Annotated in this window: 161 protein-coding genes and 1 riboswitch (1 of these 162 only partly in view); of the genes, 83 read left to right on the top strand and 78 right to left on the bottom strand. The window is 64.3% G+C overall.

Features of this window, described 5'->3' with window-relative positions:
- The coding region (locus YUU_RS0106410) for a transposase (RefSeq protein ID WP_027521659.1) at window positions 1-182 on the top strand (182 nt) is incomplete at its 5' end.
- Window positions 183-314: 132 nt separating this feature from the next.
- On the opposite strand, the gene YUU_RS0106405 is transcribed toward YUU_RS0106410, so the two are convergent.
- The 4 genes from YUU_RS0106405 to YUU_RS0106390 all read right to left on the bottom strand — a co-directional run bounded on the left by YUU_RS0106405 (window position 315) and on the right by YUU_RS0106390 (window position 4,593).
- Window positions 315-1,058 carry a polysaccharide deacetylase family protein gene (locus tag YUU_RS0106405; protein WP_027521658.1) on the bottom strand — a complete coding sequence of 248 codons (744 nt, stop codon included), beginning with the start codon at window positions 1,056-1,058 and terminating at the stop codon, window positions 315-317.
- A 111-nt stretch (window positions 1,059-1,169) separates the two neighbouring features.
- Window positions 1,170-2,165, bottom strand: coding sequence for a homoserine O-succinyltransferase (locus YUU_RS0106400; RefSeq protein WP_027521657.1), 996 nt, complete (start codon window positions 2,163-2,165; stop codon window positions 1,170-1,172).
- Window positions 2,166-2,177: 12 nt separating this feature from the next.
- The gene (locus YUU_RS0106395; RefSeq protein ID WP_027521656.1) at window positions 2,178-3,479 is read right to left on the bottom strand and encodes an O-acetylhomoserine aminocarboxypropyltransferase/cysteine synthase family protein; all 1,302 of its coding nucleotides are present in this window, start codon (window positions 3,477-3,479) and stop codon (window positions 2,178-2,180) included.
- Between the two features lie 178 nt (window positions 3,480-3,657).
- Window positions 3,658-4,593: an alpha/beta hydrolase gene (locus tag YUU_RS0106390; protein ID WP_027521655.1), complete on the bottom strand. Its 936-nt coding sequence runs from the start codon at window positions 4,591-4,593 to the stop codon at window positions 3,658-3,660.
- Between the two features lie 153 nt (window positions 4,594-4,746).
- Between YUU_RS0106390 and YUU_RS0106385 the strand changes: the two genes are divergently transcribed.
- Window positions 4,747-5,634 (top strand): branched-chain amino acid aminotransferase, encoded by an 888-nt coding sequence (locus YUU_RS0106385; protein ID WP_027521654.1) that lies wholly within the window; start codon window positions 4,747-4,749, stop codon window positions 5,632-5,634.
- Between the two features lie 6 nt (window positions 5,635-5,640).
- Here YUU_RS0106385 and YUU_RS0106380 read toward each other — a convergent pair whose 3' ends face one another.
- From YUU_RS0106380 to YUU_RS0106365, 4 genes are all read right to left on the bottom strand, one after another.
- Window positions 5,641-6,258 (bottom strand): trans-aconitate 2-methyltransferase, encoded by a 618-nt coding sequence (locus tag YUU_RS0106380; RefSeq protein ID WP_027521653.1) that lies wholly within the window; start codon window positions 6,256-6,258, stop codon window positions 5,641-5,643.
- Window positions 6,259-6,495: 237 nt separating this feature from the next.
- Entirely contained in the window at window positions 6,496-7,371 is an 876-nt protein-coding gene (locus YUU_RS0106375) for a hypothetical protein (RefSeq protein WP_027521652.1), read from the bottom strand.
- A 36-nt stretch (window positions 7,372-7,407) separates the two neighbouring features.
- Window positions 7,408-8,388 (bottom strand): amino acid--[acyl-carrier-protein] ligase, encoded by a 981-nt coding sequence (locus tag YUU_RS0106370; protein ID WP_027521651.1) that lies wholly within the window; start codon window positions 8,386-8,388, stop codon window positions 7,408-7,410.
- 68 nt (window positions 8,389-8,456) lie between these two features.
- Window positions 8,457-9,677 carry an acyl-CoA dehydrogenase family protein gene (locus tag YUU_RS0106365; RefSeq protein ID WP_027521650.1) on the bottom strand — a complete coding sequence of 407 codons (1,221 nt, stop codon included), beginning with the start codon at window positions 9,675-9,677 and terminating at the stop codon, window positions 8,457-8,459.
- A 338-nt stretch (window positions 9,678-10,015) separates the two neighbouring features.
- Here YUU_RS0106365 and YUU_RS0106360 point away from each other — a divergent pair, with 338 nt between their 5' ends.
- From YUU_RS0106360 to mtnA, 3 genes are all read left to right on the top strand, one after another.
- Complete coding sequence (locus YUU_RS0106360) at window positions 10,016-10,288, top strand: phosphopantetheine-binding protein (RefSeq protein ID WP_027521649.1); 273 nt, start codon at window positions 10,016-10,018, stop codon at window positions 10,286-10,288.
- A gap of 203 nt (window positions 10,289-10,491) precedes the next feature.
- Window positions 10,492-11,367 carry an S-methyl-5'-thioadenosine phosphorylase gene (locus YUU_RS0106355; RefSeq protein WP_027521648.1) on the top strand — a complete coding sequence of 292 codons (876 nt, stop codon included), beginning with the start codon at window positions 10,492-10,494 and terminating at the stop codon, window positions 11,365-11,367.
- Window positions 11,368-11,385: 18 nt separating this feature from the next.
- Window positions 11,386-12,495: an S-methyl-5-thioribose-1-phosphate isomerase gene (gene mtnA / locus YUU_RS0106350; RefSeq protein ID WP_027521647.1), complete on the top strand. Its 1,110-nt coding sequence runs from the start codon at window positions 11,386-11,388 to the stop codon at window positions 12,493-12,495.
- 134 nt (window positions 12,496-12,629) lie between these two features.
- Here the strand turns inward: mtnA and YUU_RS0106345 are convergent, their stop codons facing one another.
- Entirely contained in the window at window positions 12,630-13,247 is a 618-nt protein-coding gene (locus YUU_RS0106345) for an HAD-IA family hydrolase (protein WP_027521646.1), read from the bottom strand.
- A gap of 136 nt (window positions 13,248-13,383) precedes the next feature.
- On the opposite strand from YUU_RS0106345, the gene YUU_RS0106340 reads away from it, so the two are divergent.
- Window positions 13,384-14,145: a trypsin-like serine protease gene (locus tag YUU_RS0106340; protein ID WP_027521645.1), complete on the top strand. Its 762-nt coding sequence runs from the start codon at window positions 13,384-13,386 to the stop codon at window positions 14,143-14,145.
- 119 nt (window positions 14,146-14,264) lie between these two features.
- Window positions 14,265-15,767 carry an NAD(P)/FAD-dependent oxidoreductase gene (locus YUU_RS0106335; protein WP_027521644.1) on the top strand — a complete coding sequence of 501 codons (1,503 nt, stop codon included), beginning with the start codon at window positions 14,265-14,267 and terminating at the stop codon, window positions 15,765-15,767.
- A gap of 165 nt (window positions 15,768-15,932) precedes the next feature.
- Here the strand turns inward: YUU_RS0106335 and YUU_RS0106330 are convergent, their stop codons facing one another.
- From YUU_RS0106330 to YUU_RS0106305, 6 genes are all read right to left on the bottom strand, one after another.
- Window positions 15,933-16,754, bottom strand: coding sequence for an MlaD family protein (locus tag YUU_RS0106330; protein WP_027521643.1), 822 nt, complete (start codon window positions 16,752-16,754; stop codon window positions 15,933-15,935).
- An 85-nt stretch (window positions 16,755-16,839) separates the two neighbouring features.
- Entirely contained in the window at window positions 16,840-19,053 is a 2,214-nt protein-coding gene (locus tag YUU_RS0106325) for an acetate--CoA ligase family protein (protein WP_027521642.1), read from the bottom strand.
- 122 nt (window positions 19,054-19,175) lie between these two features.
- Complete coding sequence (locus YUU_RS0106320; RefSeq protein WP_027521641.1) at window positions 19,176-20,168, bottom strand: glycosyltransferase family 2 protein; 993 nt, start codon at window positions 20,166-20,168, stop codon at window positions 19,176-19,178.
- Window positions 20,169-20,342: 174 nt separating this feature from the next.
- A complete protein-coding gene (locus YUU_RS0106315) occupies window positions 20,343-21,059 on the bottom strand; it encodes a DUF1614 domain-containing protein (protein WP_027521640.1) in 717 nt (238 codons plus the stop codon).
- 70 nt (window positions 21,060-21,129) lie between these two features.
- Window positions 21,130-21,699: a class GN sortase gene (locus YUU_RS0106310; protein WP_027521639.1), complete on the bottom strand. Its 570-nt coding sequence runs from the start codon at window positions 21,697-21,699 to the stop codon at window positions 21,130-21,132.
- 192 nt (window positions 21,700-21,891) lie between these two features.
- The gene (locus YUU_RS0106305; RefSeq protein ID WP_027521638.1) at window positions 21,892-24,156 is read right to left on the bottom strand and encodes a marine proteobacterial sortase target protein; all 2,265 of its coding nucleotides are present in this window, start codon (window positions 24,154-24,156) and stop codon (window positions 21,892-21,894) included.
- 181 nt (window positions 24,157-24,337) lie between these two features.
- Here YUU_RS0106305 and YUU_RS0106300 point away from each other — a divergent pair, with 181 nt between their 5' ends.
- Both YUU_RS0106300 and YUU_RS0106295 read left to right on the top strand, forming a co-directional pair.
- A complete protein-coding gene (locus YUU_RS0106300) occupies window positions 24,338-25,105 on the top strand; it encodes a helix-turn-helix transcriptional regulator (RefSeq protein ID WP_156944122.1) in 768 nt (255 codons plus the stop codon).
- Window positions 25,106-25,160: 55 nt separating this feature from the next.
- Window positions 25,161-26,636 (top strand): glycosyltransferase family 2 protein, encoded by a 1,476-nt coding sequence (locus YUU_RS0106295; protein WP_027521636.1) that lies wholly within the window; start codon window positions 25,161-25,163, stop codon window positions 26,634-26,636.
- Window positions 26,637-26,639: 3 nt separating this feature from the next.
- Here the strand turns inward: YUU_RS0106295 and YUU_RS0106290 are convergent, their stop codons facing one another.
- Window positions 26,640-28,187 (bottom strand): long-chain fatty acid--CoA ligase, encoded by a 1,548-nt coding sequence (locus tag YUU_RS0106290; protein ID WP_027521635.1) that lies wholly within the window; start codon window positions 28,185-28,187, stop codon window positions 26,640-26,642.
- A 268-nt stretch (window positions 28,188-28,455) separates the two neighbouring features.
- On the opposite strand from YUU_RS0106290, the gene YUU_RS0106285 reads away from it, so the two are divergent.
- From YUU_RS0106285 to YUU_RS0106255, 7 genes are all read left to right on the top strand, one after another.
- Window positions 28,456-29,592 carry an acyl-CoA dehydrogenase family protein gene (locus YUU_RS0106285; RefSeq protein ID WP_027521634.1) on the top strand — a complete coding sequence of 379 codons (1,137 nt, stop codon included), beginning with the start codon at window positions 28,456-28,458 and terminating at the stop codon, window positions 29,590-29,592.
- Window positions 29,593-29,709: 117 nt separating this feature from the next.
- Complete coding sequence (locus YUU_RS0106280; RefSeq protein ID WP_027521633.1) at window positions 29,710-30,870, top strand: acyl-CoA dehydrogenase family protein; 1,161 nt, start codon at window positions 29,710-29,712, stop codon at window positions 30,868-30,870.
- Between the two features lie 62 nt (window positions 30,871-30,932).
- Window positions 30,933-31,589, top strand: a complete 657-nt coding sequence (locus tag YUU_RS0106275) for a glutathione S-transferase family protein (protein ID WP_027521632.1) — start codon at window positions 30,933-30,935, stop codon at window positions 31,587-31,589.
- Window positions 31,590-31,807: 218 nt separating this feature from the next.
- Window positions 31,808-32,608, top strand: coding sequence for an AraC family transcriptional regulator (locus tag YUU_RS0106270; RefSeq protein ID WP_027521631.1), 801 nt, complete (start codon window positions 31,808-31,810; stop codon window positions 32,606-32,608).
- A gap of 202 nt (window positions 32,609-32,810) precedes the next feature.
- On the top strand, window positions 32,811-33,677 hold the full coding sequence (locus YUU_RS0106265) for a 3-keto-5-aminohexanoate cleavage protein (protein WP_027521630.1): 867 nt from the start codon (window positions 32,811-32,813) through the stop codon (window positions 33,675-33,677).
- Window positions 33,678-33,790: 113 nt separating this feature from the next.
- The gene (locus YUU_RS0106260; RefSeq protein WP_027521629.1) at window positions 33,791-35,407 is read left to right on the top strand and encodes an acyl-CoA carboxylase subunit beta; all 1,617 of its coding nucleotides are present in this window, start codon (window positions 33,791-33,793) and stop codon (window positions 35,405-35,407) included.
- Window positions 35,404-37,380 carry an acetyl-CoA carboxylase biotin carboxylase subunit gene (locus tag YUU_RS0106255; RefSeq protein WP_027521628.1) on the top strand — a complete coding sequence of 659 codons (1,977 nt, stop codon included), beginning with the start codon at window positions 35,404-35,406 and terminating at the stop codon, window positions 37,378-37,380. Before YUU_RS0106260 ends, YUU_RS0106255 begins: the two co-directional genes overlap by 4 nt.
- Window positions 37,381-37,479: 99 nt before the next feature.
- Here the strand turns inward: YUU_RS0106255 and YUU_RS0106250 are convergent, their stop codons facing one another.
- From YUU_RS0106250 to YUU_RS0106220, 7 genes are all read right to left on the bottom strand, one after another.
- The gene (locus YUU_RS0106250; RefSeq protein WP_027521627.1) at window positions 37,480-38,475 is read right to left on the bottom strand and encodes an ABC transporter ATP-binding protein; all 996 of its coding nucleotides are present in this window, start codon (window positions 38,473-38,475) and stop codon (window positions 37,480-37,482) included.
- On the bottom strand, window positions 38,472-39,479 hold the full coding sequence (locus tag YUU_RS0106245; protein WP_027521626.1) for an ABC transporter ATP-binding protein: 1,008 nt from the start codon (window positions 39,477-39,479) through the stop codon (window positions 38,472-38,474). The genes YUU_RS0106250 and YUU_RS0106245 overlap by 4 nt, the downstream gene beginning before the upstream one ends.
- The gene (locus YUU_RS0106240) at window positions 39,479-40,372 is read right to left on the bottom strand and encodes an ABC transporter permease (RefSeq protein WP_027521625.1); all 894 of its coding nucleotides are present in this window, start codon (window positions 40,370-40,372) and stop codon (window positions 39,479-39,481) included. The genes YUU_RS0106245 and YUU_RS0106240 overlap by 1 nt, the downstream gene beginning before the upstream one ends.
- Window positions 40,373-40,381: 9 nt before the next feature.
- Window positions 40,382-41,329, bottom strand: coding sequence for an ABC transporter permease (locus tag YUU_RS0106235; protein WP_027521624.1), 948 nt, complete (start codon window positions 41,327-41,329; stop codon window positions 40,382-40,384).
- 42 nt (window positions 41,330-41,371) lie between these two features.
- Window positions 41,372-42,970: an ABC transporter substrate-binding protein gene (locus YUU_RS0106230; RefSeq protein WP_027521623.1), complete on the bottom strand. Its 1,599-nt coding sequence runs from the start codon at window positions 42,968-42,970 to the stop codon at window positions 41,372-41,374.
- A gap of 188 nt (window positions 42,971-43,158) precedes the next feature.
- Complete coding sequence (locus tag YUU_RS0106225) at window positions 43,159-43,347, bottom strand: hypothetical protein (RefSeq protein ID WP_156944120.1); 189 nt, start codon at window positions 43,345-43,347, stop codon at window positions 43,159-43,161.
- Window positions 43,348-43,445: 98 nt separating this feature from the next.
- Window positions 43,446-44,384, bottom strand: coding sequence for a 3-keto-5-aminohexanoate cleavage protein (locus tag YUU_RS0106220; RefSeq protein ID WP_035661345.1), 939 nt, complete (start codon window positions 44,382-44,384; stop codon window positions 43,446-43,448).
- Between the two features lie 68 nt (window positions 44,385-44,452).
- On the opposite strand from YUU_RS0106220, the gene YUU_RS0106215 reads away from it, so the two are divergent.
- Window positions 44,453-45,229, top strand: a complete 777-nt coding sequence (locus YUU_RS0106215; protein WP_027521620.1) for an SDR family oxidoreductase — start codon at window positions 44,453-44,455, stop codon at window positions 45,227-45,229.
- A gap of 225 nt (window positions 45,230-45,454) precedes the next feature.
- On the opposite strand, the gene YUU_RS0106210 is transcribed toward YUU_RS0106215, so the two are convergent.
- Together YUU_RS0106210 and YUU_RS0106205 are read right to left on the bottom strand one after the other, a co-directional pair.
- Window positions 45,455-47,005 carry an AMP-binding protein gene (locus YUU_RS0106210; RefSeq protein ID WP_027521619.1) on the bottom strand — a complete coding sequence of 517 codons (1,551 nt, stop codon included), beginning with the start codon at window positions 47,003-47,005 and terminating at the stop codon, window positions 45,455-45,457.
- 17 nt (window positions 47,006-47,022) lie between these two features.
- On the bottom strand, window positions 47,023-48,177 hold the full coding sequence (locus tag YUU_RS0106205) for an iron-containing alcohol dehydrogenase (RefSeq protein ID WP_027521618.1): 1,155 nt from the start codon (window positions 48,175-48,177) through the stop codon (window positions 47,023-47,025).
- Between the two features lie 358 nt (window positions 48,178-48,535).
- Between YUU_RS0106205 and YUU_RS0106200 the strand changes: the two genes are divergently transcribed.
- The 3 genes from YUU_RS0106200 (at window position 48,536) to YUU_RS0106190 (ending at window position 54,328) form a co-directional block, all read left to right on the top strand.
- A complete protein-coding gene (locus tag YUU_RS0106200) occupies window positions 48,536-49,735 on the top strand; it encodes an efflux RND transporter periplasmic adaptor subunit (protein WP_027521617.1) in 1,200 nt (399 codons plus the stop codon).
- Window positions 49,732-52,887 (top strand): efflux RND transporter permease subunit, encoded by a 3,156-nt coding sequence (locus tag YUU_RS0106195; RefSeq protein WP_027521616.1) that lies wholly within the window; start codon window positions 49,732-49,734, stop codon window positions 52,885-52,887. The genes YUU_RS0106200 and YUU_RS0106195 overlap by 4 nt, the downstream gene beginning before the upstream one ends.
- A 241-nt stretch (window positions 52,888-53,128) precedes the next feature.
- Window positions 53,129-54,328, top strand: coding sequence for an ABC transporter substrate-binding protein (locus YUU_RS0106190; protein ID WP_027521615.1), 1,200 nt, complete (start codon window positions 53,129-53,131; stop codon window positions 54,326-54,328).
- Between the two features lie 100 nt (window positions 54,329-54,428).
- Here YUU_RS0106190 and YUU_RS0106185 read toward each other — a convergent pair whose 3' ends face one another.
- The 4 genes from YUU_RS0106185 to YUU_RS0106170 are packed head-to-tail and all read right to left on the bottom strand — an operon-like array spanning window position 54,429 to window position 59,031.
- Entirely contained in the window at window positions 54,429-54,818 is a 390-nt protein-coding gene (locus YUU_RS0106185; RefSeq protein ID WP_027521614.1) for an MAPEG family protein, read from the bottom strand.
- A 28-nt stretch (window positions 54,819-54,846) separates the two neighbouring features.
- Window positions 54,847-55,929, bottom strand: a complete 1,083-nt coding sequence (locus YUU_RS0106180; RefSeq protein WP_027521613.1) for a lipocalin-like domain-containing protein — start codon at window positions 55,927-55,929, stop codon at window positions 54,847-54,849.
- Window positions 55,919-58,381, bottom strand: coding sequence for an ABC transporter permease (locus YUU_RS0106175; protein ID WP_027521612.1), 2,463 nt, complete (start codon window positions 58,379-58,381; stop codon window positions 55,919-55,921). Before YUU_RS0106175 ends, YUU_RS0106180 begins: the two co-directional genes overlap by 11 nt.
- Window positions 58,378-59,031, bottom strand: a complete 654-nt coding sequence (locus YUU_RS0106170) for an ABC transporter ATP-binding protein (protein ID WP_027521611.1) — start codon at window positions 59,029-59,031, stop codon at window positions 58,378-58,380. The genes YUU_RS0106175 and YUU_RS0106170 overlap by 4 nt, the downstream gene beginning before the upstream one ends.
- A gap of 159 nt (window positions 59,032-59,190) precedes the next feature.
- On the opposite strand from YUU_RS0106170, the gene YUU_RS0106165 reads away from it, so the two are divergent.
- Window positions 59,191-60,522, top strand: coding sequence for an MFS transporter (locus YUU_RS0106165; RefSeq protein ID WP_027521610.1), 1,332 nt, complete (start codon window positions 59,191-59,193; stop codon window positions 60,520-60,522).
- 89 nt (window positions 60,523-60,611) lie between these two features.
- On the opposite strand, the gene YUU_RS0106160 is transcribed toward YUU_RS0106165, so the two are convergent.
- From YUU_RS0106160 to soxX, 10 genes are all read right to left on the bottom strand, one after another.
- Window positions 60,612-61,820: an MFS transporter gene (locus YUU_RS0106160; RefSeq protein ID WP_027521609.1), complete on the bottom strand. Its 1,209-nt coding sequence runs from the start codon at window positions 61,818-61,820 to the stop codon at window positions 60,612-60,614.
- Between the two features lie 331 nt (window positions 61,821-62,151).
- Window positions 62,152-62,307 carry a hypothetical protein gene (locus YUU_RS60090; RefSeq protein WP_198031703.1) on the bottom strand — a complete coding sequence of 52 codons (156 nt, stop codon included), beginning with the start codon at window positions 62,305-62,307 and terminating at the stop codon, window positions 62,152-62,154.
- 105 nt (window positions 62,308-62,412) lie between these two features.
- Entirely contained in the window at window positions 62,413-63,453 is a 1,041-nt protein-coding gene (locus tag YUU_RS0106150) for an MBL fold metallo-hydrolase (RefSeq protein WP_027521608.1), read from the bottom strand.
- A gap of 245 nt (window positions 63,454-63,698) precedes the next feature.
- Window positions 63,699-64,157, bottom strand: a complete 459-nt coding sequence (locus YUU_RS0106145) for a hypothetical protein (protein WP_027521607.1) — start codon at window positions 64,155-64,157, stop codon at window positions 63,699-63,701.
- Window positions 64,154-65,902: a thiosulfohydrolase SoxB gene (soxB, locus tag YUU_RS0106140; protein ID WP_027521606.1), complete on the bottom strand. Its 1,749-nt coding sequence runs from the start codon at window positions 65,900-65,902 to the stop codon at window positions 64,154-64,156. The genes YUU_RS0106145 and soxB overlap by 4 nt, the downstream gene beginning before the upstream one ends.
- A gap of 57 nt (window positions 65,903-65,959) precedes the next feature.
- Complete coding sequence (locus YUU_RS0106135) at window positions 65,960-66,280, bottom strand: hypothetical protein (RefSeq protein ID WP_027521605.1); 321 nt, start codon at window positions 66,278-66,280, stop codon at window positions 65,960-65,962.
- Window positions 66,277-67,140, bottom strand: coding sequence for a sulfur oxidation c-type cytochrome SoxA (soxA, locus tag YUU_RS0106130; RefSeq protein ID WP_027521604.1), 864 nt, complete (start codon window positions 67,138-67,140; stop codon window positions 66,277-66,279). The genes YUU_RS0106135 and soxA overlap by 4 nt, the downstream gene beginning before the upstream one ends.
- Window positions 67,140-67,451, bottom strand: a complete 312-nt coding sequence (soxZ, locus tag YUU_RS0106125) for a thiosulfate oxidation carrier complex protein SoxZ (protein ID WP_027521603.1) — start codon at window positions 67,449-67,451, stop codon at window positions 67,140-67,142. Before soxZ ends, soxA begins: the two co-directional genes overlap by 1 nt.
- 18 nt (window positions 67,452-67,469) lie before the next feature.
- On the bottom strand, window positions 67,470-67,955 hold the full coding sequence (gene soxY / locus YUU_RS0106120; protein ID WP_027521602.1) for a thiosulfate oxidation carrier protein SoxY: 486 nt from the start codon (window positions 67,953-67,955) through the stop codon (window positions 67,470-67,472).
- Window positions 67,956-68,004: 49 nt separating this feature from the next.
- A complete protein-coding gene (gene soxX / locus YUU_RS0106115; protein ID WP_027521601.1) occupies window positions 68,005-68,361 on the bottom strand; it encodes a sulfur oxidation c-type cytochrome SoxX in 357 nt (118 codons plus the stop codon).
- Between the two features lie 238 nt (window positions 68,362-68,599).
- Here soxX and YUU_RS0106110 point away from each other — a divergent pair, with 238 nt between their 5' ends.
- Window positions 68,600-69,274, top strand: coding sequence for a DUF938 domain-containing protein (locus tag YUU_RS0106110; protein WP_027521600.1), 675 nt, complete (start codon window positions 68,600-68,602; stop codon window positions 69,272-69,274).
- 13 nt (window positions 69,275-69,287) lie between these two features.
- On the opposite strand, the gene YUU_RS0106105 is transcribed toward YUU_RS0106110, so the two are convergent.
- A complete protein-coding gene (locus tag YUU_RS0106105) occupies window positions 69,288-71,360 on the bottom strand; it encodes a prolyl oligopeptidase family protein (RefSeq protein ID WP_027521599.1) in 2,073 nt (690 codons plus the stop codon).
- A 202-nt stretch (window positions 71,361-71,562) separates the two neighbouring features.
- Here YUU_RS0106105 and YUU_RS0106100 point away from each other — a divergent pair, with 202 nt between their 5' ends.
- Entirely contained in the window at window positions 71,563-72,810 is a 1,248-nt protein-coding gene (locus tag YUU_RS0106100; protein WP_027521598.1) for an MFS transporter, read from the top strand.
- Between the two features lie 132 nt (window positions 72,811-72,942).
- Here YUU_RS0106100 and YUU_RS0106095 read toward each other — a convergent pair whose 3' ends face one another.
- Together YUU_RS0106095 and YUU_RS0106090 are read right to left on the bottom strand one after the other, a co-directional pair.
- Window positions 72,943-73,437, bottom strand: a complete 495-nt coding sequence (locus YUU_RS0106095) for a VOC family protein (RefSeq protein ID WP_027521597.1) — start codon at window positions 73,435-73,437, stop codon at window positions 72,943-72,945.
- 89 nt (window positions 73,438-73,526) lie between these two features.
- Complete coding sequence (locus tag YUU_RS0106090; RefSeq protein ID WP_027521596.1) at window positions 73,527-74,072, bottom strand: carboxymuconolactone decarboxylase family protein; 546 nt, start codon at window positions 74,070-74,072, stop codon at window positions 73,527-73,529.
- A gap of 153 nt (window positions 74,073-74,225) precedes the next feature.
- Here YUU_RS0106090 and YUU_RS0106085 point away from each other — a divergent pair, with 153 nt between their 5' ends.
- Window positions 74,226-75,440, top strand: coding sequence for an acyl-CoA dehydrogenase family protein (locus YUU_RS0106085; RefSeq protein ID WP_027521595.1), 1,215 nt, complete (start codon window positions 74,226-74,228; stop codon window positions 75,438-75,440).
- A 130-nt stretch (window positions 75,441-75,570) separates the two neighbouring features.
- A complete protein-coding gene (locus YUU_RS0106080; RefSeq protein WP_027521594.1) occupies window positions 75,571-76,710 on the top strand; it encodes an acyl-CoA dehydrogenase family protein in 1,140 nt (379 codons plus the stop codon).
- Window positions 76,711-76,983: 273 nt separating this feature from the next.
- Here YUU_RS0106080 and YUU_RS0106075 read toward each other — a convergent pair whose 3' ends face one another.
- The 10 genes from YUU_RS0106075 to YUU_RS0106030 form a co-directional block, all read right to left on the bottom strand.
- Window positions 76,984-78,021, bottom strand: a complete 1,038-nt coding sequence (locus YUU_RS0106075) for an amino acid ABC transporter substrate-binding protein (protein ID WP_027521593.1) — start codon at window positions 78,019-78,021, stop codon at window positions 76,984-76,986.
- Window positions 78,022-78,132: 111 nt separating this feature from the next.
- Entirely contained in the window at window positions 78,133-78,726 is a 594-nt protein-coding gene (locus YUU_RS0106070) for a L,D-transpeptidase (RefSeq protein WP_027521592.1), read from the bottom strand.
- A gap of 361 nt (window positions 78,727-79,087) precedes the next feature.
- On the bottom strand, window positions 79,088-80,074 hold the full coding sequence (locus YUU_RS0106065) for a hypothetical protein (RefSeq protein WP_027521591.1): 987 nt from the start codon (window positions 80,072-80,074) through the stop codon (window positions 79,088-79,090).
- Between the two features lie 128 nt (window positions 80,075-80,202).
- Entirely contained in the window at window positions 80,203-80,778 is a 576-nt protein-coding gene (locus YUU_RS0106060; RefSeq protein ID WP_245287961.1) for a thioredoxin family protein, read from the bottom strand.
- A gap of 30 nt (window positions 80,779-80,808) precedes the next feature.
- The gene (locus YUU_RS0106055; protein ID WP_027521589.1) at window positions 80,809-81,507 is read right to left on the bottom strand and encodes a cytochrome c biogenesis CcdA family protein; all 699 of its coding nucleotides are present in this window, start codon (window positions 81,505-81,507) and stop codon (window positions 80,809-80,811) included.
- A gap of 446 nt (window positions 81,508-81,953) precedes the next feature.
- The gene (locus YUU_RS0106050) at window positions 81,954-82,565 is read right to left on the bottom strand and encodes a sigma-70 family RNA polymerase sigma factor (RefSeq protein ID WP_027521588.1); all 612 of its coding nucleotides are present in this window, start codon (window positions 82,563-82,565) and stop codon (window positions 81,954-81,956) included.
- Window positions 82,566-82,940: 375 nt separating this feature from the next.
- Window positions 82,941-83,678, bottom strand: coding sequence for a response regulator (locus YUU_RS0106045; RefSeq protein ID WP_027521587.1), 738 nt, complete (start codon window positions 83,676-83,678; stop codon window positions 82,941-82,943).
- Between the two features lie 24 nt (window positions 83,679-83,702).
- Window positions 83,703-85,451, bottom strand: a complete 1,749-nt coding sequence (locus YUU_RS0106040; protein ID WP_027521586.1) for a DUF3369 domain-containing protein — start codon at window positions 85,449-85,451, stop codon at window positions 83,703-83,705.
- On the bottom strand, window positions 85,421-87,496 hold the full coding sequence (locus tag YUU_RS0106035; RefSeq protein ID WP_051389620.1) for an ATP-binding protein: 2,076 nt from the start codon (window positions 87,494-87,496) through the stop codon (window positions 85,421-85,423). The genes YUU_RS0106040 and YUU_RS0106035 overlap by 31 nt, the downstream gene beginning before the upstream one ends.
- Before the next feature lie 6 nt (window positions 87,497-87,502).
- A complete protein-coding gene (locus YUU_RS0106030) occupies window positions 87,503-88,498 on the bottom strand; it encodes a TRAP transporter substrate-binding protein (RefSeq protein WP_027521584.1) in 996 nt (331 codons plus the stop codon).
- Between the two features lie 218 nt (window positions 88,499-88,716).
- Here YUU_RS0106030 and ugpB point away from each other — a divergent pair, with 218 nt between their 5' ends.
- The 11 genes from ugpB to YUU_RS0105975 all read left to right on the top strand — a co-directional run bounded on the left by ugpB (window position 88,717) and on the right by YUU_RS0105975 (window position 100,540).
- Window positions 88,717-90,057, top strand: a complete 1,341-nt coding sequence (gene ugpB, locus YUU_RS0106025) for a sn-glycerol-3-phosphate ABC transporter substrate-binding protein UgpB (protein WP_027521583.1) — start codon at window positions 88,717-88,719, stop codon at window positions 90,055-90,057.
- Between the two features lie 233 nt (window positions 90,058-90,290).
- Window positions 90,291-91,322, top strand: a complete 1,032-nt coding sequence (locus YUU_RS0106020) for a M4 family metallopeptidase (protein ID WP_027521582.1) — start codon at window positions 90,291-90,293, stop codon at window positions 91,320-91,322.
- Between the two features lie 42 nt (window positions 91,323-91,364).
- A complete protein-coding gene (locus tag YUU_RS0106015) occupies window positions 91,365-91,631 on the top strand; it encodes a protealysin inhibitor emfourin (protein WP_027521581.1) in 267 nt (88 codons plus the stop codon).
- A 315-nt stretch (window positions 91,632-91,946) separates the two neighbouring features.
- Window positions 91,947-93,569, top strand: a complete 1,623-nt coding sequence (locus YUU_RS0106010; protein ID WP_027521580.1) for an ABC transporter substrate-binding protein — start codon at window positions 91,947-91,949, stop codon at window positions 93,567-93,569.
- A gap of 227 nt (window positions 93,570-93,796) precedes the next feature.
- On the top strand, window positions 93,797-94,810 hold the full coding sequence (locus YUU_RS0106005; protein ID WP_027521579.1) for an ABC transporter permease: 1,014 nt from the start codon (window positions 93,797-93,799) through the stop codon (window positions 94,808-94,810).
- A gap of 9 nt (window positions 94,811-94,819) precedes the next feature.
- Window positions 94,820-95,719 (top strand): ABC transporter permease, encoded by a 900-nt coding sequence (locus YUU_RS0106000; RefSeq protein WP_027521578.1) that lies wholly within the window; start codon window positions 94,820-94,822, stop codon window positions 95,717-95,719.
- A gap of 290 nt (window positions 95,720-96,009) precedes the next feature.
- Entirely contained in the window at window positions 96,010-97,818 is a 1,809-nt protein-coding gene (locus tag YUU_RS0105995) for an ABC transporter ATP-binding protein (protein WP_027521577.1), read from the top strand.
- A 19-nt stretch (window positions 97,819-97,837) separates the two neighbouring features.
- Window positions 97,838-98,017 (top strand): DUF4089 domain-containing protein, encoded by a 180-nt coding sequence (locus YUU_RS0105990; RefSeq protein ID WP_027521576.1) that lies wholly within the window; start codon window positions 97,838-97,840, stop codon window positions 98,015-98,017.
- Between the two features lie 7 nt (window positions 98,018-98,024).
- The gene (locus tag YUU_RS0105985; protein ID WP_027521575.1) at window positions 98,025-99,419 is read left to right on the top strand and encodes an AtzE family amidohydrolase; all 1,395 of its coding nucleotides are present in this window, start codon (window positions 98,025-98,027) and stop codon (window positions 99,417-99,419) included.
- A gap of 1 nt (window position 99,420) precedes the next feature.
- Window positions 99,421-99,813: an oxalurate catabolism protein HpxZ gene (hpxZ, locus tag YUU_RS0105980; RefSeq protein WP_027521574.1), complete on the top strand. Its 393-nt coding sequence runs from the start codon at window positions 99,421-99,423 to the stop codon at window positions 99,811-99,813.
- Between the two features lie 4 nt (window positions 99,814-99,817).
- Window positions 99,818-100,540: a GntR family transcriptional regulator gene (locus YUU_RS0105975; RefSeq protein WP_027521573.1), complete on the top strand. Its 723-nt coding sequence runs from the start codon at window positions 99,818-99,820 to the stop codon at window positions 100,538-100,540.
- A 99-nt stretch (window positions 100,541-100,639) separates the two neighbouring features.
- On the opposite strand, the gene atzF is transcribed toward YUU_RS0105975, so the two are convergent.
- Window positions 100,640-102,448 (bottom strand): allophanate hydrolase, encoded by a 1,809-nt coding sequence (atzF, locus tag YUU_RS0105970; protein WP_027521572.1) that lies wholly within the window; start codon window positions 102,446-102,448, stop codon window positions 100,640-100,642.
- 196 nt (window positions 102,449-102,644) lie between these two features.
- Complete coding sequence (locus YUU_RS0105965) at window positions 102,645-103,154, bottom strand: MarR family winged helix-turn-helix transcriptional regulator (protein ID WP_027521571.1); 510 nt, start codon at window positions 103,152-103,154, stop codon at window positions 102,645-102,647.
- Window positions 103,155-103,289: 135 nt separating this feature from the next.
- Between YUU_RS0105965 and YUU_RS0105960 the strand changes: the two genes are divergently transcribed.
- Together YUU_RS0105960 and YUU_RS0105955 are read left to right on the top strand one after the other, a co-directional pair.
- Window positions 103,290-105,146 (top strand): feruloyl-CoA synthase, encoded by a 1,857-nt coding sequence (locus YUU_RS0105960; RefSeq protein WP_027521570.1) that lies wholly within the window; start codon window positions 103,290-103,292, stop codon window positions 105,144-105,146.
- Window positions 105,147-105,372: 226 nt separating this feature from the next.
- On the top strand, window positions 105,373-107,052 hold the full coding sequence (locus YUU_RS0105955; RefSeq protein ID WP_027521569.1) for a tannase/feruloyl esterase family alpha/beta hydrolase: 1,680 nt from the start codon (window positions 105,373-105,375) through the stop codon (window positions 107,050-107,052).
- Between the two features lie 359 nt (window positions 107,053-107,411).
- Here the strand turns inward: YUU_RS0105955 and YUU_RS0105950 are convergent, their stop codons facing one another.
- Window positions 107,412-107,906, bottom strand: coding sequence for a MarR family winged helix-turn-helix transcriptional regulator (locus tag YUU_RS0105950; RefSeq protein WP_027521568.1), 495 nt, complete (start codon window positions 107,904-107,906; stop codon window positions 107,412-107,414).
- Window positions 107,907-107,986: 80 nt separating this feature from the next.
- On the opposite strand from YUU_RS0105950, the gene YUU_RS0105945 reads away from it, so the two are divergent.
- The 3 genes from YUU_RS0105945 (at window position 107,987) to YUU_RS0105935 (ending at window position 110,814) form a co-directional block, all read left to right on the top strand.
- Window positions 107,987-109,207: a cytochrome P450 gene (locus tag YUU_RS0105945; protein ID WP_027521567.1), complete on the top strand. Its 1,221-nt coding sequence runs from the start codon at window positions 107,987-107,989 to the stop codon at window positions 109,205-109,207.
- A 9-nt stretch (window positions 109,208-109,216) separates the two neighbouring features.
- Window positions 109,217-109,540 carry a 2Fe-2S iron-sulfur cluster-binding protein gene (locus YUU_RS0105940; RefSeq protein ID WP_027521566.1) on the top strand — a complete coding sequence of 108 codons (324 nt, stop codon included), beginning with the start codon at window positions 109,217-109,219 and terminating at the stop codon, window positions 109,538-109,540.
- Window positions 109,541-109,602: 62 nt separating this feature from the next.
- Window positions 109,603-110,814 carry an ABC transporter substrate-binding protein gene (locus YUU_RS0105935; RefSeq protein WP_027521565.1) on the top strand — a complete coding sequence of 404 codons (1,212 nt, stop codon included), beginning with the start codon at window positions 109,603-109,605 and terminating at the stop codon, window positions 110,812-110,814.
- Between the two features lie 73 nt (window positions 110,815-110,887).
- Here YUU_RS0105935 and YUU_RS0105930 read toward each other — a convergent pair whose 3' ends face one another.
- Complete coding sequence (locus YUU_RS0105930) at window positions 110,888-111,874, bottom strand: fumarylacetoacetate hydrolase family protein (protein ID WP_027521564.1); 987 nt, start codon at window positions 111,872-111,874, stop codon at window positions 110,888-110,890.
- A gap of 105 nt (window positions 111,875-111,979) precedes the next feature.
- Between YUU_RS0105930 and YUU_RS0105925 the strand changes: the two genes are divergently transcribed.
- The 3 genes from YUU_RS0105925 to YUU_RS0105915 all read left to right on the top strand — a co-directional run bounded on the left by YUU_RS0105925 (window position 111,980) and on the right by YUU_RS0105915 (window position 114,742).
- Complete coding sequence (locus YUU_RS0105925) at window positions 111,980-112,639, top strand: GntR family transcriptional regulator (protein WP_027521563.1); 660 nt, start codon at window positions 111,980-111,982, stop codon at window positions 112,637-112,639.
- 73 nt (window positions 112,640-112,712) lie between these two features.
- The gene (locus tag YUU_RS0105920) at window positions 112,713-113,954 is read left to right on the top strand and encodes an MFS transporter (protein ID WP_198031702.1); all 1,242 of its coding nucleotides are present in this window, start codon (window positions 112,713-112,715) and stop codon (window positions 113,952-113,954) included.
- Window positions 113,955-113,965: 11 nt separating this feature from the next.
- Complete coding sequence (locus YUU_RS0105915; RefSeq protein ID WP_027521561.1) at window positions 113,966-114,742, top strand: cyclase family protein; 777 nt, start codon at window positions 113,966-113,968, stop codon at window positions 114,740-114,742.
- Between the two features lie 43 nt (window positions 114,743-114,785).
- Here the strand turns inward: YUU_RS0105915 and YUU_RS0105910 are convergent, their stop codons facing one another.
- Window positions 114,786-116,051 (bottom strand): NAD(P)/FAD-dependent oxidoreductase, encoded by a 1,266-nt coding sequence (locus tag YUU_RS0105910; protein ID WP_027521560.1) that lies wholly within the window; start codon window positions 116,049-116,051, stop codon window positions 114,786-114,788.
- Window positions 116,052-116,355: 304 nt separating this feature from the next.
- Between YUU_RS0105910 and YUU_RS0105905 the strand changes: the two genes are divergently transcribed.
- From YUU_RS0105905 to YUU_RS50065, 5 genes are all read left to right on the top strand, one after another.
- A complete protein-coding gene (locus tag YUU_RS0105905; protein WP_027521559.1) occupies window positions 116,356-117,528 on the top strand; it encodes an ABC transporter substrate-binding protein in 1,173 nt (390 codons plus the stop codon).
- A gap of 844 nt (window positions 117,529-118,372) precedes the next feature.
- Entirely contained in the window at window positions 118,373-119,275 is a 903-nt protein-coding gene (locus YUU_RS50075; RefSeq protein WP_245287960.1) for a hypothetical protein, read from the top strand.
- A gap of 364 nt (window positions 119,276-119,639) precedes the next feature.
- The gene (locus YUU_RS0105895) at window positions 119,640-120,095 is read left to right on the top strand and encodes a hypothetical protein (RefSeq protein ID WP_245287959.1); all 456 of its coding nucleotides are present in this window, start codon (window positions 119,640-119,642) and stop codon (window positions 120,093-120,095) included.
- 130 nt (window positions 120,096-120,225) lie between these two features.
- Complete coding sequence (locus YUU_RS50070; protein WP_051389619.1) at window positions 120,226-122,013, top strand: type I secretion system permease/ATPase; 1,788 nt, start codon at window positions 120,226-120,228, stop codon at window positions 122,011-122,013.
- Window positions 122,010-123,431, top strand: a complete 1,422-nt coding sequence (locus YUU_RS50065) for an HlyD family type I secretion periplasmic adaptor subunit (RefSeq protein ID WP_051389618.1) — start codon at window positions 122,010-122,012, stop codon at window positions 123,429-123,431. The genes YUU_RS50070 and YUU_RS50065 overlap by 4 nt, the downstream gene beginning before the upstream one ends.
- 17 nt (window positions 123,432-123,448) lie before the next feature.
- Here the strand turns inward: YUU_RS50065 and YUU_RS0105880 are convergent, their stop codons facing one another.
- Window positions 123,449-124,225, bottom strand: coding sequence for a response regulator transcription factor (locus tag YUU_RS0105880; protein ID WP_027521557.1), 777 nt, complete (start codon window positions 124,223-124,225; stop codon window positions 123,449-123,451).
- 250 nt (window positions 124,226-124,475) lie between these two features.
- Complete coding sequence (locus tag YUU_RS61035) at window positions 124,476-125,033, bottom strand: hypothetical protein (RefSeq protein WP_245287958.1); 558 nt, start codon at window positions 125,031-125,033, stop codon at window positions 124,476-124,478.
- A 286-nt stretch (window positions 125,034-125,319) separates the two neighbouring features.
- Between YUU_RS61035 and YUU_RS0105865 the strand changes: the two genes are divergently transcribed.
- On the top strand, window positions 125,320-125,598 hold the full coding sequence (locus tag YUU_RS0105865) for a hypothetical protein (RefSeq protein WP_027521555.1): 279 nt from the start codon (window positions 125,320-125,322) through the stop codon (window positions 125,596-125,598).
- Window positions 125,599-125,652: 54 nt separating this feature from the next.
- On the opposite strand, the gene YUU_RS0105860 is transcribed toward YUU_RS0105865, so the two are convergent.
- The 10 genes from YUU_RS0105860 to YUU_RS58380 form a co-directional block, all read right to left on the bottom strand.
- Window positions 125,653-127,524: a bifunctional sugar phosphate isomerase/epimerase/4-hydroxyphenylpyruvate dioxygenase family protein gene (locus YUU_RS0105860; RefSeq protein ID WP_027521554.1), complete on the bottom strand. Its 1,872-nt coding sequence runs from the start codon at window positions 127,522-127,524 to the stop codon at window positions 125,653-125,655.
- Entirely contained in the window at window positions 127,521-128,579 is a 1,059-nt protein-coding gene (locus tag YUU_RS0105855; protein ID WP_027521553.1) for a Gfo/Idh/MocA family protein, read from the bottom strand. Before YUU_RS0105855 ends, YUU_RS0105860 begins: the two co-directional genes overlap by 4 nt.
- Window positions 128,576-129,313: an ABC transporter ATP-binding protein gene (locus YUU_RS0105850; protein ID WP_027521552.1), complete on the bottom strand. Its 738-nt coding sequence runs from the start codon at window positions 129,311-129,313 to the stop codon at window positions 128,576-128,578. The genes YUU_RS0105855 and YUU_RS0105850 overlap by 4 nt, the downstream gene beginning before the upstream one ends.
- Window positions 129,314-129,323: 10 nt before the next feature.
- Window positions 129,324-130,067, bottom strand: a complete 744-nt coding sequence (locus YUU_RS0105845) for an ABC transporter ATP-binding protein (protein ID WP_027521551.1) — start codon at window positions 130,065-130,067, stop codon at window positions 129,324-129,326.
- Window positions 130,064-131,062: a branched-chain amino acid ABC transporter permease gene (locus tag YUU_RS0105840; protein WP_027521550.1), complete on the bottom strand. Its 999-nt coding sequence runs from the start codon at window positions 131,060-131,062 to the stop codon at window positions 130,064-130,066. Before YUU_RS0105840 ends, YUU_RS0105845 begins: the two co-directional genes overlap by 4 nt.
- A complete protein-coding gene (locus YUU_RS0105835; RefSeq protein ID WP_027521549.1) occupies window positions 131,059-131,934 on the bottom strand; it encodes a branched-chain amino acid ABC transporter permease in 876 nt (291 codons plus the stop codon). The genes YUU_RS0105840 and YUU_RS0105835 overlap by 4 nt, the downstream gene beginning before the upstream one ends.
- Window positions 131,935-132,101: 167 nt before the next feature.
- Window positions 132,102-133,229, bottom strand: a complete 1,128-nt coding sequence (locus tag YUU_RS0105830; RefSeq protein WP_027521548.1) for an ABC transporter substrate-binding protein — start codon at window positions 133,227-133,229, stop codon at window positions 132,102-132,104.
- 58 nt (window positions 133,230-133,287) lie between these two features.
- A complete protein-coding gene (locus YUU_RS0105825; protein ID WP_027521547.1) occupies window positions 133,288-134,163 on the bottom strand; it encodes a shikimate dehydrogenase in 876 nt (291 codons plus the stop codon).
- A gap of 129 nt (window positions 134,164-134,292) precedes the next feature.
- Window positions 134,293-135,231: a LysR family transcriptional regulator gene (locus YUU_RS0105820; RefSeq protein WP_027521546.1), complete on the bottom strand. Its 939-nt coding sequence runs from the start codon at window positions 135,229-135,231 to the stop codon at window positions 134,293-134,295.
- Window positions 135,232-135,474: 243 nt separating this feature from the next.
- The gene (locus YUU_RS58380) at window positions 135,475-135,651 is read right to left on the bottom strand and encodes a hypothetical protein (protein WP_198031701.1); all 177 of its coding nucleotides are present in this window, start codon (window positions 135,649-135,651) and stop codon (window positions 135,475-135,477) included.
- 175 nt (window positions 135,652-135,826) lie between these two features.
- On the opposite strand from YUU_RS58380, the gene YUU_RS0105810 reads away from it, so the two are divergent.
- From YUU_RS0105810 to YUU_RS0105780, 7 genes are all read left to right on the top strand, one after another.
- The gene (locus YUU_RS0105810; RefSeq protein ID WP_027521545.1) at window positions 135,827-136,555 is read left to right on the top strand and encodes a LuxR family transcriptional regulator; all 729 of its coding nucleotides are present in this window, start codon (window positions 135,827-135,829) and stop codon (window positions 136,553-136,555) included.
- An 80-nt stretch (window positions 136,556-136,635) separates the two neighbouring features.
- Window positions 136,636-137,295, top strand: coding sequence for an acyl-homoserine-lactone synthase (locus YUU_RS0105805; RefSeq protein WP_027521544.1), 660 nt, complete (start codon window positions 136,636-136,638; stop codon window positions 137,293-137,295).
- Between the two features lie 10 nt (window positions 137,296-137,305).
- Complete coding sequence (locus tag YUU_RS0105800) at window positions 137,306-137,521, top strand: hypothetical protein (RefSeq protein ID WP_245287957.1); 216 nt, start codon at window positions 137,306-137,308, stop codon at window positions 137,519-137,521.
- A gap of 435 nt (window positions 137,522-137,956) precedes the next feature.
- On the top strand, window positions 137,957-138,874 hold the full coding sequence (locus YUU_RS0105795; RefSeq protein WP_027521542.1) for a branched-chain amino acid ABC transporter permease: 918 nt from the start codon (window positions 137,957-137,959) through the stop codon (window positions 138,872-138,874).
- A complete protein-coding gene (locus YUU_RS0105790) occupies window positions 138,871-139,815 on the top strand; it encodes a branched-chain amino acid ABC transporter permease (protein ID WP_027521541.1) in 945 nt (314 codons plus the stop codon). Before YUU_RS0105795 ends, YUU_RS0105790 begins: the two co-directional genes overlap by 4 nt.
- Window positions 139,808-140,575: an ABC transporter ATP-binding protein gene (locus YUU_RS0105785; protein WP_027521540.1), complete on the top strand. Its 768-nt coding sequence runs from the start codon at window positions 139,808-139,810 to the stop codon at window positions 140,573-140,575. The genes YUU_RS0105790 and YUU_RS0105785 overlap by 8 nt, the downstream gene beginning before the upstream one ends.
- A 4-nt stretch (window positions 140,576-140,579) precedes the next feature.
- Entirely contained in the window at window positions 140,580-141,293 is a 714-nt protein-coding gene (locus YUU_RS0105780) for an ABC transporter ATP-binding protein (RefSeq protein ID WP_027521539.1), read from the top strand.
- 213 nt (window positions 141,294-141,506) lie between these two features.
- On the opposite strand, the gene YUU_RS0105775 is transcribed toward YUU_RS0105780, so the two are convergent.
- From YUU_RS0105775 to YUU_RS0105760, 3 genes are all read right to left on the bottom strand, one after another.
- Window positions 141,507-141,806 (bottom strand): hypothetical protein, encoded by a 300-nt coding sequence (locus YUU_RS0105775; RefSeq protein ID WP_027521538.1) that lies wholly within the window; start codon window positions 141,804-141,806, stop codon window positions 141,507-141,509.
- Window positions 141,807-142,237: 431 nt separating this feature from the next.
- Window positions 142,238-143,674 (bottom strand): glutamine synthetase family protein, encoded by a 1,437-nt coding sequence (locus tag YUU_RS0105765; RefSeq protein WP_027521537.1) that lies wholly within the window; start codon window positions 143,672-143,674, stop codon window positions 142,238-142,240.
- Window positions 143,675-143,885: 211 nt separating this feature from the next.
- Window positions 143,886-145,244, bottom strand: a complete 1,359-nt coding sequence (locus YUU_RS0105760; protein ID WP_027521536.1) for an aromatic ring-hydroxylating dioxygenase subunit alpha — start codon at window positions 145,242-145,244, stop codon at window positions 143,886-143,888.
- Window positions 145,245-145,355: 111 nt separating this feature from the next.
- On the opposite strand from YUU_RS0105760, the gene YUU_RS0105755 reads away from it, so the two are divergent.
- The 3 genes from YUU_RS0105755 to YUU_RS0105745 all read left to right on the top strand — a co-directional run bounded on the left by YUU_RS0105755 (window position 145,356) and on the right by YUU_RS0105745 (window position 147,982).
- Entirely contained in the window at window positions 145,356-146,141 is a 786-nt protein-coding gene (locus YUU_RS0105755; RefSeq protein WP_027521535.1) for an IclR family transcriptional regulator C-terminal domain-containing protein, read from the top strand.
- Window positions 146,142-146,286: 145 nt separating this feature from the next.
- Entirely contained in the window at window positions 146,287-146,616 is a 330-nt protein-coding gene (locus tag YUU_RS0105750; protein ID WP_027521534.1) for a PRC-barrel domain-containing protein, read from the top strand.
- Between the two features lie 235 nt (window positions 146,617-146,851).
- Complete coding sequence (locus tag YUU_RS0105745) at window positions 146,852-147,982, top strand: glycoside hydrolase family 172 protein (RefSeq protein WP_027521533.1); 1,131 nt, start codon at window positions 146,852-146,854, stop codon at window positions 147,980-147,982.
- Between the two features lie 188 nt (window positions 147,983-148,170).
- Here the strand turns inward: YUU_RS0105745 and YUU_RS0105740 are convergent, their stop codons facing one another.
- The gene (locus YUU_RS0105740) at window positions 148,171-149,079 is read right to left on the bottom strand and encodes a helix-turn-helix transcriptional regulator (RefSeq protein ID WP_027521532.1); all 909 of its coding nucleotides are present in this window, start codon (window positions 149,077-149,079) and stop codon (window positions 148,171-148,173) included.
- A 122-nt stretch (window positions 149,080-149,201) separates the two neighbouring features.
- Here YUU_RS0105740 and YUU_RS0105735 point away from each other — a divergent pair, with 122 nt between their 5' ends.
- The 5 genes from YUU_RS0105735 to boxB all read left to right on the top strand — a co-directional run bounded on the left by YUU_RS0105735 (window position 149,202) and on the right by boxB (window position 155,640).
- The gene (locus YUU_RS0105735; RefSeq protein WP_027521531.1) at window positions 149,202-150,743 is read left to right on the top strand and encodes a benzoate-CoA ligase family protein; all 1,542 of its coding nucleotides are present in this window, start codon (window positions 149,202-149,204) and stop codon (window positions 150,741-150,743) included.
- 130 nt (window positions 150,744-150,873) lie between these two features.
- Window positions 150,874-151,692, top strand: a complete 819-nt coding sequence (locus tag YUU_RS0105730; protein ID WP_198031700.1) for an alpha/beta fold hydrolase — start codon at window positions 150,874-150,876, stop codon at window positions 151,690-151,692.
- A 21-nt stretch (window positions 151,693-151,713) separates the two neighbouring features.
- Window positions 151,714-152,235 (top strand): DUF309 domain-containing protein, encoded by a 522-nt coding sequence (locus YUU_RS0105725; protein WP_027521529.1) that lies wholly within the window; start codon window positions 151,714-151,716, stop codon window positions 152,233-152,235.
- A 119-nt stretch (window positions 152,236-152,354) separates the two neighbouring features.
- On the top strand, window positions 152,355-154,043 hold the full coding sequence (boxC, locus tag YUU_RS0105720) for a 2,3-epoxybenzoyl-CoA dihydrolase (protein ID WP_027521528.1): 1,689 nt from the start codon (window positions 152,355-152,357) through the stop codon (window positions 154,041-154,043).
- Window positions 154,044-154,188: 145 nt separating this feature from the next.
- A complete protein-coding gene (gene boxB / locus YUU_RS0105715) occupies window positions 154,189-155,640 on the top strand; it encodes a benzoyl-CoA 2,3-epoxidase subunit BoxB (RefSeq protein ID WP_027521527.1) in 1,452 nt (483 codons plus the stop codon).
- 216 nt (window positions 155,641-155,856) lie between these two features.
- On the opposite strand, the gene YUU_RS0105710 is transcribed toward boxB, so the two are convergent.
- Together YUU_RS0105710 and YUU_RS0105705 are read right to left on the bottom strand one after the other, a co-directional pair.
- Window positions 155,857-156,666: an SDR family oxidoreductase gene (locus YUU_RS0105710; RefSeq protein ID WP_027521526.1), complete on the bottom strand. Its 810-nt coding sequence runs from the start codon at window positions 156,664-156,666 to the stop codon at window positions 155,857-155,859.
- Between the two features lie 123 nt (window positions 156,667-156,789).
- Window positions 156,790-157,848 (bottom strand): polysaccharide deacetylase family protein, encoded by a 1,059-nt coding sequence (locus tag YUU_RS0105705; protein ID WP_027521525.1) that lies wholly within the window; start codon window positions 157,846-157,848, stop codon window positions 156,790-156,792.
- Window positions 157,849-158,012: 164 nt separating this feature from the next.
- Here YUU_RS0105705 and YUU_RS0105700 point away from each other — a divergent pair, with 164 nt between their 5' ends.
- The 10 genes from YUU_RS0105700 (at window position 158,013) to phoB (ending at window position 167,996) form a co-directional block, all read left to right on the top strand.
- Entirely contained in the window at window positions 158,013-159,407 is a 1,395-nt protein-coding gene (locus YUU_RS0105700) for an OmpA family protein (protein ID WP_027521524.1), read from the top strand.
- A gap of 1 nt (window position 159,408) precedes the next feature.
- Window positions 159,409-159,705 carry a hypothetical protein gene (locus YUU_RS0105695; protein WP_027521523.1) on the top strand — a complete coding sequence of 99 codons (297 nt, stop codon included), beginning with the start codon at window positions 159,409-159,411 and terminating at the stop codon, window positions 159,703-159,705.
- Between the two features lie 474 nt (window positions 159,706-160,179).
- Window positions 160,180-161,235, top strand: coding sequence for a lysylphosphatidylglycerol synthase domain-containing protein (locus YUU_RS0105690; protein WP_027521522.1), 1,056 nt, complete (start codon window positions 160,180-160,182; stop codon window positions 161,233-161,235).
- Between the two features lie 34 nt (window positions 161,236-161,269).
- A complete protein-coding gene (locus YUU_RS0105685; protein ID WP_027521521.1) occupies window positions 161,270-162,568 on the top strand; it encodes an ATP-binding protein in 1,299 nt (432 codons plus the stop codon).
- Between the two features lie 142 nt (window positions 162,569-162,710).
- Entirely contained in the window at window positions 162,711-163,721 is a 1,011-nt protein-coding gene (gene pstS, locus YUU_RS0105680) for a phosphate ABC transporter substrate-binding protein PstS (protein WP_027521520.1), read from the top strand.
- A 170-nt stretch (window positions 163,722-163,891) separates the two neighbouring features.
- On the top strand, window positions 163,892-164,881 hold the full coding sequence (gene pstC, locus YUU_RS0105675) for a phosphate ABC transporter permease subunit PstC (protein WP_027521519.1): 990 nt from the start codon (window positions 163,892-163,894) through the stop codon (window positions 164,879-164,881).
- A 4-nt stretch (window positions 164,882-164,885) separates the two neighbouring features.
- Window positions 164,886-165,731, top strand: coding sequence for a phosphate ABC transporter permease PstA (gene pstA / locus YUU_RS0105670; protein WP_027521518.1), 846 nt, complete (start codon window positions 164,886-164,888; stop codon window positions 165,729-165,731).
- On the top strand, window positions 165,728-166,546 hold the full coding sequence (gene pstB / locus YUU_RS0105665; RefSeq protein WP_027521517.1) for a phosphate ABC transporter ATP-binding protein PstB: 819 nt from the start codon (window positions 165,728-165,730) through the stop codon (window positions 166,544-166,546). The genes pstA and pstB overlap by 4 nt, the downstream gene beginning before the upstream one ends.
- A gap of 11 nt (window positions 166,547-166,557) precedes the next feature.
- Window positions 166,558-167,274, top strand: a complete 717-nt coding sequence (gene phoU, locus YUU_RS0105660) for a phosphate signaling complex protein PhoU (RefSeq protein WP_027521516.1) — start codon at window positions 166,558-166,560, stop codon at window positions 167,272-167,274.
- 14 nt (window positions 167,275-167,288) lie between these two features.
- The gene (phoB, locus tag YUU_RS0105655) at window positions 167,289-167,996 is read left to right on the top strand and encodes a phosphate regulon transcriptional regulator PhoB (RefSeq protein ID WP_027521515.1); all 708 of its coding nucleotides are present in this window, start codon (window positions 167,289-167,291) and stop codon (window positions 167,994-167,996) included.
- Window positions 167,997-168,078: 82 nt separating this feature from the next.
- On the opposite strand, the gene YUU_RS0105650 is transcribed toward phoB, so the two are convergent.
- The gene (locus YUU_RS0105650; protein ID WP_027521514.1) at window positions 168,079-168,591 is read right to left on the bottom strand and encodes a GcrA family cell cycle regulator; all 513 of its coding nucleotides are present in this window, start codon (window positions 168,589-168,591) and stop codon (window positions 168,079-168,081) included.
- A gap of 458 nt (window positions 168,592-169,049) precedes the next feature.
- On the opposite strand from YUU_RS0105650, the gene YUU_RS0105645 reads away from it, so the two are divergent.
- The 3 genes from YUU_RS0105645 to YUU_RS0105635 all read left to right on the top strand — a co-directional run bounded on the left by YUU_RS0105645 (window position 169,050) and on the right by YUU_RS0105635 (window position 172,435).
- Complete coding sequence (locus YUU_RS0105645) at window positions 169,050-170,258, top strand: aspartate aminotransferase family protein (RefSeq protein WP_027521513.1); 1,209 nt, start codon at window positions 169,050-169,052, stop codon at window positions 170,256-170,258.
- A complete protein-coding gene (gene argF / locus YUU_RS0105640) occupies window positions 170,258-171,181 on the top strand; it encodes an ornithine carbamoyltransferase (protein ID WP_027521512.1) in 924 nt (307 codons plus the stop codon). Before YUU_RS0105645 ends, argF begins: the two co-directional genes overlap by 1 nt.
- A gap of 246 nt (window positions 171,182-171,427) precedes the next feature.
- A complete protein-coding gene (locus YUU_RS0105635) occupies window positions 171,428-172,435 on the top strand; it encodes an Hsp33 family molecular chaperone (RefSeq protein WP_027521511.1) in 1,008 nt (335 codons plus the stop codon).
- A 138-nt stretch (window positions 172,436-172,573) separates the two neighbouring features.
- On the opposite strand, the gene apaG is transcribed toward YUU_RS0105635, so the two are convergent.
- Window positions 172,574-172,969, bottom strand: coding sequence for a Co2+/Mg2+ efflux protein ApaG (gene apaG, locus YUU_RS0105630; RefSeq protein ID WP_027521510.1), 396 nt, complete (start codon window positions 172,967-172,969; stop codon window positions 172,574-172,576).
- A 178-nt stretch (window positions 172,970-173,147) separates the two neighbouring features.
- Between apaG and YUU_RS0105625 the strand changes: the two genes are divergently transcribed.
- The 3 genes from YUU_RS0105625 to YUU_RS0105615 are packed head-to-tail and all read left to right on the top strand — an operon-like array spanning window position 173,148 to window position 176,206.
- Window positions 173,148-174,407: an OpgC domain-containing protein gene (locus YUU_RS0105625; RefSeq protein WP_027521509.1), complete on the top strand. Its 1,260-nt coding sequence runs from the start codon at window positions 173,148-173,150 to the stop codon at window positions 174,405-174,407.
- Window positions 174,407-175,186 carry an SGNH/GDSL hydrolase family protein gene (locus YUU_RS0105620; RefSeq protein ID WP_027521508.1) on the top strand — a complete coding sequence of 260 codons (780 nt, stop codon included), beginning with the start codon at window positions 174,407-174,409 and terminating at the stop codon, window positions 175,184-175,186. The genes YUU_RS0105625 and YUU_RS0105620 overlap by 1 nt, the downstream gene beginning before the upstream one ends.
- A 12-nt stretch (window positions 175,187-175,198) precedes the next feature.
- Window positions 175,199-176,206, top strand: coding sequence for an SGNH/GDSL hydrolase family protein (locus tag YUU_RS0105615; RefSeq protein ID WP_027521507.1), 1,008 nt, complete (start codon window positions 175,199-175,201; stop codon window positions 176,204-176,206).
- Window positions 176,207-176,324: 118 nt separating this feature from the next.
- Here YUU_RS0105615 and YUU_RS0105610 read toward each other — a convergent pair whose 3' ends face one another.
- On the bottom strand, window positions 176,325-177,521 hold the full coding sequence (locus YUU_RS0105610) for an O-succinylhomoserine sulfhydrylase (RefSeq protein ID WP_027521506.1): 1,197 nt from the start codon (window positions 177,519-177,521) through the stop codon (window positions 176,325-176,327).
- Between the two features lie 69 nt (window positions 177,522-177,590).
- Window positions 177,591-177,670: riboswitch (SAM riboswitch) on the bottom strand.
- 79 nt (window positions 177,671-177,749) lie between these two features.
- On the opposite strand from YUU_RS0105610, the gene YUU_RS0105605 reads away from it, so the two are divergent.
- A complete protein-coding gene (locus tag YUU_RS0105605; protein ID WP_156944108.1) occupies window positions 177,750-178,886 on the top strand; it encodes a 2'-deoxycytidine 5'-triphosphate deaminase in 1,137 nt (378 codons plus the stop codon).
- A gap of 224 nt (window positions 178,887-179,110) precedes the next feature.
- Window positions 179,111-179,420: the 5' portion of a PAS domain S-box protein gene (locus YUU_RS0105595; protein ID WP_027521504.1), read on the top strand. The gene runs 113 nt beyond the window's last position; only the first 310 of its 423 coding nucleotides appear in the window; the start codon lies at window positions 179,111-179,113; the stop codon falls past the right edge of the window.

Here is a 179,420-nt window from a genome sequence, read left to right as displayed (position 1 = left end):
TCAAACGCTACAACCTTCTCATCGCACGACGGCGAGCGCAGGTGGAGACGACCTTCGCCACCCTCAAACGCCGCATGCGATTGACTTGCATCCGATACGTCGGCCTCATCAAGGCAAACGGGCAGGTTCTGCTCGCCTCCATCGCGTTCAACATGAGGCGGTGGGCCGCAATCGCTGCGTGAACCGCCCGCCGAGGAGCATGAGCCGCTCCATCGTCGGCCCGCTACTCCGACAACTAGCTTCTTCCCTGACCTGTCTTGGCCTCAAAAGCCAGTAACGCAACAGGCCCACTAGGGGAGAAGGAGGAAAGAGCGCTAAGCCCCGATTCGCCGCAGGGCTTCGGCGACCGTCACGATCGGAACATCGCGCTTTTGCGCCGCCTTCAATGCGTGGTGCAACAACGACGGCGAGCAGCCATAGGGGCTCGGCTGGTTGATGACATCGTGGCCATAGAAGATCAGCCAGCCGCCACTCGCAGCGGTCTCGTCGAAATAGCGATCGATGCCGCCGGCATCGATATCCTTGTCGATCAAGGGCGTGGAACGCAGGAGCTGCAGGTCGATGACGTCGCGATTGACGCCGGGAAGGATGCCGCGTGCCGAGCGGAACTTCCTGGCGAGCTGCGGCTTGCGCCAGATCGAGGCGAGACCATACGGATAGGCGAAATTCTCGAGCCTGATCGTCGGGTCGAGCGCGTGAAAGTAGTTGCGGTTCTGCTCGATCTCGCGCGCGAGCCCGGCCTGATCGAGATCTGCCGCGCGGCGATGCGAGAACGTGTGGCAAGCGATCTCATGGCCACGATGATGGAGCCTCAGGATAGCGTCGTTGGACAACCCGAGCCAGTGACCCGACCACTGCCCGATCTGGCTGCCGGCCAGATAGAACGTGGCGCGGCCGCCATGCTCTTCCATCATGGGGGCGCCAAGGTTCGCGGCGCTGTCGGGAGCGTCATCGAAGGTGAAGCTGACCATTGGCGCATGAGCCGACAGCCGATGCGGCGAGACCGCGAAATGCCGGGCCAGCCGATTGCTTACACGTCCGTTGATCGCCGACCACACGGGGGTTGTTTCCCTGTATTTCCAAATAGGGCGGCAGCAATGAACCATCCGCCCTCGGCCTGACGCAAGCTTAACGATTCGTTATGCCTAACGGAGAACCCGCTCGGCTCCTCAGCGCAGAGACAACGGCGCGGCCGCATCCTCGGCGAGAAAATCGAGCCAGTTCCTGAAAAGCACGGCCGCGGCACTTCCTGCGGCGATATCGCTGCGCAAGTTCAGTGCAGGCAGCTCGCTCGCCATTGCGGGATGACGCTGATGCCTGGCGCGCTTTTCGAAGCGGATGAGCTTCTCCTCGGTCGCCGCGTCAAAATAGCTCATGGGCAGCGCTGGATAGGCCTCGCGCTCGCGCGCGAGGAAGCGACCGATATCGCGCAGATATTCACGCTGCAGCGACAGTGCGTCATATTCGGGATGGCCCTGGAAGAACACGAAACGGCTGGCATATTGTTGGACGAAAACGTCAACGCCGGCCTTCGCCGAGCGCGTCAGCACCTGATAGCCATACTCGGTGAGGTCGGCCTCTGCGACCTCGTTCAGCCTTGAATGCGAGACTTTGAGAGTTGCCGGCGCGGCGCGCGTCAGCGGGTCGCTGCCGATCGTCTCGCAGTCGAAAATGCCATGGCATTTGGCGGCAAGCGGCCGCCGCGTGATCCGGTCGAGATGCAGCACCGCTGCATGCGCGGCAAGGCACGACCAGATCGTCGAGCGCGTATTGGTCCTCGCCCAATCGATGATGTCGGTGAGATCGTGCCAGTAGGGCTCCTGGTCGAGATCGGGCGCGACCGGCTCGGCGCCCGTCACGATCAAGCCGTCGAACCTTTGCCGCTTCAGATCGGAGAGATCGGAATATTCGCTCTCGACATGCCAGCGCGCCTCCGGTGAGCGCTTGACCGAGGGCAGCGAGAAACACTGGAAGCGGATGCGGCGTCCGCGGCCGGCGGCTTGCAACAGCTTCATGAACTGTCGCTCGGTCGCCTTCAGTGCCGGATCCGGCATGTTGTTGATCAGCCCGATCGTGATCTCGCGACCATCGCCCCGTGCGTCGTCCAGCGCCGGCACCAGGGCCGGGCTCAAGATACCTTGATCCTTGTCGATCAAGATGGTCATCGGCGCTGCCGTCTACTCCGCAGCCTGAAGCCGTTCCGACGGGCGGGCCTTTGCCAGCGCCTGGTCGATGTCTTCGATGATGTCGGCGATATGCTCGATGCCGATCGAGAGGCGGATCGTCTCCGGCAGCACGCCGGCGGCACGCTGCTGCTCGGCCGACATCTGGCGGTGCGTGGTCGAGGCCGGATGACAGGCAAGCGATTTTGCGTCGCCGATGTTGACGAGCCGCGTGATCAGCTTCAGCGCGTCGTAGAATGCCTTGCCGGCTTCCATGCCGCCCTTGATGCCGAAGGTAAACAGGGACGAGCCGTTGCCCGCGAGATATTTCTGCACCAGCGGATAATACGGGCTGTCCGGGAAGCCTGCATAATTGACCCAGGCCACGCGCGGATCCGCGCGCAAGAATTCGGCGACCATGCGTGCGTTCTCGACATGGCGCTCCATGCGCAGTGCCACGGTCTCGATACCCTGCAGCAACAGGAAGGCGTTGAAAGGCGATAGCACCGAGCCCATGGTGCGCTGATAGATACTGCGCACGCGCTCGATGAAGGCGGTCTTGCCGAAGCGCTCGGCATAGACGAGGCCGTGATAGGACGCGTCGGGCGTGTTGAAGGCCGGGAAGCGCGCGGCGTGCTGCGCCCAGGGAAAACGCCCGGAGTCGACGATGGCCCCACCGAGCGTGGTGCCGTGGCCGCCCAGAAACTTCGTCAGCGAATGCACGGAAATGTCGGCGCCGTAGTCGAACGGCTTGAGCAGGATCGGCGTCGCCACCGTGTTGTCGACGATCAGCGGCACGCCATGGGCATGGGCGATCTTCGCCAGCGCCTCGATGTCGCAGACATTGCCGGCCGGGTTGCCGATGGTCTCGGCGAACACCGCGCGGGTGTTCTCGTCGATCAGGCGCGCGAGTGCATCGGGCTTGTCGCTCTCGGCGAAGCGGCCCGTGATGCCCTGGCGCGGCAGGATGTGGGAGAGCAGGGTGTGCGTCGTGCCGTAGAGCTGCGGCACGGAAACGATGTTGCCGCCGTGATCGGCGACGTTGACGAAGGCGAAATGCAGCGCCGCCTGTCCGGTTGCGACCGCAAGAGCGCCGACGCCACCTTCGAGCTCGCTGATGCGCTTCTCGAGTACCGCGGTGGTCGGATTGGCGATGCGGCTGTAGCGATAGCCTTCCGCTTCGAGATTGAAGAGAGCTGCGCCATGATCGGCGCTATCGAACGCATAGGCCGCGGTCTGGTAGATCGGCACGGCGACCGCATGCGTGGTCGCTTCTGGTTCGTAGCCGGCGTGAATAGCGATCGTTTCGTTGCGCATCGTCCACCTCCGCGTCCGGCGGGTCGCACTTATTGGCACGTCAATGGATGTGCGTTATCCGCCGTCCTCGTGTTAGAGGCGGGTGGTAAAGCGGGCAATAATTCGTCTAGAGATCGACGAAGTAACCCTAACGATCGTTGTCGAATTAGCTAAAATTTGAACCAAATTGCGGGAGGGCTCACGCGCCCACGGCCCGCCGCACCTGTTCGCCGATCTGCGACAGCACGAGCTGCGCCTGCGGCAGGATCGCACCCATGGCATGGAAATTGTGAACCATGCCGTCGTGGCAGACATGCTCGACGACAACGCCGGCCGCCAGCAGCTTGCGTGCATAGGCGTTGCCTTCGTCGCGCATCGGGTCGAACTCGGCCGTGTGGATGATCGCCGGTGGCAAGCCCGTCAACCGCGACGCGCGGAGCGGCGAGATGCGGGGATCGGCGGCGTCGATGCCGTCGGGTAGATAATCGGCGAGATCGGCGTCGATCGTGACACGATCGATCAGGTAATTTTCGGCAAAGGCCTCGCGCGAGGGCGAGGTCTCCTCGAAATCAAGCACCGGGCAGATAAGGCATTGCGCGACGATGGAAAGGCCGGCGTTCTGCGTTGCCTCCTGGCACACGACGGCGGCAAGCGTTGCGCCGGCGGAATCGCCGCCGATCACCAGCCGCTCGGCGTCGATGCCGAGGAGAGAAGCGTTCCGCGCCACCCATTCGGTCGCAGCGATCGCATCGTCGATCGCGGCGGGGAATTTGTGCTCGGGCGCGAGCCGGTAGTCGACCGACACCAGGCGGCAATCGGTCACGTGCGCGATGCCGGCGGCGATGCGGTCATGGGTCTGGATGCTGCCGGCGACGAGCCCACCGCCGTGGAAGAACACGAAGCCCGGCGCCCGCGGTGCGGCGTTTTCCGGCGCATAGAGACGGTAAGCCAGCTCGCCGCCGGGGCCGGGCAGCGTGCCGTCCGATGTTGCAACGCCGGGAGCCTCCGCGCGCGCAAACTGCATCAGCTTCGCCAGCGATTGCCGTCGCGCCTCGACGCTGGGGCGGGCGCGCGCCGCGGGACCTGCCGCGGCCATCATGGTCAACAAGCGCTTTGCAAGTGGATCGAGCGGCATGGGGCACCAGTGAACGACAAATGATGGCCGGATATTACTGCAAATCTGAACGCGCGCGCACGCAGGTTAATGGTAGTTTCACGCAGGAAATCCTTTAGGAATTGGGCTAATAGTGACGCATATTGCGGCATCACAATCAGGGGAGGCCCGCTAATGGCCGAGAGCACAAAACCCATCGAATACTCGCCGAGCTGGACCTTTTTCGAAGGCAAGTGGCACGAAGGCAACGTGCCGATCATGGGACCGCGCACGCATGGCGCCTGGCTGGGCTCGGTCGTGTTCGACGGTGCCCGTGCGTTCGAAGGCGTTGCGCCCGATCTCGATCGCCACGTCGCCCGTGCCAATCAATCCGCGATCAATTTTGGCCTCAAGCCGGTGGTCGACACCGACAGCTGGATGACGCTCGCGCGCGACGGCATTGCGCGCTTTGCGCCGAACGCCGAGCTCTACATCCGTCCGATGTACTGGGCGCAGAACGGCGCGGGCGGCGGCGTGCTGTTCGATCCCGAAACCACCAACTGGTGCCTGTGTATCTACGAGGCGCCGATGCCAAAGCCGGTCGGCAACGCGATCACGCTGTCGCCGTTCCGCCGGCCGACGGCGGAATGCGCGCCGGTCGAGGCGAAGGCGGCCTGCCTCTATCCGAACAATTCGCGCGCGCTCGCCGAAGCCGCCTCCCGCGGCTTCCAGAACGCCCTGATGCTCGACATGCTCGGCAATGTCGCGGAGTTCGGCAATTCCAACGTGTTCATGGCAAAAGACGGCGTGGTCTACACGCCGGCGCCGAACGGCACGTTCCTGAACGGCATCACGCGCCAGCGCGTGATCGGCCTGCTGCGTGCCGACGGCGTCACAGTGGTCGAGAAGACCTTGCGCTATGCCGATTTCCTCGCCGCCGACGAGATCTTCTCGAGCGGCAACTTCGCCAAGGTCGCCCCCGTCATCCGTATCGACGAGCGCGAGTTGAAGCCGGGTCCGTTCTACACCAAGGCGCGCAAGCTCTATTGGGATTTTGCGCATGCCGTGAAGCTCGCGGCGTAGGACTGCTTACCTGAGCCTGCGAAAACGGCTGAACTGAAACGCCTGCGTCGAATCCCAGGGCGTGCGGTGGATGTCGTGACGTGTCTCCAGCAGCTCGAAATCCGGGCCGAGCTCTGTGGCGAGACTGTTGCCGTCATAGCGTTGCACCGGAAGGCCGCTGCATTTCTCGGGTCCGTCGAGCGCGAAGGTGCCGATGATGAGGTGACCGCCCTCGCGGACCGCCGACCGCAGGCGATCGATATACGCCTCCCGATCGGAAGGCTCGGTCAGGAAATGAAACGCGGCGCGGTCGTGCCAGATCTCGTATGTGCGTGACGGCCGCCATGTCGTGACGTCGGCAACGATCCAGTCGACGTGCGCCGCGGCAGGGCCGATGCGCGCCTTTGCAGTGTCCAGCGCATGGGCGGAAAGATCGAGCACCGCAATGGAACGATAGCCCTCCCGCAATAGCGCATCGACGAGGCGCGACGCGCCGCCGCCGATGTCGATGATGGCGGCGTCTCGTCCTGGATTGGCTGCGTGGATCATCTGAAGCGAGATGGCTGGGCTCTCCTGGAACCAGCTCACCTCGTTTTCGCCCTTGGTCGCGTAGACCTTTTCCCAATGTGTGCTGCGTTCGGACATGGGTTGGCTCCCCGTAATCGCTAGAGCTTACCACGTCGGCCGTGTCATTGGCCGTGAAAGGCGCGAGCTCGCCACACACCCAGCCGTCATCGCCCGGCTTGACCGGTTGAAACCGCCCAGTATTCCAGAGACAGTGATGGGATACGGACAGGCCGCGGCGTACTGGATGCCCCGGTCAAGCCGGGGCATGACGGTGGAGAGGGGGCAGACTTGCGATCTCTTGCCGCCCGCTGACCTCTACGGCCCGTACAGCACGAGCTCCGTGTCTGTGAGATCGGCCAGCTGCGGCCGGTGTGGGCCCTTGAAATATTTGCGGCCGCGCCGCTCGGCGTAGACGCCGGTGAGGCCGGGGATGGGACCGTTGGAATCGACGATGACAGAGATCTTGCCGAGCCGCAGCAGCAGGCGGCCGATGCGGCCGGTGCAGGTGACGAATTCGGCGACGCTGCGGCAATAGATCAGTTGCATCGCCGGCGGCGCGATCCAGCCGCGGCGGATGCGCACCGGTTGCAGGATGAAGGGGAACACGCCCTTCGGCGTGCGGACCACAAGGCTCAGGCAATTGTAGCGCGCATGCCGCGTCAAAAGCTCGGTCTCGGCCTCGCCGAGGCCCTCGATTCGCTTGGCGTGCGGCGCGATCACCTCGATCTTGGTCCAGCGCGGCACGCGCGACAGCACCGGCACCGAGAAGAACAGGCCGCGGCAATAGGCTTTGAATCCCTGGGTCTCGATGATCGGCCAGGTCCACACCGCCGGGCTGATGTTGAGATAGGTCACGTCCTTGTGACGCTGCGCGATCTTGGTCAGCAGCGGCGCGTAGTTGCGGAACGCCGGCTCGACATACCAGCTCGACAGGTTGCAATGGATGGCGATGGCCTCGCCGTCCTTGCGCGCCGTGTAGATCAGAAGCAGCACGCCGACCGGCAGGCCTTCATTGTCGAGCATGTAGCCGAAGCGCGGATAGCCCTCGGGCACGGGCCGGAAGGCCTGCCTGCGCAGGCCCTGGATCCAGTAGTCGCGCGAGCGGCCGACAAAGCCGCGCGTCAAGAGGTCCGCGATGGCATCGACATCGGACTCCGTGATCTCGCGGCATCGGACCTTGGTGTGGATCACGCTCGTAATGCCCGTGGAAATGATCGGCCTCGTCGCTTAGCGCCAGCCTTCGACATGGGCGTCAGTCGCCACATGCGGCGACAGGCCCAGGATATCCCGCACCTTGGCGGGCCAGGCGGAAAGATCGGTGCCGTGGGTGTGGAACATCGCAACGGCGAGGCGGTCCATGCCGAAGGCGACGCAGCCCGTGTGGGCGGGCTCGCCATTGGCGTCCTGGATGCCCCAGGTCGTGCCGAAGTGCTCGCGATGATAGTTGAAGCTCATGCAGGCCGTCGGCTGCTCTTCCGAGCGCAGCGGGATGAGCAGCTCGAACTTGAGCTGCTGCTGCTTCTGGCTCACCGCCTTCATCTGGCCGACGCGGCCGAAGAAGGGATCGCTGGCATAGTCGACGCGGAAGGTGAGACCGAGATCACGTGCGATTGCCTGCGCGCGCACCATCCAGCGCTCGCGGAAATCGGCAACGTCATCGGGGCTGCCGATGCAGACATATTCGCGCATCCGGAACGATTGCAACCGGTCGAGATGACGCGACGGCTCGCGGCGGAAGCAGTCGGCGGCGACGTCGAAGCGCAGGCCGCCCTTCGGCAGCTGCCCGCGGCTCGCGGCGATCGGATAGACGGGATAGCAGGCCGCCGGTGACAGCACGAGATCGGCGGGCGAGAGCGATGTGGTCCAGTCGCCGCCGGCGTCGAAACGGCTCACGGCGGCGTTGATCTCGCGCTCGGTTCCATGCAGGCCGCAGACGCAGCCGAGCAGGTTCGGGAAGCTTTTGAGATAACCGGATTTCTCCAGCTGCGCCCGGCTCATGACCGGCGGAAAGCGCATCACCTCGGTGCCGGCCTCACGGTGCCGCGTGATCAGCGCGGCGAGCCGCTCCACGACATCCTCATAGAGCGCGGTGCGGGCGTAGACGCCGTCCGAACCCATGCGGTGGAACAGCACGTCGGTGAGATGGTCGAGCGGATCGATGGCTTGCGGCGCAGTGTCGGGCGAGGTCGGGAGAACGGCAACGTTCATGGCCAAAACTTCCTGTTATCTGCAATTCTTCTTGTTGGTCGCGTAGGCTCGTCGGTCTCGAAGGCTTGTCAGTCGCGAAGGCTTGCCGGCACGCCGCTCATCAAGGTCGAGGTCGCGGCGTTGGCAAGGATGCGGTCATTGCTGATCATGATCGGTGCGGACAGCACGTCACGTAAGTGGCGGCCCATGGTGAAGTCGCCGTCGTTGCGGTAGCCGGCAAGGCCGGTCGTGCGCATCGCGTGCATCACGGTCTCGACCGCAAGCTCGGAGGCCTGCACCTTGAGGAGCGTGATCGAAGACTGGAAATCGAGCGAGCCGAGCGCGCGCTCGTCATGCTCGTGATGGGCGAAGGCGTCGATATTGGAGGCGATCAGCGCGCGGAGCTTTGCCAGCGACATCTTCGCGGCGGTGAAATGGGCCGCTGCCGGCGGCATCTGCCCGCCGGAGGCACGTGCCGCCTTGCGGACGAATGCCTGCGCGCGCGTCACGGCGGCAGCCGCAACGCCGGCCCAGGCCGACGACCAGCACAGATGCGCGAACGGCGTCATCGTCTGTGCGTGGATCTTGTCATAGGATTCCGGGAAGACGCGGTCGGCGGGGCAGTCGACCCTCAGCTCGAAGCCGGTCGAGCAGGTGCCGCGCATGCCGAGCGTTTCCCAGCCCAGCGTCCGCTTCAGCGAATAATCGTCCCTGGCGAGCGCCAGCAGCACCTGGTCGGAGGCGACAGCATCACCCGCGCGGCGCGCGATGGTGACGAGGCCGTCGGCCTCCGCGCCGTAGGAGATCACGGTGGCATCGCGCGTCAACGCGATCATGTCACCTTCATGATCGACCGCGGCCGCGCTCGCGCGGATATTGCCGCCGTTCTGGCCTTCGGTGGTGGAGGAGGCGAGCAGCCACTGGTCGCGGCCGACCCGGCGCATCATGGTTTCCATCCAGGGAATGCCGTGGCCGTGTCTGATAACGCAGGCGACCTTCGTCGTATGCATCGCATAGATCATTGCGGTCGAAGCGCAGGCGCGCCCGAGCGTGTAGCAGATGTCGGTGACGTCGTAGATCGAGGCACCGAAGCCGCCGAATTCGACGGGGATCATCACGCCGAGCAGTTTTTGTTCGCGCGCGGCGTCGAATGCCTTGTTGGGAAAGCGGCCGTCGCGATCGACGCTCTCGGCTTCGCCGGCGGCCACCGTCGCCATGCGCGCGGCGCGCTCCACCAGAGAAGGGTTGTGATCGAGAAAGCTTGCCTGAGCGTCGTCGACAGGTTGAAGGGCCGCTTCACGCACGTTCATGCTGGTTCGCCTCCGGTTCGTCGTTCGAGATCGGTCACGCCGTGACGATCATCCGACCATGTTTGCTTGGCCTGGAGGCTTACGGATTTAATTCAAATTCGTCGACGAAATTGAAGGTAAACAAGGCCTAATTCGGAACGAGCAGTTAAGACCTGGTTTTTTGCGCCACCGGACTTTCCGAGATCGCGTTAACAATGCAAGGAAGCCACGAGTTTTAGTCAATCTGAGTCATCGTTTACTAAGAAACGCGAGTTAAGAGTCGCGCCCATTGCGGGATCGGCCCGTCATGCCCATCGTAGACGGCGCTCCGGACCTTATCAGAGGATGGGATATTGCAGATGCAGGCGTTCGATACCGATGTGCGGGATCGCATCATCAAGCTGGTGAAGGGCATCCTCGAACAGAATTCGCTCGCCGCGGATGTGAAGCCGGGTGCGCGCCTCGTCGACATCGGCCTCACCTCGATGGACATGGTCAACCTGATGCTCGGCGTCGAAGCCGAGTTCGACTTCACCATCCCGCAATCCGAAATCACGCCGGAGAATTTCCAGTCGGTCGATACGCTGCATCGGATGGTGGCGAGCCAGTTGCAGCCGGCGACGGCGGCGTAGCCGAAGACCCCGTCATTCCGGGGCGATGCGCAGCATCGAACTATGGTGCGCAATTGCGCACCTGAGAATCTCGAGATTCCGGGTTCGTCGGTAAGGCGATGCCCCGGAATGACGCCCTCAACGGGCGGCCTCCCCGTTCCAAATCGGTCCGAAAACTGGCATAGCTTAACCACGTTGCACATCGCGGACGGGGTGAAGCAGGCATGACGCAGGCGGTATTGGGCATCATCGGCGGCTCCGGCATCTACGACCTGCCGGGACTCGAGAGTGCGCACGAAGAGGTGATCGAAAGCCCCTGGGGCGAGCCGTCGGCGCCAGTCAGGCGCGGCACCATCGCCGGTCTGCCGATCGTGTTCCTGCCGCGGCATGACAAGGGCCACCGCCTGTCGCCCTCCGACATCAACTATCGCGCCAATATCGACGTCCTGAAGCGTGCCGGTGTTACCGACCTGGTTTCGCTGTCGGCCTGCGGTTCCTTCAAGGAGGAACTGCCGCCCGGCACCTTCGTGCTCATCGATCAGTTCGTCGACCGCACTCACAAGCGCGAGAGTTCGTTCTTCGGCAAGGGGTGCGTCGCGCATGTGTCGATGGCGCATCCGGTCTCGCCGCGGCTGCGTATCCATCTCGCGGCCGCGGCGGAAGCCGAGGGCATCGCAATTGCGCGCGGCGGCACCTATGTCTGCATGGAGGGGCCGCAATTCTCGACGCTTGCGGAAAGCATGACCTACAAGACGCTGGGTTATTCCGTGATCGGCATGACCAACATGCCCGAGGCCAAGCTCGCCCGCGAGGCGGAGATCTGCTACGCCACCGTTGCCATGGTGACGGACTTCGATTGCTGGCATCCCGATCACGACGCCGTCACCGTTCAGGATATCATCCGTGTTCTGACGTCGAACGCGGACAAGGCCAAGGCCCTGGTGGCGCGGCTGGCAAAGGATTTTCCGCGCGAGCATGAGCCGTGCCCGATCGGCTCGGACCGCGCGCTTGACACGGCGCTGATCACCGCGCCCGAGGCGCGTGATCCGGAACTTCTAAGGAAGCTCGATGCCGTGGCGGGACGCGTGCTCCGCGCATAGGACGAAAGGCAGAACGCCATGAAGGTCGACGGCAAGCATTATCGCAGCATCTGGCGCGAGCGCGACGGCTGGTCGGTCGGTGCCATCGACCAGCGCCGGCTGCCGCACGAATTCGTCATCGCCCGTCTCACCACGAGCGAGGAAGCGGCCGACGCTATCCGCACCATGCTGGTGCGTGGTGCTCCGCTGATCGGCGCCACGGCTGCATTCGGCATGGCGCTCGCCATGCGCGAGGATAGTTCGGATGCAGGGTTGATGCGCGCCTACGAGACGCTGGTGGTGGCGCGCCCCACAGCCATCAATCTCAAATGGGCGCTCGACGAGATGCGCGCCACGCTCGCGCCGATCGATCCCCTGGAGCGCGCCGAAGCGGCTTACGCGCGCGCCGACGAAATTCTGGAGCAAGATGTCGAGATCAACCGGGGCATTGCCCGCAATGGTCTCGAACTGATCGAGGCCATTGCCGCGAGAAAGAAACCAGGCGACACCATCAACGTGCTGACCCATTGCAATGCCGGCTGGCTTGCTACCGTCGACTGGGGCACCGCGACGGCGCCGATCTATCTGGCGCATGATCGCGGCATCAAGATCCATGTCTGGGTCGACGAGACCCGTCCGCGCAACCAGGGCGCCTCGATCACCGCCTGGGAGCTCGGGCACCACGGCGTGCCGCACACGGTGATCCCCGATAACACCGGCGGTCACTTGATGCAGCACGGCATGGTCGACCTTGCCATCGTCGGCACCGATCGCGTCGCGGCCAATGGCGACGTCTGCAACAAGATCGGCACTTACCTGAAGGCACTCGCCGCGCACGACAACAATGTGCCGTTCTACGTCGCGCTGCCGTCGCCGACGATCGATTTCGCGGTCAAGGACGGCATCCGCGACATCCCGATCGAGCAGCGCAGCGCCATCGAGGTCACCGACATGACCGGCCGCACCGCCGACGGGCGGCTCGAGACGGTGCGGATCGTGCCCGAGGGTTCGCCGGTCGCCAACTATGGCTTCGACGTGACGCCGGCGCGGCTGGTGACGGGCTTGATCACGGAGCGTGGCGTGCTGAAACCAGATCGCGCCTCGCTCGCCGCCGCCTTCCCGGAGCGGATTGCGACTGCGGCGGAGTAAAGCGCTTGACGAAGGAGGCCGCCGCAATCTCGTCATTGCGAGCGCAGCGAAGCAATCCAGAATCCCTCCGCGAAGACAGTCTGGATTGCTTCGTCGCTCCGCTCCTCGCAATGACGAGTTGAACTAGCCGAGCTTCAATCTGCCTCGAGTTCCGCGATCGCCTGCGCGCCGCTTACGACCCTGATCGTCGTCATCCCCATCTCGCGCGCCGGCTTCAAATTGACGCCGAGATCGTCAAGATAGACGCAAGCGTTCGGATCGACCTGCAGCGCCTCGACCATCATGCTGTAGATCCGTGGATCCGGCTTGCGCAGGCCGATCTTGGCGGACTCGATGACGTGATCGAACAGCGCCATCACCTCGGCGACATAGAGTGTGCGGCCGGTCATGCTGCCGATGGCGTTGGCGGGAAGATTATTGGTGATGCAGCCGGTCTTGAAACGCGCCTTGATCCGCTTCAACGCCTCGACCATCTCAGGCCGCAGATTGCCTTGCAACAGCGGCAACACGTCGCGACCGCGCACCTCCGCTCCCAGCGCAAGCGATTCCGCTGCGAACAGCCGGTCAAATGTCTCGATGTCGACCTCGGCGCGCTCGAACTTCGCCCAGGCGTTTTCAAGATGATTGGCGGCATTGGTGCGGCGGATGATGTCGGCGGGCAGGCCGCGCTCCTGCTCGAAGCGCGTGAAGGCCTCGAAGGGTGAGCTCGTCAACACGCCGCCAAAGTCAAAGATCACAGCCCCGATCGCCACCGTCCTGCCCTCGTCGATATCAGGTGAAAACCGCTAGCACGCTGCCGCCGCAACGGCCAGCACGAAGGATCTCTTTCAAGGCTCTCTTCTAAGCGTCTCTTGGCTAACGGCGTCCCAGCGGCTACCACACTAGCCCATGAACAAGACGTCCATCCTGCTCGCAGCGGCGGCGCTGCTCTTCACCGCACCCGCCCAGGCCATCGTCGGCGGCGGCACGCCGCAATCCGAAGGCGTCGCGCGTTCCATCGTCACGATCGTCGGATCGCGCGGCAATTTCTGCACCGGCAGCCTGATCGCAGCGAGGCTGGTGCTCACCGCAGCACACTGCGTGCAGCCCGGTGCGGAGTACAAGATCCTCGACTATGCCGCCGACCGCAAACCGCAATTGCAGAACGTGCGTGCGGTCGCGATCCATCCGAGCTTCAACATGCAGGCCATGCAGTCGCATCGCGCGACCGCCGATGTGGCGCTGTTGCAACTCGAAATTCCACTCAAAGGAAAATCAACATCGCAGATCGGTGCGCCGCAAATTCCGATTGTGGTCGGTGGCCGCTTCACCATCGCAGGCGTCGGCGTCACGGTGCCTGGCGACGGCAAGAGCGGCGGCATGACGCGCGTTGCGGGCCTCGTCGTGGCGGGCCAGCCCGGTACGCTGCAAATGAGGCTCGTGGACCCCGTAACCAACGGCGTTCGCGCCGGAATCGGCGCCTGCACCGGCGATTCCGGCGGTCCCGCGTTCGAGGACAAGCCGAACGGTCCCGTCGTCGTCGGCGTCATCAGCTGGTCGACGGGGCCGAATGGCAGCGCGGGCTGCGGCGGCTTGACCGGCGTCACGCCGCTCACGCTCTACCGCGACTGGATTCTGCAGACAGCGCGGAGCTGGGGTGCGGCGCTGTGATTTGATTGCGATTTGATCTATGCCATTTTGAAGCGGAAGCGCGGCGGGCGACCATGAACCCCTCGCGGAGGAAACGCGTCGCCTGATCAAGGGCGGCCTCAAAAGGCAAAGAATCAACAATGAATGTCGCCGTCCGTACTCAGCCCACCACGCAGCAAGTCACTGAACATTTCGATGTCCTGATCGTCGGCGCCGGCATTTCCGGCATCGGCAGCGCCTATCACCTGACAAAGCAGCTTCCTGGCACGAGCTTCGTCATCCTGGAAACCAAGGACAGCTTCGGCGGCACCTGGATCACGCACCGCTATCCCGGCATCCGGTCCGACAGCGATCTCCACACCTTCGGCTATCGCTTCAAGCCCTGGGTCGGACCGCCGATTGCGACTGCCGAGGAGATCCTCGCCTATATGAACGACGTGATCGAAGAGAACGATCTCGGCAAGCACATCCGCTACAAGCACAAGATCAATTCGGCACGCTGGTCGAGCGAAACCAATCGCTGGACCATCGAAGCGATAACGACCGATACCGGCGAGGCCAAGACCTTCACCGCGAATTTCCTCTGGATGTGTCAGGGCTATTATCGCCATTCCGAAGGTTATACGCCGGAATGGAAGGGCATGGACCGGTTCAAGGGCAGCATCGTCCATCCACAGAACTGGCCGGATGATCTCGATCTCACCGAGAAGAAGGTCGTGGTGATTGGTTCGGGTGCAACCGCTGCGACGCTGCTGCCGAATATCGCCGACAAATGCGCGCACGCCACCATGCTGCAGCGCTCTCCGACCTATTTCCGTATCGGCCGCAACGCCATCGAGATCGCAGAGGAATTGCGCAGGCTTCAGGTGGATGAGGAATGGATCCACGAGATCGTCCGGCGGAAAATCCTGTTCGAGCAGGACGCGTTCACGAAGCTCTGTGTCGCCAAGCCCGATCAGGTGAAGAAGGAGCTGATCGGGCAGATCTCCGCGATCCTCGGTCCGGACTACGATGTCGAGACGCATTTTACGCCGACATATCGGCCGTGGCGGCAGCGCATCGCCTTCGTGCCCGATGCCGATCTGTTCAAGGGCATCGCCAGCGGCAAGGCCTCGGTCGTCACCGACGAGATCGAATGCTTCGTCGAGGACGGCATCCAGCTCAAATCCGGCAAGCTGCTCGAGGCGGACGTCATCGTCACCGCGACCGGCTTCAATCTCGCCGCGCTCGGCGACATCGCCTTCGAAATCGACGGCAAGCCGCTCGCCTTCGGCGGCACGGTCACCTATCGCGGCATGATGTTCACGGGCGTGCCGAACATGGTCTGGGTCTTCGGCTATTTCCGCGCCAGCTGGACGCTGCGCGTCGATCTCGTCGCCGACTTCGTCTGCCGGCTGCTCGGCCATATGAAGGACAAGGGCGCCAAGAAGATCGAGGTCAAGCTGCGCCCCGAAGACCACAACATGCCGATCCTGCCCTGGATCGATCCGGAAAACTTCAACCCCGGCTACATGATGCGCAACATGGACCTGCTGCCGAAGCGCGGCGACAAGCCGGAATGGCAGCACAGCCAGGATTACTGGACCGAGAAGGACGAGATCCCGAGGACGGATCTGGACGACAAGGCGTTTGTCTACGGGTGAGGTAGGTGCGTCTAGCCCCACACTCTGCCGTCGTCCCGGCGAAGGCCTGGACCCAACCCCAGGGAAGAGTCGTGGCGTGTGCCAATAACCGCGAGTCTTCGCCAAACCATGCCCTGGGGTTGATCTGCGCTTGCTCTGCTCGCTTGTCCGGGGCGACGCGTAGCGTCACTGCTTCTGCTGCTGCGGCTTGCGCGGCGGGCGAGGGGCTACCGGCGTGCCGGCCATCTTGTTGGCGGCTTCGCTGATGTCGAGGAGGGTGCGGCGCCCGTCCTCGATGAAGCTCGCCGACTTCTTCTTCATGGTGTCGGCTAGCTCGCGCAGTCCCTTCACTTTCTCGAACAGCTCGTCGGCCTTGCCGTCGGCGAAGCCGGGTACGACGTTTTCGATCTTCGTGACCGCATTGTCGAAACTCGCGAAGCCCTTGTCGATCTTGCCCATCACGGCGTCGATCTCTTCGCCCTTGCCCTTGAGGTCGGCGGTATAGTCTTCGAATGTGCGCAGGCCGTCCTTGATCGCGCCCGAGTTGCTCACGATCATGCGGTCGACATTGTGCAGGGTCTCGACGATCGACTCGGCGTCGCTGAGATCGGCCGTCAGCACAGGAATGCCGTCTTCATCCAGCGGCACGGGCGGTGCCGAGGGCGCGCCGCCGATCAGCGAGATCGCGGCGATGCCGGTCAGGCCCTGGAACTCGATGCCCGCCACGGTGTCCTTGCGGATCGGCGCTGCGTTATCGAGCATGACGAGCGCGACGATCTTGCGCGGATTGTCGAGCTTGATCGAGAGGATCTGGCCGGCCGGCACGCCGTCGAAATTCACCGGGCCGCCCCGGCGTAGGCCGCTGGCCGAGCCGCCCTCGAACACCACGCGCAGCTGGCTGCGGCTCTGGGCCGCGCGATATTTCTGCACGCCAAGCAGCCCGCCGAACGCCACGGCGATCGCCAGCAGCGTCACGGTTCCGATCATCAAATTACGTCTGCGCGCCATTATCCGTTCCGACCCGCGCCCCGCCGCCGAGGAAAGCGGAGCCGCGCGCCGATTTTATGGGCAAAGCGCGGCCAGTGGAAGCCGATCAATGCCCGGCCGCGCGCCGGGCGGCCGCGTTGTTCAGGACGATCAATGCGTCTACGGCGACACCGGTCCTGGCATTGATCAGGAAGGGGTTAACGTCGATCGAGGCGATCCGGTCGCCGGCGTCCGCGATCAGGTTGGAGAGGCCGACCAGGGCCTTCACGACGGAGGCCTCGTCCAGCTTCGGCTTGCCGCGATAGCCGCGCATCTTGACGCCAGCCTTGGTGCGGCCGATCAACTGCCGTGCCTCCGCCGCATTGAGCGGCGCGCCGGCCAACGCGACGTCCTTCATCAGCTCGATGTCGACGCCGCCGGTGCCGAACAGCACCACCGGTCCCATCTCGGCGTCGAGCGAGGCGCCGACCACGAGCTCGAGATCGGCCTTGACCTGCTGAGCGATCAGGATGCCGTCGAGCCTGGGCTTTCCCTTCAGCTTCTTGACCCGCGCGGTGATGTCGTTGAACGCCTGCTTCACCTCGTTCGCGCTGTTGAGATTGAGCACGACGCCGCCGATGTCGGACTTGTGCAGGATCTCGGCGCTCACGACCTTGGCGACCACGGGGAAACCGATCTGCTTGGCGATCTTCACGGCCTCGGCCGGCGTCTGCGCGATCCCTTCCTTGGAAATCGGGATGCCGTAGGCCTTCAACAGCTTCTTCGATGCGACCTCATCGAGCGCGGCGCCGTTCGCCGCCTTCAGCGTCTTCTCCAGCAAGGTGCGCGCCGCGCGCTTCGAGCTTGCGACGACATCGGGCACTTCCTTGGCGAGCTTTGCGTAGTCGAGCAGCGACTTGATCGCGCTCACCGCGCGGTCGAGGCCCTGCATCACTGCGATATGCGGCAGCGATTTGCGCAAGGCTTTTGTAAAATCGGTGAAGCCGATCGACATCGCGCTGATGTAGATTACCGGCTTTGCATCCCAGCTCGCCATCTCGTTGACGATGCGCAGGTTACGCTCGCGCTGCTCATGCGGCGCCTTCGGCAGCTCGGCGTCGATGATGACGATGTCGATGTCGGGATCATCGATCATCAGCTTGATCGATCTCATGTAGACGGAGGGATCGACCACTGCGGCAAAGCCGGCGTCGAGCGGATTGCCGACGATCGAGCCGGGACCCAGCATCTTTGCGAGCTCGCCGCTGACATGCGGGCTCAGCGGCGCAAAGTCGAGCCCGGCCGCGTAGAAGGCATCGATCAGGAGCCCGCGCTTGCCGCCCGAGAGCGTCACCGCCGCAAGGCGATTGCCTTTCGGCACAGTGCTGTGCACGAAGCATTCCGTGGTCTCGATCAGCTCGTCGAGGCCGCGCACCCGGATCACGCCCTCCCGCGTTGCGACGGCGTCGAAGGTTTCGATGGAGCCCGCAAGCGCGCCGGTATGCGCCATTGCCGCCGCCCGGCCGCCTTCGGAGGCGCCGAGCTTGAGCGCGATCACCGGTTTGCTGGCGGCACGCGCCGCCTTGCAGGCATCGCGAAACGCCTTGGTGTTGCGCACGCCCTCGAGATAGACGACGATCACGCGGATGCTCGGATCCTCGGCGAAATAGCGCATGAGGTCCGGTGTCTCGAGTCCGGCCTCGTTGCCCGTTGTCACCATGTAGCCGACGCCGACGCCGCGATCCTCCAGCGCCTGGCGGATCGCCATCACGATGGCCCCGGATTGTCCGGCGATCGCCACCGCGCCCTGGTCCATGGTGACGACGCGATCGTCGATATTGGTGAAGAGGTTTTCGCCGGCGCTCAAGTTGCCGAGGCAGTTCGGCCCGGTGACGGCGAGCCCGGTCTCGCGTATCGCCTGCTGCAATTCGCTAGCGAGTTTCTGGCTCTCCTCATCCTGCAACTCGCTGAAGCCCGAGGTAACGATGGTGGCCGAGCGTGCGCCGGCTGCGGCCGCGTCGCGGATCACCTGCACGGCGAAGCGCGCCGGCACCAGAACCAGCACGTGATCGGGCCGCTCGGGAAGGCTTGCAAAATCCTTGTAGCAGGTCACGCCCCAGATCGTTTCGCGCTTCGCGTTGATCGGAAACAGCGAGCCTGCGAATCTGTACTTGATCAGGTTGTTCCAGATGCGCTCGGCGTAGTTGCCGGGCTTGTCGGTGGCGCCGACCAGCACGATGTTGCGCGGATGCAGCATCGCGTGGATACCCTTCACGACGTCGCTGGCATCGGGAGCTGGAGACCATGGCAGGGCGGTTGCAGCGGTTACCTTTGCTTCCATGGTTCCTCACCTTGTTCTTCTTGGCGTGCGTTCTTGTTGGCACGTCCGCTTTTGTAGGGTGAGTTCGAACGAGTGGCAACCGCGCGGCGCGAATGCCGTCGCGCGGAATAGGCCTGCCTCAATCAGTATTTCAGGAGACCGAGCTTGTAGCCGTAGTGATAGGCGATCTGGAGCGCGAGATAGGGGGCGATGACACGGCGGATCTCGGCCTGCGTCGGATCGAAGCCCAGCACGCGCCGCCGCAGAATTCCCATCTCCTTGACGCCCACCGCATAAGTGGCGGCGGTCTTCTGCGCATCGTGGATGCGGAAGCACGATAAGAAGCGCGGCAGACGAACGAATTTGAAGCCCGCCGCCTGCGCGCGAAGGATGAAGTCCCAGTCCAGCGCAAAATGGAAACTTTCGTCGATCGGCCCGACCTTGTCCCACACCCGCTTGCGCCAGAACATGGTCTCCTGCGGAATGTAGTCGGCATATCTGAGCGTCTTGCCGTGATAGGGCGGCAGCACGGCCCGGCCGACCTCCAGCCCGTCGCGATCGACGAACACGCGATGCCCATAGACGATGTCGACGTCCGGATGCGACATGAAATAGTTGGCGACATAGGCGAGCGTGCCGGGCAGCAGCATGTCGTCGCTGTTGAGGTAGGCCATGATCTCGCAGTCGACGCCGGAAAAGGCGATATTGATGGCGTTGGACTGGCCCTTGTCGGGCTCGCTGCACCAGCTCAGGCCGTTGCCGCGCCTGCTCAGCAGCTCAGCCGTTCCGTCGATCGAGGCGCCATCCTGCACGTGATAGTGCAGGTTCGGATAGTTCTGGTTGAGGATGCTGTCGATGGTGGCGTCGAGATAGTGCACGTGATTGTAGCTCGGCGTCACCATCGCGATGCGCGGTGCGTTCGCGGGCGCCGATGGCGCGGGCTGAAAGCCGTTCGCGTTGAGCAGGCGCGGCGGATATTGCTCGAACGTCCACATCGGCGGTCGTCGCCAGAGACTGCGCAACGACTCCCGTCGTTGTCCCGCGGCGATGAGATGCTGGTTTCTCTCCAGAAGTGCGATACGGCCTTCGATCTGATCGAGCTGTTGCAAGACCTTCTGCTTGAATTCGTCGTCCATCAATAAAGTTCCGCAACAGGAATGCAGTATCAAAAATCGCCCCGGCGAAGCCGCTCGCCACAAGTCGTTCTCTATAGGTCTACTGCCGGAGACGCCAGTTCAGTTCCTCGCTCAAAACGGAGTGCCGGAAGCCATGGTTAGAAGCCATCGTTAATTGTGCGCAACATGAGGCTCTCACCAGACCTCCCTGGGTCTTGAGGGCGAGGCGATGCCGGCCAGCAGCACGGCCAGGATGCCGGTCAGGAAGATGCCGTCGAACGTGCCGGCACCGCCGATCGAAGCGACGGGGGCGCCGAGACTGCCGATCTTGTCGAGGTTGAGCAGATCGGCGCCGATCAGGGTGCCCATCGAGCCGCCGATATAGGCGAGCGGCGCGGCATATTCGCGCGACAGCAGGAAGGCCAGGATCGCCGTGGCTACGACCGGCGCGAAGACAGGAACCGCGATGCCGACACCCTGCACCGGCGTCGCCATCATGTGGATGACGAAGGCGATCGCGATCACCGCGATCGCAGCCTTCAGCCAGAGCTGGTAGCGGAGCACGAGATAGCTCGACATCAATGTCGGGATCACGGCGCCGCCGACATTCACCGCAAGCACCGTGCCCGGCCATTGCGTCACCAGCGGCACCACATAGCGCATGCCGAAGAAATCGACGATCTCGCCCGAGCGCACCGCCTTTCCCGGCAGCACCGTGATCGGGATGTTGAAATAGCTGCCGACCAGCGAGCCGAACAACAGCAGCAGCGCAACTCCCGGGCCGACGCCAAGCTTCATATAGGCATAGCGCAGGATGCGGAGCTGGATCAGGATGATTAGCCCCGCGAACAGCAGTACCAGGATAGAAAACAGGCCCGGTGTGATCGGCAGGTACTGAACTTGTGAATGCATGGTCACACGGCTGGATCTGGAAGTAGTATGCCTGCTGCCAGCATCTCACGGGACGGCGGCGATGACAAACCTAGCTGCCGGTTCCAATCAGCGTCGCGTGCAGGATGTAGCGGTCCGGGCCTGAGGTGAGCGCGTCGAACGGCCAGCAGGTCGACAGCACGAGCTCGTAGCCTTGTGTATTGGGATCGATACCCGAAGCGTCGAAGCGCACCACGGCCGAGGCGTCGGCCCGGTAGTGGAAGCGCTTGCCGTCGCTGCGCGTGAGCTCGATCTCGTCACCAACGACAACATCTTGCAGGAAACGGAAATGCGTGTCGCGATGCGCCGCGTAGACGGCGACGCCGCGCTCGCCGGCATCTGCGGTCTGTTCGACATGTCCGGGACCGAAGGCAAGCGCCTGGCCGCTGCTGCCGGCGAGCACGATGGCGCTGGCGCCGATCCGCTTCACCTCGATCCGTGCCACCGGCCACGTATCCGCCCATGACCACGGCTTGGTCGGTTGACCGCTTGCGATGCTCTTGGTGAACGCGCGCTCCAGCAGCACCTGCGCCAGCCATGCCTTGGCGTGGATATAGGCGCCGTCGCCGAACAGGATGACGCCGACGAGGGCCAGGGTGACGGGGGAGATGATGCGGCGCATGATGTTTCACTCTCTCGTCATTGCGAGCGGAGCGAAGCAATCCAGACTGCATCCGCGGCGGCAGTCTGGATTGCTTCGTCGCTCCGCTCCTCGCAATGACGGTGCTGAGAAAAAAGGCGCGCGCGGCTGTTTGGGGCGGGTGACGGGCAGCCGCGCGCGCTGAAGGAGAGAAGGTGGCTGAGACCTCCTCTTTCACCCGGCGTCAGTGAGCAAGGGCTGACGCCGGTTGAACAGGAACAGGACCAGGCTGAGCAACAACACGATCAGTCCTGCGGTCATCTTCAACTCGGCCGAGGTGGCCGTCTTCGGCAGGCGGATCGTGTCGGCGGCCGCAGGCGTCGGGCGCCGCGCGGTCGGCTGGGTGCTCGCATCCGCATGACGCTCCTTCAGCTGCGTCGGCACTTGCTGCGGCCGTTCGCCGAACACCTTTTCGAAGTCCCAGCCGGCCGGCAGGTTGATCGGCAGCTCACTGAGCTTGAGCGGTTCGCCTTCGGGGCGGCTCGGCGTCTTGTCGATGGCGACGAGGCTGGTCAGCCGGGTGACGATCTGGTGCTCCAGCGCCAGTCGCAAGATGGTCTTGTCGGCATCGTCGGGGCTCATCTCGCGCATGGTGCGCGCGACCTCTGCGTCACCGATCTTGCGATTGGCCCAGAGCTTTGACAGACCCTTGCCCTCGGCGGCGTTCTGCAGAGGCAGCGTCACCGACCATGGCCGGTCACCGACGCGCCCCTTGATCTCGAGCGAGCCCGCAAGCTTGTCGAGCTTTGCCGCGAGCACCAGCGGCTCGTCGCGATAGACGTCGGGAATGATTGCCGGCGTGATATCGGCCGAGGCATCCGAGAACTTGGCGGAGAGGCCGGTCACGGCCGGATTTTCCAGCTTGGCGAACAGGCCGCGCATGCGCTCCTCGACCTGCTCGACCGAGCCGATATGGGTGAAGGCGCCGCGTCCAAGCTCGGAGGCGCGGGTCATCAGATAGGTGTTGGGCGCAGAGCCGATGCCCACCATGAAGACGCGCGAGCGGCCACGCATCGCCGTGATCGTTTCGAACAATTGCTGCTCGTTGCCGATCGCGCCGTCCGTCAGGAATACGACCTGGCGGACCATGCTGGTGTCGCCGAGACTGTCGGTCAGTGCGGCGCGCATCGCCGGCACCATCTCGGTGCCGCCACGCGCCTGAAGCGCGTCCACGAAAGCGGTTGCCTGCCGCACATGCTCGGCATCGGCGGGCACCGACGTCGTGAACAGCACGTCCATGGTGTCGTCGAAGCGGATGACGTTGAAACGATCATTCGGCTGGAGGCGTGAGAGCGCGTAGTTGAGGCTCGCCTTGGCCTGGATGATCGACGTACCGCCCATCGAGCCGGAATTGTCGATCACGAACACGACTTCGCGCGGCAACGGTTTTTGCGTCGCTTGCTCGACCGACGGCGGGGTCACGAAGGCAAGCAGGTAATCGGCGTCGCCGACATGCTCGCGAAACAGGCCGACCGAGGGCGCTTTCTCGGCTGCGGGCTTCCAGGACAGCTCGAAATCGCGGTCCGCGGGCACGGTGCCGTCGGCAAGACGAACGATCCGCGTTACATTGTCGGGGCTCTCGATCTTGACGGCGTGGTGATGGCTCTTGACCTCGCCGAGCGCGAAGCCGCCCTGGAGCCGAACCGTGATGCTGGTCGGATTGACCGGCGGATTCCTGGCGGGATCCAGCACGGGCGGCGAGACACGGTCACGATCCGGCACCGGGTCGGTCTTGCTCGCGCCCCAGCCAGAGCCGTCGGGACGGAAATCGACGCTCTGCACGATCGGCGTCGGATTGTACCGCGGCCCGACCACGAGCGGTACGCGCAGCGAATATTCGTTGCCGGACTGGTGCACCGGCTCCTGATATTCGATCTGCACCAGCACGGTTTCACCCGGGCCGATATTGGCAACCGAGTTGGTGAAGATGTTCGGCCGTTCCTGTTCGGTGAGTGCGGCCTTCTGGCCGTCCCGGCGCGCCTGCTCGTAGATCACGCGCGCCTGCTGCCGTTCCTTGATGTCGCCGACGATGACGCGGTCGCCGACTACCATCTTCAGAGTGTCGACCGCGCCGTTGGTGGCCATCGGATACACGTAGGTTGCCTCGACCCAGTTCTTCGAGGGATTCCTGAACACCTGCGTGACGCGGGCGCGCAGCGTCGGGCCGGAGACGGTGATGTCGACGTCGATGCCGAGTCGGACGGCCTCCGTGGTGGCGCCGTCGTCCTTCAGAAACAGCGTCCCCGAGCGGGTCTCGCCGGGCTGCAGCAGGCTTGCCTGCTCTGACGTGGCCGACCAGCTCGGCACGAAGCTCACGAGCAGGGCCACGAAGGCGATCAGGATCACGGCAACGCCCTGCGCCAGCAGAAACAGCCCCAGATTGATCAGCTTTCGCAGCAAGGGGTGCTCGTCACTGTCGGTCTCGTCATAAATGCTCATCTCATCTGCTCCCGAAGCACGTTTGGCTGGCCTCTATTTCGGCCTCGGAGCCCTGATTTCGCGAGCAGAATGATCGGCAATGTTCGGCCGCCGGCCACCCGGGCCGGCCGTCGTGGAGACGGCCCTGTGCGGTTTTGTGCTGATTTGTCCGGCCTGCTAGAATGTCCGTCTGGAGCAGGGAATGACGATGCAGACGCCGGACAAGCAGCTTACCGACGAGCAAAGCCGCGAGGTCGCCGAGAAAATCCGCGAGGAGCTCGCCAAGCGGCGCATCTCCCGGCAGGCGCTGGCCGAGCAGGCCAAGCTCAGCCTGTCGACGCTGGAGAAGGTGCTGGGCGGCCGGCGCCCGTTCACGCTGGCGACCACGGTGCGGCTGGAGCAGGCCCTGGGGGTCGCCTTGCGGAAAAATCACGCCGCGCCGCCGGCGCCTGCCGCAGGCAACGATGTCGCGCCCGACAGTCTCGGCTCCTATTCGCACCGCGCGGTGACCTGGCTCGAGGACGTCTACATCACGCTGCGGCCGTCATTCGGCGATAAGGATGCGCTCTTTGCCTATCGCACCGAGATCGTCTGGGAGCCGAAAGTTTCGTCGCTGGTCTTCCGCGAGGGTGAGCGCACCGACGCCGCCTATGAGCACACCGGCGAGGTCGCCGTTCCCCATCAGTCCGGCTTCATATATCTCGTCATCAACCGGCACGGTCAGCATCGCGTGATCACGGTGTCGCGGCCGACGGTGGCCGGCGAGATGTATGGCATCATCTCGACGCTGCGTGCCGGCCCCGGCTCGCAGCTGACGCCGATTGCGGCGCCGATCGCGCTCGTGCCCGCGCGAAACGTCAAGACGCCGACCTTGGGACGGATTGCTCCCGACAATATCAACTACGCGCTGTACCGTGACCATCTGCGCCGCACGGTGGACGAGTCATTCGCGCTGTTCCTTCCGGTCTAGCGGCTCTTTCGTCCCGGCATTGCCTTTTTATTGAATCTATTTGCCAGTGTCATTCATGCCCAGTCCGCAAGCCGCGCCCGACGCCGAGCGTCCGCTGTTCTCCGTCATCATTCCGCTTGAATTTCACCGCGGGCAGTGGGAGCAGTCATGGCAGGGCTGGATGTCGCAGACCATCGCGCGCCAGCTTTACGAGATCATCCTGGTCGTGCCGCCGGACTTTTCGCCGCGTGAAAATCTGTCCGCGCTTGCCGGCGGTGAGGCGCGGCTCGAATTCTCCGATTCGGCTCATGACATCGGCCTTTGCGCGATCGGCGCGGCGAGGGCGCGCGGGAAATATTTGTTCTTCACGGAATCGCACTGCTGGCCGGAGCCCGATGTGCTCGCGCTGTGTGTCCGCGCCTTCGAGGAGCATCCCGAGTGGTCGGGCTTTTCCTGCAAGTCGATTCCGGTCTGCCGCAACCGCCTGTCGGAGGCGGAAGCCGCGATGTACCAGGCCGACATCGATTTCGGCATGAAGATACATCCCTGGCGCAAGGTGCTGGACCAATGCTTCGTGACGCGCCGCGAGGCCTATGAGGAATGTGGCGGCCTGCGCGAGGAGCTCGGCCATTTCGCCGAATGGGTGCTCGCAGCCGCCTACCATGCGCGCGGCCACGTCATCGGTTATCTCGAGGAGGCGCGCTTCCATCATTACTACATCGGACGGCTGTCCGACCTGAAGACGTTCACGCTCGATTTCGTGGAAGGCGAGATCCGCTACCTCAGCGAAGGACGGCGCGAGCCCGGCAGCGAGCTTCTGGACATTCCGGTCGAATGGAGCAGTCAGGACGATTTCGATCCCGCACTTGCGCGAAGCGCGCTTCGCGCCTTGGTGCTTGATGGCCGTGCATGGTCGAGGCGGCCTCACGAGACATGGCGCGGCTTCCGGCGCTGGGTCGGGCCTGCGTTGTTTGGCAACCTCTCCGCGCGCGGTGCGGCGCGGCTCGCTGCGGCCTATGCCCGCTGCGTCCTGACCGCGCTGGCGCGTGTCGGCTCGCGCGAGAGCATCGCGCGCTGGATGAAGCGTTACATTGCGGCCCTGATCGATTTTCAGCGTCTCGATTGCATCCGCCGCGTTCGCGAGGCTGGAGGTGGTCCCTTGCAGCGGTTGGGCAATCCTGTGCTCGCGCAGGCCGGCTTCAATGCGGTGGAGACCTGGCAGGGCCGCGCCTTCCGCTGGAGTGAGCCCGAAGCCGCGGTCCGGATCAGCGCGCGGCCCGGCCGCAACGTGGTTCGTGTTCAATGCCTCAATGTCCGCGAACCCTTTAATCGAATCGGGCTTCGCTTCTATCTCGACGGCGAACGTATCGCGGAGCGATCGATCGCGATCCATGAGGATGGCTTCGAACTGCGCCTTGAGCTGCCATCGCCCGGTGAGGCCACGCTGGCATGGACCTGCCCGCGCTTTGCGGCCGTGGGCGATTCGCGCCGCCTCGGCCTGCCGGTGGTGGCGATCGAAGTGGCGAGCGACGTGCAGCCGCGCGAGGCTTGACGCTCAGGCGGTCGCGGCCTTGTCGACTTCCGAAGCCGCCGAAAATTCCTTTCGCAGCGTCGGCTTGTGGATCTTGCCGGTGGCGTTGCGCGGCAGCGCGTCGACGAAGCGGACCTGGCGCGGGCATTTGAAGCGCGCGAGATTGGCAGCGCAGTGCGCGAAGATGTCCGCTTCGCTCAAGCGTTGTCCCGGCTTGACCGCAACGATGGCAAGGCCAACCTCGCCCCATTGCGCATCGGGAATGCCGATCACGGCTGCTTCGGCAATCGCGCTGAGCTGATGCAGGACGTTCTCGACCTCGGCCGGATAGACGTTCTCGCCGCCGGAAATGTACATGTCCTTCCAGCGATCGACGATGTAGTAAAAGCCCTCCTGGTCGACGCGCGTCGCATCGCCCGTATGCAGCCAGCCGTCGGTGAAGGAGGATTTGTTGGCCTCCGGCCGGTTCCAGTAGCCGGGCGTGATGTTCGGTCCCTTCACCCAGAGCTCGCCAAGCTCGCCGACATCCGCATCGCGGCCGTCCGGCCGCACGATCCGCACCTCCGTGTGCAGCACCGGCTTGCCGGCGGAACCGGCTTTGCGCGCCGCGTCCTCGCGATCGAGCACCAGCACGGCCGGCGAGGTCTCGGTCATGCCATAGCCCTGCTGAAGCGCGACGCCGCGCGCCTCCCAGACCTTCAAGAGCGGCACCGGCATCGGCGCGCCGCCGACGCCGCAGGTGGCCAGCCGGCTCAGATCGGTGGTCGCGAAGGCCGGATGCTGCGCCATGAACTGGTAGATCGCGGGCACGCCGAAGAAGACGTTGATGCCTTGCGCGGGATCGCCGAGCAGCTGCAGCGCGAGGGCGGGATCGAAGGCGCGCATGATCAGCACGGTGCCGCCGGCATGCAGCGCGGGGTTGGTGTAGCAGTTGAGCCCGCCGGTGTGGAACAGCGGCAGCACAGTGAGCAGCACCGTGGACGGCCCGATGCCGGCAGGGCCACCGAGATTGACGCAATTCCAGAACGTCATGCCATGGGTGATGGTCGCGCCCTTGGGATGGCCCGTGGTGCCCGAGGTGTACATGATGGTCGAGATATCATCGAGCGTCACCTGCTCGACCCTGTCGAGCGGCTTTGCCGTCGCGATGCCGGCTTCGTACGAGGCTCCTGGGCCAAGCAGCAGCGTCGTGCCGACGCCGCAGAGTTTTGTCACTGCAAGGGCGGTGTCGGCGAGATCGCGGTCATGAACCATCACCTTCGGCGCGCAATCGGCGACGATGAATTGCAATTCGGGAACGGTGAGGCGGGTGTTCAGCGGCACGAACACCGCGCCGAGCCGGAAGCAGGCGAACTGCACCTCCAGCGTGTCGGTCGTGTTCTGCGCCAGCACCGTGACGCGATCGCCGCGCGAGACCTTCAGGCTGTCGCGCAGATGTGTGGCGAGGCGCGAGATCCGTGCATCGAATTGCGCGTAGCTGAAGCGGCGCTCGCTTGCGAGGTCGTGGACCGCGATCTTGTCTGGCGCGCGGCGGCTATGATGGGCGATCCAGTCGTAATGGCGAACGGTCAAGTGTCCCTCCATTTGCGGTCGTGCGCTGCCTGCCCGTCATGCCGTGAAACATGCCCAGGCCAGCCCCGAGGGGCCGGCCGGAGTTTTGTGCAAGTTTCTTTTTTGGTTCGGAGTTGGTCCGCGAGGGGCTAAACTGTCTTGCGTTGAGTTGCTGGAGCGTGGCCCGACCGAAGTCGGGTGTCCCAAGCCAGCCACTCGACGCAAGTGAGCGGGTGGTGTTCCGGCCATGGTGGCAACAAGAATCGCCGCCAGCGAAAGCGACCACGCGATGACGAGCCCGTTCTATACCGCTGAGCACGACGCCTTCCGCGCCGTGATGCGCCGCTTCGTCGAAAAGGAGATCGAGCCCCAAGCCCATGAATGGGACGAGGCCGGCGAATTCCCGCGCGTGCTGTATCGCAAGGCCGCGGAGATCGGCCTCTTGGGGCTTGGGTTCCCCGAGGAATTTGGCGGCGTCCCCGCCGACCAGTTCATGAGGATCGTGGCGAGCCAGGAGCTGGCGCGGGCCGGTGCCGGCGGCATCAGTGCGTCGCTGATGAGCCACACTATTGGCGCGCCGCCGATTGCGCGCGCGGGCCGTGCCGAGATCAAGGCCAGGGTGCTGCCGCCGATCCTTGCCGGCGAAAAGATCTCCGCGCTCGGGATCACCGAGCCGAGCGGCGGCTCCGACGTCGCGAACCTCCGCACCAGAGCGCGGCGTGATGGCGATCACTACGTCGTGAGCGGTGAGAAAACGTTCATCACCTCAGGCATGCGCGCCGACTATCTGACCGTTGCCGTGCGCACGGGCGGCGAGGGCGCCGGCGGCGTCAGCCTGCTGCTGATTGAGGGCGATACGCCCGGCCTGTCGCGCACCAAGCTGAAGAAGATGGGCTGGTGGGCGTCGGACACCGCGACGCTGCATTTCGACGAGTGCCGCGTGCCGGCCGAGAACCTGATCGGCGAAGAAGGGCAGGGCTTCAAGATCATCATGCAAAACTTCAACAGCGAGCGCATGGGCATGGCGGCCGGCTGCACGGCCTTTGCCCGCGTCTGCCTCGATGAGGCGATCGCCTATGCGAAGGAACGAAAGACGTTCGGCAAGCCGCTTGCCCAGCACCAGGTGATCCGCCACAAGATCGTCGACATGGCGCAGAAGGTCGCAGCCAGCCAGGCGATGCTGGAAATGCTGGCCTGGCGGCTCGAGCAGGGCGAGAGCCCGGTGGCCGAAATCTGCATGATGAAGAACCAGGCCACGCAGACCATGGCGTTCTGCGCCTCGGAAGCAGTGCAGATCTTTGGCGGTGCCGGCTTCATGCGCGGCATCAAGGCCGAGCGCATCTACCGCGAGGTCAAGGTCAACGCCATCGGCGGCGGCACCGAGGAGATCATGAAGGATCTGGCGTCGCGGCAGATGGGGTTGTGATCTTCACCGTCCTTCCGGGGCGACGCGAAGCGTCGAACCCGGAATCTCGATATTTTGGACTCATCTCTGGATTCCGGGTTCGCACTTCGCGCGCCCCGGAATGACGAAGGGAAAGAAATGCTGTTCACCGCCGACCACGACGACATCCGCCGCTCCTTGCAAAAATTCATCGCCAACGAGATCAATCCTCATGTCGATGAATGGGAGAAGGCCGACATCTTCCCGGCGCACGAGTTGTTCAAGAAGATGGGCAGCCTCGGCTTCCTCGGGCTGAACAAGCCGGTCGAGTTCGGCGGCTCGGGCCTCGATTACTCCTACGCGCTGATGATGGCGGAGGAACTGGGGGCCATCACCTGCGGCGGGGTGCCGATGGCGATCGGGGTACAGACCGATATGGCGACGCCGGCGCTGGCTCGCTTCGGCTCCGACGAGGTGCGGCGCGAGTTCCTCGCGCCGTCGATCGCTGGCGACTATGTCGCCTGCATCGGCGTCTCCGAACCCGGCGCAGGCTCTGACGTCGCCTCGATCAAGACCAATGCGCGCTCGGACGGTGATGACTATGTCATCAACGGCGGCAAGATGTGGATCACCAACGGCGCCCAGGCCGATTGGATCTGCCTGCTCGCCAACACCGGCGACGGGCCCGTTCACCGCAACAAGTCGCTGATCTGCGTCCCCATGAAGAGCAGGGGCGTCACGGTGGCCCGTAAGCTCGACAAGATGGGCATGCGCTCCTCCGACACCGCGCAGATCTTCTTCGACAATGTCCGAGTGCCCAGGCGCAACCGGATCGGTGAGGAGGGCAAGGGATTTACCTACCAGATGATCCAGTTCCAGGAGGAGCGGCTGTGGGGCGCGGCCGCCTGCCTGAAGGCGCACGAATACATCATCAACGAGACGATCGAATATACCCGCAACCGCAAGGCCTTCGGCCAGAGCATCCTTGACAACCAGATCGTGCACTTCAAGCTTGCGGAGATGCAGACCGAGGTCGAGCTGTTGCGCGCGCTGGTCTATCGTGCGGGCGAGGCGCTGGTGGCGGGCGAGGACGTGACGAAGCTTGCAACCATGGCCAAGCTGAAGGCCGGCCGCTTGGGACGTGAGCTCACCGATGCCTGCCTGCAATATTGGGGCGGAATGGGCTTTACCAACGAGACGCCGGTCAGCCGCGCCTATCGTGACAGCCGCCTGACCTCGATCGGCGGCGGCGCCGATGAGGTCATGCTGATGGTCTTGTGCAAGATGATGGGAACGCTGCCCGGCAGCTTTAAGGTTTGAGCATGATCTTCTCGGAAAACCGCTGCACACTTTTCCGGATCATGCTCTAGGGGAAACGCCTAATGATCACGCTCTACCACTGCGACGCTGCGCGCTCCTTCCGCCCGCTCTGGATGCTGGAGGAGATGGGCCTGCCCTATGAGCTGAAGATGCTGCCGTTCCCGCCGCGCGTCTTTGCCAGGGAGTACCTCGCGATCAATCCGCTGGGCACGATTCCCTATCTGATCGATGGCGAGACGCGGATGACGGAATCGTCCGGCATCTGCCACTATCTCGGCACCCGATACGGGCCGACGCCGCTGATGGTCGATGCCAATGATCCCGATTTCGGCGCCTTCCTGAACTGGATGTATTTCAGCGATGCGACGTTAACCTTCCCACAGACGCTGGTGCTCCGTTACGCCCAGCTCGAGCCGGAGGAACGGCGCAATCCGCAGGTCGCCGGCGACTATGCAAAATGGTTCCTCGGGCGCCTGCGCGCGGTCGAGGCAGCGACTGCCAATACCGAGGCCTTGTGCGCCGGCCGTTTCACCGCCGCCGACATCGTGATCGGCTATGCCCTGCGGCTTGCAGAAAGCATCGGCCTTTCGCAGGATTTCGGGCCAAATGTCGCAGCCTATTGGGCGCGGCTGCAACGGCGCGAGGGTTTCAAACGCGCGGTGGCGGCGGAACAGAAGGCCGGCATCGAGCAGAAGGTCGCGCCGAGGCTGAGGGCGTAACGAAGCCGTCATTGCGGGGCGATGCGAAGCATCGACCCCGGAATCTCGCGCTGCAATTTCCAGGTTCCGGACTCGGTCCTGCGGACCGCCCCGGAACGACGCAGCGTGTTTTATGACAGCGCTATCCCGTCGTGACACCGCCCAAAATTCCGCTAAGGTGGCCACGTCCGCAGCGGCCCGAAGAGCCGCGCGAGGAGGACCGCCGATGGAAGACGCCAATGGAAGATAAGGGTCGCGAATCCGACCATTTGATGCTGATCACGCCGGAGCGCGTGTTCTATGCGGGGTTGCTCGGCCGGCCGCGCCGGCGGACCGCCGGCTGCTGCCACGTCTATGTCGCGGTGAAGGGCAGCCTGCATCTGACCATCGACGATGTCCATACCACCGATATCCTTGTCGTGACCCTGCCGAACCAGCGGCACACCATCGCGAGCGACTATCGCACCGTCATCAGCGTGACGCTCGAGCCGGAGAGCATGCCGGACGGCGTGATCGAGGCACTGGCCGAGCGGCTCACCGGGCCCGACAAGGCGGCCTATGCGCGAAAGATCCTCGCGGCTTACGCGTTGCTGCGCCAGCGCCGCTATGGCGACGTCACCACCGCCGAATTCGACGGGACGTGTTTTGGCGAAGCGCTGCCGCGCCGCGTGCTCGATCCTCGCGTGACGCGGGCGATCGCGCGCATCGAACGCTTCTCCGGCGAGCCGGTGACGGCGGAAGCATGCGCGGCGGAAGCGGGCCTCTCGGCTTCGCGCTTCCTGCACCTGTTCAAGGAAGAGACCGGCATCTCCTTCCGCTCCTTCCGCGCCTGGAAGCGCGCGCGGTATCTCCTAAATTTCGCCAACCAGGACCTCAACCTCGCCCATCTCGCGCAGGACATCGGCTATCCCGACAGCACGCATTTCAGCCACTCGATCCGCCGCTTCTATGGCCTGAAGCCGCGCGCGATCTTCGTCGGCTCGCGCGATCTTGCGATCTATCGCAGCGGCGAGACGGTGAAGCTTGCGGAAGCAAGCTAGCCGAGGGACCTTGTAGGATGGGCAAAGCGAAGCGTGCCCACCGCTTCAGCTGAAGTCTGGAGAGATGGTGGGCGCGGCGCAAGAGCGCCTTTGCCCACCCTACGGTAGCTTCGGCTGCTCTAGCTTCTCCGCGCAAGAAGCCGCAGCCCCCTCGTCACATGATCGCAAGCGTTGCATTCTCAACCTGCGAGACATCCAAGGCATGAGCGACAAGGCCGTCATCACCTGCGCGCTGAATGGCGTTCTCACCGATCCCCGGCAGCACAACGTGCCGGTGACGCCCGAAGAGATGGCGCGTGAGGCCAAGGCAGCATTCGATGCCGGCGCCAGCATCATGCACATTCATCTGCGTCAGCAGGCGCCGAACAAGGGGCACTTGCCGTCCTGGGAGGTCAGCGTTTCGCGCGAGATCCAGCAGGCGATCCGCGAAGCCTGCCCCGGTGTGATCATCAATCACACCTCGGGCGTGTCGGGGCCGAACTACAGCGGCGCGCTCGATTGCATCCGCGAGACCAAGCCGGAGATCGCCGCCTGCAACGCCGGCTCGCTGAACTATCTGAAGGTGAAGGCTGACAACAGCTGGGCCTGGCCGCCGATGATGTTCGACAACGCGGTCGAGAAGGTGAAGGACTATCTCGACGTCATGAATGCGGTCGGCACCATCCCCGAGTTCGAATGTTTCGACGTCGGCATCGTCCGCTGTGTCGGCATGTACACCCAGGTCGGCATGTACAAGGGACCGCTCGAATACAATTTCGTCATGGGTGTTGCCTCCGGCATGCCCGCCGATCCCGAGCTGCTGCCGATCCTGCTCAAGCTGAAGCGTCCCGAGGCGCATTGGCAGGTCACGGCAATCGGCCGCGAAGACATCTGGCCGCTGCACCAGCGCTGCGCCGATCTCGGCGGTCATCTCCGCACTGGTCTTGAAGATACCTTCTATCTCGCCGACGGCAGGAAGGTGACGTCGAACGGTCAGTTGATCGAAGCGGTGGCGGCCTGCGCGCGGCGTGCCGGCCGTGAGATCGCGAGCCCGGCCGAGGCGCGGAGGATTTTTGGGACGAATCGGTAGGTATTCCCCCCACCGTCATTGCGAGCGAAGCGAAGCAATCCAGAATGTATCCGCGGAAACAGCCTGGATTGCTTCGTCGCTTCGCTCCTCGCAATGACGGGTAGGAAAGAGCTATGTCCATCATCGAAAACACCATCTCCCCCGGCAGCGCGACCTACCACGCCAATCGTGACGGCATGCTCGCGCTGATCGAACGGATGCGCGCGCTGGAAGAGCGCACGCGCGCGGCGTCCGCCGCTGCGAAGGACCGCTTCCACAAGCGCAGCCAGCTCTTGCCGCGCGAGCGCGTCGCGCTGGTGCTCGATCCCGGCGCGCCCTTCATCGAGCTCTCGACGCTTGCCGGCTACATGTTCGATGTTCCCGATGCCAACAAGAGCGTGCCCGGCGGCGGCGTCATCGCAGGCATCGGCTTCGTCTCGGGCATTCGATGCATGGTCAGCGCCAGCGACGCCGGCATCGATGCCGGCGCGCTGCAACCTTACGGCCTCGACAAGACGCTGCGCGTGCAGGAGCTCGCGCTGGAGAACAAGCTGCCCTACGTGCAGCTGGTCGAAAGCGCCGGCGCCAACCTCTTGCGCTATCGCGTCGAGGACTTCGTTCGCGGCGGCAACATCTTTCGCAACCTCGCGCGGCTCTCGGCGGCGGGCCTTCCCGTCGTCACCGTGACGCATGGCTCATCGACCGCGGGTGGGGCCTATCAGACGGGTCTGTCCGATTACATCGTCATGGTGCGCGGCCGCACGCGCGCATTCCTCGCGGGGCCGCCGCTGCTCAAGGCTGCAACCGGCGAGATCGCGACCGAAGAAGAGCTCGGCGGCGCCGAGATGCATACGCAGACCTCCGGTCTCGGCGACTATCTCGCCGAGGATGATCGCGATGCCCTGCGCATCGCACGTGAGATCATGGCGGCGCTGGAATGGGAACGGCCGGGCCGGGCGAGCGCGCAATGTAAGCCGCCGCGGTACGACCAGGACGAGTTGCTCGGCATCATGCCGATGGACCATAAGCGCCCAGTCGACATGAAGCAGGTGATCGCCCGCATCGTCGACGATTCCGATTTCACCGAGATGGCGCCGAACTATGGCCCCGCCACGGTCTGCGGCCATGCCCGTATCGAGGGCCAGGCGATCGGCATTGTCACCAACAACGGTCCGCTCGATCCGGCCGGCGCCAACAAGGCGACGCACTTCATCCAGGCCTGCTGCCAGACCCGCACGCCGCTGCTGTATCTCAACAACACCACTGGCTACATGGTCGGCAAGGCCTACGAGGAAGCCGGCATGATCAAGCACGGCTCGAAGATGATCCAGGCGGTGACGTCGGCGACCGTGCCGCAGATCACGATCTATTGTGGCGCCTCCTTCGGCGCAGGCAATTACGGCATGTGCGGCCGCGGCTTCCACCCACGCTTCTGCTTCTCCTGGCCCAATGCCAAGACCGCTGTGATGGGCGGCGAGCAGGCCGCCGAGACCATGGCGATCGTGACGGAGGCTGCCGCTGCGCGACGCGGCAAGCCGATCGAGCAGGACAAGCTCGAGGCCATGAAAGCGCAGATCATCGGAGTGTTCGATGGCCAGATGGATGTGTTCTCGACCAGCGCCCGCGTGCTCGACGACGGCGTGATCGATCCTCGCGACACCCGCGCGATTCTGTCCGAGGTTCTCGCGATCTGCCGCGAGGGCGACGCACGGACTCCCCAGCGCATGCAATTCTCGGTGGCCCGCCCATGAGGAACGGATCAGTGCAGCACCGGCCGTTCTTCAAGGTGTTGGTCGCCAATCGCGGCGAGATCGCGCTGCGGGTGATGCGGAGCGCGCGGCGGCTCGGCCTCGGCGTCGTCGCGGTCTATTCGGATGCGGATCGCGACGCCTTGCATGTGCGGCAGGCCGACCAGGCCGTGCGGATCGGCGAAGCCTTGCCGGCGCAATCCTATCTGAACATACCAGCCATCATTGCAGCTGCGAAAGCGAGCGGCGCGGATGCTGTGCATCCCGGCTATGGCTTCCTTGCCGAGAATGAGGCGTTTGCGCAGGCTTGCAAGGATGCGGGTCTCGTCTTCATCGGCCCGTCGCCGCAGGCAATCGAGGCGATGGGCAACAAGGCCGGCGCCAAGGAGATCATGAAGAAGGCCGGCGTACCTATCGTGCCAGGCTATCAGGGTGTCGACCAGAGCGACGAGGTGATGCTCGCGGAGGCCAACAAGATCGGCTTTCCCGTGATGATCAAGGCGGTGGCCGGTGGCGGCGGCCGCGGCATGCGGCTCGTCACTAATGCCGTGTCGTTTCCGGATGCGCTGCGCAGCGCGCGGTCCGAAGCCAAGGCGGCATTTGGCGATCCCACCGTCATCCTCGAACGGGCGATCCAAAACCCGCGGCACATCGAGATCCAGGTGTTCGGTGATGCCCATGGCAACGCCATCCATCTCGGCGAGCGCGATTGCTCGGTGCAGCGGCGCCACCAGAAGCTGATCGAGGAGGCACCATCGCCGGCCGTAACTCCGGAGTTGCGTGCGAAGATGGGCGAGGTCGCCGTCGCAGCGGTGAAGGCGCTGCGTTATGAGGGAGCCGGCACGCTGGAGTTCCTGCTCGACGAAAGCGGCGCGTTCTACTTCATGGAGATGAACACGCGCCTCCAGGTCGAGCATCCCGTCACCGAAGCGATCACCGGCCTGGACCTCGTCGAGTTGCAACTGCGCGTCGCTCGCGGCGAGCTGCTGCCGGTGAAGCAGCAGGACATCAGGTTCTTCGGCCACGCCATCGAGGTGCGGCTGTGCTCGGAGGACGCTGCACACGATTTCATGCCGCAGTCCGGCCGCATCGCGCGCTGGCAGGTTCCGGAGGGCGTGCGCGTCGAGCACGCGTTGCAATCCGGCACGGAGATCCCGCCGTTCTACGATTCCATGATCGCCAAGGTCATCAGCCACGGCGCGAGGCGCGAGGAAGCACGCAGCCGCCTTATCTGCGGCCTGGAACAGCTCACCGCTTTCGGCGTCACCACCAACCAGGCGTTCCTGATGTCGTGCCTGCGGCATCCCGGCTTTGCCGGGGCTGAGGCGACGACGGCGTTCATCGGCGCCCATTGCCACGAATTGCTGGCGCCGCGCAAGAACGGTGCGTTCGACACGGCGCTGGCGGGCTTGTTGTTCTACGTCACCAACCCCCATGCCCCGCCATGGCGGGCCGGACGGAGTCTGGCGGCAACGTTTCCGCTCCCTGCGAAGATTGAGTTGGACGGTCACATGCACGAGCTCGAAATCACGCGCGAGCGCGATGGCGGGTACATGGTGGTGCTCGATAGCCAAAGCCACAAGTTCGAGATCGATCAGCTCGATCCCGACGCCATTCGCTTCCGCCACAACGGTCTCATGGACGCCGCAAAATTCCTGCGCGACGGCGACCGGCTCTATCTCCAGCACCGCGGCGTCCCGTTTGCGGTCACCGATCTCACCCTCGCCCCGCCGAAGGCCGCCGCAACCAATGGCGGCGACGGCAAGGTCCGCGCCGCCATGAACGGCCGCGTCGTCGCGGTGCTGGTCAAGCCCGGTGATCGCGTCACCACCGGCCAGCCGGTCATGACACTGGAAGCGATGAAGATGGAGCACGTCCACAAGGCCGGCATCGACGGCGTGGTCGCGGCGATCGACGTCGCGGAGGGCGAGCAGGTGACGACGGGGAAGATCGTGGTGGAGATCGAGGCGAGATAGTGCCGCAAGTACCGCAATCGTAGGGTGCCGAAGGCGTAACCCACCTCTCTACCTTCCGCGCTGACAGAGAAGCGGTGGGTTACGCTTCGCTAACCCATTCTACAAGTCTACAGGGCTCCGCCCCGTCCCTTCATTCAGCAAGCACGCCACCTGATGCCCGTCGCCGGCCTCCATCAGCGCCGGCCGTTCCGTCTTGCATCGCTCCATCGCAAAGCGGCAGCGGGTGTGGAACGCGCAGCCTGATGGCGGATTGACGGGGCTTGGCACATCGCCGTCGACCAGCGGCGCGAGCCGCTTCGCGTGCGGGTTGGCGATCGGGACCGAGGCGAGCAGGGCTTGCGTGTAGGGATGGCGCGGATTCCTGAATAGCTCGTCCTTGCCCGCGACCTCGACGATGCGGCCGAGATACATCACCGCGACGCGGTGGCTGATATGGGCGACCACCGCCAGATCATGCGCGATGAAGAGATAGGAGAAGCCGTGCTGCCGCTGCAGGTCGATCAGGAGGTTGATCACCTGCGCCTGGATCGAGACGTCGAGCGCCGAGACCGGCTCGTCGCAGACGATCAGCCGTGGCTGAAGCGCGAGCGCCCGCGCGATGCAGATGCGCTGGCGCTGGCCGCCGGAGAACTGGTGCGGAAAGTTGCGCATCTGGTCCGGCCGCAGGCCCACCTGCTCGAACAGTTGTGCGACGCGCGTCTCCAGCGCCTTGCCGCTCGCGAGGCCATGTACCGCGAGCGGCTCGCCGACGATGTCGCCCGCGGTCATGCGCGGATTGAGCGATGCAAACGGGTCCTGGAACACGATCTGCATCGAACGGCGATGCGGCCGCAGCTCGGTCTTGGAGAGATGCGTGATGTCCTCGCCGTCGAGCCGAATCTGGCCCGAGGTCGGCTCGATCAGCCGCAGCACGCTGCGCGCCACCGTCGACTTGCCGCAACCGGATTCGCCGACGAGGCCCAGCGTTTCGCCCGTGCCAAGCGAGAAGCTGACACCATCGACCGCATGCACGGTCCCGACCTGCCGCCGCAGTACGCCGGCCCGCACCGGATAATGCTTCATCAGATCGGTGACCTCGAGCAGCGCCTCGCTCATGCCACCTCCTCCTCAACCTCGGCCGCGCGCCAGCAGGCGGCGAGGTGACCGCTGCCCCAGTCCATCAGCGGTGGGTATTCCTCGCAGCGTTTTACGGCGAGCTTGCAGCGCGGCGCAAAGGCGCAGCCTTTTGGCAGCCGCACCAGCGACGGCACGGTGCCGGGAATTTCGTTCAGCCGCGCCTGCGACGCGACACCCGAGGCCGGCACGGCCGGGATCGAGGCCATCAGCCCGCGCGTATAGGGATGTTTCGGCGCGGCGAACAGCGCCTCGACACTCGCTTCCTCGACCTTCTTCCCTGCATACATCACGATCACGCGCTGCGCGGTCTGCGCGACGACGCCGAGATCATGCGTGATCAGCACGAGCCCGGTGCCAAGCTCCTTCTGGAGATCGAGGATCAGCGCCAAAATCTGCGCCTGGATGGTGACGTCGAGCGCGGTGGTCGGCTCGTCCGCGATCAGCAGCGCCGGCCGGCAGGCCAGCGCCATCGCGATCATTGCACGCTGGCGCATGCCGCCGGAAAGCTGGTGCGGATATTCCTTTGCCCGCCGTGCCGGTTCTGGAATACGCACCAGCCGCAGCATCTCGACCGCGATGTCGTGGGCCTCCCTGGTCGAGATGTCCCTGTGCAGCCGCACCGCCTCCGTGATCTGGTCGCCGATCCGCATCACCGGATTGAGCGAGGTCATCGGCTCCTGGAAGATCATGGAGATGCGGTTGCCCCGGATCGCGCGCATCCTGGCTTCATCGAGTGCGAGCAGGTCGGTGCCTTCGAGCATGACGGAACCGCCGACCATGCGTCCGGGCGGATCCGGCACCAGCCGCATCAAGGAGAGCGCGGTGACGCTCTTGCCGCAGCCGGATTCGCCCACGATCGCCAGCGTCTCGCCGCGCCTCACGCTGAACGAGACGTCGTCGACCGCCTTGAAGAGACCCGAACTGGTGAAGAACACCGTTTTCAGGTTCTTGACATCGAGCACGAGATCGGACGCATCACTCATCAGCCGCGCTGCCTCGGATCGAGAATGTCGCGAAGCGCGTCGCCGAACAAATTGGTGCCGAACACAGCAAGGCTGATCGCAATGCCTGGGAAGACGACGAGCCACGGTGCGGTGCGGACATATTCGGCCGCGGATTCCGACAGCATGCGGCCCCAGGATGGGTAGGGCTCGGGAATGCCGAGGCCGAGGAAGGAGAGCGAGGCCTCGGTCAAGATGGTCGAGCCGAGCTGTGCGGTGGCGAGCACGATCAGCGGCGCCAGCGTGTTCGGCAGCACGTGACGGAGCGCGATCCGCACCTCGCTCATGCCGATCGATTTGGCGGCTTCGACGAACGGCTGCTCGCGCAGCGCCAGCGTGTTGGCGCGGATCACGCGCGCGACCGTCGGGATCAGCGGAATGGCGATCGCAATGATGACGTTCGGCAGCGACGGCCCGAGCGCGGCCGTCATCACCAGCGCGAGCACCAGAAGCGGCAGCGCCTGGAGGATGTCGGAGACGCGCTGGAACACGAGATCAACCCAGCCGGAGAGATAGCCCGACGTCAGGCCGACGATGACGCCAATGGAGGCGCCGAGCGCGGTCGAGCCAAGCCCGACCGCGAGCGAGATCCGCGCGCCATGGATGATGCGGCTGAACACGTCGCGGCCGAAGGAGTCCGTGCCCATCCAGTGTAGCGCGCTCGGGCGCGCCAGCGCATGCGCGGCATCGACCGTGAGCGGATCGAAGCGCGCGAGGACGTTGGCGAAGATCGCCGTGAACACGAACAGCGTCATGATGATCAACCCGGCCGCGCCCAGCACATGCCGCTGCGCCAGGAACATCACGCGCCGCCAGCCCCCGGTCGCGCCGGCGCCGGCGCGCCTTAGTTCGAGATCATAGTCGATCGCGGCCAAGCGAATCTCCTAGTCCGTAAACCGGATGCGCGGGTCGAACACGGCGTAGAGCATGTCGACGGTGAAGTTCGCGAACACCACCACGACCGCAATGAACATCACGAGGTTCTGCACGATCGGATAATCCCGCCAGCGGATCGCCTCGACCAGGAAGCGCGCGACGCCGGGGATGTTGAATACGGTTTCGGTGACGATGAGGCCGCCGATCAGGAACGCGGCCTCGATGCCGATCACGGTGATCACGGGCAACATCGCGTTCTTCAGCGCATGCTGATAATTCACGGCAGCGTCGGAGGCACCCTTGGCGCGCGCGGTGCGGATGTAGTCCTGCCGCAACACCTCCAGCATCGAGGAGCGCGTGATGCGCATGGTGAGCGCGGCGCTGCGGAAGCCGACCGCGGCAGCCGGCACCGCATAGGTCGCAAACGCTTCCAGCCAAGTCTGCGGATTGGGATTGAAGATCGGCATCTGGCCGAACATCGCGACCGACGCGGTCAGGATCAAGAGCCCGAGCCAGAACGAGGGCAGCGACAGGCCGCTGAGGCTGACGACACGCAGTGCATAGTCGAGCTTTGTTCCCTGCTTCACCGCGCTTATCACGCCCAAGGGAATGCCGATCGAGGCGGAGAACAGCAGCGCCAGCCCGGCAAGCCGCGCCGTGATCGGGATCCGCGGCAATATCTCCTGGAGCGCCGGCTTTTCCGAGACATAGGAGTAACCAAAATCGCCGCGCAGAAGACCGCCGATCCAGTGCAGATATTGCATCACCAGCGGCTGGTCGATGCCGAGCTCCTTTTCCAGATTGGCCTTGTCGGCGGGGTCGACATAACCGGCCGCGGCGAACAGGATGTCGACGATGTTGCCGGGCACGATGCGCAGCAGGAAGAAGATGACGACCGAGATCCCGAACAGGGTCACGAGCATCAGGAACAGGCGGCGCACCAGATAGGCAAACATCCCAACGCCTCCTGCCGAGCCTTCAGCTGCCTGCCCGCCGCATTACTTGTCCAGCCACAGATCCTCGTAGCGATAGCCATTATAGGAGGAGTTGGTCATGATCGTCACGCCCTTGACGTAGGGCTGCCAGCAGGTGCCCATCCGGCTGTGGAAGATGATCGGGCGAGCGACGTCCTCCTGCAGCCTCTTGTCGATCTCCCAGACGAGCTTCTTGCGCTTGCCAGCGTCGGTCTCCTGCGACTGCACGTCGAACAGCTTTTCGATCTCCTTGTTGCAATAGTTGGTGTAGTTGCGCTCCGAGCCGCAGGAATAGTTCTCGTAGAAGGACTGGTCGGGATCATCCACCGCATTGCCGGTGAGGTTGAGTCCGATCATGTAGTCCTTCCGCGCGACCTTGGGGAACCAGTTCGCGGTCTCCACCACATCGAGCTCGCCGTCGATATAGATGCTCTTGAGCTGGTCGATCAGGATCACCGCGGGGTCGCGATAGACCGGAATGTTGCGCGTGGAGACCTTCACGGCGAGATGCTTATCCGGCCCATAGCCCGCCTTCTGCATCAGCTTCTTCGCCTCCTCGCGGTTGGCGCTCACGTCCGGGCCGTAGCCTGGAATGGTCTCCAGCATCTCCTTGGGCAGCCCCCACAGGCCGTTCGGCGGCGGCAGCATGGTGCCGCCGATGTCACCCTGGCCCTCGAACATGATCGAGATGAACGCCTTGCGGTCGAGCGCCAGCGCCATGGCGCGGCGGATGTCGACATTGTCGAACGGCGGCGCCGACGAATTGACGATGATGTTGGTCGAGACGTTGGTCGGCGCGATCTCGCAGATCGCGCTCGGTGCCTGCGACTTGACGTCCTTCACCAGCGGGATCGTCACCTCGGTCGGAAACGTCATGTCGAACTTTCCGGCGACGAAGGCGAGGATCGCAGTCGAGCGGTTCGGAATGATGGTGAACTCGATGCCGTCGAGATAGGGCCGGCTCTTCTTCCAGTAGTCGGGATTGCGGGTCAGCTTGATCGATTCATTGGCCTTGAACTCGACGAACTTGAAGGGACCGGTGCCGATTGGATGCGTGCGCATGTCGCCGGGCGAGACGTGGCAGGGATAAACCGGCGTATAGCCCGAGGCGAGAAGCGCCAGCAGCGAGGGCTGCGGCCGCTTCAGATTGAACGAGACCTCGAAATCGCCATTCGTCGAGATGTCATTGACCTCATTGTACCAGGCCTTGCGCGGGTTCTGCCGGAACTTTTGCTGCAACTTGCCCATCAGCATGTCGAAGGTGCATTTGACGTCGGCCGAGGTGAACGGCTTGCCGTCGTGCCATTTCACGCCCTGGCGCAGCTTGAAGGTCAGCGTCTTGTTGTCATTGACCCAGGCCCAGCTTTCGGCGAGCTCGGGGACGATGTCGTCCATCCTGTTCTGCGGCTCGTCCTGCTTGTAGATGACGAGATTGTTGAAGACGGGCATGAAGGGAATGTTGACCGAATAGGTCGCGCCTTCGTGAATCGAAGCATTTGCGGGGCTGTCGCGGTGGTACATCCGCAAGATGCCGCCTTGCTTGCCCTCATCGGCGAGCGTGGTGGTTGAGACCGTCAGCACCGATAGCGCCGCCATCGCGGCGAGCGCCCTCACGCTCCGCATGCTTCTCTCCCTCGAGCCTCAAGGCCTTGTGCGGCCTGTTTGATCGCGACGATAGCCATGCGCGCGAGGCCAGGCAACGGCCAAGGCCCGTTGCGGCCTTGACAATTCGGATGACGTAAAGCCGCACGCCCCTCTCTCACAATGTGAGAGAAGCTGATGTCATCATTTCGATTGGAACCAGATCGTCTTTAGCGTTGCGCCTGCGCGCGGGGTGGCAGCAGCGCCAGGACGATCGAGGGCAACGGAAAGAACAGGGCGCCCAGGACGAACCAGACACTCCGCGAACGTCCCTTCTCCGCCGCGAATTTCGCAGTGCAGCGCCCGCAGAGGATCAAGATGGCAAGAAGGCCGGCAACGAAGAGAAACGCGGCGAGCATGGGGGCTCCTGTCAATGCCTGCTGAGCATACAGGATCGCGGTCGCGGGGACGACGGACGACGACATCCTAGCGAAATCAAAATCCGGAGAGCGGTGGACTACACCTGCAGCGTGTCGCCGCCCTTCAGATGCAGCATCTCGCGCGCCTCGTCGGAGCTGGCGACCTCGAGGCCGAGGCCCTCGATGATCTTCCGGGCGAGACGCACCTGCTCGGCGTTCGACGAGGCCATGCGGCCCGGCGCGGCCCAGAGCGAGTCTTCCAGGCCGACGCGGATATTGCCGCCCATTGCGGCGGCCATCGCCGCGATCGGAAGCTGATGCCGCCCGGCGCCCAGCACCGACCAGATGAACTTGTCGCCGAATAGCCGCTCCGCGGTGCGTTTCATGTGCAGCACGTCCTCGGGGTGCGGTCCGATGCCGCCTTGCAGGCCGAACACGGTCTGCACGAACAGCGGCGGCTTCACCAGGCCCTGATCGAGGAAGTACTGGAGATTATAAAGGTGCGCTGTGTCGTAGCATTCGAACTCGAAGCGGGTTCCGGTCTCCGACAGGGTCTTCAGCACGAACTCGATGTCCTGGAAGGTGTTGCGGAACACGATGTCCTTGTTCTCGACATGCTTGCGTTCCCAATCATGCTTGAAGGTCCTGAAACGGTTGAGCATGCCGAAGAAGCCGAAATTCATCGAGCCCATGTTCAGCGAGGCCACCTCGGGCTTGTACACCGCGGCCGGCCGCACGCGCTCGTCCACCGTCATGGTCGGCGAGCCGCCCGTGGTGAGGTTGATCACGGCGTTGGAACGCTGCTTGATGATCTTGAGGAACGGCGCAAAGGCCTCCGGCGATTGATCCGGCTGGCCGGTTTCGGGGTTGCGCGCGTGCAGGTGCACGATCGCCGCGCCCGCTTCGGCGGCCTCCACCGCCGCGTCCGCGATCTCCTGCGGCGTCACCGGCAGGGCAGGGGACATCGACGGCGTGTGGATCGCGCCGGTGACGGCGCAGGTGATGATGACTTTGCGGGCCAATACTTTGCTAACCATGGGTTTGCAACTCCGAGGCGGCTGTGATCTACCGTCACGCTTAGCATCAAGGCACGATCGGAGCCATCATGGATCTCGACATCAAGGGGTTGCGCGTATTGGTGACCGCGGGAGCGGGCGGCATAGGGCTTGCAATCGCCCGCCGCTTCATTGCCGAGGGCGCAAAGGTGCATGTCTGCGATGTCGACGAGATGGCGCTTGCCGCGCTTGCGAACAGCGATCCCGCCATCACGCGCTCGCAATGCGACGTCTCTGATCGCACCGCCGTGAAGACGATGTTTGACGAGGCGGTCCGCGCGCTCGGCGGGCTGGACGTGCTCGTCAACAACGCCGGCATCGCTGGCCCGACCGCGAAGGTCGAGGAGATGAACCCGGAGGACTGGGACCGCTGCGTCGAGGTCTGCCTCACCGGCCAGTTCAACTGCACGCGGCTCGCGGTGCCGCTGCTGCGCGAGAGCAAGAACGCTTCGATCGTCAACATCTCGTCCGCTGCGGGGAAGGTTGGCTTCGCCATGCGCACGCCTTATGCGGCGGCGAAATGGGGCGTCATCGGCCTGACCAAGTCGCTGGCGATCGAGCTCGGCCCCGACAAGATCCGCGTCAACGCCATTTTGCCCGGTCTCGTCGCCGGCGAACGCCAGCGCCGCGTGCTGGAAGCGAAGGCACAGCAGCGTGGCATCTCCTACGCCGAGATGGAGCGCATCGCATTCTCCTACACCTCGATCAAGGACTACGTGACGCCGGAGCAGATCGCCGACCAGATTTTGTTCATGGCGAGCCCTCGCGGCCGCACCGTCTCCGGCCAGGCGATCTCGATCTGCGGCGATACGCAGATGTTGGGGTGAGATTGCCGGTCGCCCCAAACCCCGCCGTCGTCCCGGACAAGCGAGCAGAGCGAGCGCAGATCCGGGACCCATAGCCACAGGATCAAGTCTGGCGAAGACTCGTGGTTGCCAACTCGCGCTACAACTTCTCCCTGGGGGTATGGGTCCCGGCCTTCGCCGGGACGACACCGAGATGTTGGCGCGCGCTTGCATCAATCTCACCTACTCGTGTAGGCGCGAGAGCCGTCACACAATCCGCGACGTCTTGTTCCCCCAATAGCGGTCCCGCAGCAGGCGCTTGTACAGTTTCCCCGTCGGCAGGCGCGGCAATTCCTTTTCGAAATCGACCGAGCGCGGCACCTTTTGCCGCGACAGCGACGCCCCGCAGAACGCGATCAGCTCCTCGGCGAGCCCGGGCCCCGGCACCACGCCCGCCATCGGCTGCACCACCGCCTTCACCTCTTCACCGAGATCGGTATTGGGCACGCCGAACACCGCGGCATCGGCGACCTTCGGATGCGTGATCAGCAGATTCTCGCATTCCTGCGGATAGATGTTCACGCCGCCCGAGATGATCATGAAGGTGGCGCGGTCGGTGAGATAGAGGAAGCGGTCTGCGTCGACATAGCCGACGTCGCCGACCGTGCTCATGCTGCCATCGGCCGAGCGCGCTTCCTTTGTCTTCTCCGGATCATTGAAATATTCGAACGCCGAGGCGGTCTTGAACCACACCGTGCCCGCAGTGCCGATCGGGCACTCCTTCATGTTCTCGTCGAGAATGTGCAGGTCGCCGAAAAGCACCTTGCCGACGGTGCCGCGATGGGCGAGCCATTCCTCGGTGTTGCAGGCGGTGAAGCCGAGCCCTTCGGTCGCGCCGTAATATTCGTGGATGATCGGCCCCCACCATTTGATGATGTCGTCCTTCACCAGCGCCGGGCAGGGCGCGGCGGCATGGATCGCGATCTCGAGCGAGGACAGGTCGTGGCGGGCGCGCACCTCCTCCGGCAGCTTCAGCATGCGCGAGAACATCGTCGGCACGAGCTGGGTATGGGTGATGCCCCATTGCTCCACGAGCTGGAGGTAACGCTCGGGGTCAAAGCTCTCCATGATGATCACGGTGCCGCCCATGCGGATCGTCAGATTGACCGCGGCCTGCGGAGCCGAGTGATAGAGCGGCGCCGGCGACAGATAGACCATGCCCTCGCGGTAGTGCCAAAGTTTCGTGAGGAAATCGAACAGCGGCATGTTGTGCCGCGGCGGCTGCTCCGACAGCGGCCGCAAGATGCCCTTCGGCCGTCCCGTCGTGCCTGACGAATAGAGCATCGCCGTGCCCAGCCATTCGTCGGCGATCGGCGTCTTCGGCAGGCCTGTCGTCGCCTGCTCCAGCCCAACGATACGGTCGCTCTCACCGGTCCCATCGACGACGACGCAGAGCTCGACTTTCGGACATTCCTTCAGCGCTTCGCGCGCGATGTCGAGCTTTGCAACCGAGGTGATCAGGATACGCGACTGGCTGTTGGTCAGGATGTAGGCGAGCTCGGCCGACGTGAGGAACGAGTTGACGCAGGTATAGTAGAGCCCGGACCGCTCGCCCGCGCCGCAGGCTTCGAGATAGCGCGAATTGTTCTCCATGAAGATCGAATAGTGGTCGAGCCGCCTCAAGCCCTGCTTGCGAAACAGATGCGCCAGCCGGTTGCTGCGCGCATCGAGCTCGCGATAGGTGACGGTCTCGCCCGTGCCGGCCATGATGAAGGCGGGCTGCAGCGGGCGCAGACGGGCATGCGTACCTGTGTACATCGGTCCTCCGGGTTGCGTTATGCGGCGAGAAGCAGGATTTCGCGCACCTGCGCCGGGCCGTCGATCTTGCGCGGGTTGCGCGGCACCCAGGGCGTGCGCATCGCCTGCTCGGCGATGGCGTCGAAATGCTCTGGCGAGACGCGCATCTCAGCGAGACTGCGCGGCATGCCGAGCGAGCGGATGAAGGCATCGAGCACGTCGGCGGCATCCTTGCCGGGGAAGCCCATCGCGGCCGCGACGATCATCTGGCGGTCGGCATTTTCACGCTCGTTCCAGCGCATCACCGCCGGCAGCATGATGCAGGAGGTATAGCCGTGCGGCACGTCGAAGGCCGCGCCCAGCACATAGCCGATGCCATGGCTCGCGCCCATGGGAACGCCGGCCGCAAGCGCGCCCATCGACAGCCAGGTGCCGAGCTGCGCATTCATCCGTGCGTCGAGATCTGAAGGGTTGGCCTTCACCCGCGGTAGCGCATCGGCGAGCATCGCAAGACCCTTTACCGATTGCGCGTCGGCATAAGGATGTGTCTCGCCCGAGCAGATCGCCTCGACGCAATGGTCGACAGCACGGATGCCGGTCGAGAGGAACAGCCATTCCGGCGTGTGCACGGTGATCGCAGGATCAAGGATCGTTGCGCGCGGCACCATCAGCGGATGGCGCAGCATCTGCTTCACATGGGTGCTGCGGTCGGTGACCCCCGCGATAGCGCTGAACTCGCCGCCGGCGATGGTGGTGGGCACGCTGATCTGGCGCACCAATGGGGCATTCATCTCGGGTGCGACGCCCTTGTGGACGCGGATGCGTTCGATGCCATCGGTGCTGTCGATATCGTTGGCGAGGCAGAGCTGCACCGCCTTGGCGCCGTCGGTGATCGAGCCACCGCCGACGGTGACGATCAGGTCCGCGTTGGCATTGCGTGCTGCGTTTGCGGCTGCGACCACCGCCTCGCGCGGCGTGTGCGCCGGCATGGCGTCGAACACCCCCGCGCAGCGCGCACCCAGCGCCTGCTTGATTTTCTGGATTTCGTCGGTCTGTCGGTTGAGCGTACCCGAGACCATCAGGAAGGCGCGGTTCGACCCCAAACGACCCATTTGCGCCAGAATGGCGCCCGCGGCCGGATGGCCGAACACGACCTCCTCGATCGCGCCGAAAACGACACGCCCTTGATGCACGCCTGTCCTCCCGGACAATTCGTCTTGTTTTTGTACGATTAATCTAGCCGAGCCGCCGGCGCCCGTCATGCGCGAAGACGCTGTCTCTCTCTCTCTCTTACCCTCTCCCCGCAGGCGGGGAGAGGCGAAGCAACCGCCTCGCATTCATGAGCCCGGTGAATAAGTCCATTCGCGTTCGGCCACCCAATTGCCGGCTGCGCGACCGACTATCTCCGCGCAACCCGCCATCCGGCTAGGGTATCCCCCAGGATTGCCCTCTCCTTCGTCTTGAAGAGTTCATTATTGAAACCCATCTTGTGCCGCCTGCGGGTAAGTAGCTACCCTGTTTGCTGCCGCAGCCACCAGGAAGGGGCAAGACATGAGCGAGCCGTACCCGAGGCAGCATCCAGTCCGACGGCAATCCGCGCCGCATCCCTTCCTCGCGGTTCTGGCGCTGACGATTGCCGGCCTCCTCGCCGGCTGTGACAAGCCGGCCTCGCAGGCGGCAGCCCCGCCGGCGCCTTCCGTCACCGTCGCCCAGCCGGTCAAACGCACCGTGACCGATTGGGATGAATACACCGGCCGCTTCGATGCGGTCGAAGAGGTGCAGGTGCGTCCGCGCGTCGGCGGCTACGTCAATTCGGTCGAATTCCAGGACGGTGCCATCGTGCACCAGGGCGATCTGCTCTACGTCATCGACCCGCGCCCGTTCGAGGCGGTGGCGGAACAGGCGGACGGTCAGCTCGCGGACGCGCGCGCAAAAGTCGAGCTGGCCAAGCGCGAGCTCGACCGCGGCCTCAATCTGGTCCAGACCAGCGCGGTCTCCGAGCAGGTCGTCGATCAGCGCCGCCAGGCCCTCCAGGCCGCGCACGCCGCCGAGACGCAGGCGGAAGGCTCGCTCAAGGCCGCCAAGCTCAATATCGAATTCACCCATGTGGTGGCGCCGATCACCGGCCGCGTCAGCCGCCATCTCGTCAGCCCCGGCAATCTGGTGCAAGGCAGTGACGCCGGCTCCTCGACGCTGCTCACCTCGATCGTGACGCTGGATCCGATCTACGTCTATTTCGACATGGATGAGACGAGCTTCATCAAATACAGCAAGCTGTGGTTCGAAGGAAAGCGCCCGAGCTCGCGTGATACGCCGAACCCGGTGCAGGTGACACTCGCCGGCGAGACCAAGCCGTCGCATGACGGCACCATCAATTTCCTCGACAACCGCCTCGACGCCTCCACCGGCACGCTGCGCAGCCGCGCTGTCATCAAGAACACCGATCTCTCGATCCTGCCCGGGCAGTTCGGCCGCGTGAGGCTGATCGGCAGCGCGCCCTACGAGGCGCTGCTGATTCCGGACGTCGCGGTGGCGACCGATCAGTCCCGCAAGATCGTCTTCGTGGTCAAGCCTGATGATACCGTCGAGGCGCGTCCCGTGACGCTCGGTCCGCTCGATGAAGGGCTGCGCGTGATCCGCGAAGGGCTGAAGGCGGATGACCGCGTGATCGTCGACGGCATCCAGCGCGCCCGCGTCGGCGCCAAGGTCAACCCGCATCAAGCGCAAGCGCCGGCGGGTAGCAAGTCATGAACCTCGGCCGCCTCTCCATCAACCAGCCCATCCTGGCGATGGTGCTGTCGATCGTGCTCCTGATCGTCGGCGCGCTCGCCTACACCACGCTGCCGGTCTCCGAATATCCGCAAGTCGTGCCGCCGACGGTGGTGGTGACCACGCAATATCCCGGCGCCTCCGCGCAGACCGTGTCCGACACGGTCGCCGCTCCCATCGAGCAGGAGATCAACGGCGTCGAGGACATGCTGTATCTCTACAGCCAGGCGACCTCGAACGGCCAGCTCACCATCACCGTCACCTTCAAGCTCGGCACCGATCTCGACAAGGCACAGGTGCTGGTGCAGAACCGCGTCGCGATCGCGCAGCCGCGTTTGCCTGAGGAAGTGCAGCGCAACGGCGTCACCACGCGCAAGAACTCGCCCGACATCCTGATGGTCGTGTTCATGCTGTCGCCTGACGACACGTTCGACCAGCTCTACATCTCCAACTACGCGCTGCTCCAGGTCCGCGACCAGCTGCTGCGGCTCGACGGCGTCGGCGACATCCAGATCTTTGGCGCGCGCGACTATTCGATGCGGCTGTGGCTCGATCCGGACCGCATCGCCAATCTCGGGCTGACCTCGACCGAAGTGCTTGCGGCGATCCGGTCGCAAAACGTGCAGATCGCGGGCGGCCAGATCGCGGAACCGCCGATCGCGGACCGTGCCTTCCAGCCGAACCTCACCTTCACCGGGCGCCTGAAGGATCCGAAGCAGTTCGAGGACATCCTGATCAAGGCCGGTTCCGACGGCCGCACCGTGCGCCTGCGCGACGTCGCCCGCATCGAGCTCGGCGCGCTGTCCTACTCCACCAACAGCTTCCTGCTGCGCAAATCGGCCGTCGGCATGTTGGTGACGCAGCGGCCAGGATCCAACGCGCTGGCGACCGCGAAGAACATTTCCGACACCATGGTGAAGCTCAAGCAGAGCTTCCCGAAAGGGCTCGACTACAATATCGGCTACAACCCGACCGAGTTCATCGCCCAATCTGTCCACGAGCTGATCAAGACCATCTACGAGGCCATGCTGCTGGTGGTCATCGTGGTGCTGGTCTTCCTGCAAGGCTGGCGGCCGGCGATCATTCCGATCATCGCCATCCCGGTCTCGCTGGTCGGCACCTTTGCGGTGATGGCGGCGCTCGGCTTCTCCATCAATAACCTCACGCTGTTCGGTCTCGTGCTCGCCGTCGGCATCGTGGTCGACGACGCCATCGTGGTGGTCGAGAATGTCGAGCGGCACCTCGAGCATGGCCTCAGCCGGCGTGATGCCGCGCTGAAGACCATGGAGGAGGTCGGCGGCGCGCTGGTCTCGATCGCGCTGGTGCTGTGCGCCGTGTTCGTGCCGACAGCGTTCCTGGGAGGCATCTCCGGGCAGTTCTTCCAGCAATTCGCCGTTACCATTGCGGTGGCGACCGCGATCTCCTGCTTCTGCTCGCTGACACTCTCGCCGGCTCTGGCCTCGCTGATCCTTACTCCGCATGAAGAGAAGCGGCCGCCGGCGCGCTGGAATGTCATTGCACGCGGCTGGGGAGCTTTCACCGGCGTCTTTAACCGTGTGTTCGACCGTCTGTCACACGGCTATGCCGGTATCGCCAATTTCGTCATCCGGCATTCGGTGGTGATGTTGCTGGTCTACGTCGCGCTGATCGGCAGCGCCGGCTGGCTGATCTTTACCACGCCGCAGGGCTTCATTCCGGCGCAGGATCGCGGCTACGTCATCATCTCGGCGCAATTGCCGGGCGCGGCGTCGCTGGCGCGCACCACCGAGATCGTGCACGAGATCGAGGGCATCGCACTCGATACGCCGGGCATCATCCGCGTCGCCGTCTTCGCCGGCTTCTCCGGCGCCACGCGTACGCAGCAGGGCAACGCCGCCGCGCTGTTTCCGGTATTCGACGAGCCGGAGGTGCGCCTGAAGAAGGGGCTCACGGCTGGCGTCATCACCGCCGAGCTGCGCAAGCGCCTCTCGAAGATCGAAGGCGCCTTCATCATCGTCATTCCGCCGCCGGCCGTGCCCGGCATCGGCACCGGCGGCGGCTTCACCATCCGCGTCCAGGACCGGCAGGGCCGCGGACCGGAAATGCTCGCGGCGGCCACTGACGAGCTGGTCGCCGCTGCGCGCAAATCCCCCAATCTCACCTCGGTGTTCTCGCCGTTCACGGCCAACACGCCGCAGCTCTTCGTCGACATCGACCGCACCAAGGCGCAGAAGCTCGGCGTTCCCATCGCCAACATCAACGACACGATCCAGACCTATTTCGGGTCGACCTATGTCAACGACTTCAACCTGTTCGGCCGCACCTATCATGTCACGGCGCAGGCCGACCAGCCGTTCCGGAAAGAAACCAGCGATCTCGCGCGGCTGCGCACGCGCAATGCGTCCGGCGACATGGTGATGCTCGGCAGCGTGGTCGATTTCCGCGACGCCTCCGGACCCGATCGCGTCGCGCGCTACAATCTCTATGCGGCGTCCGAATTGCAGGGCGAGCCGGCGCCGGGCACGAGCTCGACCACCGCGCTCAACGCCATCAAGAAGCTCGCGGACGAGACCTTGCCGAGCGGCTTCTCCTTCGAATGGACGGACCTGTCCTATCAGCAGGTCACCGGCGGCAATGCCGGTCTTTATGTGTTCCCGATCTGCGTGCTGTTCGTCTATCTCGTGCTTGCCGCGCAGTACGGCAGCTGGTCGTTGCCGTTCGCGGTGATCCTGATCGTGCCGATGTGTCTGCTCGCTGCTACCATCGGCGTGCGCATCATGGGGCAGGACGTCAACATCCTCACGCAAATCGGCTTCGTGGTGCTGGTGGGGCTTGCCGCCAAAAACGCCATCCTGATCGTCGAGTTCGCCCGCGACATCGAGCTCGAAGGCAAGCCGCGGCTGGAAGCCGTGATCGAAGCCTGCCGCCTGCGCCTGCGGCCGATCCTGATGACGTCCTTCGCCTTCATCCTCGGCGTGCTGCCGCTCGTGGTCTCGACCGGCTCGGGCTCGGAGATGCGGCAAGCCGTCGGCGTCGCCGTGTTCTTCGGCATGCTCGGCGTCACGCTGTTCGGTCTCGTCTTCACCCCGATCTTCTACATGATCGTGCGCAACCTCGCGGACGGACGCGGGAAGAAACAGGCTGCCGCGGCGTGAGGATGATTGGTCATTGTGGCCACCGCCACATCCACAACCTCGGTGTCGCCCCGGCGAAGGCCATAACCACAGGGAGTAGTTGTGGCGCGAGATCGTGATTGCCGGTCTTCGCCAAATTCCTTCCTGTGGTTATGGACCCCGCGCCCATACTAACGGCTGAGGCCGAAGAGGATGGGCAGGGCCGGGGTTCTTCACTAGTATCCGCGCGATTTCAAAACAGAAAACTGCTGGGAGTTAAAATATGAAATCAGCACTTTTGGCCGCCGCTGCCGTGTCCGTGTTGCTGGCGGCGCCGGCGACCGCGCAAAACGCCAATCAAGGCGTCAAGATCGGCATCCTCAACGACCAGTCCGGCGTTTACGCCGATTACGGCGGCAAATGGTCGGTCGAAGCCGCAAAAATGGCGATCGAGGATTTTGGCGGCGAGGTGCTGGGGCACAAGATCGAACTCGTTACCGCCGATCACCAGAACAAGCCGGATCTCGCCACCTCCATCGCGCGGCGCTGGTACGACGTCGAAAACGTCGACATGGTCACGGAGCTGACGACCTCCTCGGTCGCGCTCGCGATCCATGAGCTCTCCAAGGAAAAGAAGAAGATCGACATCGTCGTGGGTGCTGCGACGTCGCGCCTCACCGGCGATGCCTGCCAGCCCTATGGCTTCCACTGGGCCTATGACACCCGCGCGCTCGCGGTCGGCACCGGCGGCGCGCTGACCAAGGCCGGCGGCGATACCTGGTTCTTCCTCACCGCCGACTATGCCTTCGGCTATGCGCTGGAAAAGGACACCAGCGAGATCGTCACTGCCAATGGCGGCAAGGTGGTCGGCTCGGTCCGCGTGCCCCTCAACTCGTCGGACTTCTCCTCCTTCCTGCTCCAGGCGCAGAGCTCCAAGGCCAAGATCGTCGGCCTTGCAAATGCGGGCCTCGACACAAGCAACTCGATCAAGCAGGCCGCCGAGTTCGGCATCGTCACCGGCGGCCAGAAGCTCGCCGGCCTCTTGATGACGCTCGCCGAGGTCAACGGCCTCGGCTTGCAGGCCGCGCAAGGCCTCGTGCTCACGGAAGGCTATTACTGGGATCTCAACGACAAGACGCGCGATCTCGGCGAACGCTTCTTCAAGCGCACCGGGCGGATGCCGAGCATGATCCACGCCGGCACCTATTCGGCGACGCTGAGCTATCTGAAGGCGGTCAAGGCCGCCGGCACCAAGGATCCCGACGCGGTCGCCAAGAAGCTGAAGGAGCTTCCGGTCGACGATGCCTTCGCGCAAGGCAAGGTCTTGGAGAACGGCCGCATGGTCCACGATATGTACCTGTTCGAGGTCAAGAAGCCCTCGGAATCGAAGCGGCCCTTTGACTACTACAAGCTGCTCGCAACCGTCCCCGGCGACAAGGCCTTCTTCACCGTCAAGGAGAGCGGCTGCCCGCTGACGAAGTGAGGCAGCGCCAGCGCCGCATTCCTGGTGTCGTCCCGGATCGGCGCTCCGCTTCGCTGCGCTTGTCCGGGACGACGGCTGTGATCGTTGCCGCCGCTCTCCTTCAATGCCCCAGCCGCCAAACCACCGCGACCAGCGCGCCCACCCACAGCACGATGCTGGCGAAGGCCTGGATGGCGAAGCCGGGGCCACGTTTGGCGGCTTCCTTCGAGTAGCCGATGAAGTAGACGATGCGGCCGATGATCCAGACTGCGCCGATTGCGGCCGCGATGGCGTCACTGACATAGATCGCGAACAGCCAGAGCGACGGCAGAAAGATCGGCATCCATTCCAGCGTGTTCATCTGGATGCGGAAGGCGCGCTCGAAGTCGGGATGCCCCGACATCGCCGGCACCTTGACGCCGGTCTTCGCGCGCGACCGCGCGACATTGACGCCTGTGAAGAAGCAGAACGCCACGGCCAGCAGCGTGACGAGCGCGGTGAGATGATACATTACAAGGTCCCCTTGAAGTCGCCGGCGCTCAATAGCCTGTTAGCTCGAGATAGCCAACGCCGTCATGGCTGCCGGAGAAGCTGATCGGGCCCTCCCAATAGGAAAAGCCGGTGCCCATCCAGGCGGTGGGATTGAGCGGCTTGCAGGTAATCGTGAACGACCGCGAGGGGATCGCGATCTGCCATTCCACCGGCAGTTTGCGCCCCGCGACCTCCGCCCATCCTTTCGGTGTCATCTGGATGTCGGCGGCAAAGATCTGCTGAGTGCGGCCGTCGGGCGATATCCAGTTGCCGAACGGATCGTCCTTGCCGTCCTTCTGCCGCAGCCGGTAAAGCATCAGCTTGTCGCCCGATGAGAGATGCAGCGAGAGCCAGTCCCAGCCGGTCTGGTCGGGGTCGAGCGGCTGGCTGCTCCATTCGCGGTCCATCCACGCCTGGCCCGACACGTCGATCGGCTTGTCGTCGATGACGAGACTGCCGCGCGCCCGGAAAAACGGCTGGCTGTAGTAATACGACGCCTGGCCGCGCTCGGATTTGCGGCTGAAGCCGGCATCGCCTTGCAGCACCACCGGACGATCGGCTTGAAGCGTCAGCGCATAGCTGAAATCGGTGCCTGACGCCTTCAGCGTCAGCGGCGACAGCACGCGATCATCGGTGCCCTCAGCGCCCTTCATCTCCCAGTCGTTGATCCAGGCCGCGAACGGCTTTGCGTCCACGCCTGCCTGCCCGACGCCGCCGCGGGCGAACAGCTCGTTGAAGCGGTGGGTGTCGGCGCGGGTCACTGCGGCGTGTCCCATCCAGAGCTGCTGATTGGCCCACCCCTCGCGCTGCGGCCCGGCCTCAGTGGCCTGGCGAAACAGCGTCCATTGCAGGCCACAAGCCGCGCCACTGGCATCGATCAGATTCGCCGTGAGGTACCACCACTCGATACGGAAATCCGGATGCGGCCCGTGGTCGGCGGGGAACGAAAACGCCTTTCCAGGCGTCACCTGTGCAAAGCCGTCCGCGGTCTCGCCGAGGCCGGCATAGCCTTGTGCGAACGCGCAGCGCGAAAACGTCAGCGCGGCAAGGCCACCGGCAAATGCGCGGCGCGATAGTCTGTCAGCGCTCATTGGCGAACACCTTCACCAAATTTGCCGGCTGCATCCGCGCGAGCCGCGCCACCGGCAGCAAGGCGGCCAGCAGCGAGGCGAGCAGCGCCACCGCGACCAGCTCGACCAGTTGCAGCGGAAACACGTGGAACGGCAGGCGCCAGCCGAACGCTTTCACGTTGACGATAGCGATCAGGCACCAGGCCACGATGAGTCCCAGCGGTAATGCCAGCAGCGCCGTGAACAGCGCGACCGCCAGCGTCTTGGTCAGTTCGATCGCAGCAAGGCGCGACCGCGTGAGGCCGATCGCCCAGAGCGGCGCGAGCTGCGGCAGGCGGGAATTGGCAAGCGTCAGCAGGCTGGTCAGCAGCGCGATGCCGGCGACGCCGAGGGTGAAGGCGTTCAGTGCTCCCGTCACCGCGAAAGTGCGGTTGAAGATACGGATCGATTCCGCCTTCACCGTTGCCTGGTCGGCGACGCTGCGGTCGTCGAGGGCAAACTGCCTCTGCAACGCCGTGATCAGGCCGGGAATCTTGTCTCGGGGAACGATGAGTCCGATCCGCGTCTGCGGCGTCTGCGGAAAGCGCCGGATCAGCGCTGCGACATTCACGGCGAGCTGTCCCTTGGGATTGCCGTAATCGGCATAGATGCCGGCGATGTCGAGCACCCAGCTGCCGCCCGGCGCGGGGATCTCGATGACGTCGCCGACGCGCAGGTTCAACCGCCGGCTCAATTGCTCGCTGACGAAGGCGGCATCACCCGGCACGAGCTGCGCCCAGGCGCGCGGCGCGGCTTCAAGCAGCGGCCAGCGCTCGCGATAGAGCGCGTGGTCGGGCAGGCCGAGCAGCTCCACGGGTTGTCCCTCCAGTTGCGTCTCCGCCCGCCCGCCGCTCAAAATCGCCTGTACCTCGCTGCGCTCGCGCAGCCAGCTCCGGATCGCAACCGCCTTCGCATTATCGGGCGCGCTGATATAGACGTCGGCGGCGAGCCGCCCGTTCAGCCAGCTGATGAAGGTGCGGCTGAACGTTTCCACCATGGTGGAGACGCCGACATTGACGGCGAGCGCGAGCAGCAGCGCCATCAGCGCCAGCGACAATCCGGAGAGTTGCTGCCGGCTGTCGGCCCAGAACCACAGCGCAAGCGGACGGCGCGCGCGGCGCTGGCCGATCGAGAGGATGATCTCCAGCAGCGCTGGGAGGATCAGCGCCGCGCCCAGCATCAGCGCGGCGAGCACGCCAAAGCCAGCGATCAACGAATCGCCATAGCGCAGCAACAGCAGTGCGACCGCAAACACGGCGAGCGCAGCCGCGCTTTGCAGGATCAGCCAGCGCCGCTGCGCCTGTTGCCAGGCCTGTGGTTGCGCGGTCGCAAGCAAAGGCAGACGCATCGCCTTGATCAGGCTCATTGCCGCCGCGATCAGCGCGCCGGCGATGCTGATGCCGATGCCGGCTAGCCACCATTCGCCGCGCAGCGATAGTTGGCCCGGGATCTGCGCGCCATAGAGCCCGCGCAGCGATGCCACGACATCCGGCAGCAGCGCGGCCGCGATGACATAGCCGCACACCAGTCCCACGAGTCCCGCGGCGAGCGCCAGCACCACTAGCTCGAGCACCAGCACGCTGTTGAGCATGCGTGCGGAAGCGCCGCAGGCACGCAACGTGCGCAGCATCGGCAGCCGCTGCTCGAAGGCAAGGCCGACGGCCGAATTGACGATGAAGAGCCCGACGAAGAACGAGAGCAGGCCAAAGGCGGTGAGATTGAGATGAAAGCTGTCGGTGAGGCGTTCGAGCTCGGTCTCCGCGTTCGGTTCGACCCGCTGCAAGCGGTCACCGACCACGCTCGCAAGCGGCGCAGGTTTGCCCTTGGCCTTGCCGATCAGCAGCCGCGAGAGCTGGCCTTGCTTGCCAAGCAGCCGCTGCGCGAAGCCGATATCGACCACCAGCACGTCGGGCACGAGCTGCGGCTGCGCATGCAGTGGCGGCAGTATTGCGCCGCTGCTGATCAGCGGCGCCGCGCCCTCCGCCGCGTCGAGATCGGCGAGCGTCTCCGGCGCGACGAGCGTTTGGCCGGGTGGGGCGACGAAAGCGCGCAAGTCCGACGCACCGAGCCGCGGCGCGTTGCCGACCTCGGCCGGCAGCGTCACCGGCTCGATGCCGAGCAGGCGGAACGAGCGTCCGTTGATCTGGACGCGGCCCTCCACGACCGGCGAGACTGGCCAGCCGGCGCGGCTGAGCGCGACGAACAGGTCCTGCGAGAACGTCGCGGCATCGGGCGCAACCAGCATCGCCGTGCGCACGCCGCCGAACGTCGCCGCCGCACGGTCATAGGCGTTGCGCGCCTGCTGGTTGATCGCCTGCACACCGCTCCACAGCGCGGTCGCCGCGATCAAGCCGATCAGCAGCGTCGCGAGCTGCATCGGATGCCGCCGCCAGTGGCTCAGCAGCACGGCCAGGATCCAGAGCGCGCGCCTCATGTGATCCGCCCCGCATGCAGCGTGACGTGGCGGTCGAGCGTGCCGGCCAGATGCAAGCTGTGCGTTACCATCAGAAAGCCGCAGCCTGTGCGCGCCACGAGATCGCGCGTCAGGGCCAGCACGTCGTCGGCGGTCGCCTCGTCGAGATTGCCGGTCGGCTCGTCCGCGAGCAGAAGTGACGGCTTGATCGCGAGCGCCCTACCAATCGCGACTCGCTGCTGCTGGCCGCCCGAGAGTTGCTCGGGGTAGCGCCTCAAGAGCTTGCGGAGCCCGAGACGCTCGATCAGCTCGCCGTGCCAGGCGGCATCGTGCCGGCCGGCGATCCGCGCCTGAAATGAAAGGTTGTCCTCGACCGACAGGCTCGGGATCAGGTTGAACTGCTGGAAGACCAGCCCCAGCCGGTTGCGCCGCAGCGCCGCCCGTCCTGCATCCGGCAGCGCCGTCACATCGGCGCTTTCGAGCATGATCGTGCCGCCGTCGGCGGCATCCAGCCCCGCGATCAGGTGCAGCAGCGTGCTCTTGCCGCTGCCGGATTCGCCGGTCAGCGCAACGCGCTCGCCGGGGCGCACGTCGAGATCGACGCCGCGCAGCACATGGACCGGCTCGCCGGCCGAGGAGAAGCTTTTGGAGAGGTTTTTAATGTTCAGCACGATGAATGGCGCCGCACGGAATTAACTGGGATGTTGCGTAGCACAGTTGATGCGAAAATGCCGGGGTTGCGTTGCCGTTCAAGCCGTTGTTAGCTCGCAAGACCGCCAAACAAGACGGCACAAATCAAGAGTGCCGAAAGCGAAAAATCGGGGAGAGAGATGAGCGCTCAGGGAACGCCCAAAACGGCGGGCAGTACGACAGCTGAGGCAACGCCAAAGGGCGCCTGGACCGTCACCTTTCTCCTGTTTCTCTTCATGGTGGTGAATTTCGCCGACAAGATCGTCGTGGGTCTCGCCGGCGTGCCGATCATGACCGACCTGAAGCTCGAGCCGGAGCAGTTCGGCCTGCTCGGCTCATCCTTCTTCTTCCTGTTCTCGATCTCGACCATCGTAGTCGGCTTCATCGTCAACAAGGTGCCGACGCGCTGGGTGCTGCTGACGCTCGCAGTGATCTGGTCGTTGGCGCAGTTTCCGATGGTGGGCACCGTCAGCTTCACCACGCTCCTGATCTGCCGTATCGTGCTCGGCGCGGGCGAGGGGCCGGGCTTCTCGGTCGCCGCACATGCGATCTACAAATGGTTTCCGGACGAGAAGCGCACGCTGCCGACCGCGATCCTGTCGCAGGGCTCGGCCTTCGGCGTCATTCTCGCGGTGCCGGCGCTGAACTGGGTGATCGTCAATCATTCCTGGCACTACGCCTTCGGCGCGCTCGGCATCGTCGGCCTGATCTGGGTCGCGGCCTGGCTCGCGCTCGGCAAGGAGGGACCGCTGGAGGACACGCAGCTCCTGGCGGCCACCGAGCCGAAGATTCCCTATTTCCAGCTTCTCACCTCGCGCACCTTCATCGGCTGCGTGGCGGCGACCTTCGGCGCCTATTGGGCGCTGTCGCTCGGGCTCACCTGGTTCACGTCCTTCATCGTCAAGGGGTTTGGCTTCTCGCAAACCGATGCGGGCTTCATTTCGATCTTGCCCTGGGTATTTGGCGCCACGATCGTCATCCTCACGGGGTGGATCTCGCAGATGATGATGGCACGTGGCGCGACCACGCGCGTTGCGCGCGGCGTTCTCGGCTCGGTCCCGCTGGTGCTCGGCGGTCTCATCATCGCGGCGATGCCGCACGTGCAGGGTGCGGGCTTGCAGATCGCGCTGCTCGTGGTCGGCTCGGGCCTGTGCGGGGCGATCTACGTCGTCTGCCCGCCAATGCTCGGCGAGTTTACCCCGGCCTCGCAGCGCGGTGCCGTCATCGCGATCTACGGCGCGCTCTACACGCTCGCCGGCATCATCGCCCCGGCCGTGATGGGCAGCGTGATCCAGCGCGCCGGCTCAACGGTCGACGGCTACCTGACCGGCTACACCATCAACGCGGTGGTCATGATCGGCTCCGGCGTGCTCGGCCTGCTGCTGCTCTGGCCGAACACGGAGAAGTCGAGGCTGACCCGCGGCGCCGCCGCGCAGCCCGGCGCGCTGAAGGGCGTGGTGTCGCCGACGTAGTTGGTCGGACCAAAATTCAAGCTGTCGTCCCAAGCTCGCGCTGTGCGCGCCCCGGGACGACACCGAGTGGAGTTGCGTTGCTGGCGGAGCTATCGTCCAGCCTGCTCCCGCCGCTCCGTCAGCAGCGACAGGAACACCGTGGCCACCATGAACACCACCGACGCGCCGAACACCCAGTGCGGCGCGTTCTGGTCCATGATCCAGCCGAACAGCAGCGGGCTGATGATGCCGCCGATATTGAAGCCGGTGGAGACGATGCCGAAGGCACGCCCGGCGGCGCCCGCAGGCGCCGCATTGCGCACCAGCATGTCGCGCGAAGGTGCGATCACGCCGGACAGGAAGCCCGCAACGGTCATCGCAGCCGTCAGCAGCAAGCCGGGCAGTCCGACGAGCGCAATCAGAAGCACGATCGCCGCGTTCGCGGCAAAGCAGGCGGCGGCGAGCTGGCCATGGCGCTCGGTCCGGTCCGCGAGGAAGCCGCCGGCGAGCACGCCGACGGCGCTTGCCCCCAAAAATGCCGTCAGCGCGACATTGGCGGCGGAGTAGGAGGCGGCATAGCCGCTCATCAGCGCCACCACGCCGAAATTGCTGATGCCTGCAACCGACAGGCTGAGCAGCATGAACAGCGCGGTCAGCATGATCAGCGTCGGCGTAATGACCGCCTGTTTTGGCGCGGCTTCGTTTCCGGGTTTCCTCCTGTGCGCGCCGGCGTCAGGAATGTTCATCACGATGAGCAGCAGCGCGCAGAGCACGCCGATCGCGCCCGATGCGATCAGCGCGCCGAAGCCGCCCGAGACCGTGACGAGCGCGGCAACGATCGCCGGCGCCACTGCGCCGCCGAGATAGCCGGCAAAGGTGTGAACCGAGAACGCGCGGCCCATCCGCGCCTCGTCCATGTGCTCGGCGAGGATCGCGTAATCGGCCGGGTGATAGACGCTGTTGGCAAGGCCGAGCAGCACCGCGCAGGTAATCAACGAGGCGTAACTCAGGTGCAGGCCGAGCAGCACCAGAGATAGCCCGCCGATCACGAGGCCCATCAGCAGAATCTTTCGCGCACCAAAATGGTCGACGAGATAGCCGGTCGGCGCCTGAGTCAGGCCGGAAACAACCGCAGACACGGTCAGCGCAAAGCCAAGCTCGATATAGCCGACGCCCAGCTGGGTTTTGAGGAACGGAAACAGCATCGGCAGGACGAGCAGATGGAAATGGCTGACCCAATGCGCGATCGAGATCCCCGTCAGCGTGCGCAGCGCGCTGTCGGTCTTCCCCTGTTGCGGTGCGGCGAGAACGTCGGCCATCGCAGTTCCGTTTCACTTCCTTTTCGGTGCGCTAACTATCGGCGTGAGCGGTTATTTGTCCATGAATGCCGGCGCATGGCAGGTAGTGCCGAGGGATGATTCTCGTATCTCAGCTCGATCCTTAGGGCGGGTTAGTCCTGCGCGGCAATGACGGGAAGCAAGAGCGGACACTATCTCTCACCGTCACCCTGAGGTGCCGGAGCGAAGCGCAGGCCTCGAAGGGCGACGGCCCGGCTGCATCCGGGCCGTTCATCCTTCGAGGCTCCCAGCGCAGTGCAGGCGCACTGCGCTGCTCGCACCTCAGGATGACGGGTCTCGCAAGGGCGCCCCCTTACAGCGGCTCGTCATCCGTGCCGTAACGATCGCGTTTCGGGGTGGCGATGTCGCCGTCTTCGTAATCGTCGTCGGTGTCGCGCGGCGGCTGCGGCTTTTTCTTGTTGTCGTCTGCCTTCTTCGGCGGCGGGTTCTTGTTGCCGGCCTTGGCCATGACCTTCTCCGGATGGTGATGCATCAACGCATGCTAACCGGACCCGCTCCGATCCGCTTGACCTTTCTCAAGCGGTGCTCGGAAAGCACCACAGGGGAAACGCCATCACACCCGGACCACCGGCCCGCCCGCCTTCTTCCAGGCGTCGATGCCGCCGGCGATATGCGCGGTGTTGGCGAGTCCGGCCTGTTTCGCGGCGGCAACCGCCATCGCCGAGCGCTCACCGAAGGCGCAGAAGAACAGGACGCGGCGGCCGGTGGCGGCCGCCACCTCGCGCAGCATGCCGCCGGGCTTCAGGCTCTCCTCGATCGACGGATAGGGCGCATGCAGCGCGCCCTCGAGCATGCCGTGCTTGGCGCGCTCATTGCTCTCGCGCAGATCGACCAAGAGGATGTCGGGCCGGCCGAGTGCGCGCATCGCGTCGACGGCGCTGAGCGCGCGGCCTTCCTTCTCCAATTCCTCCTGATGCAGGCCGACATGCATGTTGGCCGGCACCGCCACATCCATCATCTTCGGATTGGGCAGCTTCAGGTTGGCCATCAGCTCGATATATTCGTCGACCGAGCGCACCTGGAGACGGGGATTGTAACGCTTCTCCTCGCCGATGGTGGAGACGGTGTCGCCCTTGTAGTCATGCGCGGGGAAGACCAGCGTCTCGTCGGGCAGCTTCAACAGGTGATTGAAGATCGAGTCGTATTGCGCGCGCGAAGATCCGTTCTGGAAGTCGGTGCGGCCGGTGCCGCGGATCAACAGCGTGTCGCCGGTGAAGACGCGATCGCCCATGAGATATGAGTAGGAGTCATCGGTGTGGCCGGGCGTGTACATCACGTCGAGCGACAGGCCCTCGATCGTCACCTTGTCGCCGTCGGAGACCCGCATCGCCACCACGTCGGCCTTGCTCTGGTCGCCCATGATGGTCATGCAGTGGGTGCGGTCGCGCAGCTCGCCGAGCCCGGTGACGTGGTCGGCATGCAGGTGGGTGTCGACGGCCTTGACCAGCTTGAGGTCGAGCTCGCGCAGCAATTGGCAATAGCGGTCGACCTTCTCCAGCACGGGATCGAGGATCAGCGCCTCGCCGCCGGCGCGGCTGGCCAGCAGATAGCTGTAGGTTCCCGAAACGCTGTCGAACAGTTGGCGAAAGATCATGGCGGACCCCCGCGTCGGATGATTCAAAATCATACTACGAAGGCCGATTAAAAGAGAAGTATTTTACTGCCTGAACCGGTAAATTCGGAAGATTTTGCTGCTGCTGGGGCCGTCATTCCGGGGCGATGCAAAGCATCAAGCCCGGAATCCATTTGGCCGCAGACCCCGGGGGCGGGATGGATTCCAGGTTCGGTCCCGCGGACCGCCCCGGAATTGCGGACCGCCCCGGAATGACGAGAGCGCGGTTACGGCCGCACCAGATTGTAGCCATTCTCGGTCAGGAACAGGATCTGGCCGACCCCGACCTGCACTGGCGTGGCTGACGAGATGAAGTCCGGCCGACGGCCGGTCTCGCGCTCGATCGTGTCGACGGTGTTGAGGCAAATGTCGAAGCGGACGCCCTGCGCGATCAGGCTCTCGACCTGCTTGCGGTGGTCGTTGGCGGCGAGCAGCAGGTCGATGCCCGGACCGAACGCCACCACCTCGATCGCGACCTTGTCGGGGTCATAGGCTTTCAGGAGATTGTTGGCGACGCTGAGCACCAGCGCCTGCTTCCTGGCATCACCGTCGGAGAGCTGGAGCACAATCCTGTGCTCAGCAAACGGCTTGTCCTGCAAGGGCACCTGCTGCGCGAAGGCGGGCAGCACCAAAGCCCAGGCGACCAGCGCCAACAGCATCGTGCGAAGATTTGGCGAACGCGTCATCCCTGTCCTGCAATTCCCGGATTGTCCTCGACGCCCCTGAGCGTGACGCCGGAGCTCTTGTTCTCCGCCATCCGGCCCGAGCGCAGATATTTTGCGACCACGTCCCAGACAGGCGCGCCTTGCTGCGCATTGACCGATGCCCAGCCCGCGACCTTGTAGCGCCTGTCAGCCTCGATCGGCTTGCCGTTATCGAGCGTCAGGGCAGAGATGCGGCTGCCGATCGCGGCTGTCGGCGTGCAGGTGTAATTGAGCCCGCCGGTGCGTACCATATCGCCGCCCTGCTGGTGATAGGGATCGGCGTTGAAGAGGTTGTCGCAGATGTCCTCGAGCACGTCCCTGATCTGGGCCCCTGGCATCTCCTGCACATAGGTCTCGGGATAGGAGATCGCAGTCTCCGCCAGCACATCCTCGAGCGTGAACGGCTGGCCGGCGAGCGCGGTGACGCCCCAGCGAAAACCCGGCGACAGCGCGATCTCGGCATCGAGCTCGTGGCGTAGCGCCGCGCAGATGAGCTCATCCATGGGGCCGGAAAAATTGCCGCGGCGATAGAGCAGGCGGTCGGGCGTCGCGATCTTCTCCGACCAGTCGGTGACGTGCGGCGCGCGCACCTTGCCGATCAGCTCGGCCATCGCCGGATCCGGCTTCAACAACTCGGAATAGACCGGCAGCAAATGGTATCTGATATCGCTGACCTTGCCCTTGGCGAGCTGCAGATCGAGCACGGCGAGAAACTTTCCATTCGAGCCGGCATTGCTGACGAGCGTCGTGCCGCTTGCATTCTTCACCGCCACCGGTTGCGGGACGGCGTCATGGGTGTGGCCGCCGAGGATGACGTCGATGCCGGTGACGCGGCTCGCGAGCTTGAGATCGACATCCATGCCGTTATGCGACAGCAGGATCACGGCATCGACCTTGTCTTTGCCGCGCAAGCCGTCGACGAGCTTCTGCAACTCCTCCTCGCGGATGCCAAAGGTCCAGTCCGGCGTGAAGCGTCTGGGATGCGCGATCGGCACGTAGGGGAAGGCCTGGCCGATGATCGCGACGCGATAGCCGCCGAGTTCCCTGATGGTCGAGGGCTTGAACACGCGCCCCGTCGCCTTGTCGAAGGCGCGCGCGTCGTTGAACGCGGCCTCCTCGGTCAGGAAGACGTTCTGCGCCAGAAACTCGCCCTTGAAGCGCTCGAGATTGTCGCGCAGCGCCTGCTCGCCATAGGTGAACTCCCAATGGCCGGTCATCGCCTCGATGCCGAGCAGGTTCGCCACCTCGACCATGTCGCGGCCCTGCATGGTGTTGGCAAGGCCGGTGCCCTGCCAGAGGTCACCGCCGTCGAGCAGCAGCGAATGCAGCTCGCCGACGTCGTTGCGTAAGCGGTCGATCAGCGTCTTCAGATGCGCAAAGCCGCCGAGCCTGCCGAAGCGGGCCGCGGACTTCTCGAACTCGAAGCAGGTAAAGGCATAGGCGTCCGCGCTGTCGGGCCGGATGCCGAAACGTTCGAGGAAGGCGCGGCCGACCAGGTGCGGCGGCCGTCCCGCCATCTCGCCGATGCCGATATTGACGCTGGGCTCGCGGAAATAGACCGGGTTGAGCTGTGCATGCGTATCGGTGATGTGCAGGATGCGCGCATTGCCGAAGCGTTCGAGGTCGTAGATGCTGGCGGTGTCGGTGCCGCGCGCGAGCCGCGGCAGCCCGGCCGTGACGGCGGCAGCGCCTGCGGCTCTCAGGAAATCGCGGCGGCGGATGGTCATCCCAAATTCTCCGCCCCTTAAAGAAGAAGATCGCCCAACAGTTCCACGAGAGCCAGTCTAGCGGATTTCCATCGCCTTCCAGGCGTCTTTTTCCGATGTCGCCTGGAAGATCGAGGCCTTCGCCAGCGCTTCGGCCTCCTTGGCGGCGGCAACCGCACGGTCGAAATCGCCGCTGTCGCCGGCTTTCTTCGCGGCCGCGAGCGTCGAGACGGTCGTGGTCCACTGGTTGCGCAAGTCGGCCGCTTCCTTGCTGGCAGCTTCCGCCGCGGCATAGGCCACCTTGTAGTCGGCTTCGGTTGCCGCCCGCGCGGGCGCTGCAGCAACCGCCAGCAGCAACACGAGTGCCAGTGATCGCATTCCGATCATCGTCGTGCTCATGGCCGCGCTCCCGGGCCGGAAATCGGCAGGCCATTGGCGACGTAGGACAGGAAATATTCGACGTCGCGGTACTCGTCCGATTGCGGTTCCAGCGGAACCGCGCGGGTCTGGCTGTTGCAGGTCATGAGGCGGCGGGTGGTCGTGCCCATGCCGCTCCATTCGCTGCGGTAGATCGGCAGAGCGTTCATGATGCCGAGCGCAGGCGCCAGCACCTCCGCGCGGATGCGCTCGCCCGGGCTCTGCACATGGCAGCTCGCGCAGGAGAAGTTCATCTGCCCGCGCCGCGTGTAGAAATAGCGCTTGCCGTTCTCGTACGCCTCGAGCGCGCGCGGATCGTCGGGGATCTTGATGTCCATCAGCTTGCCGCGCGAGGTGAAGGCCATGTAGGCGGTCAGCGAGGCCATTTCGTCCTTGACGTAGGAGTAGGGTGCTTCCCCGTTGGCCTCGCGGCAGCGGTTGAGCGCGAGCTCGAGCGTGACGACCTTGCCTTCCTTTTCGTCGAAGTAAGGATAGTTCTGGCGGATGCCGATGCCACCGTTCGGGAAGCAGTCGGCGTAGGTCTTGCCGTTCTTGAACGGCGTCGCAAACATCTCCTTGCCGGCGTCGAGCGCGAACTCGTAAGGCGGGAACTCCTCCTTCTCCTGCCACTGCCGCTTCATGTCCTCGTTCATGGAATAAGGACCGTTGACGAAATCCTCGTGCTTCACGTTCGGGAATTTCTGGAAGAAGAAGTTCTGGAACGCCTTGGCCTCGGTGGCGGTATCGATCTTGTCGGCTGCGATCACGTGCGGCGCGGTGAAGGCCAGCGCCGCGAGCGCGGCGAGCGCCGAGCCGAGCCAGATTGCGGAGCGCGCCTCCATCACGAGATCTTCGCGGTGGTCGTGTCCGACGCACCCTTGTTGTCGGTCCAGCTTATCTTGAGGTCGTCGCCCTTCTTCGCCCCCTTGAAGCTGAACTTGACGTAGGGATCCTTGGAGACGGCAGGGCCCCAATCGGCGACGAACACGTCCTTGCCGTTATATTCGAACTTCAGTTCCTGGATGAAGTGCGCCGGGATCAGCTCGCCCTTGGCGTCCTTGACGAAGCCGGAATCCATGGGGTGCTGAATCAGCGCCTGCACCTCGGTGATATCGCCGTTGGCGGTGGCGCGTACGCGAATGGTGGATGCCATCTCGGTTCTCCTTCGCCGCTAGCCGCCGCAGCCGCCGACGGTGACCTTGACCTCTTTGGTCGCGCTGAAGAGTTTGCCGTCGGCCTCCACGATCGCGACCACGTTGGTGGTCTTCGCCATCTTCAGCCGGTTGGCGACGCTCGGGACCGTGCCGTCGGGAATCTTGTAGCTTGCTGCCAGCGCGTTCGGGTTCTCCGCGACGAAGAACGAGATCGAGGTCACCTTCTCGAGCGTCGTCGTCACCGAGATCGGCACGACTCCGCCGTTCTCGGCGATCTCGGGCGCATCCAGCTTGATCTTGTCGGACGGCTCGGCGGTCTTGCCATAGAGCGCCTTGATCGCGTCGGCCTCGCTCTTCTGCTTGAACGCCTCTTCCGGATATTTGTCGTTGGCCGCGGCGCGCGCGGCTCCGAACGGCAGATTGCCGAGGCCGATCAGCGCAACGGAGGCCGCGCCTTGCAGGATCAGGCGCCGCGTCGCGAGAAGGCCGGTCGTTGAACTCATCTCAGTCTCCTGGTCGATCGCCTCAGCGATCCCTTAGGTATCGGCGCCGTCACAGGCTCTGCAGGAAATCAACGATCGCGTTGATCTCCTGTTCGGTCAAAATCCGGTTCCGACCGAACGGTGGCATCATGGTCTGCGGATTGCGCCTGGTCTCGTCGAACAGGATCGCGACCAGCTCGTTGCGGTCGGGGTACTTCGCCTTGATGTCCTTCAGCTCAGGCCCGATCGTGCCGGGCAGATCGCCGCCCTTGATCACGTGGCAGGTCAGACAATTGCCCTTGCCGCGGTCGAAGGCGAGCTTCTGCCCCTCGGCGGCAGCGGATTGGGCGCGCGCTGGCGCAGCGGCCATCGCGGCGAGGGCGGCCAGAATGAAAACCAGGGCGGGCTTCCGGGGAAAGGCGGTCAAGGCGTCGGTCCGAGGCGTTATGTCGATGTTTGCATTCGCGAAATATAGTGCTCAAAGCACAAAGGGCACCGCCTGACAATCACGACGATGCAGGTCGCAAATTGGTGTTAAGATCTTCCGCATTGCAACCGAACGGACTATTTGTTCGGCAGTTTCGGCCCTGACGGGCCAGTAATATTGGGGCGTCTCGGCGTCCAGTGACGTTTTTTATCTCGTTGTCTTTTCCCGGAGGCCTCAATTGGCTGAATATGTCGCCGAATTTGGCAAGGACGGCGGGCGGGTCGAGCCCGATGGGCGCCTCGATGCGCCGGCGTTCCATCGCAATCACGAGCCGATCTGGGCGGCGCTGGAGAAACATCTTGCCGGCCGCCTCGGCGACGTCGTCGAGGTCGGCAGCGGAACCGGCCAGCATGTGGTCCACTTCGCCCGCCATGCGCCTGATCTCGTCTGGTGGCCGAGCGACCTCAACCAGCGGCATCTGAAAAGCATCGAGGCCTGGCGCGTCCATTCCAGCCTGCCAAACATCCGCCCGCCGCTGCGGGTCGATCTGTCCGATCCCGACTGGTGCCCGGAGATGAAGAGCGGCGAGGGGCCGAAGGATCTCGCGGCGGTGTTCTGCGCCAATGTCATCCACATCGCGCCGTGGAACGTGGCCGAGGGGCTGTTCGCCGGTGCCGGCCGCTATTTGCGGCCCGGCGGCACGCTGTTCCTCTACGGCCCCTTCAAGCGCGACGGCAAGCATACCGCGCTCAGCAACGCGGTGTTCGACACCTCCTTGCGCGAAGGCAACGCGGAATGGGGCGTGCGCGATCTCGGCGACGTCGAAAAGCTCGCGCAGCACGTGGGCCTGCGTTTGATCGATCTGATCGACATGCCCGCCAACAATCTCACGCTGGTGTTTGCGAAGGCCTGAGCCGCGAGGGCGGCTACGCTCGGTTGTCGTGCCAGCCGATCCTGCTTTTCAAGAATTCAATGCCGAGCACCTGGAAGCCGGCGCGTTCCTTGTTGTCCTTGCCGTAGCCATGGCCGCCCGCGGCCGGCTCGTAGAAATAAGCCTCATAGCCCATGGCCTGGAGCTTTGCGGCCATCTTGCGCGCATGTCCGGGATGGACGCGATCGTCCCGCCGCGTCGTGGCGATCAGGATCGGTGGATAGGGCTGGCCGGGCTTTGCGGCATGGTAGGCCGAATAGGTCTTCAGCCACTCCCAATCCTCGGGTTTGTCGGGGTCGCCATATTCCGCGATCCAGCTCGCGCCTGCGAGCAGCTTTGTGTAGCGGCGCATGTCGACCAGCGGGATCGTGCAGAACAGCGCGCCGAACCGCTCGGGATAGCGCGTCAGCATGTTCGTGATGAGAATGCCGCCGTTCGATCCGCCCTGTGCGGCGATACGTTTTGCGCGCGTCACGCCGCGGCGCACGAGGTCGGCGGCGACTGCCGCGAAATCATCATGCGAGAGCCGCTTGCCGGCGAGCCGCCCGGCATCGTGCCAGCGCGTGCCGAACTCGCCGCCGCCGCGCAGATTCGCCTGCACCGTGGTGCCGCCGCGCTCCAGCCACAGCCTGCCGAGCGCCGGATTGTAGTACGGCTTGACCGAGAGCGCGAAGCCGCCATAGGCGCTCATATAGACCGGCGCATCGCCGGTCTCACCAGCGGGCCCGGTCTGCACATAGGGGATGCGCTCGCCGTCAATGGAGATGGCTTCGTGCTGCGTCACCACGAGACCGTCTGAAGTGAACGTCTTCGGCGCCTGCTTGAGCACGGTCGGGCTGGCAACGCCGCGCTCGATCAGCATCAGCGCCGGTGGGATGAGCGGATCCTGGACATTGGCGAGCAGGTCGCCATTGCTTTCGGATTCATGATGGTCGAAGCGCCAGACGTCGACCACGCCGATGTCGGGCAGCCCGCGCAGCGTCTCACGGCTCCAGCCCGTGGCCGACGGCGTGCAGATCTCGAAGACCGGCCGCAGCTCGTCGAGGATGCTGAGGAGGAGCTTGCCGGCGGCCCAGGAAAATCCCTGCAATGCACGGCGCGGCCCAGGCGCGAACACGACGGTGAAATTGCGATCGCCGGCGAGGAAGGCCGACAGCGAAATGCCGAGCACGGCGTCCGGAGCATGGGTCACTCCGCCGACCGTCCAGGCCGTGCGCAGCTTGATCGCGAACCAGTCCTGGTGGATTTGCAGCCAGATGTCGGAGGGAAGATCGAGCTTCACGGTCGCACCACGCTCGGTGCCGAGCCAGATGTCGAAGTTGAAGAAGTCCAGCCGGTCGATGAACCAGACGCGCGGCGTCTCGCCGGTCCGGTCGACGTCGCAATAGGCGCTCATCCGATCGGGTGTGGTCTCGAACACCAGGGACGCCTGCTCCACGGGCTCGCCGCGCCGCCACAGCCGTACCGTCCTCGCATAGCCCGAGCTTGTCGCCATGCCCTCGCCGAGTGCACTGGATAGCAGCACCGTATCGGCATCGACCCACGCGGCGCCGCCCTTGGCTTCCGGTAGCGCGAAGCCGCCGGCGACAAAGCTCTTCGTGTTCAGATCGAATTCGCGCAGGGTCACGGCATCGCTGCCGCCGCGCGACAGGCTCAGGATCGTCTGCGGGGCATCGCCGGGCAGCGAGCTCGACCAGTTCAGCAGCCAGTCCTCGCCTTCATCAGCCGCGAGCGCGTCGATGTCGAGCAGGGTCTCCCAGGATGGATTGGGCTTGCGGAATTCATCCATCGTGGTCCGCCGCCACAGGCCGCGCGGATTGTTCACGTCCTTCCAGAGATTGTAGAGGAGGCCGTCGCTGCGGCCGACATAGGGGATATTGTCCGGCCGGTCGTAGATGGCGGCCAGAAGATCGCTGTCGCGCTCGAACGCGGGGCCGCCGAATTGCTCCAGCGTCAGGCGATTCTGCCGCTCGACGAAGTCGAGCGCCCGCTCGCCTTCGATGTCTTCCAGCCAGAGATACGGATCGTCGTCGGGAGCGGACAACGTGGGCCTGTCGTCAACGGGCATAATCCGAACTCCGGAAGCGAACTTGCAAAGGCGAATTTGCAAGGTGAACTTGATCGAGCGCAAGGCTTTGATAGCGCGGCCTGCTAGGTGCTGTCCAATTGCGCCCTCGGCATGGCTTGCGCCCGTTTGCGCCAGTTGCCCGCCCTGCCGCGCCCCTCCATAGTGACGGGAATCAACGAACGCTCCCCGGGCGGAAATGCCGATGTTAGACGTGACTTTAGCCGACGAGATTGTCGACGACGCCCGCGTGCGTGCCAATGTGGTGCGCCTTGCGGCTGCGCAGGCGCTGACCGGCGCCAATTCGGCCGTGATCTTCGCGACCGGCTCGATCGTCGGCGCGACGCTCGCGCCCGACATGTCGCTCGCGACCGTGCCGCTGTCGATGTATGTGCTGGGGCTTGCCGCAGGGACCTTGCCGACCGGTGCGATCTCCCGCCGGTTTGGCCGCCGCATGGCCTTCATCATCGGCACCGCCTGCGGCACGCTCACCGGCCTCGTCGGCTCGTTCGCGATCCTCAATGGCTCGTTCGCGCTGTTTTGTGTCGCGACCTTCCTCGGTGGCCTCTACGGAGCGGTGGCGCAATCCTATCGCTTTGCCGCCGCCGACGGCGCCAGCGCGGCCTACCGGCCCAAGGCGGTGTCATGGGTGATGGCGGGCGGCGTGTTCGCCGGCGTGCTCGGTCCGCAGCTCGTGCAATGGACCATGGACGTCTGGCCGCCCTATCTGTTCGCCTTCAGCTTCGTGGTGCAGGCGGCGGTGGCGCTGATCGCGATGGGCATCGTTGCCGGCGTCGATATGCCGAAGCCGGCCGCGGCCGATCTTCACGGCGGACGGCCACTGCTGCGCATCGTGCGGCAGCCGCGCTTCATCGCGGCCGCGCTGTGCGGCGTCATCGCCTATCCCATGATGAACCTGGTGATGACTTCGGCGCCGCTTGCCATGAAGCTCTGCGGCCTCAGCGTCAGCGATTCCAATTTCGGCATTCAATGGCACATCGTCGCCATGTACGGCCCCAGCTTCTTCACCGGCGCGCTGATCGCGCGCTTCGGCGCGCCGAGGATCGTCGCTACCGGCCTCTTGCTGGAGGCAGGCGCCGCAGCGATCGGCCTCTCCGGCATCACCGCGATGCATTTCTGGGCGACGCTGATCGTGCTCGGCGTCGGCTGGAATTTCTCCTTCATCGGCGCCTCCGCGCTGGTGCTGGAGACGCACCGCCCGAACGAGCGCAACAAGGTGCAGGCGTTCAACGATTTCCTGGTGTTCGGCATGATGGCAATCGGCTCGTTCTCGTCGGGCCAGTTGCTCGCCAACTACGGCTGGTCGGCGGTGAACATGGTGGTGTTCCCGCCGGTGCTCTTGGGCCTTGCGGTTCTCTCGTTCGCCTCCTGGGCGCGCCGCCGCAAGGCGCAGCTGGAAGCCGCGATGGGCGAGTTTCCGGATGCAATTTGACGGAGTGCTGCTGAGTTTCTCCCGCAGCCTCGGAATCGTAGGGTGGGCAAAGGCGCGGAGCGCCGTGCCCACCATCTCTCCACGATTGCGACAGAAGTGGTGGGCACGCTTCGCTTTGCCCACCCTACGAGCTCACGCCTCCCGCTGCTTCAGCAAATCCTCCAGGTCCAATCGCTTCGTAAACATCGCAAGCTTGCCGTCCGGCGTGAGCGGCCATTGCTCCTTGGGCCGGTCCCAATAGAGCTCGACACCGTTCTCGTCGGGGTCGCGTAAATACAGCGCCTCGGACACGCCATGGTCGCTCGCGCCGTCGAGCGCGATGCCGGCGGAGAGCACGCGATGCAGCGCATCGGCCAGCGCCGGCCGCGTCGGATAGAGGATCGCGGTGTGATAGAGCCCGGTCGTGCCCGGCGGCGGCGGCGAGCCGCCCTTGCTCTCCCAGGTGTTGAGCCCGATGTGGTGATGATAGCCGCCGGCGGAGATGAAGGCGGCGCCCGAGCCCATGCGCTGCATCAGCTCAAAGCCGAGCACGCCGCAATAAAAGCCGAGCGCCCGGTCGAGATCGGCGACCTTGAGGTGAACGTGTCCGATGCGGGTTCCGGGATTGACGGCGGGGTTTGGTGACATGCTATTGCTCCGTTTATCCACCGACATAGGGACTGCTGCGCGACAGTGGAACTGGCCGATCCCGAAACCCAGCGTTTCCGGATCGGCAGTTAGCCCAGTTCCGACACCTCGCCCTCAGGCAGCTCGAACTCAAAGCTGTTCAGCGTCATCGACACCAGCGTGTAATAGCCGCACAGGCCGATCACTTCGACGAGCCCGCGCTCGCCGAGCAGCTCGACGGCCTCGTCGTAGAGGCCCTTCGCCAGCCCGTGGGCCTCATGCAGCGATTTTGCGACGTCGTAGATCATCTGGCCCTTGGGATCGTCGAACTCCGGCGTGCGGCGGTCGCGGATCGCGTCGATGATCTCTACCTTCATCCCGCCCTGAAGCGCCAGGCGCTTGTGCGCATACCATTCGTAATGCGAGGTCCAGTGCCGCGCCGTCACAAGAATCGCGATCTCCGAGAGCTTTGCGGGAAAGACGGTGTTGAAGCGCATGACCTCGCCGAGCCGCGTCGCGTGGCGCGCCATCTCCGGGCTGTTGAGCCAGGCCATCATCGGCGCGGGCGGCTTGCCGCGTTTTCCGGCAATCGACTCGTCATAGGTCTGCCGCTGGTCGTCGCTCATTTCGCCAGGCGAAAGTAGTTTTAGGCGCATCGTCGTTTTCCCTGTGTTTTCAAGCTTCGCCGCGACGGCAAGTATAGCCCGACGACGAACAGGGTGAGTAGCCGGAGCGTGCGGAATAGGTTGAATTCCGCGATGCGATGGCCCAGAGTCATCGGCAACAAGTGATCTTGATGGAAGCGACCCATGACTGACTCCAAAGCGCCGGATTCTGAATCAACCGAGCTCGAAACATTCCGCAACGAGACCCGCGCCTGGCTGGAAGCCAACTGCCCGCCCGAGATGCGCAAGCCTGCGGCCTCGGATGCCGACGTGTTCTGGGGTGGGCGTAACGCGAAATTTTCCTCCGAGCCGCAACGCGTCTGGTTCGAGCGCATGCGCGACAAGGGCTGGACCGTGCCGGACTGGCCGAAGGAATTTGGCGGCGGCGGCCTCAGCGCAGCCGAGCACAAGGTGCTGCGGAGCGAGATGGCAAAAATCGGCGCGCGGCCGCCGCTGTCGAGCTTTGGCATCTGGATGCTCGGGCCGGCGCTGCTGAAATACGGCAACGAGGCGCAGAAGAAGGAGCATCTGCCAAAAATCGCGGCGGGCCTGATCCGCTGGTGCCAGGGCTATTCCGAGCCGAATGCCGGCTCCGATCTCGCTTCGCTCCAGACCCGCGCGGAGAGCGACGGCGACGATTTCGTCATCACGGGCCAGAAGATCTGGACGTCCTACGCCAACTACGCCGACTGGATCTTCTGCCTGGTGCGCACCGATCCGGCGGCGAAGAAGCATGACGGCATCAGCTTCATCCTGTTCGACATGACCTCGAAGGGCGTCTCGACCAAGCCGATTTTGCTGATCTCCGGCTACTCGCCGTTCTGCGAGACCTTCTTCGACAATGTCCGCGTGCCGAAATCGCATGTGGTCGGCACCGTCAACCGTGGCTGGGACGTTGCAAAATATCTGTTGCAGCACGAGCGCGCGATGATCTCGGGCATGGGCGAGCGCGGCGTCGGTCGTCCGCTCGGCCAGATCGCCGCTGACTCGGTCGGCACCGATGCGCAGGGCAAGCTCGACGATGCGATGCTGCGCGGCCAGATCGCGAGCTTCGATGTCGACGAAGCGGCGCTTGCAGCCTGCGCCGAGCGCGCGGTCGATCTCGCCAAGGCGGGGCAGGCGCATCCGGCGTTCTCCTCCGCGATGAAATATTACGGCACCGAGCTCAACAAGCGCCGCTACGAGATTCTGATGTCGGCCGGCGGCGTCGACGCGCTGGAATGGGAGAGCGAGCGCTCCAGGCAGGGCGCCCGCCCGCGCGCCTGGCTGCGCACCAAGGCCAACTCGATCGAGGGCGGTACCACCGAAGTGATGCTCGGTATCGTCGCCAAGCGCATCCTCGATCTGCCGGGGGCTTAACCGCGCCGTCGTTCCGGGGCGGTCCGTAAGGACCGAACCCGGAACCTCGAGATTCCGGGTTCGCGCGAACGCGCGCCCCGGAATGACATCAACAAATATGCATTTCGCTAGACGCTAGAGACTTAAAGCCATGGCCCTCGTCCTCACCGAAGAACAATCGATGCTCCGCGACTCCGCGCGCGGGCTGATCAGCGACAAGGCGCCGGTGTCGCATCTGCGGCACTTGCGCGACAGCAAGGATCCGACCGGCTTCTCCAAGGAGCTCTGGCAGTCCTTCGCCGAGATGGGCTTTGCCGGCCTCCTGGTGCCGGAAGAGTTCGGTGGCAGTGGGCTCGGCTGCGTCGAGGCTGGCGTCGTCATGGAGGAGATCGGCCGCACGCTGATGCCGTCGCCGTTCCTGGCAACCAGCGTGGTCGCAGCGTCCGCGCTCACGCATGGCGGCAATGCCGCGCAGAAATCGGAACATCTGCCGAAGATCTCGAACGGCTCGCTGCTCGCCACTCTCGCTGTCGACGAGGGCGCCAAGCACCGGCCGCTCCAGACCAACCTGCAAGCGGTCCGCGCCGGCAACGGCTTCAAGCTCTCCGGCGCCAAGGCGCTGGTCGTCGACGGCCATGTCGCCGATTTGTTCATCGTTGCAGCGCGCACGGCCGGCGCCGCCGGCGAGCGCGAGGGGTTGACGCTGTTCCTGGTCAACCCTGCGGCCAAGGGCGTTGCCGTCGAGCGCACCATCATGGTCGACGCGCATAATGCTGCGCGCATCGAGTTCAACAATGTCGAGGTCAATGCCGACAGCGTGCTCGGCGAGGTCGATCAGGGCGCAAGCCTGCTCGACGGCATGCTCGATATCGGCCGCGGCGCGGTCGCCTCCGAAATGGTGGGCCTGAGCGAAGAGGTGTTCGGCCGTACTGTCGAGTACCTGAAGCAGCGCAAGCAGTTCGGCAAGCTGATCGGCGAATTCCAGGCGCTGCAGCACCGTGCCGCGGAGCTCTATGTCGACATCGAGATCACCCGCGCCGCCGTCATGAAGGCGATGCAGGCGCTCGATGCCGACGTGGCCAAGGCCGCGTCAGCCGTCGCGGTCGCCAAGGCACGCGCCGGCACCACCGCGACGCGCGCGGTGCAGGAAGGCGTGCAGATGCATGGCGGCATGGGCATGACCGACCAGTTCGACATCGGCTTCTTCATGAAGCGCGCCCGGGTCTGCGAGGAATTGTTCGGCGACGCGAATTACCACGCCGAGCAACTGGCGAGGGCGAGGGGGTATTGAGGCGTATTGAGTGAGGCGAGGCAGCGACGCCGCCTCATCCTCAGGCGTCATCGCCCGGCTTGACCGGGCGATCCAGTACGCCGCGGCCCCTCCGCACCCCATCACTGCCTCTGGAATACTGGATCGCCCGCTTTCGCGGGCGATGACAGTTGAGAGGATGTAGAACGTCTGCCCCAAGCTTGTCATTGCGAGCGCAGCGAAGCAATCCAGACTGTCACCGCGGAAAGACTCTGGATTGCTTCGCTTCGCTCGCAATGACGAAGGAGAGACCTCCTACCGCATCGGCGGTGCGTACTGCACACCACCCGCGTTCCAGAGCTGGTTCATGCCGCGCGGGATCTTCAGCTTGGATTTCTCGCCGATATTGCGCTCGTACATCTCGCCGTAATTGCCGACGTGGCGGATGATGCGCACGGCCCAGTCCTTGGTCAGTCCAAGCTGCTCGCCGTAATTGCCTTCGGTGCCGACGAGGCGCATCACTTCGGGCTTCTTCGACTTCAGGGCCTCGTCGATATTCTCCGAGGTGATGCCGAGCTCCTCGGCGTTGATCATCGCGTAAAGCGTCCACTTCACGATCATCATCCAGTCGTCGTCGCGCTGGCGTACGACCGGTGCGAGCGGTTCCTTGGAGATCATGTCCGGCAGGATCATGTGGTCGCCGGGCTTGGAAAGGTTGAGCCGCAGCGCGTAAAGCTGGGAGGCGTCGGCGGTCAGCGTGTCGCACTTGCCGCTGTCATAGGCTTTAACGACGTCCTCGAGCTTGTCGAACTTCACCTCTTCGTACTTCATGTTGTTGGCGCGGAAGTAGTCGGCGAGGTTGAGCAGCGTCGTGGTGCCCGCCTGCACGCAGACCTTGCTGCCGTTCAGGTCCAGCGCAGTCTCCTTGTTGCGCGAGCGCGGCAGCATGAAACCTTCGCCGTCGTAATAGGCGACTGCCGGGAAATAGAGATCGTAGTCGAGCTCACGCGCCATGCTCCAGGTGGAGTTGCGCGAGAGGATGTCGACCTTCCGGCTCTGCAACTCCTTGAAGCGCTCGCTGGCGTCGAGCGGAATGAACTTGGCCTTGCTCGGATCGTTGAAGATGGCGGCCGCCACCGCGCGGCAGAAATCGACGTCGAAACCGGTCCAGTTGCCCTTGTCGTCGGGGATCGAGAAGCCCGGCAGCCCCTTGTTGACGCCGCAGAAGACCTCGCCGCGCCGGACCGTGCGCTTCAGCGTGCGGGTGTCGTACATCTCATAGACAACGGCCAAAGCGCCGACCAGGACCGCGACTGCGAGCCCAATCAGCAGGCCGCCTCGAAAAGTGCGCATGATTTGTCTCTCTCGAAAAAATCGGGAAAAGGAGTTTGGACGAAGGCGGAGAGCATGATCCGGAAAAGTGCGAAGCGGTTTTCCGAAAAGCTCATGCTCAAACGATAACCCTTAGAGTTCGGGCTTCTGCCGGATGACCACCTTGGTCCCGACCGGGACGCGATCGTAGAGATCGGCGACGTCATTGTTGACGAGACGGAAGCAGCCCGACGACACCTTGGTGCCGATCGTATCAGGGCGGTTGGTGCCGTGGATGCGGTAGACGGTGGTGCCGAGATACATGGCGCGCGCGCCGAGCGGGTTGCCGGGGCCGCCGGCCATGAAGCGCGGCAGATAGGGCTGGCGCTGGATCATCTCCGGCGGCGGCGTCCAGTCCGGCCATTCCTTCTTGTTGGTGATGTTCACTAGCCCCTGCCACTGGAAGCCGTCGCGGCCGACGCCGATGCCGTAGCGGATCGCGCGCCCGCCGGGCTGCACCAGATAGAGGTGCCGCTCGTTGGTCGAGATGATGATGGTGCCCGGCGCTTCGGTCGTGCGGTAGTAGACGACCTGCTTCTGCCATTCCGGATCGAGCTGGTAGGAATCGTCCGCGATCAGGCCCGGCTCGTCGCCGCGGTCGGGCTGCTGGGCGGAAGCGTAAGAGGTGGAAAAAATCAGGCCGAGTGTGGCGATGAACATCCCGGTCAGGCGACGAAAATCCGTCATTTCAAGCTCTCCCCGCTGCCACAGCGCAAATCATTCGGAACCATCAAAACTCAGGGGCAGCTTCATGGCAAGTTAATGGCGCGTCCGGCTGGTATGTCACTAGGATGTTTTGGTTTTTTGACATGTATCAATGCCACGAACAGGGGGGCATGGCGCGAAAAGCATAGAAGTATGCAGCCGCGAGGCCGGTGCGCTCCCTCTCCCGCTTGCGGGAGAGGGTTGGGGAGAGGGTCTCCGCAATGGGTAGCTCCCGGCCTGGAGAGAGCCCTCACCCGCGCCTTCGGCGCGACCTCTCCCGCAAGCGGGAGAGGTTGAGCAAAGCGCGTGGCCAAATCACCTGAGCCAACAGGCATCGCGTTTACTAGATCCGGTTGTTCTCAGGCCCTATTCTAAGTCGCCGGACGATCTCGGTGCCCACGGCGCGGGCCTCTTGCCGCGAGCCGATGCGGGGACTGCGAAACCTTTGTCCGGACCGCAATCTGATCACGACGATGCAGTGCTCGTCCTCGGATCGGCCGCGGCGCTCGACCGTGATCGCCTCCACGTCGTGTCCCTCGATATGGTCAGCGCGCAAGCTGCCGTCGCCCGAGAGGCGTTCAACGCGAACATCGCCTTGCCGGATGATCCAGAAGGCGCCGGTCACGAGATTTGCGTATCTGTGAACGGCGAACGCGGCGACCGCGCCGATCGGCAGCAGCAGCATGTCGACCGGGCCGGGCGAAAGGCCACGCCATAGCTTGTAGGCGTAGGGAACGGCGGACAGTCCGACGGCGATCAATGCGACGATCCTGATGTCCCTGCTGGAGAACGGCTCGACGGGCTCGCCGAGATGCATTTCGGGATTGGCAGCATCGAGCGGATTGACCGGTGCCTCGACATTGGGAACGCCGAACTGCGCGGCGATCCGGGCAACGGTGTCGCGGACATGCGTGACGTCGGAGATGGGCGGGGACGTCAGGCGCTCTCCCGAGACGAGCGTGAAGGCCAGATGGAAGCGCGTCGTGGACGCCTTGCGGGCCTGGACCTGTCCCTGGACCTGCAGTTGCGAGATTTCATCTTTCGCGACGATCCTGGTGCGAAGTCGTCCGAACGGACGCTGGCGCCCGATCAGGATTTCATTCGGCGTGATGATCCACACCACTGCCGGTGCAAGCATGACGGCGCCGATGAACGCCGCTCCCAGGAGCAGCGCGAGCACGGAGATGATCAGTTCCAGGACATCGTGCGCGAACAGGCCTGGCGTGAAGCAAAGCGAAACGATTGCCGCGAAGCCGGCGATCACCAGCCGCTGCGCAATTGAGGAGCCTTCACGAAGGCGGATGTCGCTATTGGTGGTCGCGTCGTCCATTTCGGGCGGCCGATTCCGTCGCCACGAAACTCCACGGACGCATCCGTGGAGTCAAGCAACAAGGGCGGCATCCAAAGCCAGCCAAGTAAACCGGCCAAGTAAACCGGCCACGTGACGTCCGCGCGGGATCAGCTACTGGCATTGAGCAGGCGTGCGACCGTGCGGTCGATCTCGTCATAGCGGCCCTCGCCGGCATGCTCGAACACGATCCGTCCGTTCTGGTCGATGATGTATTGCGCCGGCCAATACTGGTTGCGATAGGCGTTCCAGGTCCTGGAATCATTGTCCTGCGCCACCGGATAGGTGATGCCGTGGCGCTTCAGCGCGGCCTGGACGTTGGAGGCTGAGCGCTCGAACGGGAATTCCGGCGTGTGCACGCCGACAACGACCAGGCCCTTGTCCCTGTATTTGGCGTAGAGCTCGGTGACATGCGGCAGCGTGTTGACGCAGTTGACGCAGCCATAGGTCCAGAAATCCACCAGCACGACCTTGCCGCGGAGATCGGCGAGGCTCAGCGGCTTTGAGTTGAACCAGTTGCTGATGCCGGTGAAGTCCGGCGCGATCTCCTGGCTTGCGGCAGCAGTGACCATCGGCGTCGGGCGCGCGGCCTCGCCGCAGATGCCGGGGATGATGGCGCCGGTCAGGACGAAGCCGATCAGCGCGGCGGACACGGCGAGCAGTCTTGGCATCGGTCTTGGGGTCATGGAAGCTTTCCTCCGATGGAACGCAGGCGATTACAGGCCGATCTGGCCGGTGGGATAGAATCCGGTGAGCCACGCCACGATCAGCGTGTCGTATTGGAAGTAGGCGGCGAGGGCGAAGGCCATGACGACGACGCCAAAGGCCTGCTGCAAGCGCGGCGAGATGCGCGCGATGCCGGCTATACGCGTGGTCACGGCCTGTCCGCCATAGGCGATGGCGAGCATCGGCAGCGCCGCGCCGATCGCGTAGGCGATCAGTAGCGTGCCGGCCCAGGCGAGGTTCTTGGAGGTCGCAACCAGGGTGAGGATCGAGCCGAGCACGGGACCCGCGCAAGGCGTCCAGACCAGGCCAAGCGTGGTGCCGAGCACCAGCCCGCCAAGCGCGCCCTCGCGCTGCGCGCTCTGCGAGGCGCCGAGATCGAGCCAGCCGTGGAGCCGGATCGACAGCCACTCGAACGGCGCCGGCCACAGCATCAGTAGGCCGAAGCCGAGCAGGAGAACGGCGGCAGCCGAACGCAGCACGTTCGGGTCGAAATCGAACAGGCGCGTGACCGCGCCGAGCAGCAGCGCGGTTGCGGAGAACGAGACGACGAAACCCAGCGCAATCATCGCTGGCCGCAAATACCCGGCGCGGCCGATCGAGGCGCCGAGCAGGATCGGCAACACCGGCAGCGTGCAGGGCGCGGCGATGGTGAGGACGCCGGCAAGAACAGCAAAGATCAGGTCGAGCATCGGGGCACTCGTAGGTGGACACGAGGCTGTTCGGGCCGGATGCTTCGATCGTTACGCGGCGTCACGCCTTCGTGACGGAGCAGTGTTGGCCACGACGGCGGTGCGCTCCCTCCCCCCTTGTGGGGGAGGGCTGGGGAGGGGGTAGCCCCGGGCGAGGTCGGAGTTCGTCGCACCCCCCTCCCTGCCCCTCCCCCGCAAGGGGGGAGGGAATGAGAGAGCGGTGCCCGCCTCACTGCACCATGAATAAAAAACGACCCGGAGGCGGGCACACCGTCCGGGTCGTTGGAGGTCCTTGGGAGGTTTAAGCAAACCGTATGGAGCTTTATAGGAAGGAAGTTTTTCCGCCTGATGTTGTGGTTTGTTTCAATTGTTTCGTCGGCGGTAACGCTTCCGTGTGCCGGGACAGGGCCGTCTAGCTGGTCCTATCCCTTTGAGATTACATATCTTTAGGCTGCGAAGCGGTCGACGCCGGCAACCTTAAGCAAATCGGCGAGTTGCTTGCGGGCATAGAACATCCGCGTCTTCACCGTGCTCTGGGGGATGCCGATGATCTGGCCGACCTCCTCCACCGATTTCTCGTGGTAGTAGACGAGGTTGATGATCTCGCGGTGCGCCGGCGACAGCTTGGCCACGCAGGCGCGCAGGATCGCGCTGGTGTCGTTGCGGTCGAGGGCGGTTTCCGGCGTGTCGTGCTCGTCCGGGATCCGGCGCACGTCTTCCTGGTCGATGTCCTCGAAGCGGCGCTGGCGCATCGCGGTCAGCGCCTTGAAGCGGGCGATCGAGAGCAGCCAGGTCGAAACCTGCGAGCGGCCCTGGAATTGGCTGGCGGTCCGCCACACGTCCAGGAAGACCTGGCTCACGAGGTCTTCGGCCGTGGTGGCGTCGCGCACGATGCGCAGGATGAAGCGGTACACCCGCACATTGTGACGGCAGTACAGGATGTGCATGGCCGTCCGGTTGCCGTCGGCGACGCTCTCCAGAAGCATTTCGTCCGATGTCGCCTGAGCGGCAAGGATGCCCTGGCTGGCCTGGGCGTTGATGGCGACGACGTTCTGCATGACTGGCTCCCCGTAACGCCGCAACCGAGCGGCGTTTCCTTGGACCAAAGTGTTAAAGAGCTAGCGTTTCGGGATGTCTGCGCGACAAGCGGAAAATGGTTTCGTGCGCTGCCAAATTGTTTCGTCGTGGGGCCGGCGACGAAACATTCGGGGCAAAAAAGCCAATTATTTCAATATACGGGATTTACGGGGCTGCGGACTTTGCAGGGGCGGGAACGAATCTTTGGTTTCCGCGTTCGTGCGCGACCTCCACACACCGTCATTCCGGGGCGATGCGCAGCATCGAACTATGGTGCGCAATTGCGCACCTGAGAATCTCGAGATTCCGGGTTCGCGCTTACGCGCGCCCCGGAATGGCGACGCGAGAGTGAAGGGCTACGCCTTCTCGCCGGACGGCGAGAACAGATAGCCGCCGCCTCTGATCGTGCGGATCACGGCGGGCTTGGTCGGGTCGGGCTCGATCTTGCGGCGAATGCGCATGATGCGCAGATCGACGGCGCGGTCGAAGGCCTCGGCGTCGCGCGCATTGGCGAGCTCCAGGAGACGCTCGCGCGACAGCACGCGCTTCGGATTGGCCGCGAACACTTTGAGCAGCCCGAATTCGGATGCGGTCAGCGGATGCTCGTTGCCTTCGTCGTCGCGCAGCGCCTGGGCTTCGAGGTCGAGCCATTTTGTCCCGAAGCGCACCAGCTGATCCTTGTCGGATTTCGCTGCCGCCGTTTCCGCCGCCACCGCCTTCACCGGCATGCTCCGCCGCAGCACCGAGCGGATGCGTGCCATCAACTCCCTGAGCTCGCAGGGTTTGGCCACGTAATCGTCGGCACCGAGCTCGAGCCCCACGACGCGGTCGATCGGGCTCGCGGTCGCCGTGAGCATGATCACCGGCACGTTGATGCGGCTCTTGAGGTCGCGGATGATCGACAGGCCGTCTTCCTCGGGCATGTTGAGATCGAGCACGACGAGATCGGGCATGCTGCCCTGGATCGCGGTGCGTAAGGACTTGCCGCCGTCGCACAGCGTCACGGTGAAGCCGTGCATCTTGAGGTAATCGCCGACCATTTCCCGGGCCGGCGCCTCGTCGTCGACGATCATGATGTGCTGGCTCTGTGTCATGTCATTCAGATCCTGGCACTCAAACTATGGCAATTCGGTCGAAGGTAGCGTGATGGTGAAGGTCGCGCCCTTGCCGGGGCCGTCGCTCGCGGCGGTCACCTCGCCGCCGTGCATGTCGATAATACGCTTGACGATCGAAAGCCCAAGGCCTGTCGAGCTCTCGCCCGCGGTCGGTTTTGCGGAAAGCCGCTGGAATCGGCCGAAAAGGCGGCCCAAATCCTCCGGCGACAGGCCCGCGCCCTCGTCATTGACGCGAATGACGGTGTCGCTGCCCTCATGCGTGACGGTCACGCCGATCCTGCCGCCGATCGGACTGTATTTGATCGCATTGCTGATCAAATTGTCGATCGCCTCGCGGATGCGGTCGGTGTCGCACATGGTGACGATGTTTGCAGGGGCGGTGACGCCAATCGTCTGCTGCTTGTTGACGGCGAGCGGCTGGTTGGCCTCGGCGACCTCCTGCACCAGGGAAGCGACGTCAACAGGTTCGCGGCGGATCGTGATGTCGAAAGCGTCTGCCATCGCATCCGAGATCAGGTGATCGACCATCGTGGTCAGGCGTTTGGTGGCGTCGCGAATGTGATCGACCTGCGCGATGACGCCGCCGCTCGAGGCGCCGGTCGTGATCAGCTCCTTCAGCATCTCGGTACGGCCGAGGATGACGCCGAGCGGATTCTTCAGGTCATGGGCGACGGTGCCCAGAATCTCGTTCTTGAAGCCGTTGGCGCGCTGGAGCCGCAGCCACTGCGCGGAGAGGCGCCGGTTGGCCTGCATCAAGGCACGGGTGCGCTGGGCGACACGGTCCTCGAGCTGGGTATTGGCGTCCTGGAGCTGCTGATAGAGAATGACGTTGTCGAAGGCGATCGAGAGCCGGCTGGAGAAAATCTCGACCAGCGAGCGGTCGGTTTCCGAGAGATCGCGTTCGGCCTGGAGCAAAACCACGACCTCGCGGCCGCTGCCGGTGCGCAAATAGAGCACGCTGCGATGGTCGGCGAATTCGTTTTTGCGGCGCTGGAAGGCGGCTTCCACGAGCGCGCGCAGATCGGGGTCGAGCGCTTTCGATGTAGTGGTGCCGATGAAGCGGCTGTAGCAGCCACTTCCCGCCAGCACCGACAGCTCCGCGCCCGCCGATCCGCCATTGTCGCGCAGTACCAGTATACCGGCGCAGTCGACGTTAAGCAGCGAGGCGAGCTGGGTCAGCACGCCCTCGGCGAGCCGCTGCATCGACTTGAAGTCATAGAGCGTGGAGGCAGCGTCGATGATGATCTCGAGCCCGCGCCGCGTCTGCACCATGCGCTCGAGCTGCTGATAGGAGCGCAGCGCCGCGGTCAGCGAGGTAAACAGCTTGTCGGCGGTGAGCTCGGTCTTCGCCTTGTAGTCGTTGATGTCGTACTGGACGATGACGCGCCGCTCCGGCGCCTGGCCGGGCTGTCCCGTGCGCAGGATGATGCGGACGGTCTCGTTGCGGACCTCGTTGCGGATGAATTCGACGAGCTCGAGCCCCGCGACATCCGTCTCCATGATGACGTCGAGCAGCACGGCGGCGACGTCGTTGTGCTCGCGCATCAGCTTGCGGCCCTCGGCCGCCGAATAGGCGGAGAGGATCTCGAGACCCTGGCCGTTCAGGGTGTAGTCCGAGAGCGCAAAGCGCGTACCGTCATGCACGGCGGGATCGTCGTCGATGACGGCGATCTTCCATTTCCGCGCAGTCGTATCCTCCGCCGCGGTGGCGGTGTCGTCGATCAGGTGGAGGACATCGTCCTGTTCGGCCATTGAGAAGTCCCGTCAGTCTCTGTGCTTTGCATGCCGCCCTTGGCGACCCGGGGCATGATAATGCGAAAAGTGGTGCCTTGTCCCAGCTTGGATTCCAGCATCATCCGCCCGCCGAGCTGCTGGGTGACCAGGTTATAGACGATATGGAGGCCGAGACCCGTGCCGCCTTCATTGCGCCGGGTGGTAAAGAAAGGGTCAAAGGCCTGCCGCTGCACGTCCGGCGTCATGCCGGCGCCGTCGTCGACAAAGCTGATCTCGATGTCATCAGAGCCGCGTGGCCGTGCCGAGATCGAGATGGTGCCGGCGCGGCCGTCGGCGAAAGCGTGGTTGGCGGCATTGAGGAACAGGTTGGTCAGGATCTGGCCATAGGAGCCGGGATAGCCGTCGAGCAGCAGCCCCTCCGGCACGTCGACGTTGAGCGTAATCGGCGAGCGCTTCAGCACCGGGCGCAGGCTCGCGATGATCTGGTCGGTGGCCTCGCTCAAGCTGAACTGCCGCCGCTCGGCATGGGAGCGGTCGACCGCGACCTGCTTGAACGACTGGATCAGCTCGCCGGCGCGCTGGAGGTTGGCGACGAGCTGCTGCGAGGCGTCGCGCGAGGAATGCACGAACTCCTCGAGCTGCGAGCGGCGCAGGCCGCTGTCGCCTTTCAACTGCGCCTCGAAGATCTCGCTGCGCCGGGCAAAACTGGAAGCAACGGTGAGGCTGATGCCGATGGGGTTGTTGACCTCGTGGGCGACGCCGGCAACGAGGCCGCCGAGGGCCGCAAGCCGCTCGGCGTCAATCAGGTTCTGCTGCGCGGTGTTGAGCTCCAGCAGCGCGCTCTCGGCCTTCTCCTTCGATGCGCGCAGCTCGTCCTCGGTCTTGCGCTTGGCGATCGCATTCTCGCGGAACACTTCCACTGCGCGCGCCATGGCGCCGACCTCGTCGCGCGCCTTGATGCCCTGCACCTCGCGGTCGAGATCGCCGATCGTGATCGCGCGCATCGCCGTCATGATCTGCTGCAGGGGCAGCCGGATCGACAGCGCGATCAGCACGCCGACGGTGAGGATGATGCCGAGGAAGATCACCGCAATCGACAGGACTCTTCTCGAAATGTCCGACAGCGTTCGGTCGAAGGTCTCCTGCGCCCGCTGCTCGCGCTGGCGCATCTTGGTCGAGAGGTCGTCGATGGCGCCGATCGCCTCGGCCTGGCTTGCGTCGATGGTGTTGCGCAAGAGATCGGTGCGGCTGGTGAGCTGCTCGGAGAGGTTTGCAAAGCCCTCGCGCAGCGCGGTGGTGCGGGTGGCGAGCCGCTCCAGCGCCATGCGCTGGAGATCGTTGTCGGCGAGATCCCTCATGACAGGGATGGTCTTCTCGATCGTCTCGGTGTTGCGGCGGGCGTCCTCGGCGGAAGCCGACGCGAGCGAGAGATAGTAGGAATTGGCCGCGACCAGCATGGCGGTGAAGGCTTCGCGGGACTTGCCGAGCGAGGGCCAGATCAGCGCGTCGCGATGGCCGGTGGCGCCTTCGATGATGGAATAGAGCCCGGCCATGTCCTTGGCGGGCCCCAGCACCTGGTCCTCATAGGTCTTGGCGATGGTCGCCTGCACGCTGCGCAATTCGCCAAAACCGTTGAGGAAGCGCTCGGTGGTGCGCTCGAGCTCCTCGACCGAGCCCGCCAGCATCGGGTCCTTGGCGGCGCGGTTGGTCAGCGTGCCCAGCACGGCCTCGCGGAGCAGCAGGATCTCGGCGAACAGGTCCGGGCTCGGCTGGTTGATGTAGCGGTGGATGAGGTTTTGCAGGCGCCCGGTCTCGCTTTCGAGCAGCGCCAGGATCTTGTCGGACTCGCGCACCTGGCGGAGGTCGTCCCAGGCTGAGGCCAGCACCTGCGCCCCGTTCCAGATCATCGCCACCAGCACCACGACCACGGCGGAGTTCAGCGCCGCGATCGACAGGATGCGCCAGCGGATCGGGACGGCGCGCAGCAGGCCGACGATCCGGGCGCGCAAGCGTCCGACCGGGCCGGGCAGTTTTTCCTTCTCGCTGTGTCCAAGCGCTGCCAAGCGGCCTCACTCCACCTTGCGAATACGTTCGATCAGCGCGGCCGCGGCGGGATCCTGCGCGGCCTTGGCGTAGATCGGGGCCATCGCGTCCTCGAACGGCTTGCGGTCGATATCCCTGACAATGGTGACGCCGGCAGCTTGCGCCTTGCGCTGCGACTGCTCCTCCAGATCGCGCCACTTCTCGCGCATGAAGTGGCTGGAGCGCAGCGCGGCCTCGCGAAAGATCTGCTGATCCTCCGCCGACAGGCTTCGCCACGCTTTTAGCGAGATCACCAGCACCTCCGGGCTCATCGTGTGTTCGGTCAGCGTATAGTAGCCTGCATATTTGTAATGGTCCGTGGTCACGAAGGACGGCCAGTTGTTTTCCGCACCATCGATCAGATGGGTCGCAAGCCCCGTGAGCACCTGCCCATAGGGCAATTCGACCGGCTCGGCGCCGAGCGAGCGTATCATCACCGACATCAACTCCGACTGCTGGACTCGGATCCGTAAGCCCCTGAGGTCGGCCACGCTCTTCACCGGCCGGATGCGGTTGTAGATCGACCGCGCGCCGGAATCGTAGAAGGCAAGGCCGACGAAGCCGAAAGGCTCGAAGCTGTTGAGGATTTCGCGGCCGATCGGCCCGTCCAGCACTTTTTGCACGTGCTCGATGGAGCGGAACAGGAATGGCATGGCGAGTACATTCATCGCCGGGACGAAGTTGCCGATCAGCGCCACGTTGGTTCGGTTGAGGTCGATCGCGCCGACCCTTGTCTGCTCGATCGTCTCCTTCTCCTCGCCGAGCTGGCGGGAGTGGAACACCTTGACCTCATGCCGACCACCAGTGCGTTCCGCGATCAGGGCGCCCATGTAACGCAGCGCCTGGACGGTCGGGTAGTCCTCGGCCTGGGTATCGGCGGCGCGAAACTCGCGCGCAAACGTCCCCGTCGCGCACATCGCGAACAAGAGCACGACGAAAACCACCCCGGTCCGCGAGAGTTCGGCACGGCTCAACACTGGCACACTCAACCCCTCAGTGATGGAGTCCATGGCGGGAAGAAAAGGTTCAATGCAATCTAGCAGAAGGTGGGGGGAACGCTATCCTGCCGCGAGCGGCGAAGCGTGCCGATTGTGCAGCGCGGCCGATTCTTATTCCTGATTGAAACCAGCCATGCCGCGCCTTAAGCAGGTACGGGGCAAAAGTAGTCGCCTTTTGTTCGCGCGAGACGGGATGAACGATCGTGGTTAGAGCCTTGCGTCTTTTGCAGACCGTCGCCGTCGCAGCGGCCTTCGCCTTGATGCAGATTGTCCCGGTCTCGCCAGCGCGTGCCGCGACCGACATCCAGCTCTGGCACGCGATGTCCGGCGAGCTCGGCCGGCAGTTGGAGAAGCTCACCTCCGACTTCAATGCCTCGCAATCCGACTACCGGATCGTGCCGAGCTACAAGGGCAACTACACCGAGACGGTGACGGCGGCGATCTTCGCCTTCCGCTCGCGCGGCCAGCCGGCGATCGTCCAGGTCAACGAGGTGGCGACCGCCACCATGACCGCGGCCAAGGGCGCGATCTATCCCGTGTTCAGCCTGATGCAGGATCAGAACGAGCCGTTCTCGCCCGATGCCTATCTGCCGGCCGTGTCCGGCTATTACACGGACGCAGCCGGCAATCTGCTGTCATTCCCGTTCAACGCCTCGACGCCGATCCTCTACTACAACAAGACCATGTTCCGTGACGCCGGCCTTGATCCGGAGACGCCGCCAAAAACCTGGCCGGAGCTCGGGGCTGCCGCAAAACGCCTGCGCGAGCGCGGCGCGGCCTGCGGCTTCACCACGTCCTGGCCGTCCTGGATTCTTGTCGAGAATTTCTCGGCGTTTCACGATCTGCCGCTTGCGACGAGAGCCAACGGCTTTGCCGGGCTGGATGCGGAATTGCGCATCAACAATCCGCTTCTCGTGCACCATGTCGCTGAGCTTGCCGAGTGGCAGAAGGACAAGGTGTTCGACTATGGCGGCCGCGGCCAGTCGGCCGAGCCGCGCTTCCAGAACGGCGAATGCGGCATCTTCATCGGCTCGTCCGGCACGCGCGCCGACATCAAGGCCAATTCGAAGTTCGAGGTCGGCTACGGCATGATGCCGTATTGGCCGGACGTGAAGGGCGCGCCACAGAACTCGATCATCGGAGGCGCCACGCTGTGGGTGCTGCGCGACCGTCCACGCAACGAGTACAAGGGCGTGGCGAGATTCTTCGCTTACCTGTCGCAGCCAGGCGTGCAGGCGGCCTGGCACCAGAACACAGGCTACCTTCCGATCACCCGCGCAGCCTTCGAGCTGACCCGCGCGCAGGGCTTTTACGAGCGCAACCCGGGCGCCGCGATCTCCTTCGAGCAGATCACGCTGCATCCGCCGACGGAGAACTCGAAGGGCATCCGGCTCGGCTCCTTCGTGCTGATCCGCGGCGTCATCGAGGACGAGCTGGAGCAGGCCTTTGCCGGCAAGAAGGGCGCCCAGGCGGCACTCGATTCCGCGGTCGAGCGCGGCAACAAGCTGCTCCGCCAGTTCGAGCGCGCCAGCCCGGACCGGTAGGAACGGCGCAGATTGCCGCACCGGTCGCGCATCAGGCGCGACGTTCACTCGTCAGCAAATTCAATTGGACGTCGGAAGAGTGCGTGAATCCACGCGCAACGAGCCGCGCGTCCACGCTCTCGGAACCGTGAAGCCTGAGCGCGCGGCGGCGCTTGTGGCCGCCCGCCTGCAGCTATAATCTTGAAGTTGTTTCATCCATAATTTTTCCGGGAAAGTTGTAGTGGAGATTATCCATGCCGTGCTCATGTTTCATCATCCCAAACGACGTTCTGACCAAGCTCTCCCACGACAAGAAGCTGTCTGCTGCGCTTCGCAAGCAGCTGGTCGACACAGTCCAGATCAGTCATGAACTGCGCGAATTGCGGAAGCAGGCTGCGAGATTGACCAGCGTTGCCGCCGCGCGTGCCAGTGGACTCGTCACGCTTGCGGCGGCGCCGTCCATCACGGTGTACGACTGCAAGCACACGCAGACGCTGCCGGGTAGCCCTGTGCCGAAGCCGAAGACGTCCTCGGACGGGTCCGTCAAGCGCACCTTCAACGAGACGAGCAAGGTGGCCAAGTTCTACCAGCAGGTCTTCAACCGGAATTCGATCGATGATCACGGCATGACCATGATGTCGTCGGTTCACTTCGGCAACAAATACAACAACGCGATGTGGAATGGTTCGCAGATGATCTACGGCGACGGGGACGGCAGCATCTTCGTCGACTTCACCAGAGGCAACGACGTCATCGGGCATGAGTTGACCCATGGCGTGACCCAGCACAGCCTCCAGCTTGCCTATAGCGGCGATGCAGGCGGCCTGAACGAGAGCATCTCCGACTGTTTCGGTTCGATGTTCCGGCAGTGGCAAGCCAAGCAGAACGTCCAAAAGGCCGACTGGCTGATCGGGCGTGACATCATGGGTCCCGCCGCCAAGAAGCAAGGGCTCACCTGCCTGCGCGACATGGCCAATCCCGCAGCCAAGCACTGCCTGGCGCCGCAGCCGACCCAATATTCCCAGATTACGCCCGGCATGGATCCGCATTACGCCAGCGGGCCGCCGAACCTCGCCTTCCATACGGCCTGCACGACGCTTGGCGGATACAGTTGGGCCAAGATCGGCCAGGTGTGGTACCATTCGCTCACGGGTTTCGGGCCGACGCCGAACATGACGATGAAGGCGTTTGCAGCGAGGACCCGGCAGGGCGCTCACACGTTGTATCCTGCCGACCCCGCGGTCTTCGCTGCCGTCGATGCAGGATGGAAAAAGGTCGGGCTGTAGGCCGGTTGCAGCGCGTTACGAAAGGAAGGAAGCGTGGATCGCTTGAAGATCGAGCGCGTCGGAGGGTTCGCCGGCTTCGGCGGCCCTCATCTCAAGAGCCGCGGTGAAGTGGCGTTGTCGGATTTGTCGCTCGTCGACCAGAAGACGGTGGAGTCGTTGTTTGCCGATCCGAAGAAAGTCCCTGCGACGCATCCAGGTCAGGCCGACGCGTTCAGCTACCGAATCACGCGCGGTGCCCAGACGATCGAAGTCCCCGAGCATGCGGTCCCCTCGACCATCAGGAACAGCGTCAAGGATGTGCTGGAGTAGGGCCAGGCGGAGCCGGGCGCCTTGATGAAGGATTTGATTTGGCCGGGCTGAGCGGTCGGACCGTCGCGACGCCTGACTGAAGGCGTGCGACACTCTTGCTCAATTCCAGGGCGCTCAGTTTTTCAGCCTAATTTTCAATCAAAATCGCATCTTTGTATGCAATTGTGGGGTGCTTAAGAAGTGACGCACAGACGCGATTGCATCAATCGCTTTGTAAATCAATAGATTAGGAGGCCTGTAACGTCTCGTTAAGCTTTGGCACGAACCTTGCGAATCCTGTTCCAACCAAAAACCTTTTTGCGTTGGAGCATTGCCATGAAGCGCCGCGATTTCCTGAAATCCGTCTCTGGATTGGCTGCCGGCGCGGTGCTCCCGGCGGCCCTTCATGTGATCTCGCCCGCTAAGGCCGATGCACGCTCCGAGACGCTGCTGATCGTCTCCGAGGGCGGGCCCAACAATCTCGACATCCACGGCGTCGGCACCAACGTGCCCGGCTACGAGGTGTCCTGGAATTGCTACGACCGCCTGATCAGCCACGAGATGAAGAGCGGCCCGGGCGGTGTGCCCTATTACGATCGCGACAAGTTCAAGGGCGAGCTCGCCGACGACATGAAGATCGACGACATGTCGGTCACCTTCAAGCTGAAGAAGAACGCCAAATTCCACGATGGCACACAGGTCACCGCGAAGGACGTGAAATGGTCGCTCGACCGCGCCGTCAGCGTCGGCGGCTTCCCGACCTTCCAGATGAGCGCGGGCTCGCTGACGAAGCCCGAGCAGTTCGTGGTGGTCGACGATTACACGGTGCGCGTCGACTTTCTGAAGAAGGATCGCCTGACGATTCCCGATCTCGCCGTCATTGTGCCCTGCGTCGTCAATTCGGAGCTTGTGAAGAAGAACGCGAACGAGAAGGACCCATGGGGTCTTGAATACACGAAGCAACAGACCGCGGGCTCCGGCGCCTACAAGGTGACGAAGTGGACTGCCGGCACTGAAGTCGTGATGGAGCGCAACGAGGAGTGGGTCGGCGGCCCCTTGCCGAAGATCAAGCGCGTGATCTGGCGCATGGTGCCGCAGGCCGGCAACCGCCGTGCGCTTTTGGAGCGCGGTGACGCCGACATCTCCTACGAGCTGCCGTTCAAGGACTTTCAGGAGATGAAGGCGAACGGCAAGCTCAACGTGGTGTCGCTGCCGTTCTCCAATGGCATCCAGTACATCGGCATGAACGTGACCAAGCCGCCCTTCGACAATGTCAAGGTGCGGCAGGCGATGGCCTATGCGATGCCGTACCAGAAGATCATGGACGCCGTGCTGTTCGGGCTCGGCAATCCCATGTTCGGTGCGAGCGCCGACAAGGCGACGGAGGTCGCCTGGCCGCAGCCGCACAAATTCGCGACCGACATGGAGAAGGCGAAAGCGCTGCTTAGCGAGGCAGGTTACGCCAACGGCTTCGAGACGACGATCTCGTTCGACCTTAATTTCGCAGGGGTCAACGAGCCGCTCTGCGTGCTGGTGCAGGAGAGCCTCGCGCAGCTCGGCATCAAGACCACCATCAACAAGGTGCCCGGCGCCAACTGGCGCACCGAGTTGAACAAGAAGGAGATGCCGCTCTTCACCAACGTGTTCTCAGGCTGGCTCGATTACCCCGAGTACTTCTTCTACTGGTGCTATCACGGCAACAATTCCGTCTTCAACACCATGAGCTACAAGTCGGCGGAGATGGACAAGCTCATCGACGGCGCGCGCACTGCCGCCGCCATCGGCGACAAGTCGGCCTACGATGCCGACGTGAAGGGTTTCGTCGACCTCGCCTTCGCCGAGGTCCCGCGCATTCCGCTCTACCAGCCCTTCGTCAACGTCGCGATGCAGAAGAACATCTCCGGCTATCAATACTGGTTCCACCGCAGGCTTGACTATCGCGCCATGGCGAAGGGGTGATGCGTCATGGTGCGCGATACGACCCCGGCGCCGGCTGTCTTGAGTGGGGTGAGCACTGCTCTCTCATTCCCTCTCCCCTTGTGGGAGAGGGGCAGGGTGAGGGGTAGCCACGAACTCCGACCTCGCCTGGAACTATCCCTCACCCCAACCCTCTCCCACAAGGGGAGAGGGGGCGCAGAGGAGCGCGCAGCGAGAGCCTCATTCTCTTCGCGCACAAGGAGGCCGCCATGCTGACCATGATCGGCAAGCGGCTGATGTTCGCGATTCCCTCGCTGATCGGGGTTGTCATCGTCACCTTCCTGCTGACGCGCGCGCTGCCGGGTGATCCGGCTGCGTATTTCGCCGGCCCCGCCGCAACGAAAGAAGCCGTCGAGCAGATCCGCAAAAAGCTCGGCTTCGACAAGCCGCTGATCGAACAGTTCTTCCGCTACGCGGGCGATCTCGCGCATGGTGATTTCGGCAATTCGCTTACGACCGGCCAGCCGGTCGCGACCGAGATCCGCAACCGCCTGCCGGCTTCCGCCGAGCTGACTCTGCTCGGCCTCATCGTCTCGATCGCAATCGCGATTCCGCTCGGCGTGCTGGCCGCGACGCGGCCGGGATCGTGGATAGACCATCTCTGTCGGGTGACGACGACGGCCGGCGTGTCGCTGCCGGTGTTCTTCACCGGCCTCGTGCTGGTCTATGTCTTCTACTTCCAGCTCGGCTGGTCGCCGGCGCCGCTCGGCCGGTTGGATGTGTTCTACAGCGCGCCGCCAACGATCACCGGCTTCTATCTGATCGACACGCTGGTCGCGCGCGATGTCGAGGCTTTTCGTTCTGCACTCAGTCAACTCATCCTGCCCGCGACCACGCTTGCGATCTTCTCGCTGGCGCCGATCGCGCGCATGACGCGCGCCTCGATGCTCGCGGTGCTCGCTAGCGAATTCGTCCGCACCGCGCGCGCCAGCGGATTGTCGCCGTCGACCGTGATCGTCACCTACGCCTTCCGCAACGCGATGCTGCCGGTCATCACCACGCTGAGCATGGTGTTCTCCTTCCTACTGGGGGCCAACGTGCTGGTGGAAAAAGTCTTCGCCTGGCCCGGCATCGGCTCCTATGCGGTGGAAGCGCTCATTTCGTCGGACTTCGCGCCCGTGCAGGGTTTCGTGCTGACCATGGCGGTCATGTACGTGCTTTTGAATCTCGTGATCGACATTCTCTACGGCGTGATCGATCCGCGTGTGCGGCTGGAAGGGTAGGGGGACACAATGAGCTCCGTTGCACCTGTTGTTGAACCCGTCGGTCCCGCACGCACGTCGGGACTGACTGCGATCCTCGAACAGACACGCTATGTGCTCAGCGAGAACAAGGTCACGGGCTTCGCCTTCGCGCTCCTGATCCTGATCCTCGTTGCCGCGATCCTCGGTCCCTATGTCGTGCCGTACGATCCGCTCGCCTCGGATACCGCAGCCGCGCTGAAATCGCCTTCGGCGGCGCACTGGTTCGGCACCGATCAGCTCGGCCGCGACATCTTCAGCCGCGTCATTTTCGCAACGCGTCTCGATTTCTTCATCGCGATCGCCTCGGTCGTGCTGGTGTTCCTGATGGGCGGGCTTGCCGGCATCGCCGCCGGCTATTTCGGCGGCTGGACCGACCGCATCGTTGGCCGCATCGCCGACACCATCATGGCCTTTCCGTTGTTCGTGCTGGCGATGGGCATCGTCGCCGCGCTCGGCAACACCGTGCAGAACATCATCCTGGCGACCGCCATCGTGAACTTCCCGCTCTATGCCCGCGTCGCGCGTGCCGAAGCGAACGTCCGCCGCAACGCCGGCTTCGTGCAGGCGGCGCGGCTGTCGGGCAACGGCGAGTTCCGCATCCTCCTGGTGCACATCCTGCCCAACATCATGCCGATCATGATCGTGCAGATGTCGCTGACCATGGGCTACGCCATCCTCAATGCCGCCGGCCTGTCCTTCATCGGCCTCGGCGTCCGCCCGCCGACGGCGGAATGGGGCATCATGGTCGCCGAAGGCGCGGGCTTCATGGTGTCGGGGGAGTGGTGGATCGCGCTGTTCCCCGGCCTTGCTCTGATGGTCGCCGTGTTCTGCTTCAACCTCCTCGGCGACGGCCTGCGCGACATCGTCGACCCGCAGCGGAGGACGTGAGCGATGTTTGGTTTCAAGCGCGGGAACAGGAACGCGGACCCTACATGTGAGGCGGACACCATCCTCTCATTCCCTCCCCCCTTGTGGGGGAGGGGCAGGGAGGGGGGTAGCCACGAACTCCGACCTCACCCGGGGCTGCCCCCCTCCCCAACCCTCCCCCACAAGGGGGGAGGGAGCGAGAGAGTTGCGCCCGCCTTACGTGCGAATTTCTGGCCAAAATTCTCCAATGAATTCAGCTCCCTTCTACTGTGCATGGGGTTGTTTTCGACGTTTCTGAGCCGGAGGCAGTCATGACGTCCCAGCCGCTGCTCGACGTCCAGGACCTCACGGTCGAATTCACCACCCGGCGCGGCATCGTGAAGGCGGTGCAGCACGTCAACATCTCCGTCGCCAAGGGCGAGACGCTGGCGATCGTTGGCGAGTCCGGCTCGGGCAAGTCGGTGACCTCATATGCCGTGATGCGCATCCTCGACCGCGCCGGCAAGATCGCCGAGGGCTCGGTGATGTTCTCCGGCATAGACGTCAAGGCGGCGAGCGAAGACCAGATGCGCGACCTGCGCGGCCGCGAGGTCTCGATGATTTTTCAGAACCCGCGTGCGGCACTCAATCCCATTCGCAAGGTGGGCGATCAGATCGAGGACGTGCTGCGCACCCATGTGCAGCAGGCTATGGTTTCGGACCACGGAGAAAAGGCGATCGAGGCGCTGGAGCAGGTCAAGATCGCCCGCCCGCGCGAGCGCTACCACGCCTATCCGTTCGAGCTGTCGGGCGGCATGTGCCAGCGCGTCGTCATCGCGCTGGCACTCGCCTGCAATCCGCAGCTCCTGATCGCGGACGAGCCGACCACAGGTCTCGATGTCACCACCCAGAAGGCGGTGATGGATCTGATCGTCGAGCTGACCAAGCGGCGTGCGATGTCGACCATCCTGATCACGCACGACCTGGGATTGGCAGCCGCCTATTGCGACCGCGTCGTGGTGATGGAGAAGGGCAGGGTGGTCGAGACCGCCAAGGCCGCCGACATCTTCGCCAATCCGCAGCACCCCTACACCCGGAAACTGATGCGCGCGACGCCGCGGATCGGTGTGTCCTTGAGAGACTTGCTGCCTGAAGACGAGTCGGCTGCCTTCGTCTCTCCCCGCACGCGGGGAGAGGCCGACACGCGAAGCGCGGCGGGTGAGGGGGACTCTCCACGAGTCGTGCCCGTGGAATCAGCCCCTCACCCCGNCCCTCTCCCCGTGAAGGACGGGGAGAGGGAGAAGAAACCCCTCCTCCTCATCGAAAAGCTCGTCAAGGAATACCCGCGCCAGGGCACGACCGCCGTGCTCGGCAAGCTGTTCAGCCGCAAGCCGCCGGTGGAGCCGGAGATGTTCCGCGCGGTCGACGGCATCAGCTTCTCGATCCGCACCGGCGAGAGCGTTGGCCTGGTCGGCGAGTCCGGCTGCGGCAAATCGACGACCTCGATGATGGTGATGCGGCTCTTGGATCAGACCTCCGGCCGCATCCAGTTCGACGGCGAGGAGATCGGCAGCATGATGCCGAGCGCCTTTGCGCGCCTGCCGCTGCGCAGCCGCATCCAGATGGTGTTCCAGGACCCGACCGACAGCCTCAATCCGCGCTTCACCGCCGCGCGTGCCATTGCCGATCCGATCATGCAACTCGGCGACGTCAGGGGACGCGATGCGCTGCGCGCGCGCTGCGAGGAACTCGCGACCATGGTTGGCCTGCCGCACAATCTGCTCGACCGCTTCCCGCATCAATTGTCAGGGGGACAGAAGGCCCGCGTCGGCATCGCTCGCGCGATCGCGCTGCATCCAAAGCTCGTCGTCCTGGACGAGCCGACCGCCGCGCTGGACGTCTCGGTCCAGGCGGTGGTGCTCAATCTGCTCCAGGACCTCAAGGCGCGGCTAGGTATGAGCTACCTGTTCGTCTCGCACGATTTGAATGTAGTGCGCTTGCTGTGCGATCGTGTCATTGTGATGCGGGCGGGTCGAATCGTCGAAGAGGGGACCTCCGAACAGGTCCTTAGCGATCCGCAGGACGACTACACCAAGGAGCTGTTGACGGCGATCCCGCATCCGCCGTTGCCGGTGCACTGAGAGCCTGTTTGGGAGTGTGATGGCCGAACCGCTGGACGACTATATCGACGCTGTCGCGCAAGCGCTGGCGTTGCCGATCGAGGAGGCCTGGCGACCGGCCATTCGCGCCAACCTCGAGGTGTCGCTGCGGCTCGCCCGCCTCGTCGACGAATTCGCGCTGCCGGACGAGACCGAGCCGGCGCCCGTGTTCGCCGCCTGATGTTGCCATGACGACAGCTCCTGAAGGGACGGCTGCGAACATCGCCAGAGCGGTGGCGGGCGGCAAGCTGTCCGCACTCGATGCGACCGAAGCGGCGCTCGCCCGCATCAAGCAACATGACACGATTCTCAATTCCTTCACCGACGTCACTGCCGAGCGCGCTCGCGCAAAAGCGCGCGCGATCGATGCCGACATCGCGGCGGGCAGAAAGGTCGGCCCGCTCGCGGGCGTCCCGTTTGCGGTGAAGAATCTGTTCGACGTTGCGGGTCTGCCGACGCGGGCCGGCTCGAAGATCAACCGCGACCGCGCGCCCGCCGCGCGCGATGCCACGCTGATCGAGCGGATGGAAGCTGCCGGCGCGGTGCTGGTCGGCGCGCTCAACATGGGCGAATACGCCTACGACTTCACCGGCGAGAACGTCCATGACGGTCCCTCGCGCAATCCGCACGATGTGACGCGGATGAGCGGCGGCTCGTCCGGCGGCTCCGGCAGCGCTGTCGGCGGCGCGCTGGTGCCGATCGCGCTCGGCTCGGACACCAACGGTTCGATCCGCGTGCCGTCCTCGTTCTGCGGCATCTTTGGCCTGAAGCCGACCTACGGCCGGCTGTCGCGCGCACGCTCCTTCCCCTTCGTCGCGAGCCTCGATCATCTCGGCCCGTTCGCGCGCTCCGTCACCGATCTCGCGCTCGCCTATGACGCGATGCAGGGCCCGGATGCCGACGATGCCGCCTGTACCACGAGGCCGGTCGAGCCGGTGACGCCGCTATTGTCGGAGCCGATCTCCGGCCTGCGCGTCGCAATCGCCGGCGGCTATTTTCAGAAGAACGTCTTCCCCGAAGCCGTCGAAGCCGTTGGCCGCGTCGCCAAGGCCCTTGGTGCAACGCGTGTGGTCGACATTCCCGAAGCCGCGCGGGCCCGCGCGGCCGCCTATGTCATCACCACCACCGAAGGCGCTTCGCTGCATCTCGATCGGCTGCGCCAGCGACCCAACGATTTCGACCCCGCGGTGCGCGACCGGTTGATCGCGGGCGCAATGGTGCCGGCGGCGCTGGTCGACCGCGCGCAAAAATTCCGCCGCTGGTACCGCGCGCGGCTCGCCGAGATCTTTGGGTCGGTCGATGTGCTGCTCGCGCCGGCGACGCCCTGTACGGCGCCAAAGCTCGGGCAGGTGACGTTCAAGCTCGATGGCGTCGAATTGCCGGTGCGCGCCAATATCGGCGTCCACACCCAGCCGATCTCCTTCATCGGCCTGCCTGTGGTTGCCGTGCCGGTGCCGCTCGAGCCGATGCCGATCGGTGTGCAGATCATCGCCGCGCCCTGGCGCGAGGACATTGCGCTGCGCGTCGCGCACGCATTGGAACGGATGGGCGTGGTATCCGCGCCGTCGCCGAGAGGGTTTTGAGATGGAGATCGATCTCCCCGACGTGATCGCGGAAGTCAAGTCGGCGTTCGAGCGTTATGAGACCGCGCTGGTCAGCAACGACGTCGCCGTGCTCGGTGAGCTGTTCCGCAATGATCCCCGGACGCTGCGCTACGGCATCGGCGAGAGTCTCTACGGCTATGAGGCGATCTCCGGCTTTCGCGCCGCGCGCTCGCCGGTCGGCCTGAACCGCCGCACCGCGAAAACCGTGATCACCAGCTTTGGCCGCGACACCGCGGTCGCCTCCACGCTGTTTTATCGCGACACCATGCCGGGCCGGGTCGGCCGGCAGATGCAGACCTGGATCCGCTTCCCCGAGGGCTGGCGCGTCGTCGCCGCCCATGTCAGCATCATCGACGAGCCGAAAGAGACCTGATCGCATGACGCTTGACGACCTTCCGCCTGGAGCCCTGCCGACTGAGACGGTGGTGCCGCGCGTCGACCGGCCGCTGCCTTCGGTGCAGAAGGTCACGCGTGCCGAGGAGCTGCGGCTTCAGCTCGCGGACGAGATCGTGCGTGGCATGCTGCCGCCCGGTGCGCCGCTGGACGAGACCGATATCGCGCGGCGCTTCAACGTCTCGCGCACGCCGGTGCGTGAAGCGCTGCGTCAGCTCGTCGCAAGCGGCCTCGTCGAGGCGCGGGCCCATCGCGGCGCGGTGGTGGCGCAGCCCTCGATCGAGCGGCTGACGGGCATGTTCGAGGCGATGGCGGAACTGGAAGCCTTGTGCGCCGGCCTTGCCGCCGAGCGGATGTCGGCGGCCGAGCGCCATGGTCTGGAAGCCATTCACGAGGAGCTGCGGGTCTTGAGCTACACCGGCAATCCGGAACGGTTCCACGAGGTCAACGAGCGCTTCCACAACGCGATCTATGCCGGCTCGCAGAACGGCTATATCGCCGAAATCACGCTTGCGACCCGCGTGCGCGTGCAGCCGTTCCGTCGCGCCCAGTTCCGTAACCTCGGCCGGCTCGCCAAGTCGCAGGCCGAGCACGACCGCGTCGTCGTCGCCATCATGCGCGGCGACAAGCAAGGCGCCGCTGCCGCCATGCGCGCGCATATCGAACTGGTGCGCGGAGAGTACGAGATCTACGCGGTGTCGGTGTGATCTCGTACGGTGGGCAAAGGCGCACAGCGCCGTGCCCACCGCTTTTCGCGCGGCACAATTGGTGGGCACGCTACGCTTTGCCCACCCTACGACAGGCGACTACGCCGTCGCAGCTTCCGCCATATACGCGCGCCAGCCACCATAGGCCGTGATGTCGCGCGCGGCGCCCAGCGCTTCCGGCTCGACGATGAAGCCCTTCACGCTGCGGCCATCGGCGAGCTTGATGCTGCCGATCGACAGCGGCGGCGGGATCGCGTTGACGAACTTGCCGAAGGCGGACGCCGAAAGGGACCAGATCTCCAGCTCGATCGCAGATCCCTTGCCGGCCTCGACGCGCAGCATGCCAGGTTTTGGCGGCGTTGTGTCGAGCGCGTAGAGCTTGTAGTCGGGCGCCGTCTTCGTGGCTTCGATCAGGTGAGCGTTCAGCGCCTTCAACTCGCCGTTCAGCGCCATCCCGGACAGATGCGCGCCGACCACGGCAATCGGAATCTCGTCGGCGCTGCTGGCCGGCAACGGAGCGAGTGGTGCTTGCACAACACCCTTCGCGCCCACGCTGAGCTTGGTGTCGGCGTGGAACACGCGGCCGATGCTGGCGAGGAATCCATCGCGGCCGGCGGGCGCGAGCAGCGTGATGCCGAAGGGCGCGCCGTCGGGTCGCATCGATGCCGGCAGCGCCAGGCCGCAGAGATCGAGCAGATTGACGAAGTTGGTGTAGGTGCCGAGCCGGCTGTTGAGCTCGATCGGGTTGGCGAGCACCTGCGCGGTCGAATAGACCGTGGGCGCCGTCGGCAGCACCATCGCATCCAGATGCGCGAAGGCGCGCTCGACGATCTTGCGCAGCCCTTGCAGGCGATAGAGCGCGGAGAAGGTCTCGGCCGCGGTGAGCCGCGCGCCGGCGGCGGTGATCTCCCGCGTCACCGGATGGATCGCATCCGGCGCGGAGGCGAGGAGATTGCGGATCACGAGATAGCGCTCGGCGACCCAGGGTCCCTCATAGAGCAGCCGCGCGGTCTCGTAGAACGGCTCGAGGTCGAACTCGACGAGTGTCGCGCCAAGTGTCGTCCAGCGCTTCAGGGCCTCGCCATAGGCGGCCTCCGATTTCTTGTCGCCGAAGAAGATCAGTTGCCCGTTGCGCGGCACGCCCAGACGAACGGTGGCTGGAAACGGTGTCATCGCGCCAAGCGGCCGGTCGCGCGAGAATGGATCGGCCTGGTCCGGCCCCGCCATCACGGCAAGCGCGAGCGCGGCATCGTCGACCGTAAGAGCGAACACCGAGATGCAATCGAGCGTGCGGCATGCGGGCACGAGCCCTGCCGTCGAGATCATGCCGAGGCTCGGCTTCAGCCCGACGATGTTGTTGAGCATCGCCGGCACGCGGCCGCTTCCCGCAGTGTCGGTGCCAAGCGACAGCGGCACGAGACCCGCGCCGACGGCAGTTGCCGAGCCCGAGCTCGATCCGCCGGGAACGAGATCCTCGCGAATTGGATTTTTGGGGACGCCATAGGGCGAGCGCACGCCGACGAGGCCGGTAGCGAACTGGTCGAGATTGGTCTTGCCGATGATGATGGCGCCGGCCGCGCGCAGGCGCTCGACGGCTGTGGAGTCACGCGTCGGCGTGTAGGAGAAGGCCGGGCAGGCCGCCGTGGTCGGAAAGCCCAGCGCGTCGATATTGTCCTTCACCGCGACAGGCACGCCGTAGAGCGGCAGGCTCGCTGCATCTTTCCGTGCCGCAAGCTTCTCAGCCTCCGCGATCGCGTCCTTCTCGTCGCGCAGGCTGATGAAGACGGCATCATCGCCATAGTCGCGGATACGCTGATAGCTGCGCGCGATCGTCTCCGCCGGCGTCATCGCGCCCGCGCGATGCGCGGCGACGATCGCGGCTACCGTCTCAGGCTGGTCAGCCCCCATGGCAACAAAAACTCCGGCAACGGACTTCTGGCAGCCATGAAGCAAGCGATGTGCCATTGTGTACAGAATCCGTGCAGGCCGTCTTCTCCGGATATTATCGAAAGATCAGTCAGTTACGAGAATAATCACCGGCCGGCAGCGGTGCGGGGGTAACGCCCGGATGTGTGCATTTGCTCAACTTTTGAGCAGCGGCGGTTCAGGTAAAACCGGCGAGGATCTGCAACAGCCGCTCCCGGTTCCCCTTGCCGATCTTTTCCTCGACATGGCGCTCGTGCTCGGCGGCGAGCTGCTTGAACTTCGCCAGCGACAGCCCGCCCTGCGCGGTGAGATGCAGGGCGTGGGAGCGGCGGTCCGTCTTCGACTTGATCCGCCTGACGAGCTTGCGCCCCTCGAGGCTGTCGAGGAGATGTACCAGCCGCGCCCGCTCGATGCCGAGGCGCTTTGCGACCGCCATCTGGGAGAGGCCCGGATTGGCGCCGATCACGGTCATCACCGAATATTGCGTTGGCCGGATGTCGACTGAAGCGAGCGTGCGGACGAAGTCCTGAAAAATCCAGATCTGGAAGCGCCGCACCGCATAGCCGGCGTGACCGACCAGCGCGTCGAGACCGACCTCGTCCGCGTCATCGGGACGCGCCGCGCCCCTGCCGGCCCGCTTGCGCGGCGCGCGGGTTGGCAGTTCATTTCGACCTGCACTGGTTGTCACTTTCTTTTCTCCGGCGGCGCGCAAGTCTAGCGCCTCGCCGGGCTTTGGCAAAGATTGTTGTTGACGACAACAATTGCTCTGCCCAACATTATTGCCAAAGCAGCCCGCACGAGGCCGCTGCCCGGGAGGACACCCATGACCATGGCCGCCGTAGGAGGTGAGGCTTCCAGCCTGTTCGCAACGCCCAGGACGGTCGCCGAGCATCGCGCCGACGGCAGCATCGTGTTGCGCTCGCCCGATCCCTTGCGCGAGGCTGCGCGCTGCACCGGCGACTGGCTGGAGCAATGGGCGCTGCAAGCGCCGAGCAAGATCTTCCTGGCAGAGCGTGGCAAGCCTGACGCGTCCTGGACCAGCGTCACCTACGCGCAAGCCTTGCAGCAGGTGCGCTCGCTGGCGTCCTGGATCCTCGCGGAAGGGCTGAGCACGGAGCGTCCGCTCGTCATCCTCTCCGACAACAGCGTCGATCACGCGCTGCTCGCGCTGGCTGCCCAGCATGTCGGCGTGCCCTCCGCCGCGATCTCGCCGGCCTACTCGCTGATGTCCAGGGATTTCGACAAGCTCAAGAGCATGATCAGCCTGCTTCAGCCCGGCGTGATCTATGTCAGCGACACAAAACCGTTCGCGGCAGCGCTGGCCGCGATCAGGCCGCTGCATCAGGCGGAAATCGTGAGCGGCAATCCCGATGACGCCGATGCGCTGTCATTCCGCGCGCTCACCGCGACGCCGGAGTCTTCCGACGTCGCAAAGGCTTTCGCCGCGGTGACGCCGGACACGATCGCAAAATTCCTGTTCACCTCGGGCTCGACCGGCACTCCGAAGGCCGTGATCAACACCCAGCGCATGCTGACCTCGAGCCAGCAGGCCAAGGCGCAGACCTGGACCTTTCTCGCGCAAGGCGGCGACCTCGTGATCCTCGACTGGCTGCCCTGGAGTCATACGTTCGGCGCCAACCACAATTTCAATCTGGTGCTGCGCAATGGCGGCTCGCTCTATATCGACGGCGGCAAGCCGGCGCCCGGACTCTTTGCGACGTCGCTGGCGAACTTGAAGAGCGTGATGCCGACGGTCTATTTCAACGTGCCGCGCGGCTTCGACATGCTGATCGCGGCGTTGCGCACCGACGAGGAGCTGCGGCGCCGTTTCTTCGGCGAGGTCAAGTTCGCCTTCTATGCCGGCGCGGCGCTGCCGCAGAATCTCTGGGATGCGCTCGAGGAGCTCTCGCTCAAGACCGTCGGTCGCGCGCTGCCGATGGTGTCGGCCTGGGGCTCGACGGAAACCTCGCCGCTCGCGACCGACTGCCACTTCCTGGCCGAGCGCTCCGGCAATATCGGCGTGCCGATCCCCGGCACCGAGCTGAAACTCGTCACCTCTGGTGACAAGCTGGAAGTGCGCGTGCGCGGCCCCAACGTCACGCCGGGATATTGGAAGGCGCCGGAGCTGACGAAGCAGGCGTTCGATGAGGAGGGTTTTTACCTCATCGGCGACGCCGTGAAATTCGCCGACAGCGCGCGCCCCGAGCGCGGCCTGTTCTTCGACGGCCGCGTCGCCGAGGACTTCAAGCTGAATTCCGGCACCTGGGTCAGTGTCGGCACGCTGCGCGTCGCCGGCATTGCGTCGCTCGCACCGCTGGCGCAGGACATCGTCGTGACGGGCCATGGCGGCGATGACGTGCGCTTCCTGGTATTCCCCAACATCGCAGGTTGCCGGACGCATGCGGGGCTGCCGGATGCAGCTGCCGTGAGCGAGGTGCTTGGCCACGACAAGGTGAGAAGTGCGATCGCGCTGGGGCTCGCAAAGCTGAAAGCGCAAGGTGCAAACTCCTCCGGCCACGCGACGCGCGCGCTGCTGCTGGCGGAGCCGCCTTCGGTCGACGGTGGCGAGATCACCGACAAGGGTTACATCAACCAGCGCGCCGTGCTGACGCGCCGAGCGGAGGCTGTGGCGCGGCTGAACGATGACGCGTCGGCCGAATGGATCGGCTGCGCCAGGTAAACCGATCGCCTCCACGCTAAACGCTCTCGTGCCCCGGACGCGGCGCAGCGCGCTTGGCGATGCGACGCAGAGCCGGGACCCATGGCCGTCTTCAAAGAAAGACTGGGCTCCGGCTCTGCGGCGCATCACTGCGTGCTGCGCCGCGTCCGGGACACGAGAGTCCGACTTGCCAAGATATGGAATATGAGTAATAATTATACTATATAATCAAACATGGGAGGCCGCCGTGAGGTCTGGCTTGATATCGGCAGTCGCGCTGGCTGCCCTTCTTGGATCCACCGCGCTCGCGCGCGCCGAAGGCGAGGGCTGCTCGCCCGTTACCTCGGCGTCGTTGTCCGTCCCGGGCGTCGAGATCGTTAGCTCCAAGCTTCAGGAGGCCGGCAACGGTCTGCCCAAGCATTGCATCGTGACCGGCCTCGCCAATCAGCGCACCGGTGCGGACGGAAAGTCTTATGCCATCCAGTTCGAGCTCAGGCTGCCGGCCGAATGGAACGGTCGCTTCCTCCATCAGGTCAATGGCGGCAATGACGGCGTCGTGGTGCCGGCGCTCGGTGACAAGCCGGACGGCTGGGCCTCGGGCGGCACGGTGCCGCTCGCCCGCGGTTTTGCGGTGCTGTCATCCGACAGTGGTCATTCCGGTTCCGATCCCGCGAACAAGCCGCTCGGGCTCGCCGCAGGCGCGGCCTTCGGGCTCGACCCGCAGGCGCGGCGCGATTACGGCTACGCCGCGGACATCACGCTCTCGCCGGTCGCGAAGAAGATCATCGCGCTGCATTACGGCCGCCAGCCGAATCGTTCCTATATGGCAGGCTGCTCGAACGGCGGACGTCATGCGATGGTGGCAGCATCGCGCATGCCGGAAAACTATGATGGCTTCCTCGTCGGCAATCCCGGCTTCGATCTGCCGCGCGCCGCGGTCCAGCACGCCTGGGACGTGCAGGCCCTCCTGAAGGCCGATCCGGATCTCCGCAAGTCGATCACCAAGGAGGAGGCGCAGACAATCGCCTCGCGCATCACCGAGGCCTGCGATGCGCTCGATGGAGCGAAGGATGGCCTCACGTCCAATCTCGCCGCCTGCCAGAAGGCGTTCGATTTCAAGATAGTTTGCGCTCCGGGCCAGACCAATGCTTGCTTGCCGGAAGCCAAGGTCGATGCGCTCAGGACCAGCCTTGCCGGTCCGAAAAATTCGAAGGGCGAGGCGCTCTATTCGGATTGGCCGCTCGATGGTGGCATCGGCACCGGCAATTGGCGCGCCTGGAAGGTCGAGAGCCCCGTCGCGCCCTGGAACAACTTTCCGATCATCGCGACCATGGGCGCGGCGTCGCTGAACTACATCTTCTCGACACCGCCCGTTGCCGTCGAAGGTAGTAGTGAGAAGCTGATCGACGCGCTGAAGGCCTACGACTTCGACAAGGACGCGCCAAAGATCTTCGCCAAGGACGGCACCTTCACGGAGTCGGCGATGGACTTCATGACGCCGCCCGATGTCGATGATCCCAAGCTCGCCGGCCTGCAGAAAGCAGGGCGCAAGATGCTGATCTATCACGGGCAGGCCGATCCGGTGTTCTCGGTCAACGACACCATCCGCTGGTACGACCGGTTGAACAAGAACGCGCAAGGAAACGCCAACAATTTTGCGCGCCTTTTCACCATGCCTGGCGGCACGCATTGCGGCGGCGGCGTCACGCTCGACAAGTTCGATGCGCTGACCGCGCTGACGGATTGGGTGGAGCAGGGCAAGGCGCCCGAGCGGATCGTCGCCTCGATCAATCCGGCGAACAAGGAAGTCCCGGCGGCTTGGAGCCCGGGCCGCAGGCGGCCGCTCTGTCCCTATCCGACGTATGCGGCCTACTCGGGGCAGGGCGATATCGAGGACGCCGCGAACTTCGTCTGCAAGGCGCCGTAACTGAGAGACCGAAGTGCAATCTCGTGCCCCGGACGCAGTGCGGCGCGTAGCGCTGCACTGCAGAGCCGGGGCCCATACTGCAGGGTCCCGGCTCTGCGTCGCGTCATTTCATGCCGCGCCGCGTCCGGGACACGAGACCGCGGGCTTTCCACCAAGGCCAACGCTCCTGTCCTAAAACGTCTCCTGAAACTTTTTGTTGCCTAAGCAACTAATTTATGCGAGTCCTTCGCAGGCAAGGGTGACGGCGGGAAAACCGCTGCGCCTCAACGGGAGGATTCATGTTCGGCAGGAATGGTGCCGCCGGCAATCGCTGGCGCATGCCAGGTGAACGCGATCTGGCGCGCACGAGATGCGCGCCGTTACGCGTCGCCGGTCACCGCGCCGAGATTTTCGTGCAGCCGGCGCAACAGATCGATCAGCACCTCCTGCTCGTCCCTGGACAGGCACGACAGCAGCCGCCGCTCGCGCGCGAAGGCGGCGACGATCACCTTGTCATGGGTGGCGCGGCCTTTTGCGGTGAGCGAGATCGAGTGCGTGCGTCCGTCGTTGGGATCGCTGCGGATCGCCACCAGCCCGCGCTTTTCGAGACTCGCCAATGTCCGGCTCACCGGCCCCTTGTCGAAGCCGATGACGTGGCAGATGCGCGAGGCCGGAATGCCCGGCTCGATCGCGAGCAGCGACATGATCCGCCATTCCGTGACGTTGACGCCGAATTCGCGCTGATAGAATGCGGTCGCGCTGTTCGAGAGCTTGTTGGCGATGAAGGTGATGAAGGCCGGGACGTAACGGTCGAGATCGAGCGTCGGCCCCGCTTCCGCAGGCTTCTTGTGGCTTCTGGTCGAGGGCGCGGTCATCTGATCGGGGCTCGCTTCATGCGCGACAGAAATAAGGACATGCGCGCGCGCTCCACAAGCGCAAAATTGGGAGGATGTGAATGAGTGCAGCCAGCTTCGCTTCGACCGGCGGCCCGCCCGCCATCCCGCATCTCGATGTCGATCCCTTCGCGATCGGGTTCTTCGCCGATCCCTTTCCCACCCATGACGTGCTGCGGGACGCCGGCCCCGTGGTCTATCTCGACAAGTGGAACGTCTATGGCGTCGCGCGCTATGCCGAAGTCCATGCGGTGCTGAACGATCCCATGACGTTCTGCTCCAGCCGCGGCGTGGGCCTCAGCGACTTCAAGAAGGAGAAGCCGTGGCGGCCGCCGAGCCTGATCCTGGAAGCCGATCCGCCCGCCCACACGCGCACCCGCGCCGTGCTCTCGCGCGTGCTGTCGCCGACGGTGATGAAGCAGGTGCGCGATCGCTTTGCCGCAGCGGCAGAGGAGCGGGTGGATCTCTTGCTGGAGAAGCGCAGCTTTGATGCGATCGCTGATCTCGCGGAAGCCTATCCGCTTTCGATCTTCCCGGACGCGTTGGGCTTGAGGCCGGAAGGCCGCGAGCATCTCATCCCCTATGCGAGCCTGGTGTTCAACGCCTTCGGCCCGCCAAACCAGTTGCGCCAGGAGGCTATCGAGCGCTCGGCGCCGCACCAGGCCTATATCGCCGAGCAATGCCAGCGCGAGAACCTTGCGCCCGGCGGTTTCGGGGCCTGCATCCACGCCCGCGTCGATGAAGGCGAGATCACTGCGACGGAGGCACCGCTCCTGGTGCGCTCGCTGCTGTCGGCGGGGCTCGACACCACCGTCAACGGCATCGGCGCCGCGGTCTATTGTCTCGCGCGATTTCCCGATCAGTGGCAGCGGCTGCGCGATGATCCTACGTTGGCGCGCAATGCCTTCGAGGAAGCCGTGCGTTTCGAGAGCCCCGTGCAGACCTTCTTCCGCACCACGACGCGCGAGGTCGAACTTGGTGGCGCTGTCATCGGCGAGGGCGAGAAGGTTTTGATGTTCCTTGGCGCGGCCAATCGCGATCCGCGGCGCTGGGACAAGCCCGATACCTATGACATCACGCGACGTACCTCCGGCCATGTCGGCTTCGGTTCGGGCATCCACATGTGCGTCGGCCAGCTCGTCGCACGCCTCGAGGGTGAAGTGATGCTGTCGGCGCTGGCGCGGCGTATCGCGAAGATCGAGATCACGGGCGAGCCGAAGCGCCGCTTCAACAATACGCTGCGCGGGCTCGACAGCCTGCCGGTGACCATCACTCCGGCTTGAGGATCTTTGATGCCTGCGATCACCTTCATCCATTCCGGCGGCAAAACCGATCGTGTTGACGTCAGCGACGGCGAGAGCGCCATGCACGCCGCGACCCGCCACGGCCTCGACGGCATTTTGGCCGAATGCGGCGGCAACACGATGTGCGCGACCTGCCATGTCTATGTCGACGACGGCTGGCTCGCGCGCCTGCCGGCGATGGCGGATGACGAGGACGCGCTGCTCGACGGCGCCGCCGCCGAGCGCATGGCCAACAGCCGGCTGTCCTGCCAGATCAGGATCACACACGAGCTCGACGGGCTCGTGCTGCGCCTGCCGGAGCGGCAGGTCTAACGTTCTGATCGCCCTCGGCAACGACCGGTGGCACGACCGAAAATTCAACAGGAGAGGGAATGATGAGGCACTTGAAGTGGACGCTTGCGCTTGCGGCATGCCTGATTGCCGGCTCGGCCAGCGCCGAAATATCCGACAATGTCGTACGTATCGGCGTGCTCAACGACATTTCCGGCATTTTTCAGGACACCAACGGCATGGGCTCTGTCGAAGCCGCGCGCATGGCGGCCGAGGACTTCAATGGCGGGGGAAAGAACATCAAGGTCGAGATCGTCTATGCCGACCACCAGAACAAGGCCGATGTCGGCGCGGCAATCGCGCGCAAATGGCTCGATGTCGAGGGCGTCGATGCGATCGTCGACGTGCCGAATTCGGCGGTCGGTCTCTCCATCAACACGCTGCTGCGCGACAGCCGCATGACGTTCCTGGCATCGTCCACGGCAAGTGCCGACCTCACCGGCAAGGCCTGCTCGCCCAACACCATCCAATGGGTCAACGACACCTGGGCGACCGGCAATACCACGGCGGCCGCGATGGTCTCGCGCGGCGGCAAAGAATGGTACTTCCTCACGGTCGACTTCGCGCTCGGCAAGGGTATCGAGTCAGAGGCGCAGAAATACATCGAGGCGCATGGCGGCAAGGTGATCGGCTCCTCAAAACATCCGCTCGGCACCTCCGATTTCGCCTCGTTCCTGCTGCAGGCGCAGGGCTCGAAGGCGCAGGTGATTGGCCTCGCCAATGCCGGCGGCGACACCATCAACGCAGTGAAGCAGGCCGCCGAGTTCGGCATCCAGCAGAGCGGGCAGAAGCTCGTCGCCTTCCTGCTCTTCATCAACGACGTTCACGGCATGGGTTTGAAGGTCGCTCAAGGCCTCCAGCTCATGGAAGCCTTCTACTGGGACATGAACGACGACACCCGCGCCTTCGCAAAACGCTTTGCCGCGCGCCCCGGCATGAACGGCAAGATGCCGAGCGGCAACCAGGCCGGCGTCTATGCCTCGACGCTCGCCTATCTCAACGCGGTTGCCGCAACCGGCAGCGATAATGCTGGGGCTGTCGTGCCGGAGATGAAGAAGTTCCAAGGCAAGGACAAGCTGTTCGGCGACACTGCGATCCGCCAGGACGGCCGCGTCGTGCACCCGATGTACCTGTTCGAGGTGAAGAAGCCGGAGGAGTCGAAATATCCGTACGACTATTACAAGTTGGTCTCGACGATCCCTGCGGATCAGGCCTTCCGGCCGATGGCGGAGGGTGGGTGTTCGCTGGTGAAGTAATTGCAGCCGCGAGTATCCGCGGCACTTCTCCCCTTACAAGGGGAGAAGAAGGAGTTTGCAAGAGCGTCGCGGTTCAGACATCCCTGCGGAGCACCTGATTGCGCAGTCTGCCGATCCTCTCGACCTCGAGCTCGACGGTATCGCCATGGTGCAACCAGCGATCGAGCTCGAGGCCGCAGCCGCCGCCGACCGTACCTGAGCCCATGAATTCACCCGCCCGCAACGTCTCGCCGCGCGAGACATGGGCGATCATGTCCTCGAAGGAGTGCAGCATGCCGCTGCTCGTGCTGTCAGTCCAGATCTCGCCATTGACGCGTGCACGCATGGCAAGATTGTAGGGATCGGGAATTTCGTCCGAGGTCACGATCCAGGGGCCGATCACGTTGCCGGCATCGAAGCTCTTGCCTTTGGCGGGGCCGAGCATGCCCCGCATTTCCTCAAACTGCGTGTCGCGCGCGGAGAAGTCATTGTAGATCGTGTAGCCGAAGATGTGCTCACGCGCCTTCGCGAGCGGGATGTCGCATCCTCCCTTCGACAGGAAAATCCCGAACTCGAGCTCGAAATCCATCAGCTCGCTGTACGCGGGCCACGGCACCGTCGCGTCCGGGCCGGACACGCTGAAGCGGTTGGTGATGTAGTAGATCGGCCGCTCGCGGTAGACTTGGGGCACCTCCTGGAGTGGTCGTCTGGGCGCATCGCTTGCGACCCCCTTCCGCTGCGCGATGCGCGCCATGCCCGCCGGAGCTTCGCGGATGTGCCCGGGAAAGACCGAAAAATCGCGCATTTGCGGCGGCTCGGGGACCGGAGCCAAGAGCCTGATGCGGTCGAGCGGGGAGGAGATGTCCTCGTCCGCCGCACAGGCTTCCACCACCCGACGCGTGGCTTCGAGAGCTGCTTCTCCCGCCTCGATCAATTGCAGCAGGCTCGCGCCAACGGCATCCGCGCGGCCCGTTCGTGTCGCCGCGGCCACAAGGTCGAGCACCCGCTGACCTCCAGCAGTGTCGATGATCGCGCCGGGTCGGGCAGACCCGCCAGGCGGAACGAATGTCGCAAGTTTCATTGAGGGCTCCTTGAAAAATATATTTTCTTCACTAAAATATACAAAGTTGTCAATGCCAGCCGTTCGTCCGCAAGCCCAGGACGACCATCAGCGAAGGCAAGGTCCATGGATCAGGAAAGCGCGACCCTTACCGAGCGCGCCGAAGCAGCGTTGGAAGTCGCCATCGTCAAGGGCGAGCTGCGCCCGGGCGCCAAGCTCAAGATCGCAGACATCGCGGCTGACTACGGCGTCAGCCAGACGCCGGCCCGCGAGGCATTGTCGCGGCTCGCGTCAAAGGGGCTGGTGATCGCGGTGGGGCAGCGTGGATTCCGTGTGGCGCCCATGAGCGACACGGATCTCGCCGACATCACATCGACGCGAATTGCGCTCGAAGCGGCGGCGCTGCGCCAGTCGATCCGACATGGCGATGCGAAATGGGAGGGAGAGATCGTCTCCTGCCTGCACCAGCTCAAGCGTGTCGCCGGTCGATCCAGGATTCTGAAGAATACGCCCGAGCTCGACAGGGTTCACAAATTATTTCATGCCGGCCTGATCGCGGCTTGCAGTTCGCCGCGAACCGTTGGGCTGGCAAGTCAGCTCTACGATCAGGCGTCGCGGTATCGCAATCTGATGCTCTCGAATGCCGTCGTCGCGCAGGACTTCGTTGCCGAGCACGAGGCGCTCGCCAACGTCGTCCTGTCGCGTTCCGCCAGCGCCGCCGTGACCAAGCTCACGGCTCATCTCCAGCGCACCTACAGCGACATCTACGGGGCGATGCCCGACTAGAGCGAAGCCAGCATCTGCGCGACAGAACCCAAAGCAAAGAGCGCAGGGAGAATTCAGTATGAGGGAGGGAGTTGTGAGTTTGATCGATCATCCAGTCGGGCTGCGGAAGCATGAGATCACCCGCGGCTGGTTCATCCTGGCCATGGCGCTCGTCGGCATCGCGGTCGGCGCGTCGTCTCTCTTGTTCTACAGCATCGGGGTATTTTTCGAGCCGCTGCAGCGAGAGTTCAACTGGAACCGCGGGCAGATTTCCGGCGCCTTGATCTACCTCACCGCCGGCCTCGTCGTTTCCGGGCCGGTCGTCGGCTCGCTGATCGACAGGTTCGGCGCGCGGATCGTCGCGCTGATATCGATCCCGCTCTTGGTGCTGAGCATGGTCGGTCTCGGCAGCCTCAACGAGTCCATCTCCGCCTTTTATGCATTGTTCTTTGCCGCCGGATGTTTCGGCGGCGGCACGACGCCGGTCGTCTACACCCGGGTCGTCAACGCCAACTTCAGCGCGTCGCGCGGTCTGGCGCTCGGCATCGTATTGGCCGGAGGCGGGATCTCTGCACTGGCCTTGCCGCCGCTGCTCGCCTCGCAGATCGCGTCATTTGGCTGGCACGCGGGCTTCATCGTCCTGGCTGCGCTCGCCGCTGTGGCCTGGCCCCTGGTCTATTTCGGCTTCCGCGATCTGGAAGGCGCGATGCAGCCGACGCGTACTGTCACGGCGGGCGCCGGACGCTGGGAGGCGCTACGGTCTCGCGTCTTCTGGACCATCGCGATTGGGTTCCTCGCCGTTGCGGCAGCCATATCGGGAACGGTCGTTCATCTGGTACCGCTGCTGCGGGATGCCGGCGTGCCGCTGTCGACCGCCGCCGGCGTCGCCTCGCTGATCGGTGTCGGCGTCATTGCCGGGCGTGTGCTGATCGGATGGGGCATTGATCGCATCTTTGCGCCCTACGTGGCTTGCACAGTCTTCTTGGTTGCGGCAGCAGGCTGCGCGCTTCTCAACTACGGTGGTGCGCAAGGCGCTCCGGTCGCTGCACTGCTGATCGGCTTTGCCTTCGGCGCGGAAATCGATCTCATCGCCTACCTGACCGCGCGCTACTTCGGCATGCGCAATTACGGCTTCCTCTATGGATTGGCCTATTCGCTGTTCAGCGTCGGCGCGGCTGCTGGCCCCGCCGTCATGGGACGCCTGTTCGACCTCAACAAGAACTACGAGGCCGCACTTTGGCTGATGGTGGCGTGTCTCGTTTTCGGGGCATTGTCTCTCGGGACATTGCCGCGCTTTGTCGGGACGTCTGACAACGAAATGCAGGGAACGTCGTAGGATCAAGAGACATGGCAAGGCGAATCATCGACATCTCGGTCCCGTTGCAGAACGATGTGCCAGCGGATCCCCCTGGCAACCGGCCAACCATTCAGTACATCGATCACCAGCAAGGCCTGCCGGGCATGCTGCAATTCTTTGCAGGCCTGAAGGCGGAGGATCTGCCGGACGGGCAGGGCTGGGCGGTCGAGCACGTGACGCTGTCGACCCATAATGGTACCCATCTGGATGCGCCCTGGCACTTTCACCCGACGATGAATCGCGGCCAGTCGTCGTGGACCATCGACGAGGTGCCGCTGGAATGGTGTTTCCAGCCGGGCGTGAAGCTCGATTTCCGGCATCTGCCGGACGGTCATGTGGCGACCGCCAAGGACGTCGAAGTCGAGCTCGAGCGTATCGGCCACACGCTGAAGCCGCTTGAGATCGTCGTCGTCAACACCCGTGCCGGCGCCAGGTTCGGCCTGCCCGACTACGTCAGTTCCGGTTGCGGCCTGGGGTATGAGGCGACGATGTACCTCCTGGATCGCGGCGTGCGGCTGACCGGAACGGATGCCTGGAGCTGGGACGCCCCCTTTGTCTTCACCGCGCAGAAGTATGCCGAAACCAGGGATGCCTCGTTGATCTGGGAGGGGCACAAGGCCGGCCGGCACACCGGCTACTGCCATCTGGAGAAGCTGCACAATCTGGAGCTCCTGCCCTCGACCGGATTCACTGTGTCGTGCTTTCCAGTCAAGATCGCGCGCGCGTCGGCCGGCTGGACCCGCGCAGTGGCGATCATCGACGGCTGAGGCGTCACCTCTCCCCGTAAGAACGGGCAGAGGGAGAGGAACGTCACCCCGACACCTTGCTGCTGCCTTGCGTGATCAGGCGGGCGGCGCGCTGGTCGCGGACGTAGATCCAGAGCCAGGTCAGCGCGACGGCGAGCCGATGGCGCAGGCCGATCAGGAAGTAGATGTGGGCGATGCCCCAGATCCACCACGCGATCGCGCCGCGCAGCTTTACGCGGCCGAAATCGATCACCGCGAGACGCTTGCCGATCTGCGCGAGGCTGCCGGCATGCTTGTAGCGGAAGGGGCCGAGCTTCTCGCCGCGCAGCCGAGCCTTGATGAGGTTTGCAACGTAGCGTCCCTGCTGTTTGGCCGCCGGCGCGATGCCGGGCACGGGCTTGCCGTCCCAGGCGGGAATCGTGACGGTGTCGCCGATGGCGAAGACATCCGGATGGCCCGGCACCGTCAGGTCGCCTTCGACCTCCACGCGTCCCGCGCGGTCCGCCGGCGCGTTCAGCCATTCGGCGGCGGGCGAGGCGCGCACGCCGGCCGCCCAGATCTTGGTTTTCGCGTTGAGCCGCTGTCCGCCATAGACCACGCCGTCGCGGTCAACCTCGGTGACGGGCTGCCCCAGCACGACCTCGACGCCGATCTTCTCCAGCGAAGCCTGTGCATAGGCCGAGAGATCGTCGGCAAAGCCGGCGAGCACGCGCGGTCCCGCCTCGATCAGCACGACGCGCGCCTTGCGCGTGTCGATGTTGCGAAAATCGCCCGGCAGGGTGTGATGCGCCATCTCGGCGATGGTGCCGGCAAGCTCGACGCCGGTCGGACCGGCGCCGATGATGACGAAGGTCAGCCGCGCGGCGCGGCGCTCCGGATCGGTCTCGCGCTCGGCGCGCTCGAACGCGACCAGGATGTGACGGCGCAGCGTGGTCGCATCCTCCAGCGTCTTCAAGCCGGGTGCCCACTGCTCCCATTCGTCGTGGCCGAAATAAGCGTGGCGGACGCCGGTCGCGAGCACCAGCGTGTCGTAAGGAACTTCGCTGCCGTCATCGAGCAGCACGGCGCGCCGCTCGGCATCGACGCCGTTCACGGTCGCAAACAGCGTCGTCACTTCGCGCCGCGCCCGCATGAGGTGGCGGACCGGCCAGGCAATATCGCTGGTCGCGAGCGAAGCGGTCGCGACCTGGTAGAGCAGCGGTTGAAACAGGTGATGATTGCGGCGGTCGATCAGCGTGATCTCGACCGGCACGCCGCTGAGCCGGTAGGTCGTCTCCAGCCCGCCGAAGCCGGCTCCGACAATGACGACGCGGTGGGGTTTCGCAGTCATGAAAGCTGCCCTCGATTCGCTGGGTGCGCGCCGCTCATTAAAGAGCGAAGACGGGGTCGCGGTCCAATAGCCGTCATCAATTGAGGAATAGCGACGTCGTATCGACGAGACCGCGAAAAAGCGCCGCAGCCCTCGTCGAAGGGAGTAGAACTATATTTCTTGCCATCCGGGATGAGGGCGAATTATGGTGCAGGGGCGGGCGCTGAGCCATTGACGGCTCACACGATTTTGCGTCCTAAACAGAACGAACCGGAAGCGGCCATCCGCCATTTCGGGGCAATGAAAATTGAGGAGGGGAGTGGTTATGAGGACGGCATTCTGGCTGGCGGGCGCGGCTGCGCTCGCGCTGGCAAGCCCGGCATCGGCCGGCGACACCATCAAGATCGGCTTCGTCTCGACCTTCAGCGGCCCGACCGCGGTGATTGGCAACGACATGCGCAACTCCTTCGAGCTCGCGCTCGACCATCTGGGCCGCAAGATGGACGGCAAGCCGGTCGAGGTGATCTACGAGGACGACCAGCAGAAGCCCGATGTCGGCAAGCAGAAGACCGAGAAGCTGGTGCAGTCCGACAAGGTCGATTTCATCGTCGGCTACATCTGGTCCAACGTGCTGCTCGCCTCGCTCAAGACCGCGGTGGATTCGAAGACCTTCCTGATCTCGGCCAATGCCGGCCCGTCGCAGCTCGCCGGCGAGCTCTGCTCTCCTTACGTGTTCTCGACCTCCTGGCAGAACGACCAGACGCCGCAGGCGATGGGCCAGTACATGAACCAGAAGGGCGTCAAGAGCGTCTTCCTGATCGGACCGAACTACGCCGCGGGCAAGGACATGCTCGCGGGCGTCAAGAGCACCTTCAAGGGCGAGATCAAGGGCGAGGAATATACGGTGTGGCCGAGCCAGCTCGATTTCTCCGCCGAGCTGTCGAAGGCTCGCGCCTCGGGCGCGGATTCGATCTTCGTGTTCTATCCGGGTGCGGCCGGCGTGCAGTTCCTCAACCAATATGTGCAGGCGGGCCTGAAGACCCAGATTCCGCTCTATACGGTGTTCACCGTCGACGAGCTGTCGCTGCCGCTTCAGAAGGAGAATGCGCTGGGTATCCCCGGCGCGCAGGAATGGGTCAACGATCTCCCGAACGACGAGAACAAGCGCTTTGTCGCCGATTACCGCAAGAAGTACACCAGCCTGCGCCCGACCTATTACGGAGCGCAAGCCTACGACGCGGCCCAGCTCATCAACAGCGCGGTCGTGGCGGTGAAGGGTGACACCAGCAAGAAGGACGCGATGAAGGCCGAGATGGAGAAGGCCAACTTCAAGTCGCTGCGTGGTCCGTACAAGTACGGCAACAACCACATCCCGATCCAGAACTTCTATCTCCAGGACGTCGTGAAGGACGCCGACGGACAGCTCGCGCTGAAGACGGTTGCCACCATCGTCAAGGACGACCAGGACCGCTTCCACGACAAGTGCGCGATGAAGTAAGCTCGCTCCTCTCCCTCTCCCCGTTCTTACGGGGAGAGGGCTGCCTCTACAATCACGGTAAGAGACGGACTCGCGGAGAGTCTCCCTCGCCCGCATTCCCGCTGCGCGTGAATTGCGACCTGTCGCCGCAAGCGGGGCGAGGTGAAGAGCTACACCTGCGGCACGTTCGCGGAGACCTGCTCCCGCAACGGCTGTCTGCTCCCAAACGGGTGTAGCCGATCTGACGTCCTCCATTCGAATCGCTGCACTCGAATTGACGACTCGGCTTTTGACCTGCCCAGGCTGACACTCCTTGACGTCGGGGGAAGGCCCGTCCGATTGCGGCGAGGGAGGCGACATGAATTTCCGGTACCCGTCGGACGCGATCGTACCGCTTCACCGCGACCACCATCACGTTGACGATAATGGCTATGACAGGTTCGCTTCCGCATCGAGGGACACTTCGCCTTCCTCCATGCCGACTTCTGGAGACGATGGAGTTGGCGCCCATGGCCGGCTCTGGTTTGCGGGTCAGGAGGCGCACTCTCCCACTGGAATCATGAGCCGGCACGACGCCGTGTCTTCCGAGCCCGATAGCGACCATCACGCCACTCCATCCGACGGAATCGGATCTGGATCGGGTAACATCGGATCTGGATCGGGTAACTCGGGGCTCGGTTCGGGCTCAATCCAGAGCGGAGGCAACACGGCCGGTCATGGCGGAGATGGCTATTCTTATGGAGGCATCATTCATGCCTCCATCCTGATCTATGAGCCGATCAACATATCGGTGTCCGTCGGATACGGCTCCGTTGCATTGGCTCAGCAAACCAACGACGTGAATGTCGATCAGTCCGCCTTTCAGATGGCGGGCGTCGGGGGAGACGGCGGCAACGGCAATATCGCGGCAGGAGGCGGCATCGGTGGCGCCTCCACGGGCTCCGCCGTGATCGCGACCGGTGGCAGCAGTGCCGGCAACGGGGGCGACGGCTATTTCTCCGGCGCGCTGGTGGACGCTCCCGTCGTGATCTACCATCCGGTCAATATTGCGGTGGCGGGCCCAGGTGGCACCGCATACGCAAGTCAGTCGAATGCGGTCGATATCAATCAGTCGGCCGTCCAGATCGCAGGTGTTGGCGGGAGCGGAGGAAACGGCAACGTCGCCGGTGGCGGCAGCGTCATCACGCTCGATCCCGCCTGGGGATCAAGCAACGGCGGAAACGCCTGGCATCTGGTGGAGACGGGTGGCAGCCAGGCCGGCAATGGCGGGGACGGTTCCTTCTCTGGAGAGCTGGTTCATACCTCCTTCGTGCTGTACGACCCGATCAACATCGCGGTCGCGGGTTACAACTCCAGTGCTTACGCGATCCAGACCAATAGCGTGTATGTGGATCAGTCCGCCCTTCAGATCGCCGGCATCGGCGGGCATGGGGGCAACGGAAACGTTGCGATGGGCGGCAGCCTTGTCTCTCACAGCCTGTGGGGCGGCTCCGACGCGATTGCCACTGGGGCCAACGGCGCGGGCAATGGCGGGAGCGGCCATTCCTCGGGGAACCTGATCGACGTCAGCGTCGCGATCTATGCTCCCATCAATATCGCAATCGCCGGCCCGCATTCGACGGCAATCGCGGATCAGACCAACGATGTGCACATCGACCAGAGCGCGGTCCAGATCGCCGGAGTGGGCGGCGACGGCGGCCATGGCAATCTGGCGCTGGGTGGCGATCTTGCAACGCATCTTCTGCCAGATCTGCACTTGATGGCCTGAAGCGCGATGAGATCAGGATGAATCGTCATCGCGCTTCAGGTGATTGATTGCGCATGATCTTTTCGGAAAACCGCTTCGCACTTTTCCGGATCGTGCTTTAGCGAGACTTGCGTCGCTCGCCCGATCGCAACGCGGCTGCTTCGTCGATGCGCCGCGCATGCAAGCACCCGGACGCACCCTGACGTCTGCGAGGTCAAGATGTCAGCACGGAGGTCATACTTTCGTGCGTAGGCCCACCAAACCGGATGGTGTCCGATTTGACATCTATCGCCGCCCAGCATGCGCGGATCAGAGTTGCTGAGCGTGTCCATCTGATCGGGATGGATGATGCGTGCAAGTCAGCAAACGGAGGGAGGCTCAAATGATGCCCAAGGCGATCCACATTTCAGATTCAATCGGCTTCAAATCGATCGACACCGGTGGTCAAAGTGTCGGAAACGGCGGTGACGGCACTTTCAAGGGAGCCATCATCAACAAGCCCACGCTCACCTTCGACCCAACCAACAAGGCGGAAGGTGCCGACGTGCACGTCAACACCGGCGATCACGTCAAGCAAACGGCGGACTGGGATGCCGGCGGCGCGAATGCGACCGCCTCATGGTACGCAAAGGCCCATGGCGGAACCGCAACGTCGAACGGAAGCCAGAGTTCGGAGAGTGGCTACGATACATCCAAGGTCTACGCGAATACGGACGCCACCCAGATCAACAAGCTCTGGGTAGACCAGCACCAGGACGCGGCCGCCGGTATCGGCGGTGACGGTGGAAGCCTCAACTACGCACAGGGTGGAGACGTGGGCTTCCACTTCGACGTGCTCTGACCAGCAGCTCGTCGCGTGGCGGGACCGGCGGCGCGTGCCGCCGGTCCCGGATTTGCAGCGAATGGTTCGTCGTCACGTCTGATCGACGGGCAGGCGTGAGGCCAAACCAAATCTCCGGCGGTGACGAAAAATGCTGATGCCGCCTCTCCGAACACCGCTTCTGCCATCGGCCCGGACTTCGTTGGAAGCCGCGCTTTGGGCCTGCGCGGGCCCGCTTGGTCTCGTGTTCGCGTATAGCTGCAGCTACAATCTGCTGCTCTTTGCGCCTTCAATCTACCTGCTTCAGATCTACGATCGGGTGTTGTCGAGCCGGAGCGGCGACACGCTTCTGATGCTCACCTTCATCGTTGCGCTCACGGTCGTTGTCGGTGGAGTGCTTGACGCATTGCGCCGCGTCCTGTTGGGCCGCCTTGGCGCGTGGGTTGAAGACCGACTTCGTCCTTCCGTGCTTTCGGCTTGCCTCGAATCCGCCTTTCGCGGCGATTGGGCCCAGTCGCCGGACGCATATCGGGATCTCACGGCTCTGCGCCAGTTCGTCGAGTCCAGCGCATGCCCGCTGCTGTTCGATGCGCTCTGGACACCCTTCTTTCTCGGTGTCCTTTTTCTCGTTCACCCGTTGCTTGGGGTCGTGGGAGCCTGCAGCGTGATTCTGCTGTTCGGTCTCACGCTTGCAGGCGACCTGCTCACGGACGATGCTACGGTCAAGTCCGGCGCAGCGTTGTCCAAGAGCTACGGCCGGCTCGCGGCTGCGATCGGCAATATTCACTTGATCCGCGCAATGGGAATGGTGGATGGCACGGCGCGCCTCATATACACCGACGCACAGGAAGCGCGCAGAGAGCATGATGTTGCGCTCTCGCGGCACGCGCTCATCATGCTCGCGACCAAGCCGGTACGAGCGCTGTCGCAGGTCGTGATCATGGGAGCGGCAGCGTGGCTCGTGCTCGACTACGGCAAGAGCCCGGCGATCATTTTTGTGGCGACACTGATGTCTGGCCGCGCCATCGCACCGGTCGAAGGTGCGATTGCAAGCTGGAAATCACTCGCGACGGCCATGAAAGCCTATCGGCGACTCAACGCCGTGCTCGCCGCAATTCCGGCCACGGGCGTGAATGCAGAATTCCCGTCCCAGCAGCCGCTGAGCGGCCTCGTCGTCGATAACGTCAGCCTGAGATTGTCCGGGTCCAACAACTTTCCGTTGAAAGGCATCTCGTTCAGTCTCGCACCCGGCGAATGCCTTGGCATCATCGGTCCGTCCGGCTCGGGCAAGTCGCTGCTTGGCCAAGTCATCGCCGGACTTACGATTCCAACGCACGGTCGTGTGCTGCTCGACAATGCCGACGTATCGCTGCTCCGCGAGGGACGAGGCGGTCGCCATCTCGGATACCTCCCTCAAGACATCAATCTCTTTGGCGAAACGATAAACGAGATCATCGCGCGTCTTGACGATGCCGATCCGCGGGAGATCGTCGAGACCGCCAAGCTCGTCGGCATCCATGACGCGATCATGCGACTGCCGCAAGCTTACCACACCGTGGTTCCCGGCGGGGGCGTGGCCTTCTCTCGCGGATATCGCCAGCGCCTCGGTCTTGCTCGGGCCTTCTTCCGCAACCCGCGCCTCGTCGTTCTCGACGAGCCGAACGCCAGCCTCGACTACGCCGGGGAGCGGATGCTGCTGGACGCCATCGAGCAGTTGAAGATCGCCAATGTCACGGTGGTCGTCGTCACTCACCGGATGGGCATCCTCGGAGCCACGGACAAGATCGCCATCATGGAAGGCGGCGCGGTCATCGCGTTCGGCGAGAGCGAGGAAATGTTCGAGCGGCATCTGAGCAGGCCCCAGGTGATATCGCAAGCCGCACCGGCCGAGAGCGCGCCTGCAACCGCCAAGGCGCCGGGACAGCCGGTCCGCCCATGATCCGGAAACCGAAAACGCGCGTGCCCCTGCGCACCCCACCCGCCGAGCGGAGGCTTGGAGTCGTGATTACCGCAATCGACGATTACGAGCCCCTTGAGTTTCCATGGTGCACGGCCCCGACGCCGATCTCGCCACGGACGAGGCTCCGCGGGGTGACGCTCGCGGGCAATCTGCTCGTGCTCTGCTTCATGCTGGGGCTGGGGACGTGGTCGAGCCTTGCGCCTCTGGAGAGCGCGGCGATCGCTTCCGGCGTCGTGGAATCGGAATCGAGTCGCAAGACCATCCAGCACCTGGAAGGCGGCATCATCGGAAAGATTCTGGTTTCAGATGGCGACGTCGTGCGTAGCGGTCAGGCAATGATCGCGCTGGACGACACCAGGGCTCGTGCTGAAGTGCAAAGCCTTCAGGGCCAGCTGTGGGATGCAATGGCACGTGAAGCCCGGCTCGACGCCGAGCAGCGGGGATATGAGAAGCTCTCGTTTTCGGAGACGCTGGAGCATGCGGCCAGTGCGAATCTGGCCGCCGCCACCATTCTGTCGACGCAGCAGACCGTCTTTTTGTCGCGGCGGAAGGTGTTTCAGTCGCAGGTGACGGTGCTTCGAGAGAGGCGAGGACAGGTCGAGAAGGAAATCGAGGGCCTCAAGGCCCAGGAGGCCGCCGTCGCGCAGCGCATCGACATCGCCCGGGAGGAACTCGACATGGTCGCCACCCTCGTCAGCAAGGGCCTCGAGCGGCGACCGCGTCTTTTGAACCTTCAACGGGAACTGGCTGACATCGAGGGGCGTCGGGGCGAGATCGCCGCGCAGATCTCACGTGCCGGGCAAGTGATCAGTGAATCGCAGGCAAACCTGATCAAGCTCGAGAGCGACAGGCAAAACGAGATCGCACAAGCGTTGCGTGAAGCACAGAACCAGATATTCCAGTTGCGCGAGCGGTTGCCGGCGGCCCAGGACCAGTTGTCGCGAACAGTGATCAAGGCGCCTGAGGACGGCGTCGTGACCGACCTCCGGGTTCACACGCCGGGGGGCGTGATCGGAGCGGGGGCTCCACTCATGGATCTGGTGCCCCGGCAGGATCGCCTCATTGTCACCGCGCGCCTGAGGCCCGAGGACATCGATGTGGTCCATCCGGGCCTGAATGCGGAAGTGCATCTCCTGCCGTACAATCAGCGTCGTGTGCCGCGGCTGAAGGGAATCGTGACACATGTGTCGGCCGACCGGCTTCTCGACAAGCGCACCGACCAGCCGTACTACGCGACGAAAATTCGCGTCGACGACGCACAGATCGCCGCAAACGATATCCAGATCATCCCGGGGATGCCGGTTCAGGTTTTCATCACGACAGGACGCGGTACCGTCGCGCTTTACGCCCTAAGGCCCCTGCTCGACAGCTTCCATGGTGCGTTCCGCGAGGATTGAGTATCGCGGGTTGGCACCTATACCTCGGGAATCGAAGACGCGTTCGCGTCGGTGTCGCGACCGTGTGCTGACAGTCGTCCGCTCCAGCGGAGAACCGCCTCGGTGCGGTTGCGGGCGGCGCATTTTCGCATGATGTGCTGAATGTGCATTTTGACGGTGTTTTCAGAGAGATTCAGCTTGGCGGCAATCAACTTGTTGGGCAGACCAAGCTCCAGTTCCGTCAGCACCTGCTGCTCGCGAGGTGTGAAATCGGTCGTATTCCTGTCGGCCGAGCTCCTGTCACCATTCGAGTACGCTGATGCAAGTGCGCGAGGATATGACTGGTCGAGCCCGGGTGCCTTGCTCAACTCGATGACCGGCAGTGGCCTGTAAACCCCGCCGGCCAAAACAAGGCGCAGACCGGCAACAGCGACTTCGATGGGAAGCGAGGTGGGGAAGAAACCACGCACACCCCGCTGCATTGCGGCGAGTGCGGTGGCCTCGTCATCACGATTGGAGATGAGGGCGATTGAGGCGTTCAGGCAGCCCTCGGCGATCAGCGCAAGATCGTCCTCGACGGTGCGATCGTCCGGCGGCTTGTCCCCGATGCTCAGCGCGACCAGACGAACGTCCCGTGTGGGCACGCAATCCAGTCCCTGGGTGGTCGCCATGTCGACGATCTCGAGCGACGCCAGCTCGCGCCTGAGGATGCTCAGAATGCTGGTGCGCGTGAGCGTGAGCGGCTCGATGAGCGCCAGGACAGGCAACTGCAGGGATTCGTTGAGCCGTTCAGCGGAATGAACCTGATCGTGCATAATATCCTCGAATGCAAAGAACTCTGTAAGCTCACCTCACCAATTCCGCGACCGCAACGCATTGCGCATCGGGAAGCCGATGCATCAGTTCTGTCTTGCGGTCCTCCTGCGCACCCTTGGGCCGGGGCGCAGCTGTCAGTTCAGTTGCCCGGAAATTCTTTCCACGCAATTCATCGCACGGCCGCGCGCCTGGCGATGCACTCCGGTCTTCATCGCGCGCAAACCTCCCTTTTCGCTTTCACCTCACGCTCTAGTTGCAGATGTTGCGATAGGCGACCGCCGCCGCCGAGCTTGCCGGTCCGTCGACAACGTAGGCATCGTTCTCCTTCACGAGATAGAGAAAGGGCCGTTCTCCGGTCTCCTCCCCTGACGCATTTTTCCCTTTGACGCGCCCGCAAATGGTGTCCACGGAACGCCCCAGTGTGTTCTTCCTGTTGGCCCGCTTCATATCGCTGAATTCGGCGGAGTTCGGATTCTCCATCTTTGCTGCGATCGAAGTCTTTGCCTTACTCAATACGGAATCTTCCGCGGCCGAATTGGATGGCGAGACGCGGATCCGTGTCGCCGGAGGCGCCGCTTTGGCCAGAATGGTGTCGCCGCGCTTCTTCTCCGATGGCCTCTTGCTCGATCCTGCCGCGGTCGCAGGACTCGCCTTTGCAATCGAGGGATCCGGCCCGGGGGCAGCAGGCTTCGCTGTCGGCGGTTGAGCCATTGCCACCCTGTCAAAACAGGGTTGCGAGCCGCAGCCCAGGAAGTAACCCTGAGAGGGGGCAAAGAAGCCAAAGCCGATCAAAATTCCGGCCAGCACGCCAATGAAAAGCAGTCCCATCCGATTCGACTCCCCGGGGGCGGAGCTCGGTTCACACTTATGACTAAGACGTACTTTTGCGCTGGTGACCCATTAGTTGCGCAAAAGCATTAAGCGCTCATTAAGCGTTTTTCAGATCAGAGGTTGCGTATCATGCGCTATATCGCGCGAAGATTGATTTAATCGGCGCGTCGCGTGACCTTGCGCTGGTCCGATTTCAGACTCAAATCCGCCAGCGACTCAGTGAATTCCTTCGAAGGCTCGGGGGCCTGTTCGGGGATTTGCCATGAGTAACGAATATTTGCCGCTCAGCGAGAAACAGGAAGCTATTTCGACTGCGGACGATGCCGCGTCCAATGATGCGTTGAGATTCCTGTCACCACAGCTTCTGGAGGAGTTCGACGACGATGAATCGCCGCCAGATGAGGTTCTGCGGCTCCTTGAGGAGAATGCGCGGCTTCGTGCGCTTGCGGTCGAGCTGTCGAACCTCGTCGGAAACCTGTCCGATCGAGAGTGGGATGCCGCGCTGACGCCTGCCGAAGATCGTCGAAAGCCCGGTAAGTAGTCAGAGTTTGGCTGCTGTCGCCATCAAATGCAGCAACAAACGTGCTGCATCCACTCAGATCCTCGGCATGCTCGCGGGGCGAACCTCGCGCGCTTGCGCTGCGAGGCGGATGGCGGCGTTCGCTGCGCCAAAGCCCTGGTAGTTGCGACGCTCGACGATCTCGAAGAAGAAGCGCTCGTCGAAAATGTGGGTGTAGACCTGGAAGAACTCGCCGTCGCCCTCGCGGTCGTAGAGGATCTGGTTCTCGCGAAGCTGCGCCATCACCTCGGGCGCGAGATCGTACTTGGCTTCGATGTCGTCGTAGTAATTGTCAGGGATTTCCAGAAACTCCGCACCGCGCTCGCGCATGGCGGCTACCGTCGCAAAGATGTCCTGGCAGGAGAAGGCGATATGCTGCACGCCTGAGCCAAAAAACTCAGAGATGAAGCGCGCCGGCAGCGTGCGGTTGGCGGAGGAGCCGTTGAGCACGAAGCGCAGGCTCTGGTCGCCATTGATGATCGCCTGGCTCTGCACGAGGCCGCGCGGGTCCGCGATCTCCATCTGCGGAAGGCGGGTCAGATCGAGGATGCCGGTGTAGAACAAGAGCCAGGACAGCATCTCGTCATAGGGCATCGACTGCGCGATGTGGTCGACCGCGAGAAGCTGATCGGCGCCGGCGTTGCTTGCGATCTCTTCGAAATCGGTGTCCCAGTTCTTGCCGGCCTGGTCGAGGAAATAGAGCAGGCTGCCGCCAACGCCGTGGATCGCAGGGATCTCCAGCTCGCCCGGACCGACCGGAGAATAGAAGGTGCGCGCTTTCAGGGCTTCCGCGCGCGCCATGGCGCGGCCGGAATCGTCGACGTCGAGCGCGATGGCGCAGACGCCGGGGCCGTGCGTGACGTAGTGCGAATGCGCAAAGCCGTCGGTCTCGCAGTTGATCACGAGCTCGACCTTGCCTTGCGTCCAGCGCTCCACCGCCTTGCTGCGGTGCTTGCCGGTCTTGCGGAAGCCGAGCTGCGAGAACAGGCCGGCAAGCTCCTCCGCCTTGGTCTCGTTGACCGCGAACTCGACGAAGCCGGTGCCGCGGGTCTTCGCCTTCGGTGCGAGTTGCTTGTCGGCGAGCTTCGGCCATTTTGCCGCGAGCTGGTCCTGCAACAGGATCAGCGAGCGCAGGCCGTCGGTCGCCGTCTGCGCCGCGGAGCCGGCGCGGAACTGGTCATTGAAGATTTCCAGCGACAGCGGCCCGGCATAGCCGGTCGCCGCGATCGCCTCCATGAATTCGCCGACAGGCAGGTCGCCCTGGCCGGGGAAGGAACGGAAGTGCCGGCTCCAGGAGAGGATATCGAGCTCGAGCTTCGGCGCGTCGGCAAGCTGTACCAGAAAGACCTTGTCGCCGGGGATCGAGGCCATCGCGCGTGTCGGGAAGCCCGGCGCCAGCGCGTGAAAGCTGTCGAGGATGACGCCGATCGCGGGATGGTCGGCACGGCGCACGATCTCCCAGGCATCCCGGTAGTCGTTGACGTGACGTCCCCAGGCCAGCGCCTCGTAGCCGACGCGCAAAGAGCGCTTGGCAGCGCGATCGCCTAGCTCGCGGAAATCGTCCGCGGCGCGGTCAATGCCGCCGAGCGAGGCCGGCGAGACGTTGCTGCAGATCAGGAGGAGATCGGTGCCGAGCTCCTGCATCAAATCGAACTTGCGCTCGGCGCGGGCAAAGTTGCGCGAGCGCTGCGGCTCCGGCATGCCCTCGAAGTCGCGGAACGGCTGGAAGGCGCAGATCTCGAGATTGAGGTCCTTGCAGAGGCGCGCCACCTCGCGCGGGCTCGCGCCGAACGACAACAGGTCGTTCTCGAAAATCTCGACGGCATCGAAGCCGGCCGATGCGATTGCGCGGAGCTTTTCGTCCAGCGCGCCGGAGAGGGAGACCGTTGCGATCGAGCGCTTGTTCATGCTGCCTGCTCCATGATCCGGCCCGGCGATATCTTTTGTCCCGTGCGCGCCGCTTCACTGACGGCTTCGACCACGGCGAGTGTTCCCATCGCGTCTTCGACCGAAATCAACGGTTGCTCGCGGCCGGCGATCACCGCCTGGAAATGCCGGAGCTGCTCGGCGAGCGGATCGTAACCGGAAAGTGCGACGGGCTCGCGAACCAGCGGCGCGTGCCAGCCGGGATTTTGTGGGTAGGACCACAGCTCCATGTTCGGCACCGACAGCGAGCCGTTCGTGCCGGCAAAGACGTAGCAGGGCTGGTCCTGCTTCGGGTAGACTGCGTTCTCGCCCGCGGTCAGCTCCCAGCTCCACGGTGCGGGCGTCGCATCGGACACAGTCACGGTACCGAGCGCGCCATTGGCGAAGCGCAGCAGCAGCGCGGCGGTGTCCTCGACCGCGAAGCCGCGAACCTTGTTCGAGGTCAGCGCCTGCACCTCGACGATCTCGCCGCAGACGAAGCGCAGATTGTCGATGTCGTGAATGAGATTGATCAGCAGCGGTCCGCCGCCCTGTTCGCGCCGCCAGACGACCTCGAAGTAATCGTCGGGCTTTTTCAGGAGCCACAGCCCGACCACTGCGGTGAGCTGGCCGAGCTTGCCGTTCGCCACCGTCTCGCGCGCGGCCTTGATGATCGGATTGTGCCGGCGGTGGTGGCCGACCAGCATCGGCACGCCGCTCTGCCTGACCGCCGCGCAGAGACGTTGTGCGGTGGCGACCGTGTCGGTCACCGGTTTCTCGATCAGCGCCGGCGTCTTTGCGGCGACGCAATCGAGCGCCATCTGGAGATGCAGCGCATTCGGCGAGGCGATGATCAGCCCGTCCGGCTTTTCCTGCTCCAGCAGCGCGCGGTGATCTGCGTAGCAGGGCGTGCCGCGCGCCTGCGCATAGTCTTTCGCCGCGGGCGAGGGATCGGCGATGCCGGCAAGCGCGCAATCCGGCGAGGCGTCGATCAGCTCGATATGGCGGCGGCCGATCAGGCCGGCGCCGGCAACGGCGATGCGCATTTTCTCGCTCATGCGGCACTCTCCTCCATGGCGCCGCCAAGGAAGAGCTGGCCGATGCGCGGGTCATTCAGGATGCGTTCGGCCTTGTCGAACATGCGGGTCTGGCCAAGCTCGAGAACAATGCCGAAATCGGATATTTCCAGCGCAGAGCGCGCGTTCTGCTCGATCATCAGGATCGTCACGCCGCGGTCGCGCAAGGATTTGAGGATATCGAAAGTCTGCTGCACCATCAGCGGCGACAGGCCGATCGAGGGTTCGTCGATCAGCACGAGTTTTGGCTCGAGCAGGAGCGAGCGTGCGATCTCGAGCTGTTTCTGCTCGCCGCCCGACAGTGTCGAGGCCTGCTGTGCAGATTTCCGCCGCAGTGCCGGGAACAGGTCGAGCGCAGCCTCGATGCGCCCGGGCAAGTCGATGCCCTTCTCGGCCGCGACGCCGCCGAGCTCGATGTTGTGACGCACCGATAGCTCCGGAAAAATGTTGCGGCCCTGCGGGACGTAGCAGATGCCGGCATTGAGCAGGGCGCGCTGGCTCAAATTCGTGACGTCACGGTCGGCGAAGCTGATCTTGCCCTCGCGCAGCTTCAACAGGCCGAAGATCGCCTTGAACACGGTCGACTTGCCGGCGCCATTAGGGCCGATGATGGTGGTGATGGTGGCTTGCGGCACGGCGAACGTGGTGCCGTTCAGGATGGTCATCTTGCCGTAGCCGCCGACGAGATTGTGAACCGAGAGGATCGTGTCGCTCATCGCTCGCTCCTCAATGTCCGAGATAGGCTTCGATCACGGCGGGGTTCTTGCGCACCTCGTCCGGCCGCCCCATCGCCAGCACCTTGCCTTCCGCCATCACCATCACGCGCGAGCACAGCGACATCACGAATTCCATGTTGTGCTCGATCACCACGAAAGTCGCGTTCTTCTCGCGGTTGATCGCGATCAGGCGCTCCTTGAGGTCCGACAGCATCGTCGGGTTGACGCCGCCGGCAGGCTCATCGAGCAGCACGAGCCGCGGTCCGCCCATGAAAGCCATCGCGGCATCGAGCAGCTTCTGTTGGCCGTAGGAGAGGCCGCCGGCCGGCTCGGCGGCGAGATGATCGAGCTTGAAGAAACCGATCATCTGGTTGGCGGCGTCCGTCAGCCCGGCGTCGGAGCGGCCGACGAGGCGCGAGGCCATGTTGCCCTGGTGCTCCTGTCCGGCAAGGATCAGGTTCTCGCGCACCGAGAGTTTTGGAAACACCTGCAGGAGCTGGAAGGTGCGGCTGACCCCGAGCTTGTTGAGCTCGGAGGGGCGCAGGCCCGTGACGGTCCTGCCGTCGAGCTTGACCTCGCCGCTGCTTGGCGTGAGCTGGCCGAGGATGCAGTTGAACAGCGTTGACTTGCCGCAGCCGTTCGGCCCGATCAGGCCGAGGATCTCGCCTTCGCGGACATCGAAGCTGACGCCATCGACCGCTGAGATGCCGCCAAAGTTCTTCTTGATATTGGTGACTTCGAGCACCGCACTCATTGCGCCGTCTCCAGGCGGGATTTCGCGACGGCCCTGAGCGCAGACGCAGCCTTGGTGCGTCGCGCGGCCATGTAGCGATCGAGGATCCCCAGAATGCCGGTCGGCGACCAGATCAGGAGCAGCATCACCGCGATCGCGTAGAGCATCAGGTAATAGCCCTCCGTGAAGCGCAGCCATTCCGGCAGCAGCACCGCGATCATCGCGCCGAGGAAGGGGCCAAAATAGAAGCCGGCGCCGCCGACGATCACCATCATCAACAGGTCGAGCGAGAGCGACAGGTTGAACGGCACCGGATCGATATATTGCGTCAGCGGCGCATAGAGCGCGCCGGCGATGCCGCCGAGCGCCGAGCCGATCGCGAACGCCATCAGCGTATAGCGGCGGGTGTCGACGCCGAGCGATTGTGCGCGCAGCGGGTTCTCGCGCAGCGCGATGAAGGCGCGGCCCCAGGGCGAGCGGATCAGCCACCAGACGGCGAGCGACACGATCGCAAGCGAGCCGAGGCAGACATAGTAGAACGGCAGCGGCTTGTTGGTCGCGATGCCGAAAATATGCGGCCGCGGAATATTGGAGATGCCGTAGATGCCGCCGGTGAGCCAGCTCTCGTTGCGGAACACCAGGAAGGCGAGGGTGGAGAAGGCGAGCGTGACGAAGGCGAGGTAGTGGTGCTGCACGCGCAGCGCCGGATAGCCGAGCACCCAGCCGACCGCGAAGCTCAGCACGATGGCTGCTGCGATCGCGGCGGGCAGCGGCCAGCCATGGGTCGTCATGATTGCCGCGGCGTAAGCGCCGATGCCGACGAAGGCGCCCTGGGCCAGCGAGACCTGGCCGGCATAGCCGAGCGTGAGGTTGAGGCCCATCGCGGCGATCGTCATCACGGCCCACTGGCTCAGGATGAACAGGCCGTAGCGATTGAAGTTCATGGGAACGACGATCAGCGCGGCGATGACGGCGATGCCAAGCGCGATCTTCAGGGGTTTGGCAAATCCGCTCATACCGTGCGCTCCTCTGCGCGGCCGAGCAGGCCCTGGGGACGGAACAGGATGACGATGATCAGGACGAGCATCGGCACTGCCGCGCGGTATTGGGTCGAGACGTAGGAGGCCGCGAGATTATCGAGCACCCCGATCAGGAGGCCGCCGGCGATCGCGCCGCGCACCTGGTTGAAGCCGCCGACGATCGCGGCGATGAAGGCGGCCTGGCCGAGTACCTCGCCGGAAGAGAATTTCGCCAGATAGATCGGCGTGATCAGCAGCGAGGCCAGCGCGACCAGGAAGGCGTTGATCAGGAAGGTCAGGAGGATCATGCGCTCGACGGGAACGCCGATGATGCGCGCCACTGTCGGGTTCTGCGCCGCGGCCTGCATCTGGTGGCCGAGCGAGGTGCGGTTCAGAAGCGTGGTCAGCCCGACCACGGCGAGAATGGCGACGACGAGCACGCCGATGCTTTGCAACGAGACCGCATGTCGAAAGACAGAGATGTCACCGGTCGGCACGATCGAGGGGAAGGGCGAGGCCTCGGCGCTGAAGAACTGCTTCACGGCTTCCTTGATGCCGATCGCTAGCGCCATGGTGGCAATTGCCAGCGGCAGCACGCCATGGCGCATCATCGGATCGACCAGCAGCATCTTGAAGGCGAGGCCAAGCAGGACCATCGACAGCAGGATGCCGAGGATGATGGCGAGCCAGAACGGCGCCCCCACATGCATCGCCGCCAGCATCAGGAACGCCGGCAGCATCACGAACTCGCCTTGCGCGAAATTGATCGTCTGCGAGGTCTGCCAGAGTAGCGTGAAGCCAACTGCCACCAGCGCGTAGATCGCGCCTGTTGCAAGTCCCGCGACCAGAAGATCGAACAGATTGGACATTTTCCCCTCTCCCCGCGCTGCGTTCTTCTCCCTCTCCCCGTTCTTACGGGGAGAGGGTGGGGTGAGGGGCCCTCTCCGCGAGCTCATCGCTCACCGTGTCCGCGGAAGCAGCCCCTCACCCCAACCCTCTCCCCGCGAAGAGCGGGGAGAGGGAGTATCGCACGCGCTCACTTCAGCTTCGGCAGCACCTGCTTCACCACCTGCTTGCCTTCCACGACCTCGACCAGGAAGCTCTGGCGATCGATGTCGCCGGTATCGCTGAAGGTGACGTCCATCAGAATGCCCGGCTCGTCTGCGGCCTTGATGGTCAGGCCGTGCAGCGTGTCGGCGAACGCCTTGGAGTCGACCTTGCCCATCTTCTCGGTGGTGGCCTTCACCATGTAGACGGCGAGGTAGCCCTTCAGGCCGTTATGGTCGGGCACGTAGTTGTACTTCTTGGAGAACCGATCGCGGAAGCCCTTGATCAAGTCGACTGGCGCATCCGTGGTGAGGCCGACATGGCCGCGCGCGCCGTTGGCGGCATCGCCGGCCAGCTCGATCACCTTCTGGCCGATCAGCGTGGTTTCGCCCATCAGCGGCGCGGTGACGCCTTGGCGCTTCAGCTCTTTGAGGATACGCGCGCTTTCTTCTTCGTTGAGATAGACGAACACCGCGTCCGGATTGGCAGCCTTGATCTTGCCGACGTCGGCGGCAAAATCGGCCTGGCCCGCTTCGGTGGAGAGATCGGCGACCACCTTGGAGCCGAGGCGCTCGAGCTCCTTCACGACGACGTCGCGTCCGCCGCGGCCGAAGTCGTTGTTGACCCAGACCACCGCGACCGACTTCGCCTTCATGTCGTCGTGGATGTACTTGGCGACCTTCGGCATCGAGGATTGCTGGCCGAAGGAGGTGCGGAACAAGAACTTGTTGCCCGCTTGCGTGAGCTCGGCGGCCTCGCCACCCATGATCTGCGCGATGCCGGCTTCGGCGGCGAGTGGCGCGGTGACCTTTACCGATCCGGAATAGCCGGGTCCGAGCAGCACATAGGGCTCGGCGTCGAGCGCCTTCTGGACCTGCGCGCGTGCCACGCCCGGGTTGGACTGCGAGTCGGCATGGGTGACCTCGAGCTTGCGCCCGAGCACGCCGCCCTTGGCGTTGATCTCCTCGATCGCGAGATCGATGCCGTTCTTCCAGTTGGTGCCGACGGTGGCGCCGCCGCCGGACAGCTCGGCGACGTCGGCCAGCTTGATCGGCTGCGCAAAGGCGCTCGTTGCCATGGCAACCGCAAGCAGGGCGCCCAGTAGTGTCGATTTCATCTCACTCCTCCCGTTTCTCTTCAGTTATGCAAGCGGCCTTGTTTCCGGCCGCTTTCCGTCAAGCTGCCTGATAGGTGGCGCTGCGCGCCGCCATCACGGCGTCAAAAGCCTCGCCCATGACCTCGGTCGACGGGGCAAGGCCGGTGAACAGTTCGAACGCGTCCGCGGCCTGGTAGATCGCGAGCTCGCGCCCGGTCATGATCCGCGCGCCCTTGGCCTGCGCGGCCGCGAGCAGCGGGGTGATCAGCGGCGAATAGACGGCATCGGCGACCCAAAGGTCTGCACGCAGCAGCGCCGTCGGCACCGGCGTGTCGCGGTTCGGAAGCATGCCGACCGGCGTGCCATTGATCAGGCCGGTTGCGCCCTCGAGCGCATCCTCGACGCTCGAGGCGACCTTTGCGCCGTTCTCGGTCAGGAGCGCGGCGAGCTTCTCGGCCCGCGCCGGTTCGCTGTCGACGATGCGGATGTCGGCGACCTTCTGGCTCGCCAGCGCAAAGGCGATCGCCTTGCCGACGCCGCCGGCGCCGATCACGGCGACCGCATTGCCCGCGGGCGCCAGCAGCGGCGCCACCGCACGGGCAAATCCCGTGGTATCGGTGTTGTGGCCGATCAGCCGGCCATCCCGGACGACGACGGTGTTGACCGCGCCCATGGCGGCTGCGCCCGGCGCAAGCTCGTCGAGCAGCGGCACCACGGCTTCCTTGTAGGGATAGGTGACGTTGACGCCGGCAAAGCCAAGGCGCCGCACGCCCTCGAGCATCATGCTGAGCCCGGTCGCATCCGCGCCGGCGACCTCGATGAGCTGGTAGTGGCCGCGCAGCCCCAGCGCCTCGGCGGCGCGCTCGTGCATGGCGGGGGAGGCGGAATGCTTAATCGGCGCGCCGATCAGGCCGGTGAGGAGTTTCTGAGATACAGCAGGTCGGCGCGTTGACATGATCCGGATTGGTCTTGGTGTGTGTTTCGCCACGCGGTGTTGCGCGGAAATCGGCAAAGCTCAAGCCCGACGATAGCCTGTCTCCGGCCTAACACAATTACCCATCTATCCTGCAAACCTAACATAATGTTATTTTCTGCGTCCACGCGTCGCGGCGCCCTTCTGGCCGCTGCGCGACGGCTCGACCGCGCGCATCTCGGCGCGGAGCTGCTCGATGAAATATTCGACGTGGAGCGAGAGCGGGGCGCCGCGCTTCACCGCGATGTAGGTGTCGAACCGCGTCGGCTCGGTGATCTTCAACAGCTCGATGCCGGGATAGCCGCCATGGGCGACCGTGAACTGGTCGATGATCGCGATCCCGAGGCCCGCCTTCACCAGCGCGCACACCGTGGTGCCGAAGCGGGCGCGGATGGTGATGTTGTAGTCGAGCCGGTGACGGGCAAAGATCTCGGCCATGATCCGCCCGTAAGGATCGTTCGGATCGATGCCGATCAGCGGATAGCGTGTGATTTCGGCCGCCGAGACCTGCTTGCGGCCGGCGAGTTCATGGCCGGGCGGCACGATGCAATAGAGCTCGCCGGAAGCGAGCGGCATGAAGTCGAGGCCGGAATGTTCGAGGCGGTAGCTCATCGCGACGCACTCGCCGCGGCCGAGCATGAGATAGTCAATGGCTTCCTCGAGCTTCAGGATGTTGATGTCGATGCCGATATCCGGATAGCGCCGCCGGACGCGCTCGATCGCGCGCGGCACCATCACCTGCGAGATGCTCGGCACCGAGCCGATGCGCAGCTCCGACAGTCCGCCGCGGCCGATCTTGGAGATGATCTCGGAGAGGTCGTCGACCTTCTTGTAGACGCCGTTGATCTGCTCGAAAATGTTCTCGGCCTCGGGCGTCGGAAAGTAGCGTCCGTTCTGGCGCTGGAAGAAGCGGATACCGAGCGAGCGCTCGGTGTATTTGACGAGACGGCTGATGCCGGGCGCCGAGACGTTCAACAGCTTCGCGGCGCCGCCAATGGTTCCCGTCACCATCACGGCACGGATCACTTCAACCTGGCGCAGCGTCATCATGCTCTAGGATAATCCCCGACGAACGATCGTGAGTGACCATCATTTCACGACAGGCGTCATGTCATCCAGCCGCAAATGCCTGTCAACGTGCGTAAGCTCGGAATGCTTGCCCTCTCCCACAAGGGAGAAGGGGAAAACCAAAATTCGCGGTGAGATTGTTTCGACTAAATTCAGTGCGTTCGAATTGAAAAGCGGCGCAGGTTGCGCCAGCGTTTCATCACACGCTATTGCTGCAATTGCGTTCTAGCGTGCCGGCCCGTCGGGCGAAACGCTATCGGGCAGCTCGGTGCGTTCGCTTTCCAGCACCTCGCGCGCGAACTCGATGATCTTCTGCTTGTTCGTGGTCTCGCGCACAGCGAAGAACACGCGGTTGAGTTCCAGGCCGAGCACGCTGTTGAGGGCGATGTTCTCATCTTCCATCGTGGCTTTCCCGCTCCAGACGATGGAGGTGTATCTTGACCCCCCTTCCTCCACAAGTAGATTAAACCTTCAGAGCGTGTTGCACCGTGAAACTACGGAGGCGACGCATTGAGGCGACGCCCGAGTCAGGTTACAACGCGATCTGCGCAGGCAGGCAGGGGGCAGGAACGAACCGATGTCCGCCGTGGACTATGGCCGCGAAGCTCTCGACTTCATCGAAGGACTGGAAGCCTACAGTAGGGTTCCGGATGCGATGGACGCGCTTGAGGCGGCATTTGGCCGCTTCGGCTTCGAGCACATCATCGTCACGGGACTGCCGAATCCGGAGCAGCACTTCGAGCAGATGGTGCTCGCCAAGCGCTGGCCGGCGGAATGGTTCAGGATGTACACCGAGAGGAACTACGTCCGCTTCGATCCGGTGATCCGGATGTGCCGGCAGTCGGTGAATCCCTTCGAATGGTCGGAGGCGCCTTACGATGCCGAGCGGGAGCCCGGTGCGGTGGAGGTGATGAATCGCGCCACCGATTTCCGCATGTCGCGCGGTTTCGTCGTGCCGATCCACGGACTGACCGGCTATGAGGCCGGCGTTTCGCTCGGCGGCGTGCATCTCGATCTCAACGCGCGAAGCAAGCCGGCGCTGCACCTGATGGCGATGTATGGCTTCGACCGCATTCGCCGCCTGCTCGATCCGCGTCCGACGCCGCCGGCGCTGCTGACGCCGCGCGAGCGCGAGGTGATCGCCTGGGCCTCGCAAGGCAAGTCGGCCTGGGAGATCGGCGAGATACTCCACATCACGCAGCGGACCGCGGAAGAGCATCTTGCAACCGCTGCGCGCAAGCTCGGTGCCGTCAACCGTACGCATGCAGTCGCGATCGCGATCAGGCACAAAATCATCAATCCATAAGCTCTCACTGGGAAATTTCCCAATATCGAATCCGCCTCTTTTCAACGAGGCTTCCCCCGTTTCGAGGAACGGGGGATTTCATGATCCACGCAGTTTCATCGGCGAATCGCTATCTGTACGAAGATGTCGTCGAGCAACACTTCCGCTTGCGGCACGAGATATTCGTCGACGAGCGCAAGTGGGAAGCGCTGCGCAAGCCCGACGGCCGCGAGATCGACGCCTACGACGACGAGGATGCGATCTACATGCTCGCGCTGGAGAGCCGCCGGGTGATCGGCGGCTACCGGCTCTATCCGACCACCAAGCCGACGATGATGAGCGAGATCTTTCCGCATCTCGCTGCGGTGCGCGGCTGTCCGGCGGACGCGCTGGTCTGGGAGTGGTCGCGCTTCTTCGTCGCACGTGATCGCCGCGACGGAACCGTCAATCTGCAATTGATGGCATCGGCACAGGAGTTCTGTCTCGACCAGGGCATCGAGCGTCTCTGCCTCGTCATGGAGACCTGGTGGTTGCCGCGCTTCCACGACATCGGATTCGTCGTCACGCCTCTGGGATTGCCCGCGCTGGTCGACGGCTCCTGGACCATGGCTGCCACGATCGACGTTTGCCGGGAGTCGCTCGATATCGTGCGCGAGCGGATCGGCATGGCGACGGTCGTGCGCCAGGACGGTCCGCGCCTCAATGCCATCGCCCGTGCCAACACCTGCGGCCTCACCGCCGCGCAACGAAAGACCGCCTGAGATGTCGAACATGATGCGAGACAGCCAAACCCTTGCGAAGCTCAAGAAGAAGATGAAGGAAGAGAATCTCGGCTACATGTCCGACATGGCGCTCGAGCTGGCGCAGATGGCGGACGATTGCGGCCACGCCACGCTCGCCTATCTGTTCCGGATGGCGGCGCTGGAAGCCTCCACCGTGGATTCCCCCGCTGCCGACGATTTTCCTCACCACATGAGGTCGCACTAGTTGCGGCGATGATCCTGCTCGCTCTCCCCGTCCTTGCGGGGAGGGGGAGTTCTCTTTTTCCCTCTCTCCCGGAAACAGGGCGAGGTAATAGCACCGGTCGCAGTGCAACGGTGCCCTCCCGCAGGATCGCCCCGAGCATGCACATGGGTTGTGTGCGAACGCAGACGACAACCTGACCGTTCAACATCGGTCGAGCCGGTCCGTTGAGGACAGGTGCGGCAGGTTGACCCATCCTCACAGCAATCTTCTTGCTTGGCGCGCTCATCGCCTGTTCGATGAGATGCAACAAAGTGCATGTCGGGCGCAGAATCGCTCTTGCGTCGGAACGATACTGCCGTTACCGATTTTGGCCTTGAAGAGGCAGGGGGAGCTCTTTCACTGATGGCGGCCGTGTTCGAACATCGGCGCAACGTGATGCGTGGCTGAAGAGCATCGATGCTGCTCGTCATCGAACAATTCCTCAACGGATTGCAGTTCGGGCTGCTTCTTTTCCTGCTGGCCGCCGGCCTGACGCTGGTGTTCGGGATCATGGATCTCGTCAACCTCGCGCACGGGTCGCTCTACATGATGGGCGCCTATTTCGCCGCGACCTTCGTCGCATGGACCGGCAATTTCCTGCTGGGCGCGCTGCTCGCGCTGGGCGCGACGCTCGTGCTCGGCATCGTGCTCGAAGTCGTGGCACTCAGGCATCTCTATGGACGCGACCATCTCGACCACGTGCTCGCGACCTTCGGCCTGATCCTGTTCTTCAATGAAGCGGTGCGGTTGATCTGGGGGCCGGCGGGCCTGGCGCTGCCGCTGCCGCCCTGGCTCACCGTTCCGGTGCCGATCCTGCCCGGCATCTATTATCCGGCCTATCGGCTAGCCATCATCGTGGTCGCGCTTCTGGTCGCGCTGCTGCTCTATCTCGGTGTGATGCGCACCCGCATCGGCATGCTGATCCGCGCCGGCGCCTCCAACCGCGAAATGATCGGCGCGCTCGGCATCAACATCAAGCTGCTCTACACGCTGGTGTTCGGCCTTGGCGCGGCGCTCGCGGGCCTCGCCGGCTTGATGCAGGCGCCGATTCTCACCGTGCAGATCGGCATGGGCGAGAACATCCTGATCCTTGCCTTCGTCATCATCGTGATCGGCGGCATCGGCTCGATCCGCGGCGCGTTCCTCGCAGCGATCTTCGTCGGCATGATCGACACGCTCGGCCGCGCCTTCCTGCCGAACCTGCTGCGCCAGATCCTGAGTTCAACCGCAGCGTCCACCGCCGCGCCCGCGCTGTCCTCGATGCTGATCTATCTCTTGATGGCGATCGTGCTGGTGGTGCGGCCGGAGGGGCTGTTTCCAGCCAATCGTCGATGAAGGCTTTGACCGTGAGCAAGGCCGTCACGGCCCTGGTGCTGGCAGGCCTCGTGCTGCTGCCGCTCTATTCGCAGCTGTCCGGCAACATCTTCATCTTGACGTTGTTCACCCGCATCGTAATCCTGGCGCTCGCGGCCGCGAGCCTCAACCTCATCATGGGCTATGGCGGCATGATGAGCTTTGGCCACGCCGCCTATCTCGGCATCGGCGGCTACGCGGTCGGCATTCTGGCGCAGGAAGGCGTCGGCTCGGGCTTCATCCAGTTCCCGGTCGCGCTTGCGGCGTCCGCGCTGTATGCGCTCGTGATCGGCGCGCTGTCCTTGCGCACGCGCGGCGTCTATTTCATCATGATCACGCTCGCCTTCGCGCAGATGGCCTATTACGTCGCCTCGGGCCTCGCGCGCTACGGCGGCGACGACGGTCTCACCGTCTACAAGCGCAGCGATTTTTCCGGGCTGATCAATCTCTCCGGCCGCGTGCAGTTCTACTATCTTTGCCTCGCCTGCCTGCTCGGGGTCATCTTCCTGATCTGGCGCATCGTCAATTCGCGCTTCGGTCTCGTCGTGCAGGGGCTGCGCTCGAATGAGCAGCGCATGCAGGCGATCGGCTTTCCGGCAAAGCGCTACCAGCTCGTTTGCTTCGTCATATCAGGCACCATGTGCGGCCTCGCCGGCGCGCTGCTCGCCAACAACACCGACTTCGTCAGCCCGGCCGTGATGTACTGGACCCGATCCGGCGATCTCATGGTGATGGTGATCCTAGGGGGCATGGGTACGCTGTTCGGCCCGGTCATGGGTGCGGTGGTGTATCTGCTGCTGGAAGAATTCCTGTCGCAGATCACCGAATATTGGGCGCTGATCATGGGCCCACTCTTGCTGCTGATCGTGTTGTTCGGGCGCGGCGGCATCATGGGCCTGCTCGGGAGGGCTGGTCGTGGCTGAACCGCTGCTCCGCGTCGAAAAGCTGGTGCGCCGCTTCGGCGGCATCACCGCGACCGACCATGTCTCGCTCGATGTTTCGGCCGGCGAGCTGCATGCCATCATCGGCCCGAACGGCGCCGGCAAGACCACGTTGATCAGCCAGCTCACTGGCCACCTCTCGCCGCATGCGGGCAGCGTCTCGCTCGGCGGGCGCGACATCACGTACCTGCCGGCCTATCGCCGTTGTGCGCTGGGGCTCGCGCGCTCGTTCCAGATTACCTCGCTGCTGCTCGACTTCACCGCCGCGGACAATGTCGCACTCGCGGCGCAGGCGCATGCCGGCACGTCGTTCCGCTTCTTTGCCAATGCGCGGAAGGAGCGATCCTTGCGCGATGCCGCGCACGCCGCGCTCGATCGCGTCGGCCTGTCGCATCGCGCCGATGTCGTGGTGAGCAGGCTCAGCCATGGCGAGCGGCGCGAGCTTGAGCTTGCGGTCGCGCTGGCGAGCAAGCCGAAAATCCTGCTGCTGGACGAGCCGATGGCCGGCCTTGGCGTGACCGAATCCCAGCGCATGGTGAAGCTGCTTCAGGATCTGCGGAAAGAAGTCTCGATCGTACTGGTCGAGCATGACATGCCGGCGGTGTTCGCGCTCGCCGATCGCATCTCGGTGCTGGTCTATGGCCGCGTCATCGCCTCCGGCGATCCGGCTGCGATCCGCGGCAATGACGAGGTCAAGCGCGCCTATCTCGGCGACCAGCATGTGGTGACGCGCCATGGTTGACCGGATGGCCGACACGCTGCTCGACGTCGACGGCATCGAGACCTGCTACGGTCTCTCCCAGGTGCTGTTCGGCCTGTCGCTGTCCATCAAGGCGGGCGAGATGGTCTCGTTGATGGGCCGCAACGGCATGGGCAAGACCACCACGATCCGCTCCATCATGGGCCTGACGCCGGCACGCGCCGGCGCGATCCGCTTTGCAGGCTCAGAGGTGCGGCAGCTTCCGTCCTACAGGATCGCGAAGCTCGGCGTCGGCCTGGTCCCCGAGGGACGCCAGATCTTTCCCAATCTCACCGTGCGCGAAAATCTCGTCGCGGCTGCCGCCGACCGCTTCGGCAGCGACAATCCCTGGACGCTGGCTGCGATCTACGTCTTGTTCCCGCGGCTGGCCGAGCGCGCATCCAACATGGGCAACCAGCTCTCCGGCGGTGAGCAGCAGATGCTCGCGATCGGCCGTGCGCTGATGACCAATCCAAAGCTCCTGATCCTGGACGAAGCGACCGAAGGCCTCGCCCCGCTGATCCGCGAGGAGATCTGGAATTGCCTGTCGCTGCTCAAGAAGCGCGGTCAGTCCATCCTGGTCGTCGACAAGAATATCGACCACCTCGCCCGCATCTGCGACCGCCACTACATCATCGAGCGCGGCAAGACGGTGTGGAGCGGCACCTCGGACGAGCTGACGGCCGAGCCGGAATTGCAGCACCGGTATCTGGGGATTTAGGTTTTCGGCAGCTCTACCGCGCGTCGGGGGTGAGGGGTGATATCCTCGTGCCAGCCTTTCGGTGTCGTCCTGGCGCAGGCCAGGACCCATACCGCGGAATCTATCGATTGTGAGTGGTGGGAGTACCGGACCACCGATCTTCATCAAACTCCTCCCTGGGGTAATGGGTCCTGGCTTTCGCCAGGACGACATTGGGGAGGTAGTCGATCCAAATCACCAATAGATCCCGTGGCGATGCAGTTCGCGGATGACGCGGGCTTCGACTGACGGTTCGCGATGCCTGGGCTTGCTTGAAGCCGTCGTCTTTGGCTCGGTGGTCGCGGCGGGAGCGGTGGTTTGCGCGGGCGGTGTTGCCATCGGCGTAGTCGTCGTTGTCGTCACCGTCGCCTGCGGCGTCGTGGCGGCCGTCTGCTCGTTCGCATTGGTGGCGGCGACGCTCAGGCTCCGCGAGCCGCCGGCATAGGCCTGCGTTGCCAGCAGCGAGATTGCGGCAGTCATGACCAGCTTGCGCATGGGATTCCCCGCTATTTGGTCAATCCGCCTTACCTAAAGGTAGCAGTCGCGCTCAGCGCGACAGGCGGTGCACGCCGATCTCGATCAGGGTGGTGCGGCAAGACAGGCGGTAAATCAGGCTGAACAATTGACCCCACATGACCGAACTCCATTGTCTGATCATATGCTGGCAACCTAGCTCCGCAATCTTTCCGGCTGTTTTCGAGGGATGCGGAAAATGGCTTCGTCCGGCGGCGACGTGATGTCGTCGGAACAGGCGGGACGAAGTCGCCTCACGGCGGTGTGAGATGTGCGGGCCGTCATTCCGGGGCGGTCCGGGAGGACCGAACCTCCGAGCGCAATTGCGCTTCGGGGAATCTCGAGATTCTCAGGTGCGCAAGTGCGCACCATGGCTCGATGCTGACGCATCGCCCCGGAATGACGTCCTAAAACTAGAACATCTCGAAATATTCGCGATGCTCCCAGTCGGTCACCTCGGCCAGGAAGCGGTCGATCTCGGCATTCTTGATGTGGGTGTAGTAGTCGACGAACTCGGCGCCCAGCTTCTCGCGGAAGAACGGGTCGTCCTTCAGCGCGCCGACGGCATCGCGCAGGGATTTTGGCAGTAGCGGCGCCTTGGTCTCGTAGGGCGCGTCGGCCGACGGGCCGGGATCGAGCTTGCGATCGACACCGTCCAGCCCCGAGAGGATTTGCGAAGCCATGTAGAGATAGGGATTGGCGGCGGGCTCGCCGATGCGGTTCTCCAGGCGCGTCGCCGGATCGTTTGTACCGCCGAGCACGCGGATCATCACGCCGCGATTGTCGCGGCCCCAGATCGCGCGGTCCGGCGCCAGCGAATAGGAGCGGTAGCGCTTGTAGCCGTTGATAGTCGGTGTCGTGAATACAGCCGAGGCGCGGGCGTGATCGAGCAGGCCTGCCAACCAGGCGCGGCCGAATTCGCTCAGCGGCTGACCGGCTTCCTGCGCCATGAACAGATTCTCAGCCGTCGCGCGCGAGACGATCGACTGGTGCAGATGCCAGCCGCTCGCGAATACGTTCGGCAGTTTTGGCCGGCACATGAAGGTGGCGTGATAGCCGTGACGGCGCGCGATCTGCTTCACGGCGGAGCGGAACAGCACCATGTTGTCGGCGGGCTCGATGCCCTTCCGCGGCTGGAAAGTAAATTCACACTGGCTCGGTCCGAACTCGACCTCGACGGAGCGCAGGGGAAGCCCGAGCGCGACGATGTCGCGGCGCAGCATTTCCAGCACCGGCTCCATCTGATCGAAGCGCTGCTCGGTGAGGTACTGATAGCCGTGGCTGAGCAGGCTCACCGACGGCGGCGTGCCGGGCTGGCCGGCGTCTTCGGCGCGCATATGCGCGTCGTCGAGCCTGAAGATGTGGAATTCGACTTCGAGGCCGGCGACGAAATCATGGCCGCGCGCGCCGAGCTCGTCGAGCACGCGCCGGTAAAGGTTGCGCGTCGCGAACGGCACCGGCCGTCCGTCATTGAAGTAGAGGTCGCACAGCAGCCAGCCCGTGGTCGGCGCCCAGGGCAGGACGCGGAATGTCGTGGGATCGGCGACCATAAGCACGTCGGCCGCGCCCTCCATCTCCTTCATGCCGAAGCCGCCGCCTGATGTGAACACGGGAAACACCGTGCGGTGCGATGTGTCCTTGGCGAGCATGGTCGTGGTGATGGAGCAGCCGCTCTCCAGCGACGCGATGGCCTCCGATGCGATGATGGTCTTGCCGCGCAAAATACCGTGCTGGTCGGGGAAGGCGAGGCGGACGACCTCGAGGTTCTTCTCCTCGACGAGCCGCCGCACGCGCAGCGCCGCGTCCTTCTGCTCGGCCGACCAAAGCCCATGACGCGCGACGAAACTCACTTGGGTAGTTCCTTCTCGCTCGGTGAGAATATAACCCACGCTGTCATCGTCCGCCTTGTGCGCAATTTGCGCACTGGGGCGACGATCCAGTATTCCAGAGACGGTACGCGTCCACGAGAGGCCGCGGCGTACTGGATGCCCCGCCTTCGCGGGGCATCACAGCGGAGAATGGGGAGCCGCCGTCGCGACCTGCTGGCACCGAACGGCATTATCACTCCGCCGCCGTCAGCCGGTGCACGTTATCGGCAATGTCCTTCGGCACCGGTGCCATCCAGGGCGCGCCGCGCCTCCGCTTGACGTCGACTTCCATCCAGTAGGTCTCCCAGCCCTGGGTCGGGCCGATTCCGTCCATGGTCGCCGGCCCCTGGATGCTGCGTGCGTTGCTGTCGTCGAGATGCAGCATCGGCTTCTCGCCGCCCAAGACCTTCTCGATCTCCTGCCGGAGCAGGCGGCGAAATTGCACGATCGCCTTGTCGCTCTGCCCGAGATGCTCCTTGGTGCGGTCCTGGATCGCGCCCATGGATTCCACCGCCCACTGGTCGTGGACGTTGATGTCGGTGCCCATGCCGGTATAGGTCACGGTCTGCTGCTCGTGCGGATCAAAGCCGTAGTCGTTGGCCTTGTTCTTGCGGGAGATGTAATCCGGCAGCTCGTAGAGCTCGAGCCGCTGGTCGCGCATCTTTTGCTTGTCGACCGGGTTGGTGTAGCTGGTGAAGATCGCGTACCAGTAGCAGTTCTCGTCATCGACCGGCACGTGCCACTGCGTGATCGTCATCTCCGTGCTCATGGGAATGACGAAGCCGTGCGGGAAGAGCTGGTTGGTGACGCGCACATGTGTGCGCTCCTCGTCGATCTCGCGCAGCGCGATCAGCCGCAGACCATATTCGGTGTGCTCGACATTGATGATGGGACGGTCGTATTCGCGCAGGATTTTCGTCATCGGCAGGTCGGAGCCGGCGGATGCGCCGCGGAACTGCTTGCCGTAGGCGGTCGAGGTGTCCTCGTCCTCGAAGAAGCGGTGCAGATAGGAGGCGTGCGCGGGATCGATGCCGACTTCCAGCGCCTGGAGCCAGTTGCAGGCCATGTGGCCCTTGAACGCAAAAGTGTGCGTGCCCGGCGCGACAAAACAGTCGAGCTCCGGAAAGGCCGGCGGTTCACCCTCGCCGAGAAAGGCCCAGAGGATGCCGCTCTTCTCCACCACGGGATAGGAGCGCTGGCGGATGTTCTGGCAGAGCTTTGAATCCCTCGGTTCGGCCGGCGTCTCGATGCACTGCCCCGTCGCGTCGAACAGCCAGCCATGGAAGGCGCAGCGCAATCCGCCATTCTCGAGCCGTCCGAAGGTGAGGTCGGCACCGCGATGCGCGCAGTGGCGGTCGATCAGGCCGTAGCGGCCGCTCTCGTCGCGGAACAGCACCAGGTTCTCGCCGAGCAATTTGACGGGCCGTACCGGTCGCGCGCCCTCCAGCTCGTCCACCAGCGCCGCCGGCTGCCAGTAGCTCCGCATCAGTCTGCCGCAGGGATCCTTCGGCCCGGTGCGGGTGATCAGGTCGTTCTGCTCCTGGCTCATCATGGCGGTCGCGTCCCTTTTGCTCGGAGTGGCGTTGTTCGCCTATTGAACGAATGGGCGAATTATGACATGCGTTGGTTTGGCAGCAAGCAATATTTTGCAGGCGCGGAGCGGATGCCCAAGCTGAAGCGGAACGAGACGGAGGAGCGAGCGACGGATTTCGTCGAGAGCCTCGATCGCGGCCTGCGGCTGCTCCAGACCTTCGGCGCGACCGCCGGCCCTATGACGCTGAGCGATCTTGCTCGCGCCGCCGAGCTGCCGCGCGCCACCGCACGGCGCATCCTGTTCACGTTGCAGCGCGGCGGTTTTGTCGCGAGCGACGGCAAGCTGTTCTCGCTGACGCCGCACGTGCTGACGCTGGCGGCGTCGTATTTGCGCTCCAACCAGCTCGTCGCCGTGCTGCAGCCGTTGCTCGACCGCGTCGCAACCGTGGCGCAAGAGATCTCCTCCCTCGCCGTGCTCGACGGCGATGACGTCGCGTTCATCGCGCGCGGCAGTCCCATGCGGGTGTTCTCCGGCGGGCTCGAGATCGGCTACCGGCTGCCGGCGTTTTGCACCTCGGTCGGCCGCGCCATGCTCGGACAGTTCGACGACGCGGCGCTCGCCGCCCGCCTGAAGAAGATGAAGCGCGAGGCGCTGACGGCGCAGACCGTGACCGATCCGAAGCTGCTCCTTGCGCAGATCGCCGCCGATCGGGCGCAGGGTTTTTCGCTGGTCGATCGCGAAGCCGAGCCGCATTTCCGCTCGATCTCCGTGCCTGTCCGCCGCTACGACGACACCATCGTTGCCGCCATCAACATGGGCGCCCATGTCGATCGCGTGCCGACGCAGGAGCTGATCGACCGCTTCCTGCCGCTGCTGCGCGAGGGCGCGGAGTCGGTGCGCTTGCAGTTGCTGTAGCTGCGTAGGGTGGGTTAGCGAAGCGTAACCCACCGCTTCTCTCTCCGTGGGACGTAAAGAGGTTGGTTACGCTGACGCTAACCCGCCCTACATTTCCGTCGCCTGTGCTATAGTGCGCGCAACGCAAGAACCCAGGGAGCACGCCATGCACACCATGGTTCCCAGTGATCGCGTTGAGCATGTCGCCGTCTTCGGGCGCGACGGCACGAAGCTCGGCACGATCGAGCGGCTGATGCTCGACAAGCTGAGCGGTACGGTCGCCTATGCCGTGATCAAGACCGGCGGGCTGCTCGGCACCCACCATCACTATCCCCTCCAGTGGAGCGCGTTGAAATACGACCCGCACCGCCAGGCCTTCCAGGTCGAGGTGACGCTGGACGAGCTCAGCGCCGGCCCGTGCGAGTTCGACGGCGAGGAGTTCGACTGGGGCGACCGCTCGCGAGCCTACCAGCATCCGAACTACTGGTCGGTGTAGCGACATGTGTAGGGTGGGTTGGCCAACGGGTCCGCGCGAAGCGCGGCCCGATGACAGGCTCCGCGTAACCCACCGCTTTTCTCACAGCGCGGACAGCAAAGAGGTGGGTTACGCTTCGCTAACCCACTCTACAATCTGCGGCGCGAATGCGCCGACGATGCTCGCTCGCAGTTTGCTGTTGCCGATCCGGCTAGGCTAGTTTCGTGTCTCGACGCACAGCAAGGCGAGAGACACAATGACATTCTCCGGACTAGGCCTCCATCTCGGCAACCTCTCGCGCCTGTCGAACGCGCAGTCGCGCTCGATCAGTCCGGAAAATTTCACCGGCGAGAAAGGCAAGGGCGGCATGGCCGTCGATGGCCCGGCGGCACCTCAGGCGCGTGACCTCGGACGAGGCTGGAAGATCTCACCTTACGTCGTCATCGAGCCCGGCGCGACCTTTACGCTCGCCGACATCGAAGGCGCGGGCGCGATCCAGCAGATCTGGATGACGATTTCGCGCGGCCGTCTGCGCCGTTCCATCCTGCGCATCTATTGGGATGACCAAGCGCTGCCCAGCGTCGAATGTCCGATCGGCGATTTCTTTGCCTGTGGCTGGGAGGAATTTGCGCAGGTGTCCTCGCTCGCCGTCTGCGTCAATCCGGGCCGCGGCTTCAATTGCTATTGGGAAATGCCGTTCCGCAAGCGCGCGCGGGTCACGCTGGAGAATCGCAACGAGGAAGCGCAGACCATCTACTACCAGATCAACTACACGCTGACGGACGTGCCGGAAGATTGCGCCTATTTTCATGCCCAGTTCCGCCGCAGCAATCCGGTACCGTACAAGGAGGTCCACACGCTGCTCGATGGCATCACCGGCCACGGCCACTACATCGGCACCTACATGGCCTGGGGCTCGAACAACAATGGCTGGTGGGGCGAGGGCGAGATAAAATTCTTCATCGACGGCGACGGCGAGTTTCCGACCATCTGCGGCACCGGCACCGAGGATTATTTTGGCGGCGCCTACAATTTCGATCCGCGCGTGCCGTGGCAGCTCGCCAATCCCGGCGCGAGCGGCGGGCCGGCCTCGCGCTATCTCGAATTCACCACGCCCTATGCCGGCCTGCCTCAGGTGATCCGCCCCGACGGTGTCTACAAGTCGCAGCAGCGCTTTGGCCTATACCGCTGGCACATCCCTGACCCCGTGCGCTTCCAGAGCGATCTGCGCGTGACGATCCAGGCGCTCGGCTGGCGCTCCGGCGTAAAGGAGCCGAAATACCTGCCCCTGCAGGACGACGTCGCATCAGTCGCGTTCTGGTACCAGACGCTGCCGACGGCGCGGTTTCCGGAATTGCCGGCCGCGGATTATCTCGAGGTGGACTGAACCTGTGCTTCCTCGATGTCGTCCTGGCGAAAGCCAGGACCCATACCGCGGAATCTATCGATTGGGGACGGTAGGAGTACCGAACGACGAATCTTCGCCAAACCACTTCCTGGGCTAATGGGTCCTGGCTTTCGCCAGGACGACGATGAGGAGATGGCGGGAATTACGTCGCCGGCGCCGCCGCGCGCCTACAACGCCACGCTGCGCAGCCCAAACGACCGCGCTTCGTTCTGGAGCACAGGCCGCACCGCATCGATCAGCCGTGCGGCGGCCGCATCGACTGACAGCCCCGCGGTATCCACCACCGCAGTCGCCCGCGAATAGAGCGGCTCGCGGCTCACCAATATGTTGCGCAGCTCCGTCATCGCCGAGCGGTCGTCCGCCATCGGCCGCAGGTCGCCCTGGCGGCGCACCCGGGCCATGTGCTCCTCCGGCTCGGCCTTCAGCCAGATCGTGTAGAACGAGGACAGGATCTGGTCGAAGGTCAGCGGCTCCGAGACGATGCCGCCGCCGGTCGCGAGCACCATCAACTCGTGGCGCGCGAGGAGCTGTTGCAGCGCCGCCTGCTCCATGCGGCGAAAGCCTTCCTGGCCGTAGAGCGCGATGATCTCGGCGATCGAAAGCCCGTTCTGCTCCTCGATCGCCTTGTTGAGCTCGACGAAGCTCCAGCCGATCTTTTTCGCCAGGATCTTTCCGAGCGTGGACTTGCCGGCGCCGCGCAGGCCGATCAGCGCGATACCGCAGAACGGCGCGCGCCGCGGCGCCGACGCGCTGCCGCCGGCGAGCAGGTCCTTGGCCTGCGCGATCTGGCCAGGCGTCGCCTTGCGCAGGAGGTCGCGGAACATCTGCCAGTCCGGCACCGGCTCGATCGTCGGCAGGAGGTCTTCCAGATGCGCGCCCATCGCGTTCGACACGCGCCTGAGCAGCACGATCGAGACATTGCCTTTGCCGCTCTCGAGCTGGGCGATGTAGCGTTCGGAAATGCCGGACACCTTGGCGAGCACTTTTCGCGACATGCCGCGCAGCGCGCGCATGGTGCGCACGCGCTGGCCAAGCTGTTCGAGGAATTGGGATTCGGCGTCGGGACTTTCGGTCATTTGCCTTCTTTAGCGGATGTCCGGCGGCGCATTTGTCGGAAACATAATGCCTGATGGCATTGACAGCAAGCCGACGGAGTGTCTTTCTATGAATTATAATTCAAAATTCGGGGGAGAAGTCCGTGAGCGAGGGATCCTACAACGCGGTGACCTGGCTGCTCGACCGTAACGTCGCGGAGGGCAGGGGTAACAAGCTCGTCTTCGACGACACCGTCTCCCGCCTGACCTATGGCGAGCTCCAGAAACAGACGCGCCGCGCAGCCAACATGCTGCGCCGTCTCGGCGTTCGCCGCGAGGAGCGCGTGGCGATGATCATGCTCGACACGATCGATTTTCCGCTTCTGTTTCTGGGCGCGATTCGCGCCGGCATCGTGCCGGTGCCGCTCAACACGCTGCTGACTGCGGAGCAATACGCCTACATCCTCGCCGACTGCCGCGCGCGCGTGCTGTTCGTCTCCGAGGCGCTCTATCCCGTCATCAAGGACATCGTCGGCCGCATGCCGGATCTCGAGCATGTCGTCGTCTCCGGCAACAAGCAGAACGGTCACAAGCAGCTTGCCGAAGAGCTCGCGGGCGAGAGCGATGATTTCGCCACTGCCGCGACGCATCCGGACGAGCCGGCGTTCTGGCTCTATTCGTCCGGTTCGACCGGCATGCCCAAGGGCGTGCGCCATCTGCACTCGAACTTGCAGGCGACCGCGGACACCTATGCCAAGCAGGTGCTCGGCATCCGCGAGGATGACGTGTGTCTGTCGGCCGCAAAACTGTTCTTCGCCTATGGCCTCGGCAATGCGCTGACCTTTCCGATGTCGGTCGGCGCCACCACTGTGCTGAACACCGAGCGGCCGACGCCGGCGCGCATGTTCGAGCTGATGAACAAGTACAACCCGACCATCTTCTATGGCGTGCCGACACTGTTCGCGGCCATGCTCAACGACGAGGCCGGCAAGCAGGAACGCGGCGGCAAGAAGCTTCGCATTTGCACCTCGGCCGGCGAGGCGCTGCCGGAATCCGTCGGCAATAGCTGGAAGGCGCGCTTCGGCGTCGACATCCTCGACGGCGTCGGTTCGACCGAACTGTTGCACATCTTCCTGTCGAATGCGCCCGGCGACATCAAATACGGATCATCCGGCAAGCCGGTGCCGGGCTATGCGGTGCGGCTGGTGAACGAGGCCGGCCAGGACGTGCCTGACGGCGAGGTCGGCGAGCTCCTGGTCGATGCACCCTCGGCCGGTGAAGGCTACTGGAACCAGCGCCACAAGAGCCGCCGCACCTTCGAAGGTCCGTGGACGCGCACCGGCGATAAATATGTCCGCGACGCCGAGGGCCGCTACACCTTCTGCGGACGCTCCGACGACATGTTCAAGGTCTCCGGCATCTGGGTGTCGCCGTTCGAGGTCGAGAGCGCGCTGATCACACACCCGGCCGTGCTGGAAGCCGCCGTCGTGCCCGAGGCCGATCCGGAGGGCCTGTTGAAGCCGAAGGCATTCGTCGTGCTGCGCCCCGGCGCAAAGACCAGCGATCTCCAGGAGATGCTGAAGGAGCACGTCAAGCAGAAGATCGGCCCCTGGAAATATCCGCGCTGGATCGACGTGGTGGAGTCATTGCCGAAGACGGCCACCGGCAAGATCCAGCGCTTCAAGTTGCGCGACGGGGCTAATTGACGAGTTCGTCATTCCGGGGCGATGCGAAGCATCGAACCCGGAATCTCGAGCGGCAAACGACAATCTCGAGATTCCGGATCAGCTCGCGTTGCGAGCAGTCCGGAATGACGGAATGAACGGGAACGACAGCATGACCAACCTCACCCCCACAGGCTTCCTCACCATCGGCGGGGCCAGCCTCGAATACAAATGGCTCGCACCGCGCGCCGCGGATGCGCCCACCATCGTCATGCTGCACGAAGGCCTCGGCTCGGTCGGGCAGTGGGGAGATTTTCCGGAAAAACTGCAAGCGGCGACCGGCGCCGGCATCTTCCTCTATTCCCGCGCCGGCTATGGTCAGTCGAGTCCCGTGACGCTGCCGCGGCCGCTGGACTACATGCATCGCGAGGCGCTGGACGTGCTGCCGAAGCTGCTCGATGCGATCGGCTTCAAGCGCGGCCTGTTGCTCGGCCATTCCGACGGCGCGTCGATCGCAACTATTTACGCCGGTTCACATCAGGACCATCGCCTGCAAGGCATCGCGCTGATCGCACCGCATTTCATCGTCGAGGACATCTCGGTGAAGTCGATCGCCGAGATCAAGACGGTTTACGAGACCACTGATCTAAGAGTGAAACTGGCGCGCTGGCACAAGGATGTCGACAATGCCTTCCGTGGCTGGAACGGCGCCTGGCTCGATCCCAAATTTCGCAACTGGGATATTTCCGAGTACCTTGCCTATATCCGCGTACCGGTCCTCATGGTGCAAGGTGTGGATGACCAGTATGGCACCATGCGACAGGTCGAGATTGCGCAGGAAGAATGTTATTGTCCGGTAGATTTGAAAGTCATTTCAGAGGCGGGGCACGCTCCGCATCGTGAAGCGCCTGGGGCGACGCTTGACGCTATTGCAGAATTTGCCCGGGCGGCCTTGCGCGCCGACCAGGGCCTTGAGGGACATGCCGCATGAATCATCGGAGGCTCCGCTCCGATGACTGCGCGACCATCCGCGGGCGGCTCCTTGCCATGGCCGCAATGGGCCTATGTGCCCGGCGAAACCGACCTCGACGCCGATTGCGAGACGCTCGACATCGCCAAGGCGCTGGTGCCGCCGGCGTTCCGCGGCTATGTCCCGGCACGGCATCCGGCGCTGCGCTATGGGCTCGAGCTCAACGATCGCGGCTACTTCTGGGAATCGCAGGAGATCCTGGAAGCGGTGTGGGCGGCGGCTCCCCAGCGCGGCCGCGAGCGCATCCTGCTCCGCGCCTGCATCTATGTCGCCAACGCGAACTTGCGGCTGCGCATCGTCAGGCCGCATTCGGCCTCGCGCCTGTTCGGCGAGGCTCTGGAGGAACTGGGCGAGCTCCGGACACGCAAGGCGTCCGCCGGCGGGGACGGCTTCGTCGACCGCTTTCCGACCGAGGCGCTGGTTGCTCGTCTCCAAGCCAAACTCGGCCGTCCCCAGCTGTCCAAGGCTGATTGGGTCCCACTCGGGACGATTCCGCGTTCCTGAGCAATCATGAAGCAAAATGCATATATGGTCCGCGGAGGACTAGACGCGCCCAAAAAGATGCATTATTGTGCATATAACGGTTAAAACCAGACGCGCATAATCAAGCTCAAGGGTGGCCCATGGCCGGGGAAGATCGTCGCCTCGCAGGCGGTGCGAAATTCATCGATTTCCAGACCGATCCGTCGCGCTACCGGCACTGGAAGCTCGCGATCGACGGCGACGTTGCGACGCTGACCATGGACGTCGACGAGAATGGCGGCCTGTTCGAGGGCTACCTGCTCAAGCTCAATTCCTACGACCTCGGCGTCGACATCGAGCTCGCGGATGCGATCCAGCGGCTGCGCTTCGAGCACCCGGAAGTGAAGGTCGTGCTGATGCGCTCGGCCAAGAACCGCGTGTTCTGCGCCGGCGCCAACATCCGCATGCTCGCCGGCTCCACCCACGCCCACAAGGTCAACTTCTGCAAGTTCACCAACGAGACCCGCAACGGCATGGAGGACTCCTCGGAGAATTCCGGCCAGCGTTTCATCACCGTCGTGAACGGCTCGGCCGCCGGTGGCGGTTATGAACTCGCGCTCGCAACTGACCACATCATCCTTGCCGATGACGGCTCTTCTGCTGTTGCATTGCCCGAAGTGCCGCTGCTCGCGGTGCTGCCGGGTACCGGCGGGCTCACGCGCGTCGTCGACAAGCGCAAGGTGCGCCGCGACCACGCCGACTTCTTCTGCACCATCGAGGAAGGCGTGAAGGGCAAACGCGCCGTCGCCTGGCGGCTGGTCGACGAGATCGCACCGAACTCGAAGCTGGAAGCGAGGATTGGCGAGCGCGCCAAGGAGTTTGCAGCGTCATCCAAGCGCAAGGGCAGCGGCAAGGGCATTGCGCTCACCCCGCTCAAGCGCATCATCGACGAGACCAGCATCCGCTACGGCTTCGTCAGCGTCGATATCGATCGCACTGCCCGCATCGCCACCATCTCGATCAAGGCGCCGGAGGCTGCACCGCCAGCCGACATCGACGGCATGCTGGCGCAGGGCGCGTCCTTCTGGCCGCTCCAGGTGGCGCGCGAGCTCGATGACGCGATCCTGCACCTGCGCATCAACGAGCTCGAGATCGCGATGCTCGTGTTCAAGAGCCATGGCGAGCGCGCCCATGTGCTTGCGTCCGATGCCTTCCTCGAAGCCAACAAGGCGCACTGGCTGGTCAACGAGATCCGCCACTACTGGAAGCGCGTGCTCAAGCGCATCGATGTCACCTCGCGCACGCTGGTGACGCTGGTCGAGCCCGGCTCCTGCTTCGCCGGCACGCTGGCCGAGCTCGTGTTCGCCGCCGATCGCTCCTACATGCTGATCGGCACGCGCCAGGGCGACAACCGCCCACCGCCCTCGATCGAACTTTCCGCGATGAATTTCGGTCCCTATCCGATGAGTCATGGGCTGACCCGTCTGCAATCGCGATTCCAGGCCGATCCGTCCGATGTGGAGCGCGCGGAAGTCACCGTCGGCACCAGCCTCGACGCCGAGGAGGCCGAGGAGCTCGGCCTCGTCACCTTCGCGCTCGATGACATCGACTGGGATGACGAGGTTCGCGTGTTCCTCGAGGAGCGCGCGAGCTTCTCGCCCGACAGCCTCACCGGCATGGAAGCCAGCCTGCGCTTCGTCGGTCCGGAGACGATGGAGTCAAAAATCTTCGCGCGCCTGACCGCGTGGCAGAACTGGATCTTCCAGCGCCCGAACGCGGTCGGCGAGGAGGGCGCGCTGCGCCGCTACGGCAGCGGCCAGAAGCCGAAATTCGATATGACGCGGGTGTAACTCTCATGTCCCGGGCGCGCCGCGGCACGAAGTGACGCTGCGCAGAACCGGGACCCACGTGGACAAGACAATAGGTCCCGGCTCAGCGGCGCATCGCTTCGCGCTGCACTGCGCCCGGGACATGAGACGGACAAGGAGCACGGCCATGAACATGAACATCATGAACGTCGACTACTCGACCAAGATTCCCAACAACGTGAATCTCGCCGAAGACCGCCAGGTGCTGAAGGCGCTGGAAGGCTGGCATCCCGGCTACATGGACTGGTGGAGCGACATGGGCCCGGACGGCTTCCAGGAATCGCTGGTTTACTTGCGCACCGCTTACTCCGTCGATCCGCGCGGCTGGGCCAAGTTCGACTATGTGCGGATGCCCGACTATCGCTGGGGCATCCTGCTTGCGCCGCAGGAGGAGAACCGCGTCGTGCCGTTCGGCGAGCGCTATGGCGAGCCGGCCTGGCAGGAGGTCCCTGGCGAGCATCGCGCGATGCTGCGCCGCCTGATCGTGATCCAGGGCGACACCGAGCCCGCCTCGGTCGAACAGCAGCGTCACCTCGGCAAGACCGCGCCCTCGCTCTACGACATGCGCAACCTGTTCCAGGTCAATGTCGAGGAAGGCCGTCACCTCTGGGCGATGGTCTATCTGCTGCAGAAATATTTCGGCCGCGACGGCCGCGAGGAGGCGGACGAACTCCTGCGCCGCCGCTCCGGCGATGCGGACGCGCCGCGCATGCTGGGCGCCTTCAACGAGGCGACGCCGGACTGGCTGTCCTTCTTCATGTTCACCTATTTCACCGACCGCGACGGCAAGATGCAGCTGCACTCACTGGCGCAGTCGGGCTTCGATCCGTTGTCGCGCACCTGCCGCTTCATGCTGACCGAAGAAGCGCATCACATGTTCGTCGGCGAGACCGGCATCACCCGCGTGGTGCAGCGGACCTGCGAGGCGATGAGCGAGGCGGGCATCTCCGATCCCACCGACATCGCCAAGGTGCGAGCGCTCGGCGTCATCGACCTGCCGACCATCCAGAAGAAGCTGAACCTGCACTATTCGCTGTCGCTCGACCTGTTCGGCTCGGAGGTGTCGACCAACGCCGCCAACGCGTTCAACGCCGGCATCAAGGGCCGCTACAAGGAAACGTCGATCGAGGACGATCACCAGCTCAAGAGTGCGACCTACCCGGTCATGAAGTTCGTCGACGGCCAGATCAAGATGGTCGACGAGCCCGCGCTGACCGCGCTCAACATGCGGCTGCGCGACGACTACACCCAGGACTGTGTCAAGGGCATGCTGCGCTGGAACAAGGTGATCTCGACGGCCGGCTTTGACTTCAAGCTGACGGTGCCGCACGTTACCTTCCATCGTCACATCGGCGAGTTCAAGGATGTGCACGCGACGCCCGAGGGCATCCTGATCGACGACGCCACCTGGGCCAAGCGCAGGGACGACTGGCTGCCGTCAACAAACGACGGCGATTTCATTGCCTCCCTGATGAAGCCCGTCACCGAGATCGGCCAATTCGCCTCCTGGATCTCGCCGCCGAAAGTCGGCATCGACAACAAGCCCGGCGATTTCGAGTACGTGAAGATCGAGTCGTAAGGGCTCAGTGCCGCGCGGTCAGGGGCTAACACCCTTGCAACATTGAAGCTGTCATCACCCGCGAAAGCGGGTGATCCAGTGCTCCACAGACAGTGACGTATGCCGAGAAGCCGCGGCGTACTGGATGCCCCGGTCTATACATCAAGCCGGGGCATGACAGCGAATATTGGGTGAGCGTACGGCCCGGGCCGTAAGCAGCTTGGTCGAAAACTGCCCTCAGCTATCCCACCCGTCTCCTTTGATCCCCGCATTCGCGTAGACGATGCCGCCGTCGACCGCGATGGTCGCGCCGACCACGTAGTCGCCGGCGCGCGAGGCGAGATAGATCGCCGCACCCGCCATGTCCTCGTCGGTGCCGATCCGGCCCGCGGGCACGCGGGTTGCGACCTCGTCGCCGTGGTCGCGCGCGGCGCGGTTCATGTCCGATTTGAACGGGCCCGGCGCGATCGCCGTGACAACGATGTGATCGGGGATCAGCTTCACCGCCATCCGCCGCGTCAGGTGGATCAGCCCGGCCTTGCTCGCCGCATAAGAATACGTCTCCATCGGATTGACGAAGATGCCGTCGATTGAGGCGATGTTGATCACCTTCGCCGGCCGCCGTGCGGACGCCGCCGCACGCAAGGGGCCGGCGAGCGCCTTGGTCAGGAAGAACGGCGACTTGACGTTCAAATTCATCACCTTGTCCCAGCCGCTCTCCGGGAATTCGTCGAACTCCGCGCCCCAGGCTGCGCCTGCATTGTTGACGAGGATGTCGAGCTTGGGTTCGCGCTTCTTGATCTCGCCTGCCAGCATCTCGACGCCGGCGAGGCTGGAGATGTCGATCGGCAGCGCGATGCATTCGCCGTCATATTGCGCGGACAGCTCGTTCGCAGTCGCTTCGCAGGCCGCCGCCTTGCGCGCCGTGATGTAGACTTTTGCCGCGCCCTGGCTGAGGAAGCCTGCCGCGATCATCTTGCCGATGCCGCGCGACCCGCCGGTGACGAGCGCGATGCGGCCCTTGAGTGAGAACAGATCCGTGAACATGACGCCTCCCTTGGTTGCCGCTCGTTGTGGGCGGGGTGATGGGGGGAGTCAAGGAAGTGCAGCTGCCTGACCCGCGCTCCTTCGGAGCGCTCCTCAGGATGAGGTCGGAGTAACGGGATCAATTTAAGCCGCCGCAAACCGGCGGAAGCCGTTCCACATCGCAGTGGCGGTGCCCGAAGTCAGCACTGGCAGGATGCGGGCGTCCTGGTAATTGCCGTTGAGCGAGACGCGCGGCAGTGCGGTCGGGTGGCCGGCATTCTCGGCGAACAGCATGCCCGGGCGCGTCGTCACGGCGGTCTTGAAGCCGCTCGCCGCGGCCAGCGCGAATTCGCGATTCCCCGCGGCATGCCGGTCGCCATAGGGATAGGCGAAGTGCTGCACGGGGCGGCCGAGCGCGTGTTCGATCCGCACGCGGCTCGCTGCCATCTCCCGCGCGACGATCTCCTCGCTCTGCTTGGCGAGATTGCAATGGGTGATGGTATGGGCGCCGATCGCGACTTGCGGATCCGCAGTCAGCGCCTTCAGCTCGTCCCAGGACAGGCAGAGGTCGCGGCAGAGCGCTGGCATGTCGACATCATACCTCGCGCAGAGCGTGGTGATCTCGCGCTGGAGGTCGTGCTCGCCCGGCAACGCGCGCAGCCAGTCATGCAGGCGGTCGAATGCCGCCTGCTTCGCCGGCGCGGTCGTGGCATCGAGACGCAATGCGGCGTTGCCGATTTGCACCTCGACATGGCTCGCCTTGGCAATGACGGCCTCGAGCGCGATCCACCAGAGACGTCCGGTGCCCTCGGCGAAATCGGTCGCGACATAGATGGTGGAAGGTGCGCCGAATTCGCGCAGCACGGGGAGCGCAAAATCCCGGTTGTCGCGGTAGCCGTCGTCGAGCGTGAAGGCGGCGAAGCGGCGGGTGAACCGGCCCTGCACCAGCCGCTCATGCAATTCGTCCATCGAGACGATGTCGATGTCGTGCGAACGCAGATGGCGCAGCGTGGTGCGCAGGAAGTCCGGCGTGACCTCGAGATGCCGATTGGGCTGAAACGCATCCTCCCGGGGCGGCCGCACATGGTGCAGCATGAAAATCGCGCCGACGCCGGCGAGCAGCGGCCGCAGCAGGTGGTGCGCCCCGCTGAAATAGAGTGCTTCCAGCCCGACGCGGATGACGTTGTTGCGCAGTTGTTTCATTGAAGGCTGGTTGACCCCGGCATTCCACGGTCAACCTAGGGGGGAACCCTTGAAGAAAAAGTTAGTCCGGTTGCTCACCCCAAGCCTTCACAACGCCGCCATTTCCGGTTTGACAGCCCGCCAAGGGTTTGTTTTGTCTCCGGTTCCAGAGTTCGGGTCGTCGAATGCAGAAGCTTTTCAGGTGGGCCAGCAAATGGTGGCCGGGATTGATCCCCTTGGCCGTCATGTGGGGAATTGCGGCCTGGAATAACACCTTGCCGCTGGAGGCCGACCTCTCCGCCCGATCCGCCGCCGCCCTGAAAAATACCGTCCTGGACAAGACCCGGATCGCGGTGGCCGGCCGCGACGTCAGTTTTGCCGCCGAAGCGTTCTCGGAGGAGGGCCGCCGCGACGCCGTCATGGCGGTCGAAACCGTGCCGGGCGTGCGCCTGGTCGACGACCAGACCCGGCTGGTTCCCGAGGCCAAGCCTTTCGTCTGGAATGCGGAACGGGACGTCGTCCGGGTCACGCTGTCCGGCAGCGCGCCGCTGCCGGGGGTCAAGGGCCGGCTGATGGAGGCCGCCCGCAAGGACCTCGGCGGCATCGAGGTCGCCGATCAGATGGGATTGGCGCGCGGCGCGCCGCCGCGCTTCGAGAATGCCGCGATGCTCCTGCTCGACCAGGTCGGCAAGCTCAAGGACGGCAAGATCACGATCTCCGATACCAACGTCAGCCTGTCCGGCATGGCGCGCGAGCTCGGCGGCCGCGAAGCCATTGCGGCGGCGTTGAAGAATTTGCCGGAGGGTTTTTCGGTCGCGACCAACGACATCAAGGCGCCGCCTTACATCTTCCAGGCCTACAAGGATCCGGTCGCGGCCACCGTGACGCTGACCGGCTACGTGCCCGACAACACCATCCACGCGGCCATCGCCACGGCGGCTGGGCGAAAATTCTTCGGCGAGAAGATCGTCGACAATCTCAAGGCCAGTGTCGGCGCGCCTGCTTCGTTCGGCAATTCGGTGGTCGCCGCGCTTGGCGCATTGTCTCGGCTCTCGACCGGCACGCTGGTTGTGACGGATCGCGAGGTCAAGCTGTCGGGCGATGCGCTCTATGAGGGCGCGGCCGCCGATATCCGGGCAGGCCTTGGCAAGGATTTTCCCAAGACCTGGCAGTACAAGCCGGAAATCACGGTGAAGCCTGCCGCAGGTCCGGTCGACGGCACGGTCTGTCAGCAGCTGTTCTCCGAGCTCCTGACCAAGGGCAAGATCCGCTTCGAGCCGAAGCGCGCCACGATCGACCCGGATTCCGCAGGCCTGCTCGATCACCTCATCGAAACGGCGCTGCGCTGCCCGAACGCCATCATCGAGGTCGCCGGCCACACCGATTCCGACGGCGAGGACGCCTTCAACCAGGCGCTGTCGGAGAAGCGCGCCCAGGCCGTGATCGACTATCTGGTCAAGGCGGGCCTTCCTGCCGATCGCTTCACGGCGGTCGGCTATGGCAGCACGCAGCCGGTCGCCGGCAACGATACCGACGAAGGCAAGGCGCAAAACCGCCGCATCGAATTTCTGGTGAGATGACATGTCCTTTCTGCTGTCGTTCCATTGGGGTTGGCTGGTCGGATCGCTGCTGCTCGGGCTGGCGATGGGATGGATCTCGGTGGTCCAGCGCGGTAGCGGCACCTCGAAGGTGCTGGCCCGCTGGCTTGCGGTCCTCGTGGCCGCGTTGGTCGCGGTCTCGCTCGCCCGCGTGGTCCCCGGCCGTTTCGGCTACTGGCTCGACCTCGGCCTTGTCATGTTCGGCTGCTATCTCGTCGGCTGCACCATTGGCGCCTGCCTGCGCAACTGGGTCGTCTCGCGCAGCGCACCCGCGGCCTGAGCTTTGCGCTTGCACCCCTGCCTATCCGCAAGGCGCGTTGACTGTCCCAGTGGCTGCGCCTTGGGCGCCGCACACGGCCACGGCGCTTCGGTGCATGCCAAAACTGCGTCCCGCCTTGCCTTTCCGCCGCCGATCGAAGGCCCGAAGATTGACGCCGGCTTAAGCCGCGGTGGAACATTGCCCCGGGCGAGATCATCAAAACTTCACGGCCCGTACGCAGGATCGCGATAGAGATTCGGCAACGGCCGTCGCGGAAAAGAACCAAACGGTGCAGGGCAAACGCGGATACCCGCCTAAAATATTGAAGAAACGCGTTTTTGTGCTTATTGGCGAATTCCACTCCGGCTCAAAACGCGCTACTGGAGGGGTGGGGGGCAAGCGCGAAGCTGGAGCCGGCGCCAAGGGTTCGCCGACTGCCTGTTCGTTTGCCACTTCGCGGCCGCCACGGCCGCGGAAGCGTAGTTCGAGGTCTAGATGCTGGAAGCCATACGCAGGGCGATGACGTTGCTGCGCCAGAAGCAAATCCTGCATAAGCTTGGCGTCGTGATCAGCGTGACGGTCATCGGCATCGCTTGCTACGTGCTTTACCACATGCTGCGCGGCATCGACTTCAACGAGGTGGTCGAGGCGATCAAGAGCACCGAGCCGAGCCAGATCGCGATGGCGGCGCTGTTCGTGGCCGCCGGCTATTTCACCCTGACCTTCTACGATCTGTTTGCGACGCGCGCGATCGGCCACGCCCACGTTCCCTACCGCATCAATGCGCTCGCCGCCTTCACCAGCTACTCGATCGGTCACAATGTCGGCGCCAGCGTCTTCACCGGCGGCGCGGTGCGCTATCGCATCTACTCGGCCTGGGGCCTCAATGCGATCGACGTCGCCAAGATCTGCTTCCTTGCCGGCCTGACCTTCTGGCTCGGCAACGCCGCGGTGCTCGGCCTCGGGATCAGCTATCACCCCGAAGCCGCGGCCTCGATCGACCAGCTGCCGCCCTGGCTCAACCGGCTGGTCGCGATGGCGATCATCGTCGCGCTGGTCGCCTATGTCGTCTGGGTCTGGACCCAGCCGCGCGTGGTCGGTCGTGGTCCCTGGACGGTGGTGCTGCCGGGCGGGCCGCTGACGCTGCTCCAGATCGCGATCGGCATCGTCGATCTCGGCTTCTGCGCGCTCGCGATGTACGTGCTGGTTCCGGACGAGCCCAATCTCGGCTTCGTCGTGGTCGCGGTGATCTTCGTGTCCGCCACGCTGCTCGGCTTCGCCAGCCACTCTCCCGGCGGGCTCGGCGTGTTCGATGCGGCCATGCTGGTCGGGTTGTGGCAGATGGACCGTGAGGAGCTCCTTGGGGGAATGCTCCTGTTCCGCGTCCTCTATTATCTTTCGCCCTTTGTCATATCTGTAATCTTGCTGACGTTTCGAGAGGTTATTATCGGCGCCCGATCCAAACGCCTGCAACAGGCGGCCCTCAAGCTCGATCCCGGCCCTGCGCGCGAAGCCGCTTATGTGAGAGAGCGCAGCGACAAGAGCGCCTGACCGGCCGACAATTCCTAAGGAGAAGCCTGCCCCGATGGCGATCGACGCCCACCCTTCTCCCTCGGTCCAGCCCTGGTCCGACCGGCTGCGGCATTCTGCGATCATCCTGATCGCAGCGGCGCTGGCGCTGTCGGTGGTGGTCTCGCTCGGGGAATTGTCGGTGACGCGGGCGGTCGCGGTCTTCCTCTGCATCGCGGCCGCGGCGCTGATCCCCTGGCGACTGCACGATACCGCAGCCTCGCGCGACGACGTCCGCCGCATCAACCCGGTCGAAAGCGCAGCGGTAGCCGCGGTGGTCTCGGGCATGCCGGACCCGGCCGTGCTGCTCGACCGCGCCGGGCGCGTCATCCATCTCAATGCCGCCGCAGCCCAGCTTGCGCCGGCGCTGCGCAAGAACGAGCTCGCCCAGTTCGCGTTGCGCTCGCCCGAGATCATCACTGCGCTGCGCGAGGCGATCGCTACATCCGAGCCACGCCGCGCCGATTATCTCGATCACGTTCCGGTCGATCGCTGGATGGAGCTGATCATCACGCCGGTCCCGGTGCCGACCACGTTCGGCGGCGCCGACAAATGCATGTTGATGACCTTCCATGACCAGACGCCGCTGCGCCGGGTCGAGGAGATGCGCGCCGATTTCGTCGCCAATGCCAGCCACGAGCTGCGCACGCCGCTGGCCGCGCTCTCCGGCTTCATCGACACGCTCCAGGGCCAGGCCAAGGACGATCCCAAGGCGCGCGAGCGCTTCCTCGGCATCATGCACACCCAGGCGACGCGCATGGCGCGGCTGATCGACGATCTGCTGTCGCTGTCGCGGGTGGAATTGTCGGCGCATGTGCGGCCCGACACGCTGGTCGATGTCGTGCCGATCATCCGCCAGGTCGCCGACGGGCTCGAACCGCTGGCGCGCGAGCGGCAGGTGGACGTCGAGATCGATCTGCCGGAGACGGCGGTGATGATCGCGGGCGACCGCGAGGAGCTGTTGCGCCTGTTCGAGAACCTGATCGAGAATGCGCTGAAATACGGCGCCTCGGGCGGGCGGGTGATCGTCTCGCTCACCATGGTCACTGCGGCCGACGGCTCGCCGGAGATCCGCGTCATGGTGCGCGACTTCGGGCCCGGGATTGCACCGGAACACCTGCCGCGGCTGACCGAGCGCTTCTATCGGGTTGACGTCGGCGACAGCCGCTCGCAGGGCGGGACGGGCCTCGGATTATCGCTGGTGAAACATATTGTTAACCGGCATCGCGGCCGGCTTTTGATCGAAAGCGTGCTCAAACAGGGCGCCACTTTCACCGCCTGTTTTCCCCAGGCGAAGCCCCCGGCTTCGAGCTGAAATCAAAGTTATTTCAGTAGCTTAAACCTGTCATCCGACTGTCACGAAACCTTCGTAAAAGCACTACCGACCGCTCCTAAAGGGGCGGCGCGGGAGCGCGATCGGGCGCGCATGGCGCTTCGCTCCCCCTATGGAGACCAGCATGAATTTCATCAAAACTATCGTCGCTGCTGGCCTGGTGGCCGCATCGACGTCGGCCTTCGCTGCCGATATCACCGGCGCCGGTGCGACCTTCCCGTTCCCGATCTATTCGAAGTGGGCTGACGCCTACAAGAAGGAGACCGGCAACGGTCTGAACTACCAGTCGATCGGCTCCGGCGGCGGCATCAAGCAGATCCAGGCCAAGACGGTGACCTTCGGCGCGACCGACGCTCCGCTCAAGGCAGAGCAACTCGACAAGGACGGTCTCGCGCAGTGGCCGATGGTCATGGGCGCCATCGTTCCCGTGGTCAACATCGAGGGCGTGAAGGCCGGCGAACTGGTGTTCGACGGCGAGACGCTCGCCAGCGTCTATCTCGGCAAGATCACCAAGTGGGATGATCCGGCCATCAAGAAGCTCAATCCGAACGTGAAGCTGCCCTCCGAGGCGATCACGGTCGTGCGCCGCTCCGACGGTTCGGGCACCACCTTCAACTTCACCAACTACCTCTCCAAGGCCAGCGCGGACTGGAAGAGCAAGGTCGGCGAGGGCACGGCCGTCGAATGGCCGGTCGGCGTCGGCGCCAAGGGCAACGAAGGCGTGTCCGGCAACATCAGCCAGACCAAGAACTCGATCGGCTATGTCGAGTACGCCTATGCCAAGCAGAACAAGCTGACCTACACCGGTCTCGTCAACAAGGCCGGCAAGCCGGTGCAGCCGACCGTCGAGGCGTTCCAGGCGGCCGCGTCCAACGCCGACTGGTCCAAGGCGCCCGGCTATTACGTGATCCTGACCGACCAGCCCGGCGACAAGTCCTGGCCGATCACCGCGGCGACCTTCATCCTCATGCACAAGGATGCGACCGACAAGGCGGCCTCGCAGGAAGCCATCAAGTTCTTCCGCTGGGCCTTCAAGAACGGCGGCAAGGCGGCCGAGGAGCTCGACTACATCCCGATGCCGGACAGCGTCGTCCAGCTGATCGAGAAGACCTGGGCTGCCGAGATCAAGAGCTGAGATGCTTGTGTCCCGGACGCGGTGCGGCATGAAATGCCGCGCCGCTGAGCCGGGACCATCACAACTTCGGCCCCGGATCAGCGTCGCACCGCTTCGCGCTGCGCCGCATCCGGGGCACGAGACCGACAACAGGCGCAACTAAATTGGTGCAGGGGATCGGCGTGGCAGAGATGGCCGTTCAGAGCGATATCGTCGACGACGCCGGACCATATGACCGCGCCAAGGCCTTGAGCGCGTTCAAGCTCGGCGACATGACCTTCTACTGGATCACGCGGCTCAGCGCGATCTCGGTGCTCCTGATCTTAGGGGGCATCATCCTGTCGCTGATCGTCGGCGCCTTCCCGGCGATCAGGGAATACGGCCTTTCGTTCCTGTGGACGCAGCGCTGGGCGCCCTCGGCCGATCCGCCCGTGCTCGGCGCACTCGGGCCGATGTACGGCACGCTCGTTACCTCCTTCATCGCGATGCTGATCGCCATCCCCGTTGGGCTCGGGATTGCGATCTTCCTCACCGAGCTCTGCCCGCAATGGCTGCGCCGCCCGATCGGCATGGCGGTCGAGCTGCTCGCCGGCATTCCCTCGATCATCTACGGCATGTGGGGTTTCTTTGTGCTGGGTCCGTTCCTGGCCAACACATTCCAGCCCTTCATGATCAAGCTGTTCGACGGCGTTCCCGTGCTGGGCGCGATCTTCGCCGGCCCGCCGTCCTATCTCAGCCTGTTCAACGCCTCGCTGATCCTGGCGATCATGGTGCTGCCCTTCATCACCTCGATCTCGGTCGACGTGTTCAAGACCGTGCCGCCGGTCCTGAAGGAAGCCGCCTATGGCGTCGGCTGCACCACCTGGGAGGTCGTGCGCAGCGTGGTGATCCCCTATACGCGTGTCGGCATCATCGGCGGGGTCATGCTGGCACTCGGCCGCGCGCTCGGCGAGACCATGGCGGTGACCTTCATCATCGGCAACTCCTTCCGTATCTCCTCCTCGATCTTCGCGCCGGGCACCACGATCTCAGCGGCGATCGCATCCGAGTTCGCCGAAAGCGACGGCCTGCACCAGTCCGGCCTGATCCTGCTCGGCCTCCTGCTGTTCGTACTCACGTTCTTCGTGCTGGCCGGTGCGCGGCTGATGCTGCTGCGGCTGGAACAGAAGGCGGGGAAGTGACGCCATGAACCCGATCTACGCACGCCGCCGCCGCAAGGACATCGTGATCCGCGGGCTCTGCATCGCAGCCGCCGCCTTCGGTGTGACCTGGCTCGCGCTGATCCTGATCACGCTGCTCTACAACGGCCTCACCGGTCTGAACCTTCAGCTCTTCGTCGCGGACACTCCGCCTCCGGGCTCGACCGAAGGCGGCCTGCGCAATGCCATCATCGGTTCGATCATCATGACCGTGATCGGCGTCGGCATCGGCGCGCCGCTCGGCCTGTTCGCCGGCACCTATCTCGCCGAGTACGGCCGCAACGACAAGCTGACCTCGGTGATCCGCTTCATCAACGACATCCTGCTCAGCGCGCCCTCGATCATCATCGGCCTGTTCATCTATGGCGCGGTGGTGGTGCCGATGCGCGGCTTCTCCGCGATCGCCGGCTCCCTCGCGCTGGCCGTCATCGTGATCCCGGTGGTGCTGCGCACGACCGAGGACATGCTGCTGCTGGTGCCGAACGCGCTGCGCGAAGCGGCCTCCGCGCTCGGCCTGCCGCGCTCGCTGGTGATCAAGCGGATCGCCTACCGCGCGGCGCGCTCCGGCCTCATCACCGGTGTGCTGCTCGCGACCGCCCGCGTTGCCGGTGAGACCGCGCCGCTGCTGTTCACCGCCTTGTCGAACCAGTTCTTCAGCCTCAGCCTGAACAAGACGATGGCGAATCTGCCGGTCACCATCAACAATTTCGTGCAGAGCCCCTACGCCTACTGGAAGCAGCTGGCCTGGAGCGGGGCGCTGCTGATCACCCTGACCGTGCTTGCCCTGAACATTGGCGCGCGCATTCTTGGCGCCGAGAGGACTGCAAAATGAGCGATCTGTCCGTTTCCGTAAGTTCCACCGGACGTCAGGCGTCGCCGACGCTGCCTGAGGCTCCGGCCAAGGTGACGGTGCGCAACCTCAATTTCTATTACGGCGAGCACCACGCGCTGAAGAACATCAACCTGACGCTCGGCACCAACCGCGTTACGGCGTTCATCGGTCCGTCGGGCTGCGGCAAGTCGACCCTGCTGCGCATCTTCAACCGGATGTACGATCTCTATCCGGGCCAGCGCGCCACCGGTCAGCTCATGCTCGACCAGACCAACATCCTCGACACCAAGCTCGACCTCAATCTGCTGCGCGCTCGCGTCGGCATGGTGTTCCAGAAGCCGACGCCGTTCCCGATGACGATCTACGAGAACATCGCCTTCGGCATCCGCCTCTATGAGAAGATCTCCAAGTCCGAGATGGACGACCGGGTCGAGAAGGCGCTGCGCGGCGGCGCGCTGTGGAACGAGGTCAAGGACAAGCTCAACGCCTCCGGCCTGTCGCTCTCCGGCGGCCAGCAGCAGCGTCTCTGTATCGCCCGCACCGTTGCGGTGCGTCCTGAGGTGATCCTGTTCGACGAGCCCTGCTCGGCGCTCGATCCGATCTCGACCGCCAAGGTCGAGGAGCTTATCCAGGAGCTCGCAGAGAACTACACGATCGCGATCGTCACCCACAACATGCAGCAGGCGGCGCGCGTCTCCGACAAGACCGCCTTCATGTATCTTGGCGAGTTGATCGAGTTCGACGAGACCAGCAAGATCTTCACGTCGCCCAGCGACCGGCGCACCCAGGACTACATCACCGGCCGCTTCGGCTGAGGAGACAGGAAATGGCTTCTGAACATACCGCAAAGGCCTTCGACACCGACCTCCAGGAGCTCACGCGGCTCGTTGCGGAGATGGGCGGCCTTGCCGAGCGCATGATCGTCGATTCCGTCGATGCGCTGATCCGCCGTGACGTCGCTCTCGGCCAGCGCGTGGTGGCGACCGACGCCGAGATCGACGCGCTCCAGAAGAAGATCGAGGAGCGCGCCGTGCTCACGATCGCGCGCCGGCAGCCGATGGCGGTCGACCTGCGCGAGATCGTCGGCGCCATGCGCGTTGCGACCGATCTGGAGCGGATCGGCGACCTCGCCAAGAACATGGGCAAGCGCGTCGCCGCGCTGGAGACTGATTTCCATCCGCTGAAGCTGTTCCGCGGCCTGGAACACATGACCGACCTCGTGCAGCAGCAGGTCAAGTCGGTGCTGGACGCCTATGCCGCGCATGACCTGCCGGCTGCGATGATGGTGTGGAAGGGCGACGAGGAGGTCGACGCGATCTGCACCTCGCTGTTCCGCGAGCTCCTCACCTACATGATGGAGGATCCGCGCAACATCTCGTTCTGCATCCATTTGATGTTCTGCGCCAAGAACATCGAGCGGATCGGCGACCATGCGACCAACATCGCCGAGACCGTCTTCTACATGATCGAAGGTCAGGCCATCGCGGACAAGCGGCCGAAGGGCGATATGACGACCTTCGCCACGACCGTGCCGAACACTTAAGGAGCGACGACGCTATGGGCGCACGCATTCTGGTTGTTGAGGACGAGGAAGCGCTGACCGAGTTGTTGCGCTACAACCTCGAAGGCGACGGCTACGATGTCGAGACGGTGATGCGCGGCGACGACGCCGACACCCGCCTCAAGGAGCACATTCCCGACCTGATCGTGCTCGACTGGATGCTGCCGGGACTGTCCGGCATCGAGCTGTGCCGCAGGCTTCGCGCCAGGCCCGAGACCAAGCAGCTGCCGATCATCATGCTCACCGCGCGCGGTGAGGAGAGCGAGCGGGTGCGCGGGCTTGCGACCGGCGCCGACGACTACATCGTCAAGCCGTTCTCGGTGCCCGAATTGCTCGCGCGCGTGAAAGGCCTGCTCCGGCGTGCAAGCCCCGAGCGGCTCGCGACCATACTCGCCTTTGGCGACATCGAGCTCGACCGCGAGAAGCGCCGCGTGGCGCGCTCCGGTCGGCCGATCGACCTCGGCCCGACCGAATATCGCCTCCTGGAGTTCTTCCTGGAGCATCCCGGCCGGGTGTTCTCGCGCGAGCAGCTGCTCGACAGCGTCTGGGGCCGCGACATCTATATCGACGAGCGCACCGTCGACGTCCACATCGGCCGTCTGCGCAAGCTGCTCAATCTCGGTCGCGAGCAGGACCCGATCCGCACCGTCCGTGGCGCCGGCTACGCGCTGGATGATCGTTTCGCGAAGGCGGAGCAGACGTAAAAAAGCGCGCCGGATGGGGTGCTGACGTTTCTCGATCAAGCGTCCCGGCCTTGCACCGGGACGTTGTCGTTTGCGGCTGAACTCAGCGCGTGCCGGGCTTGGCCGGTGCGCGGCGGCGGTCGGCGGCCGGCTGGTAGGCGACGCGCGAGTGCTGTGCGCAGTAGGGCAGGCCCGAGAGCGACTTGCCGCCGCAGAAGAAGAAATCCGGGCTCGAGGGATCGCCGACCGGCCAGTGGCAGGTCGCCTCGTTGAGCTCGAGCAGCGACAGGCGCTGGCTCATCGGAACGACATTGTCATAGGTGATCGGATCGGGCTCGACCTCGACCTCGAAGGCCTGGGCGAGGGCGGTGTTGCCGCGCGAGATCGGGCGGCTCACCCGCATCATGTGCTGCGCCGGGCGCGCCTTGCGCGGCCGGGGAGCCGCCGAGGACGGGCTCTTGGCGCGGCCGGACAGGCCCAGCCGGTGCACCTTGCCGATTACGGCGTTGCGGGTCACATTCCCGAGTTCGGCAGCGATCTGGCTGGCCGAAAGCCCGGCTTCCCAGAGCTTTTTCAATTGCTCGACGCGATCGTCGGACCAGGTCAAAACCGTCATTGCACCCTTCCCCTCGCCGCGCGCCTGCCAATCCCTTGGGGCCGCGTGGCGATGTCTAAGCCTCGAAAAACCCGTGCCGCCAGAATCCCTTAAGGCTCGCCGGGCGCGAAAACGCACCTGAACGCTACGCCGGTACATGAGGACTAAGAGGATCAGAACTGCTGCACGAGATGTCGTATCTGACAGGGGAAACGCTACAATATGGCGTGACTCCCGCGCAAGAGTCTGCGGCTCCGCGTCCACATGTTCCGTCGCTAAAAGAACTCAAAAATGCCACCGCAAGACTACGGGCCGCACGCCTTGCAGGGCCTTCTGGCGGCATTGACAGCGGTTTTTCCAAGCATAAAATGGTGACACGTGCCGCCCTTAAAAGGCGGCACGTTTCGTTTTCCGGGCAGGTCAACGATGCGCTGCGCAAGGCAGTCTCGTGAGCCAGCCTCAACATTCAAGTGACCGTCATGACCAAAAGCGCCGCGACGCATTTGCTTCCCGTTTTCGCCAGGGCTGAGCTCGGCTTCGAGCGCGGCGAGGGCTGCTGGCTGGTCGCGACCAATGGCGAGCGCTATCTCGATTTCACCTCGGGTGTCGCCGTGAATGCGCTGGGCCATGCACACCCCGCTTTGGTCAAGGCCTTGCAGGAGCAGGCCACGAAGCTCTGGCACATGTCGAACCTGTTCCAGAGCCCGGACGGCGAGAAGCTCGCAGTCAGGCTCTGCAACGAGAGCTTTGCGGACTTCGTGTTCTTCTGCAATTCCGGCGCCGAGGCGATGGAATGCGTAATCAAGGTGGTGCGCCGCTATCACGCCTCCAAGGGCCATCCCGAGCGCTACCGCATGATCACCTTCGAGGGCGCCTTCCATGGCCGCACGCTGGCAACGCTCGCGGCGACCGGCTCGGCAAAATATCTCGAAGGTTTCGGTCCGCAGCTCGACGGCTTTGACCAGGTGCCGCATGGCGACCTCGAAGCCGTCAAGAAGGCGATCGGCCCACAGACTGCAGGCATCCTGATCGAGCCGATCCAGGGCGAGGGCGGCGTGCGCTCGGCTCCTCCCGCCTTCTATCGCGCGCTGCGCCAGCTCTGCGACGAGCATGGTCTTCTGCTTGCCTTCGACGAGGTGCAGACCGGCATGGGCCGCACCGGCGATCTCTTTGCCCATCGCCGTCTCGGCGTGACTCCCGACGTGATGTCGCTTGCGAAGGCACTCGGCGGCGGCTTTCCGATCGGCGCGTGCCTTGCGACCGCCGAAGCCGCCTCAGGCATGACGCCTGGCTCGCACGGCTCGACCTTCGGCGGCAATCCGCTCGCCGTGTCCGCGGCGAACGCCGTGCTCGACGTCATGCTCAAGCCCGGTTTCTTCGATCACGTGCAGAAGATGTCGCTGCTGCTCAAGCAGAAGCTGGCCTCCGTGATCGACCGCCATCCCGATGTCGTCAGCGAGGTGCGCGGCGAGGGGCTTTTGATCGGCCTCAAGGCCGTCGTGCCCTCCGGCGATCTCGCCACGGCGCTGCGCAACGAAAAGCTGCTCACCGTCGGCGCCGGCGACAATGTGGTGCGCTTCCTGCCGCCTTTGATCGTCACCGAGGTGGAGATCGAGGAGGGCGTCGCGCGGCTCGAGCGCGCCTGCACGGCGATCGAATCAAATCTCAAGGCACGGGCGGCAGGCTGATGAGCAAGACGCCCAAGCACTTCCTGGACATCAACGAGCTGCCGCTGTCGGAGCTCAAGAGCATGCTCGCCGCTTCCTCCGCCATGAAGGCGAAGCAGAAGGCGCATCAGCCGGTCAAGCCGCTCGAAGGCAAGACGCTGGCGATGATCTTCGAGCGTCCGTCGACGCGGACGCGGGTGTCGTTCGATGTCGCCATGCGCCAGCTCGGCGGCGAGCCCATCATGCTCACCGGCGCCGAGATGCAGCTCGGCCGCGGCGAGACCATCGCCGACACCGCGCGCGTGCTGTCGCGCTATGTCGATGCCATCATGATCCGCATCCTCAATCACGATGCGCTGCTCGAGCTCGCGGCGAATGCGACCGTGCCCGTCATCAACGGGCTGACGCGGCGTTCGCATCCCTGCCAGGTGATGGCCGACCTCATGACCTATGAGGAGCATCGGGGGCCGATCGAAGGAAAGACGGTGGCCTGGACCGGCGACGACAACAACGTTCTCGCCTCCTGGGCGCATGCCGCCGAGCGCTTCAAGTTCAACCTCAATGTCGCGACGCCGCCGGAGCTCGCGCCGAAAAAGGCGATGCGCGACTGGGTGAAGGCGACGGGCGCTCCGATCATGCTGGGTACCGATCCGGAAGCCGCGGTGCGCGGCGCCGATTGCGTCGTCACCGATACCTGGGTCTCGATGGGCGACAAGGAAGGCGAGCGCCGCCACAACGTGCTCAAGCCCTACCAAGTCAACGCCAAGCTGATGTCGCTCGCCAAGCCCGATGCGCTGTTCATGCACTGCCTGCCCGCCCATCGCGGCGAGGAGGTTACCGACGAGGTGATCGACGGCCCGCAATCCGTCGTGTTCGACGAGGCCGAAAACCGCCTGCACGCGCAGAAGGGCATTTTGGCCTGGTGCTTTGACGCGGTGAAGTAATTCGACGCGGTGGCGTAGATCCGCGTCGTCGTCCTGGCGAAAGCCAGGACCCATTGCCACCGGCCTTCGTTTGGCGAAGGTTGACAATTGCCAGCTCGCGCCACAGCGCTTTCCTGTGGCTATGGGTCCTGGCTTTCGCCAGGACGACACCGAACTTGCTGTATCCGTTTGCGATCAAAACCGCGCGCGGGCCGAGTTGCTCCAAACCCCTTCCATTTCACCTCCTCCGACCCCAGATAGAGCGCCATGGTCTCCCAATCCCCTGACATCAAAGCCGGGCCCGAAAGCCCGGTTCGCGCGCCGTCTTCCGTTCCCGTCGACGATGCCGTGCTGCCCTTCGAGGTCGATGCGCTCGACGTGCGCGGGCGCTTGACCCGGCTCGGGCCCACGCTCGACGATATCCTCACCAAGCACGATTATCCCGCGCCGGTCGGCAAGCTGCTTGGCGAGGCCATCGTGCTGACGACGCTGCTCGGCTCGGCGGTGAAATTCGAAGGTCGCTTCATTCTTCAGGCGCAGACTGACGGCCCGGTGTCATTCCTGGTGGTCGACTTCAAGGCACCCGACCGCCTGCGCGCCTATGCCCGCTACGACGCCTCGCGGCTCGGCGAGGCGAAGGACTCCGGCTCGCTGCTCGGTCGCGGCCATCTCGCCATGACCATCGACCAGGGCGCGGATATGAGCCGCTACCAGGGCCTCGTCGCGCTCGACGGCGGCAGCCTGGAAGACGCCGCGCATGAGTACTTCCTGCGCTCGGAGCAGATCCCGACCCAGGTGCGCCTCGCCGTCGGCGAGGAATGGCGCTCGAGCGACGGCGGCAAGCACCGCTGGCGCGCCGGTGGTCTCTTGATGCAGTTCTTGCCGAAGGCGCCGGAGCGCGCGCGACAGGCCGACCTGCATCCCGGTGACGCGCCCGAAGGCACCACGCCGCATACCGTCGCCGAGGACGATGCCTGGGTCGAGGCGCGCTCGCTGATCGGCACGGCCGAGGACGTCGAGCTGATCGATCCCGATCTCTCCGGCGAGCGGCTGTTGTACCGCCTCTTCCACGAGCGCGGCGTGCGCGTGTTCAAGCCGCACGGTCTGAAGGCGGAATGTTCCTGCTCGCGCGATGCGGTGGCAGCGATGCTGAAGAGCTTTTCGCCGGATGATCGTGCCGCGATGGTCAAGGACGACAAGGTCGTCGTGACCTGCGAGTTCTGCAGCTCGGTGTATCAATTCACGCCGCACGAGGCGGGCGTGGAAAACGCGTAGCCAAGCGCTCGGAAATCGTAGGTGGGCAAAGCGAAGCGTGCCCATCAACTTCTGTCGCATGATTGGAGAGATGGTGGGCACGCTTCGCTTTGCCCACCCTACGGCAGCTACAGTCGCGATACCGCAGCTCGCCGCCCCTCAATTCAACACCCGCTTGCCGCCGTCCGGGCTGTCCAGCGAGAACGTCGGCACGTCGATCTCAAATCGCTCGCCGCTTTCGTTGACCATCTGGTAGCGGCCGGTCATGAAGCCCGAGGCGGTCGAGAGCGGGACGCCGGAGGTGTATTCGTAGCGCTCGCCGGGCGCGAGGATTGGCTGCTCGCCGATCACGCCTTCGCCTTTAACCTCCTGCTGCCGCCCCGTCGCGTCGGTGATGATCCAGTGCCGCGTCTTGAGCTGCACGGTCTCGTCGCCGGAATTGGTGATCACGATGGTGTAGGACCAGAAGTAGCGCGAGCGCTCGGCCGACGACTGCTCCGGGACAAAGTTCGGCTCGACGGTCACTTCGATCTGGCGGGTCACGGCACGGTACATGGCTGCCATCATAACGAAAAGCTTGCCGGGAACCAATCGTGGCTCGCGGCGTCAGCGACATCGTGCCGCCCGAATTGGCACCGTAGTTACACCCCAATGTGATCCGATCGCTTTGCGAGCAGGCCACCGGCCCGGTACACTCCTCAAACGCTGCGATTTGCGCAAGGGTTTTGGCCCGATGACCATTGCCGATCAAGTGACGGGATCACCGGTCGCCGGAACCGCGGATGCCAAGTCCACCGTGGAGGCGAAGCCGCGCGCGGCGGCGCCCGCCATCACGCTGCCCGTCATCGGCGAGCGCGAGCTTCGCCTCGACCTTTTCCGCGGGCTGGCGTTGTGGCTGATCTTCATCGACCACTTGCCGCCAAATCTGCTGACCTGGTTCACCATCCGCAACTACGGCTTCAGCGACGCCACCGAGATCTTCATCTTCATCTCCGGCTACACCGCGGCCTTCGTCTACGGCCGCGCGATGCTGGACTCAGGCGTCGTCATCGCCACGGCGCGGATCCTGCGTCGGGTTTGGCAGATCTATGTCGCCCACGTCTTCCTGTTCACGATCTTCCTCGCGGAAATCTCCTATGTCGCGACCAGCTTCGAGAACCCGCTCTACACGGAAGAGATGGGCATCATGGATTTCCTCAAGCAGCCCGACGTCACCATCGTGCAGGCGCTGCTGCTGCGCTTCCGGCCCGTCAACATGGACGTGCTGCCGCTCTACATCGTGTTGATGCTGGCGCTGCCGCTGATCCTCTGGCTGATGAAATGGAAGCCGGATCTCACGCTCGGCCTGTCGGTCGTGCTCTACGTGGTGACTTGGGAGTTCGATCTCTATTTTTCGGCCTATCCGAACGGCTTCTGGGCGTTCAACCCGCTGGCCTGGCAATTGCTGTTCGTGTTCGGTGCCTGGTGTGCGCTCGGAGGTGCACGGCGCATGTCACGGATCCTGGCATCACCCGTGACGATGTGGATCTCGATCGCCTATCTGGCCGCGGCGTTCTACGTGACGTTGACCTGGTACGTGCCGCAGCTCTCCCACTTCATGCCGAAGCGGATCGAGCAGTGGATGTATCCGATCGACAAGACCGATCTGGACGTGCTGCGCTTCACGCATTTCCTGGCGCTGGCCGCGCTCACCGTGCGCTTCCTGCCGCGGGACTGGCCGGGCCTGAAATCGCCTCTCCTGAGGCCGTTGATCCTCTGCGGCCAGCATTCGCTGGAGATCTTCTGCCTCGGCGTGTTCCTGGCCTTTGCCGGCCATTTCATCCTGGCCGAGGTGTCCGGTGGCCCGGGCATGCATGCGCTGATTAGTCTCTGCGGAATCCTGATCATGTGGGCCATGGCCTGGGTGATTTCGTGGTACAAGCAGGTGGCTGACAAGAGCGGTTCGAAAACCAAAAACGCCGTCGGCAACGCCGATCTGGCGGGAGGGGGCTGATGAAGGCGAAGGTTCTCCGGAGCCTGATCCTGCTATGCGGTGTGCTCGCCGCGCCTTCCGCGCGCGCCGAGGATAATGCTGCGCCTCAAGCTCCCGCAGGGCCTGCGGCCTGCGAGGTGCCGTCCTATCTGCTCGCCACCGAAAGCCAGCTCCCGAAGGTCGCCGAGGCCGTGAAGAGCGAAAAGCCGCTCGAAATCCTGGTCGTCGGCAGCCGGTCGACCACCATCCCGTCGTCGGAAGAGAGCTCCTATCCGGCCCGGCTGCAGGCGATCCTGAAGGAGAAGCTGCCGTCGGAACCGGTGCACGTCTCCGTAGAACTACAGAGCAAGAAGACCGCAGAAGAGGCCGCATCCACCTTCGTTAAGCTTATGGAAGCGAAAAGGCCTACTTTGGTCATCTGGCAGACCGGGACCGTGGATGCTATCCGATCCATCGATCCCGATGAGTTCCGAGGTGCCGTCACGGATGGCGTTACTGCGCTGCAAAACGCTGGGGCCGACGTTATATTGATGAACTTGCAGTATAGCCCGCGGACCGAAACCATGATCTCGGTGCCGCCCTACCTAGATAATATGCGCGTGGTCGCGCAGGAGCATGATATTCCGCTGTTCGACCGTTTCGCGATCATGCGTCAATGGAATGATCAGGGGCAGTTCGACCTGTTCAATTCGTCGCGTGGACCGGAGTTGGCGAAACAGGTCCATGATTGCCTTGGCCGGGCGCTGGCGCAGTTCGTCGTCGATGCCGCCCATCTGGGTCCGGCCCAGCAGCAAAATTGAGGTTCAGCGTAAATGAGTTCTTTCCGCCCTTTTGGCCTGACGGCATGGCTGGCTGCGCCCATAGCGGCCGCGCTGCTGATGCCTGTGGCGCTGTCACCCGCCCACGCGCAGGCCGTGGCAGTCGCGCCGACGGCCCCACAGGCCGCTGGTCCGGCGCCCGCACCGCAGATCACGACCCCCGCGACCAGCCAGCAAGACTTTCCCGAGCAGCGCGGCCTCACCGCGCGCGCCATTGACAGGGTCAAGCAGGTCGCCAAATCCGCCGGCGACATCTTTAGCCGCGTGCCGTGCCTGCCGCCCAAGGGCAGCGCGAACAAGGGCAGCGCGAAATCGATGGGCTCGCTGCCGCATGTCGCGGGCAAGCTGGTCGCCGGCAAGCCGGTCGTGATCGTCGCGTTCGGATCGTCGTCGACGGCGGGCTTCGGTGCGAGCTCGCCCGATTTCAACTATCCGAACCGCCTCGCCGGACAGCTTCGCCGGCAATATCCGACTGCCGACATCACCGTCATCAACGCCGGTGTCGGCGGCGAGGACGCGCCCGAGATGATGAAGCGCCTCCAGAAGGAGGTGATCGACGTGCATCCGGACCTCGTGATCTGGCAGGTCGGCACCAATGCGGTGCTGCGCAACCTCGATCCGGGCGACACCGCAAAGCTCGTCGAGGACGGCATCACGCGCATCCAGGCGGCCGGCGATGCCGACATCGTGCTGGTCGATCCGCAATATTCGCCGCGCGTCACCGAGCGCCCCGAGAGCGCCGGCAAGATGGTGAAGCTGCTCGGCCGTGTCGCCGAGCTCCGCCATGTCGGGATCTTCCCGCGCTTCGAGGTGATGCGCGACTGGCACGAGAAGCAGGCCATTCCGGTCGAGAGTTTCGTGATCTCCGACGGCCTGCACATGAATGATTGGGGCTACGCCTGCTTCGCGCAGCTCCTCGGCGACGACATCATCCGCTCCGTCGGCCAGATCAAGTTAGGGGTCAACGTGCCTGCCGACGTGCGGACGTATAGGCCGATGTAGCTGCCGTAGGGTGGGCAAAGGCGCGTTAGCGCCGTGCCCACCACTTTATCTAACTCAAACGTCGGCAGAAGTGGTGGGCCCGCTTCGCTTTGCCCACCCTACGATTTCGAGTGCGTGGTTACGCCTTCTCCAGCGCCGCGGTGAGATCCTCGATCAGATCATCGGCATGCTCGAGCCCCGCGGAGAAGCGTATAAAGCCCTCGCTGATGCCGAGCGCAGCGCGGTCTTCCGGCTTCAGGCGCTGATGCGTCGTGGTCGCCGGATGCGTCACCAGACTCTTGGCGTCGCCGAGATTGTTCGAAATCTTCGCCAGCTTAAGCGCATTGAGCACGCGGAATGCCGCCTGCTTGCCGCCCTTGACCTCGAAGCCGACCAGCGTCGAGCCGCCGCGCATCTGCTTCTTCACCAGCGCCGCCTGCGGATGATCGGCGCGGCCGGGATAGACCAGCCGCGAGATCTTTGGATGGCTCGCGAGCACCTCGGCAACGCGGGCCGCGGTGTCGGTCTGCGCACGCACGCGCACGCCGAGCGTCTCCAGCCCCTTGAGCAAAACCCAGGCGTTGAACGGCGAGATCGACGGCCCGGTCTGGCGCATGAAATTGTGGATGTGCTCGGCGATGAAGGCTTCCGACGACAGGATGACGCCCCCCAGGCACCGACCCTGGCCGTCGATATGCTTGGTCGCGGAATAGACCACGACATCGGCACCGAGCGCGAGCGGGCTCTGCCAGATCGGGGTGGCGAACACGTTGTCGACAACGAGCCGTGCGCCGCCCTTGTGCGCGATCTCGGCGATGGCCGGGATGTCGAGCACGTCGAGCGTCGGATTGGTCGGGCTCTCCAGGAAGAACGTCTTGGTGTTCGGCTTGACCGCGCGCTGCCACTGGTCGAGATCCAGACCATCGACCAGCGTGGTCTCGATGCCGTAGCGCGGCAACAGATCCTGCACCACGTAGAGGCACGAGCCGAACAGCGCCTTTGATGCCACCACGTGATCGCCAGACTTCAAGGGCGCCAGGATCGCGGTTGTCACCGCGGCCATGCCGGTCGCTGCCGAGCGGGCGGCTTCGGCGCCTTCGAGCTCGATCATGCGCTGCTCGAACATCGCGATCGTCGGGTTGGAATAGCGCGAATAGATGAAGCCGGGATCTTCGCCCTTGAACCGCGCCTCGCATTCCTCGGCGCTCGCGTAGACGTAGCCCTGGGTCAGGAACAACGCCTCGGACGTCTCGCCATATTGCGAGCGCAGGGTGCCGGAATGGACGAGGCGGGTTTCGGGACGGTATTGCGCGGCGGACGCCGGGGACTTCGACATAGGACCTCCAACGTGACCACTTGAAAATGGTCACAAAAAAACCGGCCTGGATATCTCCACTGGCCGGGATCACAGAGGTCCCCGGCCTGTTTAGCGATTTATTTAACGTGGCTGCAAGCCGGCCGGCTCAAATCACCACGGGATAAGTCATGCTCATATTCCGCCATGCCCTTTTCGTCAAGGCATCCATCGGATAGCGGTAAAAGGTTCGTTTTTCCGCATTTTTGGATGCGTTTGACCCGAGATGAGGACCACCGGTTGACGTTCACGGTCGCCGCCGACGCCAATGGTATCCTGCCCGACCGCATGATCGCGGCGATGGCGGATGACGGGCTTATCCTGCCCGCCTACGACTTCGTCGAAAGCCAGATCCAGCCGGCGAGCCTCGATTTGCGTCTCGGCGATATCGCCTACCGTGTCCGCGCGAGCTTCCTGCCCGGGCCGGGGGCCACCGTTGCCGAGCGCATCGATGAGCTGAAGCTGCATGAGTTCAGCCTTGCCGACGGCGCGGTGCTGGAGACCAATTGCGTCTACATCGTGCCGCTGCTCGAGAGTCTCGCGCTGCCGCCGGAGATCGTCGCGGCCGCCAATCCGAAGAGCTCGACCGGCCGGCTCGACGTCTTCACCCGCGTGATCGCCGACGGCACCCGCCGCTTCGACATGATCGGCGCAGGCTATCATGGCCCGCTCTATGCCGAGATCAGCCCAAAAACGTTTCCGGTGCTGGTGAGCGAAGGCTCGCGGCTATCGCAGGTGCGCTTCCGCACCGGCGATGCCATCCTCAACATTGACCAGCTCGAGGCGCTGCATGCGACCGAGCGTCTCGTCGACATCGACGAGGCCGATCTCACCGGCGGTGTCGCCGTCTCCGTCGATCTCTCCGGCGAGAAGGGCGGCGGCTTCGTCGGCTATCGCGCGAAACGACACACCGGCGTCGTCGACGTCGATCGCCGCGCCGGCTACGCGGTCGAGGATTTCTGGGAGCCGATCTCGGCGCGTCCCGACGGCAGCCTCATCCTTGATCCCGGCGAGTTCTACATCCTCGCCTCCAAGGAAGCCGTGCAGGTGCCGCCGGACTACGCTGCGGAGATGGTGCCGTTCGATCCTCTGGTCGGCGAATTTCGCGTGCACTATGCCGGCTTCTTCGATCCCGGCTTCGGCTATGCCGGTGCGGGCGGGCAAGGCGCGCGCGCGGTACTCGAGGTGCGCTCGCGCGAAGTGCCCTTCATCCTCGAGCACGGCCAGATCGTCGGCCGCCTCGTCTACGAGAAGATGCTGGCGCGGCCCGACGCAATGTACGGCCAGCGCATCGGCTCGAACTACCAGGCGCAGGGCCTGAAGCTGAGCAAGCATTTCCGGGTGTAGCCGCATCCTCCGATGTCATGCCCCGGCTTGATCGGGGCACCACTACGCCGCGGCCCATTGTTCAGGCTCGACCGCCTCTGGAATACCGGATCGCCCGATCGAGGTCGGGCGATGACACCGAATGTGCGTCAGGTTGCGAAGCGAAATCCGGGAACTCTCGCCACCAAAAAGATCCCGGATTGCGCTGCGCTCCATCCGGGCTACATTCCGTCCGAGGTGACGACATGACAGATCAATCCGACCTCGACACAAGAATTCTCGAAGACGCCGCGGATGCGCTGATCTATTCGGATCGGGCGGGCACGATCGTCCGATGGAATCGCGCCTCGAGCGCGCTGTTCGGTTTCTCCGCGCAGGAGGCGCTCGGCCAGAACCTCGACCTGATCGTTCCCGAGCATTTGCGCGCCGCGCATTGGAAGGGCTTTGAGACTGCGACGTCGAGCGGCGCGATGAAGCTCGCCGGCCGCCCTACGCTGACCCGCGCGCTGCACAAGAGCGGGCGCAAGCTCTACATCGAGATGACGTTTGCGCTTG

This window comes from Bradyrhizobium sp. Ec3.3 (genome assembly GCF_000472925.1).
Taxonomy (GTDB): Bacteria; Pseudomonadota; Alphaproteobacteria; order Rhizobiales; family Xanthobacteraceae; genus Bradyrhizobium.
The sequence above is the reverse complement of the archived record's forward strand: the minus strand, read 5'-3'. Positions and strand labels throughout refer to the sequence as shown.

Excerpts from the sequence above, each read along its gene's own strand:
- YUU_RS0106335 (WP_027521644.1), top strand. The coding sequence starts at position 14,265 with ATGAATGTCGCCGTCCGTACTCAGCCCACCACGCAGCAAGTCACTGAA.
- YUU_RS0105840 (WP_027521550.1), bottom strand. The coding sequence starts at position 131,062 with ATGAGCGGATTTGCCAAACCCCTGAAGATCGCGCTTGGCATCGCCGTC.
- YUU_RS0106315 (WP_027521640.1), bottom strand. The coding sequence starts at position 21,059 with ATGCATTCACAAGTTCAGTACCTGCCGATCACACCGGGCCTGTTTTCT.
- mtnA (WP_027521647.1), top strand. The coding sequence starts at position 11,386 with ATGAAGGTCGACGGCAAGCATTATCGCAGCATCTGGCGCGAGCGCGAC.
- YUU_RS0105625 (WP_027521509.1), top strand. The coding sequence starts at position 173,148 with ATGACCATTGCCGATCAAGTGACGGGATCACCGGTCGCCGGAACCGCG.
- YUU_RS0106135 (WP_027521605.1), bottom strand. The coding sequence starts at position 66,280 with ATGAGCACGACGATGATCGGAATGCGATCACTGGCACTCGTGTTGCTG.
- YUU_RS0106210 (WP_027521619.1), bottom strand. The coding sequence starts at position 47,005 with ATGTACACAGGTACGCATGCCCGTCTGCGCCCGCTGCAGCCCGCCTTC.
- YUU_RS0106230 (WP_027521623.1), bottom strand. The coding sequence starts at position 42,970 with ATGCGGAGCGTGAGGGCGCTCGCCGCGATGGCGGCGCTATCGGTGCTG.
- YUU_RS0105695 (WP_027521523.1), top strand. The coding sequence starts at position 159,409 with ATGTCCTTTCTGCTGTCGTTCCATTGGGGTTGGCTGGTCGGATCGCTG.
- soxB (WP_027521606.1), bottom strand. The coding sequence starts at position 65,902 with ATGACCATCCGCCGCCGCGATTTCCTGAGAGCCGCAGGCGCTGCCGCC.
- pstS (WP_027521520.1), top strand. The coding sequence starts at position 162,711 with ATGAATTTCATCAAAACTATCGTCGCTGCTGGCCTGGTGGCCGCATCG.
- hpxZ (WP_027521574.1), top strand. The coding sequence starts at position 99,421 with ATGGAGATCGATCTCCCCGACGTGATCGCGGAAGTCAAGTCGGCGTTC.
- YUU_RS0105910 (WP_027521560.1), bottom strand. The coding sequence starts at position 116,051 with ATGACTGCGAAACCCCACCGCGTCGTCATTGTCGGAGCCGGCTTCGGC.
- YUU_RS0105710 (WP_027521526.1), bottom strand. The coding sequence starts at position 156,666 with ATGTTCACGGATCTGTTCTCACTCAAGGGCCGCATCGCGCTCGTCACC.
- YUU_RS0106260 (WP_027521629.1), top strand. The coding sequence starts at position 33,791 with ATGTCCATCATCGAAAACACCATCTCCCCCGGCAGCGCGACCTACCAC.
- YUU_RS0105850 (WP_027521552.1), bottom strand. The coding sequence starts at position 129,313 with ATGAGCGACACGATCCTCTCGGTTCACAATCTCGTCGGCGGCTACGGC.
- YUU_RS0106075 (WP_027521593.1), bottom strand. The coding sequence starts at position 78,021 with ATGCGCACTTTTCGAGGCGGCCTGCTGATTGGGCTCGCAGTCGCGGTC.
- YUU_RS0105820 (WP_027521546.1), bottom strand. The coding sequence starts at position 135,231 with ATGATGACGCTGCGCCAGGTTGAAGTGATCCGTGCCGTGATGGTGACG.
- YUU_RS50075 (WP_245287960.1), top strand. The coding sequence starts at position 118,373 with ATGGCGGGCGTCGGGGGAGACGGCGGCAACGGCAATATCGCGGCAGGA.
- YUU_RS0105805 (WP_027521544.1), top strand. The coding sequence starts at position 136,636 with ATGATCCACGCAGTTTCATCGGCGAATCGCTATCTGTACGAAGATGTC.
- YUU_RS0106005 (WP_027521579.1), top strand. The coding sequence starts at position 93,797 with ATGCTGACCATGATCGGCAAGCGGCTGATGTTCGCGATTCCCTCGCTG.
- YUU_RS0105750 (WP_027521534.1), top strand. The coding sequence starts at position 146,287 with ATGCACACCATGGTTCCCAGTGATCGCGTTGAGCATGTCGCCGTCTTC.
- soxZ (WP_027521603.1), bottom strand. The coding sequence starts at position 67,451 with ATGGCATCCACCATTCGCGTACGCGCCACCGCCAACGGCGATATCACC.
- YUU_RS0106380 (WP_027521653.1), bottom strand. The coding sequence starts at position 6,258 with ATGTCCGAACGCAGCACACATTGGGAAAAGGTCTACGCGACCAAGGGC.
- YUU_RS0106265 (WP_027521630.1), top strand. The coding sequence starts at position 32,811 with ATGAGCGACAAGGCCGTCATCACCTGCGCGCTGAATGGCGTTCTCACC.
- YUU_RS0106275 (WP_027521632.1), top strand. The coding sequence starts at position 30,933 with ATGATCACGCTCTACCACTGCGACGCTGCGCGCTCCTTCCGCCCGCTC.
- YUU_RS0105810 (WP_027521545.1), top strand. The coding sequence starts at position 135,827 with ATGTCCGCCGTGGACTATGGCCGCGAAGCTCTCGACTTCATCGAAGGA.
- YUU_RS0106070 (WP_027521592.1), bottom strand. The coding sequence starts at position 78,726 with ATGACGGATTTTCGTCGCCTGACCGGGATGTTCATCGCCACACTCGGC.
- YUU_RS0105835 (WP_027521549.1), bottom strand. The coding sequence starts at position 131,934 with ATGTCCAATCTGTTCGATCTTCTGGTCGCGGGACTTGCAACAGGCGCG.
- YUU_RS0105845 (WP_027521551.1), bottom strand. The coding sequence starts at position 130,067 with ATGAGTGCGGTGCTCGAAGTCACCAATATCAAGAAGAACTTTGGCGGC.
- YUU_RS0105730 (WP_198031700.1), top strand. The coding sequence starts at position 150,874 with ATGACCAACCTCACCCCCACAGGCTTCCTCACCATCGGCGGGGCCAGC.
- YUU_RS0105740 (WP_027521532.1), bottom strand. The coding sequence starts at position 149,079 with ATGACCGAAAGTCCCGACGCCGAATCCCAATTCCTCGAACAGCTTGGC.
- soxY (WP_027521602.1), bottom strand. The coding sequence starts at position 67,955 with ATGAGTTCAACGACCGGCCTTCTCGCGACGCGGCGCCTGATCCTGCAA.
- YUU_RS0105605 (WP_156944108.1), top strand. The coding sequence starts at position 177,750 with ATGCGTTTGACCCGAGATGAGGACCACCGGTTGACGTTCACGGTCGCC.
- YUU_RS0106280 (WP_027521633.1), top strand. The coding sequence starts at position 29,710 with ATGCTGTTCACCGCCGACCACGACGACATCCGCCGCTCCTTGCAAAAA.
- YUU_RS0105760 (WP_027521536.1), bottom strand. The coding sequence starts at position 145,244 with ATGATGAGCCAGGAGCAGAACGACCTGATCACCCGCACCGGGCCGAAG.
- YUU_RS0106095 (WP_027521597.1), bottom strand. The coding sequence starts at position 73,437 with ATGTCACCAAACCCCGCCGTCAATCCCGGAACCCGCATCGGACACGTT.
- YUU_RS0105930 (WP_027521564.1), bottom strand. The coding sequence starts at position 111,874 with ATGAAACTTGCGACATTCGTTCCGCCTGGCGGGTCTGCCCGACCCGGC.
- boxB (WP_027521527.1), top strand. The coding sequence starts at position 154,189 with ATGAACATGAACATCATGAACGTCGACTACTCGACCAAGATTCCCAAC.
- YUU_RS0106305 (WP_027521638.1), bottom strand. The coding sequence starts at position 24,156 with ATGAGCATTTATGACGAGACCGACAGTGACGAGCACCCCTTGCTGCGA.
- YUU_RS0106330 (WP_027521643.1), bottom strand. The coding sequence starts at position 16,754 with ATGGCGCGCAGACGTAATTTGATGATCGGAACCGTGACGCTGCTGGCG.
- YUU_RS0105610 (WP_027521506.1), bottom strand. The coding sequence starts at position 177,521 with ATGTCGAAGTCCCCGGCGTCCGCCGCGCAATACCGTCCCGAAACCCGC.
- YUU_RS0106010 (WP_027521580.1), top strand. The coding sequence starts at position 91,947 with ATGAAGCGCCGCGATTTCCTGAAATCCGTCTCTGGATTGGCTGCCGGC.
- YUU_RS0106020 (WP_027521582.1), top strand. The coding sequence starts at position 90,291 with ATGCCGTGCTCATGTTTCATCATCCCAAACGACGTTCTGACCAAGCTC.
- YUU_RS0106145 (WP_027521607.1), bottom strand. The coding sequence starts at position 64,157 with ATGACGCGTTCGCCAAATCTTCGCACGATGCTGTTGGCGCTGGTCGCC.
- YUU_RS0105685 (WP_027521521.1), top strand. The coding sequence starts at position 161,270 with ATGGCGATCGACGCCCACCCTTCTCCCTCGGTCCAGCCCTGGTCCGAC.
- YUU_RS0106165 (WP_027521610.1), top strand. The coding sequence starts at position 59,191 with ATGAGCGCTCAGGGAACGCCCAAAACGGCGGGCAGTACGACAGCTGAG.
- atzF (WP_027521572.1), bottom strand. The coding sequence starts at position 102,448 with ATGGGGGCTGACCAGCCTGAGACGGTAGCCGCGATCGTCGCCGCGCAT.
- YUU_RS0106360 (WP_027521649.1), top strand. The coding sequence starts at position 10,016 with ATGCAGGCGTTCGATACCGATGTGCGGGATCGCATCATCAAGCTGGTG.
- YUU_RS0106195 (WP_027521616.1), top strand. The coding sequence starts at position 49,732 with ATGAACCTCGGCCGCCTCTCCATCAACCAGCCCATCCTGGCGATGGTG.
- YUU_RS0106180 (WP_027521613.1), bottom strand. The coding sequence starts at position 55,929 with ATGAGCGCTGACAGACTATCGCGCCGCGCATTTGCCGGTGGCCTTGCC.
- YUU_RS0106370 (WP_027521651.1), bottom strand. The coding sequence starts at position 8,388 with ATGAACGTTGCCGTTCTCCCGACCTCGCCCGACACTGCGCCGCAAGCC.
- YUU_RS0105690 (WP_027521522.1), top strand. The coding sequence starts at position 160,180 with ATGCTGGAAGCCATACGCAGGGCGATGACGTTGCTGCGCCAGAAGCAA.
- YUU_RS0106065 (WP_027521591.1), bottom strand. The coding sequence starts at position 80,074 with ATGGACGACGCGACCACCAATAGCGACATCCGCCTTCGTGAAGGCTCC.
- YUU_RS0106285 (WP_027521634.1), top strand. The coding sequence starts at position 28,456 with ATGACGAGCCCGTTCTATACCGCTGAGCACGACGCCTTCCGCGCCGTG.
- pstB (WP_027521517.1), top strand. The coding sequence starts at position 165,728 with ATGAGCGATCTGTCCGTTTCCGTAAGTTCCACCGGACGTCAGGCGTCG.
- YUU_RS0106310 (WP_027521639.1), bottom strand. The coding sequence starts at position 21,699 with ATGCGCCGCATCATCTCCCCCGTCACCCTGGCCCTCGTCGGCGTCATC.
- YUU_RS0106295 (WP_027521636.1), top strand. The coding sequence starts at position 25,161 with ATGCCCAGTCCGCAAGCCGCGCCCGACGCCGAGCGTCCGCTGTTCTCC.
- YUU_RS0105745 (WP_027521533.1), top strand. The coding sequence starts at position 146,852 with ATGACATTCTCCGGACTAGGCCTCCATCTCGGCAACCTCTCGCGCCTG.
- YUU_RS0105620 (WP_027521508.1), top strand. The coding sequence starts at position 174,407 with ATGAAGGCGAAGGTTCTCCGGAGCCTGATCCTGCTATGCGGTGTGCTC.
- YUU_RS0105935 (WP_027521565.1), top strand. The coding sequence starts at position 109,603 with ATGAGGCACTTGAAGTGGACGCTTGCGCTTGCGGCATGCCTGATTGCC.
- YUU_RS0105960 (WP_027521570.1), top strand. The coding sequence starts at position 103,290 with ATGACCATGGCCGCCGTAGGAGGTGAGGCTTCCAGCCTGTTCGCAACG.
- YUU_RS0105945 (WP_027521567.1), top strand. The coding sequence starts at position 107,987 with ATGAGTGCAGCCAGCTTCGCTTCGACCGGCGGCCCGCCCGCCATCCCG.
- YUU_RS0106160 (WP_027521609.1), bottom strand. The coding sequence starts at position 61,820 with ATGGCCGACGTTCTCGCCGCACCGCAACAGGGGAAGACCGACAGCGCG.
- YUU_RS0105880 (WP_027521557.1), bottom strand. The coding sequence starts at position 124,225 with ATGCACGATCAGGTTCATTCCGCTGAACGGCTCAACGAATCCCTGCAG.
- YUU_RS0106320 (WP_027521641.1), bottom strand. The coding sequence starts at position 20,168 with ATGGACGACGAATTCAAGCAGAAGGTCTTGCAACAGCTCGATCAGATC.
- YUU_RS0106250 (WP_027521627.1), bottom strand. The coding sequence starts at position 38,475 with ATGAGCGAGGCGCTGCTCGAGGTCACCGATCTGATGAAGCATTATCCG.
- YUU_RS0106270 (WP_027521631.1), top strand. The coding sequence starts at position 31,808 with ATGGAAGATAAGGGTCGCGAATCCGACCATTTGATGCTGATCACGCCG.
- YUU_RS0105905 (WP_027521559.1), top strand. The coding sequence starts at position 116,356 with ATGAGGACGGCATTCTGGCTGGCGGGCGCGGCTGCGCTCGCGCTGGCA.
- YUU_RS50065 (WP_051389618.1), top strand. The coding sequence starts at position 122,010 with ATGATCCGGAAACCGAAAACGCGCGTGCCCCTGCGCACCCCACCCGCC.
- YUU_RS0106220 (WP_035661345.1), bottom strand. The coding sequence starts at position 44,384 with ATGGTTAGCAAAGTATTGGCCCGCAAAGTCATCATCACCTGCGCCGTC.
- YUU_RS0105795 (WP_027521542.1), top strand. The coding sequence starts at position 137,957 with ATGCTGCTCGTCATCGAACAATTCCTCAACGGATTGCAGTTCGGGCTG.
- YUU_RS0106355 (WP_027521648.1), top strand. The coding sequence starts at position 10,492 with ATGACGCAGGCGGTATTGGGCATCATCGGCGGCTCCGGCATCTACGAC.
- YUU_RS0106400 (WP_027521657.1), bottom strand. The coding sequence starts at position 2,165 with ATGACCATCTTGATCGACAAGGATCAAGGTATCTTGAGCCCGGCCCTG.
- YUU_RS0105975 (WP_027521573.1), top strand. The coding sequence starts at position 99,818 with ATGACGCTTGACGACCTTCCGCCTGGAGCCCTGCCGACTGAGACGGTG.
- apaG (WP_027521510.1), bottom strand. The coding sequence starts at position 172,969 with ATGTACCGTGCCGTGACCCGCCAGATCGAAGTGACCGTCGAGCCGAAC.
- YUU_RS0105700 (WP_027521524.1), top strand. The coding sequence starts at position 158,013 with ATGCAGAAGCTTTTCAGGTGGGCCAGCAAATGGTGGCCGGGATTGATC.
- YUU_RS50070 (WP_051389619.1), top strand. The coding sequence starts at position 120,226 with ATGCTGATGCCGCCTCTCCGAACACCGCTTCTGCCATCGGCCCGGACT.
- YUU_RS0106040 (WP_027521586.1), bottom strand. The coding sequence starts at position 85,451 with ATGGCCGAACAGGACGATGTCCTCCACCTGATCGACGACACCGCCACC.
- YUU_RS0106100 (WP_027521598.1), top strand. The coding sequence starts at position 71,563 with ATGTTAGACGTGACTTTAGCCGACGAGATTGTCGACGACGCCCGCGTG.
- YUU_RS0106340 (WP_027521645.1), top strand. The coding sequence starts at position 13,384 with ATGAACAAGACGTCCATCCTGCTCGCAGCGGCGGCGCTGCTCTTCACC.
- soxA (WP_027521604.1), bottom strand. The coding sequence starts at position 67,140 with ATGGAGGCGCGCTCCGCAATCTGGCTCGGCTCGGCGCTCGCCGCGCTC.
- YUU_RS0106215 (WP_027521620.1), top strand. The coding sequence starts at position 44,453 with ATGGATCTCGACATCAAGGGGTTGCGCGTATTGGTGACCGCGGGAGCG.
- YUU_RS0105895 (WP_245287959.1), top strand. The coding sequence starts at position 119,640 with ATGCCCAAGGCGATCCACATTTCAGATTCAATCGGCTTCAAATCGATC.
- YUU_RS0105940 (WP_027521566.1), top strand. The coding sequence starts at position 109,217 with ATGCCTGCGATCACCTTCATCCATTCCGGCGGCAAAACCGATCGTGTT.
- YUU_RS0105990 (WP_027521576.1), top strand. The coding sequence starts at position 97,838 with ATGGCCGAACCGCTGGACGACTATATCGACGCTGTCGCGCAAGCGCTG.
- YUU_RS60090 (WP_198031703.1), bottom strand. The coding sequence starts at position 62,307 with ATGGCCAAGGCCGGCAACAAGAACCCGCCGCCGAAGAAGGCAGACGAC.
- YUU_RS58380 (WP_198031701.1), bottom strand. The coding sequence starts at position 135,651 with ATGGAAGATGAGAACATCGCCCTCAACAGCGTGCTCGGCCTGGAACTC.
- YUU_RS0106150 (WP_027521608.1), bottom strand. The coding sequence starts at position 63,453 with ATGATCTTTCGCCAACTGTTCGACAGCGTTTCGGGAACCTACAGCTAT.
- YUU_RS0105915 (WP_027521561.1), top strand. The coding sequence starts at position 113,966 with ATGGCAAGGCGAATCATCGACATCTCGGTCCCGTTGCAGAACGATGTG.
- YUU_RS0105755 (WP_027521535.1), top strand. The coding sequence starts at position 145,356 with ATGCCCAAGCTGAAGCGGAACGAGACGGAGGAGCGAGCGACGGATTTC.
- pstA (WP_027521518.1), top strand. The coding sequence starts at position 164,886 with ATGAACCCGATCTACGCACGCCGCCGCCGCAAGGACATCGTGATCCGC.
- YUU_RS0105950 (WP_027521568.1), bottom strand. The coding sequence starts at position 107,906 with ATGACCGCGCCCTCGACCAGAAGCCACAAGAAGCCTGCGGAAGCGGGG.
- YUU_RS0106175 (WP_027521612.1), bottom strand. The coding sequence starts at position 58,381 with ATGAGGCGCGCGCTCTGGATCCTGGCCGTGCTGCTGAGCCACTGGCGG.
- YUU_RS0105800 (WP_245287957.1), top strand. The coding sequence starts at position 137,306 with ATGATGCGAGACAGCCAAACCCTTGCGAAGCTCAAGAAGAAGATGAAG.
- YUU_RS0106255 (WP_027521628.1), top strand. The coding sequence starts at position 35,404 with ATGAGGAACGGATCAGTGCAGCACCGGCCGTTCTTCAAGGTGTTGGTC.
- YUU_RS0105635 (WP_027521511.1), top strand. The coding sequence starts at position 171,428 with ATGGTCTCCCAATCCCCTGACATCAAAGCCGGGCCCGAAAGCCCGGTT.
- YUU_RS0105825 (WP_027521547.1), bottom strand. The coding sequence starts at position 134,163 with ATGTCAACGCGCCGACCTGCTGTATCTCAGAAACTCCTCACCGGCCTG.
- YUU_RS0105775 (WP_027521538.1), bottom strand. The coding sequence starts at position 141,806 with ATGCGCAAGCTGGTCATGACTGCCGCAATCTCGCTGCTGGCAACGCAG.
- YUU_RS0105780 (WP_027521539.1), top strand. The coding sequence starts at position 140,580 with ATGGCCGACACGCTGCTCGACGTCGACGGCATCGAGACCTGCTACGGT.
- YUU_RS0106105 (WP_027521599.1), bottom strand. The coding sequence starts at position 71,360 with ATGCCCGTTGACGACAGGCCCACGTTGTCCGCTCCCGACGACGATCCG.
- argF (WP_027521512.1), top strand. The coding sequence starts at position 170,258 with ATGAGCAAGACGCCCAAGCACTTCCTGGACATCAACGAGCTGCCGCTG.
- YUU_RS0106080 (WP_027521594.1), top strand. The coding sequence starts at position 75,571 with ATGGCCCTCGTCCTCACCGAAGAACAATCGATGCTCCGCGACTCCGCG.
- YUU_RS0105650 (WP_027521514.1), bottom strand. The coding sequence starts at position 168,591 with ATGACGGTTTTGACCTGGTCCGACGATCGCGTCGAGCAATTGAAAAAG.
- YUU_RS0105855 (WP_027521553.1), bottom strand. The coding sequence starts at position 128,579 with ATGAGCGAGAAAATGCGCATCGCCGTTGCCGGCGCCGGCCTGATCGGC.
- YUU_RS0105615 (WP_027521507.1), top strand. The coding sequence starts at position 175,199 with ATGAGTTCTTTCCGCCCTTTTGGCCTGACGGCATGGCTGGCTGCGCCC.
- YUU_RS0106045 (WP_027521587.1), bottom strand. The coding sequence starts at position 83,678 with ATGACACAGAGCCAGCACATCATGATCGTCGACGACGAGGCGCCGGCC.
- YUU_RS0106185 (WP_027521614.1), bottom strand. The coding sequence starts at position 54,818 with ATGTATCATCTCACCGCGCTCGTCACGCTGCTGGCCGTGGCGTTCTGC.
- YUU_RS0106090 (WP_027521596.1), bottom strand. The coding sequence starts at position 74,072 with ATGCGCCTAAAACTACTTTCGCCTGGCGAAATGAGCGACGACCAGCGG.
- YUU_RS0105790 (WP_027521541.1), top strand. The coding sequence starts at position 138,871 with ATGAAGGCTTTGACCGTGAGCAAGGCCGTCACGGCCCTGGTGCTGGCA.
- YUU_RS0106200 (WP_027521617.1), top strand. The coding sequence starts at position 48,536 with ATGAGCGAGCCGTACCCGAGGCAGCATCCAGTCCGACGGCAATCCGCG.
- YUU_RS0106325 (WP_027521642.1), bottom strand. The coding sequence starts at position 19,053 with ATGGAAGCAAAGGTAACCGCTGCAACCGCCCTGCCATGGTCTCCAGCT.
- YUU_RS0105985 (WP_027521575.1), top strand. The coding sequence starts at position 98,025 with ATGACGACAGCTCCTGAAGGGACGGCTGCGAACATCGCCAGAGCGGTG.
- YUU_RS0106390 (WP_027521655.1), bottom strand. The coding sequence starts at position 4,593 with ATGCCGCTCGATCCACTTGCAAAGCGCTTGTTGACCATGATGGCCGCG.
- YUU_RS0106085 (WP_027521595.1), top strand. The coding sequence starts at position 74,226 with ATGACTGACTCCAAAGCGCCGGATTCTGAATCAACCGAGCTCGAAACA.
- YUU_RS0105925 (WP_027521563.1), top strand. The coding sequence starts at position 111,980 with ATGGATCAGGAAAGCGCGACCCTTACCGAGCGCGCCGAAGCAGCGTTG.
- YUU_RS0106060 (WP_245287961.1), bottom strand. The coding sequence starts at position 80,778 with ATGACCCCAAGACCGATGCCAAGACTGCTCGCCGTGTCCGCCGCGCTG.
- YUU_RS0106245 (WP_027521626.1), bottom strand. The coding sequence starts at position 39,479 with ATGAGTGATGCGTCCGATCTCGTGCTCGATGTCAAGAACCTGAAAACG.
- YUU_RS0105725 (WP_027521529.1), top strand. The coding sequence starts at position 151,714 with ATGACTGCGCGACCATCCGCGGGCGGCTCCTTGCCATGGCCGCAATGG.
- phoB (WP_027521515.1), top strand. The coding sequence starts at position 167,289 with ATGGGCGCACGCATTCTGGTTGTTGAGGACGAGGAAGCGCTGACCGAG.
- YUU_RS0105830 (WP_027521548.1), bottom strand. The coding sequence starts at position 133,229 with ATGAAATCGACACTACTGGGCGCCCTGCTTGCGGTTGCCATGGCAACG.
- YUU_RS0106395 (WP_027521656.1), bottom strand. The coding sequence starts at position 3,479 with ATGCGCAACGAAACGATCGCTATTCACGCCGGCTACGAACCAGAAGCG.
- YUU_RS0106365 (WP_027521650.1), bottom strand. The coding sequence starts at position 9,677 with ATGAACGTGCGTGAAGCGGCCCTTCAACCTGTCGACGACGCTCAGGCA.
- YUU_RS0106225 (WP_156944120.1), bottom strand. The coding sequence starts at position 43,347 with ATGCTCGCCGCGTTTCTCTTCGTTGCCGGCCTTCTTGCCATCTTGATC.
- YUU_RS0106190 (WP_027521615.1), top strand. The coding sequence starts at position 53,129 with ATGAAATCAGCACTTTTGGCCGCCGCTGCCGTGTCCGTGTTGCTGGCG.
- YUU_RS0105645 (WP_027521513.1), top strand. The coding sequence starts at position 169,050 with ATGACCAAAAGCGCCGCGACGCATTTGCTTCCCGTTTTCGCCAGGGCT.
- YUU_RS0106000 (WP_027521578.1), top strand. The coding sequence starts at position 94,820 with ATGAGCTCCGTTGCACCTGTTGTTGAACCCGTCGGTCCCGCACGCACG.
- YUU_RS0105865 (WP_027521555.1), top strand. The coding sequence starts at position 125,320 with ATGAGTAACGAATATTTGCCGCTCAGCGAGAAACAGGAAGCTATTTCG.
- pstC (WP_027521519.1), top strand. The coding sequence starts at position 163,892 with ATGGCCGTTCAGAGCGATATCGTCGACGACGCCGGACCATATGACCGC.
- YUU_RS0105705 (WP_027521525.1), bottom strand. The coding sequence starts at position 157,848 with ATGAAACAACTGCGCAACAACGTCATCCGCGTCGGGCTGGAAGCACTC.
- YUU_RS0106235 (WP_027521624.1), bottom strand. The coding sequence starts at position 41,329 with ATGTTTGCCTATCTGGTGCGCCGCCTGTTCCTGATGCTCGTGACCCTG.
- YUU_RS0106055 (WP_027521589.1), bottom strand. The coding sequence starts at position 81,507 with ATGCTCGACCTGATCTTTGCTGTTCTTGCCGGCGTCCTCACCATCGCC.
- boxC (WP_027521528.1), top strand. The coding sequence starts at position 152,355 with ATGGCCGGGGAAGATCGTCGCCTCGCAGGCGGTGCGAAATTCATCGAT.
- phoU (WP_027521516.1), top strand. The coding sequence starts at position 166,558 with ATGGCTTCTGAACATACCGCAAAGGCCTTCGACACCGACCTCCAGGAG.
- YUU_RS0105860 (WP_027521554.1), bottom strand. The coding sequence starts at position 127,524 with ATGAACAAGCGCTCGATCGCAACGGTCTCCCTCTCCGGCGCGCTGGAC.
- YUU_RS0106050 (WP_027521588.1), bottom strand. The coding sequence starts at position 82,565 with ATGCAGAACGTCGTCGCCATCAACGCCCAGGCCAGCCAGGGCATCCTT.
- YUU_RS0106385 (WP_027521654.1), top strand. The coding sequence starts at position 4,747 with ATGGCCGAGAGCACAAAACCCATCGAATACTCGCCGAGCTGGACCTTT.
- YUU_RS0106300 (WP_156944122.1), top strand. The coding sequence starts at position 24,338 with ATGACGATGCAGACGCCGGACAAGCAGCTTACCGACGAGCAAAGCCGC.